Annotated in this window: 237 protein-coding genes, 1 tRNA gene, 1 other RNA gene, 1 pseudogene and 4 riboswitches (1 of these 244 running past the window's edge); of the genes and pseudogenes, 171 read left to right on the forward strand and 69 right to left on the reverse strand. The window is 42.1% G+C overall.

Annotation, left to right across the window (positions count from 1 at the left end; all coding sequences use genetic code 11):
• Positions 1 to 213: the 5' portion of an MMPL family transporter gene (locus tag ACIROD_RS20315; protein WP_402943511.1), read on the reverse strand. 2010 nt of this gene lie to the left of the window's left edge; only the first 213 of its 2223 coding nucleotides appear in the window; its start codon is at positions 211 to 213; the stop codon falls past the left edge of the window.
• A 260-nt stretch (positions 214 to 473) separates the two neighbouring features.
• Here ACIROD_RS20315 and ACIROD_RS20320 point away from each other — a divergent pair, with 260 nt between their 5' ends.
• The 10 genes from ACIROD_RS20320 to ACIROD_RS20365 all read left to right on the forward strand — a co-directional run bounded on the left by ACIROD_RS20320 (position 474) and on the right by ACIROD_RS20365 (position 13632).
• On the forward strand, positions 474 to 2051 hold the full coding sequence (locus ACIROD_RS20320) for a catalase (RefSeq protein ID WP_402943514.1): 1578 nt from the start codon (positions 474 to 476) through the stop codon (positions 2049 to 2051).
• Positions 2052 to 2241: 190 nt separating this feature from the next.
• Positions 2242 to 2472, forward strand: coding sequence for a CsbA family protein (locus ACIROD_RS20325; RefSeq protein WP_101223739.1), 231 nt, complete (start codon positions 2242 to 2244; stop codon positions 2470 to 2472).
• Between the two features lie 218 nt (positions 2473 to 2690).
• A complete protein-coding gene (gene uvrB, locus ACIROD_RS20330) occupies positions 2691 to 4676 on the forward strand; it encodes an excinuclease ABC subunit UvrB (protein WP_230176159.1) in 1986 nt (661 codons plus the stop codon).
• Between the two features lie 6 nt (positions 4677 to 4682).
• Positions 4683 to 7562: an excinuclease ABC subunit UvrA gene (uvrA, locus tag ACIROD_RS20335; protein ID WP_101223738.1), complete on the forward strand. Its 2880-nt coding sequence runs from the start codon at positions 4683 to 4685 to the stop codon at positions 7560 to 7562.
• Positions 7563 to 8062: 500 nt separating this feature from the next.
• Positions 8063 to 9163 (forward strand): DUF4097 family beta strand repeat-containing protein, encoded by a 1101-nt coding sequence (locus tag ACIROD_RS20340; RefSeq protein WP_402943519.1) that lies wholly within the window; start codon positions 8063 to 8065, stop codon positions 9161 to 9163.
• Positions 9164 to 9712: 549 nt separating this feature from the next.
• Positions 9713 to 10648 (forward strand): HPr(Ser) kinase/phosphatase, encoded by a 936-nt coding sequence (gene hprK / locus ACIROD_RS20345; RefSeq protein ID WP_101223736.1) that lies wholly within the window; start codon positions 9713 to 9715, stop codon positions 10646 to 10648.
• Between the two features lie 26 nt (positions 10649 to 10674).
• Positions 10675 to 11487: a prolipoprotein diacylglyceryl transferase gene (gene lgt / locus ACIROD_RS20350; RefSeq protein ID WP_101223735.1), complete on the forward strand. Its 813-nt coding sequence runs from the start codon at positions 10675 to 10677 to the stop codon at positions 11485 to 11487.
• Positions 11488 to 11514: 27 nt separating this feature from the next.
• The gene (locus ACIROD_RS20355; protein WP_101223734.1) at positions 11515 to 12459 is read left to right on the forward strand and encodes a nucleoside recognition domain-containing protein; all 945 of its coding nucleotides are present in this window, start codon (positions 11515 to 11517) and stop codon (positions 12457 to 12459) included.
• Positions 12449 to 13117, forward strand: a complete 669-nt coding sequence (gene ppaX / locus ACIROD_RS20360; RefSeq protein WP_402943524.1) for a pyrophosphatase PpaX — start codon at positions 12449 to 12451, stop codon at positions 13115 to 13117. The genes ACIROD_RS20355 and ppaX overlap by 11 nt, the downstream gene beginning before the upstream one ends.
• Complete coding sequence (locus tag ACIROD_RS20365) at positions 13114 to 13632, forward strand: acyltransferase (RefSeq protein WP_101223732.1); 519 nt, start codon at positions 13114 to 13116, stop codon at positions 13630 to 13632. The genes ppaX and ACIROD_RS20365 overlap by 4 nt, the downstream gene beginning before the upstream one ends.
• Positions 13633 to 13668: 36 nt before the next feature.
• Here the strand turns inward: ACIROD_RS20365 and ACIROD_RS20370 are convergent, their stop codons facing one another.
• The 4 genes from ACIROD_RS20370 to ACIROD_RS20385 form a co-directional block, all read right to left on the reverse strand.
• Complete coding sequence (locus ACIROD_RS20370; protein WP_157831062.1) at positions 13669 to 13812, reverse strand: hypothetical protein; 144 nt, start codon at positions 13810 to 13812, stop codon at positions 13669 to 13671.
• Positions 13813 to 13882: 70 nt separating this feature from the next.
• The gene (locus ACIROD_RS20375; RefSeq protein ID WP_402943528.1) at positions 13883 to 14524 is read right to left on the reverse strand and encodes a class D sortase; all 642 of its coding nucleotides are present in this window, start codon (positions 14522 to 14524) and stop codon (positions 13883 to 13885) included.
• 1 nt (position 14525) lies between these two features.
• Positions 14526 to 15287 carry a processed acidic surface protein gene (locus ACIROD_RS20380; RefSeq protein ID WP_402944050.1) on the reverse strand — a complete coding sequence of 254 codons (762 nt, stop codon included), beginning with the start codon at positions 15285 to 15287 and terminating at the stop codon, positions 14526 to 14528.
• Entirely contained in the window at positions 15281 to 15580 is a 300-nt protein-coding gene (locus ACIROD_RS20385) for a processed acidic surface protein (protein WP_402943531.1), read from the reverse strand. The genes ACIROD_RS20380 and ACIROD_RS20385 overlap by 7 nt, the downstream gene beginning before the upstream one ends.
• Before the next feature lie 486 nt (positions 15581 to 16066).
• Between ACIROD_RS20385 and ACIROD_RS20390 the strand changes: the two genes are divergently transcribed.
• The 15 genes from ACIROD_RS20390 to ACIROD_RS20460 all read left to right on the forward strand — a co-directional run bounded on the left by ACIROD_RS20390 (position 16067) and on the right by ACIROD_RS20460 (position 29864).
• Positions 16067 to 17251, forward strand: coding sequence for an ATP phosphoribosyltransferase regulatory subunit (locus ACIROD_RS20390; RefSeq protein ID WP_101223729.1), 1185 nt, complete (start codon positions 16067 to 16069; stop codon positions 17249 to 17251).
• Positions 17244 to 17873 carry an ATP phosphoribosyltransferase gene (gene hisG, locus ACIROD_RS20395; RefSeq protein WP_034311625.1) on the forward strand — a complete coding sequence of 210 codons (630 nt, stop codon included), beginning with the start codon at positions 17244 to 17246 and terminating at the stop codon, positions 17871 to 17873. Before ACIROD_RS20390 ends, hisG begins: the two co-directional genes overlap by 8 nt.
• A 26-nt stretch (positions 17874 to 17899) precedes the next feature.
• Entirely contained in the window at positions 17900 to 19180 is a 1281-nt protein-coding gene (gene hisD / locus ACIROD_RS20400; RefSeq protein ID WP_260358751.1) for a histidinol dehydrogenase, read from the forward strand.
• 100 nt (positions 19181 to 19280) lie between these two features.
• The gene (gene hisB / locus ACIROD_RS20405; protein WP_063233950.1) at positions 19281 to 19868 is read left to right on the forward strand and encodes an imidazoleglycerol-phosphate dehydratase HisB; all 588 of its coding nucleotides are present in this window, start codon (positions 19281 to 19283) and stop codon (positions 19866 to 19868) included.
• A 2-nt stretch (positions 19869 to 19870) separates the two neighbouring features.
• Positions 19871 to 20503, forward strand: a complete 633-nt coding sequence (gene hisH, locus ACIROD_RS20410; RefSeq protein ID WP_137016666.1) for an imidazole glycerol phosphate synthase subunit HisH — start codon at positions 19871 to 19873, stop codon at positions 20501 to 20503.
• The gene (hisA, locus tag ACIROD_RS20415; RefSeq protein ID WP_101223726.1) at positions 20500 to 21234 is read left to right on the forward strand and encodes a 1-(5-phosphoribosyl)-5-[(5-phosphoribosylamino)methylideneamino]imidazole-4-carboxamide isomerase; all 735 of its coding nucleotides are present in this window, start codon (positions 20500 to 20502) and stop codon (positions 21232 to 21234) included. The genes hisH and hisA overlap by 4 nt, the downstream gene beginning before the upstream one ends.
• Positions 21235 to 21993, forward strand: a complete 759-nt coding sequence (gene hisF / locus ACIROD_RS20420; RefSeq protein ID WP_402943538.1) for an imidazole glycerol phosphate synthase subunit HisF — start codon at positions 21235 to 21237, stop codon at positions 21991 to 21993. It begins immediately after the preceding gene.
• Positions 21990 to 22646: a bifunctional phosphoribosyl-AMP cyclohydrolase/phosphoribosyl-ATP diphosphatase HisIE gene (gene hisIE, locus ACIROD_RS20425; protein ID WP_402943541.1), complete on the forward strand. Its 657-nt coding sequence runs from the start codon at positions 21990 to 21992 to the stop codon at positions 22644 to 22646. Before hisF ends, hisIE begins: the two co-directional genes overlap by 4 nt.
• 429 nt (positions 22647 to 23075) lie before the next feature.
• Positions 23076 to 24578, forward strand: coding sequence for a tetratricopeptide repeat protein (locus tag ACIROD_RS20430; protein WP_260358748.1), 1503 nt, complete (start codon positions 23076 to 23078; stop codon positions 24576 to 24578).
• Between the two features lie 103 nt (positions 24579 to 24681).
• Entirely contained in the window at positions 24682 to 25629 is a 948-nt protein-coding gene (gene trxB / locus ACIROD_RS20435) for a thioredoxin-disulfide reductase (RefSeq protein WP_034309960.1), read from the forward strand.
• Positions 25630 to 26185: 556 nt separating this feature from the next.
• Positions 26186 to 26644, forward strand: a complete 459-nt coding sequence (locus ACIROD_RS20440) for an NUDIX hydrolase (RefSeq protein ID WP_101223721.1) — start codon at positions 26186 to 26188, stop codon at positions 26642 to 26644.
• A 45-nt stretch (positions 26645 to 26689) separates the two neighbouring features.
• Entirely contained in the window at positions 26690 to 27589 is a 900-nt protein-coding gene (rapZ, locus tag ACIROD_RS20445) for an RNase adapter RapZ (RefSeq protein ID WP_101223720.1), read from the forward strand.
• Positions 27579 to 28565: a gluconeogenesis factor YvcK family protein gene (locus tag ACIROD_RS20450; RefSeq protein ID WP_101223719.1), complete on the forward strand. Its 987-nt coding sequence runs from the start codon at positions 27579 to 27581 to the stop codon at positions 28563 to 28565. The genes rapZ and ACIROD_RS20450 overlap by 11 nt, the downstream gene beginning before the upstream one ends.
• 67 nt (positions 28566 to 28632) lie before the next feature.
• Positions 28633 to 29586 (forward strand): DNA-binding protein WhiA, encoded by a 954-nt coding sequence (whiA, locus tag ACIROD_RS20455; protein ID WP_101223718.1) that lies wholly within the window; start codon positions 28633 to 28635, stop codon positions 29584 to 29586.
• 20 nt (positions 29587 to 29606) lie between these two features.
• A complete protein-coding gene (locus ACIROD_RS20460; RefSeq protein ID WP_402943547.1) occupies positions 29607 to 29864 on the forward strand; it encodes an HPr family phosphocarrier protein in 258 nt (85 codons plus the stop codon).
• 96 nt (positions 29865 to 29960) lie between these two features.
• Here the strand turns inward: ACIROD_RS20460 and clpP are convergent, their stop codons facing one another.
• Positions 29961 to 30569 carry an ATP-dependent Clp endopeptidase proteolytic subunit ClpP gene (gene clpP, locus ACIROD_RS20465; RefSeq protein ID WP_063233960.1) on the reverse strand — a complete coding sequence of 203 codons (609 nt, stop codon included), beginning with the start codon at positions 30567 to 30569 and terminating at the stop codon, positions 29961 to 29963.
• Positions 30570 to 30858: 289 nt separating this feature from the next.
• Between clpP and ACIROD_RS20470 the strand changes: the two genes are divergently transcribed.
• From ACIROD_RS20470 to ACIROD_RS20535, 14 genes are all read left to right on the forward strand, one after another.
• Positions 30859 to 30930: transfer RNA gene (locus tag ACIROD_RS20470), tRNA-Arg, on the forward strand.
• Between the two features lie 316 nt (positions 30931 to 31246).
• Positions 31247 to 32584 (forward strand): RNA polymerase factor sigma-54, encoded by a 1338-nt coding sequence (gene rpoN, locus ACIROD_RS20475; RefSeq protein WP_402943550.1) that lies wholly within the window; start codon positions 31247 to 31249, stop codon positions 32582 to 32584.
• Between the two features lie 15 nt (positions 32585 to 32599).
• Positions 32600 to 32842 carry a glutaredoxin family protein gene (locus ACIROD_RS20480; RefSeq protein ID WP_101223716.1) on the forward strand — a complete coding sequence of 81 codons (243 nt, stop codon included), beginning with the start codon at positions 32600 to 32602 and terminating at the stop codon, positions 32840 to 32842.
• Between the two features lie 139 nt (positions 32843 to 32981).
• Complete coding sequence (locus ACIROD_RS20485; RefSeq protein WP_101223715.1) at positions 32982 to 34016, forward strand: sugar-binding transcriptional regulator; 1035 nt, start codon at positions 32982 to 32984, stop codon at positions 34014 to 34016.
• Between the two features lie 32 nt (positions 34017 to 34048).
• The gene (gap, locus tag ACIROD_RS20490) at positions 34049 to 35056 is read left to right on the forward strand and encodes a type I glyceraldehyde-3-phosphate dehydrogenase (protein ID WP_076368241.1); all 1008 of its coding nucleotides are present in this window, start codon (positions 34049 to 34051) and stop codon (positions 35054 to 35056) included.
• 246 nt (positions 35057 to 35302) lie between these two features.
• Positions 35303 to 36487, forward strand: coding sequence for a phosphoglycerate kinase (locus ACIROD_RS20495; protein WP_402943553.1), 1185 nt, complete (start codon positions 35303 to 35305; stop codon positions 36485 to 36487).
• A 45-nt stretch (positions 36488 to 36532) separates the two neighbouring features.
• Positions 36533 to 37294, forward strand: coding sequence for a triose-phosphate isomerase (gene tpiA, locus ACIROD_RS20500; RefSeq protein ID WP_402943556.1), 762 nt, complete (start codon positions 36533 to 36535; stop codon positions 37292 to 37294).
• On the forward strand, positions 37287 to 38822 hold the full coding sequence (gene gpmI / locus ACIROD_RS20505; RefSeq protein ID WP_260358744.1) for a 2,3-bisphosphoglycerate-independent phosphoglycerate mutase: 1536 nt from the start codon (positions 37287 to 37289) through the stop codon (positions 38820 to 38822). The genes tpiA and gpmI overlap by 8 nt, the downstream gene beginning before the upstream one ends.
• A gap of 30 nt (positions 38823 to 38852) precedes the next feature.
• Positions 38853 to 40148 carry a phosphopyruvate hydratase gene (eno, locus tag ACIROD_RS20510; protein WP_034309992.1) on the forward strand — a complete coding sequence of 432 codons (1296 nt, stop codon included), beginning with the start codon at positions 38853 to 38855 and terminating at the stop codon, positions 40146 to 40148.
• 331 nt (positions 40149 to 40479) lie between these two features.
• On the forward strand, positions 40480 to 40869 hold the full coding sequence (locus ACIROD_RS20515) for a hypothetical protein (protein ID WP_402943560.1): 390 nt from the start codon (positions 40480 to 40482) through the stop codon (positions 40867 to 40869).
• Positions 40870 to 40980: 111 nt separating this feature from the next.
• Positions 40981 to 41112, forward strand: a complete 132-nt coding sequence (locus tag ACIROD_RS20520; RefSeq protein ID WP_402943562.1) for a hypothetical protein — start codon at positions 40981 to 40983, stop codon at positions 41110 to 41112.
• 106 nt (positions 41113 to 41218) lie between these two features.
• The gene (locus tag ACIROD_RS20525; protein WP_402943565.1) at positions 41219 to 41413 is read left to right on the forward strand and encodes a hypothetical protein; all 195 of its coding nucleotides are present in this window, start codon (positions 41219 to 41221) and stop codon (positions 41411 to 41413) included.
• A 233-nt stretch (positions 41414 to 41646) separates the two neighbouring features.
• Positions 41647 to 41811, forward strand: coding sequence for a hypothetical protein (locus ACIROD_RS20530; protein ID WP_157831060.1), 165 nt, complete (start codon positions 41647 to 41649; stop codon positions 41809 to 41811).
• Between the two features lie 3 nt (positions 41812 to 41814).
• Positions 41815 to 42183, forward strand: coding sequence for a hypothetical protein (locus tag ACIROD_RS20535; protein ID WP_402943568.1), 369 nt, complete (start codon positions 41815 to 41817; stop codon positions 42181 to 42183).
• Positions 42184 to 42500: 317 nt separating this feature from the next.
• On the opposite strand, the gene ACIROD_RS20540 is transcribed toward ACIROD_RS20535, so the two are convergent.
• Entirely contained in the window at positions 42501 to 43331 is an 831-nt protein-coding gene (locus ACIROD_RS20540; RefSeq protein WP_402943571.1) for a M15 family metallopeptidase, read from the reverse strand.
• A 55-nt stretch (positions 43332 to 43386) separates the two neighbouring features.
• Positions 43387 to 43929, reverse strand: coding sequence for a hypothetical protein (locus ACIROD_RS20545; RefSeq protein WP_101223706.1), 543 nt, complete (start codon positions 43927 to 43929; stop codon positions 43387 to 43389).
• Positions 43930 to 44106: 177 nt separating this feature from the next.
• Here ACIROD_RS20545 and secG point away from each other — a divergent pair, with 177 nt between their 5' ends.
• The 6 genes from secG (at position 44107) to ACIROD_RS20575 (ending at position 49812) form a co-directional block, all read left to right on the forward strand.
• Complete coding sequence (gene secG, locus ACIROD_RS20550) at positions 44107 to 44340, forward strand: preprotein translocase subunit SecG (protein ID WP_034309999.1); 234 nt, start codon at positions 44107 to 44109, stop codon at positions 44338 to 44340.
• 142 nt (positions 44341 to 44482) lie between these two features.
• Complete coding sequence (locus ACIROD_RS20555; RefSeq protein ID WP_101223705.1) at positions 44483 to 45229, forward strand: alpha/beta hydrolase; 747 nt, start codon at positions 44483 to 44485, stop codon at positions 45227 to 45229.
• 30 nt (positions 45230 to 45259) lie between these two features.
• Positions 45260 to 47617, forward strand: coding sequence for a ribonuclease R (gene rnr, locus ACIROD_RS20560; protein WP_402943574.1), 2358 nt, complete (start codon positions 45260 to 45262; stop codon positions 47615 to 47617).
• A gap of 66 nt (positions 47618 to 47683) precedes the next feature.
• On the forward strand, positions 47684 to 48151 hold the full coding sequence (gene smpB, locus ACIROD_RS20565; protein ID WP_101223703.1) for an SsrA-binding protein SmpB: 468 nt from the start codon (positions 47684 to 47686) through the stop codon (positions 48149 to 48151).
• A gap of 123 nt (positions 48152 to 48274) precedes the next feature.
• Positions 48275 to 48636: a transfer-messenger RNA gene (gene ssrA / locus ACIROD_RS20570) on the forward strand.
• A 201-nt stretch (positions 48637 to 48837) separates the two neighbouring features.
• Positions 48838 to 49812, forward strand: coding sequence for a nuclease-related domain-containing protein (locus ACIROD_RS20575; RefSeq protein WP_402943577.1), 975 nt, complete (start codon positions 48838 to 48840; stop codon positions 49810 to 49812).
• 83 nt (positions 49813 to 49895) lie between these two features.
• On the opposite strand, the gene ACIROD_RS20580 is transcribed toward ACIROD_RS20575, so the two are convergent.
• The 3 genes from ACIROD_RS20580 to fdhF all read right to left on the reverse strand — a co-directional run bounded on the left by ACIROD_RS20580 (position 49896) and on the right by fdhF (position 53824).
• Positions 49896 to 50300, reverse strand: coding sequence for a hypothetical protein (locus ACIROD_RS20580; protein ID WP_402943580.1), 405 nt, complete (start codon positions 50298 to 50300; stop codon positions 49896 to 49898).
• Between the two features lie 89 nt (positions 50301 to 50389).
• Positions 50390 to 50866 carry a helical membrane plugin domain-containing protein gene (locus ACIROD_RS20585; RefSeq protein ID WP_063595796.1) on the reverse strand — a complete coding sequence of 159 codons (477 nt, stop codon included), beginning with the start codon at positions 50864 to 50866 and terminating at the stop codon, positions 50390 to 50392.
• An 18-nt stretch (positions 50867 to 50884) separates the two neighbouring features.
• On the reverse strand, positions 50885 to 53824 hold the full coding sequence (gene fdhF / locus ACIROD_RS20590; protein WP_402943584.1) for a formate dehydrogenase subunit alpha: 2940 nt from the start codon (positions 53822 to 53824) through the stop codon (positions 50885 to 50887).
• Positions 53825 to 54157: 333 nt separating this feature from the next.
• On the opposite strand from fdhF, the gene ACIROD_RS20595 reads away from it, so the two are divergent.
• The 17 genes from ACIROD_RS20595 to ACIROD_RS20675 all read left to right on the forward strand — a co-directional run bounded on the left by ACIROD_RS20595 (position 54158) and on the right by ACIROD_RS20675 (position 70618).
• Positions 54158 to 54520: a Na-translocating system protein MpsC family protein gene (locus ACIROD_RS20595; RefSeq protein ID WP_095390832.1), complete on the forward strand. Its 363-nt coding sequence runs from the start codon at positions 54158 to 54160 to the stop codon at positions 54518 to 54520.
• 54 nt (positions 54521 to 54574) lie between these two features.
• Positions 54575 to 55372 (forward strand): formate dehydrogenase accessory sulfurtransferase FdhD, encoded by a 798-nt coding sequence (gene fdhD, locus ACIROD_RS20600; RefSeq protein WP_402943587.1) that lies wholly within the window; start codon positions 54575 to 54577, stop codon positions 55370 to 55372.
• Positions 55373 to 55520: 148 nt separating this feature from the next.
• Entirely contained in the window at positions 55521 to 56393 is an 873-nt protein-coding gene (locus ACIROD_RS20605) for a LysR family transcriptional regulator (RefSeq protein WP_101223699.1), read from the forward strand.
• A gap of 158 nt (positions 56394 to 56551) precedes the next feature.
• Complete coding sequence (locus tag ACIROD_RS20610) at positions 56552 to 57478, forward strand: AEC family transporter (protein WP_101223999.1); 927 nt, start codon at positions 56552 to 56554, stop codon at positions 57476 to 57478.
• Between the two features lie 309 nt (positions 57479 to 57787).
• The gene (locus ACIROD_RS20615; RefSeq protein WP_402943591.1) at positions 57788 to 58810 is read left to right on the forward strand and encodes a Bug family tripartite tricarboxylate transporter substrate binding protein; all 1023 of its coding nucleotides are present in this window, start codon (positions 57788 to 57790) and stop codon (positions 58808 to 58810) included.
• Positions 58811 to 58867: 57 nt separating this feature from the next.
• Entirely contained in the window at positions 58868 to 59323 is a 456-nt protein-coding gene (locus tag ACIROD_RS20620) for a tripartite tricarboxylate transporter TctB family protein (protein ID WP_101223697.1), read from the forward strand.
• An 18-nt stretch (positions 59324 to 59341) separates the two neighbouring features.
• On the forward strand, positions 59342 to 60868 hold the full coding sequence (locus ACIROD_RS20625; protein WP_402943594.1) for a tripartite tricarboxylate transporter permease: 1527 nt from the start codon (positions 59342 to 59344) through the stop codon (positions 60866 to 60868).
• 79 nt (positions 60869 to 60947) lie between these two features.
• Entirely contained in the window at positions 60948 to 62540 is a 1593-nt protein-coding gene (locus ACIROD_RS20630) for an ATP-binding protein (RefSeq protein WP_402943597.1), read from the forward strand.
• Positions 62537 to 63244 carry a response regulator gene (locus ACIROD_RS20635; protein ID WP_402943600.1) on the forward strand — a complete coding sequence of 236 codons (708 nt, stop codon included), beginning with the start codon at positions 62537 to 62539 and terminating at the stop codon, positions 63242 to 63244. The genes ACIROD_RS20630 and ACIROD_RS20635 overlap by 4 nt, the downstream gene beginning before the upstream one ends.
• Positions 63245 to 63534: 290 nt before the next feature.
• Complete coding sequence (gene desA, locus ACIROD_RS20640) at positions 63535 to 64587, forward strand: Delta(5) desaturase DesA (RefSeq protein WP_402943603.1); 1053 nt, start codon at positions 63535 to 63537, stop codon at positions 64585 to 64587.
• Between the two features lie 94 nt (positions 64588 to 64681).
• Positions 64682 to 65803 (forward strand): sensor histidine kinase, encoded by a 1122-nt coding sequence (locus ACIROD_RS20645; protein ID WP_101223692.1) that lies wholly within the window; start codon positions 64682 to 64684, stop codon positions 65801 to 65803.
• A 12-nt stretch (positions 65804 to 65815) separates the two neighbouring features.
• Entirely contained in the window at positions 65816 to 66424 is a 609-nt protein-coding gene (locus ACIROD_RS20650) for a response regulator transcription factor (RefSeq protein WP_101223691.1), read from the forward strand.
• A 100-nt stretch (positions 66425 to 66524) separates the two neighbouring features.
• Positions 66525 to 67046 carry a peptide-methionine (S)-S-oxide reductase MsrA gene (msrA, locus tag ACIROD_RS20655; protein ID WP_402943607.1) on the forward strand — a complete coding sequence of 174 codons (522 nt, stop codon included), beginning with the start codon at positions 66525 to 66527 and terminating at the stop codon, positions 67044 to 67046.
• Positions 67047 to 67203: 157 nt separating this feature from the next.
• The gene (locus ACIROD_RS20660; RefSeq protein ID WP_101223998.1) at positions 67204 to 67899 is read left to right on the forward strand and encodes a response regulator transcription factor; all 696 of its coding nucleotides are present in this window, start codon (positions 67204 to 67206) and stop codon (positions 67897 to 67899) included.
• Positions 67896 to 69251, forward strand: coding sequence for a sensor histidine kinase (locus tag ACIROD_RS20665; protein WP_402943611.1), 1356 nt, complete (start codon positions 67896 to 67898; stop codon positions 69249 to 69251). Before ACIROD_RS20660 ends, ACIROD_RS20665 begins: the two co-directional genes overlap by 4 nt.
• 65 nt (positions 69252 to 69316) lie before the next feature.
• Entirely contained in the window at positions 69317 to 69871 is a 555-nt protein-coding gene (locus tag ACIROD_RS20670; RefSeq protein ID WP_402943614.1) for a PepSY domain-containing protein, read from the forward strand.
• 264 nt (positions 69872 to 70135) lie between these two features.
• On the forward strand, positions 70136 to 70618 hold the full coding sequence (locus ACIROD_RS20675; RefSeq protein ID WP_402943617.1) for a tetratricopeptide repeat protein: 483 nt from the start codon (positions 70136 to 70138) through the stop codon (positions 70616 to 70618).
• Positions 70619 to 70843: 225 nt separating this feature from the next.
• On the opposite strand, the gene shc is transcribed toward ACIROD_RS20675, so the two are convergent.
• The 3 genes from shc to ACIROD_RS20690 form a co-directional block, all read right to left on the reverse strand.
• On the reverse strand, positions 70844 to 72739 hold the full coding sequence (shc, locus tag ACIROD_RS20680) for a squalene--hopene cyclase (protein WP_402943620.1): 1896 nt from the start codon (positions 72737 to 72739) through the stop codon (positions 70844 to 70846).
• A 142-nt stretch (positions 72740 to 72881) separates the two neighbouring features.
• Positions 72882 to 74531 (reverse strand): M14 family metallopeptidase, encoded by a 1650-nt coding sequence (locus tag ACIROD_RS20685; RefSeq protein ID WP_402943623.1) that lies wholly within the window; start codon positions 74529 to 74531, stop codon positions 72882 to 72884.
• Positions 74532 to 74749: 218 nt separating this feature from the next.
• Positions 74750 to 75091 (reverse strand): DUF1450 domain-containing protein, encoded by a 342-nt coding sequence (locus tag ACIROD_RS20690; RefSeq protein WP_402943626.1) that lies wholly within the window; start codon positions 75089 to 75091, stop codon positions 74750 to 74752.
• A gap of 271 nt (positions 75092 to 75362) precedes the next feature.
• On the opposite strand from ACIROD_RS20690, the gene ACIROD_RS20695 reads away from it, so the two are divergent.
• The 6 genes from ACIROD_RS20695 (at position 75363) to ltaS (ending at position 82227) form a co-directional block, all read left to right on the forward strand.
• Positions 75363 to 76313, forward strand: a complete 951-nt coding sequence (locus tag ACIROD_RS20695) for an ABC transporter permease (protein ID WP_260358723.1) — start codon at positions 75363 to 75365, stop codon at positions 76311 to 76313.
• Entirely contained in the window at positions 76306 to 77253 is a 948-nt protein-coding gene (locus ACIROD_RS20700; RefSeq protein ID WP_402943630.1) for an iron chelate uptake ABC transporter family permease subunit, read from the forward strand. The genes ACIROD_RS20695 and ACIROD_RS20700 overlap by 8 nt, the downstream gene beginning before the upstream one ends.
• The gene (locus ACIROD_RS20705; protein WP_402943633.1) at positions 77247 to 78005 is read left to right on the forward strand and encodes an iron ABC transporter ATP-binding protein; all 759 of its coding nucleotides are present in this window, start codon (positions 77247 to 77249) and stop codon (positions 78003 to 78005) included. Before ACIROD_RS20700 ends, ACIROD_RS20705 begins: the two co-directional genes overlap by 7 nt.
• A 212-nt stretch (positions 78006 to 78217) precedes the next feature.
• Positions 78218 to 79162 carry a siderophore ABC transporter substrate-binding protein gene (locus ACIROD_RS20710; protein ID WP_427573762.1) on the forward strand — a complete coding sequence of 315 codons (945 nt, stop codon included), beginning with the start codon at positions 78218 to 78220 and terminating at the stop codon, positions 79160 to 79162.
• A 550-nt stretch (positions 79163 to 79712) separates the two neighbouring features.
• Entirely contained in the window at positions 79713 to 79859 is a 147-nt protein-coding gene (locus ACIROD_RS20715) for a hypothetical protein (protein ID WP_402943639.1), read from the forward strand.
• Positions 79860 to 80259: 400 nt separating this feature from the next.
• Entirely contained in the window at positions 80260 to 82227 is a 1968-nt protein-coding gene (gene ltaS / locus ACIROD_RS20720) for a lipoteichoic acid synthase (RefSeq protein WP_402943642.1), read from the forward strand.
• A gap of 55 nt (positions 82228 to 82282) precedes the next feature.
• Here ltaS and ACIROD_RS20725 read toward each other — a convergent pair whose 3' ends face one another.
• Positions 82283 to 82903: an RraA family protein gene (locus ACIROD_RS20725; RefSeq protein WP_402943645.1), complete on the reverse strand. Its 621-nt coding sequence runs from the start codon at positions 82901 to 82903 to the stop codon at positions 82283 to 82285.
• Between the two features lie 376 nt (positions 82904 to 83279).
• Entirely contained in the window at positions 83280 to 83459 is a 180-nt protein-coding gene (locus tag ACIROD_RS20730; RefSeq protein WP_101223679.1) for a hypothetical protein, read from the reverse strand.
• A gap of 118 nt (positions 83460 to 83577) precedes the next feature.
• On the opposite strand from ACIROD_RS20730, the gene ACIROD_RS20735 reads away from it, so the two are divergent.
• From ACIROD_RS20735 to ACIROD_RS20765, 7 genes are all read left to right on the forward strand, one after another.
• Positions 83578 to 83907, forward strand: a complete 330-nt coding sequence (locus ACIROD_RS20735; protein ID WP_101223678.1) for a DUF948 domain-containing protein — start codon at positions 83578 to 83580, stop codon at positions 83905 to 83907.
• Between the two features lie 40 nt (positions 83908 to 83947).
• Positions 83948 to 84046: riboswitch (guanidine-I (ykkC/yxkD leader) on the forward strand.
• A 48-nt stretch (positions 84047 to 84094) separates the two neighbouring features.
• Positions 84095 to 84415, forward strand: coding sequence for a quaternary ammonium compound efflux SMR transporter SugE (gene sugE, locus ACIROD_RS20740; RefSeq protein WP_101223677.1), 321 nt, complete (start codon positions 84095 to 84097; stop codon positions 84413 to 84415).
• A 54-nt stretch (positions 84416 to 84469) separates the two neighbouring features.
• Positions 84470 to 85003 carry a YhcN/YlaJ family sporulation lipoprotein gene (locus tag ACIROD_RS20745; RefSeq protein ID WP_402943649.1) on the forward strand — a complete coding sequence of 178 codons (534 nt, stop codon included), beginning with the start codon at positions 84470 to 84472 and terminating at the stop codon, positions 85001 to 85003.
• Between the two features lie 150 nt (positions 85004 to 85153).
• The gene (locus ACIROD_RS20750) at positions 85154 to 86665 is read left to right on the forward strand and encodes a spore germination protein (RefSeq protein WP_402943652.1); all 1512 of its coding nucleotides are present in this window, start codon (positions 85154 to 85156) and stop codon (positions 86663 to 86665) included.
• Positions 86666 to 86688: 23 nt separating this feature from the next.
• Positions 86689 to 87789: a GerAB/ArcD/ProY family transporter gene (locus tag ACIROD_RS20755; RefSeq protein ID WP_230176183.1), complete on the forward strand. Its 1101-nt coding sequence runs from the start codon at positions 86689 to 86691 to the stop codon at positions 87787 to 87789.
• Complete coding sequence (locus tag ACIROD_RS20760; protein WP_402943655.1) at positions 87786 to 88868, forward strand: Ger(x)C family spore germination protein; 1083 nt, start codon at positions 87786 to 87788, stop codon at positions 88866 to 88868. Before ACIROD_RS20755 ends, ACIROD_RS20760 begins: the two co-directional genes overlap by 4 nt.
• Positions 88869 to 88952: 84 nt before the next feature.
• On the forward strand, positions 88953 to 90632 hold the full coding sequence (locus tag ACIROD_RS20765) for a glycoside hydrolase family 13 protein (protein WP_402943658.1): 1680 nt from the start codon (positions 88953 to 88955) through the stop codon (positions 90630 to 90632).
• Between the two features lie 51 nt (positions 90633 to 90683).
• Here ACIROD_RS20765 and ACIROD_RS20770 read toward each other — a convergent pair whose 3' ends face one another.
• Both ACIROD_RS20770 and ACIROD_RS20775 read right to left on the reverse strand, forming a co-directional pair.
• A complete protein-coding gene (locus tag ACIROD_RS20770; protein WP_230176186.1) occupies positions 90684 to 92135 on the reverse strand; it encodes an amino acid permease in 1452 nt (483 codons plus the stop codon).
• Positions 92136 to 92231: 96 nt separating this feature from the next.
• A riboswitch (Lysine riboswitch) is annotated at positions 92232 to 92417 on the reverse strand.
• 254 nt (positions 92418 to 92671) lie between these two features.
• Complete coding sequence (locus tag ACIROD_RS20775; protein ID WP_101223671.1) at positions 92672 to 93634, reverse strand: LacI family DNA-binding transcriptional regulator; 963 nt, start codon at positions 93632 to 93634, stop codon at positions 92672 to 92674.
• Between the two features lie 688 nt (positions 93635 to 94322).
• Here ACIROD_RS20775 and ACIROD_RS20780 point away from each other — a divergent pair.
• The 5 genes from ACIROD_RS20780 to ACIROD_RS20800 all read left to right on the forward strand — a co-directional run bounded on the left by ACIROD_RS20780 (position 94323) and on the right by ACIROD_RS20800 (position 99146).
• Positions 94323 to 95246, forward strand: a complete 924-nt coding sequence (locus ACIROD_RS20780) for a metal ABC transporter solute-binding protein, Zn/Mn family (RefSeq protein WP_402943662.1) — start codon at positions 94323 to 94325, stop codon at positions 95244 to 95246.
• A 12-nt stretch (positions 95247 to 95258) separates the two neighbouring features.
• Positions 95259 to 96014 (forward strand): metal ABC transporter ATP-binding protein, encoded by a 756-nt coding sequence (locus ACIROD_RS20785; RefSeq protein ID WP_063234010.1) that lies wholly within the window; start codon positions 95259 to 95261, stop codon positions 96012 to 96014.
• 10 nt (positions 96015 to 96024) lie between these two features.
• Complete coding sequence (locus ACIROD_RS20790; RefSeq protein ID WP_402943666.1) at positions 96025 to 96948, forward strand: metal ABC transporter permease; 924 nt, start codon at positions 96025 to 96027, stop codon at positions 96946 to 96948.
• Positions 96945 to 97826, forward strand: a complete 882-nt coding sequence (locus tag ACIROD_RS20795) for a metal ABC transporter permease (protein WP_402943669.1) — start codon at positions 96945 to 96947, stop codon at positions 97824 to 97826. The genes ACIROD_RS20790 and ACIROD_RS20795 overlap by 4 nt, the downstream gene beginning before the upstream one ends.
• A 147-nt stretch (positions 97827 to 97973) precedes the next feature.
• Positions 97974 to 99146 (forward strand): FtsW/RodA/SpoVE family cell cycle protein, encoded by a 1173-nt coding sequence (locus ACIROD_RS20800; RefSeq protein ID WP_048688186.1) that lies wholly within the window; start codon positions 97974 to 97976, stop codon positions 99144 to 99146.
• An 80-nt stretch (positions 99147 to 99226) separates the two neighbouring features.
• Here ACIROD_RS20800 and ACIROD_RS20805 read toward each other — a convergent pair whose 3' ends face one another.
• Both ACIROD_RS20805 and ACIROD_RS20810 read right to left on the reverse strand, forming a co-directional pair.
• Positions 99227 to 99562 carry a spore coat protein gene (locus ACIROD_RS20805; protein WP_402943673.1) on the reverse strand — a complete coding sequence of 112 codons (336 nt, stop codon included), beginning with the start codon at positions 99560 to 99562 and terminating at the stop codon, positions 99227 to 99229.
• 13 nt (positions 99563 to 99575) lie between these two features.
• Entirely contained in the window at positions 99576 to 99854 is a 279-nt protein-coding gene (locus ACIROD_RS20810; protein ID WP_101223664.1) for a hypothetical protein, read from the reverse strand.
• 199 nt (positions 99855 to 100053) lie between these two features.
• Between ACIROD_RS20810 and ACIROD_RS20815 the strand changes: the two genes are divergently transcribed.
• Positions 100054 to 100920 carry a proline dehydrogenase family protein gene (locus tag ACIROD_RS20815; protein ID WP_402944053.1) on the forward strand — a complete coding sequence of 289 codons (867 nt, stop codon included), beginning with the start codon at positions 100054 to 100056 and terminating at the stop codon, positions 100918 to 100920.
• 49 nt (positions 100921 to 100969) lie between these two features.
• Here the strand turns inward: ACIROD_RS20815 and ACIROD_RS20820 are convergent, their stop codons facing one another.
• A complete protein-coding gene (locus ACIROD_RS20820; protein ID WP_072273724.1) occupies positions 100970 to 101104 on the reverse strand; it encodes a YuzL family protein in 135 nt (44 codons plus the stop codon).
• 201 nt (positions 101105 to 101305) lie between these two features.
• Between ACIROD_RS20820 and ACIROD_RS20825 the strand changes: the two genes are divergently transcribed.
• From ACIROD_RS20825 to ACIROD_RS20925, 22 genes are all read left to right on the forward strand, one after another.
• On the forward strand, positions 101306 to 103696 hold the full coding sequence (locus tag ACIROD_RS20825; RefSeq protein ID WP_402943676.1) for a 3-hydroxyacyl-CoA dehydrogenase/enoyl-CoA hydratase family protein: 2391 nt from the start codon (positions 101306 to 101308) through the stop codon (positions 103694 to 103696).
• Between the two features lie 72 nt (positions 103697 to 103768).
• Positions 103769 to 104947, forward strand: a complete 1179-nt coding sequence (locus ACIROD_RS20830; RefSeq protein WP_101223661.1) for an acetyl-CoA C-acetyltransferase — start codon at positions 103769 to 103771, stop codon at positions 104945 to 104947.
• 68 nt (positions 104948 to 105015) lie between these two features.
• Positions 105016 to 106803 carry an acyl-CoA dehydrogenase family protein gene (locus ACIROD_RS20835; protein WP_101223660.1) on the forward strand — a complete coding sequence of 596 codons (1788 nt, stop codon included), beginning with the start codon at positions 105016 to 105018 and terminating at the stop codon, positions 106801 to 106803.
• A gap of 140 nt (positions 106804 to 106943) precedes the next feature.
• Positions 106944 to 107300 (forward strand): arsenate reductase family protein, encoded by a 357-nt coding sequence (locus ACIROD_RS20840; protein ID WP_063234020.1) that lies wholly within the window; start codon positions 106944 to 106946, stop codon positions 107298 to 107300.
• A 96-nt stretch (positions 107301 to 107396) separates the two neighbouring features.
• Positions 107397 to 107780, forward strand: a complete 384-nt coding sequence (gene gcvH / locus ACIROD_RS20845) for a glycine cleavage system protein GcvH (RefSeq protein ID WP_402943681.1) — start codon at positions 107397 to 107399, stop codon at positions 107778 to 107780.
• A 92-nt stretch (positions 107781 to 107872) separates the two neighbouring features.
• Positions 107873 to 108238, forward strand: coding sequence for a toprim domain-containing protein (locus ACIROD_RS20850; protein WP_048688210.1), 366 nt, complete (start codon positions 107873 to 107875; stop codon positions 108236 to 108238).
• A 3-nt stretch (positions 108239 to 108241) separates the two neighbouring features.
• Positions 108242 to 108550, forward strand: a complete 309-nt coding sequence (locus ACIROD_RS20855; protein WP_101223994.1) for a thioredoxin family protein — start codon at positions 108242 to 108244, stop codon at positions 108548 to 108550.
• 144 nt (positions 108551 to 108694) lie between these two features.
• A riboswitch (SAM riboswitch) is annotated at positions 108695 to 108802 on the forward strand.
• Positions 108803 to 108901: 99 nt separating this feature from the next.
• A complete protein-coding gene (locus tag ACIROD_RS20860; protein ID WP_402943684.1) occupies positions 108902 to 110212 on the forward strand; it encodes an O-acetylhomoserine aminocarboxypropyltransferase/cysteine synthase family protein in 1311 nt (436 codons plus the stop codon).
• A 115-nt stretch (positions 110213 to 110327) separates the two neighbouring features.
• Positions 110328 to 110440: riboswitch (SAM riboswitch) on the forward strand.
• A 153-nt stretch (positions 110441 to 110593) separates the two neighbouring features.
• Positions 110594 to 111628: a methionine ABC transporter ATP-binding protein gene (locus ACIROD_RS20865; protein ID WP_101223657.1), complete on the forward strand. Its 1035-nt coding sequence runs from the start codon at positions 110594 to 110596 to the stop codon at positions 111626 to 111628.
• Positions 111621 to 112289, forward strand: coding sequence for a methionine ABC transporter permease (locus ACIROD_RS20870; protein ID WP_101223656.1), 669 nt, complete (start codon positions 111621 to 111623; stop codon positions 112287 to 112289). Before ACIROD_RS20865 ends, ACIROD_RS20870 begins: the two co-directional genes overlap by 8 nt.
• Before the next feature lie 15 nt (positions 112290 to 112304).
• Complete coding sequence (locus ACIROD_RS20875) at positions 112305 to 113141, forward strand: MetQ/NlpA family ABC transporter substrate-binding protein (RefSeq protein ID WP_101223655.1); 837 nt, start codon at positions 112305 to 112307, stop codon at positions 113139 to 113141.
• Positions 113142 to 113922: 781 nt separating this feature from the next.
• Positions 113923 to 114063, forward strand: coding sequence for a YuzK family famiily protein (locus ACIROD_RS26230; RefSeq protein WP_472673127.1), 141 nt, complete (start codon positions 113923 to 113925; stop codon positions 114061 to 114063).
• Between the two features lie 452 nt (positions 114064 to 114515).
• Positions 114516 to 115301 carry a Fe-S cluster assembly ATPase SufC gene (gene sufC / locus ACIROD_RS20880; RefSeq protein ID WP_101223654.1) on the forward strand — a complete coding sequence of 262 codons (786 nt, stop codon included), beginning with the start codon at positions 114516 to 114518 and terminating at the stop codon, positions 115299 to 115301.
• A 15-nt stretch (positions 115302 to 115316) separates the two neighbouring features.
• Complete coding sequence (gene sufD, locus ACIROD_RS20885; protein ID WP_402943689.1) at positions 115317 to 116618, forward strand: Fe-S cluster assembly protein SufD; 1302 nt, start codon at positions 115317 to 115319, stop codon at positions 116616 to 116618.
• On the forward strand, positions 116618 to 117847 hold the full coding sequence (locus ACIROD_RS20890; RefSeq protein WP_101223652.1) for a cysteine desulfurase: 1230 nt from the start codon (positions 116618 to 116620) through the stop codon (positions 117845 to 117847). The genes sufD and ACIROD_RS20890 overlap by 1 nt, the downstream gene beginning before the upstream one ends.
• Positions 117837 to 118265, forward strand: a complete 429-nt coding sequence (gene sufU / locus ACIROD_RS20895; RefSeq protein WP_034310148.1) for a Fe-S cluster assembly sulfur transfer protein SufU — start codon at positions 117837 to 117839, stop codon at positions 118263 to 118265. Before ACIROD_RS20890 ends, sufU begins: the two co-directional genes overlap by 11 nt.
• A 55-nt stretch (positions 118266 to 118320) precedes the next feature.
• Positions 118321 to 119718: a Fe-S cluster assembly protein SufB gene (gene sufB, locus ACIROD_RS20900; protein ID WP_034310152.1), complete on the forward strand. Its 1398-nt coding sequence runs from the start codon at positions 118321 to 118323 to the stop codon at positions 119716 to 119718.
• A 195-nt stretch (positions 119719 to 119913) separates the two neighbouring features.
• Positions 119914 to 120762 (forward strand): DUF72 domain-containing protein, encoded by an 849-nt coding sequence (locus ACIROD_RS20905; protein ID WP_402943691.1) that lies wholly within the window; start codon positions 119914 to 119916, stop codon positions 120760 to 120762.
• An 84-nt stretch (positions 120763 to 120846) separates the two neighbouring features.
• Positions 120847 to 121674, forward strand: coding sequence for a sulfite exporter TauE/SafE family protein (locus ACIROD_RS20910; protein ID WP_402943694.1), 828 nt, complete (start codon positions 120847 to 120849; stop codon positions 121672 to 121674).
• Between the two features lie 16 nt (positions 121675 to 121690).
• Entirely contained in the window at positions 121691 to 123076 is a 1386-nt protein-coding gene (locus tag ACIROD_RS20915) for a bifunctional metallophosphatase/5'-nucleotidase (RefSeq protein WP_402943697.1), read from the forward strand.
• Positions 123077 to 123137: 61 nt separating this feature from the next.
• Entirely contained in the window at positions 123138 to 123440 is a 303-nt protein-coding gene (locus tag ACIROD_RS20920; protein ID WP_101223648.1) for a YunC family protein, read from the forward strand.
• 177 nt (positions 123441 to 123617) lie between these two features.
• On the forward strand, positions 123618 to 124715 hold the full coding sequence (locus ACIROD_RS20925; RefSeq protein ID WP_402943701.1) for an HD-GYP domain-containing protein: 1098 nt from the start codon (positions 123618 to 123620) through the stop codon (positions 124713 to 124715).
• A 22-nt stretch (positions 124716 to 124737) separates the two neighbouring features.
• Here ACIROD_RS20925 and yunB read toward each other — a convergent pair whose 3' ends face one another.
• The gene (yunB, locus tag ACIROD_RS20930; protein ID WP_101223646.1) at positions 124738 to 125487 is read right to left on the reverse strand and encodes a sporulation protein YunB; all 750 of its coding nucleotides are present in this window, start codon (positions 125485 to 125487) and stop codon (positions 124738 to 124740) included.
• A gap of 86 nt (positions 125488 to 125573) precedes the next feature.
• Positions 125574 to 126563 carry a M23 family metallopeptidase gene (locus ACIROD_RS20935; RefSeq protein WP_402943703.1) on the reverse strand — a complete coding sequence of 330 codons (990 nt, stop codon included), beginning with the start codon at positions 126561 to 126563 and terminating at the stop codon, positions 125574 to 125576.
• A 187-nt stretch (positions 126564 to 126750) separates the two neighbouring features.
• Between ACIROD_RS20935 and lipA the strand changes: the two genes are divergently transcribed.
• The gene (gene lipA / locus ACIROD_RS20940) at positions 126751 to 127665 is read left to right on the forward strand and encodes a lipoyl synthase (protein WP_063234033.1); all 915 of its coding nucleotides are present in this window, start codon (positions 126751 to 126753) and stop codon (positions 127663 to 127665) included.
• A 38-nt stretch (positions 127666 to 127703) separates the two neighbouring features.
• On the opposite strand, the gene ACIROD_RS20945 is transcribed toward lipA, so the two are convergent.
• A complete protein-coding gene (locus tag ACIROD_RS20945; protein ID WP_101223645.1) occupies positions 127704 to 128366 on the reverse strand; it encodes a YhcN/YlaJ family sporulation lipoprotein in 663 nt (220 codons plus the stop codon).
• Positions 128367 to 128479: 113 nt separating this feature from the next.
• Between ACIROD_RS20945 and ACIROD_RS20950 the strand changes: the two genes are divergently transcribed.
• Entirely contained in the window at positions 128480 to 128755 is a 276-nt protein-coding gene (locus ACIROD_RS20950; RefSeq protein WP_101223644.1) for a YutD family protein, read from the forward strand.
• A 31-nt stretch (positions 128756 to 128786) separates the two neighbouring features.
• On the opposite strand, the gene ACIROD_RS20955 is transcribed toward ACIROD_RS20950, so the two are convergent.
• Together ACIROD_RS20955 and ACIROD_RS20960 are read right to left on the reverse strand one after the other, a co-directional pair.
• On the reverse strand, positions 128787 to 129074 hold the full coding sequence (locus ACIROD_RS20955) for a cytosolic protein (RefSeq protein WP_397315510.1): 288 nt from the start codon (positions 129072 to 129074) through the stop codon (positions 128787 to 128789).
• Positions 129075 to 129144: 70 nt separating this feature from the next.
• Positions 129145 to 129411 carry a DUF3055 domain-containing protein gene (locus ACIROD_RS20960; RefSeq protein ID WP_098371475.1) on the reverse strand — a complete coding sequence of 89 codons (267 nt, stop codon included), beginning with the start codon at positions 129409 to 129411 and terminating at the stop codon, positions 129145 to 129147.
• Positions 129412 to 129836: 425 nt separating this feature from the next.
• On the opposite strand from ACIROD_RS20960, the gene ACIROD_RS20965 reads away from it, so the two are divergent.
• Together ACIROD_RS20965 and ACIROD_RS20970 are read left to right on the forward strand one after the other, a co-directional pair.
• The gene (locus ACIROD_RS20965) at positions 129837 to 130274 is read left to right on the forward strand and encodes a DUF86 domain-containing protein (RefSeq protein ID WP_101223642.1); all 438 of its coding nucleotides are present in this window, start codon (positions 129837 to 129839) and stop codon (positions 130272 to 130274) included.
• Between the two features lie 23 nt (positions 130275 to 130297).
• A complete protein-coding gene (locus ACIROD_RS20970) occupies positions 130298 to 131065 on the forward strand; it encodes a TIGR01457 family HAD-type hydrolase (protein WP_101223641.1) in 768 nt (255 codons plus the stop codon).
• 45 nt (positions 131066 to 131110) lie between these two features.
• On the opposite strand, the gene ACIROD_RS20975 is transcribed toward ACIROD_RS20970, so the two are convergent.
• A complete protein-coding gene (locus ACIROD_RS20975; protein ID WP_063234039.1) occupies positions 131111 to 131608 on the reverse strand; it encodes a phosphatidylglycerophosphatase A family protein in 498 nt (165 codons plus the stop codon).
• A gap of 206 nt (positions 131609 to 131814) precedes the next feature.
• Between ACIROD_RS20975 and yutH the strand changes: the two genes are divergently transcribed.
• The 5 genes from yutH (at position 131815) to thrB (ending at position 137325) form a co-directional block, all read left to right on the forward strand.
• Positions 131815 to 132816 carry a spore coat putative kinase YutH gene (yutH, locus tag ACIROD_RS20980; protein WP_402943708.1) on the forward strand — a complete coding sequence of 334 codons (1002 nt, stop codon included), beginning with the start codon at positions 131815 to 131817 and terminating at the stop codon, positions 132814 to 132816.
• 104 nt (positions 132817 to 132920) lie between these two features.
• Positions 132921 to 133835, forward strand: coding sequence for a L,D-transpeptidase family protein (locus tag ACIROD_RS20985; RefSeq protein ID WP_402943711.1), 915 nt, complete (start codon positions 132921 to 132923; stop codon positions 133833 to 133835).
• A gap of 192 nt (positions 133836 to 134027) precedes the next feature.
• Positions 134028 to 135326, forward strand: a complete 1299-nt coding sequence (locus ACIROD_RS20990) for a homoserine dehydrogenase (RefSeq protein WP_402943714.1) — start codon at positions 134028 to 134030, stop codon at positions 135324 to 135326.
• Positions 135323 to 136384 carry a threonine synthase gene (gene thrC / locus ACIROD_RS20995; RefSeq protein ID WP_101223638.1) on the forward strand — a complete coding sequence of 354 codons (1062 nt, stop codon included), beginning with the start codon at positions 135323 to 135325 and terminating at the stop codon, positions 136382 to 136384. Before ACIROD_RS20990 ends, thrC begins: the two co-directional genes overlap by 4 nt.
• Positions 136381 to 137325 carry a homoserine kinase gene (gene thrB / locus ACIROD_RS21000; RefSeq protein ID WP_101223637.1) on the forward strand — a complete coding sequence of 315 codons (945 nt, stop codon included), beginning with the start codon at positions 136381 to 136383 and terminating at the stop codon, positions 137323 to 137325. Before thrC ends, thrB begins: the two co-directional genes overlap by 4 nt.
• Before the next feature lie 189 nt (positions 137326 to 137514).
• Here thrB and ACIROD_RS21005 read toward each other — a convergent pair whose 3' ends face one another.
• Positions 137515 to 137751, reverse strand: a complete 237-nt coding sequence (locus ACIROD_RS21005) for a NifU family protein (protein ID WP_034310199.1) — start codon at positions 137749 to 137751, stop codon at positions 137515 to 137517.
• Between the two features lie 152 nt (positions 137752 to 137903).
• Here ACIROD_RS21005 and ACIROD_RS21010 point away from each other — a divergent pair, with 152 nt between their 5' ends.
• Entirely contained in the window at positions 137904 to 138227 is a 324-nt protein-coding gene (locus ACIROD_RS21010) for a YuzD family protein (RefSeq protein ID WP_402943718.1), read from the forward strand.
• A gap of 97 nt (positions 138228 to 138324) precedes the next feature.
• On the opposite strand, the gene ACIROD_RS21015 is transcribed toward ACIROD_RS21010, so the two are convergent.
• Positions 138325 to 139392 (reverse strand): NAD(P)/FAD-dependent oxidoreductase, encoded by a 1068-nt coding sequence (locus tag ACIROD_RS21015; RefSeq protein ID WP_402943721.1) that lies wholly within the window; start codon positions 139390 to 139392, stop codon positions 138325 to 138327.
• A gap of 288 nt (positions 139393 to 139680) precedes the next feature.
• Between ACIROD_RS21015 and ACIROD_RS21020 the strand changes: the two genes are divergently transcribed.
• The gene (locus ACIROD_RS21020) at positions 139681 to 139917 is read left to right on the forward strand and encodes a YuzB family protein (RefSeq protein ID WP_063234046.1); all 237 of its coding nucleotides are present in this window, start codon (positions 139681 to 139683) and stop codon (positions 139915 to 139917) included.
• Between the two features lie 29 nt (positions 139918 to 139946).
• Here the strand turns inward: ACIROD_RS21020 and ACIROD_RS21025 are convergent, their stop codons facing one another.
• Together ACIROD_RS21025 and ACIROD_RS21030 are read right to left on the reverse strand one after the other, a co-directional pair.
• On the reverse strand, positions 139947 to 140150 hold the full coding sequence (locus ACIROD_RS21025) for a hypothetical protein (RefSeq protein WP_402944056.1): 204 nt from the start codon (positions 140148 to 140150) through the stop codon (positions 139947 to 139949).
• On the reverse strand, positions 140107 to 140439 hold the full coding sequence (locus ACIROD_RS21030) for a DUF2225 domain-containing protein (protein ID WP_402943723.1): 333 nt from the start codon (positions 140437 to 140439) through the stop codon (positions 140107 to 140109). Before ACIROD_RS21030 ends, ACIROD_RS21025 begins: the two co-directional genes overlap by 44 nt.
• A 366-nt stretch (positions 140440 to 140805) precedes the next feature.
• Between ACIROD_RS21030 and ACIROD_RS21035 the strand changes: the two genes are divergently transcribed.
• Positions 140806 to 141168: a HesB/IscA family protein gene (locus ACIROD_RS21035; RefSeq protein WP_101223634.1), complete on the forward strand. Its 363-nt coding sequence runs from the start codon at positions 140806 to 140808 to the stop codon at positions 141166 to 141168.
• Positions 141169 to 141531: 363 nt separating this feature from the next.
• Here the strand turns inward: ACIROD_RS21035 and ACIROD_RS21040 are convergent, their stop codons facing one another.
• Both ACIROD_RS21040 and ACIROD_RS21045 read right to left on the reverse strand, forming a co-directional pair.
• Complete coding sequence (locus tag ACIROD_RS21040) at positions 141532 to 142173, reverse strand: SDR family oxidoreductase (RefSeq protein WP_101223633.1); 642 nt, start codon at positions 142171 to 142173, stop codon at positions 141532 to 141534.
• Between the two features lie 153 nt (positions 142174 to 142326).
• Positions 142327 to 143319: an NAD(P)/FAD-dependent oxidoreductase gene (locus tag ACIROD_RS21045; protein WP_402943727.1), complete on the reverse strand. Its 993-nt coding sequence runs from the start codon at positions 143317 to 143319 to the stop codon at positions 142327 to 142329.
• 474 nt (positions 143320 to 143793) lie between these two features.
• Here ACIROD_RS21045 and ACIROD_RS21050 point away from each other — a divergent pair, with 474 nt between their 5' ends.
• The 4 genes from ACIROD_RS21050 to ACIROD_RS21065 all read left to right on the forward strand — a co-directional run bounded on the left by ACIROD_RS21050 (position 143794) and on the right by ACIROD_RS21065 (position 146941).
• Entirely contained in the window at positions 143794 to 145008 is a 1215-nt protein-coding gene (locus tag ACIROD_RS21050; protein ID WP_101223631.1) for an NAD(P)/FAD-dependent oxidoreductase, read from the forward strand.
• A 204-nt stretch (positions 145009 to 145212) separates the two neighbouring features.
• Positions 145213 to 145692, forward strand: coding sequence for an NUDIX domain-containing protein (locus ACIROD_RS21055; RefSeq protein ID WP_241592845.1), 480 nt, complete (start codon positions 145213 to 145215; stop codon positions 145690 to 145692).
• Positions 145693 to 145800: 108 nt separating this feature from the next.
• Positions 145801 to 146118: a YuiB family protein gene (locus tag ACIROD_RS21060; RefSeq protein WP_063234052.1), complete on the forward strand. Its 318-nt coding sequence runs from the start codon at positions 145801 to 145803 to the stop codon at positions 146116 to 146118.
• Between the two features lie 268 nt (positions 146119 to 146386).
• Complete coding sequence (locus tag ACIROD_RS21065; protein WP_397315667.1) at positions 146387 to 146941, forward strand: 3D domain-containing protein; 555 nt, start codon at positions 146387 to 146389, stop codon at positions 146939 to 146941.
• Positions 146942 to 147019: 78 nt separating this feature from the next.
• Here the strand turns inward: ACIROD_RS21065 and ACIROD_RS21070 are convergent, their stop codons facing one another.
• Together ACIROD_RS21070 and ACIROD_RS21075 are read right to left on the reverse strand one after the other, a co-directional pair.
• Positions 147020 to 147808 (reverse strand): cobalamin-binding protein, encoded by a 789-nt coding sequence (locus ACIROD_RS21070; protein ID WP_402943737.1) that lies wholly within the window; start codon positions 147806 to 147808, stop codon positions 147020 to 147022.
• Positions 147809 to 147817: 9 nt separating this feature from the next.
• Positions 147818 to 148300, reverse strand: a complete 483-nt coding sequence (locus ACIROD_RS21075; RefSeq protein ID WP_101223628.1) for a divergent PAP2 family protein — start codon at positions 148298 to 148300, stop codon at positions 147818 to 147820.
• 270 nt (positions 148301 to 148570) lie between these two features.
• Here ACIROD_RS21075 and ACIROD_RS21080 point away from each other — a divergent pair, with 270 nt between their 5' ends.
• Positions 148571 to 150076 (forward strand): leucyl aminopeptidase, encoded by a 1506-nt coding sequence (locus ACIROD_RS21080; protein WP_101223627.1) that lies wholly within the window; start codon positions 148571 to 148573, stop codon positions 150074 to 150076.
• Positions 150077 to 150139: 63 nt separating this feature from the next.
• On the opposite strand, the gene ACIROD_RS21085 is transcribed toward ACIROD_RS21080, so the two are convergent.
• On the reverse strand, positions 150140 to 150535 hold the full coding sequence (locus ACIROD_RS21085; RefSeq protein ID WP_230176205.1) for a YuzC family spore coat inner layer protein: 396 nt from the start codon (positions 150533 to 150535) through the stop codon (positions 150140 to 150142).
• 254 nt (positions 150536 to 150789) lie between these two features.
• Here ACIROD_RS21085 and ACIROD_RS21090 point away from each other — a divergent pair, with 254 nt between their 5' ends.
• From ACIROD_RS21090 to ACIROD_RS21115, 6 genes are all read left to right on the forward strand, one after another.
• Positions 150790 to 151539: a GTP cyclohydrolase II gene (locus tag ACIROD_RS21090; RefSeq protein WP_402943770.1), complete on the forward strand. Its 750-nt coding sequence runs from the start codon at positions 150790 to 150792 to the stop codon at positions 151537 to 151539.
• Between the two features lie 13 nt (positions 151540 to 151552).
• On the forward strand, positions 151553 to 152647 hold the full coding sequence (ribD, locus tag ACIROD_RS21095) for a bifunctional diaminohydroxyphosphoribosylaminopyrimidine deaminase/5-amino-6-(5-phosphoribosylamino)uracil reductase RibD (protein ID WP_402943775.1): 1095 nt from the start codon (positions 151553 to 151555) through the stop codon (positions 152645 to 152647).
• Positions 152648 to 152671: 24 nt separating this feature from the next.
• Positions 152672 to 153769, forward strand: a complete 1098-nt coding sequence (locus tag ACIROD_RS21100; RefSeq protein WP_101223623.1) for an FAD-dependent monooxygenase — start codon at positions 152672 to 152674, stop codon at positions 153767 to 153769.
• Positions 153770 to 153784: 15 nt separating this feature from the next.
• Positions 153785 to 154348, forward strand: coding sequence for a 5' nucleotidase, NT5C type (locus ACIROD_RS21105; RefSeq protein ID WP_101223622.1), 564 nt, complete (start codon positions 153785 to 153787; stop codon positions 154346 to 154348).
• Between the two features lie 115 nt (positions 154349 to 154463).
• Complete coding sequence (locus ACIROD_RS21110; RefSeq protein ID WP_402943780.1) at positions 154464 to 154862, forward strand: hotdog fold thioesterase; 399 nt, start codon at positions 154464 to 154466, stop codon at positions 154860 to 154862.
• A gap of 98 nt (positions 154863 to 154960) precedes the next feature.
• Entirely contained in the window at positions 154961 to 155680 is a 720-nt protein-coding gene (locus ACIROD_RS21115) for an MOSC domain-containing protein (RefSeq protein ID WP_402943783.1), read from the forward strand.
• Between the two features lie 53 nt (positions 155681 to 155733).
• On the opposite strand, the gene mnhG is transcribed toward ACIROD_RS21115, so the two are convergent.
• Genes mnhG through ACIROD_RS21150 form a run of 7 tightly spaced genes read right to left on the reverse strand, consistent with a single transcriptional unit; the run spans position 155734 to position 161462 of the window.
• Positions 155734 to 156072 (reverse strand): monovalent cation/H(+) antiporter subunit G, encoded by a 339-nt coding sequence (gene mnhG, locus ACIROD_RS21120; RefSeq protein ID WP_402943786.1) that lies wholly within the window; start codon positions 156070 to 156072, stop codon positions 155734 to 155736.
• Positions 156056 to 156328, reverse strand: coding sequence for a Na(+)/H(+) antiporter subunit F1 (locus tag ACIROD_RS21125; protein WP_370023645.1), 273 nt, complete (start codon positions 156326 to 156328; stop codon positions 156056 to 156058). Before ACIROD_RS21125 ends, mnhG begins: the two co-directional genes overlap by 17 nt.
• A gap of 11 nt (positions 156329 to 156339) precedes the next feature.
• A complete protein-coding gene (locus tag ACIROD_RS21130; protein WP_402943789.1) occupies positions 156340 to 156816 on the reverse strand; it encodes a Na+/H+ antiporter subunit E in 477 nt (158 codons plus the stop codon).
• Between the two features lie 6 nt (positions 156817 to 156822).
• Positions 156823 to 158304: a Na+/H+ antiporter subunit D gene (locus ACIROD_RS21135; protein ID WP_402943792.1), complete on the reverse strand. Its 1482-nt coding sequence runs from the start codon at positions 158302 to 158304 to the stop codon at positions 156823 to 156825.
• Positions 158297 to 158638 carry a Na(+)/H(+) antiporter subunit C gene (locus ACIROD_RS21140; protein WP_076368129.1) on the reverse strand — a complete coding sequence of 114 codons (342 nt, stop codon included), beginning with the start codon at positions 158636 to 158638 and terminating at the stop codon, positions 158297 to 158299. Before ACIROD_RS21140 ends, ACIROD_RS21135 begins: the two co-directional genes overlap by 8 nt.
• Positions 158638 to 159060, reverse strand: a complete 423-nt coding sequence (locus ACIROD_RS21145; protein WP_098371445.1) for a Na(+)/H(+) antiporter subunit B — start codon at positions 159058 to 159060, stop codon at positions 158638 to 158640. Before ACIROD_RS21145 ends, ACIROD_RS21140 begins: the two co-directional genes overlap by 1 nt.
• Entirely contained in the window at positions 159057 to 161462 is a 2406-nt protein-coding gene (locus tag ACIROD_RS21150; RefSeq protein ID WP_402943796.1) for a Na+/H+ antiporter subunit A, read from the reverse strand. Before ACIROD_RS21150 ends, ACIROD_RS21145 begins: the two co-directional genes overlap by 4 nt.
• 332 nt (positions 161463 to 161794) lie before the next feature.
• On the opposite strand from ACIROD_RS21150, the gene ACIROD_RS21155 reads away from it, so the two are divergent.
• A complete protein-coding gene (locus tag ACIROD_RS21155; protein WP_402943799.1) occupies positions 161795 to 162346 on the forward strand; it encodes a DUF5366 family protein in 552 nt (183 codons plus the stop codon).
• A 38-nt stretch (positions 162347 to 162384) separates the two neighbouring features.
• On the opposite strand, the gene ACIROD_RS21160 is transcribed toward ACIROD_RS21155, so the two are convergent.
• Positions 162385 to 164244: a transglycosylase domain-containing protein gene (locus ACIROD_RS21160; RefSeq protein ID WP_402943802.1), complete on the reverse strand. Its 1860-nt coding sequence runs from the start codon at positions 164242 to 164244 to the stop codon at positions 162385 to 162387.
• Between the two features lie 259 nt (positions 164245 to 164503).
• Between ACIROD_RS21160 and kapD the strand changes: the two genes are divergently transcribed.
• Entirely contained in the window at positions 164504 to 165127 is a 624-nt protein-coding gene (gene kapD / locus ACIROD_RS21165; RefSeq protein WP_260358701.1) for a 3'-5' exonuclease KapD, read from the forward strand.
• Between the two features lie 40 nt (positions 165128 to 165167).
• Here the strand turns inward: kapD and kapB are convergent, their stop codons facing one another.
• The gene (kapB, locus tag ACIROD_RS21170; RefSeq protein WP_101223613.1) at positions 165168 to 165554 is read right to left on the reverse strand and encodes a kinase-associated lipoprotein KapB; all 387 of its coding nucleotides are present in this window, start codon (positions 165552 to 165554) and stop codon (positions 165168 to 165170) included.
• A gap of 178 nt (positions 165555 to 165732) precedes the next feature.
• Here kapB and ACIROD_RS21175 point away from each other — a divergent pair, with 178 nt between their 5' ends.
• From ACIROD_RS21175 to ACIROD_RS21190, 4 genes are all read left to right on the forward strand, one after another.
• On the forward strand, positions 165733 to 166323 hold the full coding sequence (locus ACIROD_RS21175) for a peptidylprolyl isomerase (RefSeq protein ID WP_098371439.1): 591 nt from the start codon (positions 165733 to 165735) through the stop codon (positions 166321 to 166323).
• A 135-nt stretch (positions 166324 to 166458) separates the two neighbouring features.
• The gene (locus ACIROD_RS21180) at positions 166459 to 166683 is read left to right on the forward strand and encodes a hypothetical protein (RefSeq protein ID WP_101223612.1); all 225 of its coding nucleotides are present in this window, start codon (positions 166459 to 166461) and stop codon (positions 166681 to 166683) included.
• A 171-nt stretch (positions 166684 to 166854) separates the two neighbouring features.
• Complete coding sequence (locus ACIROD_RS21185; RefSeq protein WP_101223611.1) at positions 166855 to 167331, forward strand: GNAT family N-acetyltransferase; 477 nt, start codon at positions 166855 to 166857, stop codon at positions 167329 to 167331.
• Between the two features lie 40 nt (positions 167332 to 167371).
• Positions 167372 to 167986, forward strand: a complete 615-nt coding sequence (locus tag ACIROD_RS21190) for a PH domain-containing protein (protein ID WP_048687662.1) — start codon at positions 167372 to 167374, stop codon at positions 167984 to 167986.
• A 40-nt stretch (positions 167987 to 168026) separates the two neighbouring features.
• Here the strand turns inward: ACIROD_RS21190 and ACIROD_RS21195 are convergent, their stop codons facing one another.
• Positions 168027 to 168884, reverse strand: coding sequence for a manganese catalase family protein (locus ACIROD_RS21195; RefSeq protein ID WP_230176213.1), 858 nt, complete (start codon positions 168882 to 168884; stop codon positions 168027 to 168029).
• A gap of 142 nt (positions 168885 to 169026) precedes the next feature.
• Here ACIROD_RS21195 and ACIROD_RS21200 point away from each other — a divergent pair, with 142 nt between their 5' ends.
• On the forward strand, positions 169027 to 169782 hold the full coding sequence (locus ACIROD_RS21200; protein ID WP_101223609.1) for a TraR/DksA C4-type zinc finger protein: 756 nt from the start codon (positions 169027 to 169029) through the stop codon (positions 169780 to 169782).
• A 40-nt stretch (positions 169783 to 169822) separates the two neighbouring features.
• Here ACIROD_RS21200 and ACIROD_RS21205 read toward each other — a convergent pair whose 3' ends face one another.
• Positions 169823 to 170998 carry a MalY/PatB family protein gene (locus tag ACIROD_RS21205; RefSeq protein WP_402943811.1) on the reverse strand — a complete coding sequence of 392 codons (1176 nt, stop codon included), beginning with the start codon at positions 170996 to 170998 and terminating at the stop codon, positions 169823 to 169825.
• A 101-nt stretch (positions 170999 to 171099) separates the two neighbouring features.
• On the opposite strand from ACIROD_RS21205, the gene ACIROD_RS21210 reads away from it, so the two are divergent.
• Positions 171100 to 171360, forward strand: a complete 261-nt coding sequence (locus ACIROD_RS21210) for a DUF1871 family protein (RefSeq protein ID WP_101223607.1) — start codon at positions 171100 to 171102, stop codon at positions 171358 to 171360.
• 113 nt (positions 171361 to 171473) lie between these two features.
• Here the strand turns inward: ACIROD_RS21210 and ACIROD_RS21215 are convergent, their stop codons facing one another.
• Complete coding sequence (locus tag ACIROD_RS21215; protein WP_101223606.1) at positions 171474 to 172316, reverse strand: alpha/beta fold hydrolase; 843 nt, start codon at positions 172314 to 172316, stop codon at positions 171474 to 171476.
• Between the two features lie 305 nt (positions 172317 to 172621).
• On the opposite strand from ACIROD_RS21215, the gene ACIROD_RS21220 reads away from it, so the two are divergent.
• Positions 172622 to 173122: an Lrp/AsnC family transcriptional regulator gene (locus ACIROD_RS21220; protein WP_101223605.1), complete on the forward strand. Its 501-nt coding sequence runs from the start codon at positions 172622 to 172624 to the stop codon at positions 173120 to 173122.
• Positions 173119 to 174288, forward strand: a complete 1170-nt coding sequence (locus tag ACIROD_RS21225; RefSeq protein ID WP_402943818.1) for an aminotransferase — start codon at positions 173119 to 173121, stop codon at positions 174286 to 174288. Before ACIROD_RS21220 ends, ACIROD_RS21225 begins: the two co-directional genes overlap by 4 nt.
• Before the next feature lie 158 nt (positions 174289 to 174446).
• Here the strand turns inward: ACIROD_RS21225 and ACIROD_RS21230 are convergent, their stop codons facing one another.
• Positions 174447 to 174800, reverse strand: a complete 354-nt coding sequence (locus tag ACIROD_RS21230; RefSeq protein WP_260358697.1) for a helix-turn-helix domain-containing protein — start codon at positions 174798 to 174800, stop codon at positions 174447 to 174449.
• Positions 174801 to 174940: 140 nt separating this feature from the next.
• Positions 174941 to 176284, reverse strand: coding sequence for a sodium-dependent transporter (locus ACIROD_RS21235; protein ID WP_402943822.1), 1344 nt, complete (start codon positions 176282 to 176284; stop codon positions 174941 to 174943).
• A gap of 349 nt (positions 176285 to 176633) precedes the next feature.
• Here ACIROD_RS21235 and yugI point away from each other — a divergent pair, with 349 nt between their 5' ends.
• Entirely contained in the window at positions 176634 to 177038 is a 405-nt protein-coding gene (gene yugI / locus ACIROD_RS21240) for a S1 domain-containing post-transcriptional regulator GSP13 (protein ID WP_063234086.1), read from the forward strand.
• Positions 177039 to 177194: 156 nt separating this feature from the next.
• Here the strand turns inward: yugI and ACIROD_RS21245 are convergent, their stop codons facing one another.
• Entirely contained in the window at positions 177195 to 177428 is a 234-nt protein-coding gene (locus ACIROD_RS21245) for a DUF378 domain-containing protein (protein WP_063234087.1), read from the reverse strand.
• Positions 177429 to 177631: 203 nt separating this feature from the next.
• Between ACIROD_RS21245 and ACIROD_RS21250 the strand changes: the two genes are divergently transcribed.
• The 3 genes from ACIROD_RS21250 (at position 177632) to ACIROD_RS21260 (ending at position 180912) form a co-directional block, all read left to right on the forward strand.
• Positions 177632 to 178795 (forward strand): iron-containing alcohol dehydrogenase, encoded by a 1164-nt coding sequence (locus ACIROD_RS21250; protein WP_402943828.1) that lies wholly within the window; start codon positions 177632 to 177634, stop codon positions 178793 to 178795.
• Between the two features lie 147 nt (positions 178796 to 178942).
• Complete coding sequence (locus ACIROD_RS21255) at positions 178943 to 180289, forward strand: glucose-6-phosphate isomerase (protein ID WP_101223600.1); 1347 nt, start codon at positions 178943 to 178945, stop codon at positions 180287 to 180289.
• Between the two features lie 218 nt (positions 180290 to 180507).
• Entirely contained in the window at positions 180508 to 180912 is a 405-nt protein-coding gene (locus ACIROD_RS21260; RefSeq protein ID WP_230176218.1) for a YugN-like family protein, read from the forward strand.
• Here the strand turns inward: ACIROD_RS21260 and ACIROD_RS21265 are convergent.
• The gene (locus ACIROD_RS21265; RefSeq protein WP_402943835.1) at positions 180909 to 181901 is read right to left on the reverse strand and encodes a potassium channel family protein; all 993 of its coding nucleotides are present in this window, start codon (positions 181899 to 181901) and stop codon (positions 180909 to 180911) included. The genes ACIROD_RS21260 and ACIROD_RS21265 overlap by 4 nt on opposite strands.
• A gap of 244 nt (positions 181902 to 182145) precedes the next feature.
• Complete coding sequence (locus tag ACIROD_RS21270; RefSeq protein WP_402943839.1) at positions 182146 to 183432, reverse strand: glycoside hydrolase family 18 protein; 1287 nt, start codon at positions 183430 to 183432, stop codon at positions 182146 to 182148.
• Positions 183433 to 183598: 166 nt separating this feature from the next.
• Here ACIROD_RS21270 and ACIROD_RS21275 point away from each other — a divergent pair, with 166 nt between their 5' ends.
• Entirely contained in the window at positions 183599 to 183808 is a 210-nt protein-coding gene (locus ACIROD_RS21275; protein WP_034310322.1) for an alpha/beta-type small acid-soluble spore protein, read from the forward strand.
• 60 nt (positions 183809 to 183868) lie between these two features.
• Here the strand turns inward: ACIROD_RS21275 and ACIROD_RS21280 are convergent, their stop codons facing one another.
• Positions 183869 to 184618, reverse strand: a complete 750-nt coding sequence (locus tag ACIROD_RS21280) for a glycerophosphodiester phosphodiesterase (protein ID WP_402943842.1) — start codon at positions 184616 to 184618, stop codon at positions 183869 to 183871.
• Between the two features lie 147 nt (positions 184619 to 184765).
• On the opposite strand from ACIROD_RS21280, the gene ACIROD_RS21285 reads away from it, so the two are divergent.
• The 4 genes from ACIROD_RS21285 to ACIROD_RS21300 all read left to right on the forward strand — a co-directional run bounded on the left by ACIROD_RS21285 (position 184766) and on the right by ACIROD_RS21300 (position 189058).
• Entirely contained in the window at positions 184766 to 185593 is an 828-nt protein-coding gene (locus tag ACIROD_RS21285; RefSeq protein WP_101223595.1) for an undecaprenyl-diphosphate phosphatase, read from the forward strand.
• 375 nt (positions 185594 to 185968) lie between these two features.
• On the forward strand, positions 185969 to 187291 hold the full coding sequence (locus ACIROD_RS21290; RefSeq protein ID WP_230176221.1) for an APC family permease: 1323 nt from the start codon (positions 185969 to 185971) through the stop codon (positions 187289 to 187291).
• A 147-nt stretch (positions 187292 to 187438) separates the two neighbouring features.
• Entirely contained in the window at positions 187439 to 188629 is a 1191-nt protein-coding gene (locus tag ACIROD_RS21295) for an MFS transporter (RefSeq protein WP_402943848.1), read from the forward strand.
• 99 nt (positions 188630 to 188728) lie between these two features.
• Positions 188729 to 189058: a hypothetical protein gene (locus tag ACIROD_RS21300; RefSeq protein ID WP_101223592.1), complete on the forward strand. Its 330-nt coding sequence runs from the start codon at positions 188729 to 188731 to the stop codon at positions 189056 to 189058.
• 109 nt (positions 189059 to 189167) lie between these two features.
• Here the strand turns inward: ACIROD_RS21300 and ACIROD_RS21305 are convergent, their stop codons facing one another.
• Positions 189168 to 189311 carry a hypothetical protein gene (locus ACIROD_RS21305; RefSeq protein WP_230176223.1) on the reverse strand — a complete coding sequence of 48 codons (144 nt, stop codon included), beginning with the start codon at positions 189309 to 189311 and terminating at the stop codon, positions 189168 to 189170.
• 146 nt (positions 189312 to 189457) lie between these two features.
• On the opposite strand from ACIROD_RS21305, the gene ACIROD_RS21310 reads away from it, so the two are divergent.
• From ACIROD_RS21310 to ACIROD_RS21320, 3 genes are all read left to right on the forward strand, one after another.
• Positions 189458 to 190321, forward strand: coding sequence for an STAS domain-containing protein (locus ACIROD_RS21310; protein ID WP_402943853.1), 864 nt, complete (start codon positions 189458 to 189460; stop codon positions 190319 to 190321).
• A gap of 174 nt (positions 190322 to 190495) precedes the next feature.
• Positions 190496 to 190933 carry a hypothetical protein gene (locus ACIROD_RS21315; RefSeq protein WP_402943857.1) on the forward strand — a complete coding sequence of 146 codons (438 nt, stop codon included), beginning with the start codon at positions 190496 to 190498 and terminating at the stop codon, positions 190931 to 190933.
• A 240-nt stretch (positions 190934 to 191173) separates the two neighbouring features.
• Positions 191174 to 193540 (forward strand): penicillin acylase family protein, encoded by a 2367-nt coding sequence (locus ACIROD_RS21320; protein ID WP_402943861.1) that lies wholly within the window; start codon positions 191174 to 191176, stop codon positions 193538 to 193540.
• A 57-nt stretch (positions 193541 to 193597) separates the two neighbouring features.
• Here the strand turns inward: ACIROD_RS21320 and ACIROD_RS21325 are convergent, their stop codons facing one another.
• Complete coding sequence (locus tag ACIROD_RS21325; protein WP_101223589.1) at positions 193598 to 193816, reverse strand: hypothetical protein; 219 nt, start codon at positions 193814 to 193816, stop codon at positions 193598 to 193600.
• Positions 193809 to 194432, reverse strand: a complete 624-nt coding sequence (locus ACIROD_RS21330; protein ID WP_101223588.1) for a sigma-70 family RNA polymerase sigma factor — start codon at positions 194430 to 194432, stop codon at positions 193809 to 193811. The genes ACIROD_RS21325 and ACIROD_RS21330 overlap by 8 nt, the downstream gene beginning before the upstream one ends.
• A gap of 156 nt (positions 194433 to 194588) precedes the next feature.
• Between ACIROD_RS21330 and ACIROD_RS21335 the strand changes: the two genes are divergently transcribed.
• The 3 genes from ACIROD_RS21335 (at position 194589) to ACIROD_RS21345 (ending at position 196483) form a co-directional block, all read left to right on the forward strand.
• Positions 194589 to 194753, forward strand: coding sequence for a YvrJ family protein (locus ACIROD_RS21335; RefSeq protein WP_081088496.1), 165 nt, complete (start codon positions 194589 to 194591; stop codon positions 194751 to 194753).
• 412 nt (positions 194754 to 195165) lie between these two features.
• Positions 195166 to 195984: a GNAT family N-acetyltransferase gene (locus ACIROD_RS21340; protein ID WP_101223587.1), complete on the forward strand. Its 819-nt coding sequence runs from the start codon at positions 195166 to 195168 to the stop codon at positions 195982 to 195984.
• 40 nt (positions 195985 to 196024) lie between these two features.
• Positions 196025 to 196483, forward strand: a complete 459-nt coding sequence (locus ACIROD_RS21345; protein ID WP_402943871.1) for a DinB family protein — start codon at positions 196025 to 196027, stop codon at positions 196481 to 196483.
• A gap of 242 nt (positions 196484 to 196725) precedes the next feature.
• On the opposite strand, the gene ACIROD_RS21350 is transcribed toward ACIROD_RS21345, so the two are convergent.
• Entirely contained in the window at positions 196726 to 197211 is a 486-nt protein-coding gene (locus ACIROD_RS21350) for a DUF2798 domain-containing protein (protein ID WP_402943874.1), read from the reverse strand.
• 452 nt (positions 197212 to 197663) lie between these two features.
• On the opposite strand from ACIROD_RS21350, the gene ACIROD_RS21355 reads away from it, so the two are divergent.
• Positions 197664 to 201482, forward strand: coding sequence for a bifunctional 2',3'-cyclic-nucleotide 2'-phosphodiesterase/3'-nucleotidase (locus tag ACIROD_RS21355; RefSeq protein WP_402943877.1), 3819 nt, complete (start codon positions 197664 to 197666; stop codon positions 201480 to 201482).
• A gap of 109 nt (positions 201483 to 201591) precedes the next feature.
• Here the strand turns inward: ACIROD_RS21355 and ACIROD_RS21360 are convergent, their stop codons facing one another.
• The gene (locus ACIROD_RS21360; protein ID WP_402943880.1) at positions 201592 to 202050 is read right to left on the reverse strand and encodes a TspO/MBR family protein; all 459 of its coding nucleotides are present in this window, start codon (positions 202048 to 202050) and stop codon (positions 201592 to 201594) included.
• A gap of 144 nt (positions 202051 to 202194) precedes the next feature.
• Between ACIROD_RS21360 and ACIROD_RS21365 the strand changes: the two genes are divergently transcribed.
• Positions 202195 to 203061, forward strand: a complete 867-nt coding sequence (locus ACIROD_RS21365; RefSeq protein WP_402943883.1) for a DUF4349 domain-containing protein — start codon at positions 202195 to 202197, stop codon at positions 203059 to 203061.
• Between the two features lie 44 nt (positions 203062 to 203105).
• Here ACIROD_RS21365 and ACIROD_RS21370 read toward each other — a convergent pair whose 3' ends face one another.
• The 4 genes and pseudogenes from ACIROD_RS21370 to ACIROD_RS21385 form a co-directional block, all read right to left on the reverse strand.
• Positions 203106 to 204473: an amino acid permease gene (locus ACIROD_RS21370; RefSeq protein ID WP_101223582.1), complete on the reverse strand. Its 1368-nt coding sequence runs from the start codon at positions 204471 to 204473 to the stop codon at positions 203106 to 203108.
• 316 nt (positions 204474 to 204789) lie between these two features.
• Positions 204790 to 204924, reverse strand: a pseudogene (locus ACIROD_RS21375) (endonuclease); the annotation flags it as partial.
• Between the two features lie 283 nt (positions 204925 to 205207).
• Positions 205208 to 205555: a phage holin family protein gene (locus tag ACIROD_RS21380; RefSeq protein ID WP_101223581.1), complete on the reverse strand. Its 348-nt coding sequence runs from the start codon at positions 205553 to 205555 to the stop codon at positions 205208 to 205210.
• Between the two features lie 397 nt (positions 205556 to 205952).
• Complete coding sequence (locus ACIROD_RS21385; protein ID WP_101223580.1) at positions 205953 to 206843, reverse strand: TetR/AcrR family transcriptional regulator; 891 nt, start codon at positions 206841 to 206843, stop codon at positions 205953 to 205955.
• A 613-nt stretch (positions 206844 to 207456) separates the two neighbouring features.
• Here ACIROD_RS21385 and katA point away from each other — a divergent pair.
• The 3 genes from katA (at position 207457) to ACIROD_RS21400 (ending at position 211915) form a co-directional block, all read left to right on the forward strand.
• A complete protein-coding gene (katA, locus tag ACIROD_RS21390; protein ID WP_402943889.1) occupies positions 207457 to 208911 on the forward strand; it encodes a catalase KatA in 1455 nt (484 codons plus the stop codon).
• Positions 208912 to 209114: 203 nt separating this feature from the next.
• Positions 209115 to 210647, forward strand: a complete 1533-nt coding sequence (locus ACIROD_RS21395; RefSeq protein WP_402943892.1) for a glycosyltransferase — start codon at positions 209115 to 209117, stop codon at positions 210645 to 210647.
• A gap of 74 nt (positions 210648 to 210721) precedes the next feature.
• Positions 210722 to 211915, forward strand: a complete 1194-nt coding sequence (locus tag ACIROD_RS21400; protein WP_101223577.1) for a M14 family metallopeptidase — start codon at positions 210722 to 210724, stop codon at positions 211913 to 211915.
• A gap of 441 nt (positions 211916 to 212356) precedes the next feature.
• Here the strand turns inward: ACIROD_RS21400 and ACIROD_RS21405 are convergent, their stop codons facing one another.
• Positions 212357 to 212683, reverse strand: coding sequence for a hypothetical protein (locus ACIROD_RS21405; protein WP_402943897.1), 327 nt, complete (start codon positions 212681 to 212683; stop codon positions 212357 to 212359).
• 268 nt (positions 212684 to 212951) lie between these two features.
• On the opposite strand from ACIROD_RS21405, the gene purT reads away from it, so the two are divergent.
• The 10 genes from purT (at position 212952) to rpsN (ending at position 220553) form a co-directional block, all read left to right on the forward strand.
• Positions 212952 to 214109 carry a phosphoribosylglycinamide formyltransferase 2 gene (gene purT / locus ACIROD_RS21410; protein ID WP_230176235.1) on the forward strand — a complete coding sequence of 386 codons (1158 nt, stop codon included), beginning with the start codon at positions 212952 to 212954 and terminating at the stop codon, positions 214107 to 214109.
• A gap of 753 nt (positions 214110 to 214862) precedes the next feature.
• On the forward strand, positions 214863 to 216230 hold the full coding sequence (locus tag ACIROD_RS21415) for an alkaline phosphatase (protein ID WP_402943900.1): 1368 nt from the start codon (positions 214863 to 214865) through the stop codon (positions 216228 to 216230).
• A 22-nt stretch (positions 216231 to 216252) separates the two neighbouring features.
• Positions 216253 to 216900: a DUF4352 domain-containing protein gene (locus ACIROD_RS21420; protein ID WP_402943904.1), complete on the forward strand. Its 648-nt coding sequence runs from the start codon at positions 216253 to 216255 to the stop codon at positions 216898 to 216900.
• A gap of 103 nt (positions 216901 to 217003) precedes the next feature.
• Positions 217004 to 217156, forward strand: coding sequence for a YpzG family protein (locus tag ACIROD_RS21425; protein ID WP_072272311.1), 153 nt, complete (start codon positions 217004 to 217006; stop codon positions 217154 to 217156).
• A 206-nt stretch (positions 217157 to 217362) separates the two neighbouring features.
• Positions 217363 to 217743 (forward strand): nucleotide excision repair endonuclease, encoded by a 381-nt coding sequence (locus ACIROD_RS21430; RefSeq protein ID WP_170946990.1) that lies wholly within the window; start codon positions 217363 to 217365, stop codon positions 217741 to 217743.
• A gap of 154 nt (positions 217744 to 217897) precedes the next feature.
• Positions 217898 to 218068, forward strand: a complete 171-nt coding sequence (locus ACIROD_RS21435; RefSeq protein ID WP_156500230.1) for a hypothetical protein — start codon at positions 217898 to 217900, stop codon at positions 218066 to 218068.
• A gap of 426 nt (positions 218069 to 218494) precedes the next feature.
• Positions 218495 to 219688, forward strand: a complete 1194-nt coding sequence (locus ACIROD_RS21440) for a GTP-binding protein (protein WP_402943909.1) — start codon at positions 218495 to 218497, stop codon at positions 219686 to 219688.
• Positions 219689 to 219709: 21 nt separating this feature from the next.
• On the forward strand, positions 219710 to 219859 hold the full coding sequence (rpmG, locus tag ACIROD_RS21445) for a 50S ribosomal protein L33 (RefSeq protein ID WP_402943912.1): 150 nt from the start codon (positions 219710 to 219712) through the stop codon (positions 219857 to 219859).
• A 68-nt stretch (positions 219860 to 219927) separates the two neighbouring features.
• On the forward strand, positions 219928 to 220233 hold the full coding sequence (locus tag ACIROD_RS21450) for a hypothetical protein (RefSeq protein ID WP_402943915.1): 306 nt from the start codon (positions 219928 to 219930) through the stop codon (positions 220231 to 220233).
• Positions 220234 to 220283: 50 nt separating this feature from the next.
• Positions 220284 to 220553, forward strand: coding sequence for a 30S ribosomal protein S14 (gene rpsN / locus ACIROD_RS21455; protein WP_402943918.1), 270 nt, complete (start codon positions 220284 to 220286; stop codon positions 220551 to 220553).
• Between the two features lie 337 nt (positions 220554 to 220890).
• On the opposite strand, the gene ACIROD_RS21460 is transcribed toward rpsN, so the two are convergent.
• Complete coding sequence (locus ACIROD_RS21460; protein ID WP_402944064.1) at positions 220891 to 222534, reverse strand: alkaline phosphatase; 1644 nt, start codon at positions 222532 to 222534, stop codon at positions 220891 to 220893.
• Positions 222535 to 222706: 172 nt separating this feature from the next.
• Entirely contained in the window at positions 222707 to 223093 is a 387-nt protein-coding gene (locus tag ACIROD_RS21465; protein WP_230176238.1) for a VOC family protein, read from the reverse strand.
• A 321-nt stretch (positions 223094 to 223414) separates the two neighbouring features.
• Between ACIROD_RS21465 and ACIROD_RS21470 the strand changes: the two genes are divergently transcribed.
• The 3 genes from ACIROD_RS21470 to ACIROD_RS21480 all read left to right on the forward strand — a co-directional run bounded on the left by ACIROD_RS21470 (position 223415) and on the right by ACIROD_RS21480 (position 226111).
• Positions 223415 to 223684: a DUF1292 domain-containing protein gene (locus ACIROD_RS21470; protein ID WP_101223569.1), complete on the forward strand. Its 270-nt coding sequence runs from the start codon at positions 223415 to 223417 to the stop codon at positions 223682 to 223684.
• Between the two features lie 384 nt (positions 223685 to 224068).
• Entirely contained in the window at positions 224069 to 224497 is a 429-nt protein-coding gene (locus tag ACIROD_RS21475) for a cell wall hydrolase (RefSeq protein WP_063234126.1), read from the forward strand.
• A gap of 147 nt (positions 224498 to 224644) precedes the next feature.
• Positions 224645 to 226111 (forward strand): PAS domain-containing sensor histidine kinase, encoded by a 1467-nt coding sequence (locus ACIROD_RS21480; RefSeq protein WP_402943924.1) that lies wholly within the window; start codon positions 224645 to 224647, stop codon positions 226109 to 226111.
• Between the two features lie 37 nt (positions 226112 to 226148).
• Here the strand turns inward: ACIROD_RS21480 and ACIROD_RS21485 are convergent, their stop codons facing one another.
• On the reverse strand, positions 226149 to 227141 hold the full coding sequence (locus ACIROD_RS21485) for an NADPH:quinone oxidoreductase family protein (RefSeq protein WP_101223567.1): 993 nt from the start codon (positions 227139 to 227141) through the stop codon (positions 226149 to 226151).
• A 162-nt stretch (positions 227142 to 227303) separates the two neighbouring features.
• On the opposite strand from ACIROD_RS21485, the gene ACIROD_RS21490 reads away from it, so the two are divergent.
• Positions 227304 to 227744 (forward strand): peptidylprolyl isomerase, encoded by a 441-nt coding sequence (locus tag ACIROD_RS21490; protein ID WP_095679904.1) that lies wholly within the window; start codon positions 227304 to 227306, stop codon positions 227742 to 227744.
• Between the two features lie 74 nt (positions 227745 to 227818).
• Here the strand turns inward: ACIROD_RS21490 and ACIROD_RS21495 are convergent, their stop codons facing one another.
• Both ACIROD_RS21495 and ACIROD_RS21500 read right to left on the reverse strand, forming a co-directional pair.
• Positions 227819 to 228757: an oxidoreductase gene (locus ACIROD_RS21495; protein ID WP_402943930.1), complete on the reverse strand. Its 939-nt coding sequence runs from the start codon at positions 228755 to 228757 to the stop codon at positions 227819 to 227821.
• A gap of 106 nt (positions 228758 to 228863) precedes the next feature.
• A complete protein-coding gene (locus tag ACIROD_RS21500) occupies positions 228864 to 229634 on the reverse strand; it encodes a sulfite exporter TauE/SafE family protein (protein WP_101223565.1) in 771 nt (256 codons plus the stop codon).
• A 216-nt stretch (positions 229635 to 229850) separates the two neighbouring features.
• Here ACIROD_RS21500 and ACIROD_RS21505 point away from each other — a divergent pair, with 216 nt between their 5' ends.
• The gene (locus ACIROD_RS21505) at positions 229851 to 230633 is read left to right on the forward strand and encodes a TrmB family transcriptional regulator (RefSeq protein WP_402943934.1); all 783 of its coding nucleotides are present in this window, start codon (positions 229851 to 229853) and stop codon (positions 230631 to 230633) included.
• The last annotated feature ends 53 nt before the right edge of the window (positions 230634 to 230686 follow it).

The raw sequence follows: 230686 nt of genomic DNA on the forward strand, positions 1-230686 counted from the left end.
GGAATTTGGAAACTCTTCTTTAATAAGTTCATCAGCCACGACGGAAGGTGAGTCTTCAGGCAAGTCGGCGGCATTATTTGCTGTTCGATCATTAACGGCAGGCAATGTGATGGTTAATCCGATTGCTGCAATTATCCATACAGCAATGACAACCCAACGACTGATTTTTCCTGTCATCATCCTGCCAAGTTTTCCTAATATTGATTCGTCCAATGAAGGCACCCCGCTTTTTGAATTTTTTATCCTTAGTTCATTATAATGGTGTGCTGTTGACATATACAAAAATGGGTATGCTCACTCCAACTGCTAAATGCTTCAAGTCGTTAATGGCATGAAAATCTGCTCATCGATATATAGGGGAAAAGTACTTATTTACTAATTTCAATTAAATTTTGAAGATTGAAGAGTTAAATATAGGAGATAGGGGAAAGTATAGTAGTATTATGGCTTTTATTAACAAGGGAGGGATTTTTTTGTCTGATAAATCAAAAAAAACAAATGATGAATCGAAAGAAACATTAACGAACAGGCAAGGGCACCCGGTAACGAATAACCAGAGTATTAGAACTGTAGGGAACAGAGGACCTAGTACACTTGAGAACTATGATTTCCTGGAAAAGATCAGCCACTTCGATAGGGAGCGTATCCCTGAACGGGTTGTGCATGCCCGCGGTGCAGGTGCGCATGGTTATTTCGTTCCGACCGGTAAAGCGGGGGACGAGCCGATTTCAAAATATACGAGAGCGAAGGTTTTTCAGGAAGAAGGTAAAAAAACCCCGGTATTCGTGAGATTTTCATCTGTTATTCATGGAGGGACGTCCCCGGAAACGTTACGTGACCCAAGGGGATTTGCCGTTAAATTTTATACGGAAGACGGAAACTGGGATCTTGTAGGCAATAACCTGAAAATTTTCTTTATCCGTGATGCCATGAAATTCCCGGATTTGATTCATGCCTTCAAACCGGATCCGGTCACGAATATTCAGGACGGCAGGAGGATTTTCGATTTTTGCTCGAGTTCGCCTGAAACATTCCATATGGTTACCTTTGTGTTTTCCCCATGGGGCATTCCAGCTAACTATCGCATGATGCAAGGATCAGGGGTCAATACTTATAAATGGGTGAATGAGGAAGGGAAAGCAGTGCTTGTCAAGTATCATTGGGAACCGAAACAAGGGATCAAGAACCTGACACAGCAAGAGGCCAATGAAATTCAAGCTACGAATTTCAATCATGCCACACAGGATCTTTATGAAGCGATCGAACGCGGTGACTATCCTGAATGGGATCTCAACGTACAGATCATGAGTGATGATGATCATCCTGAGTTGGATTTCGATCCGTTGGATGATACGAAGATCTGGCCGAAAGATGAGTTCCCTTGGCTGCATGTCGGTACGATGGTATTGAATAAAAACCCTGAAGACTATTTCACTGAAGTCGAACAGGCTGCATTCGGCACAGGTGTCCTAGTGGATGGACTGGACTTTTCTGATGACAAGATGTTACAGGGACGTACATTCTCTTATTCCGATACACAGCGTCACCGTGTTGGCGCGAATTATCTGCAATTGCCAATCAATGCTCCGAAAAAACGAACAGCCACGAATCAGACTGGCGGACAGATGCAATATGAAGTTGGCAGAGGCAGCCAAAGCCCCCACATCAACTACGAACCATCAACTGTCGGCGGCTTGAAAGAAGCCAAGCAGACGGGCAAGGAGCATACACCTATGGTGGAAGGGAAACTTGTTCGTGAGACAATCGATCGTCAAAATAATACGAAACAGGCCGGGGAAACATTCCGTGAATTCGAGGATTGGGAAAAGGACGATTTAATTTCCAATTTAGTGGCGGCATTGGCTCCTGCCGACAAGCGCATTCAGGAAAAAATGATAGCACTTGCCGAAGAGGCCGATGAAGAGTATGGCCGCAGATTGAAAGAGGGACTGGCCTCGGCTTCTGAACATACGGAATCTTCAAAACCACTGGGCGGGACGGATAACCCTGAGGATGCCGTTAGTAAAGGACATGAAGCGGATCCATATTGATGGGACTAAAAAAGAGGCAAACTTCCCTATAAAGGGGTTTGCCTCTTTTTTTAATGGGCATAATTGATGGAAGTGTGGAAGATTCTTCTGATGATGCCTTGAAAATCAAGTGGGAAATTGATTGGCAAAAAACTTGATAATCATTTAAACTGAAACTACTCTATTTTTCTCTTATAAAGGAGATGAAAAAATGATTAAATTTCTTTCTGCCCTTTTCCTTCCTTGTCTACTCGTCATGCTATTTTCAAGGGTCACCTATAACAATGTCGTGGGCCTTGTTTTAACTGTTGCCTTGATTACAGCTTCCGCATATAAAGGTTATACGCATACAAACTTATTGATCATCGTCGATGCCTTATCCCTAACAGTGGGATTTTGGTTATCAAAAAGAATGATGAAACGTACATCCAAGAGCGCCTGACACAAAAGGTGCTTTTTTTGTACCCAAACTTGTCATTCCCCTCAACACATCATGAAGTCCATAAAACAAAAATAGAATGGATGTTCGCTTATTGCTGGTTTGTTTTAAGGCTATTGTGGTAGAATGTGTATATATGCTTTATCAAACCGGAATAAATAGAAGGGATATAGTTATGTCCCGTTTTCATATAAAAATATTTCAATAGGAGGCTATGCTTGGTGAAGGATAAGTTTGAGTTAGTCTCAAAATACTCTCCTCAAGGAGATCAGCCGGCAGCAATTGAAATGCTGGTCGAAGGGATTAAGGAAGGCAAGGAAATGCAGACGTTATTGGGGGCAACCGGGACAGGGAAAACGTTCACCGTTTCCAATGTGATTCAAAGAATCAATAAACCGACTCTTGTCATTGCCCACAATAAAACGTTGGCAGGGCAGCTTTATAGTGAGTTCAAAGAGTTCTTCCCTAATAATGCCGTTGAGTACTTCGTTAGCTATTATGATTACTACCAGCCGGAGGCTTATGTTCCATCCACGGATACATTCATCGAGAAAGATGCAAGCATCAATGATGAAATCGATAAACTGCGTCACTCGGCAACCTCGTCTTTGTTCGAAAGGAAAGATGTCATCATCATTGCCAGTGTTTCGTGCATATATGGACTCGGTTCTCCTGAAGAGTACCGGGAGATGGTCGTTTCCCTCCGAACAGGCATGGAGATAGACCGGAATGCCTTGCTGCACAGACTCGTGGATATTCAATATGAACGTAATGATATTGCTTTCCAACGGGGGACCTTCCGCGTTCGCGGCGACGTGGTCGAAATTTTCCCGGCCTCACGTGATGAACATTGCGTACGGGTCGAGTTCTTCGGGGATGAGATTGACCGTATTCGTGAAGTCGATGCCCTGACTGGCGAAATTACCGGTGAACGGGATCATATCGCCATTTTCCCGGCTTCCCACTTCGTAACCCGCGAAGAGAAAATGCGGGTAGCCATTCAAAATATCGAAACGGAACTGGAAGAACGATTGAAGGAATTAAGGGAAGATGAAAAACTCCTTGAAGCGCAGCGCTTGGAGCAGCGGACCCGTTATGATCTGGAAATGATGCGTGAAATGGGCTTTTGTTCAGGGATCGAGAACTATTCCCGCCATTTGACGCTTCGTCCCGCAGGTGCGACACCATACACTTTAATAGATTACTTTCCAGAGGATTTCCTATTGGTCGTGGATGAATCACACGTAACCCTCTCGCAAATCCGCGGAATGTTCAATGGAGATCAGGCGCGTAAGCAAGTGCTCGTCGATCACGGCTTCCGTCTGCCGTCTGCGAAAGATAACCGCCCGCTAAGATTTGAGGAATTTGAAAAAAAGGTCCATCAATCCATATTCGTTTCGGCAACTCCGGGACCATATGAACTCGAACATACCCCGGAAATGGTTCAGCAGATCATCCGTCCTACCGGATTGCTGGATCCGACGGTGGAAGTGCGGCCGATTGAAGGGCAAATAGATGACTTGATCGGTGAAATACAGGAGCGCGTCAAAAAGAACGAGCGTGTGCTCATAACGACCTTGACGAAAAAGATGTCTGAGGATTTAACTGATTATTTAAAGGAAATCGGCATCAAGGTCCAATATCTTCATTCGGAAGTGAAGACCTTGGAAAGGATAGAAATCATCCGGGAACTTCGAATGGGCAAATATGATGTTCTAGTTGGAATCAATCTTTTAAGGGAAGGCCTCGATATTCCGGAAGTGTCGTTAGTGACCATTCTGGATGCCGATAAAGAAGGGTTCCTTCGCTCGGAACGTTCGCTTATTCAAACGATGGGCCGTGCAGCCCGTAATGCGAACGGCCACGTCATCATGTATGCAGACCGAATCACGAATTCGATGGAACTTGCCATCAATGAAACGAGGCGGCGCCGTGAAATCCAGGAAAATTATAATAAAGAGCATGGAATATTGCCTCAAACCATTCAAAAGGATATCCGCGACTCCATAAGGGCGACTCATGTTGCCGAAGAAGGCGAAGAGTATAAGGAAGACCTTGCACCAAGCCTCGCGAAGCTTCCTAAAAAAGAGCGTTTAAAAGTGATGGCAAGCATGGAAAAAGAAATGAAGGAAGCGGCAAAGGCACTGGACTTCGAGCGAGCTGCCGAGCTGCGTGATTTATTACTAGAGTTAAAAGCGGAAGGGTGACGAAACATGGCAATGGATAAAATTGTGATAAAAGGCGCCAGGGCCAACAATTTAAAGAATATTGATATCACGATACCGAGAGACAAACTTGTTGTGCTGACCGGATTATCCGGATCTGGAAAGTCTTCCTTGGCTTTTGATACGATTTATGCAGAAGGGCAAAGACGTTATGTGGAATCACTTTCCGCTTATGCTCGTCAATTCTTAGGCCAAGTGGATAAACCGGATGTCGATGCGATAGAAGGTTTGTCACCAGCCATTTCCATAGACCAGAAAACGACCAGTCGAAATCCTCGTTCAACCGTAGGGACTGTTACGGAGATCTATGATTATTTAAGGCTGTTATTTGCACGGGTCGGCAGGCCGACCTGTCCCATCCATAATATAGAAATCACCTCACAAACGATAGAGCAAATGGTGGACCGCATTCTTGATTACCCTGAGCGAACCAAGCTTCAGGTATTGGCACCGCTAGTCTCAGGCAGAAAAGGGACACATGCGAAAGTTTTGGAGGAAGTTAAGAAACAAGGATATGTCCGCATTCGTGTGAACGGGGAAATGCATGACCTCAGCGATGAGATCACTCTCGAAAAAAATAAAAAACATTCGATTGAAGTCATCATAGACCGAATCGTCATAAAAGAGGGTATCATGGCCAGGCTTGCAGATTCATTGGAAAGTGCTTTGCAGCTTGGCGAAGGTAAAGTCATCATTGACGTCATGGGTGAGGAAGAACTGCTGTTCAGTGAACATCATGCTTGTCCATACTGCGGATTTTCGATTGAAGAGTTAGAGCCTAGAATGTTTTCCTTCAATAGCCCGTTTGGGGCCTGCCCGGATTGTGATGGCTTGGGGGCAAGGCTTGAGGTGGACCGTGATCTGGTCATCCCGAATAACGAATTAAGCCTCCGTCAACATGCAATTGCGCCATGGGAGCCGACTAGTTCTCAATATTACCCTCAGCTCCTTGAAGCGGTGGCAAACCATTATGGGATAGATATGGATGTGCCCGTTAAGGATTTACCGGAAGAGAAGATGGATAAGGTCTTGCTTGGTTCAGGCAAAGATAAGATATATTTCCGTTATAAAAATGATTTTGGAAGAGTGCAAGAAGGATATATTCCTTTTGAAGGAGTTTTAAGAAACATCGAAAGGCGCTTCAAGGAGACGAGTTCTGACTTTATTCGTGAGCAAATGCAGAAATACATGTCAGAACATCACTGTCCAACCTGTAAGGGTCATCGATTGAAAAAAGAGAGTCTTTCCGTGCTCATTCAAGGGGTCCATATTAGTGAAACGACAGCTTTATCAGTGGAGGATGCGTTAGTATTTTTCGATGAGCTTGATTTGACTGAAAAAGAAGCTGCAATTGCGAGATTGATTTTACGTGAAATTCGTGAGCGGCTCGGTTTCCTGGCTAATGTAGGTTTGGAATATTTGACGTTGAGCAGGGCAGCGGGAACTTTATCAGGCGGTGAAGCGCAGCGTATAAGATTGGCGACGCAGATCGGTTCCCGATTGACGGGAGTCCTATATATTTTGGATGAACCTTCAATAGGGCTGCATCAGAGGGATAACGATCGATTGATCGAAACATTGAAGAATATGCGCGAAATCGGGAACACCCTCATTGTTGTCGAGCACGATGAAGATACGATGATTGCTGCGGATTATTTGATCGATGTTGGTCCTGGAGCAGGAGCGCATGGAGGGGAAATAGTGGCCGCTGGAACTCCGGAAGAGGTCATGAATAATCCTAAATCCTTAACGGGGCAATATTTAGCAGGGAAGAAATTCATTCCATTGCCATTGGAACGCCGGAAAAATGATGGCCGTGTCATTGAAATAAAAGGTGCCAAGGAAAACAATTTGAAAAACGTTAATGTGAAATTCCCGCTTGGGGTCTTTACAGCCGTAACGGGAGTCTCCGGATCAGGGAAAAGTACATTGGTGAATGAGATCCTCCATAAGTCATTGGCTCAAAAACTGAATCGGGCAAAAGCCAGACCAGGTGATTTCCGTGAAATCAAGGGAATCGAGCATTTAGATAAAGTCATTGATATTGACCAATCACCTATCGGCAGAACCCCACGATCGAATCCAGCTACCTATACGGGTGTATTCGATGATGTTCGTGACGTGTTTGCCTCGACTAATGAAGCGAAGATCCGCGGTTATAAAAAAGGAAGGTTCAGTTTCAATGTTAAGGGCGGCCGCTGTGAAGCATGCCGTGGTGATGGGATTATCAAGATTGAAATGCATTTTCTCCCAGATGTCTATGTTCCATGTGAAATCTGTCATGGTAAAAGGTATAACCGGGAAACACTTGAAGTGAAATATAAAGGGAAAAACATATCCGACATTCTCGATATGACAGTCGAGGAAGGCGTTAGTTTCTTTGAAAATATCCCAAAAATCAAACGGAAGCTGCAAACGATTTATGACGTTGGTTTGGGTTATATCAAGCTTGGACAGCCTGCCACCACTTTATCAGGCGGTGAAGCGCAAAGGGTGAAACTTGCTTCTGAATTGCATCGCCGATCCACTGGGCGCTCCTTCTATATCTTGGATGAACCAACTACCGGTCTACATGTCCACGATATAGCAAGGCTGCTCCAGGTTCTGCAGCGGCTGGTTGACAATGGGGATACCGTTTTGGTAATCGAGCATAATCTGGATGTCATCAAGACGGCGGACCACATTATTGACCTGGGACCGGAAGGCGGAGATAAGGGCGGTACGATCGTCACTTATGGAACACCTGAAAAAATATGTGAAGTTTCCGAATCGTACACGGGAAAATACTTAAAACCTGTACTTACCCGTGATCAAATCCGCATGGAAAATTGGATTGAAGAAAAAGAAACTGAGCATGAACATGCTTAAAAGAAGACGGTTGGCTAGTTTCAGTTTTTCCACTAAAGGGGGTTCGGAAAACATATCTTTCATCAAATGGATGTCCGAACCAACTGACCCAAAGCAGTTCAATTCTTTATGTATGGATTTCTAGCTTAATTTTTTTAACGAAGTTGATTGTAGAGGAAGGTGCGAGACTCCTGCGGGAAAAGCGCGTGCCTGGATCGGAAATCAACCTGAATTGTAAAAGTAATAATAAAACTGCAGGCAAACTCGTTTTCTTCGAATTTGTCTACAGTCAGGAACAAGCCATCAGGCTTGTTTTTTTGTAGAAAAATGACAGTGTGCATTTAATCAATCATTTGATTAAAGAATGGGAAAACAAGATATTTCCGGGGAAATCATACATCTTCCTTTTCGGAAATTGTCATTTTCCTTTGTCGAAAGATGGGAAAAACGGTATTTATGAAACTTTTTAGATATCTAGGCGTATGTATGAATAAAATGGTAGAAGAAAGCGAGGAATGTTCATGCAGGAGGAAAGAAAGAAGATTTTAGAAATGATTCAGGATGGAAAGTTATCGGCGGAAGAAGCCTTGGGCCTTTTGGAAGAATTAGAAAAAGCCAGTCAGGAAAGTGAAGCTAAAGAGCAGAAATTGCAAAACGAATTATCGACGGTAGTCGTGGATAAGAAAAGTGAAGGAAGCACTCAGGATACGTTTAAAAAGAATATCCAGTCATCGAAAGAAAAGATTATTGATTTCGTTGAAAGTGCTTTTAAGAAAATCAAAGAAACGGATCTTGATTTCAATTTCGGGAAGTCTGTGGAGGTCAGTCATATTTTTCAGCATGAACATGATTTCCTGGATGAGGTTGATGTAGATATAGCAAATGGGAAAATAAAAATCGCCGCATGGGACCATGATGATGTCCGGGTTGAATGCCAAGCTAAGGTATACCGAGTGGAAGAAATAGAAGAAGCCAGGAAAAACTTTTTGGAAGAAGTCGATTTCACGATTGAAAATGGAAAATTGAAGTTCAAGGTTCGTGAAAAATCCATAAAGGTTGATACAATCATGTACATTCCACGGAAGGAATATGAGGACATCCATGTAAGGATGTTCAATGGCGCAATCACGACTGAATCACTGAAATCAGAGAAGCTAAAAGCGAAAACGGCAAATGGTGCCATTCATATCATGCAGGGTACGGGTGATTTCTGTGAGCTTGAAACAGGTAATGGGATGATCACCATTTCAGATACCAACTTTAATGACTTGGAAGCCGAGACCCTGAATGGAGCGATTAATGCTGCTGGATACTTCAAGAAATTGGATGTCCAAACGTTCAATGGGGAAATCATCTGTACGAATTCAGGGATGGATTGCGATTCGATCCATGCTAAGTCAGTCACTGGAAAAGTCCAGTTGACCCTGCCGCCAGGTAAGGCGATCGAAGGAGAATTGAAGTCAAATTTAGGAAGCTTTAATGTAACTTTGGAAGGGATGACAATCATCGAAGAGAAAAGTGATGTGGTTCAGAAGGTCCTTAAGTTTAAGACGGTTAAAGAAGAGGTTCCTGTGCTTCATGTTTTTGCAGAAACCAAAACTGCAGCGATAACGGTTTCCTGAAGAAAGGGAAATGCCGTTGATACCACTGGTCTAAAACTGTAGGCAAACTCGATGGAAAACGAGTTTGCCTGCAGTTTTTTTATGGCTTGTTCTAAATTTAATAACAAGTTTGATTGGAGAGGAAGGTACGAGATTCCTGCGGGAAAAGCGCGACTAGGGGAGACCCCGCAGGCGCAAGCCGAGGAGGCTCCACGACCGCCCGCGGAAAACGAGTTTCTTGAGCGGAAATCAACATCCAATTTGTATCGGAACCATACCTAAGGAGTTGCTTTGGAATTGGTTCGGGAACATCATTTGATGAAAGATACGTTTCCGATCCCTTTTGTCTGCAAAGTGAGCCTGCCAATATAAATTGGCTGGCTTTCTTTTATTTTGATGTAAGGATTCATGTATGTTCCTCTCATCTCTTTCCAGTTCACTTGGCCCATCCGGGTGGAGTGAATAAAAAAACAATAAATCGATAATGCTTTGTTTGGTTATTAACAGAAAAATGCTAAAATAGAAAAAGTATCTCAAAAAATAGCATCACTCCAAAAGGAGGAAAGATATATGGCAAAAGTCCGTACAAAGGATATAGTAGAAGCGTTCGGTCTAGAACTTATCAGTGGGGAAGAAGGAATTAACAGACCGATCGTCACGAGTGATTTATCTCGTCCCGGACTTGAAATAGCCGGTTTTTTTGATTATTATCCCGCAGATCGAGTACAGCTTTTAGGTATGACGGAGATGTCCTTTTTTAATCGGCTGAATGAACCGGATCGAGTACAGAGGATGGAAGAGTTATGCAGGGACTTTACTCCAGGCATCATCATTACGCGTGGTCAGGAAGTGCCGATAGAATTGATCGAAGCGTCTGAGCGGGAATCCGTTCCTGTGATGAGATCTAATATGAAGACAACAAGGTTATACAGCCGTCTGACCAATTTCCTGGAAAGCAGGTTGGCACCAACTACTGCTGTTCATGGTGTATTGGTGGATATCTATGGGTTAGGTGTGTTGATCACCGGGAAAAGCGGCGTCGGTAAAAGTGAGACAGCCCTGGAATTAGTGAAACGGGGTCATCGTCTCGTAGCCGATGACTGCGTCGAAATCAGGCAGGAAGACCAAGATACGCTGGTCGGGAATGCCCCGGATTTAATCGAACATCTTCTAGAAATAAGAGGATTGGGAATCATTAATGTAATGACACTTTTCGGAGCTGGCGCAGTCCGCAGCAATAAAAAGATCTCAATCGTCATCAATCTGGAACTATGGGAAAAAAACAAGCAGTATGACCGGGTTGGCCTTGATGAAGAAAAAATGAAAATCATCGATACGGAAGTGACGAAAATTACCGTACCTGTCCGTCCAGGACGAAATTTATCTGTCATCATTGAAGTGGCAGCCATGAATTACCGCCTGAAGCGAATGGGAGTAAATGCAGCGGAACAGTTTTCAGATCGCTTGAACCACGCAATTGCAGATCCGGAACATGATGAATTTTAAAAGGTTATAAGAAAAGAGGGGACAAAATGGAACAAGGAATTCAGCCGCTGAATCCAATAGCGATAGATCTAGGTCCCATCCAGGTACATTGGTATGGACTCATCATCGGTTTCGGTGTGTTATTGGGTCTTATAATCGCTTTAAGGGAATCTGAGCGAAGAGGTCTTGATAAGGAAATTTTTACTGACATGATTTTGTTTGCTGTCCCAATCGCGATCATAAGTGCCCGTATTTATTATGTGATCTTTCAATGGGAGTACTATTCACAAAACCCGGGAGATATCATTAAAATATGGAATGGCGGAATCGCCATACATGGTGCGTTGATTGGGTCGGTACTGACTGCAATCGTGTTTGCCAAGGTCAAGAAAGTGTCATTTTGGAAGCTGGCGGATATTGCTGCACCGAGCTTATTGTTGGGGCAGGCGATTGGCCGTTGGGGTAATTTCATGAATCAGGAAGCGCATGGGGGAGAAATAACAAGGTCATTCCTTGAAAATATGCATTTGCCTGAATTCATCATAAATCAAATGTACATAAACGGTACGTATTATCACCCGACCTTTTTGTATGAATCGATTTGGAATATCCTCGGTGTCATTATTCTCTTAAGTTTACGGAAAGTGAACTTGCGCAGGGGGGAACTGTTTTTAACCTATGTAATATGGTATTCCATCGGACGTTATTACATTGAAGGATTGCGGACGGACAGTTTGATGCTGACGGATTCACTGCGTATCGCACAAGTGATCTCGATTGTATTGGTAGCTGTAGCCATCGCCTTGGTGGTCTTTAGAAGGGTCCGCGGGCATGCAGACAAAAGATATTTAGATGCATAGGTAATATGTGTAAAGGGAGAGGGCATAGTGATAGTAGATTCGGTTAAAAAGGGACTTCTTTCAGGCTTGAATACAACCTGGTCTTTGGGGAAAGTGATATTTCCGGTTACTCTGATCGTCACTGTGCTTCAATATACGCCTGTATTGCCATTCATCATCAACTTGATAGCGCCTTTGATGAATCTCATCGGTCTTCCAGGGGATGCTGCAATTCCTCTTGTATTAGGGAATTTCCTGAATTTATACGCAGCGATTGCTGGCATATTAACGCTTGATTTGACTGTGAAAGAAGTTTTTATCATCGCTATGATGCTATCTTTTTCACATAATTTATTGATTGAGTCAGGTGTGGCGATGAAAACCGGTGTCAAGCTGTGGGTCATCCTAACAGTACGGATCGGGCTTGCGCTTTTGTCCGCGGTCGTCATCAATCTTGTTTGGCAGGGCGGATCTGAAATGGCCCAGGGAACGGCTATCGGGGAGGCTGCAGAGATTAACGGAGCGGGAGCGATCCTTTTGCATGGGGTCATCCAGGCCCTTTCAGGAATTGGCCAGCTGGCGGTCATCGTTATTCCGCTCATGGTGGCTGTTCAAATCATGAAAGATTTAAAGTGGCTGGAAGCCTTCTCGAAAGCCCTTGCACCCTTCATGAAGGTCCTGGGGATGAAGCCGAATGCTTCCATGCCTTTCGTTACAGGCCTGACTCTCGGTTTGGCATATGGGGCAGGGGTGATGATTCAAGCGGCTAAAGAGGATAATGTTTCGAAGAAGGATATGACGATTGCATTCATCTTTTTAGTTGCCTGCCATGCTGTTGTAGAAGATACATTGATTTTTATTCCGCTGGGGATTCCGGTCTTGCCGTTATTACTTATTCGGATACTCACTGCCATTGTTTTAACGATGGCCGTTGCGTATATATGGAATCGGGCTGACAGGGTACAGAGAAAGGAAGCTGTATATGAACAGTAACATAACTACATTATTATTTGATCTTGACGGGACGTTGATCAATACAAATGAATTGATCATCGCCTCATTTACAGAAACGTTAAACCACTTTTGTCCTGGAAAGTTCAATCGGGAAGATATCATTCCATTTATCGGACCGACTTTGGTCGATACTTTCTCTTCCATTGATCCAAAACAAGTGGATGAAATGATCGCTTACTATCGGGAGCATAATTGGAGGAACCATGATTTGCTTGTCACACAATTTGACGGTGTGTTCGAAACCGTTCAAACATTGAAGCAGAGCGGCTATAAATTGGCAGTCGTTACGACAAAGAAGCGTGATGTCGTCGAAAAGGGCCTGCGTTTAAGCAAACTGGATCAATTCTTTGATGTGGTGGTCACACTGGATGAGGTGGAAAAAGCAAAGCCGGATCCAGAGCCTTTGGTAAAAGCTTTAAATCAACTCGGTTCGGTTCCTGAAGAAGCGATCATGATTGGGGACAGTTATCATGATATTCTGGGCGGGAAGAACACAGGTACAAAAACGGCAGGGGTCTCATGGTCCATTAAAGGCCGTGAATTCCTGGAAAGCTATCACCCTGATTATATGCTTGAGCAGATGGCGGATTTATTGAATATCGTTGAGGTTGAAAAGCTCACGGAGGCTAGAAAATGAGACGCACGTCCCGCTATCCAGTTGAAGGGGCTAATTCACTATGGCATGTATATAAGACCGTTCCATTCTGGAAAGTCGTCAAGAATTTTGTGGTGATACAGCTAGCGCGTTATACGCCTTTTCTGGGCATGAAGAATTGGCTGTACAGGACTTTTTTACATATGAAAGTCGGAAAGCATACTTCGTTTGCCTTGATGGTCATGCCCGATGTGATGTTTCCGGAAAAAATATCAGTTGGAAGAAATACTGTCATTGGCTATAATACGACGATTCTTGCACATGAATATTTGATTCAGGAATATCGTTTAGGAGATGTAGTCATTGGGGATGAAGTATTGATTGGAGCCAATTCGACCATTCTTCCAGGACTTTCAATCGGAAATGGGGCGATTGTCTCTGCAGGTACACTTGTCCATAAGGATGTTCCAGAGGGAGCTTTCGTCGGGGGAAATCCAATGAAAATCATATATACCAAAGAAGAAATGCTTGAGAGGGAGCAGCAAACTTCCTTGTGAAAAAAAGGACTTGCCCATATATGCGGCAGGTCCTTTTTAATGGCATTTTGGGTATAACGGAGTCAGTTCATTCTTTAGATGCTCCAAGACTTCGTTGATTGATATATATTCCTGGTTCACCGTCGCTTCATACGTTTCTTTTAAAACTCGAAAAAACCTTTCCTGTGCCTGTTTATCCATATTGAGCTTGTCCTCCTATCATCTATTAAAGATTTATCAAGAGGGGGCTGAACAACTTCAGCCCCATATCTCATTTAACTATTTCCGATTTCAATAAATCGGCAACCAATACGTACCGTTCCGGAGCACTACCAATATATGAAAAAGGATAGCAGGTTGTTACTGTAAGTGTGGCTTTAGGCTTGGGAACGATCACGGTACGGTCATCTGCATCGACGATACGAACCTTCCTCACTTTATATGTAAATGAACCGGCTTCTGTCTTGGCAATCAGCAAGTCGCCTTCGCCGACTTCACCTAGATCACTGAAAATTGTATCTCGGTGCCCGGATAAAACGGAATTATCCTTTTCACCTGGGAGGACGGAGCCTGCATAATGACCGACGCCCTTTTCAAGTTCATCTTCGTCCGTTCCGTGATAAATTGGGAGTGTTGCCTCAATTGTTGGAATATAAAGCTGACCCATCAAATCACCTGTCTCCGGCCGTTCTTCATATAGTTCAAGCCCATCGGAAATATTTGCCTTCGTCTTTGGTTCGGGGAGCTTAGCTGTAGCTTCCGTTGTGTCAGATTCATTCCATTTATACAGGGCATAGCCTTTTAACAGTGTATAGGCGTTTGTCGTTGTAAAATAAAAACCTAAGGTTAAAAAGCAAACAGCAGTGACAAGTAACCATTTTTTCTTATGCCTGGATTGCCTATTTTTACTCATCTTAATTAGTGAGTCTTGCTTTTCTAATTAATCCGAAAGCGATACCCATCAACACTAAACCGATTAAAGCACCGAATAAGTAATGACCGGCCGTTTTAGGAAGCACTCCGCCTTTTTCCGTTTTGTGTTCAGGTTTTGCGGGTTTCTTCTTCTCTTTTTTTACCTCAGCCACTTTAGAAATGACCTCGGTGGACTGTTTAATGTCATTACCGGTTTCTTTCACTAAATCGGAACCGATCATTTTACCTGTCAACATAAAATCGAGCAAAAAATTGCCGTTTAAATCATAAATCGAAACTAGTAAACTAGCATTCGTTAATTCCTTAAGCTGGAATAAAGCCTCAAGGGATAGGTTTGTTGTGACACCATCCTGAATTAAGGCGAATTTGAATTGAATTTGCAGCAAGCTTTGAAGATCATTATAAATAGAAAGCAATTCAGCCACTTGTTCTGCAGACAATTCATCAATTGTTTCGAAATTATCAAGTTGATTCATTCTATCGGAGATCGCCATTAAACGAGCTTCAAAAGAAGGGTCTTCGATGATAGGCAAGAGATGATTCATGAATCTGTCGAGCTCTTCGTCTGTTAGACCGATATCAGTAAAGAGGCCATCCATTAAATCGATGATCTCTTCCTCATCATAATCCATCGCGTCCTCATCATAATCCATTTCTAAATCTATGATATCCTCAATGTCGTAAATGAAATGGAAGGTATCGATGATGGAATCTCCCTCTTCCAGTTCACCGTATTCTATAATTCCGTTAGTTCAGCTTCTGTCATTTCATATTGTTTAAGTAGATTCTGTAAGGTCTCAGGAGTGACGGCCGGTCCTAATGTATCACGCAACTCTTCTACCGATTTCAGTTCATTCAATGTTAAGTCGTAATAGGATAAATACTCTTCCAATTCTTCTTGTGTCATTCTAACTTCAGAAAGGTATTCATTAAGCTCATTCTGGTTGATCTTAGTTGCGGCAAAACCCATCGTCCCGCTTGAACCCAGTGAAAAAAGAACGATAAGAGCCACAAAAAATGAAAAATATTTCTTCATTCCCATTTCCCCCTAAAATTTTATAATATTACCAAACTCCTAAATATTATAAAGCAGCTATACCAAAAGGTATACATTAATAACAATGAATGGCTAAAGATAGGGAGAAACATCTAGGTAAAAAGGTGCAACTCCCTGAGTTTGGACTTAAACCGATCATGAAGAATATTAAAGACAGCTGTAGTTTGAAGTAATGGAATTAGGCATATTTTCCTTGACGTAAGATGGGAGCGAGAGTAAACTATTAGTAACTTCAACCTGCTACCATATTAGCGAACTAAAGTGATTTAATAGATTATTGTGAGTATTAATATGATTATGTCATTTTATTTGATACATTTTTATATGTTATCCGAAATTTGGATTTAAGCGTGAAACCTTGGAATGATAAAGAGATAAACAAAATAAGGAATGGATGCATCGGTTTGTGCCTACAGGCGGACCGATTGGATATAGATAGTAATCAATTCAAAAGGATGTGCAGTCGTGACAAAGCCATTTATGTTTGAAAAACCGTTAGGCATGAGAGATACATTGCCGGTACTGTATGAAACGAAGGTGTTGGCCAGAAATAAAATGAGTGATGAAATCAAGAAGTGGGGCTATCAATTTATTGAAACGCCTGCTTTGGAATATTATGAAACAATTGGCGAGGCTTCGGCAATATTGGATCAACAGTTGTTTAAACTTCTCGATTCCCAGGGGCATACGCTCGTACTCCGTCCCGAGATGACAGCCCCCATTGCACGGGTGGCAGCATCCAAACTGTTAAAACAGCAAATTCCGCTTCGCCTGGCCTATTCCGCGAATGTATACCGGGCACAGCAGCGTGAAGGAGGCAGGCCGGCAGAATTCGAACAGATTGGTATTGAGTGCATTGGAAATAAGTCTATAAGTGCCGATGCTGAAATGATTGCCCTGCTTGCGGATGCTCTAAAGGCTGCCGGGCTTCAGGAATTTAAAATTTCCATTGGGCATATTGGATTTCTGCAAGAATTTTTCTTGAGCATTCTAGGTACGGAGGAAAGAGCCTCTATATTAAGGAAGTTTTTGTATGAAAAGAATTATGTTGGTTATCGCGAGCATGTTAAATCACTGCCGCTTTCATCCATTGATAAGCAACGGCTTATCGAATTCACCTCATTAAGGGGCAGTGAAGGGACCCTGATGAAGGCGCTGGGGTTGGTTGAAAATAATAAAGGGCAGGATTCTTTGGCTGAACTGAAGGAATTGTCTGCGCAGCTGAAAGAATTTGGTGTTGAACAATATGTGAGCTTTGACTTAACATTGGTCAGTCATATGAGCTATTACACAGGAACTTTATTTGAAGTGTATGCCGGACAAGTCGGTTCGCCAATCGGCAATGGCGGCCGGTACGATAATCTGCTTGAGAAGTTCGGCTGGAATGCTTCGGCCACAGGTTTTGCAATCCGGGTGGATCGTCTTGCAGAAGCTCTTGGGGAGCCGATCCAGCCTGTCGCGCCAGAATGTATTTTATATAGTCCCGAACGAAGATTGGAAGCCATTGAATTTGCAAGAATTAAACGCACCGAAGGAAAATTGGTAACGATTCAGGATATTACGGTCGTCCAAAATGTCGATGCCTTTACACGGACATTTTCTGAAGTTCATTTATTCGTAGGGAATGGGGGGTATGGAAAAGATGAATAATAGCTTTTTAACGATTGCCATGCCGAAAGGAAGAATCTTTGAAGAAGCGGCAGAGCTATTAAGAAGGGCCGGTTTTCGTCTCCCTCCCGAGTTTGATGATTCCCGGAAATTGATCCTTGAAGTGGAAGAGGAAAATCTGCGGTTCATTTTAGCTAAACCGATGGATGTCGTAACCTATGTGGAACACGGCGTCGCTGACATTGGAATTGCAGGAAAGGATGTCATGTTAGAGGAAGAACGTGATGTCTATGAGTTACTAGATTTGAAAATCAGTGCCTGCTATTTAGCTGTAGCTGGACTGCCTGGTACGAAGATAAGTGACATCGCCCCTAAAATTGCCAGTAAATATCCGAATGTTGCCTCCAGTTATTTTCGCGAGCAGGGGGAGCAAGTCGAGATTATAAAGTTGAATGGGTCTATTGAGTTAGCACCGTTAATTGGTTTGGCTGAACGAATCGTCGATATCGTTTCTACGGGGAGGACATTGAAGGAAAACGGTCTTGTGGAATATGCGAAAATTGCCAATGTGACTTCGAGGCTGGTGGCAAACCCTGTCAGCTATCGAATTAAAGAAGCAAGGATTACCGAAATCGTGGAACGGCTAGCAGAAATTATTGAATAGTAAAGAATAGCTAATGAGGTGAAGGTATGAAAATAGAACGGTTTGCTGAAGGGATTTCACTGAAACGCTCGGTTGATGCAGGTACTGCCGATCAAAGAAAAGCGGTTCAGGATATTATTTATGATGTCAGGAAAAGCGGAAACGCCGCTTTACATACCTATACCGAACGTTTCGATGGTGTCAGTGCAGGGGAATTACTTGTATCGGAACAGGAAATGGAAGAAGCGACAGCATCTTTAACTGCTGAGCAGCTTGATATTATACAAGAAGCCGCGAATAATATTCGAATGTTTCACGAGAAACAAATTCGAAATTCATGGTTTACGACTGATGATACGGGAACGATGCTAGGACAAAAATTGACACCTCTTGATGCTGTAGGTGTTTATGTACCTGGAGGCACAGCAGCCTATCCTTCGTCAGTACTGATGAATGCGTTGCCTGCGAAGGCCGCGGGGGTGGAAAGGATCGTTATGGTGTCTCCGCCAGGGAAGGATGGAAAATTATCGCCAGCGGTTTTGGCAGCTGCCAAAATTGCCGGGGTGAAGGAAATCTATAAAGTTGGCGGGGCACAGGCAATAGCTGCTCTCGCTTATGGGACGGAAACGATTAAGAAAGTGGATAAAATAGTGGGTCCGGGAAATATATATGTGGCGTTAGCGAAGCGGGAAGTATTTGGAGATGTCGCCATTGATATGATAGCAGGTCCAAGTGAAATAGCGATATTGGCGGACGAAACCGCCATCGCTGCAGAAGTTGCGGCAGACTTGCTGTCACAGGCGGAGCATGATGCCCGTGCTTGCAGTGTTTTGGTGACGACGTCAACGACTCTTGCAGAAGAAGTGGCCGCAGAAGTGACCAAGCAGGTGGCGTTACTTCCACGCCATGATATTGCTGCAGCATCCATAAGGGATTATGGAAGAATCGTTGTATGCGGGAATATGGCGGAAGCTGTTGAAGCGATTAATGAACTTGCACCGGAACATTTGGAAATTGTGGCCCATGATGCACTTGAAATCATGTCTAAAATCCGTCATGCCGGAGCAATCTTTATTGGCCGATTTAGTTCGGAGCCCGTCGGGGATTACTTTGCAGGCCCCAATCACGTGCTGCCTACCAATGGAACCGCCCGTTTTTCCAGTCCGCTTAATGTGGATGATTTCCAAAAGAAATCAAGCATCATCATGTATAGTGAAACGGCCTTCCGCAAAAATGCAGAAAAAATCGCGGCATTTGCCCGAATGGAAGGACTTGAGGCTCACGCCCGTGCCATTGAATCACGTGGTGTGAATGAATCCGGTAAATAGTCCTGAAATATTGAAATACGCGAAATCATTGATATAAAGACTTTTGACATGCTTTTACATCTTGGGAAAAGGGGTCTTACCCCGTTGAGGAGGAGTTGTAATGGAACGTTTTGCTAGTGTGGAGCGAAAGACGAATGAAACGGAAATAAGTTTGAAGTTTGGTGTGGATGGGGAAGGTAATTCCTCCATTAAGACGGGCGTTCCGTTTATGACGCATATGCTTGATTTGTTCACGAAACATGGGAAGTTTGATTTGACCGTAGATGCAAACGGAGATACAGATGTCGATGATCACCATACAACTGAAGATATTGGCATTTGCTTAGGTCAGACGTTATTGGAGGCCCTTGGGGACAAGCGCGGGATAAAGCGTTACGGAAATGCTTTCGTACCCATGGATGAAGCACTCGCCCAGGTTGTCATCGATTTAAGCAATCGTCCGCACCTAGAGTTCCGGGCTGAGTTTCCTTCGCAAAAGGTGGGTACTTTCGATACTGAACTCGTGCACGAGTTTCTTTGGAAATTCGCTCTTGAAGCCAGGATGAACCTGCATGTAGTCGTTCATTACGGTCACAACACACATCATATGATCGAAGCAATATTCAAAGCGCTGGGACGTGCATTGGATGAAGCTACGACCATCGATCCACGTGTCAAAGGCATCCCTTCGACGAAAGGAATGTTGTAAAAATGATCGGAATCGTCGATTATGGCATGGGGAATTTATTTTCTGTAAGTAAAGGGCTTGAACGCCTTGGTGCCGATTCATTCATTTCCGATGACCCAAAAGAACTTTCAAAGTCGAAAGGAATCATACTTCCCGGCGTTGGATCTTTCAGGGATGCAATGAGCCTCTTGGAAAAACAAAAGCTGGATGAATTCCTGCGGGAATATGTAGCCGATGGAGGTTATCTATTAGGGATCTGCCTTGGTATGCAGCTTCTCTTTGATGAAAGTGAGGAAAATGGACCGGCTAAAGGATTATCCCTCATCCCGGGAAAAGTCGTTCGTTTTAAGGGAGTGGATGCGAATGACCAGGTTTATAAAGTGCCGCACATGGGCTGGAATCGTCTTGAATTCAAACACGCATCACCAGTGAATGAGGGGCTGGAAGAGGAGCATGTTTATTTCGTCCATTCCTACTACGTCGATACCGATGAATCATTCGTCACTGCTTCGGCAAGGTATGATGTGGAAGTGCCTGCGATCGTCGGTAAAGGGAATGTGTTCGGCATGCAGTTCCATCCGGAAAAAAGCGGGAAGATGGGCATGTCACTGTTAAAAAATTATCTGTCATTAGTAGAAGGGAAGGAAGAAGCATGAGCAACTTTACTATTTACCCGGCGATTGATATGCGTGGAGGCAAATGCGTCCGCTTAATCCAGGGAGATTACAATCAGGAAACCGTTTATGGCGATTCCCCCTTTGATATGGCAAAAAGCTTTGCGGACCAAGGAGCCGATTGGATACATATGGTCGACCTTGACGGAGCTAAAGAGGGAGTGCGCATCAATGATTCATACGTAATCAAAGCTGCAAGTGAGTTAGGGGCCCGCATTCAAATCGGCGGCGGCATCCGTACGGAACATGATATAGCCCATTACCTGGATAATGGTGTGGAACGTGTCATTCTTGGCAGCACGGCCGTTTCAGACCCTGATTTCACTAAAGATATGATTAGGAAATATGGAAGCCATATCGCAATCGGGATCGATGCGAAGGATGGCAGGGTTGCCACTCATGGTTGGCTTCAAACGTCTGGGACCCTTGCGATAGATCTTGGTAAATTACTGGCCGATGCTGGTGCAGAGACATTTATCGTGACTGATATCGCGACGGATGGGATGCTTTCAGGTCCGAATGTGAAAGGTATTTTGGCCATGGCGGAGGCAACCGGTAAAAACGTTATAGCTTCGGGCGGCATTAGTTCACTTGAAGACCTTATCACCCTCAAAGAGTATGAAGCCCAAGGCATTGCAGGGGCAATCATTGGCAAGGCGCTTTATACCAATCGCTTTACTGTAGAAGAAGCACTAGAAAAGGTGCGTGGTTAAATGCTCACTAAACGAATTATTCCATGTCTCGATGTAAAGGATGGGCGGGTAGTCAAAGGGATACAATTTGTTTCCCTTAGGGATGCAGGAGACCCGGTCGAACTTGCAGCCTTTTACGACCAAGAAGGTGCCGATGAGCTTGTCTTCCTGGATATTTCCGCATCACATGAAGGCAGGGAAACGATTGTCGACGTCGTTCAAGCGGTAGCGGGCAGTCTGGCAATCCCGTTCACGGTGGGCGGCGGCATTAATTCATTGGCGGATATGAAGAAGATCTTACGAGCTGGAGCCGATAAGGTTTCCTTAAATACAGCAGCCATTCTGCGCCCTGATTTAATTAATGAAGGTGCTGATTACTTTGGTTCCCAATGTATCGTGGTCGCCATAGACGCCCGATATGAAGAAGGGCTTGGCTCATGGCGCGTATATACCCACGGCGGCCGGAAATCGACTGAATGGGAAGTGATCGATTGGGCGAAGGAAGCTGTGTCCCGAGGTGCAGGTGAAATACTATTGACAAGCATGGATTGTGACGGCGAGAAACAAGGGTTTAATATCGCTTTGACAAAAGCGGTATCTGAAGCTGTTTCGGTGCCGGTCATCGCCTCAGGCGGGGCGGGCAACGCTGGGCATTTCCAGGAAGCCTTCCAAGAAGGTAAAGCCGACGCAGCATTAGCCGCATCGATTTTTCATTATAAAGAAACATCCGTCAAAGAAGTAAAAGCGTTTCTCAAACAACAAGGAGTGGTTGTACGATGAATCTTGAAACTATTAAATACGACGAAAAAGGCCTGATACCGGCAATTATTCAAGATGCAGGAACCGGCGAAGTGCTGACACTTGCTTATATGAATCAAGAATCACTGCAATTGTCGATTGAAAAAGGTGAAACGGTTTTCTTCAGCCGTTCGCGCAATGAATTATGGCATAAAGGAGCAACCAGCGGTAATACCCAGAAAATCATCGAAATGAAGTATGACTGCGATCAGGATGCATTGGTCGTTCGGGTCGTTCCTGCAGGACCTGCGTGCCATACAGGGGCAGCAAGCTGTTTTAGCGAAACGATTTACCAAAACGGTGAAGCCGGACAAGACGTGAAGGCGAATGTGACATTCTTGACGGAATTGGAAAAATTGATTGAAAAAAGAAAATCGGAAATGCCTGAAGGTTCATATACTACCTACCTATTCGAAAAGGGCGTTGATAAGATCCTGAAAAAAGTCGGTGAAGAAGCGGCAGAAGTGATCATTGCTGCTAAGAACCGCGATGCAGAGGAACTTTCGATGGAAAGTGCCGATCTCCTCTATCACTTATTCGTTCTTCTTCAGGAGCAGGAGTTGCCTTTCCAAGCAGTGCTTGATGTATTGAAGGCTAGACATGCCGATAAGGATGAACCGAAAGAAACTGAATGAATGGTGAGTGCCCTCCGTCAAGGAGGGCTCAGACTGAAGACAAACTCGATGAAAGTCAAGTTTCTCTTCAGTTTTTTTATGGCTTGTACAATTTGGACGCTGATTATCGATCCAGGCATCCGCTTTTCCCGCCGGAGTCTCGCACAACCGCCCCAATCAACTTTTGCTACAAACTTTTGGTAGAAACCATATCTGAGATTTCAAGGTGTTGCTTTGTTCGGGAACATGATAGAGATATTTCCCAACCCCTTTTGTGTGTATTTACGACAACTAGATCAATCCTGGCTCCCCATTTGACTAGGAATATACCTCAATTTTTTCTTGAAGAAAGCATGGTGATTCCCTTTTTCCATTTTCTTGAATTGTTCGGCAAATTTACTCCAATATGTTATAATACTATGGTTAATCAACTTGAAGATGGAGGATTACATGAGTAAAGACTCTAAATTTGGCCAACAGGCAAAAATTCTAACTTTTCACCCAACAGGTGAGTATTATTTCACCAAGGGTTTAAAAGCTTATCATAGACGAGAACTACCTAAATCAAAAAAATACCTGGAACGTGCGCTGGAACTTGAACCCGCTGAACCGATGATAGCCTGTCAATTGGCAATCACTTGCTCGGAAATCGGAGAATATAATTATTCAAACAACCTCTTGGAAAACATCTTGGATGTGATGGATCCCTATATGTCGGAATGTCATTACTTCCTGGCGAATAATTATGCCCACTTAGGCATGTTCAAGGAGGCTTATCGTCACGCGAGTGCTTATCTTGATAAAGAAGAAGACGGGGAGTTCAGCGATGACGCAGAGGACCTGCTTGAACTGATAACTTTTGAGTCGGATGAGTCAGAAGAAAATCCCTTTAAGCATGATGGGCTCATTACCAAACAGGAACAAGCCCGTGAGTACCTTGAATCAGGCAATTTTCCAAAGGCAATCGAAGTATTGAAAGAGACGATTGCCGAGTACGAGGATTACTGGTCCGCTTATAATAACTTGGCACTTGCCTATTTCTATCTTGGTCAAGTAAATGACGCTTTTGCAACACTTGATGAGGTACTGGAAAAAAGTCCAGGAAACCTGCATGCGCTTTGTAATCTTGTTGTTTTTCATCATTATCAACAGGATGAAGCGAAGGTTGAAGAGCTCATACACATGCTGGAGAAAATTAGGCCGATGCTATCCGAACATCGTTTCAAGCTTGGAGCGACCTTCGCTTTGATCGGAAACTATGCTTCTGCATATAAATGGTTGAAAGTACTGCAAAGACAAGGGTTCGAGGGAGATGGAACCTTCTACTATTGGTTAACCATTTCCGCTTACCACCTAGGCCATGATCAGGCTGCCAAAAAGGCATGGAAAAAGGTCGTGGAAATGAATCCGGAAAAGGAAGGCATGGAGCCTTGGGGAGATATGAATGCAACTTCAGATGGTTTTGAACATCATTTTCCTTCTATTATAAAAAGGCTGGAAAGTGAATTCATTGAAGAAAGGCTGTTTGCCATTTTCCTTCTGAAACATTCGGTTCATAAACAGAAGCTATTGAAAAACCAGGTCCTCAACCTTAATCAGAATTTCACTGATTTGGAACGTGATTATGCTGAACTTGTTCAAGCTCCTGCTAAAGATCGTCAATTAACACCGATTGATTTTGCTGATCGCACAGCTGAGTTATTATATCAGCATTTCCAACCGATACAATTAAATGAAGCCGGGCTGTATTTAATGTGGTTTTCCGTCTTCATCGAAGCGGTGAAATCAGAGCAAAAACTAAATAATCCAGCAGGATGGGCATCAGCGGTGGAGTACGTGTGGAATCAGCTTAAAAATGAGAAGGCGAGCAAACAGGCAATCGCAGACAAACATTTCATATCCGTGTCCACCTTATCAAAGTACGTAAAGTTGGTTCAAACCCTGCTTGGATGAGCAGATATTTGGACGAAAAATTATTTGTTATATAGGATAATAGGTAGGGAACACTAACCGTAGTGAAGGTTCCATTTGCAATGGAATATGGAGGAGTGAAAACATGTCTGAAAAAATTTATGACGTTGTTATTATTGGAGCTGGTCCTGCAGGGATGACGGCGGCTGTCTATACATCACGTGCGAACCTTTCAACATTGATGTTAGAACGCGGAGTACCGGGCGGGCAAATGGCCAATACAGAGGAAGTTGAAAATTATCCTGGATTCGACACTATACTCGGACCTGAACTTTCAACGAAAATGTTTGACCATGCAAAGAAATTCGGTGCGGAGTATGCCTATGGGGATGTTAAGGAAATCATCGACGGTGAAGAGTATAAAACGATCAAAGCCGGTTCCAAGGAATTCAAGGCACGTTCAATCATCATTTCATCTGGTGCCGAATATAAGAAAATCGGTGTTCCCGGCGAAAAAGAATTGGGCGGCCGCGGTGTATCGTATTGTGCAGTTTGTGATGGTGCATTCTTCAAGCAAAAGGAACTATTCGTTATCGGCGGCGGAGACTCTGCTGTTGAAGAGGGTGTGTACTTAACCCGCTTTGCTTCAAAAGTGACGATCGTTCACAGACGTGACGAACTTCGTGCTCAAAAGATTCTTCAAGATCGTGCATTTGCCAATGAGAAAATTAACTTCATCTGGAATCACACTTTGAAGGAAATCAATGAAAAAGGCGGCAAAGTCGGCGGTGTCACACTAGTTTCCACTGAAAACGGAGAAGAGACAGTGATGGACGCAGACGGTGTATTCATTTATATCGGAATGCTTCCGCTAACTAAACCATTTGAGAACTTGGGCATCTTGAATTCCACAGGCTATATTGAAACGAATGACCGGATGGAAACACGCGTCCCTGGTATTTTTGCTGCTGGTGACGTTCGTGAAAAAACATTGCGCCAAATCGTTACAGCTACAGGCGATGGAAGCATTGCCGCTCAATCCGCTCAGCATTTTGTTGAGGAACTTCAAGAAAAATTGCAGCCTAAGGCTTGATTTCACTAGAATATACAATCGTAATTCCGTTTTAACGATGTTGTAACACGCGTGAAATAATGATTGGGTATAGTATGGATAGAAGTTGACCCCCTTTAATTATAAACGTTTAAGGACACAGATTAAGTTTCTGTGTCCTTTTTTTTTGTTTCCTGCTTTAAGACTAAATCTTTAGTTCCAATTTTTAGGATGTACCAAATGATTTTTAATGAGAAGTAAGCCCGCCCTTTGCATTTAGGCAGCGAAAGTGGAGAAGAATAGGAGTTAAGCAGGATAAAGGCTTATCTTCGTGATTCCTTGGGAATGAATATTCCCCCAATGCAGGAAGTTTACTTTATTGTTAGCTCATTTCAAAAATAGTATAATGTTAAGATATACTAAACATATATATATCTTTCATAATGGTAAGAAGATGAAAAATACAACTTGTTTGAACTATTAGCATTTGTAAATCGCCAAATGGATATCTAGCGGCGGTTTAAGGATATAAACTGAATCTCTTCAACACGGGGGTGAAGGTTTCTATAGTCGAGCAGAGCCAATTGAGGTGAAGAACGTGCAACGTGTCACAAACTGTGTATTGATCAAGGATAATCAAATCCTCTTATTGAAAAAGCCTAGACGCGGATGGTGGGTAGCTCCAGGCGGAAAGATGGAGCCTGGGGAATCTGTACGCGATGCTTGTATTAGGGAATATCGTGAAGAAACGGGCGTTTATTTAAAAAACCCTTCCATCAAAGGTATTTTCACCTTCATTATGAAGGACGGAGATAAGGTATTGTCGGAATGGATGATGTTCACTTTCTTTGCAACGGATTCCGATGGTGTAAATGTTGATGTTTGTGAAGAAGGGGAACTTAGCTGGCATCCGGTCGAAGATGTTAAAAAGCTGATGATGGCTGAAGGTGATTTTCACATCCTGGACTATATGGTTCATGGAACTGGGATCATTTATGGAACCTTTACCTATACACCTGAGTTTAAACTACTTTCTTACCGATTGGATCCAGGTTAATTTTCACATATAAAAAAGATTGCTATACATGGGGGCGGAGAAACTATGAGTACAGGGCAGATCAGTGAAACGCAATTGGTCATCATTACCGGAATGTCCGGAGCGGGTAAGACAGTGGCGGTTCAAAGTTTTGAAGACCTCGGCTTTTTTTGCGTCGATAATTTGCCGCCCACGCTATTGCCAAAGTTTTTGGAGTTAATGAAGGACTCAGGGAATAAGATGAATAAAGTGGCTCTTGTCATGGATTTGAGGGGTAGGGAGTTTTTTGATTCCTTATTTCTTGCACTGGATAATTTAACGGATTCAGCTGCAGTATCACCAAGAATCCTTTTTCTTGAAGCTGATGACGATTCCTTGGTCCGAAGATATAAGGAAACGAGAAGGACCCATCCGCTTGCTCCATTAGGCCGGCCATTGGAAGGCATTAAAATGGAGCGGGAACTATTGGACGAATTGAAGGGAAGGGCCCAGCTGATCTTTAATACTTCCCAACTGAAACCGCGCGAATTGAGGGAGAAAATCGCTTCGGAGTTTTCTGCCGATAAAAGTGTCGGTTTCACAGTCAATGTCATGTCGTTCGGGTTCAAGCATGGTCTACCCATAGATGCCGACCTTGTGTTTGATGTACGCTTCCTGCCAAATCCATATTATATTGACCATATGAGGCCAAGGACTGGCTTGGAACAGGAAGTGTCGAGTTACGTTTTAAAATGGAGTGAGACGCAAAAATTCTTGGAAAAAGTGACCGATTTGCTTGCGTTCATGCTTCCGTATTATAAACGTGAAGGAAAAGCACAGCTTGTTGTTGCGATAGGGTGTACAGGCGGTCAGCACCGTTCTGTAGCATTGACGGAGTATATTTCAAACCACTTCAAGAAGGATTACAGGGTTCAAGTATCACATCGCGATATCGAAAAAAGTAAGGGGAAAGCAGATGTTAGATAAAAAGAAACAACCTAAGGTTGTGATCATTGGAGGGGGAACCGGCCTTCCCGTTTTGTTGAGAGGGTTAAAGAAGCATCCGGTTGATATAACGGCAATCGTAACGGTAGCTGATGATGGTGGAAGTTCAGGCCGCCTTCGCGAGGATATGGATATTCCCGCTCCGGGTGACATTCGTAACGTGCTGGCTGCGTTATCGGATGTAGAGCCCCTTGTTGAACAAATGTTTCAACATCGCTTTCAGAGTAAAAATGAGTTGTCCGGGCATTCGCTGGGGAATTTGATACTGGCGGCAATGACCTCGCTGACCGGGGATTTCGTCCATGCGATCCAGGAAATGAGTAAATTTCTTAATGTCCGCGGTAAAGTGCTTCCGGCGGCCAACCAAAGTGTGGTTCTCCATGCGGAGATGGAGGACGGAACGATTGTTACAGGCGAATCCAAGATCCCCTTCTCAGGAAAGAAAATAAAAAAAGTATTTCTGTCTCCTCATCATATAAAGCCGCTCAGTGAAACTCTCCAGGAAATCAAACAGGCAGATCTTATTGTCATAGGTCCAGGGAGCCTATATACTAGCATTCTGCCTAACTTACTTGTTCCTGGTTTAGGAGAAGAGGTTGCCCGTTCGAAGGCGAAGAAGGTGTACATTTGCAATTTGATGACACAAGCCGGAGAGACGCTGGATTATAGCGCGAGCGATCATATAAAAGCGATATATGACCATATGGGAAATGCATATATTGACAGGATACTTGTTAATAATGAGGAAATACCAACCGAAATTCAGCAACGCTATCAAGCTGAATATGCTAAACCGGTCATGTATGATGTGGAAAGCTTAAAAATGATGGGGCTTGAAATCATACAAGAACGCATTTTCAGCTATGAAGGGAATGTAATACGCCATGACACGAAAAAAGTGGCGGATTTGCTCTATAATATGCTTGTAAATGAAACAAAAAGCCACATTGCACCGTAGATATAAGCGGGGACGGTTTTTTGATTGATAAAAATAGATTACCTGCGTTCGATTGGGGGTGAAATGGATGTCTTTTGCTTCAGAAACGAAAAAAGAGCTTACTACATTAGAGGGAAAGGATTGCTGCGGTAAAGCGGAATTGTGTGCGCTTATCCGGATGAACGGATCCCTTTCATTTTCTAATCGGAAGCTTGTTGTGGATATTCAAACTGAGAATGCTGCGATTGCCAGAAGGATTTATACGCTGCTGAAAAAAAGTTATGAGGTCCAGGTCGAGCTGTTGGTCCGTAAAAAGATGAAGCTTAAAAAGAATAATGTATATATTGTCAGGATGTCATCTGGAGGGCAGCGGGTTTTAACCGATTTGGAAATTTTAGGCGATGGCTTTGAAATTCTCCATGCTATATCCGATACTATTGTTGGGAAGAAATGCTGTAAGCGTTCTTACCTAAGAGGTGCATTTCTTGCGGGAGGTTCGGTGAATAATCCGGAAACGTCTTCCTATCACCTTGAAATTTTCTCACTTTATAAAGAGCACAATGATGCCCTTTGTGAGCTAATGAATAAGTTTGGCTTGAAGGCCAAAACTCTTGAACGCAAGAAAGGGTATATCATTTATTTGAAAGAAGCCGAAAAGATTGCCGAGTTTTTAAGTATAGTTGGCGCCCATTCAGCTTTATTAAGGTTCGAAGATGTAAGGATCGTCCGTGATATGCGTAATTCAGTGAATCGGCTTGTGAATTGTGAAACAGCCAATTTGAACAAAACGATTGGGGCCTCATTACGCCAGGTTGAAAATATCCATTATATCGAGGATACGGTGGGATTAGGCATTTTACCGGATAAGCTTCGGGAAATTGCGGAGCTTAGGATTGCGTTTCAGGATATAACCTTAAAGGAACTTGGGGAAATGGTTTCTGGGGGAACAATCAGTAAATCCGGGATTAATCACCGATTACGTAAGATTGATGAAATAGCTGACAGGCTCCGTGGGGGAGAGGCTATTGCTGCGAAAAAATAAAGCTAACAGGGGAGATCAAGATGGTGGAAAAACAAGTTGAGGTAAAATTGAAAACGGGTTTGCAGGCGCGGCCGGCAGCTCTTTTTGTACAAGAAGCTAACCGCTTTCATTCAGATGTTTTTCTTGAAAAAGAAGGAAAGAAAGTGAACGCAAAAAGTATAATGGGGTTAATGAGCCTTGCCATCAGTTCTGGCGTGACCGTGAAGTTAATCGTCGAAGGACGCGATGAAAAAGAAGCGTTAGACGCATTGGAAGAGTTTGTTCAGCAAGAGGGTTAAAAGAAAAGGATGCTTAAAAGAGCATCCTTTTTTTTCATTATGCAAAAAAGCTCCGGAAGTCGCTAAAGGCGTTCTCCGGAGCCGGTTGTTGCATGATTATTTAGAGTCTTTTTTATCATCAAGGATGCTGCGCGTGATGACTTTGTCGATCAAGCCATATTCAAGAGCTCTTTCGGAAGTCATGAAGTTATCACGTTCCGTATCTCTTTGAAGGACTTCAATAGGTTGACCAGTACGTTCTGCCAAGATTTGGTTCAGTTTATCTTTCAAGTGAAGGATACGGCGGGCAGCAATTTCAATCTCCGTAGCTTGACCTTGAGCTCCTCCAAGTGGCTGGTGAATCATGACCTCACTGTTTGGCAACGCATAACGTTTGCCTTTTTCGCCAGCGGCCAATAGGAAAGCACCCATGGAAGCGGCCATACCGATGCATACTGTGGATACATTAGGTTTGATATATTGCATAGTATCGTAAATGGCCATACCGGAAGTGATGCTTCCGCCAGGGCTGTTGATGTATAGAGTGATATCTTTTTCAGGATTTTCCGCTTCTAAAAATAGTAATTGAGCAACAATGGAGTTGGAAACATTATCGTCAATTGCACTTCCTAGCATAATGATCCGGTCTTTTAATAAACGGGAGTAAATATCGTAGGCACGCTCCCCACGACTTGTTTGTTCGATAACTGTAGGAATTAAATTCATGTTCATTTCCTCCTTCGATTAAGAGAATCATTTAAATTCTTTATGTATGTATGATACACTTTTTGGTCAATTTAGGTCAAACAAAACAAACCCTATAATGGATAATTTGTTCGACAATTTTCTGGCTAAGGCTCCTTTCCGATAGATTACTTTATATATTATGCCGCACAGGGATGAATTTCCACATTACCCATAATACCCAAATGGCGAAGTTTTAAACCTGATAACCCTTGCAAAGGAGGGGAATCTATCATATAATGAAGTCTGTTGAAAAAATATTTTCTATTACGCCCTCGTAGTGCAACGGATAGAACGCAAGCCTCCGAAGCTTGAAATGCAGGTTCGATTCCTGCCGAGGGCATTACCAATCTTCTGCTTAATAAAGTAGGGGATTTTTTAATGGCCATTTTTAAGAGGGGTCCTAAAATTTTTGGCGAATTCACTCGATTTCCGTAATATTCCATCGGATCCTGTAATGTAAGCCCTGTCTTGAAAATATACGCGCACACTATTGAAAAATGGTGATTTTTCAATAAAAGTAGTTGTTTAATTTGCATTTCTAACATATAGTATTTAAAACAAATAAACTATTCAGAAAAAAACGTAAGCGTTTTCATGGGTTTTTGTGTAGAATTTTCTCCTGATAATGTAAAATGGAGTGGGGGAGGGATGAATCGATGAGTATGAATATGAAAGCAGGACTTTTTCAACAGCAAACATTAAAGATGGCAATGACGCAGGAGCTTATGCAAGCTATTACATTGCTGCAATATTCCTCGCAGGAGCTATCGGCTTTTTTAGAAAATAAAATGGTGGAGAATCCATTACTGTCCATAGATCAGCCAACATCGGCTTTATTTCAGCCAACTTTTGACCGGAAAAAGGGAAAACGGACCCTTAAGAATACGTATGATGCCAACTATTGGATTGAACAGATCAGTGAAGATACTATATCGCTTGAACAGCATATCATGTCCCAGGTGAATCACCAGCAACTTACCGGTGAGCAGCATAAGGCGTTGCTGCTATTAATTCATAACCTTGATGAAAACGGTTACTTGAGGACTGAGCTGGATGACATATGTATCCCTGGTATATCTCGGATCGTTTTGGAAGAAAGCCTCTCAATTTTACAGGAACTCGAGCCGCATGGAATTGGAGCGAGAAATCTTCAAGAGTGCCTTTTGCTTCAGGTGCAAGCAGAAGGGGTGAACCTGCTTGCAGAATCGATCATAGAAAACCATTTCCTCGATTTTGCTGAAAAGCGCTGGAAAGACCTAAGTAAGAAAATCGGTGTTACAATGAAGGAGATTCAAGAAGTATTTGATTATGTCCAGACATTGAACCCGCGACCCGCATCACTCTTTTTTCAGGAAAAACCTTCTTATATAGTGCCGGATGTGGTCGTGGAAGTTCGGGATGGTATGCTGCTTGTCGGGAATTATGATGGTAACACACCTAATCTTAATGTGGATAAAGGGTATTTAAACCGTATGAAGAGCCATAAGGATCAGGGGGTTCAACGGTTTATCCAGGATAAGTGGCAGGAATACCAATGGATATCCAGAGGGATTCAACAGAGGAAAGAAACTATATTGAAGGTCATTCAGTGCATCGTCGATAAACAGCCGGCGTGCTTTCATCATGGCCTGAACTATTTGAAACCGATGACGATGAAGGAAATCGCCGACGAACTTGGTATACATGAGTCCACAGTAAGCCGGGCGGTCAAAGGGAAATACGTGCAGACACCATTTGGCACGATAGAGATGAGGATATTTTTCACTACTTCTTTACAGTCAGTCGGCCTTGATGAGGATATGTCGGGCATGCAGGCAAAAAAGAGCCTTCAGGCAGCCATTAATGGGGAAAATAAACAAAAGCCGCTCTCGGATCAGGACCTGGCAGAACGGTTGAAAGAAGAGCATGGAATTATCCTGGCACGCCGAACCGTTGCCAAGTACCGGGAACAATTAGGAATCCCTTCTTCATCTAAACGAAAAAGATATGATTGAAAAGGATGAGTGGTTTTGGAATCAAATGCTTTTGTTTTATATAGTAGGGATAAATGCCCGTTATGCGATAAAGCCAAGCAAGTGCTTGAAGAAGTGAAAGAGGAATCAGGCATAGGCTATAAAGAAATCGATATCCACACCGATGATGATTTGCTTGAGAAATTCGGGCTGATGATCCCTGTCGTTGAATGGAAAGATGATATCGTTCAATTCGGAAACGTTGATAAATCAGCTCTAAATAGGCTTTTGGAAAAATAATTTTTCAAATCATTTGAAGAAACATTCCGTTCCTGCTAGAATAAAATATGTAGCAGGAATATTTTTTTGTTTTAAGTGGGACAGAAAATGACTACGCGGGACATTATACGTCCAACTTAACTTTTTAGGAGTTTTAAATATGCGTACATTACTCGAGGTACAAAGAAAATTATTACCAGATTTCCTTTTGGTTATGCAAAAAAGATATGATATCCTGCGTTATATCAAAATGATGCAGCCGGTTGGAAGGCGCAGTCTGTCCGTGAGCCTTAATTTGACGGAGCGGACGCTCAGAGGCGAGGTTGATTTTCTGAAAAGTCAGAACCTAGTTAACATATTCAGCTCTGGCATGACGCTGACTGATGAAGGGATTGAAATCCTGGATAAGTTAGAAGGAATAATGCGTGAAGTAATGGGTATAGACATAATGGAACGGCAATTGCAGGATTTATTGCAAGTGGATGAGGTCATTATTGTCTCAGGAAATTGTGATGAGACTCCATGGGTGAAAAAAGAATTGGGTAAAGCTTGTGCAATCCGTATGAAACGAGAATGGAACTCAAAGAATATCATTGCGGTTACTGGCGGATCGACAATGGCCGAAGTGGCTGATTCGCTGTCACCTGATGAAGCGTCGAAGAAATTGACATTTGTCCCGGCCCGCGGGGGAATTGGTGAAGCAGTGCAGAATCAGGCCAATACGATTGTCGAAAAAATGGCCCAGAAGGCACAGGCCTCATACAGAGTATTGTATGTACCCGATCAATTAAGCGGTGAGGTTTATGCTTCATTTCAGAAGGAACCTGCAATTAAAGAAGTGATTTCCCAAATCAAATCTGCCGATATGATCATTCATGGAATCGGTGATGCCATGGCGATGGCAGAAAGAAGAAATTCTTCGCCAGAAATGTTAAAGAAGCTGTTAGATGGAAATGCTGTAGGAGAGGCATTCGGTTATTATTACGATGAAAACGGTAAAGTTGTTCATAAAGTTTTGACAGTCGGCATCCAGTTAGATGATCTTAGCCCTGAAAAGCGAGTGATAACTGTGGCAGGTGGTAAAACTAAAGCAAAGGCTATCCGTTCCTACATGAAAGGCGCACCTTCATCAACCGTTTTAATCACGGATGAAGCGGCGGCACAAGAGTTAATTCAGGGGAATTACACCCCTTAATATATTTGCGAACTTAAAAGGAGGAATTTTTCATGGCAGTAAAAGTTGGTATTAATGGTTTTGGACGTATTGGACGTAATGTATTTCGTGCAGCATTGAGTAATCCTGGGGTAGAGATTGTTGCTATTAACGACTTAACGGATGCTAATATGTTAGCGCACCTTCTTCAATACGATACAATTCATGGATCACTTAATGAAAAAGTAACAGTTGATGGGGATTACCTTGTTGTTGATGGTCATAAAGTCAAAGTATTGGCTGAACGTGACCCTGCACAATTAGCATGGGGTGAACTAGGAGTAGAAGTAGTAGTAGAATCTACAGGACGTTTCACGAAACGTGCAGATGCAGCTAAGCATTTAGAAGCTGGCGCGAAAAAAGTAATCATCTCTGCTCCTGCATCTGATGAAGATATCACAATCGTCATGGGTGTAAACGAAGATAAATATGATGCAGCTAACCACCATGTAATCTCTAATGCTTCTTGTACAACGAACTGCTTAGCTCCATTTGCTAAAGTGCTTCACGAACAATTCGGAATCAAACGCGGTATGATGACTACTGTTCACTCTTATACAAATGATCAGCAAATCCTTGATTTGCCACATAAAGATTACCGCCGTGCACGTGCAGCTGCCGAGAATATCATTCCTACAACAACTGGGGCAGCAAAAGCTGTTGCACTTGTCCTTCCTGAACTTAAAGGGAAATTGAATGGTATGGCAATGCGCGTACCTACTCCAAACGTGTCTGTTGTCGACCTTGTTGCAGAACTTGAAAAAGACACAACAGTTGAAGAAGTTAATGCAGCATTCAAAAAGGCTTCTGAAGGTGAATTAAAAGGAATCCTTGAGTACAGCGAACTTCCGCTAGTATCAACTGACTATAACGGTAACCCATCATCATCTACAATCGATGCCCTTTCCACAATGGTAATGGAAGGAAACATGGTTAAAGTATTATCTTGGTATGATAATGAAACAGGATATTCAAGCCGTGTTGTTGATTTGATCGACTATTTGGCTAAAAAAGGATTGTAATTAGAATAATAAAAAACCTCACCAAGGTGAGGTTTTTTTTATCACACCTCTAAAAAAACTTGGCAGAAGATGATATTATTAGTAAGTCATTAATCAGTCAAGCGTTTACATTTCTTGTTTTTGGATAATTTCCTGGAAACCGACTATAATGAAAAAGAGAAAAGGGGAGTTGGGAAATTTACCCTCTCCCTTTTTGGCTAAAAGAAACAAAAATATGATAACAATATCTAAGGAGGTTCTTGGATTATGAATAAAAAGTCGATTAAAGATATTGAATTAAAGGGGAAACGCGTATTTTGCCGTGTTGATTTCAACGTGCCGATGCAGGACGGAAAGATTTCGGATGATACGAGAATCAAGGCTGCACTGCCGACGATTTCCTATTTGACAGAACAAGGCGCAAAAGTCATCTTAGCCAGCCACCTTGGCCGTCCTAAAGGACAAGTCGTAGAAGAATTGCGTCTAGCACCTGTCGCGGAAAGACTAAGCGAACTTAGTGGCAAGGATGTGCAAAAGGCAGAAGAAGCATACGGTGAGACCGTTCAATCAATCATTGATAACATGCAAGATGGCGAGATCTTGTTGTTGGAAAACGTTCGTTTCTATCCAGGAGAAGAGAAGAACGATCAAGAATTGGCGAAGTCATTTGCTGCACTTGCTGATGTCTATGTTAACGATGCATTCGGAGCTGCGCATCGTGCACATGCTTCAACTGAAGGAATAGCGCACCATCTCCCAGCCGTTGCCGGATTGCTGATGGAAAAAGAGCTTTCAGTACTTGGAAAAGCCCTATCCAACCCAGAACGTCCTTTTACAGCTATAATTGGCGGAGCAAAAGTAAAGGATAAGATAGGCGTTATCGAAAACCTTTTGGAAAAAGTCGATCACTTGATCATTGGTGGTGGATTGGGTTATACATTCATTAAAGCGCAAGGTCATGAAATCGGTAATTCTTTATTGGAAGAAGACAAAATAGAATTGGCCAAATCTTTCATCGAAAGTGCAAAAGAAAAAGGCGTAAAACTTCATTTGCCTATCGATGCAGTCGTAACTGCTGAATTTTCACCTGATGCAGAGACGGATAATGTCGATATCGATGCTATTCCAAAGGATAAAATGGCTCTTGATATCGGACCAAAAACAAGCGAATTATTTGCGGATGTAATCAAAAGTTCCAAGCTTGTCATTTGGAATGGACCAATGGGTGTATTCGAGTTCGATAAATTTGCGAATGGAACGAAAACCGTTGCTAAAGCCTTGGCGGAAGCAAATGATACGTACAGCATTGTAGGCGGAGGGGATTCAGCCGCAGCCGCAGAAAAGTTTGGCTTGGCAGAAAAGATGTCCCATATTTCAACTGGCGGCGGTGCGTCTCTTGAGTTCATGGAAGGCAAAGAGTTGCCTGGCGTTGTGGCCTTGAACGATAAATAAGACTGACCGTTACATATTTCAACTTTAGAAGGGATGAGAAACCAAATGCGTAAACCGATTATTGCAGGAAACTGGAAAATGAATAAAACACTATCTGAAGCGACTGCCTTTTTAGAAGAAGTGAGCAATTTGATTCCGAAGCAAGATGTAATCGATACGGTTGTATGTGCTCCAGCTTTATTTTTGGATCAGCTGGTTCAAGCAGCAAAAGGAACTGATGTGAAGATCGGGGCGCAGAACATGCACTTTGAAGAAAGTGGTGCTTTCACAGGAGAAATCAGCCCGATCGCATTGGCTGATCTTGGTGTATCCTACGTCATACTTGGTCATTCCGAACGCCGTGAAATGTTCAAAGAAACGGATGAAGCCGTTAATAAAAAAGCTCATTCCGCTTTTGCCCACGGATTGACCCCGATCGTTTGCTGCGGTGAAACATTAGAGCAAAGGGAAGCTGGCGAAACGAATGATTTCGTAGGCAGCCAGATAGAAAAAGGCCTTGCAGGATTATCTGACGATCAATTGAAACAAGCCGTTATTGCTTATGAGCCGATTTGGGCAATTGGAACAGGAAAATCGTCATCTGCTCAAGATGCTAATGAAGTTTGTTCGCATATCCGCTCGGTTGTTGCCGACAAATTTTCAAATGAAGCAGCTGCAGCCATCCGCATTCAATACGGTGGCAGTGTAAAACCTGAGAATATTAAAGAGTACATGGCACAACCTGATATAGACGGAGCGTTGGTTGGCGGTGCAAGCTTGAAATCCGATTCATTTTTACAATTGCTGGAGGCTGGTCACTATGAGTAAGTCGCCTGTGGCACTTATCATCTTAGACGGTTTTGGCTGCCGTAACGAGGAAAAGGGAAATGCTGTTTTTCATGCGAAAAAACCGAACTTTGACCGTTTTTGGGAACAGTATCCGCATTCCCATTTAACTGCAAGCGGGGAAGCGGTCGGCTTGCCTGCCGGTCAAATGGGGAACTCGGAAGTGGGGCATTTGAATATCGGGGCAGGACGGATCGTTTATCAAAGTCTAACCCGTGTGAACCTGGCTATCCGTGAAGGTGAGTTTGCCAAAAACCCAACTTTGATCGATGCCATGAGCCATGCCAAGAAAAAAGGCACGGACCTTCATCTTTTCGGTCTACTTTCAGATGGCGGCGTGCACAGTCATATCGATCATATGTATGCCCTGCTGAAATTGGCCGCTAAAGAAGGAGTTAAAAATGTATATGTACATGCATTTTTAGATGGTCGTGATGTCGGGCCGAAAACGGCGCAAGGTTATATTAAGGAAGCGGAAGCGAAAATGAAGGAAATCGGTGTTGGACAGTTTGCGACCATATCCGGAAGATATTATTCGATGGACCGTGATAAGCGCTGGGAACGTGTGGAGAAATCCTACCGTTCGATGGTGTATGGTGATGGCCCTGCTTACTCTTCCGCGATGGAATGTGTCGAGGATTCCTACGAACATGGTATTTTTGACGAGTTCGTGATACCTTCAGTCATAACGGCGGAAGACGGTAAACCGGTGGCAACGATTAAAGATGATGATGCCGTAATCTTTTATAACTTCCGTCCAGACCGTGCGATCCAGATTTCCAATACGTTCACCAATGAGGATTTTCGCTCATTTGAACGCGGTCCTGGACATCCGAAGCATCTCCATTTTGTCTGCTTGACACATTTTTCAGAAACAGTTGACGGATATGTTGCATTTAATCCGACAAATCTTGATAATACATTAGGGGAAGTACTTTCCCAAAACCAGCTTACCCAACTTCGTATCGCTGAAACTGAAAAATATCCGCATGTGACATTTTTCATGAGCGGCGGACGTGAAGAGAAGTTTCCTGGTGAAGAGAGGATTTTAATTAATTCTCCGAAAGTCGCTACATATGATTTAAAACCTGAAATGAGTGCTTATGAAGTTACGGATGCATTGGTGGAACAAATTGAGGCTGATCGCTTTGATGCCATTCTCTTGAATTTTGCCAATCCGGACATGGTTGGTCATTCAGGGATGCTTGAGCCTACCATTAAAGCGATTGAAACAGTGGATGAATGCCTAGGCAGGATTGTCGATTTAATCGTCTCAAAAGGCGGTACGGCAATCATTACCGCTGACCATGGGAATGCCGATGAAGTCGTAACGCTTGAAGGCAACCCGATGACAGCCCATACTACGAATCCCGTGCCTGTCATTATCACTAAAAATCAGGTAACATTAAGAACAGGTGGTATCCTAGGTGATTTAGCTCCAACGATGCTTGATTTGCTTGGAGTCGAAAAACCTGTTGAAATGACAGGGAAATCCCTATTATCTAAATAAAATTGTGAATAGGAAAAGGAGAGATTTATAATGCCGTACATCGAACATGTATATGCACGCGAAGTGCTAGATTCCCGTGGTAATCCAACAATAGAAGTAGAAATCCAAACAGAGTCCGGATACTTCGGACGTGCAATCGTACCATCAGGTGCTTCAACAGGAGAACACGAAGCGGTTGAGCTTCGTGACGGAGATAAATCTCGCTACCTGGGTAAAGGGGTACAAAAAGCAGTCGATAATGTAAATGATATCATTGCTGAAGCTGTCATCGGTTTGGATGTTACGAACCAAGCAGGACTTGACCTCACTATGATTGAATTGGATGGCACTGAAAACAAAGGAAACCTGGGAGCTAATGCAATCCTTGGCGTATCAATGGCTGCTGCCCATGCCGCTGCGGAATTTTCAGGTTTACCATTGTATCGTTACCTTGGAGGGTTCAATGCGAAACAACTTCCTACTCCAATGATGAACATCATTAACGGCGGATCACATGCCGATAACAATGTTGACTTCCAGGAATTCATGATTCTTCCTGTAGGTGCTCCTAGCTTCAAAGAAGCAGTTCGTATGGGTGCAGAAGTATTCCATGCCTTGAAATCTGTCCTTTCTGCCAAAGGCCTGAATACGGCAGTCGGCGATGAAGGCGGCTTCGCGCCAAACCTTGGTTCAAACCGTGAAGCGCTTCAAGTCATCATCGAGGCAATTGAAAAAGCTGGCTACAAAGCAGGCGAAGATATCTACCTTGGCATGGACGTAGCTTCATCTGAATTCTATAACAAAGAAACAGGCAAATATGATCTTGCTGGCGAAGGCCGCAATGGTGTTACATCAGAAGAAATGGTAGCTTTCTATGAAGAGCTAGTGAATGAATTCCCTATTATCTCCATCGAGGACGGCCTGGATGAAAATGACTGGGATGGCCACAAACTTTTAACGGAACGCATCGGTTCTAAAGTTCAGCTTGTTGGTGACGATCTTTTCGTAACGAACACGAAAAAATTGGCTGAAGGCATCGAAAAAGGCATCGGCAACTCCATCCTGATCAAAGTGAACCAAATTGGTACACTGACTGAAACGTTTGATGCAATCGAAATGGCAAAACGCGCAGGCTACACTGCAGTCGTTTCCCACCGTTCCGGTGAAACGGAAGATGCAACGATCGCTGATATCGCCGTTGCAACAAACGCAGGACAAATCAAAACTGGTTCCATGTCCCGTACAGACCGTATTGCTAAATACAACCAACTTCTTCGCATCGAAGATCAACTTGGTGACTTGGCTGTATATGGCGGCTTGAAATCTTTCTATAACCTGAAGAAGTAATTATCAAGCATAAAATACGTCCGAACTTTGTCATACAAGGCACTTTTGGACACTTTGAGTTATGTAGTACATCAACTCGAACTTAGCAATACAAATGTTTAGTATCAACCCCTGATTTATAAGTGAGTGAAATCGCTTATGAATTGGGGGTTTTTGCGTGTTAATACATGACTTGTTGAAAGAATTTACATTTGACTTGCAAATTAAAAATTATTCCAAGCGAACTATCGAGACCTACAATTACAAAATGGTATGGCCCATTGGATATTGATATTGCTAAAGATATTGACGATAAGGTCAACTTGTTAAAAGAGGAATTGGGAATTGGATATTGGATAGCCAAAAAAGGCAATCATCCAAACTCCAAGGAGTTTATAAAAAAACACAAGGAAATCCACGCATATTATGGATTCGCTTTAAATATGATGCTTACTGTGCTTATTTAACGAAAACTGAAAGTAAAGTTCGTGAAAGCCTAGAGCTGCCTAAAACTCAAGATGATGCAAAACTTGTGTTCGATATTGTGGCTAGAAAATATAATTTGCAATTAGCAGAAAGGCGACAAATCAACGGGTTCGGTAAAGTGGACAGAGCAATACATCAAGCAAAGATAGATGGAAAGTATGTCCCACAAGCCACCCTTGTTTATGATTACATGGTAGATGGTCATGAGCTGGATGTTAAAAACACAGACGAAAAATCTTATATGCCAAACTTTTAGACCGTTCCAATAGGAATGGTCTTTTTTAGATTGACAGCATAATTTTGGTACTTCATACTTCTATAGTAATAGACGTGACGGAATATTTAGTTAATTATGAGGACGAAAGCCATGAAACCAGAAATCTTATCAACAGCCATCGAAACGCTAACAGGATTGTTTTTCCGTAACAATAATGAAGGAACTGACTTTCTTGCCAAACGCACATTGGACCATTATATAAACGACCTTGATTTGCTTTAGGTGGGTTGGGATATACCGATGCTGAAATTATTGCCAGTGACATAGTATTTGAGGAGTGGAAAAAATCTCAAAAGCACTGCCAATGATTTTAAAAGGAGGAATACCGATGTGGGGACGATACCTTTGGAAACTCCGATTGTTATTGACCATTCCATATTTGTTATTTGCGATATTAATGTTTTCGTCCATTGGCAACGATAAGGATTATGGTTATTATTGGATGGCGTTTGTGGTCTATGCGATTGTTTCCAATACCATCCTTCATAAAATGGAAAAGAAAGAAAAGATGGAAAAGGAATGAATTTAAGGAGGTAAGCACTTTACCTCCTTTGCCAATTTCATAAATGGAGGTGGATATTATGGGGCTCAAGAACATTTACAAAAAATCATTGTCTATGGCTCTGTACGGGCTGGACATGACATTCATCATACTATGCCTAATCGAAACAACAAAAAATACCAAGTGTTTGTTTTCATCCATACCGATGAATTAATAAAAGGTTTACTGGAGTTAACCAAACGGGAGGTGAGACAATGACTGAACGTTTCTCTATCGCTATTATAATCTCTTGTGTAGCTGTAGTAATGGGCATACTGATTGATTTAGGAATGCTGTATATTGCATTCATACTTCTTGTAATTTGTGTATTGGCTGTTCTTCCCGTCAAGTGGTTTCGTGATTGGTTATGGAGTGACTAAAATATGCTGGTTGTACATCAATTGAATATAAAAATTCAAAAATTGGGAGGTATGTCACCAATGAAAAAATACATAAATAAAGTTGGAGCATTGGGCTTAATCGTTTTGATTATGGCAATGCCATTTTTCTACACAACCATTTTTTTGGGTAGTTTTATCTTGGACCCAACACCGCATACGAATCCTCAGCCTGGCCATGAAGACCACAATGCAACAAAAATTTGGGAGGGTATGTCAAAAGAGGAATATCAGAAAATTAAATACGTAGAAGAACATAAATATAAATATGAAAATGAAGAACCTGCATTCAACCCAGATGAATCATCAAGTTTCAACCTATTTGAAGTTGAAAATAAAAACGATGAATATTGAAGGACCCCGCCAATTATGCGGAGTCCTTTTTTCGTTGCTTAAATATGCAATGCTCCAAAATTAGGTTTCGTTCTTTCAGTCGTTGAAATCCATTCACCCAATTATTTTGGGATTCTGCTTCTGATGAGAAGATGGATTCTGCACAGTAATTTCTTTTCACCTCCCATACAATGTGAGAATACACATTGTATGGGAGGTTTTTTTGCTTATAAAGTTAGCCGTCCAGTCACTGATTCCGGCTTGGTTCAGGGCTGATAAAAGGATTTAATCAAACGTTTGATTAATATAAAAAAGGTGCCGCATCCGGGCACCTTTTTTTATTTACTCGATACAGCTTCCACTGGTACGGCATTATAGTATTCTTCTAATGTAATCTTCGCTTCAAAGATTTCAGTTGCGGTAGCGACACCAACATAACGGATGTGCCATGGTTCGTATTTATAACCTGTGATGTTTTCCTTGCCTTCAGGGTAGCGAATGATAAATCCGTATTCATGTGCATGTTCAGCAAGCCAGGCAGCTTCATTCGTATCACCGAAGCAGTCTTGGGCAGCGCATGCCCCATCGTGGGTCGTGACATCAATCGCCAGGCCCGTTTCATGCTCGCTTGTCCCAGGCATTGCACTGTAGGTTTTCGCCTTTTCTTCCCCGTCCTTAGCCACATAGTTATTAAAGACCTCGATCTGTCTTTGGTGAGAGCGATAAGCGGAAACGCCGGCAAAGTGCATGTTTTCTTTTTCGGCAGCCTGGAACATTACTTCAAGTGCCTTTCCCGCTTCCTCTCGCATCATTCTTTTTTCAATTTTATCTTGAAAGATGAAATCCACTTTTGGGTAGATGAGGTCAGCAGGTTTGTAATCTTCAGGCAGGCTGTATTGTTTATTGACAAGTACAGGAATGCCTTCCGGATGGGCTAATGTCTGAAGGCCAGCCTGTCCGGGTTTAGCCGTTTCATCAACTTCCACCTGGCGTTGGGCCGATTCTTTTGAATCATTATTCTTGTCGGTTTCTGTCTCCGTCTCCGTATCCTGGGAGCTCGGTTGTTCTTCTTTTTGCTCTTTTTCATGCTCGCTTGTCAGGTCGGATGAACAGCCAGCCATTAGAATGAAAGATGATAGAGCAGTTGCTGCAAATATAGGTTTTAACATATGAAAGGCCCCTTGCTTTTAATATAAGTTTCCAATAAAGTAGTTTTGAAAAAAATTATCGGGATAAGTAATCCCTTGTTAATTCACTTTGATATTTATCAAGAAATAAGCCAATCCAGACGACCATCAATAAAAATGGATAATCGTTACGGACTGCGGTTTCCACAACGGGATCAGACCAAAAGCTCGAAAGGAAACCCGATGACATCCTGATTGTCTCGAATGTGACAAGGGCGTGAAGCGATAACCAAAGAATCGTAAGGGTATTGGTCCCAAACCCAATGACCGCCGCTATGACGCTCAGCAAGGCGGCTGCTGCCCCGATCAGGAGGACATTGAAGCTTGATTGGAAAAAGTCAGTACCGCTATTGGAAAGTCCATTATAAATAATAGCAGTAAAATAAACGGTTGTCGTGATATATGCAGCAAATAATAAGTATCGATTTCCGTGATACTTTGCCAGCAGCAATAAAAGCGGTGATAGGATGATTAATAGTACACTGATAAAATTGCTTCCGCCTGTCCATAAAGAATAGCCGGCAACCGCCGAGAATAGGATGGTCAGGAGATCAAGAATCCGGAGTATGGACTTAAACATGTTGACACCTCTTTCTCTATTTATGCAAATTATCTCAAACTTTGATTCAAAAAGAAAATAAATGACTATGGATTTTTAGGAATTCTTACCATCATAGTATAACAAAGATTGTGGATACTTATTGGGTGTGGTAAAGTTAAAGTAATTGTTTATTGGTTCTTCAGGAGGTGTAATTGCATGCATGCATTTCTCATAACGCTTTTAGTGATTGTCAGTATCGCCCTCATTGTGACGGTATTGCTTCAATCAGGTAAGAGTGCAGGTTTATCAGGTGCGATTGCCGGCGGTGCTGAGCAGTTATTCGGAAAGCAAAAGGCACGCGGTTTGGACCTGGTTTTACATCGTGCGACAATAGTATTGGCGATTTTATTCTTTGCTTTAACTTTACTAGTTGCATACTTTGATGTGTAATGGATCAAAAATGAGTCTAGCTAAATAGCTAGACTTTTTTCTTTGCATAATAGTTACATGAATAGATATAGTGATTTTAGTACTTAATTATAGGATAGGGATGCTTTTAAAATTCTATTTACTGATAAAGGAGCTTAAGATCATGAAAATAAAGCTGCAGCAGCCCTTTACTTTTGAAGGCGGAAAAAGAGCTGTCTTACTTTTACATGGATTTACGGGGAATTCAGCGGATGTACGGATGCTAGGGCGATACTTGGAGAAACAGGGATACACCTGCCATGCCCCGCACTATAAAGGGCATGGCGTACCCCCAGAGGAGCTGGTGAAAACGGGTCCGGAAGATTGGTGGAAAGATGTAATGATGGCCTACGATTTCCTGAAAAGCAAAGGCCATGAAGAAATTGCTGTTGCCGGACTATCATTAGGAGGCGTATTTTCTCTTAAATTAGGTTACACTGTACCTATAAAGGGTATCGTATCAATGTGTGCGCCTATGTATATCAAAAGTGAAGAAATGATGTTTAAAGGAGTATTGGAGTACGCCAGAGAATTTAAGAAGTATGAAGGAAAAACTCAAGAGCAAATAGAGCTTGAAATGGACCTCCTTGCCGATAAACCGATGAATACATTGAAAGCCCTTCAGGAATTGATAACGGATGTACGAGAGCACGTCGACCTTATATACGCGCCGACATTTGTGGTGCAGGGCAGGCATGATGATGTTATCAATCCAAAAAGTGCCGATATTATTATTGATGCCATTGAATCACCGGTCAAAAAAATCAAGTGGTATGAAGAATCCGGTCATGTCATAACTCTTGATAAAGAAAAGGACCAGCTGCATGAAGATGTATTGGAATTTTTAGAAAGTCTGGATTGGGCCGAATAACAAAAATATACCCTGAATAGGAGGGTTTTCATGGAAGATAACATTCAAGAACATATTAATAAGCTTCTGACATACATGACGGATGAAGCGTATAAGCCCTTAACGGTACAAGAACTGGAAGAGGCTTTGAAAATCGAAGACTCGGCAGATTTCAAGAATTTCGTTAAGGCTCTAGTAAAGATGGAAGAAAAGGGATTGGTGGTCAGAACGAGGAGCAATCGTTACGGGCTGCCGCAAAAGATGAATTTGTTCCGTGGTAAATTAACAGGACACGCTAAGGGATTCGCCTTTGTCACACCTGAAGATAACCCTGGAATGGATGATATTTTCATTCCGCCGAATGAAACGGGCACAGCGATGCATGGAGATGTCGTCATGGTACGAGTATCTTCGGAAACATCGGGCTCAAGGCAAGAAGGCACGGTCATCAGAATTCTTGAACGCGGTATTACACAAGTGGTCGGTACATACTCCGAAAGTAAAAGTTTTGGTTTCGTCATCCCTGATGATAAAAAGATCGCAAACGATATTTTCATTCCGCAGCATGCTTCACATGGAGCGGTAGAGGGCCATAAGGTTGTCGTCAAGCTTACTTCTTATCCTGAAGGACGCATAAGTGCCGAAGGTGAAGTCATTGAGATTCTTGGACATAAAAATGATCCTGGTGTAGATATTCTTTCCGTGATCCATAAATATGGTTTGCCAATGGAGTTCCCGGATGACGTCATGGAACAAGCCAATGCCGTTTCAGATACCATTGAAGAAAGTGAAATTGGAAGCCGCAGGGATTTGCGCAATGATGTTTTGGTCACGATTGATGGAGCCGATGCAAAGGACCTGGATGATGCCGTCACTGTTTCCAAACTTGAAAATGGCAATTATAAGCTGGGTGTTCATATTGCTGATGTCAGCCATTATGTGAAGGAAGGATCACCAATCGATAAGGAAGCCTTGGAAAGAGGGACGAGCGTTTATTTGGTGGACAGGGTCATCCCGATGATCCCGCATCGTTTATCGAATGGCATTTGTTCCTTGAACCCACAAGTCGATCGCTTTACACTCTCTTGTGAAATGGAAATTAAACCAGATGGCAAAGTAGTCAACCATGAGATTTTTGAAAGTGTCATTAAGACGACGGAACGTATGACATATGGAAATGTGAACAAAATCCTTGTCGATAAAGATGAAGAACAGCTCGAACGCTATGAAGCGTTGGTGCCGATGTTCCAGGACATGGAGAAGTTAGCTGCCATCCTGCGCAAGAACCGGATGAACCGCGGTGCGATTGACTTTGATTTCAATGAAGCTAAAGTCATCGTTGATGAAGAAGGCCATCCGACTGATGTGGTTTTACGTGAAAGGTCGGTTGCCGAAAAGCTTATTGAAGAGTTCATGCTTGCGGCTAATGAAACCGTTGCAGAGCATTTCCACCGTCTTGACGTACCGTTCATTTACCGTATTCATGAAGATCCCAAGCCGGAAAAACTGCAGCGGTTCTTTGAATTCATAACGAACTTCGGATATATTGTCCGGGGATCGGCCAATGACGTTCACCCTAAGGCGTTACAGGAAATCATTGAGGCGGTAGCCGGTAAACCGGAAGAAACGGTCATATCCACCGTCATGCTCCGTTCCATGCAACAGGCGAAATATGATCCGGAGAGCTTAGGTCACTTTGGTTTATCTGCTGAGTTTTATACACATTTCACATCGCCGATTCGCCGTTACCCGGATTTGATCGTGCACAGGTTGATCAGGACCTACTTGGTGGAAGGTAAACTGGATGAAGCTACGAAGGAGAAATGGAATGCCAATTTACCTGAGATTGCCGATCATACATCGAAACGTGAACGTCGCTCAGTCGATGCTGAACGGGAAACGGATGATCTGAAGAAAGCGGAATATATGCTGGATAAAATCGGCGAAGAATATACCGGAATCATTGGTTCTGTCACGAATTTCGGGATGTTCGTCGAGCTGCCGAACACCATTGAAGGACTTGTCCATGTCAGCTTCATGACGGATGATTATTATCGCTTCGATGAGCGTCAGCTAGCAATGATCGGGGAACGTACCGGTAATGTGTTCCGGATTGGCGATGAGATCGACGTACGTGTTTCCAACGTCAATAAAGAGGAACGCGCCATCGATTTTGAAATTATCGGCATGAAGGTAAGCCGTCCGCGTCCGTCCGGCGAGAAGAAAATATTCAAAGCCAATTCAGGTGAACGCAAACGCGGCCGAGGCGGCAATGGAGGACGTAATGAAGGAAAAGGCAGCGGCCGTAATGGAGATTCGCCTTCTAATGGGAGAAAATCGAAAAAGAAGAAAAAATTCTTTGAAAATGCGCCAGCTGCCAAGCGCAAGAGAAAACCAAAAAAGAGATAAAGATTGAGGCGGGGGATGATCATTTCATCCTCTTGCCGCGATTGGATGTAAAAAGGGGAGAGTTAGATGCCAAAAGGTTCAGGTAAACAACTAGCACAAAATAAAAAGGCTTATCATGATTTTTTTATTGAACAAACGTTTGAAGCCGGAATCGTTTTGAAGGGAACCGAAATCAAGGCCATCCGTGCGGCCCGAGTGAATTTAAAGGATGCCTTCGCTAAAATAGAAAATGGAGAAATCTATCTTTATAATATGCATGTAAGCCCTTATGAGCAGGGAAACCAGTTTAACCATGACCCGTTGCGGACACGGAAGCTTCTTTTGCATAAGAAGGAAATCAGTAAACTGATCGGTGTAACAAAGGAAACAGGCTACACGATCGTACCGTTGAAAATGTATTTGAAAAATGGCTTTGCCAAGGTTTTAATCGGTCTGGGTAAAGGGAAGAAGCAATATGACAAGCGTGAAGACCTGAAGAAGAAGGAAGCGAAGCGTGATATTGAACGTGCATTCCGTGATCGACAGAAGATGTAGAACTGCCAAGACCTTACAATTGATTTTTTGAGCCAATCTGTTATAATTAATCCTGTACCGATGACAATTGAATATCAGCCAACTTGCTGACTATTCTTCTCTCGTACGCTCCATTTATATCATGGGGACGTTACGGATTCGACAGGGATAGTTCGAGCTTAAGTTGCGAGTCGAGGGGATCGGCCTCGTTAAAACGTCAACGCCTATAACTGGCAAACAAAACAACAACCTAGCTTTCGCTGCTTAATAACAGTCGATAGCTGTTCCTCCCTCCATGGCCCACGTGGTAGGGTAAGGGACTCACTCTAAGTGGGATACGCCGGAATCCACCGTCTGAGGATGAAGGAAGAGACCAAACAGACTAGCTGCTCTGCCGCCTGTCGATAGGCTAATGAGTTCGCGAAATGCGAATATATCGACTACACTCGTAGAAGCTTAAGTGCCGTTATGTCTGGACGTGGGTTCGACTCCCACCGTCTCCACCAATACATATATTGGTGGTTTTTTATTTGGTTTTTTTTCGTCGTTTTTGTCGAAAAATCGATAAATCGTATAATTCGCAGATATATCAGGATTTTTCGATGATATATCTCCAATTTCGATGATATATTCCCGATTTCGCAGATAAACTGTACAATTTCCATCATTTGCTGTAGAATCCTTTTGAAGAAAATAGGATTGGAGCGATGAAATTGATTGTAAAAAAGCGAAAAGTTCCTCTTGCCGTCCGCAAATTACGTGCATTAGCGTGCAGGCTTCCTCCGAATCACCCTAAAGTTCCCTTAATCATGAACGATCTCAAAAAAAGGGAAGCGGGCTATAAAGGGGAATGTTCCATTGATTTTCCATTAAGCTTTCTTGAACCGAAAAGCTATTTCATCTTCCACGATTTAAGGCTTCAGGATCAATCCCGATTTTTTCAACTGGATACCTTATTAATCTCCAAGAAATATGCGCTTATCATTGAAGTGAAGAACATTGCAAGGTCGATCTATTTTGATCCGCATTTCAATCAGCTCATTCGAACGATAGAAGGAAAAGAAACGGCCTTTCCAGATCCCATCATACAAGTCAGCCGCCAGGAATCACAATTGACCAATTGGTTCTTGAAAAACGGTTTTCCCTCACTGCCCATCCTTTCATTGATTGTCATCAGTAATCCCCAAACAATCATCCGTACAGCTCTTGAAAACCATGAACCCCACTATAAAGTTATCCATCGCGATGCACTTCCCGCTAAAATTAATCAAATGGAGCATTCCATAACAGAATCCAGTTTTAGTGAGAAAGATTTGAAGAAAGCAATTCGCGTAATGAATAAACACCACATCGATGCGGACTTTTCCATTCTGGAACGATACAATCTTACCGAAAAGGACCTAATTAAAGGAGTGATTTGTGAGAATTGTAAGGGCAATAAATTATTTAGAAGGCATGGCACATGGCTTTGCAATCAATGTCAACTCTCCAGTAAAAAAGCACATATCCCGGCTTTACGAGATTATTTTTATCTATTAGGCTCGACCATAACGAATCGGCAGTTGAGGAACTTTTTAAACATTTCCTCTTCATCCAGTGCAACGAGGATCTTGCAATCATTGAATCTGACAAGCAGTGGTGCGAATAAGGGGAGGGTGTACAGCCTGTATTTTGATGAGTGATTTCTGGGTGATCTTGCCTTAATTATTACCCAGACTACCTTAAAAAAAGGAATAGTTTCTTCACTATTCCTTAATATAAAAAATCATTTCTCTGTATTTACATCAACATTTTGGAAATCCTCCAAATTAATATCTATTACTGGAAAAACTCCATCAGCTTGATAAGCTAATAAGATTTTTTTTACTGAGGCAATATGTAATTCTTCCATTTCCATATTTTTTATATCCGCCATTTTTTTTCTCATTTCTTCTTTTGTGGGATAATTTTTTGTGCCGTAAACCCACCTGAAAAATCTATCTAACTCACTAACCTCTTGCTCTGTAAAGCCATGTGATAATAACTCATAATACCTAGACTTTAAATTCGGGGCCATACTATCATGAAATTTAAAAAATGCATGCTTCAATAAAAACAATTCGTATTCTAATTCCTTAATTTTTTCTTCTTGATTAATTAAATCATCCACTCCAATGCTAATCTTATCCAATACGCTACACTTTCAGCAGTTTTCAGCAACTAAGCCCAATGATAGAACAAAGACTCAAAAGAAGCTTCTCTTGAGTCTTTGGTCCGAGTCTATTCTTTTAATTCCTTGCCCATCCCCTTAAGGAAGTGGACGCCAAAGCCGATCGCCCGGTTTATGTCTGGATCATTCAATGTTTTCATTAAATCCAAAACGCCGATCTTTTTATCGGCCTGAAGGAACTTGTTTCCTTCATCGATTCCTGCAAGTGCACTGTTAAGCAGTTTCGTGGATTGTGCGGCATCGGCATTCATCAAGGCTCCTGTTGCCCCCATAAGGGTATTGATCAGGTTTGTGACAGGTTGTCTTGTGATTTGTTGAAGAGCGATTTTGGCAATTTGTTCTTTTCCTTGAAGCATGGAGGTCGCGGCTTCGAATACTCCTGAGTCATTCAGTTCATTGACGATTTTAAACATATTGTTCAAGGCATCTTCATTATCGGTGATCAGCGTTTTCAGTTCTTCCAGTTTTTGAAGCTTTATTTCTTCCTCAGTAATGGGATTATGGATTTCCGTAATAGGAGCTGCCATGATCTTCACCCTCCTTGTTTATTTATCCGTTAAGTGAACATACCCTGGACGTGCCCACTTACGTTCAACCTCGACACCATTTTGAGGATGGCGTTTTTTGTTCCGTGGATTGGTACCCGGTAATGGGATATCCCCGCTTGCGCTTAATACTTCCATGCGGACCATCGTCTGTTTGTAAGCAGGCGTGCTTGTGCGTTGATCATAGATAGGACCGGTCAGAAAGTTAATGGCAGAGTCTTTATCAACGGAGTTCATTGGTAAAAATAGCTCATTATTTTTAACGCGGTCTGTGATCAGGGCTTTTAACTTAACGGCCCCGAATGGAGACACTAAGCGAACGAGTCCTCCATCACTGACTTTACGTTCTTTGGCAAGTTCTGGTGAAACCTCAACGAAAATATCAGGTACTTTCGATTGGATTCCATTGGATTTGTTCGTCATATTGCCTTCATGGAAATGCTCCAGCATGCGTCCATTATTGATATGAAGGTCATATTCTTTCGGGAATTTATGCGGCTCCACCCAGTCAGCCAGTGCAAAGCGCGCTTTCTTATCAGGGAAGTTGAAGCCATCCACATAAAGAAGCGGCGTGCTTGATCCATCATGGCTTCCCCATAGGAAGCTGTTCCATCCTTCCAGCACCTCGTAATTCGCTTGGCTGAATATCGGTGACAGGCTTGCCATTTCATCATAGATTTCACTAGGGTGAGTGTAGTTCCAATTCGCACCTAAGCGGTTTGCGATCTCCTGAGTGATTTCCCAGTCCGCCTTAGAATCTCCCATAGTGGGAAGGGCTTTATATAAGCGCTGTACACGGCGCTCCGTATTGGTGAACGTTCCGTCTTTTTCAAGAGATGGAGCTCCGGGCAATACCACGTCGGCATATTGGGCAGTCCTTGAAAGGAAAATATCCTGGACAACAAAGAAATCCAAGCCGGATAACACTTTATCTACATGGTTTGCATCCGCATCAACAAGTGCCATATCTTCACCTACTAGATACATGGCCTTCATGTCGCCTTTTTCTATCGCTTTAAGCATTTCAATATTGTTCAAGCCTGGTTTGCCATCGATCTTCACTCCATAAGCTTTTTCGAATTTGGCACGTGCCACGTCATCGGTAACATGCTGATATCCCGGAAGCCATGTTGGAAGGGTGCCCATATCGCAAGCGCCCTGAACATTGTTATGGCCGCGAAGCGGATAAGCTCCCGCTCCTGGGCGACGGTAGTTGCCTGTAGCTAATAGCAGGTTGGATATTGCAGCCGAAGTATCGGAAGCACCGGTGTTTTGTGTAACGCCCATTCCCCAAAGAATGCATGTTCCGTCTGCATCGCGAATGGTTTCAGCTATTTGGATCAATGTTTCTTTTGAAATACCTGTGTGTGCTTCTGCATATTCCAGGGTATATTTTTCAAGTACTTCTTTATAATCGTCGAAGAAGTTAACATTTTCATTGATGAATTCTTGATCATGCCAGCCTTGATCGATCATATATTTTGTAACCGCCATCAACCATACTTGATCCGTTCCTTGTTTTGGACTGATATGGATATCGGAACGCTCTGCCATTTCGTTTTTGCGGATGTCAGCTACGATCAGTTTTTGTCCGTGAAGCTTGTGAGCCCGTTTAACGCGTGTCGCGAGTACGGGATGGCCTTCTGCCGGGTTGGCCCCAACGATGATGACAAGACCTGCTGCGGCGATATCTTTGATCGTACCGGCATCTCCGCCCATGCCGACTGTACGGAACAGTCCGTCTGTTGCCGGAGATTGACAGTAACGAGAGCAATTGTCCACGTTATTCGTTTCGAACATTTGCCGTGCCAGTTTTTGAATTACATAGTTTTCTTCATTCGTGATCTTGGAAGAGGAAATGAAGCCTACTGAATTTCCGCCGTATTGCTGTTTGATCGAACCGAGTCTGGATGCAACCAAATCAAGTGCTTCATCCCAGCTTGATTCAACGAATCTTCCATTTTTCCGAATCAGGGGCTTTGTCAAACGTTTTTCCGAGTTTACGAAGTCCCAACCGAATTTCCCTTTAACACATGTGGATATCGCATTGACGGGAGCTTCATGAGTAGGTTGGACTTTAAGGATTTTACGGTCTTTTGTCCAGACTTCGAATGTGCATCCTACCCCACAGAACGTACAGACCGTTTTTGTCTTCTTCGTTCGTGTATCACGCATTGCCGCTTCAATCTCCGAAATGGCAAAAATCCCGCTGTATCCAGGCTCCACTTCTTTGACAAGGTCTATCATTGGTTCAAGCATATCGTTTTTCAAACCTGACATGAAACCGGCCTCGCCCAGCATCGATTTTTCCATTAATGCATTACATGGACAAATGGTTACACACTGTCCGCAGCCTACACAAGATGAGTTATTGATTTCCGTTCCTTCATCCCAGATTACCCGAGGGCGTTCTGCTTCCCAATCGATGGACAGCGTCTCGTTGACCTGAAGGTTTTGGCAGACTTCAACACATTGCCCGCATGCGATGCATTGATTGGCATCATAGCGGTAAAATGGATGGGACATATCGACGGCACCCAATTTCACTTTCGGTGTGTAAGGATATTTTTGGTGTTCAATTTCCATTAATTCTGCCGTGTTATGCAGTTTGCAATTTCCGTTATTATTATCACATACAGTACAGTATAAAGAATGGTTTTCCAGGATACGGTCCATGGCCTCGGTTTGGGCTTCTTTTGCCTTGCTTGAGTCCAAGGCTATATCCATGCCGCTCACTGCTTTTGTCGAACATGACCGGACGAGTTTCCCATTAACTTCGACGATGCATGTGTCGCATGTTTGGATCGGGTCCACCTCAGGAACATAACAGATCTGTGGATGAGCCATCTCATTTTGGTTGATGACCTCCAGTATTGTCGCTCCCTCATTAGTGGTATATTCCTTCCCGTTGATTTTGATGGTGATGTTTGAATCGATCATTATATTTCCCCCTTTTATAGCCAAAAAGACGCAAAAAAACCACCATGATTACACCTCCGTCTCTGAACGGAAATGTAGGTCATGGTGGAATAGTTTAATAGCAAAGCTTGCCAATATACCAATCCATACCATAATGGATAATTTTAAAAAAGATAGGACAAAACAGTACACTATTATGCTCCCAACTTTCATCATTGTTATTATACCTTTAATTATTAAAAGAAACAATCCTGGAAAGAGGGTATCATTCCCAAATTCCTTTCGTTTTTCTTCGCGTTGATTTATGATAAGAAAATTGAGAACTTAATTTTCTTGAATTGGAGTGACGCAACGGTGTCAAAAGTTATCCATGAATTCAATGATATGATTCGTAAGCTGCGCAAGGAACTATTCGGTAAAGGACCAGAACGCATACACACGGTTTTCGTGGAAAATATGGCCGTTTCTACGTTATATGGAAATTTGACTCCTACGGAAATGTTCATATCAAGATCGGAGGAAGGAAGGGACATGGTCCATTCTGCACGAACCAAGATGGTTCAGGATGTGTATTCGGAGAGTCCTCCTGATGGAATGGAAGAACTGGTTGGAGCTAAACTGCTTCATTTGTTTTCAGACATAAAAATCAAAGAGAACATAGCGATTTCCGTATTCGTTTTTGATAAGAATATTGCGGACAAACTCAACGGGCATTGACCATGGTCCTACATATTGGTCAATTGGCTCCTGGATATTAAAAGGAGTGGGAACATGAAAGCGATTGAAATCAAGAGGGACATCATCCGGATAACCAAAGGTAACATCGAGCGTACGGAAGATGCGATTGTAACGGAGTATCCCGTTACTGTCAAAGTAAATGGCCAGGAATTCGTCACGATGGTTTGTACACCCGAATACATCGAGGATATGGTGATTGGTTATTTGGCTTCGGAAGGCATCATCAAAAAATATGATGAGATAAAAGAAATCTGGGTCCAGGAAAAAGAAGGCTTTGTTCATGTGAAGACAGATAAAGTGAATCCTTACTTCCAGGATTTTCAAAATAAGCGGTATATTACATCATGCTGCGGAATGAGCAGACAAGGTTTCGTCTTTGTGAATGATGCATTGACTGCCAAGAAAATGGATCATATTTCGGTGAAACTGACTCCTGATGACTGCCTCCGCTTGATGAAGGATTTACAAAATTCTGCCGTCACCTTCCAGAACACAGGTGGAGTCCACAATGCCGCTTTATGTGATGTCGATGGCCTCGTATTAAGCAGGATGGACATCGGACGGCATAACGCATTGGACAAAATATACGGCTATTGCCTGAAAAATGGTATTTCGATAGAAGGAAAAGCTATCGTGTTCAGCGGCCGGATATCATCGGAAATTCTCTTGAAGGTGGCGAAAATCGGCTGTGAGCTGATACTCTCGAAATCGGCTCCAACCGAATTGGCCTTGGAGTTGGCTGAAGGATTGGGAATCACCACGGTCGGATTCATTCGTAATGATTCACTGAATATCTACACATGCCCTGAAAGAATTCAATTGAATGAATGATCATCATTCGCTTAAAAGGTATTTATCGGAAAGTCCTTGCCAACATGGCTTGGGCTTTTTATGTACTTGTAAAAGGATATATCGATCAGGCCTTTTGTGGTACAGTTTGGATAAAACATTCAAGGAATTGCGTATCGGGGGAAGGGTTATGAACGAAAGGGATTGGCATATTTTAAAGGTGTTGCATGAACACAAGAATATTACTAAAACGGCGCAAAGTTTATATATCTCGCAGCCTTCTTTAACGAAACGGATTCAACAAATAGAGAAGGAATTCAATCTAAAGATTGTGGAGCGGGGAACAAGGGGAGTGCAATTCACGCCTCAAGGGGAATATTTGGCCATCTGTGCAGATGAGATGCTGATCAGGCTCCGGCAGATAAAAGAGACGGCATTCAATATGGGTCAGGAAATCAGTGGAACATTACGGCTGGGTGTTTCCAACTATATTACGCTGCATAAATTGCCAGGCCTGCTGAAATTATTTCGTGAGCGATATCCCAAAGTGGATTTCCATGTGACAACTGGATGGAGTAAAGAAGTGCTGAACCTCATTTACAAGGAGGAAGTGCATGTCGGAATCGTTCGGGGGGACTATCAATGGTCAGGATCAAGGCATCATCTTTTTGAGGAAACGATTTGCATTGCTTCCAAGGAAGAAATCGAAGTCCGGAACCTGCCTTTTTTGCCGAGGATCGATTATGGGACAGATGCTCTTTTGAAAACAATGATCGATAATTGGTGGAGAGACAATTTTTCCGGACCTCCTTTGGTGGGGATGGAAGTGGACAAAGGTGATACATGCAAAGAAATGGTCAGGAATGGCCTGGGATATGGCATCCTTCCCAGTGTTTTATTGGAGAAGGACCAAAATCTCCGTCAAATGGACCTTAAGGATAAGCAAGGCAATCCCCTTATCAGGAATACGTGGATGTTATATCATGAAAAGTCGCTGGAATTAAAGCTGGTCAAGGAGTTTGTCGAATTTGTCAAAGGCGTCGATTTCATGAGGGACATTTAACCGGAAGCGCAGAAACCTCTGTGCTTTTTTGTCATTCCTTTTTTGAATGGATAACGATAATTTATTGGTATTTTAATTATGGTTATCCCGGCATTATGATAAATGGAGATGTAAATGTAAATCATCAGGTATTGCCTAAGGAATGGAGAGGAAGTCAAGTGAGTGTCCTGTTTCTGATCGTATTGAATGTCATTGTGCCGGTCTTTTTCCTCATAGGGGCGGGGGCCATTCTGCATCGTAAATTCAAGTTGGATATGAATACGCTGTCTAAATTGAATCACTTCCTGCTCATGCCGGCCATTAGCTTTATTAATATCTATCAAAGTAAAATGGGCGGGGGGATGATCTTCCAGATATTCAGCTTCCTTGCTCTTCAAGCAGTAAGTCTCATCATCGTGAGTACAGTGATTGCTAAACTTGCCAGGTTTGATCAAAGCCTTTCGGCCACGTTTAAAAATAGTGTAGTCCTGAATAACTCAGCCAATTTCGGATTACCCGTCAGCCAGATGGTTTTTCACGGAAATCCTCTTGGGCTGTCGATACAAGTCATCGTGATCATCTTTCAAAACCTGTTGACCTATACCTATGGATTGATGAATTCCGTTTCCGTCCATACAAAAAGTGCGAAGGGCGCCATTCGCGAGTTCTTGAAGAACCCCGTCATTTATGCTTTATTACTCGGTTTTCTATTACATTCCTTTTCTTTCGACATTCCGCTGTTCTTATGGACCCCGATTGAAAATATCGCTAGTGCCTTCATAGCCATTGCCTTGATTACATTGGGTGCACAGAGTGCCTATTTGAAAATGACGCAATTTCCGCTTCCGCTTATACTTAGCTTGATTGGCCGTTTAATACTCTCGCCATCCATCGCCTTCCTGATCATCCTCATGCTGGGTTTGGAAGGGACTGTCGCCCAAGGGTTGTTTATCGCAAGCTCATTTCCCACATCAAGAAACAGCGCATTATTCGCTTTGGAATATGACAACCATCCGGAGTATGCGGCACAGGCAGTCTTGATGTCGACTTTATTCAGCAGCATAACGGTAACGATGGTCGTATATCTATCAAAAATACTATTCTAGCAGGGCTGCTCAAAAGTGCAGTCTCTAACTGTAAACAAACTCGATGAAAATCGAGTTTGTTTACAGTTTATAGTGTTTGTAAAACCGAACCGTAATTTCCACTCCAATCACATTGTTTTATTTAGATAGAACCCCTTTTGTCTACAAACTTGGACTGCTCTGAAGGAGCAGTCTTTTCCCCCTTTTCCTGCTATAAAACTTTATGAACAATATGGAAGTTATGGAAGTTATGCATTTTAGTTGGGCAATCAAATAAAAGGAAGATATTTTTGTAGAATTAAGAAAACGCTTTCAAAAAGGGGGATTATTATGTTTTCTCGTAAAAAGATTTCAGCTGTCATATTGGCGGGTTCGTTAGCTTTAAGTTTAGGTGCATGCAGCAGTTCGGGTACATCAGGAGAAAAGAAAGAAAGTACAGGTTATCCGAAAAAAGCCATAACGGTCGTTGCTCCATCGGGCGCAGGCGGGGGATGGGATTTAACCGCCCGTTCATTTACAAAGGTCTTGGGTGAGACAAAACTGGTTAACCAGCCATTAACCGTCGAAAACAAACCCGGTGGCGGGGGCGCTGTCTTCATGGCGGATTATGCAACACAGCAAGCTGATAACAATGACATGCTGTTCGTGAATTCACCGCCTGTCATCATCAATAACCTTAAAAAAGAAGGCAACAGTCCTTATGGATATAAAAATACGACTCCTTTGGCGCAGTTGACAAAGGATTATGGGGCAATAGTGGTAAAGGCAGATTCTGAATTCAAGGATTTGAAATCAGTGCTGGAAGCAGTGAAAAAAGATCCGCGTAAATTGACCTTCGCAGGAGGATCGGCTCCGGGATCCATGGATCATTTGATTTCCATTCTTCCAGCATATGAATATGGCTTGAATCCAACCGAACTTAAATACGTTTCGTACGATGGTGGAGGGGAAGCGATTACGGCATTGCTTGGCGGAAATGCAGATGTGATCGGAACGGATGCATCCAGTGTCAGGGAATTTTTAAAGGCAGGAAAGATTAGAGTGTTGGCCGTAACCTCGACGGAACGTTTAGGTGGAGATCTAAAAGACATACCGACGGCAAAGGAACAGGGTGTTAATGCTGAATTCACGATTTGGAGAGGCGTTTTTGGACCTCAGAATATGTCTGGTGAAGCGAAAGCCTTTTGGGACGGAACCATTGAGAAGCTAGTTGAAACTTCTGAATGGAAAAAGGAAGTGGAAGTTCAAGGATGGGAACAAGAGTATAAAAATAGTGAAGAATTCAGCAAGTTTTTAGAAGAACAGGAGAAACAGGTGCAGCAATTATTGGAAGCCTTAGGCATGGAAAAATAATCGAGAAGAAGGGGGTGCTTTCACCTTCTTCTTATTTTCTGAAATGGAGGGATTGTGATGGATGTTAAATTTGATCGCTTTGCATCTGTAGCCTTTCTGGCTGTCGGAGTGCTGTTTATGATAGGAAGCAGAAAGCTGGCCAGTTCTTCTTATGGAAGTTCGGTAGGACCGGACATTTTCCCTTTTGTATTGGGACTCGTTCTTGCTGTTTTAAGTATTCGCCTGTTTTATGAGGCATTTCGGAGCAATGTACAGGAATCGGGTAAGGGAAAGCTGGAATATAAACCTTTTATCATCATTCTGCTCTCCACCTTGATTTATATTTTGACATTGGAAACGATAGGATATGTCATTACGACCTTTCTGTTTTTGTTTGTTTGCTTTCAAACGATGGAGCGAAATAAATGGGTGACATCGCTCATCATATCCGCAGGATTTTCCGGAATCATCTATTATTTATTCGTGAATGTTTTAAAGGGAACACTGCCGGGTTGGCCAATCTGGTTTTCATAAAGGGGAGGGGGATGTGAAGTGGGCACTTTTGATTATTTGATCAATGGTTTTGAAACGGCACTAACTTGGTATAATATACTTTTTGCATTTGTCGGAGTATTGATCGGTACGGCTGTCGGCGTTTTGCCGGGGATCGGGCCTATGAGCGGTGTGGCTCTTTTAATTCCGGTAACCGCTTCGATTACAGGGGGACTTCCCCCAGAGCAAGCGGCAACAAGCGCCATCATTTTACTTGCAGGTGTTTATTATGGAGCGATGTATGGAGGATCGACAACTTCAATCCTATTGAATACTCCTGGTGAATCTTCTTCTGTCGTCACCACACTGGATGGCTACCAAATGGCCAAGAAGGGAAGAGCCGGGAGTGCTTTATCGATTTCGGCAATCGGTTCCTTCGTCGGAGGGATTGTCACCCTTGTCGCCATGATTGCCTTGGCTCAGCCATTATCGACGATTGCCATTAAATTCGGTCCAGCTGAGTATTTTTCGCTCATGCTTCTAGGGTTGGCGGCAGTCAGCGGCCTCGCGGGAAAATCCGTAACCAAGGCACTGATCATGACGGTTTGCGGTTTGTTGATCGGGACGATAGGCATCGATAATGTATCCGGGATCGCCCGTTTTACATTCGACATTCCTTGGCTGTATCAAGGGGTCGAATTCCTGACGATCGCAGTAGGCCTATTCGCCCTTGGGGAAGTATTCAAGACAATCCTGGAAAAAGACGAGGATGATGGGGAAATTGCAAAGATCAATAATTTGATTCCTTCAAAAGAAGAATTCAAGGAATCTGCAGGGCCGATTGCGAGGGGATCGCTCTTAGGTTTCTTTGTAGGAATCCTGCCAGGTGCAGGGGCCACTCTTGCTTCCTTCTTCTCATACCTTATGGAAAAACGGATATCAAAAAAACCCGGGAGATTTGGTACGGGAGCAATCGCTGGAGTGGCTGGTCCTGAAACGGCCAATAATGCGGCTTCTGGCGGAGCGATGATTCCATTATTGACGCTGGGAATTCCGGGTTCAGGTACAACGGCGATTTTAATGGGTGCGCTGATGATGTACAATGTTCAGCCAGGTCCATTATTATTCGAAGACCATCCCCAGGTGGCCTGGGGACTTATCGCCAGTATGTTCATCGGGAATCTGATGCTCCTCATCCTTAATCTCCCGCTCGTTAAGGTTTTTGCGAAAATCATTGAAACGCCAAAGAAGTATTTGATACCAATCATTATCGCGATCTCCATTTTTGGCGTTTATGCGGTACAAGTATCGACTTATGATTTATTGCTATTACTAGGATGCGGGATCTTGGGATATTTCTTAAGTAAAAATGATTATCCAATCGCCCCGTTGGTATTAGGACTGGTTTTAGGACCGATGATAGAAAATAATATGCGCAGGGCACTGACGATATCCGATGGTGATTATAGTTTGTTTTTCACTCGGCCGCTTTCGTTGACATTCCTGATCGTAACGGCATTATGGCTGCTCATTCCGGTTTTACTCAAGAAGAGAGGGAAGGATGTTGTCATCAATATTGAAGGTTAACTAATATTTTCTGAATGTTGTGAAAAAACTCCTTTTTTAAAGGGGTTTTTTTTTATATGATGTAAGTAGAGGTGATTGAATGCGTTTACACACCAAGTTGATGCTGGGCATCTGTACGTTAATCATCTTAATGGGTGGAATCTTTGAAGTTATTTTCATAAATATCCTAGAAAATAACCTGAAGCAGGAAACAGGGGAAAAAGCATTGTCGGTTGCCCAGACCATTTCTTTGCTGCCTGAAATTAAACAAGCTTTTAGAACGGACAATCCTTCTGTAATCATCCAGCCCATCGCGGAAAAAATTCGCAGGCAGATCGATGCGGAATTCATAGTAATAGGGGATGAGAATGAAACAAGGCTGTCCCATCCAGATCCAAACTTGATCGGGAAGAAAATGGTAGGGGGAGATAACGCCGAGGTGTGGGATGGGAAATCCATCATCACGGAGTCCACTGGGACATTGGGACCTTCCATTAGGGGGAAATCCCCGATCATCGCCAATGAAAAGGTCATTGGTGTCGTCTCCGTTGGCTACCTTCAGGACGATATTGAAAAAGAATTGTCCAGTATACAAAGAAAGATCGTCTGGATCATCTCTTTTATATTAGTCGGCGGTTTGTTGGTAGCCTTCTTCATTTCATTCAATATAAAAAAGGCGATATTGGGCCTGGAGCCGAAAGAGATCGCCTGGATGTTTCAAGAGAAGCATGCCATTTTGGAATCCATTCATGAAGGCATCATTGCCATTGATGTTCATGGAAAAATCACGGTCGTCAATGAAACGGCGCATAAAATCCTTCATATTCCTAAAGACGTCATGCTTCGCGGGCAAAAAATCGAAGAAGTCATAACGCATACACATTTGCTTGATGTAGTCAGCACGGCACGGGCCGAGTATGATCAGGAATTCATGATTGACGGTGAAGTTTTTTTGGCTAGCCGGATTCCGATCTTGAATGGACAGGGAGAAATCATTGGTGCAGTTGCAAGTTTGAGAAATAAATCGGAACTATCCAATCTACTTCAGGAACTGTCACATGTAAAGGCGTATGCAGAAGGGCTGAGGGCCCAGACACATGAATATTCGAACCGGCTCTATACACTGCTAGGCTTGATTCAACTCGGTTCATATAAAGAAGCAATGGATTTCATATCGAAGGAAGTCGATGTCACCCAAGGCTTCATTCACTTTCTAATGAAGGAAGTACCTGATCCGATCATTGCTGGGTTCATCTTAGGGAAGGTAAGTTTAGCCAGTGAGCTGAAAATTGATTTTACCATTGATAGAGAAAGCAGTTTTAAAGATATTCCATCTGTAATAGATCGAGATTTATTGGTGACGATCATCGGCAATCTCATCAATAATGCCTTTGAAGCTGTACGGGAAAACGAAAGGGAAGAAAAGAGGGTATCGTTGTTCGTCACGGACTTGGGTAAAGAGTTGATCATAGAGGTTGAAGATAATGGAAAAGGGATGAACTCAAATGTTACCGAATTGATTTTCCAGGACGGTTTTACGACGAAAAGCCATCAAACCAATTCAGGTATAGGATTGAGCCTTGTTCAGGAAGCGATTGATGGATTAGGGGGATATATCACTTTTTCGACGAAAGAAGGGGAATATACGATTTTTACTGTTGCACTGCCAAAAAATAAAGGGGTGATTAAATGATGGCCATTCGCGATATAGAAGTTTTGATCGTAGAAGATGACCTGCGGATTGCGGAGATACAAAAGCTGTTCATCGAAAAGATTGAGGGGTTTCAAACGATCGGAATCGCGTCAAGCTATGACGAGGCTAAAAGCTTCATCGAAATCATGCAGCCGGATCTATTGCTGCTCGATATGTATTTTCCGGATATGAATGGGCTCGATATCCTGAAGGAAATCAAGCAGCAAAGCAAACAAATGGATGTCATCATGATTACGGCGGCTAAAGAAATCGAAAAAGTCCAGGAAGCCATCAAAATCGGCATATTTGATTATATTATCAAGCCTGTCGCATTTGAACGTTTCAAGCAGTCCTTACGCAGGTATCAAGAGTATCACATTAAACTGTCTGAATTGGAAAAGGGCAATTTTCCTGTAACGCAGCAACAGGTGGATAAGCTTTTGCGAAAGGAAATGAATGAAAAAGAGAGGGAACAGACTTTACTGCCAAAAGGGATCGATCGGATGACTTTGGAGAAGGTGATGGTTGTGTTGGGGAAATCCTCCCCGGGTTTAACTGCCGAAATAGTGGCAAAGGAAATCGGTGTGAGCAGGACAACGGCAAGGCGTTATCTGGAGCACTTGATGTCAGAGGAAAAAATTGATGCCGATTTAACATATGGCACGGTAGGACGTCCTGAAAGGGTTTATGCCATCAAGATATAAATGGGTTCGCCAAGCGGCGGATCCTTTTTTATTTGCTCGAATAAATGTAAGGCTATTTCTTGGAATCAGATTGATGGGAATTCATCGTTTTTTTAAGTGTAAAAATGATGAATGAGGAAAAAATACGTGTGAAAAGTTTTGAAGCAGACAAGTATATGACAAGTGTCATGGCAGGGATTTGACGTTTATGACTATAGAAAATCGGTTATTATTCCTATACTTAAAGAAGAGATGCAAGCATAACCGATCCATTTAAACACTTCATTCCTATATTTTTTGAGGAGGAAATCATGAGTAATCATAATCAAAAACAATTGAGAAAAGATGTTGCCCCTTTTGAAAAATCCAATACTAAATCAAGCGTGAAACAGCTCATAAATACATTTCCGCCATTTTTCCTGTTATGGTTTTTAGCTTATCAAAGCTTAACCATTTCATACTGGCTGACACTTGCATTGGCCGTTCTTGCTTCAGGATTCGTAGTCAGGATTTTCATCATTTTCCATGATTGCTGTCATCAATCGTTTTTCAAAAGCAGGAAAGCGAATAGCATCCTGGGTACAATCAGTGGGATCGTTACATTATTTCCGTATGAGCAATGGAAGCATAGCCATTCCATACATCATGCAACAAGCAGTAATTTAAACAAACGCGGTACAGGGGATATTTGGATCATGACCGTTGATGAATATATCGCCGCTACATTCTGGGGGCGTCTTGCTTACCGTTTATATAGAAATCCGATCGTCATGTTTGGATTGGGTCCATTTTATCTATTTCTTGTATCGAACCGTCTGAATAAAAAGGGCGCTAAAAAGAAAGAACGGATGAATACGTATTTGACAAATGCTGCAATCGTGGCAATTTATGGTCTTTTATGCTTGGCTATCGGATGGCAGGCATTCCTGATGATTCAGGTACCGATGCTTTTTGTAACGGGATCACTTGGCATCTGGCTGTTTTATGTACAGCATCAGTTCGAAGATTCTTATTTCGAAGAGGAATCTGAATGGGATTACGTGAAGGCTGCCATTGATGGAAGTTCTTATTATAAACTTCCAAAGGTTTTGCAATGGGTAACTGGTAATATCGGTTTTCATCACGTGCATCACCTTAGTCCAAGAGTGCCGAACTATAATCTGGAAAAAGTCCATGAATCCACCCTGCCTTTGCAGCAGGCAACGACAATCACCCTTAGTTCAAGTTTAAAATCACTTCGCTTCCGCCTTTATGATGGCGAAAACAAGACGTTTGTCAGTTTTAAAGAGATTAAGGACCGTCTAAATGAAGCAAAATTAAAAATTGAACTCAATAATGAACGTCCAAGTCTTCAAAAAAAATAAATTGTTCACCAAAAAACCATTCGATTCCCATTGGATGGTTTTTTGATGAAACTCCTTAGTATATACTAGGATAAAAAGAAATAGAGGCGGCGCCATGCAAAGTTGGTATCATATCTTTCCGAAAAACACAGGGCTGAGCCCTTATGTCTGGATCATTTTTTGTATCCTTCCTTTTTATTTCATCTTCAAATCCTCTTCGATGTTGGAGATAGTCTTTGGAATCGTCATGATCATATTGTTTTTCATATCATATGGTCTCTCATTCGTTTCGAAGGGATGGCCCGTATACGTATGGACCGCGATACAAATAATCATTTCGATATCGATGACCATATTTTTCAGCTACATTTACTTTTCACTTTTTTTAGCATTCTTTATTGGGAATGTTCAAAATAAGGTTGGCTTTTTCGTATTATATTCAATCCAGCTATTGGCTACCATCGTGTCTGTCAATATTGGCTTCATCATGAAAGACCCTACCTTCTTTTCGCAATTTCCCTTTATGCTCATTTGTGTGGTAGGTGTGATCCTGCTCCCTTTCAACACGTATAATCGGAATAAACGGGGCATGCTGGAAGAACAATTGGAGGACGCTCATAAAAGAATATCAGAGCTTGGCAAAATGGAAGAACGTCAGCGGATTGCCCGTGACTTACATGATACACTTGGCCAAAAGCTGTCTTTGATTGGCTTGAAAAGTGACCTTGCAGGGAAGTTGATCGATTTGAATCCGGAGACGGCCAAGAAAGAAATCAAGGATATCCGTCAAACGGCGAGGACGGCACTCAAGGAAGTACGTGAAATGGTGTCGGAAATGCGTGGGTCCAAGCTAAGCGATGAAATCATCCGGGTCAAGCAAATATTGAAAGCCGCAGAGATAGAATTCAATTTGGAAGGGACCACGGAATTACAAGAAACCCCATTGCTTGTTGAAACGGTTTTGAGCATGTGCTTGAAGGAAGCTGTGACCAATATCGTCAAACATAGCGGTGCCGACTGCTGTAATATCGTCATCGAAGAATTACAAACAGGGGTGACGATCACAGTACAGGATAATGGAGTGGGACTTTCACATAGATCAGAGTATATTAAAGGCAATGGACTTCAAGGAATGAAAGAAAGGCTAGAATTTGTTAATGGCAGCCTGGATATTAAATCAACAGAGGGAACGACACTTTATATAAGGGTTCCGAATGCTATAAAAAATAATGGATAGGTGGGATTAACCTTGATTCGAATCGTAATTGCCGAAGATCAGCGGATGCTGCTTGGCGCGTTAGGTTCCATCCTTGATTTGGAAAGTGATATGGAAGTTGTAGGAAAAGCGAGCAATGGGGAAGAAGCAATGAATCTCGTCAATCAATTAAAGCCGGATATATGCATAACAGATATTGAAATGCCAGTTAAAACCGGGCTCGATGTAGCGGAGGAGATCAAGGATCAAGGCCACCAATGCAAGGTCATCATTTTAACCACCTTTGCACGTCCTGGGTATTTTGAAAGAGCCAGAAAGGCCGAGGTAGGCGGATATCTTCTGAAGGATAGCCCAAGTGACGAACTGGCGAACTCTATCCGTGTCATCATGGATGGTCGGCGCATTTATGCTCCTGAGCTGGTGGATATGGCTTTCGAAGAAGAAAACCCTTTGACTGAACGAGAGTGCCAAGTGCTCAAATTGATCGCGGATGGTAAGACCACAAAGGAAATCGCAAGCCAGCTTTATCTGACCAATGGAACGGTTCGTAATTATATATCGGTCATCCTTGATAAATTGGATGTGAGCAACCGCGTTGAAGCGATTGTAAGATTCAAGGAAAAGGGCTGGTCAAAAGATTGATCAAAGGTAAATCCATGGCGGCTTCGCAAATCAAAAAAGCGCAGTGTCAGAATTGAATATGGTATATTAATTTTTATTACATACGGAGAGGATGACCATTATGCAAAAGGCTACATTTGCTGGAGGCTGCTTTTGGTGCATGGTGACACCATTTGAAGAACAACCGGGGATTGGGGGAATCGTATCCGGTTATACGGGAGGACATGTTGAAAACCCGACTTACGAGGAAGTGAAGACGGGAACTACGGGGCATTATGAAGTCGTGGAAATCACTTTCGATCCTCAGTTATTTCCTTATGAAAGATTGCTGGAGCTATATTGGCAGCAAATCGATCCAACCGACGATGGCGGTCAATTTCATGACAGAGGAAGCCAATATCGGACGGCCATCTTCTATCATGATGAAGCTCAAGAAAAACTGGCTCTTGAAGCGAAAGAAGAGGTAGCAGGCAGCGGGAAGTTCCAGAAACCAATCGTAACTGAAATCCTTCCGGCCCAAACCTTTTATCCTGCCGAGGAATACCATCAAGGCTATCATAAAAAAAACAAAGATGATTATAAAGCGGACCGTGCGAAATCGGGACGTGATGAATTCATTGACCAGCATTGGAACGGTGAATGAAATGGATCGGGTGTGCTTACACATCCGGTTCTTTTTTTGACCTTTTAAAGGTACAAAAATTTAAATCATTATTTCATCGGATTTTTATGCGCAGGGGTCAATTTCTCATGATATTTTCATATTTCTTCAGTACACTAAGGGGTAGGTGGTGATGATCATGAATAAGAGAATTTTAATAATAGAGGATGAAGAAAAAATAGCGAGGATTCTCCAGCTGGAACTTAATCATGAGGGTTATCAAACAGAATCGGCTTTTACCGGAAAGGCTGGTCTGGAAAGAGCAGAAGCAGAAGAGTGGGATTTAATCTTATTGGATGTGATGCTGCCCGAGTTGAATGGCATAGAAGTACTTAGGCGTTACCGGAAAAAGAATGGATCGACACCGGTCATCCTCCTAACCGCAAGGGATGCTGTGCCAGACAAGGTGAATGGCCTGGACCATGGTGCGAATGATTATGTAACGAAACCGTTTGAAATTGAAGAGCTGCTTGCACGGATCCGTGCTTGTTTTCGTACCAATGTACGGGAGAGCCAATCAGAAGTGGAAGTGGATGAACTAAAAATCCATGATCTGAAGTTGAACCTCGGTACAAGGGACATTCACAGGCAAGGCAATAGGATTGAGTTGACTTCCCGCGAGTTCGATTTGCTGGTTTATCTTTTGCAAAATAAAAATCAAGTACTTTCAAGGGAGCAAATCCTGACCCATGTATGGGGATATGACTTTGCAGGGGATACGAATGTGGTTGATGTGTATATCCGTTATTTGCGCAAAAAGATAGATTATCCCTTTGAGGTGCAGCTCATCCATACTTACCGCGGGGTAGGTTACAGCTTGAAGGAGCCAGTATGAAGATTCGGACGAAAATCCAATCGTATTCCAGTCTTTTTTTAAGTGTCATGCTTATCTTGTTGAGTATCATCGTTTTAATCGCCTTCCTTTGGATATCGTTAGAGAGGGAACGGGATCTGCTTGAAGATCAAGCTTCATTAATAGAAGAAAATATCCTGACGAAAGATTTGATTTCCGGTGATTCCGATTTAATGGAGCCATATATCCCGGACGATGGAATGGTGCGGATATTCGACACGGATGGAAGGCTGGTAAAATCATTTACGGATGAAGAGGACCTTAAGGGGCTTGCGGTTAAAGCCATTGACGAGAAAGGATATGATTTTGCCAAAGTTGACGGTGAATATGTATTGACCTACCGTTTTCCTTATCCTGATGAGGGGAAGAAGCTGGGGATGATCGAGGTCACACAGCCGCAGGATACCCTCCTTGATAATTTATCGACGCTTGCCCTCGTTTTGGGCGGTGCATCCTTTTTTGTCATTCTGTTATCGATTCTTGCCGGTAAGTGGCTGGCCAACCTGATCCTTAAACCGATATCGGTCATGAGCGGAACGATGAAGGATATTGAGAAAAGCGGGGAATTCAAACGGATACCGCTATCGGATCAATCAAAGGACGAGCTGCAGGTGATGGGGGCGGCATTCAACAGGATGATGGAAAGGCTGGAAAGGAATTATAACCAACAGCAGCAATTCCTTTCAGATGCTTCACATGAATTGAAAACACCGATTACGGTCATCGAAAGCTACTCCTCTCTATTGAAACGCTGGGGCATGAAGGATGAAGCGATTCAGAAAGAGGCAGTGGAGGCAATCCATCATGAAGCCATCCGGATGAAAAAACTGACGGAACATCTTTTGCAGTCAGCTTCCCAAACGGAACCTTCAGAAGATGCGGAAGGGAAAATAGAACTCATTTCATTTTGTGAAGGGATTGCCCAAACATTCAGAAGGACGGGAAATCGTGGAATAACGATAGAGTCAGAGTTTAAGGAAATCTATGCAATGACCATTTCCAGTAAGCTTGAACAGGTGATTGTCATCCTATTGGACAATGCAATGAAATACAGTCAATCAAGTATACAAATCATGATAAAGCGGCAGGATAATGAAATTGTCATCGGTGTGAAAGATCACGGTGGAGGGATATCACCAGAACATCTCCCCCATGTATTTGACCGTTTTTATCGCGTTGATTCATCGAGGGCAAGGAAAACGGGAGGCAATGGACTCGGGCTTTCCATCGCCCGGACGCTTGTAGAGTCATTCGACGGTAATTTGGAGATTCAAAGTGAGGTGGGAGAGGGAACGTTGGTGACTCTTACTCTTTCTCATCAAATTCTAATCTAACGCTCATGTTCGTTTCATGAAGGGTGCTTATTATTAAGGTAACAACTTAAAGGAGGAATTCATTCATGAAAAAACAGTGGAGTACGATTAAAGAAGGCATCATTCAAAGGAAAAAGGTAATCATGACGGTGTCCATAGCTTCCGTATTGCTTTTCGGCGGTGCTGCTGGAACGGCAGTATATGCAGTCAATAAGGGGAATCTATCCGAGGATGAGGCTGTCAAAATGATTTCAGAAAAACTAGGCGGGGAAGTTACTCAATTTGAAAAGGATTGGGACCAGCCGATGACATATGAGATGACCGTTAAAACAAAAGAAGGCTATCAAGACGTTGATGTTGATGCTGAAAAGGGAGAGATTCTTTCTCAGGAGATGGAAGACGATGACGATGACGATGAGGATATGAGCACACAACAAGCCGTGGAAACTGCAAAAGTCAGCAGTGATCAAGCTGAAAAGATTGCCTTGAAAGCGGTGGATGGTCAAGTAACGGATATGGAGCTTGATTCAGAGAATGGCACCCTTGTGTACGAGCTGGAAATAAAACAAGGACAAAAGGAATATGATGTTGTGGTGGATGCAACCACAGGTAAAGTATTGAAAAACCAATTGGAAGATTAATCAGCAATATTTGATATATGAATGCTCTTGAACTGAATTGTATGAAGGATTTGCCAAGTGGCAGATCCTTTTTTTAATTGCGATTATGAATCTCAAGCGAAATTAGGGGGAAGGAAGTAGAAACTTCCTTTCGATGAAGAGGCGTATGGGTGGGAGAACGGGCATGTAGCTGATGATACTCTGAAAACATCTGCGGTTATAAAGGAATTAAAAAGAAGAAACGCGAATAGAGGCAATAAGAATTTATTCAATGGAGGATTGATTATGGGAAATTTGGAAGAGGCACTGTCATTAAGGAAAAGGAAAGAATTCGAAAAATCCAATCGATTATTGATGGGTCTGGCAAAGCAAAATCCCGGTGATGCAGTCATACAGTATCAGTGTGCCTGGAGTTTGGATATTCTCGGACTTGAGGTAAAGGCGGTGCCCTATTATGAAGCGGCACTCGAATTAGGTTTGCCGGAGGAGGATGCCAAAGGGGCATACCTCGGGTTGGGCAGTACATATCGCACCATAGGGGAATATGAAAAATCAAGACGGACATTGGAATCCGGGCTGGCGAAGTTTCCTGGGGATAAGGCTTTATTGGTATTCAGGGCCATGGCATTTTATAATTTGGGCCAACATGATCTTGCGATGGAATCTCTATTGAAGATCATTGCCGAAACGTCGAGGGATCAAGAAATACAATCTTATGCTAAGGCCATAAAATTTTATAGTGATAAACTGGATAAAGTTTTCACATAATCGTGATCATCCCCAAACTATCCACAAAGCCTGTATAAACCAAGTCATCCTTACATCGCTGAAATGAATTAATCAACAATATGACGGGGAATTTCTTGCATTTTGCACTTTTACGTATAAATGAATGTGGATAACCTTGGATTGTGGATAACTTTCCGGTGTTATTCACTACTTTTCCACAGGTAATCCACATATTCACCTTTAATATGAAAAAAACACTGGCGATTAAGTCTCCAGGAATTTTTTATTGTAATGACTTAAGGCTAAAAGGGGATAAATATAGCGATAGCTATGATAATGGATATACAAAAAATCTGCCATTCCCTGGCCTGCAGGATAATCATTGGTCCAGCTTTCTTGTTGACCTGCAAGGATGAGATAGGCAATGCCTTTTTCAATCTCTGCTGTCGGCTTTTCTGATGCCGATATCAACGCATCCACAGCCCAGGCTGTATGTGTCAGTGTGCTAGTTCCGAGGGGGATATATCGTTGCTTGATATCACTGTAACAAGATTCACCCCAGCCGCCATCTTCATTTTGAATTTTCTTCAACCAAGTTAGGGCTTTTTGGATGGATGGATGTCCAGTGGCTTGCCCTGCTGCCTTCATGCCGGTCAGTGCAGACCATGTGCCATATAGATAGCAGATGCCCCAGCGCCCATACCAGGAGCCATCACGCTTCTGGTCTTCCAATAGCCAATCCACCGCTCTTTTACTGACTTCTTCCGGCTTTTTCATATTTGTATAGTTCCCCAGGAATTCCAGCGTCCTTCCTGTCAGATCAGCGGTGGAAGGGTCAGTCAGGAGATATTTAGAACCCTCTATAGGAAGAAGCTGCAGCCATTTATGGTCGTTATTCCGCTCGAAGGCTGGAAATCCGCCATCATCATTTTGCATGGATATCGTGAAGGAGACACCGCGCTGCCAGCTGTCCCGATTATCCGGTTTTGCTTGAAGTTGCTTAGCCAGCGCCCGCAGTGAGGCGGTCGTATCATCGACATCCGGATTCATGGTATTTAAATCCGAGAACCCCCAGCCGCCTGGAATCGCGTTAGGATTATGGATCAGCCAATCTCCATACATATAATGCTGGCGTGACAGCAAGTACTGATTGGCCGCCTTGACCGCTTTGTCTTTGAAAGGCATTCCCGCTTCTTGAAGGGCGTAGCTTATTAAGGATGTATTCCAAACATGGGGCGTAGTGAACTGGATATGTGTGTGTCCCTCAATGGAGCAGGCCATCCCCTTCAGACCGGCCATGGCCTTTAGAATCACTGGATCTCTTTTCGAATATCCAATGGAAAGGAGGGCAAAGATCATGAAAAAGGTAGAACCGAAATAATTGTACAGTGTCCCGTCTGGTTCCAGCCTGTCGAGCATGAACCTTTTCGTTGAATCCAATGCTAAGGAATGCAAATAATCCGGATAACCAATCAAGGTTTTAACGCCTGTTTGAAGTTTAGAGAAAAAGGAACGATATTCTTCGGTACGATACTCTTCCCACATACGCTCTTCGGATCGGTCCTCCCTTGTTTGAAATAAATCTTTTAGATTTGGCGTGTCAGGGGTCTTGATTTGAAACCTTTTATGGCCAAGCAATAGCAATGGAATCATGTTGACCCGCCCATATACGGAAAGATCATAAATGCTGACGAAAAAGGTCGGAGGCAGTAAGACCACTTCGAGAGGAATGGGGAATAGGCGAGGCCATTGATATTGTCCGGTGACGGTAAGCATCATTTTCGTTAACATTTTGGCCTGTTTGATGCCGCCCTTGGAAAGAATGAATTGTTTGGCTTTTCTCATATGGGGATGATTCTTATTGCGGAGTCCGCTAAAAAGAAGGCCATAGTAGGCCTCGATCGTAACCGTAACATTGCCGTCCTTCTCGTCTTGGAAAAGTTTCCATGAACCGTTTTCCGTTTGCCTGCTTTCGATTCTTTTTACTAAAGCCTCTATAAGAGGAGTGTCTTCCATATCTAAAATTTTCAATAATATGATCATATAGGCATCTGCCGTTATCCCGGTGTCGAAGGGATAATTCCACGAACCATCAGCAGATTGGTCTTGTTTCAAGCGGTGAACAAGGCGGTTGATTTCCAATTGTACATGTTGGTTCAATGACTTTCCTCCTCTAAAAACACATTTTCCGTTAATATGTATATTCAAAACTTGTCGTTGCATTCAAGAAATCAAAGGAGGGGGGAAACTAAAAAACGCTTTGGCAATGAAAGCTGCCAAAGCGTCATTTAGATACTATGCATCATTTAACGGGTAAGGAAGATGGCTGCATATAGCGGTAAATCGGCAATTCTTTTCCCTTGTCAGCCGGGATGAAATTGAATGTCACATAGCTGTCCATGCCTTCAGGTTCGAGGGCAAGGGAGATGAAGTTGGCATCAGGCTGGGCCATGTCGAAAACATAGCTTCCTTTTGGGAAATCCCGGGTTTTTGAAGTAACCGTGGTCGTTACTTCCCTTGTGGAATGTCCGCTTTCCAGTTCAGCGGAAACTTTTAAATCCTTGACCCTATAGCTTTCAACAGCTACTTTCATAGGTTTTTTTAATTTTTTCACTTCCACTCCCAATATCTGAAGTTTCTGGGCGATATTTTTATATTCTGGTGGAAGGATATAAGCTGTCGGACGATCTCTGACAAGGGTAGGGTAGGCATCGGTAGAATCCAGCCAATCGATGGAGGCATCGACCATTTTAGCTTTCGCTAAATCGACTACTGTCAATTTTTGATCCTTAATCAATTTATTTTCGCTGGTGATGACAATTTTATCGTTATCATTTGCTTTTCGCCCTTTTCGCACGACTTCAGTTTCTGCCTGACTAACGGCTTTTTTAACCTTATTGGCCTGTTCGGCTGCCGTTTTGATGAATGCTGCCTGTGCTGTAGCTTGTGCAAAAACACGTCGTTTAAAATCCGTACGGCCGATATTGATCCCCCTTGTTTCAATTAAATAGGTCATTGTATTTTTCAAACCGAGGGCGTTTCGGCCAATCCGGGCTTCTGTGCTTCCTTCTGTGGCGGTAAGGACTCCATCATCAGAAGTGGCCAGTGTATAGTAATCATGATAGGAAAGCTTTTCTTTTTCCAAAGTTTTAAAAACATTAGGCAAAAGCAGTTCATCGGAAGCTTTTCGAAGCTGTGCGGGAATATTTAAATTCTTGGCTGAGGAGATGAGTAAATCATAGGAAGCGATCGATCCATTTGCTCCCACCTTTTTCAGGGGGGCAGGATTCACTGTATATTCATGTACTTCCAGAATGACTTCAGGTTCATAATCATCGATTGACTGATGAATCGTCTGCACTTCAGGATACTCCACTTTTAAGTAGTCCCTATTCGCATCCATGTCATTTGCGGTATATCGTTTGAAATAATAAGAGCCATCAGGATTGACTCGTGGAACGATGGCAACATTCACTTTATCGAGGACATCACCAAGCTTGCCTTCAGCCAGCCATTGTGCAAGGACTAATGTAGATTCACCTGAGGCGGGTTCATTGCCATGGATTTGACCTTGAATCCAAATCAATGGTTTATGGGAATTCTTAATCTGCCTTTTTGAATCCTTGCTGAAAAGAAGCATCGGGATGTCGCGTCCTTCTGTGGATTTACCTATCGTCTTGACCTGGATGTTTTTGTTTTTATGGGAGAGGGACCTGATGGAATCCAACAATTCTTCCTGGCTCGTAAAGGCGATCTTGTTTTGTTTAAAGGCAGGGGTCTTGAAAGAAACATTAGGGTCAGGGAAAAGGTGGGAGAGGTTATCTGGTTGAATGTAGCTTGGACCATTTCCATAATAAGGGGTGAATTCTTCCGCCTTGGCTATAGGGCCAGGCAATCCAGTGACAAGGCCTAGTGTTACGACTGATACGATGGTAGGAATGATTTTTTTCATGGACGTCCTCCTGTCTATCTTTTTCCATAAATTATCATATTTCAAGCTATCTATACAGTGAAAACGTTTGAAATAGTGAAAAACAGGAAGTAACGACTAGATTAATGATTCCATAGCACAATTCGCAATGCCTTTTAATAGATGTTCATCACCTGTATTCTGTATAATTACAGGTGGGAAGTAAAAATGACACGATCAAGCAATTTGCTTGGCCCGTATCATTTCAATTGATCTTGTAACTTATTTAAAAGATCCTGTGAATCTTCGCCACTCATTATCTTGCCATTCACTTTCGCATAGGGGGTATTCTTACAAAGTTTACACTCACTTAAACATTCATATTCCTTATATTGAATCCTTGGATTCTCTAAGAACTTACCATAATCGGCAACAGTTTGTTCATTAAGGAAGCGGTCAAGATTATTTTGGCAAAATTCAATTTGGATTTTCGCCTTTTTTGAGAACACTTTGGATAAAAAGTTTTTCATCATATCGCTTCTTTCATTGGAAGAGTAAATATTTGTTATTTTGATTTTATCATTTCCTGTAACGAAATGCATGATTGGTTCATCCAAATTCATTACAATCTGACTATCCGGAGAATATCAAACTAATTCACTTGTATATATTGACACATATCTGAGAGATGATAGAATAAGAATGACTGATAATGATAATGAATCTCATTATCACGAATGGAAGAACCTTGTAACTATTGCAACTTCATGATCGCGATTTCAATAGTGGACTTTGCGATAGTCTGTATTCAAATATATTTAATTAAAAATATTATCGCTGTATTAAGTGAGATAGGAAGAGTAGGAAATGTAGATGAAGATAAGATATTTATTCATGGCGTTAATTGTTTTATCATTTACGTCATTATTCATTGGTGTAAAAGATATTACCCCCCTGGATTTATTGGATCTAAGTGATGATAAAGTGCAAATCATGCTGCAAAGCCGTTTCCCCAGAATGGTGACCATAATCATTGCCGGTATTGTGATGAGTATAAGCGGTCTGATCATGCAGCAATTGAGCCGCAATAAATTTGTATCCCCGACGACTGCCGGTACCATGGACTCTGCAAGGCTGGGACTTCTTCTTGCCATTATCATTTTTCCATCGGCGGCACTTATTGAGAAAATGGCATTCGCATTCATATTCGCTTTGGCAGGTACATTCTTGTTCATGAAAATTCTTGATCAAGTGAAATATAAGGATACGATTTTCATTCCATTGGTTGGTTTGATGTTTGGTAATATCGTCGGATCCATCTCGACTTTCTTTGCCTATAAATATGATTTGATTCAAAGCCTCAACACATGGATGAATGGGGATTTCTCGATGATCATGTCGGGAAGGTACGAACTTATATATCTAAGTATCCCTCTCGTCATTCTCGCATACTTCTTTGCCAATAAATTCACTGTGGCAGGGATGGGTGAGGAGTTTGCTATCAATCTAGGACTCAATTATAAGCTTATAGTCAATTTTGGGTTGATCATCGTGGCATTATCCTCCACTGTCGTTTTGTTAACGGTGGGAACGATTCCTTTCATAGGACTGATCGTACCAAATATTGTATCCCTTTACCTTGGTGACAATTTGAAAAAGAGTCTTTCTCATACAGCATTACTAGGGGCAGTTTTCCTATTGATCTGCGATATTCTGGGCAGGATCCTCATATATCCATTTGAAATCCCGATCGGACTCGTGGTTGGTGTCATAGGAAGCGCCGTATTTATCTATCTGATAATGAGGAGAAAGGCATATGAATAATAAAAGTAGAATCATTATATTGGCTGTTCTTGCAGCAGCTTTAACGGCAGGTTATATCTTTTGGGACCTTGGCCCGAATTGGGATTATGCTCTGCCGAGAAGGGTCATAAAAATCATCGCCATCATCGTGGTTGGTTGTGCAATAGCTTTTTCAACAGTGATTTTCCAGACGGTCACGAATAATAAAATCTTGACACCAAGCATTTTAGGGTTGGACTCCATGTATATGCTGATCCAAACGGGAGTCATTTTCATCTTCGGTTCAACGCATATCATGATCGTGAATAAAAATCTCAATTTCCTGATTACACTTGCGGCCATGCTTATTTTTTCCAGCCTGCTGTTCAAGTTCATGTTCAAGAAAAACCGTAATATTTACTTCCTATTGCTGATCGGTATCATCTTCGGAACCTTATTCGGCAGCATGTCCTCATTCATGCAGGTATTGATTGACCCGAATGAATTTCAAATCATTCAAAATAAAATGTTCGCCAGCTTCAATAATGTCAACACGGACCTGTTAACTTTAGCTATTATCCTCATGATAGCGGCAATGATATATTTCATGAGATTCTTGAAGTATTTAGATGTCATGTCCCTAGGGAGGGACCAAGCCATAAACTTGGGTGTGGATTATGATTTTGTCACGAAGCGGGTTTTAATCGTCGTTACGGTTTTAATCTCCATTTCGACTGCCCTGATCGGTCCGATCACGTTCCTCGGATTGCTTGTTGCAAATGTGGCTTATCAATTCATTAAGTCCTATCAGCATAAACATATCATCCCGGGTGCAATGCTGATCAGTGTGATTGCCCTGGTCGGCGGCCAATTCATTGTGGAGAGGATCTTTACGTTCACTACCACATTGAGTGTCATCATCAACTTTGTCGGCGGTGTCTATTTCATCTATCTTCTATTAAAGGAGAATAAATCATGGTAGAAGTGAAAAATTTATTCAAAAAATATAATAGTAAAACGGTTGTCGAGGATGTTTCCATTGAAATAATGAAAGGCAAAATCACATCCTTCATCGGTCCCAATGGAGCGGGGAAAAGTACCGTCCTTTCGATGATCAGCCGGCTCATTACCCGGGATTCAGGAGAAGTCCTGATCGATGGTAAGGATATGGGGAAATTCAATAGCAATGAACTTGCGAAGAAGATTGCCATCTTAAAGCAGGCTAACCACATCAATATCCGATTAACGATTCGTGAACTCGTCGCCTTTGGCCGTTTTCCGTATTCACAAGGCAAGCTGACCAAAAAGGATTGGGAATATGTCGATGAAGCGATTGAATATATGGAACTTGCAGACATGCAGGATAAGTTTCTTGACCAGCTTAGCGGCGGGCAGCAACAGCGGGCCTTCATTGCCATGGTTATTGCTCAGAACACGGAGTATGTACTACTTGATGAACCCCTGAACAATCTTGACATGAAGCATTCCGTCCAAATCATGAAGGTATTGAGGAGATTGGCCGATGAATTAGGGAAAACGGTCATTATCGTCATTCATGATATTAATTTTGCATCCTGTTATTCCGACTATATAGTCGCATTGAAGGATGGCAAGGTTGTTCATAATGGACCTACCGAACAAGTCATCAATTCCAATGTATTAAAGGAAATCTATGATATGGATATTGAAATCCAAAATATCAATGACAATAAGATCTGTGTGTACTTCACTTAAGACAATTCCATTTGGTTTTAAATTACTTCAGTATTCGTAGCCGTCCCAGAATATCTCAAACGCACATTAGGCTGTTAAGAGTTGGCGGGCGCCCAGGACTTTAGCCGCCTCCTGTTCATATGGCAGGGAAAGTGATGAAGGTAAACTCTGTGAAGGTGAGGATTCAATATGTAATTTTAAATAAAAAAATACTTTTCGAGGTGACCATAATGATTAAGAAATTATCTTTACTGCTTTTGGTTGCAATGCTGGCTGTAGTGGCTGTAGCTTGTGGATCAGATAAGGAAAAAGAAGAATCAAGCGCGAAAAAAGAAAATGCTAAAAGCGAAGAAATTACAGTTAAGCACCAACTAGGAGAAACGAAAGTAAAAACAAACCCTGAAAAAGTCGTTGTATTCGATATGGGTGCTCTTGATACTCTTGATAAATTGGGTGTAGAAGTGGCAGCTGTTCCTCATGATGGCCTTCCAAAATACCTTTCTAAATATGAAGGTACAACTGAAAATGCCGGCGGATTAAAAGAGCCTGACTTCGAAAAAATTAACGAAATTGCTCCTGACTTAATCCTTATTTCTGGCCGTCAATCTGATGCATATGAGGAATTAAGCAAAATTGCCCCTACTGTTTTTGTTGGTGTAGATACAACAAAGTATATGGAATCATTTGAAGAAAACGTAACACTTTTGGGTAAAATCTTCGATAAAGAAGACGAAGCAGCTAAAGAATTGGCAAGTGTTGAAGAAAACATCAATGCTTTGAAAGAAAAAGCTCCAACTGACAAAACTGGTTTAATCGTTCTTTCCAGCGGTGGAAAAGTAAGTGCTTACGGACCGGATTCAAGATTTGGAATCATCCATGATGTATTCGGAGTACCTGCAGTAGATGATAAATTGGAAGTATCGACACACGGTCAAAGTATTTCTTTCGAATATATTGCTGAAAAGAATCCTGACTACCTATTCGTTGTAGATAGAGATGCTGTTGCCGGTGATGGTGCTGCAGCGAAAGAAACGATTGAAAATGACATCGTAAAAAATACAAAGGCATTTAAAGAAGGTAACATCATTTATCTAGACCCTAACTACTGGTACTTATCAGGCGGCGGTTTAGAATCTGTTAACGCTATGGTTAAAGAAGTTTCAGAAGGCATTAAGTAATATAAATATGATTAAAGAAAATCCTGTCCTCGATCGAGGGCAGGATTTTTTTATTTTTTATAATAAAGCTCGATGAAACCAATATACTAACAAAGGGGGCGAAAGAATTCACATATAAAGTTGAGAAACACAGGTAAGCTTATAAGGTCCCCCACGACCAAATTAAGGGGAAATGGGAAAAGGACAAGGTATATTCACTCCAGTTGCTTTTTATAGCTTATATGGGCTGAAATCGAAGGAATGTGACCCTACAGTCGATATGAAAAAATTCAGTTTCTTCCTATTATAATGTCAAATCCATGGATACTTGAAGCTTTCCGTTTCCAAGAGGAGTTTTATAAATTGTAATATAAGTTAATTTTGGTAAATCAAATCTTTTATGGATGATAAAAATTATCCTTAAAGTATAAATATAAAACTAATATGATCAGGATTTTCAGGAAATATTTTTGAAAAAAGCTAATAAAGAAATTGGAGGGAATGATGTCGATATTACACGAAATCCATTTGTTATTTTATGGGATTTTGGAGCGGCAGGATGCAATTATGAATGAGTCAAACTTTTGCAGGCTTGGATTTTGAATGGGGTAACAAAAGTGCGGAGGAGAGATGCATCCATGTATTCGGCAATCCAGTTTCAACTGTCGAAATATCGGGAAAGGAATCCTCGGAATTACAGGTATTCTTCAATAATTGAAGATTTATATCTTTACATATTTTGTAATGTACTGGTTTTTTTATTAAGAGTCGTTTATAATGAAAAAGGTTCAAGGACGTGAAACTAAAACAGTGACTGTCATCCGCAGTCACCCCAAAAAGTTACGGTAATATTTATTGGATTAAGACATGGAGTTCCTATATATTTGTTATAGGTGCGCTGAACATTCGAGACGGGCGAACCTCTGTATTTTTTCAAAGGCTTGTTCATAAGCTAAAGAAGTGTTCTGGATTTAGAGTTATGGATGTGACAAAAGGTGGTTTTCACAATCTTGACTATCCAAGTGAAAGAATGCTATTATAAGGTTTCCGATTTTCCGTCTTTTGTAAGTTTGTAAAAATTTATATAAATAAACCACTAGATTAATAGAGGTGAAAGCATGAATAATTTTCTTAAAAAAAGCCGGCATTTATTTGCAGATAACATACTAGGCTTTTTCTTTATTGCGGTAGTCTTGTTTTGGATAAAAACTTATATTGGATATCGAATTGAATTTAACTTAGGTCTTGAGAATGGCCTGCAACAGTTCTTGCTGTTCATAAACCCGATTAGTTCAGCCATATTATTCTTTGGCTTGGCACTATTGGCTAGAGGCAAAAAATCGTTTAAATGGATCATCAGGTTGAATCTATTGATGTCCCTATGGTTATTCTTCAATATTGTATACTACCGGTCATTTACCGATTTCATTACATTGCCAACCCTGACGCAAGTACAAAATGCCGGGGATTTAGGACCGAGTATTTTAGAATTATTTAAAGGTCATGATGTATTTTATTTCCTTGATACGGTTCTTTTGATCGTATTGTACAGATTCAAAGACTTTAAAGTGGAAGACTTCAAAGTCAAACGCCGTACAGTCGGAATGGTTTACCTAGCGGGACTTGCAATTTTCGCGATCAATTTAGGACTTGCTGAAAAGGATCGCCCACAATTATTATCAAGAACATTCGACCGAAACTATATCGTCAAATATTTGGGCATGTTCAACTATACGGTTTATGATGCCGTTCAGAACACTAAAACATACGCTCAGCGTGCGACTGCTAACAGCACGGATATCGCAGAAGTCGTCAACTATACGAAAGCAACAAGCGCTGAACCGAACCCTGAGTATTTTGGTGCAGCCAAAGGCAAGAATGTCATTTACCTGCATTTGGAATCGATGCAGAATTTTCTTATCGATTATAAGTTGAATGGGGAAGAAGTAACTCCATTTTTGAACTCACTTGCACATGATAAATCAGATTTCATGCACTTTGATAATTTCTTCCATCAAGTAGGCCAAGGTAAAACGGCGGATGCTGAATTCATGCTTGAAAATTCCCTGTTTGGCTTACCACAGGGGGCAGCATTCACAAACCGTTCCCAAAATACGTATCAAGCAGCACCAGCTATTTTAGGACAACAAGGATACACATCTGCTGTGTTCCATGGTAATTACAAATCTTTCTGGAACCGGGATAATATGTATAAGTCTCTTGGTTTCAATCAGTTCTTTGATGCAAACCATTATAATATGGAGAATAAAGAGGAAGTACTAAGTTATGGATTAATGGATAAGCCGTTCTTTAAGGAATCGATTCCAATGTTAGAAACGCTTAAACAGCCTTTCTATACAAAATTCATAACGGTATCTCATCATTTCCCATATGCAATGGACCAGGAAAAAGCAACAATCGGTAAGCATACGACAGGTGATGCTTCCGTTGATAGTTACTTCCAAACTGCACGCTATGCCGATGAGGCGCTTAAAGAGTTTTTCGATTATCTGAAGGAATCCGGTCTATATGATAACTCGGTAATCGTTATGTATGGTGATCATTATGGTATTTCCGAAAACCATAAAGAAGCCATGTCAAAAGTTCTTGGCGAGGATGTTGGCGCATTTGAGAATGCCCAATTGCAACGTGTACCATTATTGATTCATGTTCCAGGTGTTGAAGGCGGGGAAATGCACCAATACGGAGGACAGATTGACCTTCTCCCGACTTTATTGCATCTGTTAGGAATTGAATCTAAAGATTATGTACAATTCGGTTCAGATTTATTGTCAAAAGATCATAATGAAGTAGTACCTTTCAGGAATGGTGATTTTGTAACACCTGATGTCACTTCCATTAAAGGGAAATACTACGATACTAAAACAGGAGAATTGGTCGAGGAAAATGATGATATCCTCAATTATAAAAAGAGAGCTGAAACGATGCTCAATTTATCCGACCAAGTAGTGAACGGCGACTTACTCCGTTTCTACACTCCAAATGGTTTTAAACCGATAGACCCTGCTGATTATGATTACACATATGATGAAGAGGCTTCTAAGGAAGATAAGACCGATAAATAAGGCTAATGAAAAAACAGGCAGGAAGCCATCGCTTCCTGCCTGTTTTTTATATGTGTCATTCTTTATTGGTCATCATGGCAATATACTTTCTAATTTCATCAGGCTTCCCTGCATATTTTTCAGCACGCTGTTCATCCTTCATGATTTTATCCTTCGCTTTATTCAGGATTTCTTCACCCTTTGCTTGTGGCACGACCACGACTCCATCCATGTCACCTATGATGATGTCACCTGGAAGTACCGTGACACCTCCACAGGAAATGGTGATATTTGTTTGGCCTACACCTGCCTTGCCGCTTGAGGCAACCGTCGTCCCTTTGCTGAAAACAGGGAAATTCAATTCTTTAATCGCTTCAAGATCGCGAATGACTCCATCGATAACGAGACCGCCAACTTCCATGGTCTGCATCATGCCGACGACAAAGTCTCCTGCTATAGCCCGGTATGTATCACCCTTGCTGTCAATGACAATTATATCCCCAGGCTTTGCTTCACCAATTGCTTTTAACACGGCTGAATTATCACCGACGGGCATCTGTACGGTCAAAGCTCGTCCGGCCAGACGAAACTCTTCCTTTAAGGGTTTAATCGCCGATTCCAGATTGCTCAACCCGTCCATTGCATCAGAAATCGCCGTGGTGGGCAAATTCCTGAACTGTTGAATAAGAGTATCCATTACTATGATTCCTCCTTAAGAGTTAATGAATATAGCCTAATTATACACAAATTCTGTAATTTTCTAATAACTTTCCGTTTGATAAAATGGCAAATGTAGTGTAAACAATTAATGAAGGGGGAGGGAAGTTCTTCTGTCGCAAGGGGGTTCAAGTCAAATTCCTTTTTAATCAATCGTTTGATTAAACTTTATAGATCATCGTTATGAAGGAATTGAAATCACTTAGCAGTAAGGGTGAAATCCAACGCGCCGGCCTGTTGCCTGCTGGTTCCGTATGTACTTCTGAATGTTGCGCATACCCTCGGTGTTTTCCTGATGTGGGTGTCAGCGAAGAAATCCATAACTCAACCAGTGTGCGGGAGACTAATTACAATCTTCAAAGCAGGAGCAGAATCAAGACGGATGTTGCCAGTGTAAGCCAAAGGGGACTGAAAATTTCTGGATGAATGATTAAAAAAATGATTCCTGCAATAGTGGCAGCCTGCTGTATGGTCATATGTCTGATAAAGTGGATTCCAGCTTTAAAACAGGCTTTAAGCAGAGGCATTTGATTCATTTTCATTCCTCCTTTTTCTTTCAATAATATGACCAGGCATAAAAGAAAATACATAGGGATTCGTTTTCTGCTCAATTATTACGGGTATAGTAAAGGTAAAATAAAAGGAGGAATCTAGGTGGTCATTGTATATATTAGTCTTGCCCTCTTTATCGGAGCGATTATCTATTTAGCGTTTTTTGCTTTTAAAACATTTAAGGATTCCAAACCCACAATTGAAAATGTGACTGAAACCGTTACACGCATCCAGGCCAAAACGGACCAGATTAAATCGGAGACGGACCAACTCGCCATGACACAGCAAGAAATCACTGAAGATGTCCAATATAAAAAAGAGGCCGTGCAATATACGGTTGAGGCGGCTAAAGAAATACCTGAACCCTTTAAAAATATTTGGTTTTCAATTAAAGGTGACAAGTGGAAGCTTAGAAACAGAAGCGATGCATAAGTGTTTGACCGATTTGAAATGTACATGATATAGTATGGAAATAATAAGTTTCTAGGGTTCCTCGGCTGAATTTTACCGGAAAGGTCCAAGAGAAACGCGCAGGAACCTGCGTACACGGAGGGAAAAAAGCCCGGGAGGTTATGATTTATGACCTTTCGGGCTTTTTTTGTAATTGGAGGGAAAATAGATGGCATGGGTTCAATTGGTGATTGCAGGATTATTTGAAGTGGTATGGGCGACAAGTTTAAAGTATACCGAGGGTTTTACGAAATTATTACCTTCTATCATTACGATTGCTGGCATGGTTATTAGTTTTTACTTTTTGTCATCGGCTATAAAAACGCTGCCTATGGGGACAGCGTATGCAATTTGGACAGGAATAGGGGCTCTTGGAGCTGTTCTGGTAGGCATCATCGTATTTAACGAGCCTAAGGATGCGATGCGTTTGGTATTCGTCGGTTTCATTTTGGTGGGAATAATCGGCTTGAAGGTCACTTCTTCTGAATAATCTATCCACTCCTCGCAAATAGTAATGTTAAATGATTTTTGAGGAGTGAAGAATATGAATTATAAAGCGATAGTATCAAGTGCGATGATGGCTTTAATGATTACAGGTTGTGCAACTAATGATAACGAAGGAGCCAGTGAAAATCTTGGCCTGAATCGTTCCCATCAGGATAATTTAGATAATCCGATGAATGTAAGCGACACAAGGCAAAATGTTAATGATGAAAATAATGCTAATAATAATAATGGTATTAACGATATGAGAGTCTCCGATGATATCTCAAATCGAGTTGAAGCCATGAAGGAAGTAAGTAACGCGAGTGTCATCGTGACTGAAAATAATGCTTATGTAGGGGCAGTATTAAAAGATGGCGGGGATAAGGATATCTCGAATGACCTTAAAGAAAGGGTTGCTGATACAGTAAGGGGAGCCGATCCATCAGTAGACCAAGTTTATGTGTCGGCAAACCCGGATTTTGTTCAAAGAATTGAAGGGTATGCGAATGATATCGAGAATGGAAAACCCGTTGCAGGATTCGCTGAAGAGTTCCGTGAACTTGTAACACGGATTTTTCCAAGTCAAAGGTAATTGGTTATTATTGAATTAAAGACTTATCCGGTGGATTCCGGATAGGTCTTTTCCTATTTTAAGGATATCGGTGGATCATGACTAACTTTAAATAGGGTGGTTACAATAATCGAATGAACTAAAAAACTTTTGAAATGTAATGGGGGTGGGATGGTGAGGTTTTTTAAGGGCAGGGGGAAAATGGATGCAGCATCCTTTCAGGTTACTTCCAAGGATTTTCAGGAACTCCTTAAAAAATTTAAGGCATCTGATGATTTTCTTACCTTCCAATTCCCGAATGATGATGGCTATATCATCTCTTACTTCAATTCACTGGTTAGTGCACAACAGCTTCATGAACAAGTATTGGCAGTCATGTCGAATCAACCAAAGAAGGTCCTTAAGCAACTAAAAGGCGATATTCCGATGGAAGATATGAAATTGACTGCTGATCTAAAAGACATTCAAAGGTTGGTTTTGGCAGGATCGATCATGATCCAATTCAAGCAAGATGATGAAATATGTTTGCTCATTCCATGTGTTCACAGTGTGAAAAGGCAAATTTCCACACCCGAGTCGGAGTATACCGTCGTTGGGTCCAAGGAGGCCTTTGTTGAATCGCTTGATTCTAATTTGAATCTGATCCGTAACCGGTTGCCCACTCCTGAATTGCAGTCCAAGGAATTTCGGGTCGGGAGCATCTCGCAAACAAGGATAGCGGTACTCTACATAGATGGGGTGGTAAATCAAAAGATCATTAAGACAGTCATGCAGAGAATTGAAGATATAGAATATGATACAATCGTCGATATTTCGTTTGTAAGCCAGATGATCACGGATAATCGGAATTCGATGTTTCCGCAATTGATTGACACGGAGCGGCCTGATCATCTGGCCAGTGTATTATCGGAAGGGAAAATAGGGATCATGCTGGATGGGTCTCCTCATGCATTGGTTGGTCCAAATACCATCATTTCATTCTTCTCGAAATTTGAAGATTATTTTCAAATTTGGAATCTCGGTACTTCATTCCGTTTGATTCGGCTTTTCGCAGTGCTGTTTTCCGTTTTGTCTTCACCTCTGTATGTGGCCGTTTTAACCTATCATTATCAAGTGATTCCAACGGATTTGCTGCCAATCTTAATATCATCCAGGGGAGTGATCCCTTTTCCGCCGATCTTGGAAGCGATCGTGCTGGAAGGGACGATCGAATTGCTGAGGGAAGCGGCGGTCAGGCTGCCTGCTAAGGTAGGCTCTACCATCGGCATTGTTGGCGGTATAGTCATCGGTACAGCCGCTGTGGAAGCGGGATTTGTCAGTAATGTCTTGTTGATGCTTGTCGCTTTGGCTGCCTTGGCTTCATTTACGGTGCCGATTTATCAAATCAGCAATACGATTCGTCTTATCCGCTTCCCCTTTCTAATTGCAGCCCAGTTATACGGGCTGTTTGGAATAGCGTTATGCAGTGCCTTCATTTTAAGTCATTTATTGAAATTGACTTCGCTTGGCAGTCCATATTTAGACCCGCTTTACCCCTTAAGAATTCATGACTTTAAAGATAGTCTGATTCGCCTCCCATTTTCAAAACAGAAAAAACGCCCGCAGTTTCTGCGGACGGAAAATCCAATAAGGATAAGGAAAGAGGCGGAAACGCAAAACTCCCATAATGATATCGATGAATAAGGTATAGAAAGCGGTGAGAAGGGATGGAAGTCAAACCAAATGAAACTAAACAAATATCTCCATTTTTTGTTTTTTTTCTGATGCCGGGCATGCAGATTGGAGTAGGGATATTGGGGTTTGAACGGATCATAGCGAAAGAGGCTGGCCAAGACGCATGGATATCGGTCCTCATATCAGGGTTGATCATAAATGTTCTGCTTTGGATGTGTTTCAAGCTTTTAGGCAGGGGTCCCCAAACAATTGACTTGGTCGCCATCCACAAGGATTTGTTTGGTAAATGGGTCGGAAATGCTTTCAATATTTTATTCATCCTCTACTTTATAATGATCTCCATCATTCTTATCAGGACTTATTTAGAAGTCATTCAGGTTTGGATGTTCCCTGGTGTCAATGTCCTGATGCTAACAACCATCATTCTTATGCTCGTGTATAGTTTTGTGGAGGGGGGGTTCAGGGTCATTACCGGTTTTTGCATAATCGGGCTTATTATCGGATCGCCATTATTCCTTTTGAATTATTTCCCATTGAAGTTTGCCCACTTTGAAAATTTGGGTCCTTTTCTTGATCATTCCTTTTTGGCAATCATGAAGGCCTGTAAGAAAATGACCCTGAATTACCTTGGCTTTGAATTGCTCCTCATTTATTATCCTTTTATTAAAAATCGTGAAAAATCTCAAAAGTGGGCCCACTTAGGGGCGTTGTTTACTATGTCGATTTATTTAGTATCGATTGTTGTTTCATTAGCCTACTATCATCAAGATCAGCTGAAAGATGTAATTTGGGCAACTTTGACGTTATGGAAAATCGTAGACCTTCCATTCATTGAAAGGTTCGAATACATAGGGATTTCCGTTTGGCTGTTCATGGTGCTGCCGAATGTTTGCATAGGGGTTTGGGCAGCAAGCAGGACAGCAAAAAGAGTATTTGGATTAAGACAGAAAAAGATGTTGGTTTTCATTCTGATCATCATCTTAGTTTCCTGCATTTTTTTGGATAACCGCTATAGAATCGATAAATTTAACACGATCAGTTCGCAAATTGGTTTCTATATCGTTTATTTGTATCTTCCACTCCTATTCCTATGGCAGTCGATCGTCTATAAAGTCAGGGGGCATAAATCATGAAAATCAAACTACTCTTGATAATATTAGCAGGCTTTTTGATGACGGCGTGTGGCGTGGAAAAGCAAATATTAGAAGATATATTAATTGCTGAAGTCGTAGGTTATGATGATGCCGAAGAGAAAAGAATCCAAGGTACGGTCGTTGTCAGTGTTCCTCAGCCTGGGGAGGAAGCAGATCTGGGTAAAGAAGTATATGAAGCGAACTCCCATGATATAAAGTCGGCCCGCCAGCAAGAAAATGCAAAAACACCATACCCGATTGTCGGCGGAAGACTGTCAGTCATTCTATATGGTGAAGAATTGGCAAGTAAGGGGTTGAATGATTATGTCGATACATATAGGCGTGACCCAATGGTGGGAAGGGATTTGTATTTAGCTGTCGTTCATGGCAAAGCGGAGGATGTAGTTAAAATGGAGCCGAAGTTGATTAAAACTCCAGGAGTTCAAGTGAAAGAGCTGATCGAACAGAATATAAGGACTAATTTGCCTGATGTAGATCTTCACAGGTATTTATATGCGTATCATGGTAAAGGAATCGATCCGGTCATGCCTTTATTGGAAACAACAGGAGACCAAATACGGGTGAGAGGGATCGCCTTGTTTAAAAAGGATCGTTATATCGGTAAATATATCCCTTATGAAGACGGCTTTTTATATAAAGTCCTTAGTGAAAACTTTAAGCTGGGGAGTTATGAAATTAAATGGAAGGAAAATGACTTTACCGATATCAATAACGTGGAGTCACGTGTCCAGTATCATATTTCGAATGCCAATCAAGACCCCAAGGTCAGGATTGGAGTGAAAATGAAAGCGAGTCTGCTAGAGGTCCAAGGCTATGACTTGGGCAAAGCGGTCGACCTGAATAGAATAGAGGCCAGGGCCGAGCGGATCATTGGTAAAAAATTAAATGAGATGGTAACCATGTTTCAGGAGAACAATATAGATCCGCTTGCACTCGGTGATCACGCTAAAAGTAAAACAAGAAATTTCGATCAAAAACATTGGGAGGAGGCATATCCCGATATTCCGATCGAGGTCGATCTGGATATTGAAATGATTCAAACGGGAATAGCTGAATAAAAGTAGAATATTCTGGAGTTTCCCCCTTTATAATAGGGTATTGGTGTAAAGATTGTGCTAATGCGGCTAAAAAGGGGGAAAAGCATGGACAAAGCATGGTGGAAAGAGGCAGTTGTGTATCAAGTGTATCCAAGGAGTTTTATGGATAGTGATGGTGATGGGATAGGGGATATAAACGGGATATTGATGAAACTCGATTATTTACAAGAACTGGGTGTGAACGTGATATGGCTATCCCCAGTTTATCAATCCCCCAATGATGACAATGGGTACGATATCAGTGATTATAAATCAATCATGACTGAATTCGGGACAATGGCTGACTTTGATAGGTTGTTGAAGGCAGTTCATGAACGTGGAATGAAGATCATGATGGACCTGGTGGTCAACCATTCTTCAGACGAACATCCGTGGTTCGAGGAATCGCGATCCTCAAAAGATAATCCGAAACGTGATTATTATATTTGGAAACCTGGCAGGAATGGGAAAGAGCCAAGTAATTGGGAGTCCATTTTTAAAGGTTCGGCATGGGAATATGATGAAGGAACCGATGAATATTATTTACATTTATTCAGCAGGAAACAACCGGATTTAAACTGGGAGAACCCTAAGCTCCGTGAAGAAATCTACAGTATCATGACATGGTGGCTGGATAAGGGTGTCGATGGCTTCCGGATGGATGTCATCAACTTCCTTTCAAAAGATCAAAGCTATTCGGATGGAGCCGTTCGCCATGAGAAGCAGTTTGGTGACGGAAGCCCATTTTTCCTGAATGGCCCGCGCATACATGAGTTTTTACAGGAAATCAATCAACGGGCGCTTTCTGGGTATGACGTGATTACGGTTGGGGAGATGCCAGGCGTCACACCGGAGGACGCACAATTGTTCACAGGTAAAGATCGTGGTGAGCTACATATGGTCTTTCAATTCGAACATATGGATTTGGGGAGAGGGCCTGAAGGAAAGTGGAGTAATGATAAGTGGAAGCTTACCGATTTAAAGCGAATTCTTTCCAAGTGGCAGACTGGTTTGGAGGGGGAAGGCTGGAACAGTTTATACTGGAACAACCATGATCAGCCCCGGGTTGTCTCAAGGTTTGGTAATGATGGAAAGTATCGTATTGAAAGCGCTAAGATGCTTGCTGCTTGTCTTCATATGCTTCAGGGTACACCTTATATATATCAAGGGGAAGAGTTGGGCATGACCAATGTTGCATTTGAAAGCATCGATGAATACCGGGATATCGAAACATTGAATTCATATGACGAACTAGTCAATTCTCATGGCTGGTCAAAAGAGAGGATGATGTCAGCCATTCACGCCCGCAGCCGAGATAATGCGAGAACACCGATTCAGTGGAATGACTCCCGGAACGCAGGATTCACGCAAGGGACTCCTTGGATTAAGGTTAATCCCAATTTCCCCGAGATTAATGCAGAAAAGGCCTACAATGATCACAATTCCATTTTTCATTTTTATAAAAAGCTTATCCAATTACGCAAGGAACATGATATCGTCGTTTATGGCCGTTTTGAACTGCTGTTCCCTGATGATGAACGAATATTTGCCTACACGAGATCGTTGGAAGAAGAAAAGCTGTTGGTGCTATGCAACTTTAAAGAAGAGCAGGCCTCCTATACTTTGCCTGAAGAGCTGCATGCATATTCTGCCACAAAGCTGATCGGCAATTATGATCAGGAGGAAGAAGGAATCTCCAGCAAACCCCTGCAACCATATGAATGCCGTGTTTATCAATTGAAATGAAAAAAGGACCTGTTCTTCTTCGATTAGGAAGAAGAACAGGTCCTTTGCGTATTATTTTGATTTAAGGTCACATTCCTCTAGGGGAATGATTTTCGTTTTGTGCTTAATTTTATAGCCGAACCATAAGACGAAAAATAGAATCAAGCCAATGTAGGAAACGAACATTGAATTCCAGTCGATCCCATCGCTGCTGAAAGCTTGATAGCCTTGTCCGATAATAATGATAATACAAAGGACAAGTGCGAATATAGGCCCGAATGGGAAGCCTTTTGCCCGAAATGGTAAAGCATTCATATCAAGGCCTTGAGCTGCGTAGGCTTTGCGGAACCGATAATGGGCAATCGCAATCCCTACCCAGGTGACGAATCCCGCCATGCCTGAAGCGTTCAATAACCAGATATAAACGACGCCATCACCGAAAAACGAAGCTAAGAATGCAACGCAGCCAACTAAAGAAGTCACGATAAGGGCATTCACGGGTACTCCTCTTTTATCTAACTTGCCTAGGAATTTCGGTGCTTTACCATCACGTGCCAAGTCCCATAGCATACGGGTTGAAGCGTACATGCCAGAGTTACCGGCTGAGAGTACGGATGATAAAATGATCGCGTTCATGATGGATGCAGCAAATGCAAGGCCGGCCCTTTCAAATACAAGCGTAAATGGACTTACGGCAACATCTTCACTCAATAAACGTGAATCGGTAAACGGAATGATCATGCCAATTACAAAAATGGCTAAGATATAGAATAAGATGATACGCCAGAAAACGGATCTGATCGCTTTTGGGATATTTTTTTCTGGATCCTCACTTTCACCTGCAGTCACTCCAAGCAATTCCGTACCTTGGAATGAAAAGCCGGCAGCCATGAATACGCCTAGAATCGTGAAGAATCCTCCGTTAAAGGGACCTTCGCCCATTGTGAAATTGGAAAAACCGATTGGGTCTTTGCCACCCATGATTCCGAGAATGATCAGAACACCCGTGATCAAGAATATGACGACTGTCACGACCTTGATCATGGCAAACCAGAATTCTGTTTCCCCGAAACCTTTAACTGACATGTAATTGATAAGAAACATAATGATTAACGCAATGGCACTCCAGATAATTGAAGGGCTATCCGGGAACCAGAACTTCATAATTAAGACAACGGCTGCCAATTCGGCAGCAATGGTGATTGCCCAGTTATACCAGTAGTTCCAACCAATCGCAAAACCGAAAGACGGATCGACGAATTTGGATGCATAGACACGGAACGAACCGGCCACTGGCATGAACGCTGCCATTTCTGCAAGACTTGTCATTAAGTAATAAACCATGATGCCGATGATTGCGTATGCCACCAAGGCACCGCCGGGTCCGGCTGAATGAATGGCCCCGCCACTAGCTAAAAATAAACCTGTTCCAATCGTTCCACCTAATGAAATCATCATTAAATGACGCGCTTTCAGGCTCCTTTTCAGTTCAGTAGGGCTTGATGGTGATTGTGAATTTGACAATTGATGTTACACTCCTTTTTATTGGAAGGGAACGATAAATAAAAAAACAGCAGTCGAAAAAGATCGACGGCTGTTTATAATAAACCCGTTTATCCTTCCGAAGATAGCTCCCCACGCTTTTTTGAAAAAACGTGACAGTGGTGTTCCTTTTCGGTTACACCGCCAGCAAGAATATACATGGAATATACCCTAACTTCGGCAACTTATCCTTTCAAACGGAGTCTTTAATTTTCCAGAATCTCGTCCGTTTTACTTTTATAAGCTGCAGCCTCTAACTCATCGGTAAATGAGGAAGTATTCAATTTTCTAAAATCGTTTGCGTCAGTTTAATAGGTGACGCCGGACGATTGTACTCATGAAATTCATGCAATCGTTAATAGATTGCTAGTAATTGAGTAAACTTTACTATATCAAAATTATAAAATAACTTCTGGGATATCGCAATGATTATTTTATGTGGTTATTTTTTCCTAGTTGAATGATGGCAGTAAGGAAGAATTCAAGTGACGATATACTAAAATAAAGCATCCTGATAGCTAAACGGTTTTCCTTTTTATTAGGGCGTAGTCCAGTTTTACATGTTTGACCTCTCCAGGATTCTCAAATAGGTCCACTGCCATTTTCCCAATCCATTCCAGCGGTAAGGAAATGGTCGTGATGTCGAGCATTTCGCCAAGGCTATCATTATTGAAGCCGAGAATGGCCACATCTTCCGGTACCCTTATACCCGATTTCTTAGCGGTAAGAATGAATCCTGCCGCCGTGTCATCATTCGTGATGATGATGGCTTCAGGTTTATCCATCATCGAATTCCATTCCTGAAACAATTGTTCACCGTCTTTGATGTGATAACTGCCTTCAAACAGCCATTCTTTATTGTTTATCAGTTGATGTTTACTCATGATATCGTTAAAGGCTTTTGTGCGGTGGGAACTATTTCTGCTTTTTTTACGGCCGAGGCTGTATCCGATTTTCTTATATCCTTTAGCGATCACGTACTCAAGGGCACAGGAGAAAGCTGCATAATGATCAATGCTGATGGATGAGAATTCAGCCTGAGCTGTATCTTCACATAAAATAATCGGTCCGTATTTTTGATATTCCAAGAGGATTTTCATTTCTGAAATCCTTGAACAAACGATAATGCCATCGAGCTGCTTCATTTGCAGCATATTAAAAGCCTGGATTTCTTTCTCTCTATCATAATTTGTTTGAAAGATGACGATATGACAGCCGATTGCATTTGCCTGTTTAGTGATTCCGTTAACGATTGCCCCGTAATATGGGTGATTGTTGAAGGGGATGATGATGCCGATAAGATTGGTCTTGCCTTTTGAAAGATGAATGGCGTTGATGTTTCTCGTATAATTCAAACGATTGATCGCTTCTAAGACGCTCTTTCTTTTATCGGGGCTTACATATGGATGATCATTCAATACACGAGACACTGTTGAGACAGATACACCAGCACATTGAGCTATTTCTTTAATATTTGTCATGGTATCACCGTTTTTTCTTTTTTTTTATTGTACAGTATGAAACCCATTTCAGGGCAAGGGAACAGTGTGGGACTGCTGAAGATTTCTTCAAATAAGGTCTTGTTCTGGTATTGGTTTCATCCTTTAAGATTTGTTTAAGTCTTAGAGGAGGAGGAAATCATGATGTTCCAAACTTTAATCACCCTGGTTGTGCTTTGCGGAATCGAATTGGGATTTGCGTACTTGGCAATTTCATTGAAACAGGAAAAATGAGTGGCAATGCCAGTCAAGAATTCCGCGGTATTACGCGAGGAAACCACGTTTACTCGTGAATTTTGGCATTTTACTCGTGAAATTCACACATTTACTCGTGAATTTCATGTCGTCCAGAAATAGCTCCCCTATATTATATTCACCATTAAAACTCCACAATATAAATATAACTTCATCGTTACGTTTCATGTACGGAATGACTGGCTGTCAGGGAGCTCCCTAGTGAGATTTCTGACAGTTTTTATTGTGTGTAAAAGTCATTCGCCTTTTTGAAATGTTTAAAAAATAGTTGCACTTTTTTTGTATATTTGTGTATAGTATAAAATAAGTTGTGTAGAGGAAACTTTTTAGCATTTACGACAATGTAAAAAAATTTACACTTAATTTTGCGTTCGGCAAACATTTTTAGGGAAATGAAAAAGAGGAGGGAATATGGATGGGTTTTCTAAAATCTATTGGGGGTGTGCTTGCTGCATTGCTGATTTTAACGGGGTGCGGTAATGATACAGCCGATAGGGATAAAGGCAATGGCAAGCTAAATGTCGTTACAACAACGGGAATGATTGGGGATTTGGTTGAGAATATCGGCGGTAAACATGTCGAGGTCACCAGTTTAATGGGACCGGGAGTCGACCCCCATCTATATAAAGCGACACAGGGTGATGTGGAGACACTGGATTCGGCTGATATGATTTTTTATAATGGTGTGCATCTTGAAGGGAAAATGACGGATATATTCGAAATGATGAGCAAGGATAAACCGACGATTGCCGTAACGGAGGACTTCAAGGAGAACCAGCTTCGTAAAGTGAGTGCTACGGAGCATGATCCCCACGTATGGTTTGATGTAAAGCTTTGGATCGTAGCGGCGGACACAGTCAAGAAAGAGTTGATTGCCAATGATCCGGACCATGAAGCAAAGTTTCGTGAAAATTATGAAGAGTACGTCCTGCAATTGGAGGAACTTGATAAATATGTTCAAGATGAAATTAATAAAATTCCAGAAGATCAACGGGTGCTCGTTACAGCACATGATGCTTTTGGATACTACGGTAAGTCATATGGCCTGGACGTAAGGGGTCTCCAAGGAATCAATACATTATCGGAATATGGATCAAAAGATGTTACTGATATGCGGAATTATCTTGTGGAGAACAAAATAAAAGCGATTTTCATTGAGTCAAGCGTACCAAGGAAGGCTATCGAGGCTGTCATTCAAGGTGCAGGGAAGCAGGGCCACAAAGTGGAAATCGGCGGTGAATTATTCTCGGATGCAATGGGTGAAAAAGGGACGGAAGAAGGAACGTATATCGGGATGGTCCGTCATAATACAGACACCATCGTCCGTGCATTGAAATAAGGGGGAGAAACTATGAATCAAGCAGCTTTGAAGGTCGAGAATTTAACGATTGCATATCATAAGAAGCCGGTTGTCGAAGATGTCTCATTTGAGGTGCCGGAAGGGAATTTAATCGGTATCATAGGCCCCAATGGAGCAGGGAAGTCCACTTTGATAAAGGGAATACTGGAATTGATCCCAAAAATATCGGGGCAAATCACAATAAAGGGTTCGACTTATAAATCGATGAGGAAGAGTATTGGCTATGTACCACAGCGTGAGTCAGTGGATTGGGATTTTCCAACCAACGCACTCGATGTCGTGATGATGGGCAGATATGGTCATCTCGGATGGCTGAAGCGACCAGGGAAGTCCGAAAGGCAGAAGGGGATGGAGTGCCTGGATAAGGTGGGAATGGCTGAATACGCTAACCGCCAGATCAGCCAGCTATCAGGTGGACAGCAGCAACGGATATTCCTGGCCCGTGCATTGGCACAGGAAGCGGATATTTACTTTATGGATGAACCGTTCGTAGGGGTGGATGCGGCAACTGAGAAAGCAATCATACAATTGCTGATGGAATTGAAGGAAAAAGGCAAAACAGTCCTTGTTGTGCACCATGACCTATCCACCGTGAAGGAATATTTCGACTGGACGATGTTATTGAATAAAAAGGTGATGAAAATAGGTCCGACAGAAGAAGTGTTCATTCCCGAATACTTACAGGCAACGTATGGAGGCCGTCTAGCAATACTATCAGACACTAAGTCCGGCCTTTTATTAAAATGAGGTGTACACGATGAACATACTGGATATTATTACTGATCCAAATACAAGGTGGATATTGCTTGGCACGATGTTCCTCGGATTAAGCAGCGGGGTCATCGGCAGCTTTGCCTACCTCAGAAAGCAGTCTTTGCTTGGCGACACGCTCGCACATGCAGCGTTACCCGGTATCTGTGTCGCCTTTATGTTAACTGGAGTGAAATCCACTTCCTACTTTCTAATAGGTGCTGCCTTGGCAGGGCTAGTGGCTGTCTTCTTGATCAGTGTGCTTACGAGATACAGTAAGATCAAGCAGGATGCAGCATTGGGAATCGTCTTATCTTCTTTCTTTGGCTTCGGAATTGTCATGCTTACGCAGATCCAGCAGAGCGAGTATGGAAACCAGAGTGGATTGGATACCTTTTTATTCGGACAGACGGCGTCAATGGTCATGTCCGATGTATATATGATGATGACGGTTTCCTTCATTCTCATTTTCACTTGTACCATATTTTTTAAAGAATTCAAATTACTGTCCTTTGACCCTGGGTTTGCTAAGGGGATGGGATTGCCGGTTGTTTTTCTGGATTATTTCATCATGATGCTGATCGTGGCAGCTGTAGTGATCGGTATCCAGGCTGTAGGCGTCGTATTGATGGCATCTTTACTGATAACTCCTGCGGTTTCCGCGAGGTATTGGACGGAGCGGCTGCATATCATGGTTATCCTGTCTGGTGTATTCGGAATGTTGAGCGGTGTGTCTGGAACGTTGATCAGTACATCAGTCAATGATTTGCCAACAGGACCGTTAATTGTCTTATCCGCGACGGTATGGTTTTTCTTTTCCATGCTTTTTGCACCTAAACGCGGAGTGCTTTCATCTGTATGGAGAAGGGTATCGACGAAAAAGAAATATTCTCTCGAACAGGATAGAAGGAAAGGGAGCCACACATCATGAATGATTTTTGGATTATCTTAGTCGGAGCATTAGTGGCGGGTTCTTGCAGTGTATTAGGATGCTTTTTGATAGTCAGGAAAATGACGTTGATTGGGGATGCCATCAGTCATTCTGTTTTGCCGGGAATCGTATTGGCATTTTTAATAACGGGGACCCGTGATTCGGTTCCAATGCTGATCGGGGCTGCTGCGCTCGGCTTGCTTACCGTATTCTTGATCCAGCTTTTCCAATCGTCGGGCGTTCAAGCTGACGCAGCGATCGGGATTGTATTTACTTCCCTTTTTGCAACGGGAATCGTACTTGTGAGCCTGTATACGCAACAAATAGATTTTGACCTGGAACATGTCCTTTATGGCGAAATAGCCTATACTCCCTGGAACACAATGACAATCGCGGGAATCGAAGTTGGACCAAAAGCTGTTTGGATAGTCGGCAGTTGTTTCATCCTGAATCTCGTACTGATCTTCCTTTTCTTCAAACAGTTTAAACTCGTGTCTTTTGATCCGTCACTTGCGGCTGCAATGGGTATTCCTGTACTGTTCTTCCATTACTTATTGATGAGCCTCATCTCACTGACAACTGTAGCTTCTTTTGATAGTGTAGGTTCCATTTTAGTAGTTGGAATGCTCATCATACCTGCGGCAACAGCATACCTGCTGTCAGACCGTTTAAGCAGCATGATATTGGTCAGTATCGGGGTAGGGGTGCTAAGTTCCGTCATCGGCTACTATTCTGCCACCATTTTGGATGCCTCGATTTCAGGCTGCATGGTGGGGTCGGCCGCCATATTATTCGGAATGGCCTTTCTCTTTTCCCCAAACCATGGATTGGTCAGCTTATTGCTGAAACGGAGAAAATCAAAGGAATCACATGCATAGCTCTCTCTGCATACAGGCTTCATGGAAATAACTCCATGAAGCCTGTAAACTATTCTTCTATATAGTTGTGATTTTATTTGTTTAAAGTATAATGAATAAGTGTATTTATAGATATATCGCAGGAGCCTTTTTAAGGGAGAGTTAAGTATGGAAGAACAAAATAAATTTTCATCACGAATAGATTTTTCTTTGGTCACAATATTGCTGTTATTATGCGTTGGAAGTTGCTTAGCAATCTATAGTGCCCAAACGACTGGACAGTACGCTGAAAACTTCTTAATTAAACAAATTTTTTGGTATATAGTTGGAATCGGAATCGTATTAGGTTTCATCACCTTGGATTCTGATCAGTTGAAAAAAATATCTTGGTACGCCTATGGCTTCGGATTGTTTTTGCTTTTTTTGCTGATCATTATGCCGGAAAGCATCGTTCCTGTCCGGAATGGTGCGAAAAGTTGGTTCATCATTCCGGGAATCGGTTCGATTCAGCCATCGGAATTCATGAAGGTTTTCCTCATCCTGGCTTTAGCGAATGTCATCTCAAACCATCATCTCAAAAACACGCTGAAAACGATTCAAACGGATATCTGGCTGCTTATTAAAATCGGTCTAGTGACCGGTGCCCCCTTATTGTTAATCATGCAACAGCCAGATTTGGGTACCTCGCTTGTCATCATGTCAATCATGCTCGGAATGATTTTCATTTCAGGGGTAACATGGAAGATCCTGCTGCCGATCGTTTCAGGAGGAATTGTCGTCGCTTCAACGGTCCTATACTTTGTCCTTTGGAAGCCGGAAATCCTGGAAAAATACCTAGGGGTAAAATCCTATCAATTCGGCCGTATCTATTCTTGGCTGGATCCATATAATTATGCCAGCTCCGAAGGATATCACTTAACCAAATCTTTACTGGCCATCGGCTCCGGCCAGACCACAGGCAAGGGAATCGGCTCGAGGGAAGTGTATTTGCCTGAGAGTCATTCGGATTTCATTTTCAGCATCATCGGTGAAGAATTCGGCTTCATCGGATCAAGTATCATTATTTCCTTGTTTTTCCTATTGATTTACCATATAACAAAAACGGGAATGGACACGAAAAATAACTTCTATACATATATCTGTGTTGGCGTTATAAGCATGTTGACGTTTCACGTTTTTCAAAATATCGGCATGACTGTAGGCCTTTTACCAATAACGGGAATTCCGCTTCCATTTGTCAGTTATGGAGGAAGCTCGCTAATGGGGAACATGATGGCCATGGGCTTAATATTCAGCATTCGGTATCACTATAAGAAGTATATGTTTTCAACGGATATCTAAATATAAAGCCGGCCCCCGATGGGCCGGCTTTATTTGTAGCAAAAAAAACAAAAGGAGCAGAATCTCCCCTGAATGTTTGCTTATTGAATGTTCGTTCCAGTTGGAAATTGATTTTTATAACCGGAAAATTGTTGAAACGATTGGCTTAAGCTGGTAGCTTGCGCCTTTTCTAAACTATACCAGCCTTTTTCGAACATAAGGTTATAGAGTTCACGCTGCATCTCTTGATTTTCTTTGGCAACGGAGAAAATGTCTTGGAATAAGGCTTGGTTACTCATTTCATGCAGGGCAACGGAAAGGGAGTTGCAAAAGTACTTTTCAGTTGAAAGCATATCATTTATAAAATCCCTGTCATTCATTTGCGGCGTCTTTGCCACGGGAGATTCTGGATTTTGGACTTTGTTTTCATTGGGCATCAAGAACCCTCCTTTACTGATATTGTTGTTGACCCTGATTTTGGTCGGGGTTCAAATGTTTCAATATGGTATCGTAATGACGTTGATGCATGAGTCCGCACCGATTTAAAGCATCAATGATTTGCGGGTCCTTGCATTGTGTGGCAAAAAAATGTGCTTTTTTAATTGCATTCAGATTCCATGCAAGCATATCGGTTAAGTATAAGCTATCTTTCACCGTAACCATTTCCGGCGGCTGTTTCATAAAGCCGGTGGACTGCTGTTGGCTGTTAAACGAATTTTGCTGTTCCATCATTGCTACCTCCTTAAGTGTTCTTTAAACGAGCTTAATTTTCCCTTCTGGATTTTTTTTATTCTTGATTCTAAATATCTGAAAAGTGCATTAAATGGTAAAATAATCTTGTGCATCTATTTTCCAAAATGATTTGGAGGGGAATGCAGTGGAAAGAATATTGAAAAATCTATTCCTTTTTTTATCAAAGAACAAGGGCATGACAAAGGCAGCGAAAAAATACGGGCTGCGGTTTGGGGCATCTCGTTTCGTGGCAGGAGAATCCTTGGATATGGCATGTGAAGTGATTGCAGATCTTAACCGGAAAGGGCTTGCCGTCACTATTGATTATTTAGGTGAATTCATTGAAGATGAACAAGAAGCAGGGAAGATGGCAGATGAGTGCATTGAAGCAATCCGCATGATTGGCAGAAATGAACTGGATTCACAGTTATCCCTGAAGCTGACCTCGATGGGCTTGGATGTGTCCGAACGAGTCGTAATGAATAACATGCGGAGGATCTTGGATGAAGCTAAAGCCCATCAGGTTTTCGTGACGCTTGATATGGAAGATTTTCCGCGCTGTCAGCCGACTTTGGATGTATTCAAAAACCTGAAGTCTGAATATAATGAATTGGGGACTGTCATCCAAGCTTATCTGTATCGGACTGAGAAGGATATTGAGGAGCTGGATGCATACCATCCGAATCTAAGGCTTGTTAAAGGGGCTTATAAAGAACCAAGGGAAGTGGCTTTTCCCGAGAAAAAAGATGTGGATGAGAATTTCAAGAAAATCATCAAGAAGCATATGCAAAATGGCAATTACACAGCCGTTGCCACACATGATGACAAGATCATTGATTATACGAGGGACTTGGTCAAAGATCAGGGAATTCCCCGTGATCGATTTGAATTCCAAATGTTATATGGCATCCGCAATGAAAAGCAGCTCGAACTTGCTAAAGAAGGATATAAGGTAAGGGTGTATGTTCCTTATGGTACGGATTGGTATGGATACTTCATGCGCCGCCTTGCAGAGAGACCGGCCAATATTGCTTTCGTTTTAAAAGGCCTATTCAAGAAATAGGAAGCGAGAGCCGCCCCGGAAAAGGGACGGCTGCTCAAATTAAGAAAGATTATCTTTTGAACTGATTGTTCTGGCTGTTCACTTTATTGATTCCGTGTTGACGTTCAGCGCCAGGGCCGGCATTGCCTTTAACGCTTGCTGCGCTTACGGCTGCTTTAGAAGGATTATCTTTACGCTTCATTATATAAGTCACCTCCACCCCGGTTATTTTTTACTGAACGGAGGAGAAATAACCGAAGTAACTCGGAGAAAAAAATATTTTTTTCCTGTTTAATCATTGCGGAATTTCCAAATATATTCTATATTAGTAATAAGAAAAAATATTCAAAATTTTTTTGAATTAAAAATGAATGAGCATTCATTCAATAAATTGCGTAAGGGGGATATGAACTTGGTTCGACAAATTCGAAAGGCTGCTGTTCTAGGGTCAGGAGTTATGGGATCAGGGATTGCTGCACACCTTGCTAACATCGGCATTCCGACTTTATTATTGGATATTGTACCTCGTGAACTAACTGAGGATGAAAAGAAAAAGGGACTGACATTAGATAATAAACAAGTGCGTAACCGCATCAGCCAAACAGCGATTACGAAACTTTTAAAACAGAAACCAGCTCCGCTTTCGGCTAAGGGAAACATTGCGTTGATCGAGGCAGGAAACCTGGAAGATGATATAAGTCGTTTAAAGGATGTCGATTGGATCATCGAAGTGGTCGTTGAGAAGCTTGAGGTTAAGCAAAGTGTGTTCGCCCAGGTTGATCAGCATCGTAAACCAGGAAGCATCGTTTCATCGAATACCTCCGGAATATCAATTGAAGCAATGGCAGAAGGCCGTTCGGAGGACTTTCAAAAGCACTTCCTGGGAACCCACTTCTTCAATCCGCCGCGTTATCTTAAGTTGTTGGAGCTTATTCCAACTAAAGCAACTTCACCAGAAGTGCTCGAATACATGAAACGATTCGGCGAAGATGTACTGGGAAAAGGTGTCGTCGAAGCCAAGGATACCCCTAACTTTATCGCAAACCGAATCGGAACTTATGGTTTATTGGTCACTCTGCGGGAAATGCAAAAAGGCGGATACAGTGTTGGTGAGGTCGATTCGGTTACAGGTCCGTTGATTGGAAGGGCAACTAGTGCGACTTTCCGGACACTTGATGTAGTTGGATTGGATACCTTTGCACATGTTGCCAGAAACGTATATGAACAGGTGGATGGAGAAGAAAAAGAAGTTTTCAAAATACCTGATTTCATGAATGAAATGCTTAAGAATGGGTGGCTTGGAAGCAAGTCAGGCCAAGGATTTTTCTTGAAAAAAGGAAAGGAAATCCTTGAACTGAATCCCGATACCCTTGAATATGATGCACGAAAAAGATTAAAAACGCCTTCCATTGAAATGGCTAAACAGGCCAAGGGCTTTGAAAATAAAATGAAAGCGCTTGTTTATAGCGAAGACCGTACCGGCCAATTACTTTGGAATGTCCTGAATCCGGCGCTTGTGTATTCTGCCCAGCTGCTTGGGGACATCGCGGATGACATCGTGGCGATCGATCAAGCGATGAAATGGGGCTTCGGATGGTCAACAGGACCATTTGAAACATGGGATGCGATAGGGGTAGAAAAATCGGTAGCCCGAATGGAGGCGGAAGGCATCACCGTTCCGCAATGGGTGAAGGATATGCTCGCTAAAGGCATCACTTCCTTCTATAAAGAAGAAAATGGCATAGTTCACTATTATGATAATGGTGAATATAAGGAACTTGTTGCAAATCCTAAAGTGATGAATCTTAAAGCGATAAAGAAACAAAAAGGCGTAATCAAGAAAAACAGTGGTGCAAGCCTGATGGATATCGGCGATGGAGTGGCTCTTCTTGAATTCACTTCACCGAATAATGCAATCGGTCTGGATATCATACAAATGATCAATGCGGCGGTCGACGAAGCGGAAGCGAATTTTAAAGGCTTGGTCATCGGAAACCAAGGAAAGAACTTCTGTGTAGGCGCTAATATTGCAATGATGCTGATGGAAGCACAGGATGACAACATTTTTGAACTCGATATGGTCATCAGCCAATTCCAAAAGGCGATGCTTAAAATCAAGTACAGTGCTGTTCCTGTAGTGGTTGCACCGTTTAATATGACACTTGGCGGGGGAGCTGAAGTATCCCTTCCGGCAGCGCGCATCCAGGCAACGACAGAAACGTATATGGGACTAGTGGAAGCTGGTGTAGGTTTGATTCCAGGCGGCGGCGGGACTAAAGAACTTTATGTGAAGACGTTGAGGAATATGCCGAAGGGCGTCGACTTCGACTTACAGAAAGTGGCCAACCAAGTATTTGAAACGGTCGCCATGGCAAAAGTTTCTACCTCCGCCGAGGAAGCGAGAGGGAACAATTTCCTTAATTCAGCGGATGGAATAAGCGTAAATGCGGATCATCAGCTATATGATGCGAAACAGGCGGTAATTTCCATGCATGAACAAGGCTATATCGCTCCGGCCCGCACAAAAATCCCTGTCGTAGGTGAAACGGGATATGCCGCACTTCTATTAGGGGCGGAATCCATGCGCCTTTCAGGTTTCTTATCAGAACATGACCTTGTCATAGCCAAAGAGCTTGCATATGTGCTGGCGGGGGGAAAACTCCCATTTGGCACGGAAGTAGATGAACAATACATCTTGAACCTAGAAAAACAGGCATTCCTGAAACTGGTTTCGACTCCGAAATCCCAAGCAAGGATGCAGCATATGCTTGTTAAAGGCAAACCACTCCGTAATTGATGAATGGACGAAGAAATGGCCAAAACGAAGATTAATAGATCAATAGCTTAAAAATGAGTAAGGGGGATCCTCATGAAAGAAGCGGTAATAGTAGCTGGAGCAAGGACTCCGGTTGGAAGAGCGAAAAAAGGTTCTCTTGCCAGTGTACGTCCTGATGATTTAGGGGCTCTTGTCGTAAAGGAAACGTTAAAGCGTGCAGGAAATTATGAAGGCACCATCGATGACCTGATTATCGGTTGTGCAATGCCTGAAGCGGAGCAAGGATTGAACATGGCTCGTAACATTGGTGCATTGGCAGGATTACCTTATACAGTACCGGCCATAACGATTAATCGTTACTGTTCAAGCGGGCTGCAAAGCATCGCATATGGAGCGGAAAGGATCATGCTCGGCCAAAGTGATACTGTCATTGCAGGCGGAGCGGAATCCATGAGCCTTTTGCCAATGATGGGCCATGTAACACGTCCGAACGCGAGACTTGCGGAAACGGCACCGGAATATTATATGGGTATGGGCCACACTGCTGAAGCCGTTGCAAAAAAATACGGCATTTCCCGTGACGATCAAGATGCATTTTCTGTTCGTAGTCATCAAAAGGCGGCGAAGGCCATTGCAGAAGGAAAGTTTTCGGATGAGATCGTGCCGGTTGACGTAACCCTTCGTTCAGTGGGACCAGATCTTAAGTTAAAGGAAAAAACATTTACATTTACACAGGATGAGGGCGTTCGTCCAGGCACCACTGCTGAAGTGCTAAAAAAACTAAGACCTGCATTCTCTGTTACAGGCTCCGTAACAGCAGGGAATTCCTCACAAACGAGTGATGGTGCAGCCGCGGTCATGGTCATGGATGGGGAAAAGGCCTCTTCATTAGGGATGAAACCGATGGGTAAGTTCCGTTCCTTTGCTGTAGCGGGAGTACCGCCTGAAATCATGGGTATCGGACCGATTGCAGCCATTCCTAAAGCTTTGAAGCTAGCGGGTCTTGAGTTATCGGATATTGGTTTATTTGAATTGAATGAAGCCTTTGCTTCCCAATCCATTCAAATCATTCGTGAGCTCGGTTTGAATGAAGAGATTGTCAATGTAAATGGCGGAGCCATCGCCTTAGGCCATCCACTAGGATGTTCGGGGGCAAAACTGACATTAAGCCTGCTACATGAAATGAAGCGCAGAAACCAACAGTTCGGAGTCGTGACAATGTGTATCGGCGGCGGAATGGGTGCTGCTGGAGTATTTGAATTATTGGCTTAATCCCCCCCTCCCGGAAGCTGTCATGCTTCCGGCGGATTTACTATCTTAAATACTTAGGAGGAAATAACATGTCCAATCAAACTACAGATAACCTCATTAAAGGCGGAGCCTTTTTAGTAGAAGATATTACGTATGATCAAGTGTTTACACCGGAAGATTATTCTGATGAGCATAAAATGATCGCCAAAACTACCGAGGATTTCGTAGAGAATGAAATTCTGCCGCAGGTTGAACATTTAGAAAACCATGAATTTGACCGTTCCGTTAAATTACTGAAACATGCAGGTGAAATCGGTTTACTTGGTGCTGACGTTCCTGAGGAATACAGCGGATTGGGTCTTGATAAAATCAGTTCGGCATTGATTACAGAAAAAATGGCACTTTCAGGCGGCTTTGGAATTACGCATGGTGCACATGTAGGTATCGGATCTTTGCCGATCGTATTATTCGGGAATGAAGAACAAAAGAAAAAATACCTCCCTTTACTGGCAACGGGTGAGAAGATTGCAGCGTATGCCTTAACGGAACCAAGCTCAGGTTCAGATGCCTTGGGAGCAAAAACGACAGCGAAATTGAATGCCGAAGGAACACACTATATTTTAAATGGTGAAAAACAATGGATTACAAATGCAGGTTTTGCAGATGTCTTCTGTGTATACGCCAAAATCGACGGCGAACAATTCTCCGCTTTCATAGTTGAGCGTGATTATGATGGCGTATCAACTGGTGCTGAAGAGAAGAAAATGGGAATCAAAAGCTCATCTACACGTACATTAATCCTTGAAGATGTACATGTGCCAGTCGAAAACCTTTTGGGTGTAGCCGGAAAAGGACATGTCATCGCTTTCAATATCCTGAATATCGGCCGTTATAAATTAGGTGTCGGTGCTGTCGGCGGATCTAAACGTGCCCTTGAGATTACAGCAGCTTATACGAATCAACGTCAACAGTTCAAAACGAAAATTTCCGATTTTAACTTGACGAAAGAAAAACTTGCAACAATGGCATCCAAAATTTATGCAGCAGAAAGCTCTGTATACCGTACCGTTGGCCTTTATGAACAAAGACAAAGCAAATTGACGGATGAGCAAGTGAAAGATGGGAAATCAATGGCTGCTGCAATCGCTGAATATGCCATTGAGTGTTCATTGAATAAATTCTTCGCTTCCGAAGTGTTGGATTATGTTACGGACGAAGGCGTACAGCTTCATGGTGGCTATGGTTTCATGCAGGAGTATGAAATTGAAAAAGCATATCGTGATTCCCGGATTAACCGGATCTTTGAAGGTACAAATGAAATCAATCGATTGCTTGTCCCTGGAACTTTCCTGAAGAAAGCACTTAAAGGGGAATTGCCGCTTCTTCAAAAGGCTCAAAGCCTGCAAGAGGAATTAATGATGATGATGCCGGAAGAACCTGGTGATGAGCCATTGGCACAAGAAAAAATGCTTGTTAGAAATGCTAAGAAAATCGGGATTCTGGCAGCTGGCCTTGCTGCACAGAAATACGGCAAAACTCTTGATCAAGAACAAGAAATCCTCTCCAACATTGCTGATATCGCATCCCTTGCCTATGCAGCGGAATCCGTGGTATTGCGTACGGAAAAAGCAATAGCAGCTACAGGTCTGGAGAAGAACAAACAAAAAGTGCTTTACACAGAAATCTTCGTTCAGGAAGCTTTCAATGAAATAGAACAGCACGCAAAGGAAACGTTAATCGCAGTGGAAACAGGCGATACTCTTCGCATCATGCTTGCGTCGCTCCGTAAGCTGACAAGGCATAATCCGATCAATGTCATTGCGAAAAAACGTGAAGCTTCCGTCAAGGTAATCGAAGCTGAAAAATATGCTCTTTAAGAAATGAATCAAAATCAGTAAAGGGAATGCCCGAGAAGGCATTCCCTTATTTCCTTTGATGAAATCGCATTGGAAATTCAAAAGACAATTCGTTGTATTGCGTGATGAAAACGGGTATTCTATTGATAGGTGGTGAAATGATGGGCTTAACATTATATTGGTACCCAAAATGCGGCACATGCCGTAACGCGAAGAAGTGGCTTGATAATCATGAACTGCAGTATGAAGCAATCCATATAGCGGAAAATCCGCCTTCGCGAACAGAAATAGAACAACTATATAAAATCAGCAATTTGGAGTTGAAGAAGTTTTTCAATACTAGCGGTCAAAAATATCGGGAGCTTGGCTTAAAGGATAAGCTGAAAGAAGCTTCTGAAGCAGAGATGCTTGATATATTGTCCACAGATGGCATGCTTCTGAAAAGGCCGATTGTTACGGATGGCACCAAAGTGACGGTAGGTTTCAAAGAGGAACAATTCGAACAGGTTTGGAACTGAAAATTTCTCGAAATATTTGGTTAATTCCTTACTTAAACAAACAATCTACCTTATAATGGAATAGATAAAATAAGATGTACATATGGAGGGTTAATAATGACAACAACACCAAAAGAACTTCGTTACACAAAAGAACATGAATGGGTCAAAACGGAAGATGGAACAGTGCGCATTGGAATTACAGCTTTCGCACAGTCCGAGCTTGGGGACATCGTATTCGTTGAGCTTCCGGAAATCGGCGATGAATTGAAAGCGAACGAACCATTCGGAAGTGTTGAATCCGTTAAGACCGTTTCTGAGCTTTATGCACCTATCAGTGGCAAGGTTATTGAAGTAAACGAAGATTTAAGTGACAACCCTGAATATGTAAATGAGTCTCCTTATGAAAAGGCATGGATGGTCGTGCTTGAACCATCTAATAGCAGTGATATTGAAAGCTTGATGAGCGCTGAAGAGTATGAGAGTTTAATCAACGGTTAAAAAAAAGGAGAGGGGGGACTGAAAAGGCCTGCTCTCTTTTTCATTTTGTACCGTGGCAGTTGCGCACATAATTCGTGAGATGGAGTGATGACATGGAGTGGGGCGAATTCGATAAAGTGATCATTGTAGAAGGCAGTTCCGATAGAAGAAAAGTTGCCTCCGTTTTAAATGAAGATGTGGAAATAAGATGTACGAATGGGACCATATCATTAACTAAGCTGGATGAATTAGTGGATGAATTGATGGACCGTGATGTTTATCTCCTTTTTGACGCAGATGAATCAGGAGAAAAGCTGCGGAAGCAGTTCCGAAGGGAAATGCCTGAGGCGAACCACCTGTATATTAATAAAATGTACAAAGAAGTGGAAAGCTCACCCGAACATCATATCGCAACTGTGCTTCTATCTGCCAATATGAATGTGAAAATGAAATTTTTAAGTCAAAGGGTGAACGACTAATTGATGCAGGAATGGAAAGAAGAAGAGTGTAAGCTTGCTGTTGAAAATGGGGAAACCTTTTGCTTATATTTATATACCCCTTTATGCGGCACTTGTCAGGTTGCCTCCAAGATGCTGACGATATCCTTGGAGCTATTCCCGGAATTGAAGGCAGGCAAAATGAATATGAATTATGTCCAAGCAATTGCCGAATCATATGAAATCGAAAGTGTTCCATGTTTATTATTTTTCAAAGAAGGACGGCTGCACAAAAAAATATATGCCTTTCAATCCGTTCCTTATTTGTACGGATTGCTTAAGGAAATCAGCTAAGAAACCAATCGGAACCGTGGTTGGTTTCTTTGTTGCGGACATATGAATGTTAGATGAAATTAAACAAAGAATATTCTAACAATTCATTGACTGATTTAATCTAAAATGCTATATTTTGAATTAAGTAACGGCAGAATTTAATAGTTCTTATCAAGAGTGGCGGAGGGACTGGCCCGACGAAGCCCGGCAACCGGTATAAATTTTTATATACGGTGCTAATTCCAGCAGAGTGTTGGCTCTGGTAGATGAGGTGTATTCTTGAAACCTCTTCTTATTGAAGTGGTTTTTTTGTTTATAAAAGGCCAGACATCATATAATTCCAACTAAATCCATAGAAAAAGGTGAAATCATATGTCAGGGAAAAAATTGCGTTTCGAAACATTGAGTGTTCATGGCGGTCTGCAAGCTGATAAAACAGGTGCACGTGCAGTTCCTATCTACCAAAGCAATGCATACTTGTTCAAGGACACCGACCATGCAGCGAATTTATTTGGCCTAAAGGAGAATGGCTATATATATTCACGACTCCATAATCCCACGATCAGCGTTTTTGAGGAAAGAATGGCCTTATTGGAAGGCGGAATCGGCGGATTGGCAACAGCAAGCGGAATGGCTGCCATCTCACTTTCAATCCTGAATATTGCCGCTGCAGGGGATGAGATTGTTTCAGCATCTACATTATATGGCGGTACGTATAACCTTTTTGAAAATACTCTTCCTAAATACGGGATTAAAGTGAAGTTCGTTTCTCCAGATGACCCTGAAAATTTCAAAAGGGCGATTACGCCAAGAACTAAAGCCATTTTTGCTGAAACCATCGGAAATCCAAGTTTGAGGGTGCTTGATATTGAAGCGGTAGCGAAAATCGCCCATGATGCCGGAATACCTTTAATCGTTGATAATACCTTTGCGACACCGTATCTATGCAGACCAATTGATTTTGGAGCGGATATTGTCATCCATTCCGCTACAAAATGGCTTCTGGGAAATGGAACTACGCTTGGCGGTGTCATCGTGGATGGAGGGAAATTCGATTGGAACTCGCCAAATTACCCTGGCTTCACAGAGCCTGACCCAAGTTACGACAATCTGGTATACGCCGAGGCAGTTGGACCTGCCGCATTCATAACGAAAGCCCGAGTCCAGTTACTCCGTGATTTAGGACCTGCGCTAAGTGCCCAAAGTGCATTCCAGTTTACGCTTGGACTTGAAACGCTGCATGTAAGGATGAAAGAGCATCTATCAAACACCAAGTCTGTCATTAAATATTTAAAAAACCATCCTGCGGTGACTTGGGTTTCACATCCTGGTGATGAGGATCATCCCGATAAAGCCCTTGCGGAAAAATATTTGCCAAAGGGAGCTGGATCTGTTGTGACTTTTGGGATACAAGGTAATCGAGAAGCTGGGGCAAAACTTATCAATTCGGTGGAATTATGGTCCCATGTAGCGAATGTTGGGGATGCGAAGAGCTTGATCATCCACCCAGCCAGTACGACCCATCAACAATTGAATGAGGCAGGTCTTGCGAAAGCGGGTGTGAGTGCCGACCAAGTCCGTTTATCGATTGGGATTGAAAATGTAGAGGATTTAATAGAAGATTTGGAGCAGGCAATTGAAAAAGCGACGAATATCGTCTCCTTGACATCCAAAACGGTTTAAGTAAAGTTTCTATATGCTTGTACTAGAAATATTATACATTGCGCTCCTTTTTTATCTATGATAAAATTTCTCCATACTAAAGAACTTAATGATGTACAAATATTCTATATATTAGCTCTTATCAAGAGAGGTGGAGGGATGTGCCCGATGAAACCCGGCAACCGACAAGGAGATTTCCTTGGAAAGGTGCCAATTCACACAAAGTTTAATCACTTTGGAAGATGAGAGGAAGGCCTGTTTCTTCACCTGCCTTTCTGCTCATGCAGAAAGGTTTTTTCTGTTTTAATTGGGTAAACTTTTACATGATATGAGAAACAGACTAATAATGTAGAGAAATCAACTAAGTTCATAGGTTTTATTGGATAAAAGAGGTGAGGGTTAATGATTACATTGACGAAAGTCAGTAAGCTGTTCCGAACAGGAAAAGGAAACAGTGAGACAATCAAGGCTGTAAATAATGTGAATGTTGAAATAAATAAAGGCGAGATTTTCGGTATCATCGGTTACAGTGGAGCGGGGAAAAGTACTTTGATCAGAATGCTCAATGGATTGGAAACACCAACAGAGGGATCCGTTGTAGTTGCTGAGAAGGAAATTTCAAAAATTAAAGGGGCTCAGCTCCGCAAGGCCCGTCAAGAAATCAGCATGATTTTCCAACATTTCAATTTATTATGGTCGAGGACCGTTCAGGAGAATATATCTTTCCCATTGGAAATTGCAGGAGTTTCTAAACCTGAACGAACCAAGCGTGTGAACGAATTGATCAAGTTAGTCGGATTGGAAGGCAGGGAAAAGGCCTATCCATCACAATTAAGCGGAGGGCAAAAGCAAAGGGTGGGAATAGCCAGGGCTCTGGCAAATGATCCTAAAGTGCTGCTGTGTGATGAAGCGACTTCTGCCTTGGATCCGCAGACTACCGACTCCATACTCGAATTGCTTGTTGACATCAATCAGCGTTTGGGGTTGACGATCGTCCTGATAACACATGAAATGCATGTGATCCGCAAAATCTGCCATCGCGTCGCCGTGATGGAAAGTGGGCAAGTTGTTGAACAGGGACCTGTCCTGGATGTTTTCAAGAACCCTAAAGAACAAATGACAAAGCGTTTCGTGCAACAGGTAACGGAACCGGAAGAAACGAAAGAAACGATGGACCATTTGCTCGAACGCTATCCTGCAGGCAAAGTGATTCAATTGACCTTTGTAGGCGATCATGCCGAAAGCCCGTTGATCACCAAGCTTGTACGTAACTTCGAGTTGGATGTCAATATCGTTCAAGGTAAGATATCCCAAACAAGAAGCGGTTCATATGGAACATTGTTTATCCATCTTGATGGCACTGAGGATGAAATGCTCCGCGCAATCGAATTCATTAAAGCACAGCAGGTAGGCGTGGAGGTGATTACTCATGCTTGAAGAATTATTGCCGAATGTTGATTGGGAAGACATTATTGAAGCTACGAGGGAAACGCTTTACATGACAAGCGTCTCTGTAGTGGCAACCTTTTTTATAGGCATAATATTAGGATTGATCCTGTTCCTGACAGGGAAGGGTAATATGTGGGAAAACCGGGCAGTCAACGGGATCATGAGTGCTGTCGTCAATATTTTCCGTTCCATTCCATTTCTTATTTTGATCGTGCTGCTCATTCCTTTCACTAAAGCGCTAGTCGGTTCCATGATCGGAGAGAACGCTGCACTGCCGGCACTTATTATCGGTGCGGCACCATTTTATGCGCGTATGGTAGAAATCGGCCTTCGTGAAATCGATAAAGGTGTAATTGAAGCCGCTAAATCGATGGGAGCAAAAACGAGCACAATCATTTGGAAGGTCCTTCTTCCAGAGTCAATGCCTGCCCTTATTTCCGGGATTACGGTAACATCGATTGCATTGGTTGGATATACCGCAATGGCCGGGGTCATCGGCGCAGGCGGGCTTGGTAATCTAGCCTATTTGGACGGATATCAAAGAAATCAAAATGACGTTACACTAGTGGCGACCATCGTTATTCTAATTATCGTCTTCATAATTCAAATTATTGGAGATGTGATTACATCTAAATTGGACAAAAGATAAAGGGAGATGAATAGGATGAAAAAGTTTTTAGGATTTGCATTAATTTTAGTGTTGTCTATCGCTTTGGCTGCTTGTGGAAGTGAAAAGGATAAAAGCGGCAGTGATACGGAGAAAGAATCGAAGAAAATAGTTGTAGGGGCATCCAATGTTCCTCATGCTGAAATCCTTGAGAAAGCTAAGCCGCTTCTTAAAGAAAAAGGAATCGAATTGGAAATCGAAACTTTCCAGGACTATGTTTTACCGAATAAGGCGTTGAATGATAAGGAATTGGATGCTAACTATTTCCAACATATTCCATATTTAGAGGGGCAAATTAAAGAAAATGGATATGACTTCGTTAATGCTGGCGGAATCCATATCGAGCCGATTGCTCTATATTCACAAAAATATAAAAGCATTGATAAACTTCCGGAAGGCGCAACAATTATTATGAGCAGCTCTGTTGCTGATCATGGGCGCGCTTTATCCCTTTTGGAAAAGAATGGCCTGATCACTTTGAAAGAAGGCGTCGATAAAACGACGGCTACAACTAAAGACATCGTTGAAAATAAGAAAAACCTTAAATTCGATGCTGATTATGAAGCGGCCCTGCTTCCTAAAATTTATGAGAGTGGCGAAGGCGATGCAGTCTTGATCAACTCCAACTATGCAATTGATGCCGGTTTGAATCCGCTTGAAGATTCGATTGCGATTGAAGATTCGGAATCACCATATGTGAATGTCATTGCCGTAAACAAAGGTGACGAAAATAAAGAAGCAATAAAAGCGCTTGTAGAAGTATTGCATTCTAAAGAAATTCAAGATTTCATTCTTGAAGAATACAAAGGTGCAGTTGTACCGGCGGATAAATAATTCAAGAATGGCAACCTGATTTAACTCAGGCCGCAGTTTAAAAACAAAAAGGTTTCGGAATGATCTCATTCCGAAACCTTTTTGTTTTTATATTGGATTTGAACCGATAATTGCCCTCTTTATTTGTTGTTGAGTGCCGATGGGCAGAGATAACAACCAAAACGCTCATATTACACATAGCCATGGTTGCGGAATCTGCGTCAACAGATTCAGGTTTTCCAGCTTTCTTAATCACTTGTTCAATCAGAGGCTCTTAATACGAGTATTTCCGGGTGTTACTATCGTCCCAACACAAATCCGTTACGGTCTTCTGACGCATAAATGAATAAGCGAGCTGGTTTGTCCATTCAGCTTTCACATAGTGCGTCGCTCATAATTTTTTTCCGTGCTTAGAGAAGTGAGGCACTTCATTTTGCCTATCTGATTGTTTAGTCTTAGTGGAATGGAACGGAAGGTACGAGACTCCTGCGGGAAAAGCGAGTCAAGGGAGACCCCGCAGGCGCAAAAGCACCGAGGAGGCTTCCGGACCGCCCGCGGAAAGCTAGTGCCTGAAGTGGAAAGTAACGTTCAAATTTTGAAACCTAAAAACCTAAAAAACTGTACAAACTCATTGATGATCCAGTTTGTTTTAGTCTGCGGCTTAATTTAATTCATTTCATGTTTAATCAGGAAAGGAAAGGGTATAGAGATAATGCAGGTAAAAAAATGATACACAAATTTGAAAGGATGGTTCACTATCAATACTCTGGATTTAAATGTAACAAGCGAAATGGAAAAGGCGATGCAGTCTTCACATGGGATTGGCTACAGTGAGTACAGTAGAAACTTAGACCTCCGTATCGAGGTCGAGAAAGAACGGGATAGGGAACATGTAAAGTGCAACAAAATGGTCCAGGACCTACAACGCAAAATTCACGGCTAAGCATATAAAAGAATTCTTTAAAAGATCGGTCTGTAGAGGTAAAATGGAAAGTGGTCCATAAAATAAGGGTTTCCTTATTGGATAAACTTACATAATGCCTGACAGTCCGATTTTTTTCTTTTTAAAGCGGAACGTTCATACCTTGCATTCGAATTCTTCGAACATATATTAATAAGGACGAAGATTTGCCGAATAATAAGATAATTTTAACAAAAACTAAAATAAGTATGATTATGCAGTAAATAGGCTATATCTGTTAGTATAGTAAGAATTGGGACAGGTTTTTAACATGGAAGAAGTGGAAACCCTATCTATTTAGTTGATTCCAAATTGGATTTGTTATAAAATTGGAATGAGAATAAAGTGAGAATGCTTTTACGTAAATTATAGTGATAGAAAGTAATCTTTACTTTCTGGTAATAAAATTGGAATTAGTTCACGGAGGTATTATTATGTCAGCTTCTACATTAACAGTTAAAGATCTTCACGTATCAATTGAAGGTAAAGAGATTTTAAAAGGGGTAAACCTTGAAGTTAAAGGTGGAGAAATCCATGCGATCATGGGACCAAATGGAACTGGTAAATCCACTTTATCATCAGCGATCATGGGTCACCCTAAATATGAAGTAACGAGCGGAAGCATCTCATTCGATGGTGAAGATGTATTGGAAATGGAAGTCGACGAGCGCGCTCGTGTCGGTCTATTCCTGGCTATGCAATATCCAAGTGAAATCAGCGGTGTTACAAATGCTGACTTCTTACGTTCTTCCATTAACGCACGCCGTGAAGAAGGCGATGAAATTTCATTGATGAAATTCATCCGTCAAATGGATCAAAAAATGGAATTCCTTGAAATGGATGAAGATATGGCGCAACGCTATTTGAATGAAGGTTTCTCCGGCGGAGAGAAAAAACGCAACGAGATTCTCCAATTAATGATGATCCAACCTAAAATTGCAATCTTGGATGAGATTGATTCAGGTCTAGATATCGATGCACTTAAAGTCGTTTCAAAAGGAATCAACGAAATGCGCGGAGAAGACTTTGGATGCTTGATCATCACTCACTACCAACGTCTATTAAATTACATCACTCCTGATTTTGTACATGTAATGATGCAAGGACGCGTCGTAAAATCAGGTGGTCCTGAACTTGCTGCCCGCTTGGAAGCGGAAGGTTATGATTGGATCAAACAAGAATTGGGCATTGAAGACGAAACTGTTGGCGAAGAAGCGTAAGTAGGAGGATTTGCAATGACTACAGAAACGAAATTACCGTTTGAACAAGAGGATATAAGCTCCTATTCAACTAAAAATAATGATCCAACTTGGCTATCCGAGCTTCGGATTCAAGCGTTTTCTGAATTAGAAAAGCTCCCGATGCCCAAGCCGGATAAAACGAAGATCGATAAATGGAATTTTACTTCTTTCCAGAACCATACGGTTGAAAGTGAAGCTTTTGCCTCTTTAGAGGAACTTCCGGAGGAAATTAAATCCATCATTGAAGAAAATGAAAACTTATACATTCAACGCAATAATACGCCGGCACATATCAATCTGTCAGCAAACGTGAAAGAGCAAGGCGTCATCTTTACAGATATTTTAACAGCTGCTCGTGACCATGCTGAGCTTGTGCAAAAATATTTCATGAAAGATGGCGTTAAAATAGATGAACATCGTTTAACGGCACTTCATGCTGCATTAGTTAATGGGGGGGCATTCCTTTATGTTCCGAAAAATGTAGAAATCAAAGAGCCGATTCAATCGGTATTCCTGTTGGATAATCCTGATACTACACTTTTCAACCATGTCTTGATCGTAGCGGAAGATAATAGCTCTGTCACATATGTAGAGAATTACTTCTCAAGCGTTGAGTCTAACGAAGGGATTGCCAACATCGTAACGGAAGTATTTGCAAATGCGAATGCCAAAGTCGAATACGGAGCGGTCGATACCCTTTCAAAAGGCTTCACGACATACGTTAACCGCCGTGGAGTGGCAGGACGTGATGCTCGTATTGAGTGGGCGCTTGGCCTTATGAACGACGGAAATACGATTTCAGATAATACAACATATCTAATGGGCGATGGATCTCACGGAGATACAAAAACAGTTGTAGTCGGACGCGGGGAACAAAAGCAGAACTTCACGACTGCCATCATTCATTATGGCAAACGCTCTGAGGGCTATATCCTTAAGCATGGTGTAATGAAAGACGCCGCATCCTCCATTTTTAATGGAATTGGGAAAATAGAGTATGGTGCTACAAAGGCCAATGCCGAACAAGAGTCACGCGTTTTGATGTTAAGTGAAAAAGCACGCGGAGATGCCAATCCGATTCTCTTGATTGATGAAGATGATGTAACGGCTGGTCATGCTGCTTCCGTCGGCCGTGTCGACCCGCTTCAACTGTATTATTTAATGAGCCGTGGTATTACAAAGAAAGAAGCAGAAAGACTTGTCATTCACGGATTCTTGGCCCCTGTTGTTAACCAGCTTCCAATTGAGGGAGTTAAAAAACAATTAGTAGCGGTCATTGAAAGGAAAGTACAGTAATGAACCCATACGAAATTCGTAAGCTTTTTCCAATATTAGATCAAGAAGTCAATGGTCAGCCATTAGTTTATTTAGATAGTGCTGCAACCTCTCAAAAGCCGGCTGCAGTGATTGAAGCGATTGAGCAATATTACCGCGGATACAACTCGAATGTTCACCGCGGAGTGCATACACTAGGAACAAAAGCTACGGATGCGTATGAAGGTGCTCGTGAAAAGGTACGTAAATTCATTAATGCTTCTTCTACAGAAGAAATCATCTTTACCAGAGGCACAACGACTGCTTTGAATACTGTAGCAAGAAGTTACGGTGGTGCAAATATTAAAGAGGGTGACGAGATCGTCATCTCTTACATGGAGCATCACAGTAATATCATTCCGTGGCAGCAGCTTGCCAAAGAAAAGGGCGCTGTATTGAAGTATATTCCGCTTCAAGAGGATGGCACGATTTCCCTTGACGATGTGAGGGCTACAATTACGGAAGCAACGAAAATCGTGTCCATCATGCAGGTTTCGAATGTACTTGGTGTTATCAATCCTGTGAAGGAGATTGCAAAAATTGCCCATGATCATAATGCTGTTATGGTAGTCGACGGGGCACAGAGCACGCCGCATCTAAAAGTGGATGTCCGTGATTTGGATTGTGATTTCTTTGCCTTCTCAGGTCATAAAATGGTCGGTCCAACAGGTATCGGCGTATTATATGGCAAGAAAGACCTTCTTGAAAAAATGGAACCGATAGAATTCGGCGGAGAGATGATTGATTTTGTAGGTTTGTATGAGTCTACATGGAAAGAACTCCCGTGGAAATTCGAAGGCGGTACCCCAATCATTGCCGGTGCAATCGGCATGGGGGCTGCAATTGATTTCTTGGAAGAAATCGGTTTGGATAATATTGAACGGCATGAACATAAGCTCGCCGCATATGCAATGGAGAAAATGTCAGCAGTTGAAGGGCTGACTATATACGGTCCTAAAGATGCGGAAAAGCGTGCGGGTGTAATTACCTTTAATATTAATGACGTACATCCACATGATGTCGCTACCGTTCTTGATGCAGATGGAATTGCTGTTCGTGCCGGTCATCATTGCGCACAGCCATTAATGAAATGGCTTGACGTATCAGCGACAGCAAGAGCAAGTTTCTATCTATATAACACGGAAGAAGATATTGATAAGCTTGTGTCCGGGCTTGTTAAAACGAAGGAGTATTTCAGTAATGTCTTTTGATAACCTAGATACACTTTACCGTCAAGTCATTATGGATCACTATAAGAAACCGCGTAATAAGGGCATGCTAGAAGATGGAAGCATGACAATCGATATGAATAACCCAACTTGCGGCGATCGGATTCGGTTAACGATGAAAATCGAAGATGGCAAGGTCAGCGATGTTAAATTCGATGGTGATGGTTGTTCGATATCCATGAGTTCAGCTTCCATGATGACTCAAGCCATTAAGGGCAAAGACGTTGATACTGCTCTAGCTATGTCCGAGACTTTTTCCTTAATGATTCAGGGAAAAGAATACGACGATGAGATGGACCTTGGGGATATCGAAGCCCTTCAAGGCGTTTCCAAATTCCCTGCACGAATCAAGTGTGCTACTCTGGCTTGGAAAGCCATGGAAAAGGGATTGAAGGAATAATTAAATTAAAATGAGCTGTTGTAATTCAGCCATTTGAAATGGAGGAATACGAGCTATGGCAAAGAAAATGCCTGATATCGGCGATTATAAATATGGCTTTGCGGATAAAGATGTTTCCATTTTCCGTTCAAAGCGTGGTCTGACAAAAGAAATCGTGGAAGAGATTTCTCGAATGAAGGATGAACCGCAATGGATGCTTGATTTCCGTTTGAAATCATTGGAGCATTTTTACAACATGCCAATGCCTCAATGGGGCGGCGACATGCAGAGTCTTAACTTTGATGAAATCACATACTATGTTAAGCCATCAGAGAAATCAGAGAAGTCTTGGGATGAGGTTCCTGATGAAATCAAACAGACTTTTGATAAATTGGGAATTCCTGAAGCTGAACAAAAATACCTTGCTGGCGTATCTGCTCAATATGAATCAGAAGTGGTTTACCATAGCATGAAAGAAGAATTGGAAGACTTGGGTATCGTGTTTAAAGATACGGACTCAGCACTTCGTGAAAATGAAGATATCTTCCGTGAGCACTTTGGAAAAACGATTCCGCCAACTGACAATAAATTTTCGGCATTGAACTCGGCAGTTTGGTCAGGTGGATCTTTCATCTATGTACCAAAAGGCGTTAAAGTGGATACTCCGCTTCAAGCATATTTCCGGATCAACTCTGAAAACATGGGTCAATTCGAACGTACGCTAATCATTGTTGATGAAGGCGCATCCGTTCACTATGTGGAAGGTTGTACAGCTCCTGTTTATACAACTAACTCCCTTCATAGTGCCGTTGTCGAAATCGTCATCAAGAAAGATGCTTACTGCCGTTACACGACGATCCAAAACTGGGCAAACAACGTGTTTAACCTGGTTACGAAACGTGCCGTTTGTGACGCAAACGCAACAATGGAATGGATTGATGGTAACATCGGTTCTAAACTGACAATGAAATACCCTGCTGTCATCTTAAAAGGTGAAGGTGCACGAGGTATGACATTATCGATTGCCATTGCCGGCAAAGGCCAACACCAAGACGCTGGAGCAAAAATGATTCACCTAGCGCCAAATACATCTTCAACGATTGTTTCAAAATCAATTTCTAAACAGGGCGGTAAAGTAACATACCGTGGTATCGTTCATTTCGGACGTAAAGCGGATGGAGCTCGTTCCAACATTGAATGTGATACATTAATCATGGATAATCAGTCTACATCCGATACAATCCCTTACAATGAAATCTTGAACGATAACATTTCCCTTGAACACGAAGCGAAGGTTTCCAAAGTATCAGAAGAACAATTGTTCTACTTGATGAGCCGCGGAATTTCTGAGCAAGAAGCAACGGAAATGATCGTAATGGGCTTCATCGAACCATTTACAAAAGAACTTCCAATGGAATATGCGGTTGAAATGAACCGTCTGATCAAGTTCGAAATGGAAGGCTCCATCGGATAATGACCGACTGGCCTGCCTGTAAGGCGATTTAGAATAACCATTCATACAAAAGCCTGCCGGGTCTGTCTGGCAGGCTTTTTGTTTTGACATCCGTCTCCGTTACCTTTATACCAAAGATTAGATATGGCTCAATAAGGGTAAAAATAACAATAGAAGTCAGGAAATGGGGCCAGTCCCGAAGGAGTGATGATGCAGATGATCTATGTTGGTGTGACCGGTTGGGGAGATCATGATAGTTTGTATCATGGTGGTGTGTCCCAACGTGATAAGCTTAAAGAGTACGGAGCTCATTTTCCCATTGTGGAGGTGGATGCCTCTTTTTATGCAGTCCAGCCAAAGAGGAACAGTGAAAAGTGGGTATCCGAGACGCCTGCATCATTCCAGTTTGTCGTTAAAGCTTATCAAGGGATGACAGGACATCAGCGTGGGGAAATCCCATTTGAAAGTAAGAAGGAAATGTTCAAGGCATTTTGCGACTCTCTGGAGGCTTATCAGATGTCCGGAAAGCTCGCGATGGTCTTATTTCAGTTTCCGCCATGGTTTGATTGTAAACGTGAAAATGTGAATTACCTGCGATGGTGCAAAGCTGAAATGGGCGATATCCCAGCGGCCATAGAATTTCGGAATCAAAGCTGGTACAGATCTAACGTAGTCCAGCAAACTTTGGATTTTATCGAAAAGGAAGGCTGGATCCATACTGTATGCGATGAGCCTCAGGCTGGAGAGGGATCCATTCCAGTCGTTTTGCAGGCCACCGATAAAGATAAAACCCTGATACGCTTTCATGGCCGTAACCTGCATGGTTGGCAAAGGCCTTCTTCGGGTGATAATTGGCGTGAGGTCAGGTACTTATATCGATATAATCAGCAGGAATTGACTGAATGGGTGGAGAAAATCAGGATATTGGAAAAGGAATCCAAGGATATATATGTCCTGTTCAATAATAATTCAGGCGGAGATGCCTCCGATAATGCCAAACAAATGATTGAGTTGCTTGGTATAGAATATGAAGGACTGGCTCCTAAGCAGCTTGGTTTGTTTTAAGAGGATATATATAATTAAATAAAGAGATATTGTGACAACTAGTAGAGGTTATATCCTCACAAACAGGTAAAGGCGGATTTCTACATGGTATGGTTAGTATTAGTGGTTATTGGATTAGTTGCGGGAGCGATCGGAGCTCTTGTCGGTCTTGGAGGTGGCATCATCATTGTGCCTTCTCTTTTATATTTAGGTACATCTACAAATATTATCGATGAGCTGACTCCTCAGGTCGCTGTAGGTGTTTCAACCGTAATCATGATTTTTACCGGCTTATCTTCTACTTTATCTTATTTAAAACATAAAGTGGTGGATTATAAGGCCGGCTTAATCTTTTTTATTGGCAGTGCGCCTGGTGGAATAATAGGGGCATATGTGAATAAAAATCTTAACGCCGAAGCTTTTTCATTGTATTTTGGTATTTTCATGGTTTTCATGGCCATTGTGTTATTAGTGAAAAATCGTTTGAAGCCAATGCTTTTCAAGCCTGGAAAAGGGAAAATAGTGAAAACGTATGAAACTGAAAATGGACATTCATTTTCTTATGGTTATCACCCCGTGTTAGCTGTATTGATTTCCTTTGTCGTGGGATTCAGCTCCGGATTATTTGGAATTGGCGGTGGGGCCTTAATGGTTCCCGTCATGATGCTACTTTTCTTCTTCCCTCCGCATATGGCTGTAGCGACTTCGATGTTCATGGTATTTTTATCATCCATCACTAATTCGATTACCCATATTTCCCTTGGAAATGTTAATTGGCCATATGCTTTTGCCCTGATTCCGGGTGCATGGTTCGGTGCTAAATTGGGCGCATTCATCAATACGCGCCTAAAGAGTGCGTCGCTGGAAAATATGTTGAAAATAGTTCTGATAATCATTGGTTTACGTCTTATATACCAAGGTATTACAGGATAAACGAGGAGGAGAAATGATGTCAGAAATCATTCATTTATATCACACCAATGATCTCCATAGTCATTTTGAGAATTGGCCTCGTATTGATAAGTTTCTTAAAGAAAGAAGAAAACTTCATCAAGAAACGGGAGAAGAAGCGATCATACTGGATATAGGCGATCATGTGGACCGCTGGCATCCATATACAGAAGGTACGTTAGGTAAAGGCAATATTGAGCTGCTGAATGAAGCAGGCTACCAATATGTGACCATCGGCAATAATGAAGGGATCACTTTACCTCATGATGCGTTAGACTCCTTATATGATCATGCAAGGTTCAAGGTCTTGGCAGCCAATATTTATTACAGTGATAATGAAAGGCCGGAATGGGCGCTGCCATATTGGATACATACAACGGTAAAAGGCACCAAGATCGCCCTGATAGGTTTAACAGCCTTTTTTCAAAAGTTCTACTCTGCGATGGGCTGGGAAATAACAGAACCGTTCGTGGAGTTAAAGGCACAGCTTGAAAGGGTCAAATCAGAGGCGGATGTAATCATCATCCTTTCCCACCTGGGCATCCATGATGATGAGAGGATGGCAGAGGACTTTCCGGAGATTGACATCATACTTGGCGCGCATACCCACCACATTCTCCACCAGGGGAGATTGATCAATGACACACTCCTTTGCGGTGCCGGGAAATATGGCTTCTTTGTTGGACAGGTGGAAATGACCGTCAATCAGGAAAGGGAAATTAGCCAGAAGAGTGCCATTCTTTATGATACCAATGACTTTTTGGAATTGGAGAATGAACGGTCATGGATTGAAGAGATATACCAGGCCGGAGGGGAAACGCTAAAACAGGTTGCAGTGGACTTACCAAAAGCACTGGATAATGATTGGTTCAAAGTAAGTCCTTTGACGGAAATCCTAGGGGAGGCCCTTAGGGAGTGGAGTCAGGCGGATTGTTCCTTTTTGAATGCAGGCCTCCTGCTTGAAGGGCTGCCGGACGGTCCTGTCACAAAAGGGGATATTCACAGAATCTGTCCACATCCCATCAACCCTTGCGTCGTTGAAGTTAATGGGAATGAATTAAAAGAAATCTTAATGCAATCGAGAAATGCGGAATGGCCACATATTCAGGTGAAAGGTTTCGGTTTCCGCGGAAACATAATGGGAGTCATGCATTATGATCAAATTGAATTTAACGAAATGGAGAATGGTATCGTAAAAGGGATTCTTATAAAAGGAGAGAAACTGCAGGTGGATAAGTCCTATAAACTGGCCATACCTGATATGTTTACATTTGGGCACTTCTTTCCAAGTATCCAGCGCTCCAATCGCAAAACATACCTGCTGCCGGAATTCTTACGGGATATCCTTTTATGGAAGCTGAAAAAAATATACACAAACGCCTAACGCTAAATCACGGTTTCGCCCTTTTTTTCATAAAGTATGGGGAAGAGAGGGGCGAAACCAATTGATTAACATGATCCCAATAATTCTTGATAATCATACATTCCTAGCCATTTCTGTCCGACTTCCAAAAACGAATTTACTTGCTGTCGCGTCCGAAAAAGGGTATATAATGTGCGGTGCGTTAGATGTTGGACTGCTGAATGATAAATTGAAACATCGTAAAATCCTTGCAGGGAGGGCTACAGGAGTTAAATCGATTGAAGAGTTATTGGAAGCGCCGCTTGAATCGGTTACCTGGGAGGCTGTGGAAAAGGGCATTCATCCGGGAATGATTGGTAAAGAGGCATTAATCAAAATGATTTGAAAAGGTGGGCTTTCTTTCTTTTAGAAGGGGGCCTTATTTTTTTATTTTAAAATGCTGATATTTTTTCAATAAATATATTCAAACAGATTCATTTATCAAAATATTTTCCGATAATCTTTATAAAGGAAAGAAACGGTTTGATTTACAAATATTTAATGGGGAGATGGGGGTACAAGTATGAGGCTAGCTATTACAAAGTCCCTAAGCCCTGGAGCAAGGCTCGGTAAAAACATCTATAATGAGCGGGGCCATGTCCTATTGTGCGAGGGCCTTACATTAACGCAGAAAATGATCAATCGACTGGTGTCCCTTAATATACCCCTTGTTTACATTCAAGATTCCAGGACGGATGACATCATTCCAATGCCCCCAGTGTCCGGGAAACTTAGAAGAGAAGCCGTTAATACGATTGAAACCACTTTCCAGGACATAAAGAACAAAATGAACCTTGATGGATCATTCACGATAGAGCAGGCTAACGTCAAGTTCACTCAAATAGTCCGGAACATCATGGACGAGCTGAAAAGGAATAAGGAGTTAATGACTTTATTGGCCGACGTTTATACATACGATGACTATATCTTTACTCATTCCTTCAATGTGACCTTATATACCCTGGCGATCGGGATGGAATTGAATATCAATAATAAGAATCTTGAAATTCTTGGGCTGGGGGCGATTTTACATGATGTCGGCAAAATGCTCGTGCCTTTGGAAATCCTCCATAAACCCGGCAAGCTGACGGAAAAGGAGTTTGAACAAATCCAAAAACATGCCGATTACGGATTTCATCTAATCAAAAATGTTCATACCGTTTCACTTTTAGTTGCGAACTGTGCCTATCAGCATCATGAAAGGTTAGATGGATCTGGATATCCCCGTGGGATAAAGGGGGATGAAATCCATTATTTCGGCAAGATCATTGCCGTTGCCGATGTGTTTGATGCCGTTACTTCCAATCGGGTTTACCGTAAGGCCATGCTGCCGCATCAGGGTTTGGAAGTTCTTTATGCCGGAGTCGGGAAAAAGTTCGACAATACGATCATCGAGGCTTTCCGCCGGGCGGTTGCCATTTATCCTAATGGTCTATCAGTAGAATTGAATGATGGAAGGAAAGGAGTAGTATCCGCTCAAAATGAGGGGATTGGGGACCGCCCCATGATAAGGATACTGGAAGAAGATGGGGAGCGGATAAAAGAGCCCTATGAAGTGGACTTGAATAAAAACCTGCATTTGCTTATCATGAAATGTCTAAATATACAAGAACCAGCCTAACCTCAAGGATAAGCTGGTTTTGTCATTCCTTGTTTTCCTTCATGATCGCAGGTGCCACCGAACCGTTGCCGTTACTAAAATAGCTTGGAACATCACCTTCGATCAACAGGCTTCCGACTGTCACTTCCTGACTCACCTTGGTCTCCTTTGTGAAAGAGGGGATGACGATTTGAATATTGACATCAAAATCCACAATCAATTCATAATAAACATTATTGATGCCTGCGTTTGTCAGTTTTGTCCTCAAATCCGATTCAACATTCCCGATGACCGACATTTTCACTGGGATTTCTGGTCCGTAATTGGAAAGGAGGTTATTCCCGGTCACAACACCAAATGGTATATAATAGACCACACTTTTATATTGTTCATCGTTTATTTTGGCTGAACCTGTTTTAAAAGGATTTCCCTGTTTGATGCCAAGTTTCTTTTGAATATCCTTCGTTATGTTAGCCCGCAATTCACTGTATATGACCGGATTGAAGCTATAGGAGGAACTGGAGTCCTTACCACCCTTATTGTTGGTGATGATTTTGTTCATATCGACCTTGGCTATATTTTCATCAACCGATTCATGAATCGTTTCCGTTGCAATCCGTTTGATTTCATATTCGGCTACACTCATGATCACGGGTTCGATTGATTTGTCCACGTACCAAAGAGTCATGATGCTTGATATGATAAACAGGATGAATGAATAGAGAAATACTTTTCGGGTGGGAAGAGGCCCCTTTTTTCGGAATTTCTTCGGTCGAAATCTTTTTCGGAACACGCTTTAGCCCCCTTTACTAATACCTATGCATCAAGTTCAGGGGTTTATGTTGAAATCAAAAAAAAGCAGCGTAAAATTCACGCCGCTCACTTTCTCTTTTTAGCCAAATCTTTCCTTTCCCATAATTTTAAATAAGGGTAAGGATCAAAGCTCCATTCTGTGATTCCATTGTCTTTGTACATCCCGTAATGAAGATGCGGAGGGAATTTTCCCGAAGTTCCCGGAGGACCGTAACCTGTACTGCCGACACCTCCGATGACTTGTCCGGGCTCGACGATTTGTCCGACTTTCAACCCTTTGGCAAAGCCGCTTAAATGGGCAAAGTAATGATAGGTATTATTTAAATCCCGTATCCCTATCCTCCAACCGCCGAATTTATTCCAGCCTTTCATCTCGATGATTCCATAGCTGGTGGAACGAACGGGAAGGCTATAATCGGCAAAAATATCAGTGCCCTCATGGATTCTCCTTCCGCCCCATCCACGAGCGCTTCCCCATGTATTCAAGTACGTATAATGAGTCCGTACTGGAACAGGGAAGGCCTTTTCATGTAAATCCAACCGGCCATATTTCTTATAAATCTCGGCATTGCCGATAATGATGCTGACTGCTTTATCTCGTTTATAATAATCCCACAAGCCGATCCGGATATTATCTTCATCTGCACCATAAGATTGGAGATGCTTCGAAAAAGCATACAATCGATCGGTATCATTATTGATATCTGCTTTTCCATCACCATTTCCATCCTGGCCCAATCCGTCAAAAAATGTGATCGTGAGCGGGTTCACGTCATTTAATTCAGGATTGAGGGCCCCGCTCCACTTTGAAGGCTCGATGTGGATGCCTATTAAACCCTTTGCCGGCTCTAAGTCCCTTCGTGCAGCCCTGAGGCTATGCTCATATTGATCTGCTCCAGCAAGGTAATACCACGGGATTTGGAGAGTAGCCTCCATATTTTTATATAGCTCCATTCTCCCGGGATAAGCATCTGGGGTATCGGTAGCATAAGCCACTTGGCCTGGTGCATTCAAAATTAACAAACAAGTTATGGTAAGAAGGAATAATTTATTCAACGGGGCAGGCTCCTTTCATGACATTCTCCGTAATTAAAATACATCAGTCCATCCATCTTTTATAGTTTTGCTGATTTAGCTATAAACATGAAAAATAAATAATGGGAAACCAACTATAACTTGTATAAATGCTTTTTTATTGTTAAAGTAGGGTGTGTTAATTTCTATAGAATGGAGTGGCATTTTCATGTCTTCTACAAATAAAGAAATTCTTCGTAAACCAGATTGGTTGAAAATAAAGCTTAATACTAACGAAAATTACCTCGGTTTAAAAAATATGATGCGCGAGAAAAATCTTCATACAGTCTGTGAAGAGGCTAAATGTCCGAATATTCACGAATGCTGGGCAGTGAGAAGAACGGCTACTTTCATGATCTTAGGTGAAATCTGTACAAGGGCATGCCGTTTTTGTGCTGTTACAACTGGACGTCCGAATGAATTGGACTGGGCTGAACCTGAGCGTGTTGCCGATTCCGTTGTTTTGATGAATTTAAAGCATGTCGTCATTACAGCTGTTGCCCGTGATGATTTAAAGGATGGAGGCGCTGAAGTTTTCGCTGAAACAGTCCGTGCGATCCGTCGCAAAAATCCATTTACTTCTATTGAAGTATTACCGTCTGATATGGGCGGGGTGTTTGAAAATATCAAGACATTGATGGATGCTAAACCAGATATCCTTAACCATAATATAGAGACTGTCAGAAGTTTATCCGACCGTGTACGGGCTCAGGCCAAGTACGAACGTTCTTTGGAGCTTTTAAGAAGAGCCAAGGAACTGTATCCGGAAATCCCGACAAAATCCAGTTTAATGGTAGGTCTGGGTGAAACGCGGGAGGAAATCCTTGAGACCATGGATGACCTAAGGGCTAATAATGTCGATATCATGACAATCGGCCAGTATTTACAGCCGACTAAAAAACATTTAAAGGTGCTGAAATACTATACGCCTGAGGAATTTGCCGAACTGAAAGAACGTGCATTGGAAAAAGGCTTCAGCCATTGTGAATCCGGTCCGCTTGTCCGTTCATCCTACCATGCTGATGAACAAGTTAATGCTGCGGCTAAACATAAGCAAAACAAAGGTGAAGAATTATTGAAATAGAGAAATAAAGGACCGAAAAAAATTCGGTCCTTTTTTATTCAACGGTTATCCATTTTTTGATGGATGTTATCATGATGATCTCTTTTATCGTTAACCATTTCTCCATTTTCATTTTCTGTGTCACTCATTTTGTATCCTTGAGGCGATTTCAGCATTTCTTTGATCGTTTGTTCGATCGTATAGTCAATCCCTTTGCTGCCGGATTTCACTGTAGCGAAATTTTCGACATCTTGGGCAAGGTTTTGATAATCATCACTGACGTAGACATGATAGTAGCGAGGCACGACGGACATGGCAGTACGTTTAACTTGGTCGGCGGTTTCCGTCCGATCCTTGTCATTGGTATCATATACGACAAGTACTTCCTCATCAGTAACGAGTGTAGCGGCGTCATTGACATTTGGAATCTGAACACTAAGTTTTGAAATGACATCAGACAATTGTTCACGGTCAATGGAAGCAGCTTTGTTGGAAATGTTACGGCCGTCAATGGTTGCACTATTGGTGCGAGTAAAACCAAAATCATCACTTTTGTTGTCATTATTACGATAATCCTCATCATAATATTGAGTTGGATTATTTACGTTTGTTGGGTTGCCTGCATTGTTTTTTGCACCGAGCCCCTGGTCTTTTTCTTTATCAGCACATCCGGTTAGTGCAATAATCGAGCTTAAACCTATCGTTATTATCGTTTTTTTCATCAATAACACCCCCGTAACTTTAGGATGAACATATTTCTCTATTTTTCGCTTAGTAATTGATGGGGAATCAGTTATAATTTAAAGAAGAAATGTATTTATGAGAGGTGAAAACAATGATTACCATCAATAACATGACCTACGAAATAATTGAGGATGAAAGGGAAGGCTATAACGAAGAAGCGTTTAAAGCCAGATACAGTGAGATTTTAACGAAATATGATTATATAGTAGGGGATTGGGGTTACGGACAATTGAGGCTGCGTGGATTTTTTGATGATTCCAATCAGAAAGCGACCTTCGATACAAAGATAAGCACGCTTAGTGAATATTTATATGAATACTGCAATTTTGGCTGTCCTTATTTCGTCGTGAAGAAAGTAAAGAAATAAAAAGGCCAGAATTCACTCTGGCCCTTCCACGTTAAGAGTTACCATATCCTTTATATGGAGGCTGTTCATCTTTTTCTGGATCATCATGTGTCGGATGAGCACCAGGATATTGTCGAGGTAAGCCTTCATGCAACGATTTATTTTCATAATTGAAGGCACTTTGATATCGTTGCCCTTCCTGCCACGGTGTGTTTTTATTCTGGACTGGTGCATCTTTTGCAATGGCTGATCCAAAAGGTCCTTCGGGAAATTCTTCAGGAATTAAATAATCCCTCTGTTTTTCGACATTGGAAAAATCGTGGTATTCTTCTTTGTCCAAGATAATCCCCCCTCATGTAATCGATCTTACATTCAGTAGGTTTTCCCGTTTAAGAAAAAAACTTCAGCACTCAGACGATTTCCATTAAAAAGTGACGCAGTTCCTCGGCTTCCGCTTCTGACAACTGAAAGGCATGCTCAAGATAGCCTTCCTCTTCTAAATCATCAGGCCCAATAATCGCGAAACGGTTACTCTGCATATTCAAAACAAGCTTCTTTCCATAAAACCGATCGGTAGTCGTAATGGCCAAATCGAATCTTGATTCCTCTCCCATGAAGCTTATGAACCGGGTTTTTGAATCAACGACGTCATTGTATAAATAAAAACGATCTTCCATAGTCTCATTCCCTTCTTATCTTCACATTTGTATTTCCATCATAACAAAGTGACTTCAATAGGGGAACAGACATTTTTCTGGGCTGCCGACTGTAGAAATTAATCCCTCCCCATGATGCTTCAGAACCTCGAGCAATCATTGCGTTCATCGGTTAGATGAAAGTGGTTAAGAATATAAATGGAATCATGAATTGGTTTTCTTGGAGTGGACGTCGGAAAATGCCCCTCTGTGAAAAGGCAATGTTTAAGTCAATGCACCTGTTAGTAATTGGATTGTACAATGGTTGGGGTTGAAGGAATTGAGAGTAAGGGAGAAGCTATGGTATTATCAAGGAATAAGGTTGGTGCGGCACAGGGTCTTAACTATGCCGCTCATTCAACCAATGATTCCCTATATCATCTTAGATCAGAAAGGATCTGGAAATAATGTACTTTGTAGACCGCCAAAAAATTGAACAAATATTAGGTTTTCTTGAAAAGCAGCTTGGACTTTTTGAAGGGCATGATAATTGGGATGGAGACCTTTCGGAACTTATCGCAGAAAGGCTCATACAAACTTCCATCGATTCCGTGTTGGATGTAGGAAATGCGGTAATTGATGGTTTCATTATGCGTGATCCAGGAAGTTATGAAGATATTATCGATATCCTTCAAGATGAAAAAGTGATTTCAGAAGAAAAAGCGATACAATTCAAAAAGGTTTTGCCATTAAGGAAAATGCTGGTTCAAGACTTCATTGAAGTGAATCACAAAGAACTGCATGCCGTATTTTCGGAAAATATCGAGGCATTCAAGCAATTCCCTGATTTGGTGAGGAACTATTTAACAAATGAATTGGGACCTGTATCAGCTTTTAAAAACTAGCAGCGTTAGGAAGGCGAATTCAAATGAAGTCGTATAAAGGATATTTAATTGACTTAGATGGCACCATGTATCGCGGAACTGAACAAATTGCGGAAGCAGCAGGGTTTATCAATGACCTAAGGAAAAGGGATATCCCTTATTTATTCGTCACCAATAATTCATCCCGGACTCCGGCACAAGTAGCGGATAAGTTAAGAAGCATCGGCATCTCAACAGAGGATGAACAGGTTTTCACGACAAGCATGGCCACTGCCAATTACATAGCCGAACAAAAGAAGGATGCATCGGTCTATGTGGTGGGTGAAGAAGGCATCATCGAGGCTCTTAAGGAAAAAGGAATGAAGCTTGTCGAAGAGCATCCAGATTTTCTGGTAATGGGCATCGACCGCGGCATCAATTATGAAAAGTTGTCAAAAGCCTGTCTTGCTGTTAGAAATGGGGCTGTTTTCATTTCGACCAATGGTGATATTGCCATTCCAACTGAACAAGGCCTTTTGCCTGGGAATGGTTCCTTGACATCCGTTGTTTCCGTTTCGACTCAGGTACAGCCGATTTTCATTGGAAAACCTGAATCCGTCATAGTGGAGCAAGCACTAAGAGTATTAGGGGTACCTAAAGAAGAGACAATCATGGTTGGCGATAACTATGATACGGATATTCTTGCCGGCATTAACGCAGGGATCGATACACTGCTTGTACATACTGGCGTGACGACAAAAGAACGCCTAAAGCAATATAAGGAGCAGCCAACGCATGTGGTGGACACACTCGACTTATGGCGCTTCGAATGAAAAAAAACAGGCCTGCGATTGCAGTCCTGTTTTTTTCATGCCGTTTTATTCTGCATTTTCGGTTCTATGGGCAAGCCGGCTTGAAGCGGCAGCTGCAATCGCTCCAACGATATCATCTAAAAAGGTGTTCACCTTACCTGTGCTTTTATCGTTTAGATATTTTAAGATCCCCGGCTTTTGTTTATCAATGAAACCATAATTGGTAAAGCCGATCGATCCATAAACATTCACAATTGAAAAAGCCAATATTTCATCGACCCCATATAGACCTTCATCTATTTCAATTATGCTCAGCAGAGGCTCCTCGAGCAGTTTTTTCTCAGCTAAAATATCCAACTGAATGCCGGTAAGGATGGCATTTTGGACCTCGCGTTTTGAAAGGACCCGTTCGACATTGTGAAGGCAATCGGACATTTGGAGATTTTCATGGTAGCCAGATTGTAAATACATGACTAGCTCAGCGATATCCTCCAATTTCACTCCTCGTTCAATTAGCCATCTTCGAGCCGTTTTTTCAGACATTGATTGTTCAATATTAGCCATGTCATCACCCATTTCTCTATATTTTAAAGGGATAGTTCTAATGCAGGTAGGTTGATTTGATTAAAATGAAAAGCCATGAAGGATGTTTTGATCCGAATTTCTAATAAGGTTTCGATAATCATTCAGAAAACGGGTTATTCCACATATATATAAGTATATGATGTCCAATATTTCTATTATATCCATTTGATGAAGGGGGCCATTCCATGATAGAAGAAATCATTTTTAATAATTATGGCATACAGGTGGAGCTTGAAGAAGCCAATAGCAGGTTTCCAAGCTTCCGTTCAGGAAATATGGTTTACAGCATCGTTCCCATTGAAAATATGGAGCAGGAGGAATTAGTGGAACGGTATAAAATGTCTCAACATCTGATTTCACAAGGAGATCGTCACGTATCCGCCTTTGTCCTTGCCAATCATGGAAGTTATGTTTCGGAAGCGGATGAACAATTATTCATCCTTCTTGCCAATCAGGCATTGGAAGGTCCGAAAAATTTCAATCCAGGAAGACGCCTGGCAAGATTTCATCAGCGTGGGAGAAATATTAATGAAACGATTCGAACATGTTCAAGGATCGGTAAATGGAAAGAACTATGGGAACAAAGGATCGATCAGTTAGAAAAGATTTGGCGGGATAAGCTCAACGCCCATCCTGATAACCAGTTTGAAAAATTATTTATAGAAACCTTTCCCTATTATATGGTCCTGGGTGAAAATGCGATTCAATATTTAGTCGACACGGAAATTGATGATACCCCGCAAATTGTCGATAGTGGAACGGTTTGTTATGAACGTTTTTTACATGATACGTGGAAAAGCAATAAGTGGATGAAAAATCCGTTCGATTGGGTATTCGACCATGGAACCAGGGATGTCGCAGAATGGGTGAGGGAACACTATTTTCAAAATGTGCATACCCATCAACGGGGCATTGGCCAATTCTTTCACGAATATCAATCCATAGAACCATTCTCCAGCTTTTCAGCCCGGTTGTTATATTCGAGGATGCTATTTCCCATTCATTATTTTGAAACTGTGGAAGAGTATTTTTCAAAAACGACGGAATCAAGGTCGAATGAGTTGGAGGATAAAATATCTTCCATCACGAAATCCTCACAACAATATGAGTCCTTCCTCAAACATTTTTATGAATTGGCGGAGGTCCCGGCCAAGCAATATGATTTGCCTAAAATTGACTGGATTTAGATAAAAACGGGAAAGAAATATGATTCATCCTTCTTACTATGTTATGATGATAACAAGATTTTTTAGAATAATTAGATATTTAATCACTACGGAAGGATGGGACCATGAAAAGATTGATGATGGCCGCCCTTTTAGCTCTATTAATCATCCAAACGACAAATCTTGCAAAGGCTGAAACGAAAACAAGTTGCGAAGCAAATCAATTCAAGATTGTCATGAAGTCTGCTGCGGATGTGAAGGAAAAGGCGTCGGCTGCAAGCAAAACATTAATAACTTATAAGAAAAACAAAGAATTATCGGCAAGTGGAAGAACTGGAAACTGGTATAAAGTCTGTCACTCGAAAAAGACAGCATATATCAATTTGGCAGATGCTAATGAGGTTTTCGTTACCAGTGAAAAAGCCCTTCTAAAGAAATTCGATAGTAGAAAAGGCGTTAACCAAGTTGTATCGGTGACAGGAAAAGCGATGAGTGATACAAAGGTTACGATCCAAACGTATGAAAAGAAACAAGGGGAATGGCGCCGGGCATTGAAGAAGATGGAGGGTGTCATTGGAAAGAACGGCTTCACGAAGAGCAAAAAAGAGGGTGATGGAAAATCCCCGGTTGGAATTTATTCATTCGGTACGTCTTTTGGAAGTGGAACGAAGCCAACCGGAATGAAAATGGGTTATAAGAAAACGACCAAATATGACTACTGGATTGACGATCAGACATCCAATGATTATAACAAGTGGAAAACCTATAAAGGAAATCCTGCAGTTAAATGGAAGTCTTTCGAAAGGATGAATCATGAACTCTATAAGTATGGCGTGGTCATAAATTATAATACGAATCCCATCATAAAAGGAAAAGGCAGTGCAATCTTTCTTCATGTATGGAGAGGGGATACAAAGCCGACTGCGGGATGTACAGCCACAGCCGAAAAGAATGTCCTCAGTTTACTGAAATGGATGGATCCCGTGCAAAAACCACATATTGCAATGGGTACAAATGATTCATTGAAGAGCGTTAAGTAATAATCAGCAAAATGGTTTTCCTATAAAAAAAATTAGCTTTACCCGTACTTACTCGTTCAAGGGATGGGCGAAAAAAGTTCGTGCATCCATCTTTTCTAACTATTGATAATTATTTGAATTAAACTTATAATGTCTACTATACAAATACAAATGTTTTCTTCAGGCAAACAGTTTTTAAGGGGGAACCAAAATATGAAAGCCATCTCGATCGGTTTATTGGGGTTAGGTACAGTCGGTTCAGGAGTCGTACAAATCATTGAAAGTCATCAGGACAAGCTCATGCATCAAGTGGGCTGTTCCATATCCGTTAAGAAGATACTAGTCAAAGACACGACGAAGGAGCGGCTTGTCGAGGTCGATAAAGGAATGTTAACTGACAATCCTGAGGATATCCTTTCGAATCCCGAGATTGATGTTGTAATAGAAGTGATGGGTGGAATCGAAGAAACACGCAGTTATCTGATAGAAGCTATAAAAAATAAAAAGCATATCGTTACGGCCAATAAAGACCTAATGGCTTTATATGGACCGGAACTGCTGGAATTGGCCACCGAGAATCAATGTGATTTATTCTATGAAGCAAGTGTTGCAGGGGGAATTCCGATTTTACGCGGTCTTGTCGATGGATTATCTTCTGACCGCATCACGAAAATGATGGGAATCGTCAATGGAACGACAAACTTCATTTTAACGAAAATGAGCAAGGAAGGCAGAGCTTATGATGACGTATTGAAGGAAGCCCAGGAGCTGGGATTTGCTGAAGCCGATCCGACAGCCGATGTAGGCGGATTGGATGCGGCCCGTAAAATGGCGATCCTATCAACACTCGGGTTCTCAATGAACATTGGTTTGAATGATGTTGAGGTACAGGGCATTACCGAGATATCCGAAGAGGATTTGAGATATAGTAAGAAGCTTGGTTATACAATGAAATTGATCGGCATCGCTTCCAGGGCAGGGGATAGGGTCGAAGTAAGTGTCCAGCCTGCACTTCTTCCGGAAGCACATCCGTTAGCATCGGTAAATAATGAGTATAATGCTGTATACGTTTATGGGGAAGCCGTAGGGGAAACGATGTTTTACGGACCGGGGGCCGGTAGTCTTCCTACTGCGACTGCAGTCGTTTCGGATATGGTGACGGTCATCAAGAATATGAGGCTGGGCGTAAATGGCCGCAGTGCGGTTTCTCCTCAGTATCCGAAACAATTAAAAGATGCCACTGAGATTTTCGCTAAGTTCTTCATTCGTTTACATGTTCAAGATGAAGTTGGTGTTTTAGCCAGAATCACGAATTTATTTGCCGAGCATGGAGTAGGATTCGATAAAATCCTTCAATTGCCTCTGGATGAAAAGGAATCTTCCGAAATTGTATTGGTTACACACACTGCCACAAAGGCTGCATTTGAGCAAATAATACAGAAATTACATGATTACAATATGGTAAGAGAAGTGAAAAGTACATACAGAGTTGAAGGAGAGGACATCAAATGAGCTGGCAAGGACTTATAAGCACGTATAAAGAATTTTTACCCGTTAATGATAACACACCTGCACTAACCCTTTTGGAGGGTAATACACCTTTAATCAAACTGAATCGATTATCCGAAGAGTGGGGAATCGACTTACATGTAAAATATGAAGGGGCGAATCCAACTGGGTCGTTTAAAGACCGCGGAATGGTCATGGCCGTCGCCAAAGCGATAGAAGAGGGCAGCGACACGATCATCTGTGCTTCCACAGGGAATACATCGGCAGCTGCAGCCGCTTATGCGGCCCGTGCCAACCTGCGCTGCATCGTTGTCATCCCGGAAGGTAAAATAGCCATGGGCAAGCTTGCCCAAGCCGTCATGTACGGGGCGGAAATCATCTCGATCGAAGGGAATTTCGACCAGGCTCTAAAAATCGTCCGTTCACTTAGTGAGAATTCACCGATAACTCTTGTGAATTCGGTCAATCCATACCGGATTGAAGGGCAGAAAACAGCGGCTTTCGAAATTTGTGATGCCCTCGGATCCGCACCGGATATTTTGGCGCTTCCAGTCGGGAATGCAGGTAATATAACGGCTTACTGGAAAGGGTTTAAAGAATATAACGAATCGAAACAAACGGGTCTTCCTGAAATGAGAGGGTTCGAAGCTGAAGGTGCGGCTGCAATTGTCCGGGATAGCATTATTGAAAATCCAGAAACGATTGCAACAGCCATCCGGATTGGGAATCCTGCAAGTTGGAGCTTTGCTGTGGAAGCAGCAAATGAATCCAAAGGCAAAATTGATGAGGTGACAGACGAAGAAATTCTGGAAGCCTATCATTTCCTTGCTAAAAAAGAAGGGGTATTTGCAGAGCCGGCATCTTGTGCTTCCATTGCAGGCATCTATAAACAATTAAAAAGCGGTGAAATCAAAAAGGGAAGTAAGATTGTTGCCGTTTTGACTGGAAATGGATTGAAAGATCCGAATGTGGCAGTCAATACAAGCACGATTCAGCCGACATTGCTGCCAATGGATGAAGAGGTCATTTTAGAACATCTGCAGGGTGTGAAACAGGCATGAGTGCGGAATCAGAGATGTTCTTGATCCGTGTACCAGCAAGTACGGCCAACTTAGGACCAGGATTCGATTCCATCGGCTTGGCGCTAGGACTTTACTTGGAAATACACGGATCTTCATCAGATCATTGGGAAGTCGTTCCACTTTCAGAGGAAATGTCTGTTTTTCCAACGGATGATCGTAATTATATCGTCCAAATTGCCAAGGAAACGGCGGCATCCTATGGAAAGGAACTTTCCCCATGCCGGCTTTTCGTCTCTAGTGAAATTCCACTGGCGCGTGGGCTTGGCAGCAGTGCCTCTGCCATTGTGGCGGGGATTGAATTGGCGAACATCGTTGGTGAACTTCAATTATCCGAAGAGGAAAAGAATAGGCATGCTTCCCTCTTTGAAGGGCATCCGGATAATGCGGGGGCATCAGTGTATGGTGGATTGGTTGTGGGCCTGCATACGGAGGAAAGAACGGATGTCGTGTCTTTTCCAATCGAGGGAGTTAAGGTGATTGCTGTCATTCCCGATTTTGAATTGCTTACAGAGGATTCAAGAAATGTCCTTCCGAATTCGCTTTCCTATAAAGAGGCGATAAGCGGAAGTGCAGCCGCAAATGTTTTGCTGGCAGGAGTTCTATCTAAAGATTGGAAGCTTGTTGGTGAAATGATGCAAAGTGATCGTTTCCATCAACCATTTAGAGCAGAGTTGGTCCCTCATTTAGCGCTTATTGAAGAAGTTGTCCTCAATGAAGGCGGATTTGGTGCGGCTCTAAGCGGAGCAGGTCCAACTGTTTTATGCTTATCATCCGCAGAAAATAGTGAAAGTTTACTCACAGTATTGAAGGAAACATTTCCGGAATTTCTTGTGAAAGAATTGGAAATCGATAATGAAGGCAGTTATACGGCAACCCTTTCAGAACAGGAAAAAAAGGAATTGAAATTTTTGAAATCGTGAGCCATGCTTCATTCATTGTCCATATAAAAAAGCTGACTCGCGTCAAGCCGTATCAATTTGATAGGGCAAAAGCCGAGTCAGCTTTATTTTTATTGCAGTCCAGAAAAGATTCCGGCCTGTATAAAAAGGTTGAACGTGTATAGATGAAGTGAGCCTACATCCATACGCTGCATGTTATTTAAAGGGCCATTAGAAAACTTGTTCAACTTCCACTACACCAGGAACTTCTTCAAGAAGGGCACGCTCAATCCCAGCTTTTAGCGTAATGGTCGAACTAGGACAGCTTCCGCAGGCTCCTAGTAATCGTAATTTTACAATTCCATCTTCTACGTCAACTAGTTCACAGTCACCGCCATCACGAAGAAGAAACGGACGAAGCTTATCTAGGACTTCTTGAACTTGAACTTCCATTGTTTGTTCAGACATTGCAATCGACTCCTTTCCTAATCATATTATAAAGCGAAGGTAGTAAAAAATCCAACTGTAACTTTGCGGAAATATAATCTATATTATTCTGGTATGATGGAAACAGGTGAAGTTTTTAAACATTATTCAAAATGAAGGAGGAAGAGTAGGTAATGAAAGAAATTGAGATAGAAGTATATGGTGCGGAGCAAATTTGCGCGAGTTGTGTTAATCTCCCTTCTTCGAAAGATACCTGCGAGTGGCTTGAAGCAGCTTTAACGAGGAAGTTTCCTGAGCAGAAATTCAAAATATCCTATATAGATTTGTATAATCCTCCAGAAACGCAAAAGCAAAAGGGCTTTGCCGCGAAGATGATCGAGGAAGATTTATTTTATCCACTGGTCCTCATCGAAGGAGAAATCATCGCAGAAGGAAATGTGCGTCTCAAAAAAGTGGTGGAAACGATGGAAAAATACGGGTATACAATACAAGAGTGATATATAATGGAAGAAATAAGAAAAACTGACCCATGAATGAGCTGCATGCAGCTCATTGGGCCAGTTTAATATAAAATGTAGTATAGATGGGTTGGAATCAACCGTTATGGTATTTGTACATCCAGAGAATGCCTGATTTCATCAGGCGTGCCACTCTACCGGTGATTGGGCGATTTGCAACAAGACCGAAACCTTGTTTCTTCCCAAGAGAACCTAATGTCCCTTTTAATTTCATTGTCGGGAAGCTTTCAGGAAGTGGTTCATTTGCCCATTTCTTTACAAGAACCTGTACGATTTGCTCAGCTTGGGACTCCGCTAATTGAGCACTAGGTGCATGAGGCAGGCTCGCGCAGTCGCCGACGACAAAGATGCTGTCATCATTAGGAAGGAAATGCTGAGGAGTCAGAACGGCTCTTCCTTGACGGTCTTTTTCTATATCCATATCGCGGATGATCTTACTTGGCTGGATTCCAGCTGTCCATACGATGACGTCGCTTTGAACGGCCTCGTCACCATTATAAAGAATGTTTGGCTCAACTTTCGTTATATTTGAATGATGGACGATTTCGATTGTATGTTTATCGAACCATGATTCGACAAAGGTGCTTAACCTTTCTGGGAAAGCAGATAGAATATGCGGTCCACGGTCGAATAGCTTAACGTTTAAATCTGAACGGCTTTCAATCAATTCACTTGCAAGCTCAACACCACTCAGTCCGCCACCAACGATAGAAACGGTTGCACCGGCACCTAAATTATTCAGGGCTGAATATGTGCGGCGTGATTTATCGATTGTTTGGATACTGTAGGTATGTGTGTCTGCACCAGGAATATTGTGGTATTTATCTTCGCAGCCAAGGCCAATGACTAAATCATCATAAACGACAGGATCTTGATTTTCTATAATGACTTGTTTATTTTCCATATCGATGGAAAGTACTTCTCCGTATACGTTCTTCAAGCGAGGATGTTCAGGAAATGCAACACGGATGTGCTGATCTGGAATGGTACCTGCTGCTAAAGCATAATATTCCGTTTTTAAGCAGTGATAAGGATTACGGTCGATAAGCGTGATGCTCACATTTTCAGGAAGCTGATTAGGCAGCAATCTTTGCAACATGCGCATACCACCATACCCGCCACCAAGTATGACTAGATTCTTCATATGATTTTTCCCCTTTATTTGATCTCTTGAAAAATTTGACTAGCATTTAACTATAGGATTCCCCCAAATGGTCCCCTTTAAAGTTTAATTAAATATATATACCCCAATTAGTAGCAAGAATAAAAAATTAGATAATTTTCTTTTATTTACGTACCCCGACAAAAGTATAACGAATATAAAAGGAAATCACAACCGATATCTTGAAATCGGCTGATTTTTTATGCGTAAATATTGACTGTAAAAGGGAAAAGTATTAAGATGGTTTGTTAGTAACTGTGAGGTGAAACAATGTACCCGATTATTGAATTTTGTGTAAGCAATCTGGCCAGCGGCGCTCAGGAGGCTCTGGAAAGATTGGAGCGGGATCCAAATTTGGATATCATAGAATATGGTTGTCTGGGTTATTGCGGCAGATGCTCCAGTAACTTATATGCGCTTGTAAACGGTGAAGTGGTTTTTGGTGATACAACGGATGAATTGGTTGATAAAATATATAAGTACATTGATGAATTTGAAATGTTTTAATCATCAACGGTGAATAAAAAGGCTGTTCCTTAGTGGACAGCCTTTTTAATATCAGTGCTGCAGCAACTCAGTGGGGTGTTCGCTGCTGCTTGAGTTCCTGAAAGCGGTCCCGCCATCTGGATGATGGAGGCTACCCGGTCATTGTTTTGACCTTCGAATACTAATGAAAAATACTTGATGGCTGCCTTTTCATTTCCTATCTTCCTTGAGATGTCGCCAGCGAGATATAGGATTCTGGCTTCGGATACCTGGGTGCCGCTGAAGTCTCCTGTTGAATAGGATGTGCTTCATATTCCTTAGGGCGAACCTCAAAAATCTTTCTTCTTGTTCCTTGTTTTTGTTGATCCTATATAACCATGCTATCCTTAAACAGATTCCGGCAAGGATTATATGATTTTCCTTTTTTAAAGCTCCGCAATAACTCGCCAGCTTGTATGTATTGATCGCATCTTTAATGGATCTCTCATTGCTAAAATGGTGGGGAACCCACTGGGAGCTTACTTTTTCCATAATGATTTCCATTGTAGTGGGGGGAAGTACCGGGAGAAATCCTCCGAATACGAAAAGCCTCAGTGAGGGCAAACAAAGATATTATAGTAAAGTGCGTTAACGGCTGAATCAACATAACGGGGCAAAAGTCCGTGTCATATTTAACAACTTTTACAAAACGCGACCGTACCTTTTTGTGTTTGATTTTTGCTTGCATAAAAGGCATTCCATGCTTTTATCTTATAGAGGGTGTATGCCTTCGATCTAATTTTTATTGGTAAAATAGGTGGGGGAATATGAATTTTTTCAAGCTGGAAAATTGAGCGTGGGAATTTCTTTGGTATATACTATAAAGAGTAATAGTTCTATCTCACATATCAGAAGAAGGAGGGATTTATTGTGAGTGAAGTTGTTCAAATAACGGAAGCTGCCGCTTTTCAGATAAAAGAAATGATGAAACAAAATGGTGAAGAGGGTTCCTTTTTAAGAGTGGCCGTTAAAGGCGGAGGCTGCAGTGGATTATCCTACGGAATGGGTTTTGAACAAGAGCCCGGAGAAAAAGATAGCCAGCTGGAACAGTTTGAAATTAAGATCCTTGTTGATGCCCAAGATGCAGATATATTGAATGGAACGGTAATTGATTATAAACAAACGATGATGGGTGGAGGCTTTACGATCGAAAACCCAAATGCTATCGCTTCATGCGGTTGCGGGTCTTCCTTCAAAACGGCTAAAAACGCCGGTACGCCGGAAAACTGCTAAGAAATCTTATCATTGAGAAAAGGGGGGGCACTTTAACAAGTGCCCCCTTATTATTGGAAAAAGGGATTTGGAATGGTCTCATCCCGAACCATGATTTTAAAACAGGGTCCAAGTACGTGGACGGTCGAATAAAGTGCCGTGAAGGTCGAATAAAGTGAGAGGACGGTCGAATAAAGTGCCGTGAAGGTCGAATAAAGTACGAGGACGGTCGAATAAAGTGCGAGGACGGCCGAATAAACGCTCCAGCTGAAAACAGCTGGAGCGCTTATTAAAGAAAAAACCAGGCAAACATCAAATTTGACTACAGTCTAAGGTCTAAGGGGGCACTAAAAAAAGTGCCCTTTTCCATGGTTATTTGCTGCTTTAAATATTGTGCAGGGCCTCCGTGATTGGGAGGGTGCCGCTGGAAATCTCGAATGTTTTATTGAATGTTTTTTCTTCTGTGATTGTTTTTGCAAGAACGTCGGCGACATCGGCTCTTGGAATGGAATTGTCAGTATGATCCACTTTCTCATCCGCAAATATTTTTCCGATAGCTTGTTCATTTGTCAAAGCAACCGGCCGGACAATCGTGTATGTCAGCCCGCTTGCTTTTAAATGTTCATCGGCATCATGCTTTGCTTCGAGATAATGGTGCATTCCTTCTTGGGCTTGTTCCGGATTATCGGAACCGACAGAGCTTAGCATGACAAAACGTTCGATTCCCTTCTTCTTGGCGGCATCAACCAGTTTAATGGCTCCATTCTTATCCACAGCTGTCGTTTTATCGGGCCCTGTTTTTGGTCCAGATCCGGCTGCAAAAATGATGGCTTCCATGTTATCCACTGCTTTATCCACATTTCCCTCTAAATCAGCAAGGATTGGATGCCCGCCGAGTGCTTTTATTGTTTGGGCCTGTTCCTCTTTCCGGATCATTCCGTAAACAGTCATTTGCGGATTTTTTGATAATTCCCCAATGATCTGCTTTCCTGTCGTTCCATTGGCTCCTGCAATTAAAATATTCATTTATGCATTCTCCTTTCATGGCTTCCCCTACTCTTTACCCTTAGAATGACAAGGGTAAGCGCTGTGGATAAGTAATGAAAAAAGTTATCCACAATAACCGAATTGGGGACAATAAAAAAACCCGGCTATGAAAGTCGGGTTTTTGCGTAATTTTTAAAACATGGAGGAACTATGCATCGGCTGAACTTTTGCTTTTGGGTCAATATATTGTTTGGCGTGATTGACGGCAGTGGGTGCCTCACCAAAACCGCTTGCAATTAATTTTACTTTGCCATCATATGTTGCAATGTCACCTGCTGCATAAATTCCGGGGATATTCGTTTCCATTCTGGAATTCACCAAAATATTGTTTTTCTGGATATCAAGTCCCCATTCCTTGATGGGACCAAGAGAAGAAACGAAGCCGTAGTTAACGATGACAGCATCCACTTCCATCGTCTCTGTATCTTCACCGTTCGTATCCTTGATGACAATTGTATGGATCCGTCCGTCTGTACCAATCAACTCTGAAGGTATGTAAGGAGTCTTTATTTCAACTTTTGAATTTTTAAGTGTTTCTACACTATGTTCGTGGGCACGGAATTTATCTCTTCTGTGAATGATGCTCACTTTCTCGGCGATAGGCTCCAGCATCAGGGCCCAGTCCACTGCTGAATCCCCACCTCCGAAGACCACCACTTTTTTTCCGGCAAAATGGTTGAGGTCGTCGATGAAATAGTGAAGGTTGCCGCGTTCGTATTTTTTTGCATCATCAATTTCGATGCGGCGGGGTTGGAAAGCCCCATTTCCAGCTGTGATGATAATCGTTTTGGAGTAATGGATTTCTTTATCAGTCGTTAACTTGAAAACTCCATCAGCTTGCTTTTCCACTTTTTGAACGGCTTGCTCCAGGACAACATCCTGCTCGAACTTTGCCATTTGTTCCTTCAGGTTATTCACTAGCTCCTGAGCCCGCACTTTGGGAAAACCAGCGATATCGTAGATGTACTTCTCAGGATAAAGGGCAGACAATTGTCCGCCTAATTGTGGCAGGCTCTCGATGATTTTTACGGATGCCTGTCTCATTCCTCCATAAAATGCAGTGAATAATCCAACTGGGCCTCCGCCAATGATGGTAATATCATAAACTTTTTCATTAACTTCCAACGTTATCCCTCCGATATACTAGGTTTGCTGAAATTTATTCTCTTATTTTAACATAGATGGTCTTTGAAAAAACGGAGAATGTTAGAAAAGTGAGAAAGTTTTGACTATATACAGGCGGTTTAATAATGAATGTTCTTTATCCTCTTTCAAAAGTGGGGAACATTGCCCTTTGCCAATGTTAGCATATCGTAAAAATATGGATAGCAGCCGGGTGAAAAGTAACGTTTTTCGGCGTGATTTTAACCCTAAAAAGTTCGGTTTGTTACTTGAAAAAGGTATGGAAAAAGACTAATATTTACTTAGACATCATTAGGTAAAATTTTTATGAATTTTTCATGACAATTACGAAGTGTTACGTGAAATACGTCACAAATGTATAAGAGTGCTTTTTATAATGGAAATTAATAAGATAGACAATATATTTTAGTTATGGAAAGCATCACAAGAAAATATCGTAAAGGTGGAAGAATACTTTTGAAAAAGCCAACTATCGTTGTTTTAGGAGCAGGTTATGGTGGATTGATGACTGTTACTCGCTTACAGAAGGCATTAGGTCAAAATGAAGCAGAAATCGTATTAGTTAACAAAAATGATTACCACTATGAAACAACATGGCTGCATGAAGCATCGGCTGGAACGCTTCATCATGATCGTGTGCGGTATCCTATCAAAAGTGTCATTAACAACAAAGTTAAATTCATCCAGGATTCTGTTTTGGAAGTGAAAACAGAGACCAAAAAAGTCATCCTTGAAAACGGCGAAATTTCTTATGATTACTTAGTGATTGGACTTGGACCTGAATCGGAAACGTTTGGAATCCAAGGGCTAAAAGAATATGCTTTCTCTATTTCTAACGTGAACACGGCACGTAAAATCCGTGACCATATCCAATTGCAATTTGCTACGTACAGTTCTGAGGTCGAAAAGAATGAAGACCGCTTGACGATCGTTGTTGGAGGAGCAGGATTTACGGGAATCGAATTCCTAGGCGAATTGGCTAACCGTGTCCCTGAACTTTGTAAAGAATACGACATCGATTTCCAAAAGGTTCGTATGTATTGTGTGGAGGCAGCACCAGCCGTCCTCCCTGGCTTCGATCCGGAATTGGTGGATTATGCAGTATCTTACCTTGAGAAAAAAGGTGTCGAATTCAAAATCGGAACACCGATCAAGGGAGCGACTCCTGAAGGCATCATCGTGGCAAAAGGCGAAGATGAAGTGGAAGAAATCAAAGCGGGAACCGTAGTGTGGGCAGCTGGCGTACGAGGAAACTCCGTGATAGAGGCTTCCGGTTTTGAAGCTATGCGCGGACGTATTAAAGTGAACCTTGACATGCGGGCACCGGGTCATGACGATATCTTTATCGTAGGGGACTGCGCTTTGATCATCAACGAGGAAATAAACCGTCCATATCCACCTACCGCACAAATCGCGATGCAGCAAGGTGAGGTCATTGCGAAGAACCTGACTAAATTGGTTCGTAACGAAAGTGACCTTGAAACGTTCACTTTCGAAAACAAAGGAACGGTATGTTCACTTGGTGAAGACAACGCGATTGGTGTTGTATTCGGCAAGAAAGTTACAGGTAAGACTGCATCATTCCTGAAGAAGATGGTTGATAACAGAGCGTTGTTAATGATTGGCGGAGCTTCCCTTGTTGCTAAAAAAGGTAAATTCAACGTCCTTTAATTTTTTCTATATATAAATAAAGGCCATTTGGGGAATTTCCCTGAATGGCTTTTTCATTGACATCCCAACAATGGGTGAGCGTGCCATCAATCGGAGTATGCACGGTTCTTATGTGGAATATAATGGGGTTTGGATGACGAAGCTTAATCGTATGGTCTTCTGCTGTTTGAAGTTTACTATGAATATAGAGGGGAGTGGTTCTTGGTGGAACGATGCAAAAATGTTTGGCTTGCAGTGTCCGGCCTTGTGATATCTGATAAGGGTGAATGGCTGGTCGTGAATAAAAGGTATGGCGGATTGAAAGGGCAATGGTCGCTTCCGGCAGGTTTTGTCAAAAGTGATGAAACCGTCGATGAAGCTGTCGTAAGGGAAGTGTTGGAGGAGACGGGTATTCATACAGAAATTGAAGGCATTGTAGGAGTGAGAAGCGGAGTCATTAAAGGGAATATTAGTGATAATATGTTGATATTTTTACTTAAACCGGTCAGTTTTGAAGTAACCGCTCAGTTGGATGAACTATATGAAGCTAAATTTTATGACCCTGATTTACTCATGCAGGAAGGGAAGCAATCATTACTATTGGAACAGCTTTTAGCTTTTAAAAAGGAGAGAATGCAGACGATGCTTGACGGATTGAACCCGGGAGATCAATTTGGGTATACATCATATAAATTATTCATGTAATTTGGGTAATTATCTTTTCTTCGGAATTATTTGGTATAAGTCGTTGACGCAGCAATTATTTTTTCAGTAAACTAAAGGTGTCGGTTTTTAAGGAGGGTCAAGAATAACATGCCATTGCCTGTTTTAATTATCTCAATACTCTTATTTTTCATATTGTTTTTCGGAATTGGCTTTTTGCTGAATATGCTCTTTCGTTCTTCGTGGATCATGGTCATCTTATTTCCAATTGTCTTCATCATCATTGTCAATGAAACAAAGCTAATAGAATATTTTAGAAATCCGGGAATTTCTTTTTCAAATCTTGGAACGAACCTCACTTCCTTGCATACGGCAGACATCATCATTTTATCAAGTGGGCTGCTTGGCGCGGTTTTAGCTGGTGTGGTCATCAGGATTCTAAGGAATAAAGGATATCAAATGTTTTAATAATGAGAAGGGCCGTCATTTATGGACGGGCCTTTTTTTGTAAGGAAAATTAGATCTTTTCATGCTTTATGAATACTTTCACTCTGGAAGGGGAACAAATATCCTTGTGAGAGGAGTGGAACTAATACATATGAAGATTGTCAAGGCGTTATTTTTGAGGGTTGCTATTATCATATTATTTATCTTGGCCATCGACTCGACCTTAAATCATGTTTTTGGGGCCGTGCCTGTGGATCATCCTTTTGAAGAGGTGATGAGAAAACATCGAATGCTTGGTCTCGAATATAAAGCCATCCATAGTGGAGGTCAAGTGGCGACGCTAATGGCATCCGCATCCACGAGCGATGGTCCCGTGACGATAGCGGAGGCAATCGAGCTCTCGAAATATCCGAAGCATGAAGTCTTGGCTACAGGATATACAGCAGGGTATGAATCTACCGGAAAGTACCCGGAAAGCCCATCCTATGGTATCACTTATTCAGGGGTGAAGGTGAAACGGGATCTGTTTTCCACCATTGCCGCCGATCTTACCGTATTCCCTCTCGGAACCATCCTTTGGATTCCGGGCTATGGATATGGGGTTGTAGCGGACAAGGGTGGTGCAATCAAAGGAAACCACCTGGATCTATACTACGAAACTGTACAAGATGTATATGAGAATTGGGGGAAGAAAACCCTTGAAGTATATGTTGTCCAAAAAGGGAACGGCGAGTTATCCGAAGAACAGTTAAGCAAGTTGAATGAAACCAAGATCAGGCAGGTATTCAAGCCTAAAATCGCTCAGAAAACATTGAACGATAATGTAGCTTCCTTTGCTTTTTAATGATGGACAAAGGTGAAAGCGAAAGGCTGCCTCAATTGAGGCAGCCTTTTTGATTGTCTGTTTTCCGTTCGGGCCGCCTTAGTCCATGCTTTTGTAGGCTTCAGGATGCAGAGTCTTTGCCAATTTGGAAAGCCCATCCAGTAATCGCGGGGAGGGGCGGCAGAATAAAGGCTCTTCCATTATGTGAATATTGTTATTCCGGACTGCCTTCATATCAGTCCACCCTTTCCGTTTCTTGACCAGCTCCGGGTTTACTTTTCGTAAAGGGACACCGACCCAAGCTAAGCAAATATGGTCGGGATCCTTTTTTTGGACCTCTTCGGAAGTGACTTGAATGCTTGCTTTGTCGACATCTTCGAAAAGGTTATATCCTCCCGCAAGCGTGCTGATCTCGGATAACCAATTAACTCCCCCGGGGCTGAATAAGGGATTAGGCCACCATTCCCAATACAGCGACGGCTTTGTTTCGATTTTGTCTGCGACGTTTTTGTATTGAAGGATGGCATCACGGAATTTGGCAGCCTGTTCCTCTGCTTTTTCCTTAAGATTCATGGCATCGCCCAAGGTCAGTAAATCTTTTGCGATATCTTCAAGTGATTGCGGGTTGAAGATGATATGAGGGATGTTCCGTTCCTTTAGCCCCTCAATATTTTTTTCCATGCCCGGTACACTTAGTGAAGCCAACACCAAATCGGGTTTTAGTGATTCTACATGATCGATATCAATGGATAAATCGGGCCCCACCTTAGGAAGGTGCTGTAAGGTTTCAGGCCAATCAGAGTAGTCATCGATGGCGATCAGCTGATCTTCAATCCCTAGATATGTGCAGAGTTCCGTATTACTGGGGCAAAGAGAGATTATTTTCAAATTGAACACCTACCCTTGAAAGATGAAAAAGTGAAGTGCCAGCGCAATGAATACTCCGGTCAAGGCTCCGAAAAATACCTCGATTGGCTTATGTCCCAACAGTTCCTTTAATTGTTGCTGTTTCTGTTTATCTGCTTTTTTCTGCCAGTTCTTTGCTTGCTCGACAAATGTATTGAAGTCCGTAACGAGCTGGTTCAAGACGGCCGCCTGTTCTCCTGCCTGCCGTCTCACACCTGTCGCATCGAACATCGTGATGACTGCAAAAATCGCGGCAACGGCAAATACAGGGGATTTCATACCGGTTTCGATCCCTACCGCTACGGTTAGGGCTGACACGGCCGCTGAGTGGGAGCTTGGCATACCGCCTGTTGAGTTAATGAGTGACCAGTTCACTTTACGAAATGCTATGAAGTGGATGGGCACTTTAATGAATTGAGCAAAGAAAATGGCAATCAATGCTGCGATTAAAGGGAAGTTGAGTAATAATTCCAAGAGTATCAGCCTTCTTTCTAGTTATAAGTAAAGATGAAAACCATATATGGGTAATTACATCCTGCTCGGAATAAGGCCCTTATTATTAGTTCCATTCAGTCCTGTCGATTCCCTGCTGGTATAAGTATAAATATGATCTTTCTTATACTATTACTCTAAAGTCACTCATTCTAAACAATATCACTTGTTATTATTATTTTTGCGGGCCTTATTCGAAAATTTTTGAAGATTTCGTTATAATGAATGTAATCGAATGGAGGAGGTAGCAGAATGTTCACAGTAAAAGATTCCTTGAATATAGATTTGATTGACGAATGCCTGATTTTAGGCGTATTTGACAGACCCGTAAAATTCTCAGGCATAGGAAAAGAAGCAGATGAACGATTGGACGGCCAGCTAACAGAGTTAGTGAAGGAGGGAGAAATCTCTTCCAGGAAAAAATCAGTGGTCAAAATACATACATTAGGTAAATTAGGCATAAAGAGATTGATTTTTGTAGGGTTGGGCAAGGAAAAGGAGCTATCCTTTGAAACGCTCCGCGAAGCGTTGGGAAAAGCTCGTAAGACGATAAAAGAATCCAAGATTACGACACTTTCAATCGCTTTGGATACATTCACGACTGAAAATCTGGATGCGTTGGATGCAGCGCATGCTTGTTCCGAGGCTTTCGAACTTGCTTCCTATAAATTTGACGGATACAAGCAAAAATCGAACCAGGTCGAAAAAAGCCTTGAATCGATTACGGTATACAGTGAATATGATCAAGAAGAGGTCGGTGCCGCGCTTCATGTAGGGAGAATTTTCGGAAGGGCGACGAATTCAGCGAGAACATTGGTCAACACGCCAGGCAATTTGTTGACTTCCACGGATTTGGCGGATTATTCATCTGCCTTGGGTGAACGTTATGGTTTTGAAGTGGAGATCCTCGAGAAGGAGGATATGCTTAAGTTGGGAATGGGTGCACTCCTTGCTGTCAATCAAGGTTCGGTCGAGCCTCCGAAAATGATCGTCCTGAAGTATCAAGGTAAGGATGAATGGAAGGATGTTATCGGGTTGGTAGGTAAAGGCATCACATTCGATACGGGTGGATACTCATTGAAAACGAAGGCAGGAATCGTTGGAATGAAGACGGATATGGGCGGTGCGGCAGCTGTTTTAGGTGCAATGGAAATAATCGGCGAATTAGGACCGGACCAAAATGTCGTGGCTGTCATTCCTTCCACTGATAATATGATCAGCGGTGATGCATTCAAGCCGGATGATGTGATCACTGCCATGAGCGGCAAGACGATAGAGGTATTGAATACGGATGCGGAAGGCCGGCTGGTTTTGGCGGATGCCATGACATACGCAAAACATCATGGTGCAGACTATCTTATTGACGTTGCCACTTTAACGGGTGGTGTCATAACCGCACTGGGCATGGATATGACGGGAGCAATGACAAATGACACGGAATTCTATGAACAAGTGGTCAAAGCCTCAGAGGAGGCCGGGGAGCCCATTTGGAGATTGCCGATTACAGAAAAGGATAAAGAGCGGGTACGCAACAGTAAAATAGCGGATTTGAATAATTCACCTGGAGGGGCAGGACATGCGATCATGGGCGGGGCCTTCATCGGCGAATTTGCCGAAGACACTCCGTGGGTCCATCTGGATATTGCCGGAACATCCACCACCTCGAGCAGCTCTGAATTGTGCACGGCGGGGGCTACCGGTGTCATGGCACGCACGCTTGCACTATTGGTTGAAACCTTTGAAACGAAAACAAGATGAACCCAAATATCCGAAGCCGAAAATAGGCTTCGGTTTTTTTACCAAAAAGGTGTTGGACGAACGTTATACATCCCTCCATTTCAAGCTGACGATGATATGGCAATTTTCTTCCCCTGCTTTAGGATAGAAATCAAAACGGATCCCATCGGGGTTATACGTGATATCAGGTTCGTTCTTAATTCCTATCTTTCGGATCATATCGATCACGACATTTTTTTGTGATGCTTGGGCAGCAGTCATCAACCGGTTCGAGAAGGGTTTGGATGTGGCTAAAGTATCCATGACTTTTTTTACATCAACCATTAGGGATTGCGAGGTCTTTGCCGATTTAACTAGTAGATCCGGATTGGTTGCCGAGTAGGGACGCAGTGTTCCTTCCCGTTCCCGATTCATATTCATTGCTCTGGCGTGAGGCGGAAACAGGATAGGGTCGTATAAAAAATAAGGGAAATCCTCCAAAAGGTTTTCTTCCTTTCCTTAAGTCTGTCTATAGACACGTTTTCGTTATACGTTAAAATATGTATAAAGGCCAGCCGATATGATAGCGGTTTGGGAATGACCTTTCTTCTGCAAATAAACTTCTTGAAAATTATGATCAAAGACACACTATTATTTGTAAACTGCTTCATTGACAGGTATAGTGTATAGTAATATACTTACTTACCTAAAGTAAGGAGAAGGCACACTATAAATTAAAAATAGGTGATGTTAACATGAAAATAACCGAGGAAACAAAAAACCTTTTAATAGATAAAATGAATATCATAAAAACACCGGGAAAAGCTGATATATGCCTTGTAGGGCCTGTGAACCTGCCTGTTGAGCAAGGAGATTTCTCAACGGTTTTCCAATGGTATACATGGCTACAGCTTGATGGCGCGGATAATGGCAAGGAAGCGGTGCTTGATTCGCTCTCGGAAGCCAACCTCGCTTTCGGACAGCAATCCTCCGTATTGGTATATGGTGACTTTAAAAAGTCGGAGGATGCACTTGTCCGGATGCATAGCATCTGTCACACAGGTGATATCTTCGGCAGTAAACGCTGTGATTGCGGCTACCAGCTCCACCAATCTATGAAGATGATAACCGAGCATGGGTGCGGGGCCATTTTTTACCTTGCGGACCATGAAGGAAGAGGGATCGGCCTGTTTTCAAAATCTCTTGCCTATTTGCTTCAGCAGGAAGGTTATGACACGGTCGAGGCGAATGAGGCTTTAGGATTCGAGGATGATACGCGATCTTACGAGGGAGCCATCCGCGTGTTGAGGGAACTCCGCAAGGATCCTGTGACTTTAATCACGAACAACCCCAAAAAGCTGGATGCCCTCATGAAGCATGGACTTGCGGCAAAGGACCATATTCCGCTTTGGGGCGGTTTGACGGAAGATAATAGTTTCTATCTCGATACAAAAGTTAAGAAGTCTGGACATATTCCTCAAAAGAAGCCAACTTTGATTGTATAAGGAGAGCTATAGTATGAATGATGATCAATATTACATGAAGCTGGCACTGGATTTGGCAGCCAGTGCTAAAGGAAAGACGAATCCGAATCCGGTGGTCGGTGCAGTCATAGTCAAAGACGGTGTGATAGCCGGGACAGGGATTCACCGTAAAGCGGGTGAACCGCATGCGGAAGTACATGCTTTCAAAATGGCGGGTGAGTATGCAGAAGGTGCAACGCTATATGTGACTCTTGAGCCTTGTTCCCATTATGGAAAGACACCTCCTTGTGCAAATTTGGTGAAAGAATCAGGTGTCCGGCGGGTTGTCGTGGCTACTCAAGATCCGAATCCGGAAGTAGCCGGCAGGGGGATATCGATCATAAAGGATGCGGGCATTGAAGTGGAAGTTGGCGTCCTGGAAAAGGAAGCTCAAAGGCTGAATGAGCGTTTCATTCACAATATGCTGACGAATCGTCCATTTGTCATATCGAAGTATGCGATGACGCTCGATGGAAAACTTGCAACCCACACAGGTCATTCAAAATGGATAACAGGAGAAGAATCACGTCACTCCGTTCATTTGCTGCGTGATGAGGTGGATGCCATTCTAGTTGGTATCGGGACTGTGTTGGCCGATGATCCATCCCTGACGACCAGACTTCCGGCGGGTGGAGGGAAAAATCCGATCCGAGTCATTTTAGACAGTGAATTACGGGTTCCCTTGGATGCCAATGTTGTACAAGCATCAGATGCGAAAACCTTGATCGTTACGCAGGAAAATGCACCTGCGGATAAAATGGACCTTCTGCGTGAAAGAGGGATCGAATTCATTTTCGTCCCCAAAAACGAGACGGGACTGAATCTAAGGGCTTTGATGGAAGAGCTGTATAAAAAGGGGATTACGGATGTCTTGCTGGAAGGCGGAAGCGAAGTGAATGCCTCATTCCTTAGGGAAGGGCTCATCGATAAATTCTTGATTTATATAGCCCCTAAGCTATTGGGCGGAAGAAACTCACTAACACCGTTTACTGGAATGAATGTGGATACGATGGATGAAGCGATGGATGTTTCCTTCTCTGGCGTGGAAACGTTTGGTGAGGACATACGCATCACGGCTTATCCTAAATAAAAAATAGACAACAGGTGAAGAAGCATGTTGGTTAAATCAGATGTATGCATAGTCGGATCAGGTCCTGGTGGAGCGCTGCTGGCTTACCTATTGGCCAAGCAGGATATTTCAGTCGTTTTGCTTGAGAGGCATTCTGAGGTTTCGAGGGAGTTCAGGGGCGAGTTCTTGAACGATGAAGGAGAGGGCATTCTTAAAAAGCACGGTTTATTCGAGAGTGTGGAAAGACTTGGCTTGCTAAGGATGGAACAAATTGAATATTGGCATGACGGCGAAATATTCAAAAGGATTTTCCCTGAATGGCCGGTCGATCATGTTGGGATACATGTCCCTCAAAATCATCTGCTTACAGCTATATTGAATCAAGCCATAAAGCTGGACTCTTTTAAATTGATGATGAATACGAAGGTTACTGACTTGATACAGGATGAAATGGGCCGTTTTACGGGAGTCAAGGCTCGAAATGGCGGAAATGACCTGGAAGTGCAAAGTTCATTAATAATCGGAGCGGACGGCAGATTTTCCATCGTTAGAAAAAAAGCGGAGATACCAGTAGTGATTAAAAATCATGGCTATGATTTACTGTGGGCAAAAATTCCTGCTCCGGAGGGGTGGAAGCCTTCGATCAAGATGGCATTGGTCAATGGCTCCCAGGTTGCCCTCTTTACCCAGGCTGGAGGTTTCATCCAAATTGGCTGGAATATAGAACATGGTTCATATCCCCATTTGCGAAAACAGCATTTTGAACCGTTCATAGAAGATTTGCTTTTTGCCTTCCCTGAATTAAAAAAGGTTGTGTATGAAAATATCCGCTCTTGGCAGGACTTCATTTTATTGGATGTTTACAGCAGCTATTGTGAAACGTGGACAAAGGATGGCGTTGCTCTATTAGGTGATGCAGCCCATACGATGACACCTACAGGTGCGTTCGGACTCAATTGTGCCATGAAGGATGCCGATATATTGGCCGAGCTTATTTCTGGCTGCATCCTGCAGGGGGATACTGGCTTCCTTGGACTTAAAATGGCTGAGCCAAAAAGAAAAGCCGAGATTGAAAGATTACAGGCCATTCAGGTGGACAAGGAAATGTCCTTCGCATCACAGTTTGCCGCAGCTTATGTTTGAATAGGAGTGAAGGATATGAAATTCGGTTTTGATATTGACGATACCCTTATTAACTTGAGGGAGTTCGCGTTCCATCTTTATAATGAAAAGCTTAAGACGAATATAGAGTTAACGAAATTCAGAGCTTTAAAGACGTTGGAGATCCATGAAGCTTTCGGGCTTGATAAAGAGGCTGGGGGCAAAATGTGGAACAGCCTTGCCGATGAAGTGTATTATTCATCCTGTCCAGCCTTCGAGGGCGCAGTGGAAACGCTGCAGGAGCTTGAGCGTGATGGCCATGAAATCTATTACATTACCGCCAGAAAAGCGGAGCATGGTGAACGGACGAAAAAATGGCTGATTGAAAACGGCTTTCCGGTTAAGGATGACCATTTTTACTGTGGGATGAAGGATCATGAAAAAATTGATACGATCCGCAAATTGGAATTGGATTATTATTTTGATGATAAACCGGCGGTGCTGGAAACGTTATTGGATATTCCAACGAAAGTGTATGCAATGGATAACTCCTATAACAGGGAATTGGATATTCCAAGACTGACAAGCTGGTTTGAATTAAAAGAAATCCTCTCCAAATAATACATTTACATTATTGACGGATGACTTGATAGACTTGGGTCATCCTTTTTATGTATACTATTATGAATAGCGATTCATTTTTTGGTAAAAAAACATGAGAGTCGGGGGTAATGGGATGGAGAGAAATATTGAAAAGTCATTGATAGGCACGCTTGGGATTGAAATGAAAGAAGTCGGCGAGGGGAAAGTCATTGCGACGATGCCTGTGGATGAACGGACTAGGCAGCCGTATGGTTTATTGCATGGGGGAGCGTCCGTTGCCCTTGCGGAATCCGTTGCAAGCTTTGGAGGAATGATGCTGGTAGATAGTACAAAACAAGCTGTCGTCGGCCTTGAAATCAATGCAAATCATGTTAGGGGCGTCCGTTCCGGTGTTGTTACCGCAGAAGGGAACATCATCCATCGCGGGAAGATGACGATGGTGTGGGACGTGAAAATCCGTGATGAAGAGGATCATCTTATCTGCATTTCACGCTGTACATTGGCGGTTATCGACTTACCAAAGCCAAAGTGAATCAAAAGAACGATTTCAATAAAGGGACGCAATGATTCTACAGTGTCCGGTTTAAGTATAAGATGGCAGTAGACTATTGTATGAAAAGAGGTTTTTTTATGCTGGTGGGTCATATACAAGAAATCACCCGTCATCCTGTAAAATCATTCACTGGTGAACAGGTACAGAAAACGAAGGTGATGGACTATGGACTATATGGAGATCGCAGCCATGCCTTTAAAGATAAAAATGGGAAGTTCCTGACGATAACCCAAGTCCCGGAAATGGTCCGTTATAAAGCTGTTTTTTCTGGTGAGGAAACCCTTGGCCAATATCCGGAAATCAAAGTGAAGACCCCTTCAGGAAACGTACTGACATGGGGAGAGGGAGCCTTTCAGGAGGAAATGGACCGATTGTTGAAACAGGAGGCAGCACCCGTTGTTTATCACCCTGCACATATTCCGTTAGGAGCGATTGAAGAAGAAAACATCCTGCTTGTCAGTGATGCCTCGATTGGCGAATTGACAAAACTTTGGGGAAAAGAACTGGATGGCAGGAGATTCAGGCAAAATTTAGTGCTATCTCTAGTGAACAAAACGCCCTTTGTAGAAGAGAAATGGTTCGGAAAAAGGATTCTAATCGGAAATGAAGTGGAATTGGAGATCAAAAGGCATTGTGAACGCTGTATGATCATAACTGTCGATCCAAGCGATTCCCAGAGAGATCCATCACTTTTGAAAACTGTGGTCAAGGAAAGGAAAAATCATTTTGGCGTATATGCCTCGGTCATGCAAACAGGTGAAATCAGAGTGGGCGATGAGGTATTTTTAAAGGATTGAGGCAGAAAAGAGCTGCTCCTGTAATCAGGGCAGCTCTTTTGCAATGGCAGGAATCACCGGGTTTTCTTTAAATCATCCTGTACACTCCGATCCCACATTTTTACGCCAGTATGATAAGCCGAGCGCATGATTAAATGTCCGGCAACAGGGCTGGTCATGAAGATAAAGATGATTGCGAGCACGACCCTGAAATCGAAATGGCTATGTTTATAATAAAAATATAACAAGGTGCCGATCAGGATGAACATGATTCCAAGTGTCGAACTTTTTGAGGCAGCGTGATTTCTTGTATAGACGTCGGGCAGCCGGATGATGCCGAAAGCCGAGACTATAAAGAGAAAGACTCCCATTAATAGGAATAGGGCCGATAGGATTTCAGCGATTGCGGTCATCTTCGATTATCTCCCCTTTCTCAAGGAATTTGGCGAAAGCGACCGTTCCGATGAAAGATAGGATTCCGAGCAGAAGAATGGCTTCCAGATATGCGCTTGTATCCATGACAATGGAGGCAAGTGCAACGATTGCGATAAGGTTGATTCCCATTGCATCGAGTGCGATGACCCGATCCGGTACGGAAGGCCCTTTGATTAAACGGTATAAGAATCCAATCATGGAAAGCGAAACACCTAGCAGCGCGATTTTAAGCATTAGATCGAACATTATTTGCTCACCTCCATAATCGCTTTTTCAAATGTATTTTTAATGCTGTCCACGGCCTCGGCTTTGTCGGCAATATCCATCGCGTGGATATAAAGAATCCGATTATCTTCCGATACTTCAACGACAAGTGTTCCTGGTGTCAGGGTAATTAGATTCGATAGTATCGTAATTTCCCAATCCTTGGTCAGCACGGTTTCAAATGCGAATATGCCGGGTCTCATATCCAGGTTCGGTTTAAGCACGGCCTTAAGGACGCTAATGTTGGAAAGTATGAGTTCCCTTGCGAATATGAGCAGCAATATAAAGACGGCATTCACCCTTTTCAAGTAAAAACGATCATTGAAAAAATGACGGAAGACGAACATGATGCCGAGCCCCAATATATATCCGATGATAAAAGTGCTCCCGTTAAACTCATTTTTCAAAAACATCCAGATAACCGCAAGGAACACATTCAGTAAAATTTGGAATGACATCTGGCACTACTCCTTTAAAACCGCTTTGTTATAGATTTCGGGATTCATTAATGAATCTACAGCTTGCGTTATGAATGGGTATATTGATTCTGTTCCTACTCCGAATAAAACGGAAATGATGACAAGGAGTACGGCAGGAACCAGCATTTTATTTACCGTTTTATTAGTTAAGGCATAATCAGCTTTTGGAGTTCCCCAAAAGCCATTCATGAATATTTTCATGACGGAATATAGGACCATCAAGCTCGAAAGCAAGACAACGGCCATTCCTAAGTAGGCCCCATTTTCTGCTGCTCCCTGAAGAATCAGGAGCTTGCCGGCAAAACCGCTGAACGGCGGAATTCCCGCCAATGATATGGCAGCTATGAAGAAGGTCCATGCGACGGCCGGGTATTGCTTGATCAGGCCGCCCATGTTCCGTAGATCATCCGATCCGCTGATTTTGATCATGATGCCAACCAGAAGGAAGAGTGCAGCCTTGATCAGCATGTCATGAATGATATATAGAATGGATCCCGATAAAGCCTGTTCATTCATGACGGAGATGCCGAATAGGATAACCCCGACTGCGATGATGATATTGTAAATGATGATTTTTTTTACATCCCAATAGGCTACCGCACCAATGACACCGATGATGATGGTCAAGATAGCAAGTATCGCAAGGAAAGTATGGGTGAAATCCTGGTCATGATAAAACATGAGTGTATAGGTCCTGAAGATGGAATAGATCCCGACCTTTGTCAGCAATGCCCCGAATAGGGCCATCACTGGAATGGGCGGAGCATAATAGGAACCTGGAAGCCATTGGAAGAGCGGGAAAATGGCTCCCTTCAAACCGAATACGATCAGAAACCCAATCGCTATCACCGAGATGATACCAGGCTGGTTGACTTCCGCTATCCTCTGGCTGATGTCAGCCATGTTCAATGTGCCTAGAACTGAATAAAGATACGCCACCATAATGACGAAAAAGGAAGAGGATAGTACATTGACGATGATATACTTCAATGATTCCCTCAGCTGGATTTTCGTACCTCCCAGTACCAGCAGCACGTAGGAAGCCATCAGCATGACTTCGAAAAATACGAATAGATTGAAAAGATCCCCCGTTAGGAAGGCACCGTTCACTCCAATCAGTAAAAATTGAAATACAGGATAATAATAATGTCTTTCACGTTCTTCCCCTATGGAGTAAAACGAGTAAAGCAGTATTGCAAATCCAATGACATTCGTGGTCAGTACGAGCAGCGAAGAAAGCATATCTGCGACGATCACGATCCCGAATGGCGCATCCCAGCTGCCGACACCTAAAGTCAGGATCCCTTGAGTATGGACCGTAAATACTAGATATAGGGAAATCACAATCCCGATAAGAGAGGAAGTAAGGGATATCCCTCTTTGCAGCTTGATTTTTTTGGCAAAGAAAATGAGAAGGATGCCTGTGAAAAGCGGCCATAAAACAGGCAGGAAAGTAAGATTATTCATTCGCTTCCGTACCTCTCATTTCTTCCATGTCATCCGTACCGAGTTCCTGGTAGGTCCGATAAGCAAGTACCAGCAGAAATGATGTGACTCCGAAACTGATGACGATCGCCGTCAAGATAAGCGCTTGCGGAAGCGGGTCGACATAGGATGCAGCTTCATCACTTAGCAATGGAACGGAACCGCCTTTCAAACCGCCCATCGTCAAAATCAAAAGGTGGGCGCCGTGACTTAGAAGCCCTGTACCGATTATGATTCTTAATATGCTTTTGGAAAGCATTAAATAGGTCGCACACATAAATAGTATTCCAATGACAATGGCCATTAAAAGTTCCATTATTCACTCTCCCCTATCGTTTGAATAATGGTCATCGTTACACCAACAACCACAAGATAAACACCCAGATCAAAAAGTACCGCGGTATGAAGCGAGATATGCCCAAGAAGCGGTAAATCAACATAATGATAAACATGTGTCATGAGGGGCACCCCGAACACCAGCCCGCCGGCCACGGTCAGGCTTGATATGAACAAGCCTGACCCGATCATTAATTTATAGTCAATCGGCAAGATGCCGGTGACGGTTTTAATGTCGAAAGCGAGCAACAGCAGGACTATGGCGGCTGAAGTCATTAAACCGCCGACAAACCCGCCACCTGGCGAATAATGCCCGCCTAAAAAGATGGCCACCGCAAACAGCAAGATAACAAAGGCGGCGACTTTCGTAACCGTTTGGAGAATCAGGTCATTTTGCTTCATGATTTATCTTTCCCCCCTGTCAAACGCAATTTGATCATCGCGAATATTCCGAGCGCAGCGATGGAAAGGACACTGATTTCAAACATCGTATCAAGTCCGCGGAAGTCAACGAGAATGACATTTACGACGTTTTTCCCGCCTGCTTCCTTATAAGCATTTTCAAGATAGTAACTGGAGATGGAATCAAATAGTTTATTGCTATGTGCCGATAAGGCAATCAATGTCACGATGACTCCTACACCAATGGATATCAGGGCATTATTCAACTTGAATGTCATCCGTTCTTCCTTTCTGCTTGCCATTAACGGAAGGTGGAAGAAACAGAGCAAAAACAGCGATACCGAAATCGTTTCGATGACTAGTTGAGTCAAGGCTAAATCCGGTGCCCGCAGCAAAACGAAAAATAGGGAAATCGTATAACCGACGGCTCCTAAGATGATAATGGAAGTTAAACGGGATTTTGCAAACAGAATGGCGATCGAGCCAATCACGATGATCGCAGCTAATACCAATTCATATATGCCGATCGGGGCAAAATTCCCTGTATCCAATTTAAATGCATCCTTCCGATAGAGCGAAAAGCCCAAGGAAAGAATGAAGAAAAGGAAGATTGAAAGCAGATAAGTCCGAATCGAACCTGTCATTAACACTTTCATGACGATGGAGGCTGAGCGTTCGAGCCCTCTAACCCCGTTATCATACAACGCATTCAGGGATATACGTTCAGGAATCCACTGGGTGATCTTTTGCCACTTCGGAAGCGTTTTGTATAAAAGGATTCCAAATGCTATGATGCCGATGGTCATCCATACTTCAGGTTGGAATCCATGCCAGAAGGCGATATGGACTTGGAAGTCCGGTCCCGCCAAGCTTGGCTGTATGCCGGCTACCGCAGGTTTAATGATTGATGAAGATAGCAAGTTTGGAAAAATACCGAAAACGATGACCAACGAAGCAAGGATGATCGGGGATATCAGCATCCCAATCGGCGCCTCGTGGGGCTTCTTGTCCAATAGTTGTAACTGAAGTTTGCCTGTAAAGGGTTTGAGCACGACGATCATGCTATAAATAAAAGTGAATACACTGGCTACCCATGCCACCACAGGGAACAGGCCCCCCCATGTCTCCATATTGAAGATATTCAATTCCAACACATTCACCATGCTGGCCAAGAACATTTCCTTGCTTAAAAAACCATTGAAGGGTGGAAGTCCAGCCATTGAAAAAGCACCTATGACAGCGACGGTGAAAGTGATCGGCATCAACTGCATCAATCCGCCTAGCTTTCTGATATCACGTGTACCGGTTTCATGATCAATGATGCCTGCAACCATGAAAAGGCTGCCTTTGAAGGTCGCATGATTAATCAAGTGGAATACTGCTGCAACAGTAGATGCCAAGTATATATTTTCCCCTAAAGATTCATAGTGAATGGCCGCCGCACCAAGTCCCAAAAGCGACATGATCAATCCGAGCTGACTGATGGTGGAAAAAGCGAGAATCCCCTTTAAATCAGTCTGCTTGATAGCAGAGAATGAACCCCAGAACAGGGTGATCAATCCGGCGATCGAAACGAGCCAGAACCATAATCCTGATTCTGCAAAAACAGGGCTTAAACGGGCAACCAAATAAATTCCGGCCTTGACCATTGTGGCGGAATGAAGGTAAGCACTGACCGGTGTCGGGGCTTCCATAGCGTCAGGAAGCCAGATATGGAAAGGAAACTGTGCGGATTTAGTGAACGCGCCAAGCAGCACAAGCAAAAGTGCAGGAACGAAGAGCGAGTGGTCCATAAGTTCCCCGCTTTGGGCAATCAATTCACGTATGCTGAATGTGTTCCCCATAACGGAAAGGAGAATGATGCCACCAAGCATGCTTAAGCCTCCAAGCACAGTGATCAGCAGGGATTTCTGCGCTCCATAACGCGAACGCTCCCTTTCATTCCAATATCCTATCAATAGAAAAGATGATAAACTCGTGAATTCCCAAAACGAATAAAGGACAATTAGGTTATCGGATAGGACGACACCAAGCATTGCTCCCATGAAAAGTAAAAGGAAGACGTAAAATTGGTTCAGCTTTTCTTTCACTTTCGATAAATAGAAAATTGAATACAGAACGACGAGTGAACCTATACCTGTAATGAGCAAGGCGAACAAAAGCCCTAGTCCATCTACATAGAAATCAACATGAATTCCGAGAGAAGGAATCCATGTTGCCCTTTCCATAATGATATCCCCTTGTTTGGTCAAGGAAATGAACCTTGAAAAATAGGTGAAAAGGAGAATCGGTAAAGTCAAAACAAACCATCCTGTATGTATTTGTCGAAATAGTTTGTACAATATCGGTACAATAAGTGCTAATAGAAACGGTGATAATACCGCCCAATGAAGTAAAGACATAAACTCCCCCCTTTTTTAAAACGAAGTCAGTCGTCTTATTATGCTTTTTTCGCGCAATCCTAGACGTTAGGAAATCTTCGTTGAATATGTATTTTATTATCGAATGCTTGTCTCGCTTAAAAGTATAACGCAATTTATGTGGGTTTGCATGGCATTAAAAACGGTGAAGGCCAACTTGAATGATGTTTTATATATAGGTAGAAAAGGAGGGGAAACCGACCTGAAAAATTTATTGAAAAAAGTTTTTCCAGGGTGAATTAGTAGAGTATTCATTGTGAAATGATGGATTATCTTGCATAATATAGGATAAAAGACGCGTGGATGGAGAAATCATGAAAAACACATATTTACTTAGCTATTTACCAATCATTTCAATTCTACTATTCAGCCTCTCCTTTGCCATTTATGGGGAAATGCAAATGCTCTCTTTATTTGGAAATTTGGGAATCTACCAAGGGATGCTGGAGTTTTTTTCTGAAACCGGCATTAAGCTGGCGCTGCTGATCGTATTGCTCTTATTATTCTTTATGGTTTTTGCCGCATTGAAGCTGATCTCAGATACGATATTGGAGCTGTCTTTATTATTCTTTTCCAAGGATTCTAAAGCCCTGAACAGTGTAAGAAAGGGGTCTGTCATATATGTGATTGGCGGTGCCTGTTCATTGTTCAGTGTTCAGTTCATCATCGGGCTTGGGTCCATCTTTATCGCAACGAATGTCGTTGCTTTAATTTATTTTGTCAATAAGTTAAGCCCGAGCCTGAACTTGTCGAGGTTAGTGGGATTGGTTTTCTTTCCAATCTTCGTTTGGACGGCACTGATTTCAATAGTCACTTATGCAGGATTGAAGCTTTATAACAGCGTCATTGCAAGCATTCCCATATAGCCATAAAAAAGAAGGTGCCATTGCGGCACCTTCTTTTTTCACTCGGCAGTCTGGCTGATATCTTTCCAAATCAATACATGGGGTGTATGTGAATAAATGGATTGTAGATTGGATGGCTTGTCCCTTCCAATCCAAACCCCCGTTGTATAGTTTGCTGTCAGGCCGACAAACCACATGTCTTTCACATCATTGGTCGTACCGGTTTTACCGCCGACATATTCTGTAGGAAAGTAGGCTTTGCGGGCTGTCCCGGAAATGATCGTTTCATGGAGCAGCTGCCGCATCTTGGCTACAGTGCTTTGGCTCCAAATCTCCTTGGGGCGCTCTTTCCATTTATAAAGGACTTTACCTTCTTGATCGGTGACTTTAATAATGGCGCGGGCCGGCTGATAGTTTCCTTCATTGAAGGAAGTATAGGCATTTGTCAGTTCAAGGGGACTCATGCCATATTCGAATCCGCCTATGGCCGAACTCGTATGGTGGTCTTTTTTGCTCACCTTTTTAAAGTCGAAAGCATCGAGGTACTTGAAACTCGTTTCCACCCCCGTCTTTTCAAAAATTCTTATGGCAGGTGTATTATAGGACTGAGCGAAGGCAGTTCTTAGTGTGACCATCCCGTAGCTGTCACCGCTATAATTCTTTGGACAATAGCTATTGCTGCAATAGCTTGCACCGCTAACTAGCTGATTGGTGTCAGCATCCGTTTCCTCCAAATATGGAGCATAATCGAGAAGCGGCTTAATGGCTGATCCTGGCTGCCTATAGCTTTGGTATGCACGGTTGAAAGAATTTTTTTTATAATCTTTTCCCCCAATCAAAGAGACAAGCTCGTGCGTATGATGCTGTATAACCACTAAAGCTCCCTCGATATCATTGACACCGATTTTTGATTGTAAGGCAGTCTTTGACTGTGATTGCAGCTTGGTATCGAGTGCGGTATGGATGGTTACACCGGAATTCAAAAGCTTTTTGACCTTTTTATCCAGCTCAGCTTCCGCTTTCTTACGGATGGCGACTTCAGGGCTTTGCAGAGATTTATCAAGACCCTCGGAGGATGCCACCAGGTTTTTCAATTCCTGATGAACATATGCCACATAATCGGGATATAAGTCGACCGGGGTGGACAAGTCTAATTTAATCGTACTTTTGATAAGCTTCTCGTACTCGGCCTGCTCTAAATCACCTTCGGCCACCATTTGTTTCAGTAATCTTTCCTGGCGCTTTTTCGTCTCATCGAAATGTTTAAGAGGGTTATAGTTTTCCGGATTATTAGGGATTGCGGCCAGGAAGGCAAGTTCCGCCTTGGATAACTCTTCAGTCGCTTTACTGAAATAATATTGGGAAGCAGCTTCGATTCCATAAGCTCCATTACTGAAATATATGGCATTCAAATACAGCTCCATGATTTCCGGTTTTGATTTTTTTCGCTCTATCTGATAGGCGTAAATGAGTTCACTGAGTTTTCGGTTATACGTCCTATCATGTGAAAGATAAACATTCCTGGCCAGCTGCTGGGTAATGGTACTGCCGCCTTGTTCGATTGTTTTATTTTGCGAATTGATAAGAAGCGCCCTGCTTATGCCGGATAGGTCAACGCCTGCATGATCATAAAATTTCTGATCCTCTGTAACGATGAATAGATTTTCCAGGAATAGGGGGATGTCTTCAAGTTTAAGGTAAGTCCGTTTCTCACCAGTGGAAATTTCACTGATGACCTTTCCATTTGCGGCCTTTATGTAACTATCCTGAGCCAGTTCTATCGATTCAATGGGAATTCGCTCGTCGAGTACATGATAGGGAGATTGCGCTAAGGACCACTCCTGATAGGAAAGGAAAATGAAAAGGATCAAGACGGGAATCAAGAGGGAAATCGTGATATAACCAAGATACGTGCGCATAGTTCAACTTCCTAACTAATATATTTTTAGTATGTCCTAGGATTGAAGGAATGAAAAAATGGTACTTTTGGTTCATTCATCCATCATAATCCAAATAAGGTAGACAATAAATAGTTTTGGGTAAATTAGGTGTTAGGCAATAGCTATCCGGATGGTGTGTTACGAAAAACTTTCTAAATCTTCTGTTATAATAGTCTATGAGAAAAAAACCATTTTTTGTTTATATGTTGATGTCACGAATATGAAGGGGGTCATAAAAATGGAGGAACAACAGCAATATGTATTCATTGATTTTGAATTTACGATGCCGGAAGGAAAAGCCAATCCAGTAGGGTTTTATCCGGAAATCATTGAGGTGGGCTTAGTCACCGTCATTAATGAGACCATTCAGGAACAATTCTCATCTTTTGTTAACCCAATGAAATTTCCAGTCTTAACGGGAAGATGCAAAAAGTTCTTGAACATTACCCAGGATCAGGTGGACCAGGGGATTTCATTTGAAGAGTTGGTTAATTTATTGAAGAAAATAGATGAGAAGCACCCGACGACGATTGTTACCTGGGGAAATATGGATATGAAGGTACTTCGCCAGAACTGTCAGAAAGCAGGATTGGATTTCCCTTTTTCAGGGAAACAAAGTGATCTTTGCCTGGAGTATAAACGCTTTTTCGGGGATCAAAATCAAACCGGGCTTTGGAAAGCTGTACAGGCCTATGGCAAAGAAGGGACAGGCAAGCATCACCGGGCGCTGGATGATGCGATTACGACATATAATATCTTTAAGTTAGTGGAGAAAGATAAAAGTTATATGAAAAATCATGAACCGACGACAATTGGCGATCGCATTGATTTATCAAAAGTATTGAATCATTTAGCGTTATAAAAGCCAAATCATATACTACTGATTTGGCTTTTATCATGCTTTATTTAAAATAATCCGTCTCTAGATCTTCAAGCAACTGTAAGCTTTTATCATTCCATTCTGTTTGGACTTCGCTTAAAGTGCCTTTCATTTTCTCAACAGCTTCTCTTAAGGATTCCTTATACTCAGGAATCTCCTCATTAAAGTTCCTGACCATATTCTTTGGTACATTGGTTTGCTCCCGGTAAGCTAGAGCACGCCGCTGATGGAACATGGACACTTCCGTTTGCTTCGGGTTATGAAGATCTCCTTGCATGGGATGCTTCAAGACAGCCAACACTTTAACAAGATATGCAGCAGGTCTGATATCGGTGACTTCTCCGATGTATTTTCCAGTTTTATATATGGCGGTAACCTTATCGCCGATTTTAAAATCCTGTTCTGACATTTCCCTACCACCTTTCTTTTAACTTCCTTCATGATACATAAGAACGACGATTTTTCACAGCGAATTTGTTCAATTTCGTAAAGATGCTTTTTTTATGAAAATCGTGTAAAGTGTACAAATGAAGATGAAAAATGGTGTTTCATGCCATTTAATTTTAAAAAGAAAGAGGTTATGAACAATGACAAACTTTCCACAATTAACAAGTGAAGTTTTGGAAAATGAAAAAGCGGTCATCATGCAAACGACGATGGGCGATATTAAAATTAAACTATTCCCTGAACTGGCTCCGAAGACAGTGGAGAATTTCTTGACACATGCTGAAAACGGTTATTACGAAGGAATCATCTTTCACCGTGTCATCAAGGATTTCATGCTACAAGGCGGAGATCCGACAGGCACTGGAATGGGTGGAGAAAGTATCTGGGGAACTCCATTTGAGGACGAGTTCTCCATGCAATTATTCAATTTGCGCGGAGCTCTTTCCATGGCAAATGCAGGCCCGGGAACAAACGGCAGCCAATTCTTCGTCGTACAAGCCCAGCATGTAGACAGCAGGATGGGTGAGCAAATGAAGCAAGCCGGTTATCCGGAAGAAATCATCAGTGCTTATATGGAGCAAGGCGGCACACCATGGCTGGATCATAAACACTCTGTCTTTGGACAAGTGGTCGAAGGCATGGACGTTGTTGATACGATTGCTAACGTGGAGACAGTTGCGGGAGACAAGCCTGCAGTGGACGTGGTCATAAAAGGGATCACCATTTTATAAATAAAAGAGAAGCGAGGGGCTCAGTGCCTCTCTTTTTTTTCGGGGTTTAGTGGATTAAGCCCACTAGTGGATTGTTCTGGTAATTGATATAATGGGATAATGCAGTTTAATTCCCTATCAGGAAGGATGTATCGGATGGATTTTCTCAATCATGCTTTACTAGGTTTGTTTCTTTACTTTCCGGAAGACAAGACTGAATATATCTCAGCTGGTATAACTTGCTTCATTTTTTTAGTGGCAGCCGTTTTTACGATGAGGGCAATTATAAGATATTCAAAGAAGGAAGAAATGAAAACGAAGCAATTCGAAGATGAGGTCACCAAAAGGAACCAGCGTTTAAAGGATGATACCATCTCTTGAACCCGGAAGATGCCGTGCATCACTAGGGTGCCCCGTTTTTTGAATATTGATTATCTGAATATGAATGGTATTATGTTTTGTTAGAAGGGCGTAAAGAATTAAATGTTCCCTTATCAGCATAAGCATTTTATACTATAAGCATAGAGAGAAATTTTGGGGGCGTAATTGGTTATGCAAATCGTAGCTAAAAGAATGATTGCGGCAGATACGGTCAAGGATTTTTTCATTCAGCACTGGGAGACGACCCAAGTCGTTTTTTCAAGAGGCTTGTTTCATTATGCGGAACTTGAGGGCTTTGGGGTAATGGACGAGAATGAAAAAATCACGGGGTTGGGAACTTACAAATTATCCGACCATGTATGTCAGATCATCTCTTTGAACAGTGAGCATGAGAATCAAGGTGTTGGCTCATCATTGCTTTATGTGATGGAAAATATCGCTAAGGAAAAAAATTGCCATACTATTAAAGCGATTACAACGAACGATAATTTAAAGGCATTGAAGTTTTTTCAAAAGCGTGGTTATGTCATATCGGAAGTCGTTAAAAATGCCGTGGAAGAATCACGGAAAATCAAGCCGGAGATTCCATTTTACAGTTTTGATGGAATTCCGATCCGAGACGAGATAATACTGGAGAAATACTTATAAAAAGGTGTAATTCACCTGGATATTGATAGGGGGAATAGGGATGTTCAAGAAAATGGCGGCAGATGCCCTTGGTCTTAGTGATATTGGAAGTGTGATTAGTCCTGCTGATTATGACAAGGTAGATGCAGATGACTATATCATGCATGAAGATGGGGAAAAAATTTATTTCCTGATTAAATCAAAAACGGATGAGTACTGTTTTACGAATCAAGCGTTCATACATTTGGACGGCACTAGTGCGATAAGCAAAAAGCGTACACTTACAAGATATAGCTACAGCCAGTATACTATATCAAATGCCACGCTTGAAACCGCAGGGACCGTGGATTTGGATGCGGAAATTAAGTTTTCGATCGGTGCAAAGACTTTCTCCATTGATGTTCATAAGAAATTCATAGAAGAATTAAAGGACTTGTTCAAATCACTCGTGAAAATATCGGAAATTTGCCATGAGAATGAGTTTGCCCTTCAATACGCCCAACAAAGCGTAAACCTTGCTTCTTCCACTTTGAACCAGGTTCGCACTGATGGAAGCCAAATGGCTGCGAGCTTCAAGGAAATTAATTCCGCAGCTTTCGAATGGTTGATGGACAGCCGGAAAAAGTACCATGTGAAAGATTTTGGCTTTGTTTTTGAAAAATATATCAATAATTAAAAAAGAAGGCGAACACAGTATGATGTGTCCGCCTTCTTTTTTAATTGTTCAAATCACTCAAGCCAGGGCTATGTTCATTTGGCATATCCGGCATTTCAGGGACCGGGAATCCTTTTGGCGGCTCTGTAACAGCAAGGTTTCCGCCATTTCGGCTCGGTGTTTCCCCTTTGAAAATATCGCCGATTTGAGTTGGATCCAATCTGAAATTGAATTGGGCATTATGGTAGCCTAAATCCACATATTTGCGGCATTCAGGATATTTGTTCAAATCATAATTAGGTACAGGGAAGATTTTCCCCCAGTCGACCCCAAGTGTTTCCAATGCCTTGGCAAATGCATTTTGGTGGGCATTGTCGCGAACCATTAAAAATGCCAGTGTTTCGCGCATTGTTTTATTGGAACTCATTTCATAAATCCTGGACTTTTGCAGGACACCAGTAGATTCAAGCATGACATTGTTCAAAAGGTTGGCCACAAGATTACCGTGATCATAAACCCATGATCCATTCCATGGATTGCCGCCAGCATCGACAGGTAGGGAGGCTTTTGCTCCGATGATGAAATGGTGAGGGTTTGCGCCGCCTTTGATGACTTCATCCAATGGGGCGCCGTCGGTAGCGACATCTCCAGGCATATCCCCGCCAGCACCATTCAGCAGCTGGTTGATGGTTGATTGGACAAGTTCAACGTGGCTGATTTCTTCCAAGAAAACACCACGGAGTAAATCACGATATTGTTTAGCCTTGCCACGGAAATTGGCGCTTTGGAAAGAATACTGCATCATCGTCCGCATTTCACCGAATTGGCCTCCAAGTGTTTCCTGAAGTACTTTTGCTGCATTCGGATCAGGCTTATCGGGAACGATCATATTGATTAAATCTTCCTTATAGAAATACAAATGGAAGCCCTCCTTGAAATTAAAATTTCTAATTTAGCTTCTGTTATCTGAATTAAATTATTCCTAAGGTAAAAAGTACCTTTATGGAATGGCGGGAAGAGAGAAATACTAGAGGGAAGAACGATTTGAAAGGATGTTGCACATGCTATCCAATCAGCAGCTTAAAGAATTTCAACAGCAATTGCAGCAAACGAAGCAAGAGTTGGAAGAGCGATTAAATGATTCAGGCAACTATGATTTAAGAAGAAGCCTGGAGGATTCGACTGGTGAGTTATCGAGTTACGATAATCATCCCGGAGATGAAGGAACCGAGTTATATGAACGGGAAAAGGATTTGGCCCTTTCCGAGCATGATCGGGATGAAATAAGGGATATTGAAAGGGCGCTTTCTGCCATCAAGACAGGTGATTATGGAAAATGCCAGGTTTGTTCAAAGGAAATACCTCTTGAACGTTTGAACGCCATCCCTACTACGACTTATTGTGTCGAGCATACCCCATCACAGGAAACTTCGGACAATCGGCCGGTCGAAGAGGAAGTTTTGGGACCGCCGTTTGGAAGGTTTGATTTTGACGACCGTCACGAATCAGTTGCGTACGACGCGGAGGATTCTTGGCAGGATGTTGCCAGTTATGGAACATCTGAATCGCCTTCCGATTTTGTAAATCCGCCAAACGATTATGAAGATATGTATGTGGAGTCCGAGGAAAATGTCGGCTATGTCGAAAATTATGAAAATTTCGTTGGTGTGGATATATACGGTAAAGAGATAACGGTTTATCCGAACTCGCAATATGAAGAATTGAAGGAAGAACTTTTTGAAGAAAATATCCAAACCTCATTTGGGGATTTGCCCCGATATGAGCATGATCCTTATGTGGATGAAGAAAAAGATTGAAAAAGAAGAACCAGGATTCTAAGCCTGGTTCTTTTTTTATTTAAGAAAAAGCCAATTTCAAACGGTTTAGCCCATCCATCAGAACGCTGCGTGAACAACCGAGATTCATTCTGACAAAACCTTCTCCGCCAGGTCCGTATTTAGAACCAGGCTCCAATGCGAGCTTCCCTTGATGGATAAGTCGATCCTTAATTTCCTTGTCGGTCAATCCAAGGTCACGGCAGTCAATCCATAAAAGGTAAGAGGCATCCGGATGCATGACATGCAGTGAAGGAATTTCGGCTGCAATGAATTCCTCTGCCACTTTTATATTCTCCTCAATGTAGCCAATCATGTCTTCAAGCCATTCCAAGCCCTCCCGATACGCAGCTTCCATTGCTGTTAAGGCAAAGATGTTAAGACCATGGAAGGCCAGTTTCGTTTGAGCCTTTTGCAAAAGCTTCTGCAATTTTTCATTACTTGTGATCAGGAATGAAGCCTGAAGGCCGGCAATATTGAATGTTTTGCTTGGCGCCATCAATGTAACGGTTATGTCCGCTAATTTTTCTGAAAGCGAGCCGATCGGATAATGCCTTGATGTTGTATGGAATAAATCAGCATGTATCTCATCACTGACTATGACTACATCATATTTTTCACATAGCTCCCCGATCCGTAAGAGTTCATCCTTTGTCCAAACGCGTCCGCCGGGGTTATGCGGACTGCAAAAAAGGAATAGTTTCACTCCGCTTTTCAGCTTGTCCTCAAAATCAGTGAAATCGATCTCAAAGCGGTCATTTTCAATGATAAGGGGACTATTGACCACTTCCCGGTCATTATTTTTGATCATATCAAAAAATGGTGTATAAACGGGAGATTGTAACAATATTTTATCGCCCGGGTTCGTGAATGCTTGGATCGTTGTACCGATTGCGGAAACTACGCCGGAGCTGAATGAAATCCAATCTTTATCGATTTGCCAGGAGTGCCGGTCTCTAAGCCAGCTTTGAATTTCAGTGAAGACCGTTTCAGAAGGGACGGTATAACCGAAAATCGGATGATTCAAGCGTTCCATCAATGCCTTTTGAATGCCCTCAGGAGATGGGAAGTCCATATCGGCAACCCACATTGGCAGAACATCCTCGCGCCCATATAAGGATGTGAGGGAGTTTTTATCCCATTTTGCAGACCCTGAATTTTCCCTGTTGATTTGTTCTTCAAATATTGACTTGTTCAAAATATCCACCACCGAATAAAATTTGTCGTCTTCGCGAAAAGCCTGTTGTTATGATACTATGATATCATGTTCTTTGAAAATATTGAGCAGGTGATGATTTTATGGATACACAGCAAATGAATTTAGCATTGGTTGCCGTTTTGCAAGAATGGGACCCTTTCAAGATAGGATGGGATCTATATGAGCCGGAAATTGCCGATACGGTCGTAGCAATCCGGAATATAGATGATCCAAAGGAACTGGCGGAAAAGATAAAATCCATTTACGAGTTCTCGTTCGATGAATCCGTTCAGATGGATAAGTGCCTGGAAATTGCTCAAAAGCTGCTGATCATTAAGAATGATGCCAGCTGTTCGATCTAAAGGTGACAAAGGGTGTACCCAGAAATCAGGGGCACCTTTTTTACGGTTTTTTTTGCTCTTTACTCGAGAGTTTTGCTGTTTTACTCGTGAGTTTCGGCGATTTACTCGTGAGTTTACGTTGGGGTGGCCACCCCAAGAAACCCCTTAATTAGTTGATACACTTCTTCCGGTTTCTCCTCTGGAAGAAGGTGCCCGGAATCCTCAATGACAACAAGCTCGGAATTAGGAAGGTCTTCATGGAGCCTTTCGCCAATACTCAAAGGCACCACTCGGTCATGCCTTCCCCAAATAAGCAGGCATGGTGTATGAATACCACTAAGGTCCTCCTTCAACAAATCGATTTCCTTATCTCGAAGCATCCTCCCCAATGCCCGGAAAATATCATGCTTCTTAATGAATGGCCCTAGGTATCCCTGCCGCATTTCATCGTCAATCATCGCCGGGTCATGGACGACATTTTTCAAGTTCTTTTCGATACCTGACTTTTGCAGATACCGTTTTATCCCGTATGAAAAGAAAGGCAGGTAACTGACCATCTTCATTTTTTCCGAATAGCCGGGCTGATAGCCTGAACCTGCAAGTAGAATGGCATGGTCTGCAAGATCAGGATATGACTTGATGAGCTGCAGGGAAATCTGCCCGCCCATGGAATGGCCGATGATACTGAATTTCCTGATGCCTTTTCCCTCCAAGAATAGAACGACGGATTTAGCGATGTTTCGGAATGAATATGTATATCGATAATCTTTTCCGCTTTGCCCGAATGGCGGGAGGTCGATGGAGATCACATTGTATTCCTTGATTAAATAGGGGACTAATTTACGGAAACTGAAGCTCGATGACAAAAATCCGTGAAGCAGGACAAGGGTGGGGAGAGAATCATCGATTCGGTCATATTCAAAATAGATTTCTATATCACCCACCCGTTCGACACCTTTGATTGTATGACTTTCCAAAAAAAGCTCCTCCTCCGTTATTGGTCAATGATAAAAACCCATGTTAACCTGAATATTCCAAAAAAGGTCCTTTAATACTGTTGCATAACAGTAATTGTAATAATAACGATGAAAAAATACAATTACTATAACAGGTCACCAGCCAATTTTGATATAATAGTGTAAGTTTATCCTGACAGCATAGGACTTATTAAATTATATTGTCATATAGGTTGTTTAAAAAGTCTAATAAGGTAATTCGTGAGACTATCTGCCAGCCAAACCATCACAGCTAAATTAGTGAATTCCAAAAGGGGGGTTTTCCAATGCACTTGAATGAAGAGGAATTGGAAGTCTTGAGAATCATTGAAAATAACAGCCGGATTGATCTGAAGGATTTGGCTAAAATGACCGATCAATCAGAATCGGACATTGAAATAACATTGAAGAAATTAGAAGATATGCGGGTCATTGTACGTTACTTAACAGTCATTAACTGGGCTAAAGTGGATGAATACCATGGTGTCACAGCTATGATCGATGTAAAAGTCACCCCAAAACGCGGCGTCGGTTTCGATGATGTTGCAAAAAGGATTTACAAGTTCAAAGAAGTCGAGTCCGTTTATTTAATGTCTGGGGCTTATGATCTTTCAGTCATTGTCGAAGGACGTTCGATGAACGAAGTGGCAAGCTTTGTTTCGGAAAAACTTTCGACACTGGATTCCGTCATTTCTACGACGACTCACTTCATTATGAAAAAGTACAAGCATGATGGAACCATTTTTGATCAAACTGAAGAAGATAAGCGGATAGTGGTGTCACCATGATTAAAACGAGTTATGTTTCAAAAACGATTGCAGAGCTTAAACCATCAGGCATCCGCCGCTTTTTCGACTTGGCAGCCAATTTGGAAGGGGTCGTCTCGCTTGGTGTGGGTGAACCGGATTTCGTTACATCTTGGGCAGTAAGGGAAGCGGCGATCAACTCCTTGGAGGAAGGATATACCTCATATACGGCCAATGCCGGATTATTTGAATTAAGGTCGGAAATCAGCCGGTATATGGAGAAGCAGTTCCATGTTTCGTATAGACCGGACGATCAAATCATTGTCACGGTCGGAGCAAGCCAGGCCCTGGATATTGCCCTGAGGACCATCTTGAATCCAGGTGAAGAAGTCATTGTCGTCGAACCTTGTTTCGTCGCCTATGCACCGCTTGTGACCATGGCAGGGGGAATACCGGTCACAGTCCAAACATCCAAGGAAGAAGACTTTAAGTTGACTCCCCAACAACTCGAAGCGGCTATCACACCTAAAACGAAGGCCGTTTTAATCTGTTCACCGAATAACCCGACGGGAACCCAGCTTGGGCAGGAAGAATTGGTGATGCTTGCTGACATCGTTAAAAAGCATGACTTGCTGGTGATTTCCGATGAAATCTATGCCGAACTTGCTTATGATGAGGAATTCACTTCTTTTGCTGCCATTGACGGCATGCTTGAGCGGACAATCGTCATCAATGGGTTTTCGAAAGGGTTTGCGATGACTGGATGGCGTCTTGGGTTCGTTTGTGCACCTAAGGAAATTTCGGAAGCGATGCTTAAGCTTCACCAATATGCGATGATGTGTGCGCCGACCGTTGCGCAGCATGCTGCATTGGAAGCATTAAAGAACGGTATGCAGGATGTGGAAGAAATGCGTCGCAGTTATCGGAGAAGACGAAATTATATCGTGAAATCATTTAACGATATGGGGTTGGATTGCCATAATCCTGGCGGGGCTTTTTATGCTTTTCCATCAATCGAGAAGACGGGGATGACTTCGATGGAATTTGCTGAAAAACTTCTGACGGAAGAACTTGTTGCCGTTGTACCGGGAGATGTGTTCGGGGAAAGCGGTGAAGGCCATATCCGCTGTTCTTATGCATCCTCGATGGAACAGCTTCAAGAGGCGCTTCGAAGAATGGAACGTTTCATGAAGAAACATTGTCAATAAAAGCAAAAAAATAGGGATCCGGCCTTTAGCAGCCGGATCCCTTTCCATAGGGGGAATTAGAAAAAAGAGTTAATCTAATGGATTAACATAGAAAGTGTTAATCATAGTATATCCAGTACCGTGAAAAAAAATACACATACTACGACCCATTTTTTGAATTAAGCTTGTGTATTATATAAAGTATGCATAACTTTCAGAATTTGTTCTTCGCTAAAGTCCTTAGCTGTTCTTAGAATGAGCTCCGCTTTTTTGGTTCCGATTTCTTCAATCAGTTTTTTTATGTCCTCGTCGATACCAGCTGGGTTACCGGTTTGGGCATCTTTCAGGAATTCTGAAGCCGGAATGTCAAGAACGGTGGAAAGCCGTAAAATGGTTTGTGTATCAGGAACCGATTCACCTGATTCATACTTTTCGATTTTCTTCGTGCCGATGCGCAATTTCAAAGCCAGTTCCTGTTGAGTGAGGTTGTGATCTTCTCGGTATTGCCGGATATTCTTCGCGATATTTGACATGGTCAGACACTCCTTTTTCAGGAAATATATTTTTATTATGTAATTATTTTACCATATTATTACTTAGGGGAAGTAACGGAATATGTAGGTTTTGTGAAAAAAATGCCGCATCGATAAATATCGAAACGGCATGTTGAATGTTAAATGAGATTAGTTGACTTAAGGAATACGAGTATGATCATGATCGGCACGATGTAGCGAATCAGGAAGTACCAAATTTTAAAAAGTGATCGTCCGGAATCAGCGCCTGATTCGAACTCCTTTTGTACCTCGATCCTTTTCATTTGATAGCCGATGAAAAGGGATATGAACAAGGCGCCGACTGGCAGCGCGATATTGCTTGTCAGATAATCAGCGAAATCAAATATGGATAAATTGAAAATCTTCACATCCGAAAGCACCCCGAATGATAATGCGCTTGGAATCCCAATTAAGAAAACTGTGATACCAGCTATCCAAGAAGCCTTCTTACGCTTTGCAGCATCACCCTTTATCATGGCGGCAACGACGATTTCGAGAATGGAGAATGCCGTAGTAAGGGTGGCAAATAATAATAATATGAAGAAAATGAACATGAAGATCCCACCAAGAGCCATTTCATTGAAAACGGCTGGCAACACGACAAATACCAGTCCAGGCCCGCTCGAAGGGCTGAAGCCTAGTGCAAAAACAGCAGGGAAGATGACCAAACCAGCCAGCAAGGAAATGAAGATATTCAGCCCAACTACCGAAAAGGCTGATTTTGTAATATCTTCTTTTTTGCTTAAATAGGACGCGTAGGTTACCATCACGGAAACACCGACACTTAGTGCAAAGAAGGATTGGCCCAGTGCCAATAGGATCGTTTCCCCTGTTAATGCGGAAAAGTCCGGCTTCAAGAAGAATTTAACACCCTCCATCGCTCCATCCAGAGTCAAGGAACGGATAAGAAGAATGATGAAAAGGATGAACAAGGAAGGCATCATATATTTATTCGCTTTTTCAATTCCCTTGGAAACGCCGCCTTGCACGACCCAAATGGTAAAGACCATGAATAATAACTGAGCGATGACCGTTTCATAAGGATTACTGATTATCTTATTGAAGAAGTTTCCATATTCTTCTTGAGTCAAGTTTGAGAGGGAACCTGTAAAGCTTCTCGCTAAATAAGAGATGATCCAGCCTCCAACAACACTGAAGAAGGAAAGCAGAATGATGGAAGCGACGACACCGCCATATCCGATCAATGCCCAAGGCTTCCCCGGGGCGATATGTTTATATGCGCTAATGGCATCTTTCTGTGCATTGCGGCCAATCGTGAATTCCGCTATTAATATCGGTGCACCTATAAGCAGGGTGAATAAAATGAAGAGCAGGAAAAAGACCCCTCCTCCATTTAGCCCAGTCATATATGGGAGCTTCCAAATGGCACCCAATCCAATAGCGGATCCCGCGGCTGCCAGGATGAACCCGAGTTTTGAAGTCCATTGATCTTGTTTTGACATGATGGAAAATCTCCTTTAGATGTAAAAAAATATCTAGCTGCATATTACTAAATTTTTAAAACATTTTCTCATCTTACTATGATTATGCGGAATTGAATAGTGTTTTAATATTACAATCTTTAGAAAAATGAGTGAATAAATTAAGGGAAATAGAGGTTATTTGCAAATTATTAGGATAAGTTATAAATAAAGATCTTATAATATTTATTATTTCCAAAAAACAAACATTTTTAATGAGTAAAATCCTAAAAAGTATGGTATACTTAACTTTGATTATTTTCCAATTATGTGATATAATTTTTTATTGCGTGAAAAGACGAAAAAATATATATAAAATAGGAGTGTTACCATGTCTGAAAAATTCGAAATTGGTGCGGTAGTTGCTGGTAAAGTAACTGGTATTCAACCATACGGTGCATTTGTTGCTCTAGACGATTCAACTCAAGGTTTAGTTCATATTTCTGAAATTACTCACGGCTTCGTTAAAGATATCAACGAACATTTAAAAGTGGGCGATGAAGTGAAAGTTAAAGTACTTTCCATCGATTCAGCTGCTGGAAAAATCGGCTTATCGATCCGCGCTACAGAAGAAGCTCCTGAGCGTACTGAAGCTCCGAAAAAAGCTCCGAAAAAACGCCAAGCATCTGTTAAAGCGACATCTCACATCGAATCTACTGAAGGTTTCAACACATTGAAAGACAAACTTCAAGAGTGGATTGAACAATCTCAACGCGAAGACTTAATCAAAAAATAATTTTTTTTGAACCGGCCGATCCTTAGATCAGCCGGTTTTTTTTGTCCATTGTCATGGCTGGTAGCGGGGCATATGAATGAAATAAAGCCGGGTCATGTGTTTATCCATGGTCCGGCTTTATTTTATCGAACAGAGACATTGTCCATTGTCATGATCTCAACGAGTCGGTTTGGTTTCAGGCTCTCTGGAAATTTCAGGACTTGGTTTGAAGAGAAGACCAAGATTAATGAGACCGGCAATTCCAACCAATCCATAAACGATACGGGCCAATCCAGCATCTTGCCCTCCGAAAATCGAAGCGACTAAGTCAAATTGGAAAAAACCTATTAAACCCCAGTTGATTGCCCCAATTATTGTAAGAACAAGTGCAGTTCTTTGTATTCCACTCATTGTACAGCCTCCTTTTTTTGAAAAAATCAGTTCTTTACTTATCATGCTTTTCCATCATGTAAATATACATCTACTCAAAAGTTCCGGGCGGATATTTTGTATTTAAATGGAACATTGGTCATAATGAATAAAAGAAAAACTAGCACTTGGCACTGTCGACAATTCAAAAACGGAGTCAATGTGTCATAAAGGAGAGATATCCATTGGAGAATTTCACTTATAAAAATCCTACTAAAGTAATCTTCGGGAAAGGTCAGCTTGAAAGCCTTAAAGCTGAAATTCCTGCGTATGGCGATAAAGTCTTACTTGTATACGGCGGGGGAAGCATAAAGAAAAATGGCTTATATGAAAAAGTGGTCAATGTCTTGAAAGAAATCGATGCAGAGGTGCACGAACTTTCCGGAGTTGAACCGAATCCACGCATCTCAACAGTCCGTAAAGGTGTTGACCTTTGTAAAGAATATGGTATCAAATTTGTCCTTGCCGTTGGAGGAGGAAGCGTCATAGACGCTACAAAGGCCATCGTTGCAGGTGCTAAATATGAGGGAGATCCATGGGATCTTGTCATCAAGAAGGCGCCAGTCGAAGAGGCCCTTCCATTCGGAACGGTACTGACTTTAGCTGCAACCGGCTCTGAAGCGAATTCCGGATCTGTCATAACAAACTGGGAAACGAAAGAGAAATATGGATGGGGAAGTCCGTTGGTATTTCCGCAATTCTCCATTTTGGATCCTGAAAACACTTTTTCGGTACCGAAAGATCAAACGGTATACGGAATGGTCGATATGATGTCACATGTATTCGAAACGTACTTCCATCCGGAAACGCATGCGCCGCTTCAAGACCGTTTTTGTGAATCGCTGTTATCGACGGTGATTGAAACCGCCCCTAAGTTATTGGAAAACCTGGAAGATTACGAGCACCGGGCCACTATCCTATATGCTGGAAATCTAGCCTTGAATGGGTCGCTTGGGGTTGGTTACAGCGGTGATTGGGCAACGCATAACATTGAACATGCCGTTTCAGCTGTTTATGATATCCCGCATGCAGGAGGATTGGCCATCTTATTCCCTAATTGGATGAAGCATGTGCTCCATGAAAATGTCGCACGCTTTAAACAAGTTGCAGTCCGTGTTTTCCATGTAGATCCGGAAGGTAAAACGGATGAGGAAGCGGCCCTTGAAGGCATTGAAAGACTTAGGGCATTTTGGAGCAGCTTAGGGGCGCCGACCAATCTTTCGGACTATGGCATCGATGACTCACAATTGGAAGTCATGGCTGATAAAGCGATGAGCAGAGGGGAGTTTGGACGATTCAAAGTCCTGAACCGTGAAGATGTCCTTGCCATTTTACGGGCTTCATTATAAAAAAGTGGTATGATCCTTTCTCCCGCCTTGCCAGGTGGGAGATTACTTTATAGTCATAATTCGTTATTTACTTGATCGATTTCTTGATTATGAGAATTACATCAGATAAAGTGAAAGGGAAACTAAAGAATCCAAGGAGGAATTTGAATGGCCCATATTCGTTTCGATTATTCAAAAGCCCTGCCGTTTTTCGGGGAGCATGAGATTACCTATTTACAGGATGCTGTAAAAGTGGCACACCATTCCCTGCATGAGCAGACAGGGGCAGGCAATGAATATCTTGGCTGGCTTGATTTACCCGCCAATTATGATAAAGAAGAGTTTTCAAGGATCAAGGAAGCGGCAGCGAAAATAAAAGAAGATTCAGATGTGTTGCTGGTTATCGGTATCGGCGGATCATACCTGGGAGCACGAGCGGCAGTTGAAATGCTTCAACATAGTTTTTATAACATTTTACCGTCGGATAAAAGAAATGCACCGCAAATTTTATTTGTGGGTAATAATATAAGCTCTACATATATGCAGGACGTAATGGACCTATTGGAAAATAGGGATTTCTCGATCAATGTCATCTCTAAATCCGGTACGACCACGGAGCCTGCACTGGCATTCAGGATTTTCCGGAAACTGCTGGAGCAAAAATACGGTGTTGAAGAAGCTAAGAGCCGCATTTATGCGACCACTGATAAAGAAAAGGGCGCATTAAAAACGGTAGCAACGGAGGAAGGTTTCCAAACTTTCGTCATTCCTGATGATGTTGGCGGACGTTACTCGGTCTTAACGGCTGTAGGACTGCTTCCGATTGCGGTCAGCGGGGCGGATATCGATCAAATCATGGAGGGAGCCGAGCGTGCCAGGACGGACTTCAGTTCTTCCGAGCTAGGTGAGAATCAGGCATACCAATATGCGGCGGTTCGGAATATCCTTTACAATAAAGGGAAAACGATTGAAATGCTGATAAACTATGAGCCTGGGCTTCAATACTTCTCTGAGTGGTGGAAACAATTATTTGGAGAAAGTGAAGGAAAGGATCAAAAAGGGATATTCCCTTCATCGGCCAACTTTTCGACTGACCTGCATTCATTAGGGCAGTATGTTCAGGAAGGACGGCGTGACCTTTTTGAAACAGTCATCAAAGTGGAGAAGGCCCGTCATGAAATCTTGATTGAAGAAGCGGAAAATGATTTGGATGGCCTGAATTACCTTACAGGTGAGTCGGTGCAATTCGTGAATAATAAAGCATTTGAGGGTACGCTGTTAGCCCATACGGACGGTGGCGTTCCAAACCTGATCGTAACGGTTCCGCAACTCGATGCTTATACTTTTGGCTACCTTGTATATTTCTTCGAGAAAGCTTGTGCGATGAGCGGATACTTATTGGGTGTAAATCCATTTGATCAGCCTGGAGTGGAAGCCTATAAGGTGAACATGTTTGCTCTTTTAGGCAAGCCTGGTTATGAAAAGAAAAAAGCTGAGCTCGAACAGCGCTTATAATAAAAAAGGCATCAAGCTGGAAATACATCCAGCATGATGCCTTTTTCTCTGTTTGAAAAGCAAAAGCAGTGTCAGGTGAAGAGAAGGAAACTTCACAAAAGCGTAAGGATTGCTTGGAACGCCCATTCCTTTTTCCAATTGAAGGAACAATAAGGCCAGGTTTTTTTTATGGCACTTTGGTTAAGCTAATAGAAAATTAGCGAAAGAGGTTTTATACAATGATTAAAATTTCTTCTCAATTGGAAGGGAAAACATTCGGTTTGTTCGATCTGGAGACGAAGTTAAAACCGGAAGGATATGCGATTGGCGGAGGATGGGATTATGACCACGGGTCTTTTGATTATAAGATTGATGACAGTGATGGCTACCAATTCTTGAGAGTCCCTTTCAAGGCTGTTGATGGTTCACTCGATCAGGACGGGGTAATGGTCAAACTCTTACAGCCGTTTTTGTTATCTCATAAGTACGAGGACGGGATTGATGATGAAGGAAATATCGGAAACCTCTCCGCTTCCTTCAATCAATTTGCCGAGCCTGAAAATCCGGATGCCGAATTTCCGGAAAACTATATCTCATTAGGAAAGACGCTTGTCCGGGATTTGGAAAAGCTTTTATTACATTAATCATCAATGATGAGCAGGGTGTCATCACGATGTATGATTACATCTCCGGGGGGCTTGATTAAGGTCTTGCCTCCTGAAATGATGCCGACCAATAAAATGTCTTGATCGAATAGCTTTACGTTCAACTGTTTAAACGTCAATTTCACCCAGTCATCCTGGATGCTCAGCTGTTTGAGGTTCAATCCATCCTGATCTTTTTGTTCTTCTGCTTCCACAATGATTCCCTTAGATAAGCACTCCTGCATATACTCACTCGCGAATTTATTCGTTTCGACTATACCGTCTGCCCCAGCCCGTAAAGCATTTTCCTTTTGTTCATGCGTCAATATTTCCACAAGACAATACACATGAGGATTCAGACCTTTGACAGCCAGTAACGTTAATATCGAGAACATATCCGTTTGCAGCTCGTCTTGCTTAAGGTCAGCCGTAATAAGGACGCGTATGGCTTGTTTAATATTGGCTTTCTGCAAAACGGAATCCAATGTAGCCTTTCCTTGGATAAAGTGGATATTCGTCCTTGGAAGCGGGTGCTTTTGCAGTGTATCATCTATAAGGACAATGGATTGATGGTGCTTACGATCATGAATGTTTTGGATGATTCTCTTGGAACGGCCATTCCAGCCCACAATGATAATATGTCCGCCGCCGCCGAAAACTTTCTTTCCTGTTAGAAATTGCTGTTCATTGGATATGGAAATTTTAGCGATGTACGCAAAATAAGAAGTAATCAGGCCGGCCCCTGACAAAATGAGGACCATCCCAATGATTTTGCCAAGATTGGTCACGGGAGTGAAATCTCCATAGCCGACCGTTGACATCGTCACGATTGCCCACCAGATGCCATCAAGTAAGGTGGGGAATCTCTTCGGCTCCACAATGTGGATCAAGACCCCGAATGATAGTAAAAATAATGCGATGATGGAAAGCAATCTGATGAAACGCGGAAATCTGGGAACGGTGCTGAAGTATGGACCGATTCGAATCATTTTTTTCACACCCTTTGAGCTGTTCCTTATAGTATGGTCAAAAAAGGCTTGGCTCATAAGGGTCCGGACAGACAAACTTTGAATGATGAATATCGGCATCTTGCCTATCGAATTATAGTAAATGATAAAAGCCCTCCGGAAGATGTCGGAAGGCTTTTGGTGCTGAGTCACGTATCCTGAATGGACTTCATGCTCGATGATTGATTATATGCCCGTTTGAGCTTCGGTATTCCTTTATCTTTTCTTAAACCCTTCTCCGTACGTTGAAGTTATCACTGATGAGCAGCCAGTTTTGGGGGAAGGCTAAGCCGAGCTTCCAATAACTCATTCCCCTTAAGTTCAATTCTTTGAGTAAATCGAATTTTGCCTGAATCGATCTGGCATCTTCAAACCACACCTCATGCTTCCTATCCTCAATATCGGTATAATTGAAGTGCGGGGCCTGTGCGGTTTCATCATACTCGATGGAAACATCATTGTCCGCCGCAATCTGGATGGCTTGCTGCGGACTCACGGCCCTGGCAGTGGATCCCTGTACAAAAGGCAGGGTCCAATCATAGCCATATAGATTTTGCCCCATCATGATCTTGTTGGAAGGAATATCGGTGACGGCATATTCGAGAACATCCCGAACAGGTCCAATTGGTGACACTGCCATTGGGGGTCCGCCGCTATATCCCCATTCATATGTCATGATGATGACGAAGTCGACGATTTCACCATGTGCTTTATAGTCATGGGCCTCATACCAACGGCCTTTTTGCTCAGCACTTGTTTTAGGGGCCAGTGCCGTGGAAATGAACCATCCTTCCTTCTTGAAGCGATCCCTGGCTTTTCGGAGAAATTGATTATAGGCTTCTCTGTCGGCTGGGCGTAAATACTCAAAGTCAAAGTGGATATCGCGGAAACCATATTTCTTTGCCGTTGTAACGATATTGTTCAGGAACTTATTCTGAACGGAAGTATTCGTTAAGATGATTCGCCCGAGCTCATCGCTGAATTGGTCATTCTCCTGATTCGTGATCACCATCATCAGGACATTTTTATTTTCTCTGGCGATGGCAGGGAATTCATTGAGCAATGGCTCTTTTAAGGAGCCGTCTCGTAGCGCCTGGAAGCTGAAAGGGGCTAAGTAGGTTAAATAGGGTGCTGCTTCCCTGGCGGCCGTCTCAAGGGCCGGTGCAACCGTCGTACCCCTCGGCTCGACATAGCCGTTGAATTCGGCGGTCCTTTTCCTCCGAGCCGGAATATAGAGCCGGTATCCAACGGATAGGGTTTGATTTTCGGAAATGCCATTTATATTTGCCAATTCTTGAACAGGGACATCAACCCTTTGGGAAATGGAATAAAGACTATCACCCGGTTGAACGAAATAATAACTGCCGACGATTGGAATGACAAGGGCCTGCCCCGAAACAAGATTATTTGGGTTAGGGATCTTATTTGATTCAACGAGCCTGTCAACGGTTACGCTGTACGTCTGGGCGATGCCATATAACGTCTGGCCTGGCCTAACCACATGTATTTGCAATTTCTTTTCCCTCCTACTGAAAGTTTCCTAACAGTTTATGAGCATAAAAAGAAATTCATGATAAAGAGCTTAGGATTGTGAGAAACACAGATGAAAAAATACAATAAATTGGCAATAATAATTTAAGCTTAAAATGCTAATTAATATTAGTAGGAGGTGAAAACACATGGCAAACAACAATAACAGCAATCAACTTTTAGTATCTGGTGCAGAACAAGCTCTACAACAAATGAAAAATGAAATCGCTAGTGAATTTGGTGTAAACCTAGGTGCTGACACTACTTCTCGTGCTAACGGATCTGTTGGTGGGGAAATCACAAAACGTTTGGTTCAAATGGCTGAACAACAACTAGGCGGTTCAAACTTTTCGCGTTAATTAATTGAATAAATATGGATTTGGAAGAGAAGGGGCATTGCTCCTTCTCTTTCGCATTGTTCAGCCATGTGGCTGCCAAGCTTTTAAAATCTTGATTGCCTTTTCAGGGAAATCAGTCATGATGACGTCGACTCCCAACCCTGCCAGCCTGACGATGTCGACTTCATCATTGGCGACCCAAGGCCGGATTTTATATCCAAGTTTTTTCGCTTTTTCTCTAACTGCTGGAGTCAAGCTGTTTTTATCTGGATGAAAACCCGACTCTTTTTTATCACGTAAGATTTCTTCGAAGTTTTCAGGTAGTCCCTCGAACAATAATGCACGTTCAAGATCTGGGGCAAGCATCTTCACTTTTTCAATGGATTGATGGTTGAAGGAAGAGAGGATCACCCGATTTTCCATTCCATATTGACGAATTAAATCAATGATCTTCTGTTCAATTCCTTTGTAAGCGAGTTTATCCGTTTTGATTTCGATATTCATCAATAAAGCATTTCCCATAGCCCAGTCGAAAACGTCCATTAAAAAAGGAATCCGCTCCCCAAGGAATTCATTGGAAAATTTACTCCCGGCATCAGCCGTTTTCAGTTTTTGTGCCGAATGATCTTTTACATAACCTGTAAGGGTGGTCGTTCGATCAAGTGTTTCGTCATGGATGATGACCAATTCCCCGTCAGAACTGAGGTGGACATCGAACTCGATCCCCTCTGCCCCGATTTCTGCCGCCTTTTGAAATGCTGCCATGGTATTTTCAGGATGCGTACCCTTAGACCCTCTATGGGCGAAAATCAATATGTTTTGCAAAATCATCACTTCCCCTTTAAACTTTATCTTGAACCCTATCATACATGTACGCTTGAATTGTTTCAGCAATGTTTAATAGACAATATTTTAAACAACGAGTAAAATACATATGATATTTCCATAAATAGGTGTTCGAATTATGAGGTGAATAAAATGAATATGTGGGAAATTTTTGTTGCAGTTATCCTTGGTCTTGTGGAAGGATTAACTGAATTTGCTCCTGTATCGTCTACAGGGCATATGATTATCGTTGATGATTTATGGCTGAATTCGAAAGAACTTTTCGGGAGTGAAGTGGCCAATGCCTTCAAGGTGGTCATCCAGCTTGGTTCGATACTCGCCGTTGTCGTGCTCTTCTGGGGACGATTCATGGACTTGCTTGGTTTAAGGAAGCTGAAAGGCACATCGGCTGTGAACGGCCAAAAGCTTAACCTATTGCAGATCATTGTCGGATTGTTGCCGGCGGGCGTTTTAGGTCTTTTATTCGAAGATTATATTGATGATCATTTATTTACGATGAAGACGGTTATCGTCGGATTGTTCTTAGGCGCATTTTTGATGATTGCTGCGGATAAATTCCGTCCAAAGCTGACTGCAGAGACGGTTGACCAAATCACTTATAAACAGGCCTTTGGTGTAGGGTTAATTCAATGTTTGTCACTATGGCCGGGATTCTCACGTTCAGGCTCGACCATTTCAGGTGGAGTGCTTTTGGGTATGAGCTATCGGGCGGCTTCCGATTTCACATTCATCATGGCAGTGCCGATCATGGCTGGTGCCAGCTTGTTGAAAATCGTGAAATACTGGGAAAGCTTCACACCTGAAGTTCTGCCGTTCTTTATTGCAGGTTTCATCAGTGCATTTATCTTTGCATTATTCTGTATCCGCTTTTTCTTGATTTTAATCAATAAAGTTAAATTGACTCCTTTTGCCATTTACCGGATCGTCTTGGCGGTTGTGCTTCTATTCATTATTTGGTAATACGAAATGAAGCTTGAAAGAGGAGAGTGACCACCCCGTCGATTCGGGGTGGCTTTTTTATGTGTCCGAAAATAGGCAGGATTCCCATGAAATTCATGACGAATGATAATTGAGTTTTTGAGTTTTTAATTCGTTATTATTGTGTTTAATATCAATAATTCCTTTTATAATAAAAAAATATTCGGTTTTTAGTGCAGTTCCAGACATAATTAGTAAAAAAAATATAAATGTAATAAAGCTCCCTGAGCGTAATGGTACCAACGTGTTTGGGTATTTTTTGTAATATTCAAATGATTACATAAACTATTTCCATATAATTTATATGATATAATTTTAGTATAAATAAAGTACATGTGTACACCTGGGGAGGACAACATGAGAAATGACCAATTGAAGAAAACGATTGGCTTTTGGGTTGGAACATCTATTGTAGTTGGAACAGTTATCGGTTCTGGTATTTTCATGAGACCTGGTGACGTGCTTGAATTGAGCGGTAATTCAACCATGGCTTTGTTAGCTTGGCTGATAGGCGGTCTGATTACCCTTGCAAGCGGGTTGACGATTGCGGAAGTGAGTACACGGATTCCTAAAACGGGCGGCTTATATGTCTATATGGAAGAAGTGTATGGTAAAGCATGGGGATTCCTATGCGGCTGGGTTCAGACATTGGTATACGGACCTGCAGTAATGGGCGCACTCAGTTTATACTTCGGGTTATTAGTTGCAGGAATATTTAAGATTGCTTCAAGCTACTCTTTGGCGATAGGGATTCTTACGATCGTATTCATAGCAGGCATGAACTTGCTGGGTACAAAATACGGCGGTATCATCCAAACCTTATCAACCGTTGCTAAATTGATCCCAATTATTTTCATAGCGGTGTTCGGTATCGCGCAAGGTGATATGCCTGTATTCAATGTCGATAGCGAAAGTTCAATGAAAATCAGTATGGCCGGTGCGATTTTGGCTACGCTCTGGGCGTATGATGGCTGGATGAATGTCGGCTTCATGGCAGGGGAAATGAAAAATCCGCAGAAAACGCTGCCGCGGGCAATCATAACGGGATTGGTCGTGGTCATGGTCGCTTACTTGGGTGTGAACCTTGCCATGCTTTCTGTATTGGGGGCGGAGGGAGTCATAGCTCATGGTACGAATGCAGCGAATGTTGCGGCAACGCTTTTATTCGGTGAATTTGGCGGGAAATTGATATCGATCGGAATTGCGATTTCAATCTTCGGTTGCTTGAACGGAAAGCTTTTGACCTTTCCGCGCATTACCTTGGCGATGGCGACTGATAAAATGATGCCAGGCCATAAACAAATCGGAAAAATATCGCCCAAGTTCAAAACACCTATAAATGCGACGGTATTGCAAGTGATCATTGCAATCATCATGATGGTTGCAACAGACCCTGACAAACTTACCAATATGGCCGTATTCTCTGTCTTCTGTTTTTATGGATTAGCTTTCTTTGCGGTCTTCATCTTACGCAGGAAAGATCCGGATGCAAAAACGTATAAAGTGCCGTTTTACCCATTCATCCCCATCGTGGCGATTGCTGGCGCAATATACATTGTTTTAAGCACATTAATCCAAACACCTTTAAATGCCCTGTACTCGGTGATCATCCTCATTATAGGTATGCCAGTGTATTGGCTCCTTAAGAAAAGTGAGCGGGATGGTAAACGTTCATATTAATGAAAAACCCTTCACTGCGTGCAGTGGAGGGTTTTTGTGATTAGCTGGAACATAACTTTCCCGTTGGACAAAAGTGACGAAATAGACAACTCGGGAAGTTCGTATTAACATAGGGGGGAAGTTAAATAGTGAAGGGTCTGAACAAAAGTGAATTATATCGAGCCTGCTGGTAAATCATTCAGGAAAACAATCTTGGCTTTATTTCTTGGTAGCTTTGTAACGTTTGCGGATCTGTATAGTACCCAACCGGTCATTCCGGTTTTCGCAAAGCAATTCGGAGTCTCTCCTGCAATGGCAAGCCTTACATTATCTTTCGCAACTGGAACGCTTGCACTCTGTTTATTGCTTGTTTCTTTTTTCTCAGAAAATATCGATAGGAAAAAAATAATGGGGACGGCGCTCACTCTGTCTGCGTTGTTATCCATATGTGTCAGCTTCATCCAGGATGATCTATACATCCTGATCGCAATACGGGCGATTCAAGGAGCGGTGCTTGCAGGTTTCCCGGCAATTGCGATGGCCTATATCAATGAAGAGTTTCATCCGAAAAGCCTTGGCTATGTGATGGGGATCTATGTGAGCGGTTCGAGTATCGGCGGATTGGCTGGCAGGCTGATTGTCGGCGTGCTGACCGACCATTTCTCATGGAACATAGCGATTGGAAGCCTTGGGGCTTTAAGTTTGATCATCAGTCTGGCTTTTTGGTGGATGCTTCCGCCTTCACAGCATGCCGTCCGCGCAGGAGTCTCTTTGTCGAGAATCAAAACCTCCATGATCAATAACTTAAGGAATAGCGGACTAGTACTCTTATTCGGCATGGCCTTCCTATTAATGGGCTCGTTCGTTACCGTTTATAACTTTGTGGGTATACCTTTAATGGGACCGCCATATCATTTATCACAAACATTGATTGGCTTCATTTTCATAATCTATCTTGTGGGGACATTTAGTTCAACATGGATGGGAAAGCTCGCCGATCAATATACCCGAAGGATTGTACTTCTTACCGGAATCGCTATTATGCTGATGGGCGCCCTTTTAACCCTATTGGATCCGCTTTTGCTGAAAATAATGGGGCTTGCACTGTTTACATTTGGCTTTTTTGGAGCACATTCAATTGCGAGCAGCTGGGTCGGAAGCTTGGCTGATAAGAGTGAAAAGGCACAAGCATCCGCTTTATATCTCCTGTTCTACTATGCGGGATCAAGTATAGTGGGGGCATCAGGCGGTATATTCCTGATGAAGTTCGGCTGGGGAGGGGTCATCTCGGCTGTATCGATCCTGATCATCCTGGCTGCCGCTTGTGTGGTGATGGTTGAAAAGAGAATCGTTAAATAAAATGATCTTTTCTATCATGTTTTTCCGGAATGCTGAATATAATCTAGTGAAAATGGATATTGAATAATAGATTGATAAGAGAAGAGGGTAATAGATAGAGTGAATCGAAAAGCAGTAATTCTCATTGGGTTAATAGCCGTTTTAATTATATTATTCGTTGTATACTTAACAAGTCCGGGCAGATTGGAAAAGGTGGAGATTGTTGAAAAATACTATCCTCATTTCTCCGATGGCAAGGCAGTCGGTTTTAAGACGAACGAAGTCATTGATGTTACGGAAACCGAAGAGGGATCCAATTGCGCAATGAAATTCAGCAATGGGAAAACGTTGGAAATTGATTGTGACCGTTATTTAACATACAAAATTGATGAAACAGTCTATATTACCACTGAAGGAAACCATGTGAAGGAAATCCGGAGAAAAAGGTAGTGGCTTTTCAATAGTTAATGACGGGAGAGCTGAGATTGCTTAATACAACAAACTCAGCACTTTTATTTTATCCAATGAAAAAACCCAGACCATTTTGGACTGGGTTTTTTCATTTTTTATCTGTGCTTTTACTTTTAGCCTTTTTATTACGCCGTAGTACATCCAAGATTCTGCGGCTGTTATTTTTACTGTTTATGAGTTCTACTAAATCGCTCATGTTTTCAGATTCGAAGTCTTGTTGATCTTTTTTCATGATAATCCCTCCAGTGTCATATAGCATAATACCCTTATAAAGAAAAGGATAAACGTCTATTATCATATTGGTAATAGAAGGATTTTATATCCTTAACCATTCATTATTTGATAAAATGTGATAAAAGCCCTGTATGGGAGGTCTACATGGAAGAATTAAGAATGATCGGTGAAAAAATTGAAAAATTTAAATATATCTTAGTGGAGCATATCGAGTTGTTTGAAGAAGAGGAACCGCTCTATGATTTTGAAACCAGTAAAGAGGTACGGTCAAAGCTTATTCAAATTCATGCAGAGGCCTTGATTCATGGAAAGGCACAGGCAATGGAAAGTATGAAAATAACGGGTATGGAAATAGGTAAGCGCATCGTGGATATGGGGATTCCTTTAGATAAGAATATTGAGGAAGCTCAGCTTGTGCGTAACCTTTTCTGGAGTTTCATTGAAGAAGAAGTAAGCAATCGCTATTACTCGATTGAAATTCTGCTAAAGGCAAGCTCGATAATTGATGCAATCCTGGACCAGTTCATACACTGTGTGAGTATCAGTTACGTGAATCATTATAAAGAAATGGCGAAAATGGCAAACGATTCTTTGCAGAAGATAAAAGAAAACCAAGAAGTCATGGAGGAATTGTCCACCCCGATCGTTCAGACCGTATTAAAGGATGTGCTGCTCCTACCGTTGATCGGACGAATTGACGATTGGAGAATGGAGTCGATGCAATCGACGGTACTGCAAAAATGTGCAGATCTGCATGCGGAAGTACTGATCATGGATTTCTCCGGAATTAACTTTACGAAGGAAAGCAATATGCTCTCCCTGTTGGATCAATTAGTGGGGGCACTTGCGTTGATGGGTACGGAAACGATGTTTGTCGGCTTTGCCCCTGATGCCGTGAAAGAGATCGTCAAACTTGATTTCGCAAATCAGGTAAAAGCCTTCCTATCATTCAGGCAGGCACTGGAATATCTGTTTAAACAAAGAGGGCTGGCTCTTCAGCCAGTATGATGGAGGTATCCTATTTTAGGGTATCTTTTTTCTATGTCATGTAGTTCCCAGGAAGCTTTCATACTTTATCGTCCATCGATATTTCTTCATGATATAGTTAATGGCGTAAGGGCATGTTGATTTTCATTTAAGTAAAGTGAATAATGTAAAGCGTGTAAGGAAGGTGGACGAAGAGTGTTTTTTAAGAAAAATGAAGAACCTGATCATAACGAAAAATGGTATTGTGTAGGAATCATGACGGATAAAGGCTTGGAGGACGAAGAATATGATATTTTGTCCAAACGCATCCTCGATTCGGTCCAAAATGTCTCGGTCATATCGGACTTGGTAAGGGCCGAATGGGATCGGGATAAATTGCGAGCCTTGAACGAGCGTTTTCGGGACCCCTCATTTTCCGACCCATGTTTTATCATTAATGAATTCATACCAGAGGATATAAAAAAGGAAAGAAAACTTCTCGAGAAAACTCATAAATGGAAGAGGCTACTTGGTCTCCTTTCCGTGATTGAATACATGGAAGCCGAGACGAAGGCGGCCCATGACTTTGATAAAGCTCTCTTTTATACAGACGATGCAGATAAAGTCATTGAATACATTATTGCAAATAGCTAGAATTCCCTGCCACATCGATACATTGTATCGGTGTTTTTGCATTTGATTTAATGTTTATCGGAGCAATTTCGCGGTAGAAATTCGACCTTGCCCAGGAAAAATTTGTCCTTGAACCTTTCCAGCCTTACTGAAATAAAAAGAGAGAATGTAAGGATGTTGGTAGGAAAGATGGGTGGAAACGCGGAATATCTTAAATAGAAAGAAAGAGAGTTTTATGGGGAGAGAGAGGGAGATGAATCGATGGAAGTTGCCGTACCTCAGCAAAAGCCAAAACGGAAGTGGAGAAAGCTGGTGCTATGGAGTTTTGGAATCATGATGATACTTTTGCTGTCTGTCTTGATTGCTGCAAATGTATTTCTTTCAAGATCCTTGCCGGAAACGAAGGGGGAAATATCGCTTCCAGGTCTTTTGAAACCGGTTACGGTGGTGAGGGATTCAAGTGGGGTCCCGCATATCAACGCAGCGAATGAACATGATTTGTATTTAGCCCAAGGGTATATCCAAGCACAGGATCGTTTATTTCAAATGGATTTAAGCAGGCGTCAGGCTTCAGGAAGATTGAGTGAAGTGATTGGTGAGAAAACCGTCAAAAACGATAAGTATTTCCGTACACTTGGGTTGAGGAGGGCGGCTGAAGCCTCTTATGCAGCGTATTCAAGTGACGGGAAAGATGCCTTGGATGTGTTTGCCGAGGGGGTAAATCTTTATATCAATGAATTGAAGGAGAATGGGAAATGGCCGGCGGAGTTCACTCTGCTTGGATACGAACCAGAGCCGTGGACACCCGTCGATTCGCTGACCATCGGTAAATATATGGCCTTTGATTTAGGTGGGAACTGGGAAGATCAGGCGTTTAGGCAGTATTTGCTGCAAACGTTCCCCAAGGAAAAAGCATATGATTTATTCCCTAATTATCCAAAGAGCGCTCCATATATCATCAGCAAGGAAGAACTGGATATTGAAAAAAGTTTTGCCGGGGCCGTTATTCCTTATGAATTCAACGGCAGCAATAACTGGGTAGTTTCAGGCAAGAAAACGGATTCCGGTCAGCCGTTATTGGCCGATGACCCCCATCTGGGATTAGCTACACCGTCCGTTTGGTATCAAATGCACTTGGAGGCCCCGTCGGTCAATGTGAGCGGTGTTATTTTTGCCGGGATTCCGGGCATCATCCTCGGTCATAACGAAAAGGTGGCTTGGGGTGTGACCAATACCGGTCCGGATGTACAGGATCTGTATATTGAGAGGAGAAACCCGGAAAACGAGAAAGAATTCTCCTACAAAGGCAACTGGGAAAAAGCTGAAATCTTGGACGAACCCATAAAGGTGAAGGGTGGTAAAACACTCGACTATAAAGTGACGGTTACCCGCCATGGACCGGTTGTCTCCGAGTTTGCTGGGAAAAGCGGAAAAGATACCGTGCTTGCATTAAGGTGGACGGCACTTGATCCATCTGCCGAGCTTGAAGCGGTACTGAATATGAATAAAGCGGGAAGCTGGAAAGAATTCGAAAAGGCCCTCTTGCAATTCGAAACGCCGGCCCAGAATTTTGTCTTTGCCTCAGTCGACGGGACCATTGCCTATAAGGCGAATGGGAAAATCCCAATCAGGAAAAAAGGCGATAGTATGCTGCCTGTACCTGGCTGGACGGATGAATTTGAGTGGAAAGGCTATATTCCCTTTGATGAACTTCCAAAAACGGTGAATCCGGAAGAGGGATTCATTTCGACGGCGAATAATAAAGTCATCTCAGATGATTATCCTTACCACATCAGCAATAACTGGGCACAGCCGTACCGTCAGATGAGGATACAGGAGTTTTTAAAAGCCAATAAAAAGCTTACGGCCGAGGATATGCAAAGCCTGCAGATGGATACAGTGAATTTGCAAGCTAAGGAGTTTGTTCCTCAATTCGTGGAGGTATTGAAAGGTCCATCTGGGAAAAAGGAAGACCAGGCACTAACGATTCTGAAAAAATGGAATCATATTGATTCCGTTGATGAAGCGGCACCGATGATCTTTAATGTCTGGATGCGAAAAATAGGTGATGTTCTGCTTAAGGAAGAAATACCTGAGGAAACCCTCAACCTCTTTAATGGAAGGCGGTCGGCCGTCGATGAACTACTAAGGCGGGCACTGGACGGTAAGCCGGGCCCTTGGATTGATGAGGCGGGCGGACTTGAGCAGGTGCTTGCCAAGTCGCTGCAGGAGACATTAACGGAACTGGGAGAATCACAAGGTGACGATATAGCTGATTGGGAATGGGGAGACTATCATCAGGTCAGGTTTAACCACCCGCTCTCGAGTGTCGCCCCATTAAATTATGTATTTAACAGCGGCGGCGGAATGCCGGTAGGCGGCAGCAGTGTCACCGTACAGGCGGCGGCATTTTTAGATGATGGAACCGTTAATCATGGCGGGTCCTGGAGATTTGTCATCGACCTGGCCGATATGAATCAAGGATATCACCTTGTTGGCCCTGGTCAATCAGGTAACGTGAAAAGTGAGTGGTACCACGATCAGCTTGACGATTGGGCAGAAGGTACTTATCATAAAACCACTTTAGACGACCCAAAGGGTGATACGCTGACATTGAAACCATCATAACGATATTCAGAAAAAAAGTACCAAGCCCAGCATCCTTGCTCTGGACTTGGTACTTTTTCATTGTTTTTGCTTAGTAAGGAATTCTGCAAGGAACTCCTCGAAATTTGGGGCCTCGATTGCTGCGATTTTTTCATATGATTCAATGATCTTGAGTTTAATTTCTTGCTCCAGATCATTCCGGTCTTGATAGTTCGTGTTTTTTAACGATTTTTTTATTTTAGGATTCAAAGAGTCGATTAGATCCATTAATTCTTCTTTTGACAGTTTTTTATCCACAATGGCTTTTCTCCTTTCTAACATATACCTCATCCATATAGTGCTTTCGAAGTTTTTTTAGAGCTTGTTTACGGATGCTTGAGATATTCTGTGGCGACTCATGGAAATAGGCAGCAATTTCCTTGTTGGATAGGCCGTAGGAAAAGATCATGGTCAGAACCAGGCTTTGTTTGGCTGTTAACTTTTTCAAGGCTTTTATCATCTCTTCATCACTTATGTGTGAAGCGAGTTCATTCGTTTCCCCCATCTTTTCAAGTTGAACGTCCATAGTGCCGATTCGATCGATGAATCCGCCAGTATCCCTTGGTGCCGCATCAAGTACCATTCGATAGCGTTCCCGCTGTTTCCGTGCCCTTTTATCAAAATCAACAGAGAAAAAGTAAATTAAGGAGCACATGTATTTGTATACTTTAGCCCGGTAATAGAAAATTTTGAAAGTCTCGTTGAGATGGCAAATGTTGTGGGAAGAAGGGGAATCAAGAGTTTCAGTGAAAATCTTTAAATGCTCTGGGTTCTGTAAAAATACTTGAATGATGGGTTGTTCAAAGAAAGATGAGTACTGTTGCTGCAGAAACTCCAATGAATGAGAAAAAAAATGAGAAGTTAATTGGTTCATTGTTATCCCTCCTTTAATTAATAAAGTGATAGACAAGGGGAATAAATCAATTATATACGAACATTCGTTCTTTTTTCCATGAATCAATAGTGCTAGATTGATTTTTTTAAACAAGTTTCACTTTAGATATCAGATACAAGAAAAGGGGTGAAGAGGATGATGATTGAGGATGCTACTATGTGGGTTTCATTAGTTAGCGAATTTGGCTATCCATTCGTCGTTTCTATGTTTTTGCTCTTCCGCTTCGGTAAACAATTAAAAGAACTGACAACGGACGTAGAGAACTTAAAAAAGTCCGCTCATAAAACGAAAAAACGATAACCTCAGGGCGTATGTGCCAGGTGATAAACACCGAATTTCGGATTCTATTCAAAAAAGGGTCCGGAATTCGGGTATAAAGAAATGGGTACTATCTGAAAATCAAGACTTTGCTAAACCCCTCCCTTACACTCAAATAAAAAAATAATAAACCATTATTTGGAATATAGCACAAAATAGGTAAAAAATAATCGTCATTTGGAATCATTTTACTACTATAATTCATCCGTCAATGGAATTAGATAGGAAATCCTCCCCTCATACGATTTTAGTTTTATGGATTAAAGTGAAAATACTTTTAAAAAAACAACATTCATCAATAAACTTATAGAAGTATGCGGTATCCGAGTAAAAGGGTGCTGCTTTTCTTATTGTTTGGTAATAAACTGATAATATGGAAATGGGGTGGAAAAAAATGAAAAGTCAACAGCTAGAAGATATTCAGATCCTGCAGCATGAATGTGAACGGGAAGGTTTTACTTTAAAGCTGAACTGGGAAACGCTTCGCAGTCGAAATGGTGTGAATAAGAATGACTTTTTTCACTATGATGGATTGAAGCTTGTTGGTTTTCTAGGTCTATACGATTTTGGAAACAAAGTGGAGATGTGCGGAATGGTGCATCCTGATTTCCGTAGGCAAGGCATTTTTACAAAGCTGATGGAAGAGGCCATAAGGAGTGCCGCAGAGCGCAACTATAAGTTGATTCTTTTGAACTCACCTGCTCAATCCCATTCAGGGACAGGATTTTTGAAGCAGCTCAATTGTGAGTTTGCTTTTTCTGAGTTTCAAATGAAATGGTCCGAAACGGAGCTTGATGATTATGGTGATGCAGTCGTTCGCCCTTCACGGAGGGATGATGAGGAAACGGAAATTCAGCTGGATATTCAATGTTTCCAATTTACGAAACAAGAGGCGAAGGATTATTATCAGCGCATCCTCTATGAGGATACTCTGAAAACCATGATGATTGAAAAGGGTGGTCTTGCAGTCGGTAAGATCCGTGTTGATCACTCTGGCCGGGAAGCGTGGATTTATGGATTTTCCATTTTGCCAAAATACCAGGGAAAAGGACTTGGCAGAAAGGCATTGAAAAAGGTCGTAGCCGAACAATGCCAGTTGGGATATGATATTTTTCTCGAGGTAGAGGCGACTAATGGGCATGCTTTAAGACTCTATGAATCTTGTGGATTCAAAACCATTCAAAGACAGGATTATTATCAATACAAAGGCTGAAGGATGCTTGACGACAAAGAGTGTTAGGAGGCAGGGATGGATGTTGATCTTATTCAATTATAACTGGCAGGTGCGAAATGAGTGGTTCAAGTGGTGCCGGTCCTTACCGAATGAGGAGCTGAAACGGCAGCGCACAGGAGGGATGGGGAATATATTGAAGACACTCGCCCATATTATCGATGTCGAATGCAGCTGGATCAGGGCCATACAAGGGAAGCCTGATGTCGCGATCGATTTGGAAGCTTATGATACGATCGAAAAGGTCGAAGATTTATCCGCTAGTTATCATTCTGAGATCATTGAATATTTGAACTCGCATGCTATTGAAGAAGATAATGGAATGATTCAGCCAGCTTGGATGGAGGGGACATACGAAAAAGGCAGGATACTGCGCCATCTGATAGCGCACGAAATTCACCATATAGGCCAGCTGTCCATTTGGTCGAGGGAGATGGGCATCGAACCGGTATCCGCCAGTTTAATAGATCGGGATTTATAGTCTTTATGTTTTAAAACTGGTAATAAAAAAAGGGATTATGGAAGGAGGACAAGCAGGGAATCCATATTGGATATAATGGTCGCTTCACAGGAAAACGCCTTGGTCTGGATGGGACAGGTCAATTCATGATATAAGGGATTTTTCGTCTTAACGCAGTAGGTTATAACATATTAAATAAAAAGGATTAGCGTATTAGCTTAATCCTTTTTATTTATTTGTCATATATATTAATATTTACGCACTCAAACTTTTGTTAATTTTGGCTTTTGTGTCGCTGGTTTAATGTATTTAGTTAATAACCAGCGTGAGATTGGTCCAACAATCAGTAACTGTGATGGTAGCGCCACGATAAAGTTTAGACAAACTGTTTTAAGGTAAGCTATGAAGATTGAACCCTCAATCCCCATCATTAAACTAGTTAAAATAAGCCCATATACTGACATAATAAGGACCATTACAGGGACCATGCAAAAGGCAATTGCAATAATAAAGTTGGATTCTTTCGATTTATCATAAGGCAGTGATAATGCAAGTTTACGCGCCTTCGGTTCAACTATTGACTCTGCAATAAAAGCGACGATAAATGTTACCGCAAATTGAATTACTGCACCCCCTACGGTAAACGATGACAAGCCGTGTAAAGCTGTGTTGTAAACTGACATAATAAGGACCATACCAAAACACATAAAAAGTCCAAAGATTATGCCTTCCTTTTTATTACTAGGCAAATAAAAACATCCTTTCTTTTAAGCATAAATGTAATTATATATGCCGAAAAATTTTTACATAAGTGACATTTTTATGACTTTTATTTTGAGTTACGTTAAATTACACTTTTGTTTTGATGAAACCTTGTTTATAGAGGCTTGGCAAAAAAACGAATGAGAAAAATCAATAGATGAAGAAAACGATAAAGAATAGTAACGAAATTAATTTGTTTCAATGGTTTAGATGAGTTATTGGATTCTTCAGTAAGCATTTCATTAAGCAGGCTGGCTCATGTGCATGGGCCAGCCTTTATATATATTTGAAGGAAAAAAGGTCCGTGTTCACTGAATGAAAATAGGTAAAAGGTACCGTTTATTCAAAATTCGTAATATTAAGATAAATTTTGGCGTTTATTCGACAAAATCATGATATATTATTCTAGCATTTTACAAAAATAGAAGGGTTGTGAAGTATGTCGTTCAAAATGCATGTTAATAAGATGCTCGCCCCGATTCTTGCTGTGAGTTTGATTACAGCCCCATTTGCCGTACCGGGGGAGACATCCGCCAAAGAGTCTAATAAGAAACCGGCCAAGACTGAACCATTTACGATTTCAGCTCCTACTGTTAATTACTCAAAAGGCACTAAAGCGACTGTAACGGTCACACCGAAAAAAGGGAACAAAGGAAATGAAACCGTTGTCTTTCAATTAATGAATGGGACGAAGGTCATTTCACAGTCAGCCATTGAGGCGGATATTAAATCGGCCCAAAAGTTCTCTGCGTACTTCAACTCGTACAAATCGGGTTATTGGATCAAAGTATCGGTTGTCTCCAAGTATAACGGCAATACGAGTAACTTCGGCAACAGCCTGGCAGCCTCCGTTTCGGATGCACCTTTTGAACTAAGGATCATGGAAACGACAGATATACACACTAATCTGGTGAGCTATGATTATTATAAGGATGCCGTATCGGACTCTGTCGGCTTTTCCCGTACAGCTTCTTTAATCAAACAGGCACGAAAAGAAGTGAAAAATAGCGTTTTAGTGGATAACGGCGACCTTATTCAAGGGACGCCGCTAGGTACGTACAAAGCGAAAATAGCGCCGCTGAAAAAGGGTGAAGTCCATCCTGTCTATAAAGCGATGAACTTGCTAGACTATGATGTGGCCACATTCGGCAATCATGAATTCAATTATGGCTTAGCTTATTTGGAAGAGGCCATCAACGATGCGAACTTCCCTTATGTCAATGCCAATGTTTATAAAAAAGATAAAGACAATGATTCAAAGAATGATAAAAATAAATATACTCCTTATAAAATCGTCACAAAGAAAGTAAAGGACATCAATGGAAAAGAAAAATCAGTAAAAATAGGCTACATTGGATTTGCCCCTCCGCAAATCATGGATTGGGATAAAACGAACCTTGAAGGTAAGGTCATTACAAAAGAAATCATCACGACTGCAAAAAAATATGTACCTGAAATGAAGAAAAAGGGCGCGGATGTCATCGTGGCGCTCACGCATTCCGGATTTAATGGCGATACCAAGAATACCGAGGATGTCATCTATTCATTAAGCAAGGTATCCGGCATCGATGCCATCACTTTCTCCCACACGCATAAGGTCTTTCCGGCACAAGATGAGGCTTCTTTAGACAGCCTATTCAAAGATAGCCAAGGAAAAGTCCTTAAAGGCGTGGATAATAAAAAGGGTACCATCAATGGTGTACCAGCCGTTCAAGCAGGATATGGCGGCAGTAATCTCGGGATCATCGACCTTGATATCCAGAATATCAAGGGGAAATGGAAAGTCTTCAATTCCGATTCATCAACACGTGCAATCAACGATAAAATAACAGGAAAAAAAGCGGCTGAAGATGCATCTGTCGTCAAAGCCGTGAAGAAGGATCACGAAGGAACGATCAAGTATGTCAACACGCCAATTGGAACGACTACAGCTCCAATTCATAGTTACTTCGCCCTTGTGCAAGACGATCCTTCCGTACAGGTCGTGACGAGCGCACAGAAATGGTATGTAGAAAAATACATCCAAAGCAACCGTCCTGAATACAAGGACTTGCCGATTCTCTCTGTAGGAGCCCCTTTCAAAGCGGGTCGCAATGGAGTCGAGGAATTCACCGAAATCAAGGAAGGCGGATTGACCATTCGCAGCGCCGGTGATTTATATTTATACGATAATACCTTGAAGGCAATCAAGATCAAAGGGTCAGTTGTTAAAGAGTGGCTAGAAATGTCTGCCGGGAAATATAATACAATCGATCCTGCCAAGTCTGAGGAACAGGAGCTGCTTAATGGAAAGTTTGCCGTTTATAACTTTGATGTTATAGACGGCGTTACGTATCAAATCGATGTCACCAAAGCTCCGCGCTATGATGAAAAAGGGATAAAAGTGTCGGATTCAAGCAGGATTGCAGATTTGAAATATAATGGTGAACCAGTGGACCCGAATCAAGATTTCATCGTAGTGACGAATAATTACCGTGCTTCGGGCGGGGGGAACTTCCCGGGAGTCAAGGGCAGCGAATATGTAGTTGACTCTGCGGATGAAAATCGCCAGATCTTGATGGATTACATCACACAAGAGGGTGAAATCAATCCAACTGCTGATAATAACTGGTCGATTGCCCCGATTTCAGGTAAGGTGGACGTTACTTTCACCTCATCACCTAAAGGTGCGGAATATTTAAATGAAGACAGCCCGATTTCCTATACAGGCAAAAAGGATGATAAAGGCTTTGGCATTTACAAATATAATTTGGGAAAAGAAAACGTTAAGGTGCAACTGCTCGGGATCAATGATCTTCACGGCCAGCTTGATACCACTTCCGATTTTGGCGGTATCAAACAAGGGCGTGCCGATTATTTAGCTGCGCACTTGAAGCAGCGTAAAGCTGAAAACCCTGAAAATACACTTTTACTTTCGGCAGGGGATGCTGTAGGTGCAAGTGCACCCGTTTCTTCTTTAATCCAGGACAAACCGACGCTTCAGTTTTTGAATGATATGAAATTCGATGTCGGAACTGTCGGGAACCATGAGTTCGACAAAGGGGTAGAAACCCTGATGGCTCAAATCAATGGCGGAAAGTCGCCAACATCCGATGTGGTATTCGATAAATTGAACTTTCCATATGTAGTTGCCAATGTCGTATATAAAGACACGAAAAAACCGATTTTGGACCCTTACGTCATAAAAAAGGTCGGCGGGGTTGATATTGGGTTCATAGGTGTAGTCACGAATGCCACACCTCAAAAAGTAAGTCCGGATGGCATTAAGAATGTAGAATTCATAGAACAGGCACCTGCCGTAAATAAGGCGGTTAATGAGTTGAAAGAAAAAGGCGTCAAATCGATTGTGATCATCTCACATGACCCAGGCACTGAAAAGGAAGGGGTCATTACAGGCGAAGTGGCTGATCTTGCTAATGCAGTGGATGATGAAGTAGATGTGATCTTAGCGGGAGATAATCATGCGAAGGTCAACAACTATGTGGATAATAAATTGATTGTACAAGCTTACTCTTATGGAACGGCTTTTGAAGATGTGGATTTGGAAATCGATCCAAACACAAAGGATATTGTCAAAAAGTCAGCTGAGATTGTCACGGTTACACAAGATGGCATTAGACCTGATGCCGGGACGACGAAATTCATTAACGACTATCTAGACATGTTCCCCGAGTTGAAAGCCCCGCTTGGGACAACGGATGAGAAAATTTTAAGAACCAATGCGTATACGCAGGAAACGGGCCTTGGGAATTTAATTGCCGATTCCATGAAGGCAGATTTGAATTCCGATTTTGCCTTCATGAATCCAGGCGGAATTCGTGCAGATATTCCAAAGGGGGAAGTCACTTTTTCCGATTTAGCGAAAATCCAGCCGTTCGGAAACGTATTGGTTAAGCTGGAACTGACTGGAGCGGAAGTGAAAACGCTGCTTCAACAGCAATGGATCGTTGAAGGATCTCCGAAAACCTTGCAAATTTCTGGACTGAGCTATACAGCCGACTTCAGTAAACCTGTCACGGAACGCGTCACCTTATTGGAGAAAGCGGACGGAACACCTATCAAGGATACCGAAACATACACGGTGGCCGTCAATGATTTCATGGCAAGCGGCGGTGATAACTATACCGTACTGAAAGGAAAAGAGCGTGTGTTTGGACATGCTGACCTGGAAGCATTCGTTAACTATGTAAAAGAAACCTTTAAAGGCGGAAAGATCACGGCTGAAATTGAAGGCAGGATTACGAATATCAATAATTAATAGAGGTTTACTCGTGAAAACTGAGGATTTACTCGTTCGTTTTCAATATTTACTCGTGAAACCTAAAAGAGAGCGCTCCTTAATACAAGGGGCGCTTCCTTTTTTGTGATTAATTATTCCAGAAGATGGAAAAGTTCAATCCCAATGCAAAGGTGACCCAAGCAATATAGGGAACCATCGCTAAACCGGATGTACGGTCTATTTTATAAAACTCGAATGCCGTTAATGTAATCAAGGTCAGCAGTGCAGCCATTTCAATAAAAGCTGTTCCGCGAAAGCCCCATTTGAAGAATAAAAAAGACCATAAGAAATTCAACCCTAGTTGAGTATCATAGAGGCGTTCAGCGGACTTCGATTCTTTTTCTTTGGATGCAATACGATATTTCGCTATTCCCATGATTGTATAAAGGCTGGTCCAAGCAACGGGGAAAGTCCAGGAAGGAGGAGCAAAAGCAGGTTTCTTGAGTTTGTCATAAATTTCTTTTGAATTCCTTGTGGCGAATATCCCCACAAGTGAGCCTCCAACCACAGGTACCAATACACTTTTAGCTAATTTTCCGTAGTTCATAAAGCGATCCTCTTCTTTCTTCATTATTTGTATGTTCTTATACCCTTACCTTCTCACTCTGAAAATAAAACATCCCCTTTAATCAAGAAGTGTAACTTTCTTCCAAACTTTACGTCGGTACTATTAAAAAAAGGGGGAATACCGATGAACCGTAAAATAGTGATGTTAATGTTCAGTTTGTTCCTTTTACTTGCTGGATGCAGCAGTAATGAAAAAAATGATTCTGCATCTGAATCACATGATGAAAAGGCGGAAAGTAAAATGGACGCTTCAATTTCCGGGAATATGGTGCAACAGGAAGAAGCGGCGGAAAAGGAAGGAGTGACGGATGAAAGAAAGGTCATCCATCAAGCCCAGCTTGAGTTGAAGGTGAAGAACCTCGAAAAGGCACAAATGAAGATTGAGAATAAGGTGGCTGAATATGGCGGATATGTTGTCGAGTCCAATGTATACAGGGAAGATGAAGAACTGGTGGAAGGAACGATCACTGTTCGGGTCCCTGAAACCCATTTTCAGGATTTTCTAGCCGATAGCGAGGGTGAGGCTTCAGAAGTGGTCGGAAGGAATGTGACAGGACAGGATGTAACGGAGCAATATGTAGATTTAAAAGCAAGATTGAAGTCAAAGAGAGCAGTAGAGGAAAGGTTGCTTGCATTCATGAAGGATGCTGAGAAGACCGAAGATTTGTTGAAAATATCATCCGATCTTGCCGTGGTGCAAGAAGAAATAGAGCAGCTGACCGGGCAAATGAAGTATCTTGAGAACCAGACCTCATATTCGACGGTTACCATCACGTTATCACAGGACCGGATAGTTGTGCCGGGCATTGATAATAAGGAATTGAATACATGGGAAAGAACGAAGAAACAACTTGCAACAAGTGCGAATCTATTACTTAAAGCGGGTTCAGGAATCATTGTTTTTATAATAGGAAACTTGCCTATCCTCATTATTTTAGGCGGAGCTGGTGCGGCGGTCCATTGGGTGATCAAAAGAAGGGGTAAAAGGTGAAGGCAGAAAGAGAGGGTGCCAATTAGATTGGCACCCTCTGACATTTATCTTTTCCGTTTATGCAAGCCGGTCACATAATACAGGGCTACCAACAGTAAGATCCAAATCGGACCAACGATTAAAGCGATTCTTGTATCTGCTGAAAAACCGAGTACTACCATTACGAATACTAAAAAGGCTAAAGTTAAGTAAGAAGTGAATGGGAAAAGAGGCATTTTGTAAGACAAGCCTTGTTTTTCTCCCTGACTCATTTTCCGTCTAGACATGATCTGTGTGACAAGTATGGTTCCCCATGTCCAGAGTGCACCGAATGTAGCGACACTTGTGACGTAAGTGAAAACTTTATCGGCTTCCATGTAGTTAAGGTAAACACCGAAAAGAAGCACGATAGCCGAAACGATAATGGCAACGCCAGGAACGCCTGACTTTGTTGTACGTTCGAAACTTTTTGGTGATTCACCTTGCTGCGCTAGGTTGAATAACATTCTTCCTGTACTGAAGATCCCGCTGTTACAAGATGAAAGGGCTGCTGTCAGTACGACAAACTGAATGATTCCTGCTGCGCCTGGAATACCGATTTTATCAAACATCATAACGAATGGGCTGTTTTCCCCATTCATTTCATCCCATGGAGTGATTGATAAAATGACTGTCAGAGCTAAAACGTAAAAAAGTAAAATCCGATAAAAAACGGTATCGATGGCTCTTTTTAAAGATTTTTCAGGGTTTTTAACTTCACCTGCGGTAACACCGAGCATTTCAATTCCCAAATAGGCGAACATGACCATTTGGAACGAGAGGATGACACCAGAAATTCCATTCGGGAAAAATCCTCCGTTTTCAACAAGGTTGCCGAATCCGACTGCGATTCCGCCATTCCCCAGTCCAAAGATGATCATTCCAAAGCCAAGGACGATCATTAGGATGATCGTTACGATTTTAATAAGGGCGAACCAAAACTCCAATTCACCGTAAGCTTTTACAGCAAGAAAGTTAATCGTTGTCATGATGGCGAGTGCGGCTAACGCCCAAGCCCATTGCGGAGTATCAGGGAACCAAAACTGCATATAGATTCCGACTGCAGTAATTTCAGCCATACAAGTGGCGATCCAAACGAACCAGTAATTCCATCCGGTTATATATCCGGCAAGAGGACCGACAAATTCGCTTGCGTAGCGACTGAAAGAGCCTGCGACTGGATTTTTTATCGCCATTTCACCTAGTGCACGCATGATAAGATAGATCATAAGTCCGCCAATGGCATAAGAAATGATGATGGCTGGACCAGCTAATTTAATCGCAGATGCCGAGCCGAGAAATAATCCGACTCCAATGGCTGCGCCAAGAGACATTAATGCGATATGTCTTTCTTCCAAACCTCTATGTAGTTGAGATTCTTTGGAGTTTTGCATAATTTTCCCCTTTTCTATGTTGGAGTTTAATTTTCTCTATCTAGCATTTTATCACTAGTAGAGGAGAATACATATTATTTATTGATTTTTCACATAATATTACAACTAAATAATATATTTTAATAGGAATAATGTAAAGTAAAAAATGAAAACGCTTACTACAAAAGTAATCCTATAATTTTTCATCGTATAATAATCTTTCGAAACTAATTATAATGCTATACAAACAAAATAAAATTATGTGATTTTTCTAAAAATTTAGACATTTAACAGTGAACAAGCTGTCCCAAAAATAAGGAACAGCTTGTTCGTTTCATCATTGCCACATGGCGGAGGCCCATTCAGGATGATCAATGAAAGGGTTGCGATTATGCTGATATTGATTATAAGTGATCTCATTTCGGTTACGCTCGAAGGCATCTACAGGAACCTGTTCATTCCACTCCGGTAAGAAGCCATTCCATTCCATGAATCGATTGATACTGATTTCCAGAGCACTCGATTTGATTTGTATAGTTATGGGGAAAGTATTGTCAAAAAAGAGAAAACAGCTAGTGATGCTTAGCGAAATTTAGGGGAATAGCCCGGGAAATATCGAAGGCTGTTATGAAAATGAAAATGATACGAAAAACCGTCACCATTCGACTTACTGTTTCAGTATATAGATCCTAAAAAAACTTTAGACAAATTCGATTTTTCATCGAGTTTGTCTAAAGTATGAAACCGTCAGTATGCTACTGACGGTTTTTTTTACTCTGTTTTATAAGAAGACTTTGAATGAAACTCAATAACAATGATCCGATTAAAGCTCCCCAAAAAGAATTTATTACAAAGCCACTGACGGCATAGGAAGTGATTTGGAATGTGAAGGCATTGATAATGAAAGAAAACAACCCGAACGTCAGGATGGTGATCGGCAATGTGATAAGCTGGAGAATGGGCCTAACCAGCAAGTTCATGATTGATAATATAAAAACCGCCAGCAAGGCTGTTCCGTAAGATTTAATCGTGATGGAGTCGAGAAGCCAGTCAATAACGAGCAATACCAGCCCGTTGATAAGAAAACGCATAATTATGTTCATGAAAAACTCCTCCTGAAGTCACCTTAACTACAAGTCATTATACTAAAATTTCATGAATTTCAGTTATATGTTTGCAGAATTGTCACAAAAAAAGAGGAATACGATATGTATTCCCCAAGATTGGAAAAAGGTCCATTTAAGGGTCTTAGAGCAGTTTATCTTTAAAAAAGTCCAGTTGATTGGAACGGAAGGTACGAGACTCCTGCGGAAAGCGAGTGCCGTAGAGGAAATTAACGTTCCTATTTTACAAACCCTCAAAAAGAACGTTTCAGCTAGTTTTCTTCAATCCATTGAGGATTTTATAAAACTAAAAAACCATTTAGTATAACTTAGTTTTGTTGTGAAACCATGGTTTGGGATAAGACCATTCCGAACCCCATTTGTCTTCTTTTTCTATTTAATTGTTGGCAATGATCTTTTCGAATTCACTTAATTCCAATGTGTTTTTCAATTTTGGATTGGTGTTTAAGGAAAGCAGGGCACTTTCAATTAGAAAGGTTCGCGGTTCAACGTTTTGTAATAATTCCTCTTGGATAAAGTGAATCAATTTTAGGTTTTTAACCCGTTCTGCTTCATCATCTTGGCATAGCCTTAGAATCATCTTTTTTAGGTCGTTTGCAGAGTGCAGGAGTGCAGTATGAAAATCCTGCTGTGAATGGAAGCACTCTGGCAGCCATTGCTTAATGAGATCGGGTTCCAAAAGCTGTGCATTTGACTGGCTGACATCTTCGAAAATCGATTTAATCCTATCGACGCAATAACGGATAATTTCAGTAGGGTTGAAATCTGGCTCTTTAGCCAAAGCATTAAAATGAATAGTTTGATGCATCATTCCCGAGTAAAGAATGGCACAGTCCAAAATATAGGGTTTTTTATCAGCACCGAAAATGTCCAGAAACCGTTTTGATAGCCAATGGATATGCTGGAATTTAGCATGTGTGATGAAGTTCTTAAGTTCGGTATCATTTGAAATCATTACTTCTTCATATAAGAAAAAGATTTTATTGTTTTTGTTGGAGTGCATTTGTAATTCTGATTGTTTGATGAATATCTCAATATCTGCAAGGTTTTGCCCAATAAGCAATTCATTCCGCTCTTTTTCGAATTTTTCCTGCGAAGTTAGGAAGACTGCCTTAAGCAATTCGCTTTTAGAAGAAAAATAGTTATAAAATGTTCCTTTGGAAATGCCGCTATAATCTAAAATATCCTGAATGGATGTTGCTTGATATCCCTTTTCAATAAATAATTGGTGTGCATATTTAACTACCAATTGCTTGCGCTCATTCATATATATCACCCTTACTCTTATTGGACGGTCATTTTAACGTAATAGTATCTTATTTTCTATACGAACACAAACCAACACAAACCAGTATGTTTACAATTTCTCTAGCAAAATAAGGGGGAAGGCCATGTACTGGAAGAGGTCAGCTGAAATAAAGGTCCACAAAAGCAATGAAAATTCGGTTTCTATGCATCCTTATATTCACCATGTAAATAAAGGCAGATGAAGTGAACAAAGTCACAGGAGAACACTTAGGTTTGTTATAAGATAAATAGAAGGAGATGGGTGAAGTAGCGCAAAGTATCTATGAATATTCGGCATCATTATCAATTACTAACCCATTGGTAGGAGAAATGATAAAATCACTCGGTGTGAAGGAATATTGGTTATAAGGGTCGTATACCATTATTAGGAATGTGATTATTTCAATATGCTGACCATTCAACGGTTTATATCACTATACATTTCCATATGCTGGAGGTTGTTGAAGTCATAATATAAATAAAAAAAACAATGGATTGATTATTATATTAAAATTATTATAAATAAGTATTGATTTTTTTCTGAGAAGCTTTATCATTATATACATAAATAATAATGAAAAGGTGGTTCAATTATGACAAATAAGAGAAACCTTACTACAAGCTGGGGAGCACCAGTTGGAGATAATCAAAACTCGATCACTGCCGGCGAACGCGGCCCGGTGCTCATTCAAGATGTACACTTATTGGAAAAACTAGCCCACTTCAACCGTGAACGTGTGCCTGAACGTGTAGTTCATGCGAAGGGTGCCGGTGCATTCGGAACTTTCGAAGTAACGAACGACCTTTCTCAGTACACGAAAGCTAAACTTTTCAATGGTGTGGGCAAGAAGACAGATCTTTTTATCCGTTTCTCCACAGTTGCAGGTGAATTGGGTTCTGCTGATACAGTCCGTGATCCGCGTGGATTTGCTGTTAAATTCTACACGGAAGAAGGAAACTACGATATCGTCGGTAATAATACGCCTGTATTCTTTATTCGCGATGCGATTAAGTTCCCCGACTTCATCCATACACAAAAAAGAGATCCTAGAACACATTTGAAAAACCCTACGGCTGTTTGGGATTTCTGGTCACATTCACCGGAATCGCTGCACCAAGTGACGATCCTGATGTCCGATCGGGGCATTCCTGCTACACTCCGTCATACACATGGTTTCGGAAGCCACACATTTAAATGGGTGAATGCTGAAGGAAAAGGCGTTTGGGTGAAATATCACTTCAAAACAGAACAGGGCATCAAAAACCTTGATGTGGATCTAGCAGCAAAACTAGCAGGTGAAAACCCTGATTACCATACGGAAGATCTTTTCAATGCCATTGAAAAAGGGGACTTCCCTGCATGGAAATTGTATGTTCAGATCATGCCTTTGGAAGATGCGGATACATACCGTTTCGATCCATTCGATGTGACGAAGGTATGGTCTCAAAAAGATTATCCGCTGATCGAGCTTGGTCGTATGGTATTGAACAGAAATCCTGAAAACTACTTTGCTGAAGTGGAGCAAGCCACGTTCTCACCAGGAACATTCGTACCGGGAATTGAAGCTTCCCCAGACAAGATGCTTCAAGGACGCCTATTCGCATATGGAGATGCACACCGTTACCGTGTGGGCTCGAATCACAACCAACTTCCGGTTAACCGTCCGAAAGTGGAAGCGAATAACTATCAGCGTGATGGCTTCATGCGTGCTGATGACAATGGCAAGGGATCTGTTTATTATGAGCCGAATAGTTTTGGAGGCCCTGCCGAATCAAGAGAAAATAAAGTCACTCCTTTCGAGGTGACTGGGCAAGCTGCACAAGTCGGTCATAATAGTGATGATCACTACACCCAAGCAGGTGACTTATACCGTCTATTAAGTGCCGAAGAGAAAACCCGCCTTGTTGACACGATCGTGGGCGCAATGAAACCTGTGGAATTGGAAGAAATCAAGCTTCGTCAAATCGGCCATTTTTACAAAGCCGATCCGGAATACGGAACGCGCATTGCCGAAGGTTTAGGTTTATCTGTACCGCAAGAAGCGTAAAATATGGGACTACCAATCTAGTAAATGCAAACAGGCATCCATTCATGAATGGATGCCTGTTTTGGTTTATGCATGGCTCCATTATATAAATGACACCCGACAAGTTCGGTAAGAATATATAGTTATAAATGGTTTGGAAAAAAGTCATGCTGTCAGATTAATTGGGGGCGAGTTACTTAAATTATCGGTAAAGGGTGGAATTTATGGCTAGTAAAAAAAATCGGGTGTTAGTAGGCAGTCCGATTTACCAGAAACCAGATATTTTACAAAAGTTCCTGCTCTCACTTAAAAGGCTGGATGTGGAGGGACTGGAGCTTGGCATTTTCTTCATTGATGACAATGAAGATGAGCGATCAAGCAAAATGCTCGAGGATTTCAGTCAGGAGCGGAGCAATGTCAAAATACTGGCATCCAATCAAAGCGATGTATACGTGTGTAATGGCATTACCCATTACTGGAATGAAAATCTGGTATGGAAGGTCGCTGATTTCAAAAATATGATGATTGAACACGCGATTAAGCAAGACTATGATTATTTATTTCTTATCGACTCGGACCTCCTGCTATACCCTCTGACCATCAAGCAGCTTATTTCTGCCAAAAAGGATATCATCTCTAATATTTTCTGGACAAAATGGCAGCCTGATGCCGAAGAACGGCCTCAAGTATGGTTATATGATGAATACACCCAATGGGAGATATCACGCGGTCAACCGTTGGCGGATTCGGAGATCACCACACGTTATCAGTCGTACATCCGACAGATGAGAACACCTGGTGTTCATAAAGTTGGGGGATTGGGTGCCTGTACACTCATCAGCCAAAAAGCGTTGAAAGCAGGTGTGAATTTTAAAATGATCGAGAATCTATCATTTTGGGGTGAAGACCGGCATTTTTGCATTCGTGCCGCAGCTTTAGGATTTTCCATGTACGTTGATACCCACTTGCCCGCTTATCATATATACAGGGATTCGGACTTGGACGGTGCGATGGAATTTCTTGATCGGACGGATAATAAGAGGGAAGCTTCAGGGGTATCCAGTCCCAAATTAACGCTGAGCATGGTCATCAAAAATGAAAGTGACCGTTATCTAAGGAAGGTTTTAGAGGAAGTTCGTGATTATATTGATGAAGCCGTGATTATTGATGATGGCAGCACGGACGATTCCGCAGAGGTTTGTTTAGAAGTATTGAGGGGGATGCCAGTACGCATCATCAGGAATGATGTCTCCAAGTTCTCCAATGAAATAGAACTTCGTAAACAGCAATGGTCGGAGACGGTGAAGTCGAATCCCGAGTGGATTTTAAATCTTGACGCTGATGAAATGTTTGAAAAAAGATTCAAAGAGGTAGTCAAGCAGCTGATAAGTGATCAAGAAGTCGATGTATATTGCTTCCGGTTATATGACTTTTGGAATGAAACCCATTACAGGGAGGATGATCGCTGGTGCGCACACCGGTATTACCGGCCGTTCCTTGTCAGGTATCGGGAGGGGTTTGAATGCAAATGGAACGATAGGCCGCAGCATTGTGGGAGATTTGCAGAAAATGTCTTTGAATTGCCTCACAAGTTATCCGACATTCGCTTAAAGCATTTGGGCTGGGTCAAAGAAGGAGATCGGATAGCGAAATTCAAAAGATATCAGGAATTGGACCCTGAGGGTAGGTATGGAAATACTGAGCAATATCTAAGCATTCTGGATGATGCCCCTAATTTGGTTCGTTTTGAGGAGTGACTTTTCTATGGGGGAGGGTGCGTTGGCAATAATTAAATCAAATTAGCATACATTTGCTTAAGAGGAGGTGCAGTATGGACGTTTTTGTGCGGCAGAATGATTCCTTGTGGTATTATAGCCAATTATTCAAGGTGAATTACCAACTTATCATTGATTCCAATAGTGGGATTGATCCACTTGCACTTATGATTGGCCAACAAATCAAAATTCCTGGCTTTACGACGACCGGCTATAGTATTAAGCAAGGCGATTCGTTATGGGCAATTGCAAGATCACGTAATCTTTCATTGGATGCCCTATTTTTGGCTAATCCCAATCTCAACCCGAATGCCCTGCAAGTCGGTCAGACAATTTCTGTGCCATTAAGGATTACGTGGAGGCTTATTCAAGGAAATCGGGAATATGATTATGAGACGATGATGACGGATGTAAGACGTTTGAAAACTATCTATCCATTTATTAAAACCTCCCCCATCGGGGACTCGGTGCTTGAAAGGGATATCCCCGAAGTGCTGATTGGGAATGGTAACAAACGAGTTCACTACAATGGTTCCTTTCATGCGAATGAGTGGATAACGACGCCTGTGATCATGACCTTTTTAAATGATTATTTACTCGCAATCACGAATCAGGCTGACATCCGCGGTCTATCTCTGTTTCCTTTTTATCAACAGACGATGCTGTCGATCGTCCCAATGGTGAATCCGGACGGAGTGGAGTTGGTTCTTAAAGGCCCGCCTGCAGATGAGTCATTAAGACGACGGCTCTTGGAATGGAATAACGGAAGTGAAGACTTCTCTGGCTGGAAGGCAAATATTAACGGGGTGGATCTGAATGATCAATTTCCCGCCAAATGGGAACTGGAAAAAGAACGCAATAATGTAACGGAGCCAGGTCCGGCAAATTATCCCGGGGAAGGGCCGCTTACACAGCCGGAAGCCATTGCAATGTCTGAGTTGACAAGAAAACGTGACTTTGGCAAAGTCCTTGCGTTCCATACCCAAGGAGAGGTCATTTATTGGGGTTTTGAAGGTTTGGAACCGCCCGAATCGGAAACGATAGTCAATGAGTTTGCGAGGGTCAGTGGATATGAGCCTGTCAAATCTGCCAATAGTTACGCAGGGTATAAGGATTGGTTCATTCAGGATTGGCGCAGGCCGGGGTTTACCGTGGAGCTGGGCAAAGGAACGAATCCCCTCCCTATATCACAGTTCGATGAGATTTATCAGAAGTCGCTTGGGATTTTCTTGGCAGGGTTATATATGTGAATTTTGACCAAATGAAAAAGCTCAACTCCGTTACCATGGGGAAGAGCTTTTTAGTCTTATACACCATTAGACTTGAAACGATGAGGGCTGCTGCAAAAAATAAGTAAAGTTATGCTTTACTTATCGATTGCATGATTAACTCGCTTTTTAGCCTGAAATTAACGGACATTCTCCATGTCCCAGTAATATTGCAGCCCCTACCAAAAGGAATACTAATAGTTTTGCGGTAAAGAAGATTAACTTCCTTAGCGCTAGTATTGGCCCCACCTACGCCAGATACTTTGACGGCCACGCATGCCATCCAACCTAATTTCATTATAATAGAAAGCGCTTACATTTTCAAAAATAATCGTATTGCAAATTTCGACATTCGCATAAATTGTCCCTTACCAGTAGGAGGAGAATTGGCGTATTACTGATAAGGGGCCTATAAGATTCAGGTTAATCTGCAATGAACTCCTGCAACTTTTTAGTTAGTCCGCCACTGCCAAATTTAATGAACTTTGTCTTTCCGGCTGCTTGTGCCGGGGGAGCAGCAAATTCCAAAAAGGCTAAAAGGTTGATCCTTCGGTAAAGTATATGGTCAATGCCATATTGATAGAACCAATTATCGATTGCATTGTAAACCCCTCTATTCAGGGCATATTGCTGCCGGCACCATTCGAAAAATAATCTGTCGGGCAGATTGATGTACTTCATATCCTCAAAGCGGCCATTTTTCTTCTCATTCCATATAGGGAAAATGGGCCTCACCGATTCCTTTTGCATAGTGTATTTCCTCCCTTATTGATAAAAACGAAAAGGCTCCCTATTCATGTTGAATAGGGAGCCTCCAGTGAACTGGTCAGCTTATATATTTTCATCCAGCATAAAGCTTATTATTCCTATTTGTCAAGTGTGTTTTTGGAAAAACTCAAATTAAATAATTTTTTTAATGTTTTTGGTGTAATACAAATGAAAATACGAATAAATATTTATGTTTATTCGTTTATAGTTCGTATATAATGATTTTGAGGAATTAAGGAGGAGAGACTGAATGTATAAATCAAAAAAGATTTTATTATTGGGCTCAGGTGAATTGGGGAAAGAAGTCATACTTGAAGCACAGCGGCTTGGTGTGGAGACCGTTGCTGTAGACCGCTATGAACATGCCCCTGCCATGCAAGTCGCTCATCGCAGTTATGTGATCGATATGCTGGATGCGGAACAACTAAGGGAAGTTGTAGAAAAAGAACAACCTGATTTGATTGTGCCGGAAATCGAGGCCATCGCTACATCCGAATTAGTAAAGTTGGAAGAGGAAGGCTTTCATGTCATTCCGACGGCAAGAGCGGCTAAATTGACTATGGATCGTGAAGGAATCAGGAGATTGGCTTCTGAAACTCTGGAGATTCCGACAGCAGCGTACAAATTCGCCGATACATATGAAGAATTTGTCCAAGCTGCCAAGGAAGTTGGCTTTCCCAATGTCGTTAAACCGCTGATGAGTTCTTCAGGTAAAGGGCAAAGTGTGTGCCGCACGGAAGGTGACCTGGAAGATTGCTGGAAAATCGCGATGGAAGGCGGCCGGGTTCAAAATGGCCGGGTGATCATTGAAGAATTTATCCGTTTTGATTCGGAAATCACGCTGCTTACTGTTCGGGCTGTAAATGGTACTATGTTTTGTGCTCCCATCGGCCATATACAGCAGGGCGGGGATTATATTGAATCCTGGCAGCCGCATAATATGACAGAAGCTCAAATAATGGAAGCGAAAAAAATTGCCCATGCCATTACTGATGAACTTGGTGGGTACGGATTATTCGGGGTTGAGCTTTTCCTCTCAGGGGATAAAGTCTATTTCAGTGAAGTTTCTCCACGTCCGCATGATACGGGGCTAGTGACATTAGTGACTCAGAATTTGTCCGAGTTTGCTCTTCATATTCGGGCGATTCTAGGATTCCCCATCCCGGAAATCAAGCTGATCAGCCCAGGTGCCAGCCGTCCATTAAAAGCTCAAGAAGAGTTATCGGAATATTCTATAGTTGGTGTTGAAAAGGCTTTGGCTTTACCTAATACACAAGTGCGCCTTTTCGGAAAACCTGTTACAAAGGCAGGCAGAAGGGTGGCAGTCGCCTTGTCATCTGCCGATTCAATCGAGGTGGCAAGAGTGAATGCGGCCCGTGCTTTGGAATGTTTAGTTGTAGAGAAATAATAGTGAAAATCCTACAGTTTTTTTCTTTATAACGCGTTAAAGTTGAACTGTCTACCAAGCCTCCTCGCCTTAAGCACCTTTGGTGTCTTCTTTAATTAAGTAGAAGTTTTGTAAAACAGTAAAAAACCATGAAGTATAAACTAGTCTTAAACAGTTCGGGATGAGACCATTCTACAGTTTTTCTTTAAAAACGATTCCAGTTGATTGGAATGGAAGGTGCGAGGCTCCTGCGGGAAAAGCGAGTCCAGGGGAGACCCCCTCAGGCGCAAAGAGCGCCGAGGGGGCTCCCGGACCGTCCTGGGAAAGCGAGTGCCCTACGCTTCAATCAATGTTCCAGGTGATTTAAGAAATTTGCTTCCTTTCCGTCCCTAAACTTTTCTTCGAATTTGTCTATAGTCTGACTCTGAAGCATCCTGTTTGGATGCTTTATTTTCTTTTCCCCTTTAGTATTTTTAAAATCCTAACCACCGATTTGAAGACGTGGATTGTAAAGAACCCTGTTCAAGATCATTTACCCACGTTGGTGTTAACCAAATCTTTTTCATTCCTCTAAAGCCTGTAATATGCCCCCACTACTGATGATTTTCCTGAATAACCAACAACTTCATAAAAGTGCATACAATTTCGTGACATTGCTGTCTTTACCTTGTCTTAACAATTATCCTGCTGCTTTTTTACATAGCCTTGACATTGAGTTCATTTTCTTCACCTATAGTTAAATTAAATAGAAAAGATTAACGGGAGGTCATTCGTTTGAATAGCACATGGAGTAAAAAGGTTTTACCGATTACACTCGTTTCGGCATTAGCATTTGGAAGTTTATCATGGTCCGCTGCGGATCATGTTTCGGCAAAGGGTAACCCAAAAAAAGAACCGGAAATCAAGAACGTGATTTTCCTGATCGGTGACGGCATGGGTGTTTCCTATACCTCCGCTTACCGGTATTTAAAAGATAACCCGGGTACGAAGGCGGCGGAACGGACCGAGTTTGATAAGTACTTGGTTGGCCAGCAGATGACTTACCCAGAAGACTCTGCACAAAATATAACGGATTCAGCTTCAGCCGCAACGGCAATGTCTGCAGGGGTGAAGACTTATAACGCTGCCATTGCAGTGGATAATGATAAATCCGAAGTCAAAACGGTATTGGAAGCAGCAAAGGAAAAAGGAAAAGCGACGGGATTGGTTGCCACTTCAGAAATCACTCATGCTACACCTGCATCTTTTGGCGCCCATGATGAAAATCGGAAAAACATGAATTCAATTGCAGACGATTATTATAATGATTTAATCAGGGGCAAACATAAAATTGACGTCCTATTGGGCGGTGGTAAGTCCAATTTTGTCCGGCCTGATGTCAATTTGGCGAAAGCCTTCGAAAAAGACGGTTACAGTTATGTGACTGATAAAAACCAAATGCTTAAGGACAAAAATGAACAGGTTCTTGGTTTATTCGCTTCTGAAGGACTCCCGAAAATGATTGACCGCCCAAGTGAAACACCTTCTTTGGAAGACATGACAAGTTCAGCGATCCAGCGTTTGAATAAAGATAAAGATGGATTCTTCCTTATGGTCGAGGGAAGCCAGGTCGATTGGGCCGGACATGATAATGATATCGTAGGTGCAATGAGTGAAATGGAAGACTTTGAAAAAGCATACAAAGCAGCCATGGAATTTGCGAAGAAAGACAAACATACCTTAGTGGTGGCTACTGCGGATCACTCTACAGGAGGATTCTCGATCGGAGCCAAAGGAATATATAACTGGTACGGTGAACCGATCAAGGCAGCCAAACGCACCCCTGACTTCATGGCGGATGCCATTGTCAAAGGAGCCGATGTTGAAAAGACGTTAAAGCAATATATTAACCAAAATGAAGTGAAGCTAACTGATGATGAAATCAAAACGGTAACAGAAGCTGCAAAAACAAAAAATGTGACGAACGTCGATAATGCCATCGAAGCTATATTCGATAACCGGACCAATACTGCCTGGACTACTGGGGGACATACGGGTGAAGATGTTCCGGTCTACGCATACGGCCCATATAAAGAACGTTTTGCCGGGCAGGTCGATAACACGGATCAGGCCAAAATCATCTTTGATCTATTAAAGAAGTAATTACACTTCAGGGAGGGATTCAATGAACAGACTGATGATTGGTGCCCTGTTATTAACCGCATTTGGCGCTCTTAATACACAACCAGCTTACGAAGAAGAAACTACAGCTAAAGATAAAACAGAGGAAATTGCACGACCACTGGAAAAAAAGGATGTCTATGTTCCGAATCCACAGCTTCCTGATGATATAAACTTGAACCAGATCGGTCAGAATGTTTCTGATGCCAAAGGCGAATTAACTTTGAAGGCCTATAAAAAGGTTAATGAAACGCTCAATGTTGGCCCGATCGAGGTTAAAGTTAAAGAAATGAAAGTGATGCATGCCACTCCGGATTACAGCATGATTGATTTCTTCCACGGGTATACGCATGATGAAGATTTCGGTATCGTAAAAGTGAACGTGGAAATCAAAAACAATTCGGATAAAAAAATTAAGTTTTCCCCAGTTGCTTTCCTTGAAACGGACAGGGAAGAACATCTGACATGGGAAGATGAGATATACTTGGAAGAACTTACTGGTGAAATAGAAGGAAACGGTTCAAAAAGCGGAAACATTGGTTTCATTCTAAATGATGGAGACATATTGGGCATATCCCTCATGACAAGTGATGCGGTGGATGAAGAAGGGGAAGTCCTTGCAAAAGGCAAGTCAGCTGAATTCGCTTTTTAAAGAATATGTATAAATGGCTTGGAAAAATAAAATACTAGAACAAGTGATGGGGATTACTATCACTGAACGGAATATCCAAATCCTAATGATGAGGTGACACAGAATGAGCTATAAAGATCAATTAGATCCACATTCTCAAAAGTTTCACCATAATTGGACAAGACCTAAGCGTTCAAAATCTCAAGTTAATGGCCACACGCAAGAATCACAAACAAACATTATACTAAGAAGCAATGCAAAGGCTCACAGGTGGTAAAGGATATTTCCGACAAAGAAGGAGGCTCCCAGCGAGTCTTCTTCTTTATATTTAATCCAAAATCATCTAAACCGATCAAGGCATTCATGGCTTTTCACTCATAATTATGATACCATTTACCTTTAAGATTGAAGTGATGAGCTTGGCGTGAAACTGGAGTTTCGATTCCGATTGAAAGTTTCACTTTATACAAATAGAGGACGTGAATTGTAATGATTAAAATTGAAATCCCTGCAGCGGATATAAGCATCAAACAAAGAAAGCAAGTTATAGAAGGAGACGAAGCTGTCATTCCTGAAATTTACGGGTTTATCGATTTTCATTTGATTCCCCGTGATAAAGGCGGCATCATCTTGTTTTACAATGAGAATGATGAACTGATTTTTGTCGGTAAAGCCCGTAAATTAAGACCAAGGGTCAAGAAGCATTTTGAGGATAATGTTTCTCCGATTAAAGAGCATCGTAATGAAGTCAAGAAAATTGACATTCTTTTAGTCGAAGACGCTATGGAACGTGAAATCTATGAAACGTACATGATCAATAAGCTTCATGCTAAATACAACGTCGACAAAGTGTTTTATAAATAAGAACCACCTATGAAAAGCTGACTGCATATGCACTCAGCTTTTTTGTGTTTATATATGTACAGAAATAATTTCGTACATTTACAGCAGCTACATGTCAGATTAACAATGTTGGTTTATATTTAGAGTATTCCAATACATTCTCAGGAGGAAGCTATTGAAGAAAATACTTTGTAAAAAGGTGTTAGTTATCTCGATCGGGACAGTGATTGCCTTTGGGAATTTAACGTGGTCCATGTCACAAGCTTCTAAGCTGGCGAAACAGAGAGAGATTGAAACTTTTGAACAAAAGACAGTAACATCTTCAGGGTGGGAAATGGCGGAATAAGCTCAGTAACCAATAATTTTTTTCGAATTACAACAAAGAAAAAGAAAAATGTATTGTATATTGGGACGTTGTTGATGAACAGCAGCTTGCAATAAGGAAGTACAATAAAAGATAAAACTGCAATGGAGCTTCATTACACATGAAGTTATGTGTGATTGGGCTTCCATTTGATTTTTGTTTTAGTTTCATTAAGAATGTCAGTACCTTTCGTTTATCCTTGATTGCACATGCTGCAGGTGTCGGAGCAATAGTGATTACATTTGTTCAGAAAAAGTATTCGGAGGCAATTTTGAAAAAAACTTGCAAATAGTAATGATTACGTTTTATTATTAGAGAGTGTTTTTATATGGGTGATGGCTTCGGCGTTTAAATCGTAATCATTTTGGTTTACAAACAGAAAAGAAAACAGGTAAAGGAGTGGTATGGATGGAGATGAAGAAAATTCCGGTTACGGTATTGAGTGGATACCTTGGGGCGGGAAAGACGACGCTTTTGAATCATATTCTTGAAAATCGGAATGACCTGAAGGTTGCCGTCATCGTTAATGATATGAGTGAAATCAATATTGATGCTTCACTAGTCAAACAGGGAGGGTTTACCCGGGCCGATGAAAAACTGGTGGAAATGCAGAATGGCTGCATTTGCTGCACGCTTCGTGAGGATTTGATGATTGAAGTGGAGAAATTGGCGAAACAAGGGGACATTGATTACATCGTGATTGAATCGACCGGGATAAGCGAACCGGTACCTGTAGCCCAGACCTTCACCTATGTTGATGAAGGCATGGGAATTGATTTATCGTTATATTGCCGGCTTGATACGATGGTCACCGTTGTTGATGGGTATAACTTTTGGCAAGACTTCACTTCCGGAGAAACACTTATTGACAGGATTCAGGCAACTGATGCTGCCGGTGGCAGGGAAGTGGTCGATCTACTAATAGATCAGATAGAGTTCGCCAATGTCATCCTGTTAAATAAAATCGATTTAATGGATGATGACGCTGTTGAGGAATTAAAGGCGGTTCTTCATAAAATGAATGCGGATGCAAGGATCATTGAAACAAATCATTCCAAGGTGCCGCTAAAGGATGTATTGAATACACATTTATTTGATTTTGAAGAGGCAAGCCAAGGAGCGGGCTGGATAAAGGAATTGAATGAAGAGCATATCCCAGAGACCCTGGAGTATGGGATTTCATCCTTCGTTTACAGAAGGAAAATACCGTTTCATCCCGAGAGGCTGATGGAGTGGTTAGAAAATTGGCCCGTACAAGTGGTGAGGGCAAAGGGCTTCCTTTGGCTGGCATCGAGAAATGATACGGCAGGCTTGCTATCGCAGGCAGGACCGTCATTAACTTTACAAGCCGCCGGTAAATGGATCGCAGCATACCCTGAGGAAGAACAGCGCCAAATTTTAAAGGAAGCGCCTGAATTATTGGAACGGTGGAATGAAGTATACGGTGACAGGATGACGGAATTGGTGATGATTGGAATTCAAATAAATCAACAGAAAATAGAAGCTGAATTAGATCAATGCTTATTGACGGAAAAAGAGTTGCTGCAGGATTGGTCTTTGTATGAAGATCGATTGCCTGCATTTACGGAAAGCGTTCATTAAAAACTTTAGGAGGAAATAAAAATGAGAGTAAACATTACATTAGTATGCACAGAATCAGGGGACCGCAATTATATCACAACGAAAAACAAGCGGAATAACCCGGACAGGATCGAATTGAAGAAGTACTGCCCGCGATTAAAGAAACACACGCTTCACCGAGAAACGAAGTAATTTTAAGGTTTAAATCGTAATGATTATGTTTTATTGAAGGAGATGGATATAAAAGGAGGGAAGTTCAGTTGGAATGGATCATTATTGGCGGAGGCATTCAAGGTATCACGATGGCTGCATTTTTACTTAAGTCAGGAAAAACAACAGTGGACCAGCTTGCGATTGTTGATAGAAATGAAGAGCCATTGGCAAGATGGAAGCATTGTACGGAAGTCATTTCAATGCCATATTTACGTTCTCCATCCGTCCACCATCTGGATGTGAATCCATTCAGCCTGCAGAAGTATGTGGAAAAGGAAGACTGGAACAAATTGAAATGGGACCGATTTCGAGGAATATATCGGGAGCAAGACAGGCAGCGGAACGAATTGTGAATAGTTTATAGATTTAATAAAATCAAGATTATTAAAAAAGGAGAATTAAAATGGCGAAAAAATCCAAGGTGATAAAAGCAGAAAAACAGCTGGTAATGGTCGAAAAGTATGCAAAACTTAGAAAGGAATTGAAGGAGAAAGGGGATTATGACGCATTGGCCAAACTCCCTCGTGACTCTTCGCCGACAAGAGTTCACAATCGTTGTGGAGTGACGGGAAGGCCCCGTGGATATATGCGCAAATTCAACATGTCACGTATCGTTTTTAGGGAACTTGCTCATAAAGGGCAACTGCCGGGTGTCAAAAAGTCAAGCTGGTGAAGCAGGGAGTTCTAAATCATTCATTAGAAAAGGAGCCCTTGTTAACAAGGGCTCCTCAGTTTGGCGACAAAAGGGGTATGGAGTCCGAATAAAGGGCAGTGTAGTGCTTTTTCCTTGTTTATACGGATGAAACCTCATTAGATTGAAGAAATTGGCGACACTCCTGCCGAATAACTGGCTAGCCGAGACCCCACAGCCGCTTGCGGTGAGGAGGCTTGGCAGACAGTCGGCGGAAAGGGAGCGGATTTCTTAAATCAACTGGGACTTTAATTAATTTGTTTACAGTCTGAGGAGCCCTTGTTAAAAACATGGGCTCCTTCCCATTCAAAAGTGTTGCTTACTTGACTGCCTTTAATGCTTGTTCAGATATATAGAAGTCTTTTCCGTTGTAAACAGTTATGGCATTTATTTCCTTTTGCTTAGTGGATTTAGGGGTCTTGCTGATAACGATATTCTTATTTGCAGGCAACTCTACTTTTTGCTGCCCTTTTTTCGCTACGAAAACCGGGTTATTCGGGTCTGTAACATCAATACGGGTTGAATATCCTTTTTTCTCAAAGGAATCTTTAGCATTCATGTATAGTTTATTCGATAATTTTTGTAAATCAAAGCCCATGAATGCGGCCATTTTTTTAGCGAGGTCTGTATTCTCCACTAATCCAGTCGGTTTTGAAGGGCCATAAGAATACAGGAATACGTCTTCCCCTGTATGACCGCCTGTTGTAAAGCCAATGTTGGCACGGTTAGCAAGCAGCTTTGTCATTTCAGTACCTATGTTTTTAGAAGAGGTAAGTTTTGCTGTTTCTTCAGAAGTCAGATCATCAAGTCCATACAGTGCTGCAACTTCTTTTAGATTGGAATGATCTGGTTTTAACTTACTTAAAGCTCCTTCAACAGTCATCTTCGCTTTCTTTAATGGATCGATATAGGCTGATACGGGAGTTTCCGGGTAGGAGGAGTTCGTGTTTACGTTACCCATTGTAATTCCGCTGTTCCCATGGTCCGTTACAGCAATGACCATCGTGTTTCCGTCATTTTTTGCAAACTTAAGGGCTTCGTTCACGGCATCATCAAAAGCTAAAGTATCACTAATCATTCCAATCGTGTCGTTTCCGTGAGCAGCCCAGTCAATCTTGCTTCCTTCGACAAATAAGAAGAAGCCATCTTTATCTTTTTTCAAGGTTTTAAGGGCTTTGTTGGTCATTTCAGCCAAAGTGGGCTCACTTGGCTTTGTTGTTTCACGATCAAAATCATATGCCAGTGCACTTGGTGCAAAGCTGCCCCAAATTTTATTCGATTTAGAGTTTAACAGCTCGTCACGGGTTTCAACAAAATCATACTTGTCTTCATCAAGCACTTCCAAAAGGTTTTCTCCATCAATTCTTGCATTTTTTGTTTTACCAGGTAAAAGGGATTCCTTGCCCCCTCCCAAAACGACGTCAATCCCCTGATAAACCTGCTGTTCCGCAATATCACCATAATTGCTTCGATGTGTCACGTGAGCGGAGAAGCCTGCGGGTGTAGCATGCTGGATTTCAGATGTAGAAATGATTCCAGTAGCCTTTCCGGCTTGTTTCGCACCCTCCAAAACGTTAGCGACTGGTTTATGGGCATTTTTCGGATTAACCGGATCGAGCCCTGGAGAATTAACGATGGCTGGCAGGACACCGACAAATTTATCATTGGATTTATTTCCTGTCGCAAGCGCTGTTGCTGCAGGAGCTGAGTCTGTAATGGCCGATTCAGCAGAATATGTACGCATGCCGCCAGACAGCATTTCGTCCATGGCTAGATTACCGCCTTTATACCACCTTGAAAGGGTTGTGGCTCCTGTACTTGTCCCATCCATCACCATCATGATGACGTTTGTTGGTTCTTTTTTCTTGTCTTTGGCCTGAACATCTTCCTTCATAGTTGAAATACCCAGTGATGAAATGGCTACCGCGCCCGCTAACGTAATTCCTGCTACCTTTTTGGTCATTTTCCCCAAAATGCATACCTCCAAAAATATTATTACTTTTAGGATAAATGCAGAATATTAAGAAATTACTTCAGTTAAGTAAAGAAAGGTTTTTTATCTGTAAATTTTGCTAAAATATTGAAGAAGCGTTAAAAGCAGAAGTCTCTAAGACTCTGCTTTTTTAGTATGCTTTTTACCTTTGGAAAAATTCAATCCACTCTTTTTCCGGTCCATAAACGTAGAAATAGCGATAACCATTTGGAAGGGTGACGATCTCTTCATCAATCAGCTCGGTGTTATCCAAGCTTTTGATCCGGGCATATTCACCTTCGATATCATCCACGGTAATGGCAAAATGGTGGATCGTTGCTTCGGATGGCAGTGTGTCGCTATATCCCTGAATCAATTCTATTTCTGTTTCGTCAGACTCTTCGTAACCGAGGAATGCCAGTTCGATTACCCCATTAGTATGAGTCATGCGTGCTTTTAATTTTAATTCAAGCACATCTTGATAAAAGGCGATGGATTTTTCAAGATCTTTTACAACAACGCCAACGTGATCGACCCTCTTAACAGCCAAGAAATCTTCCTCCTTCATTAAATCCAGATTCAATTTGCTAATATTAGTATATATAAGATTATTCGGAATTAAATTACATTTTTATAGCCGTTTTTAGATAATTTTTTAAATGATGTTAATAAAGGGAAAGTATTGGTAAATAATGAAAAAAGATAAATAGCTTATGGGATAATAGTTTTCTTCCATAATATCTATTGATTGATTCTTTTCATGTAAGAATGAAATTTAACATTTTCCAGGGCAAAAATTTGTTTCTAAATGGATTAGTAGATATACTATGGAAACAACTCCATTATTAATGGATATGAGAGGAGAGGTAGTATGGGAAAAATTCGTGAAGGTGAAATTTTCACCCTTACTGATGACAGTGATGAAGGTCATGAAGTTGAGGTTTTAGGTTCATTGGATGTAGAAGGAACGGAATATGTTGCAGTAGGTTTGCTTGAAGATATTGAAGAGGATACAGATGAAGATATCGATATTTTCTTTTTCAGGGTCGAAGGCGAAGGTGAACTGCTCGATATCGAATCGGATGAAGAGTTCGAAAAGGTATCATTGGCGTTTGAATCGGCATTTGAATCGAAAGAATGACAAGATAAAAGGACTGCACAATGTGTGCGGCCTCAGTTTGCAGACAAAAAGGTTGCGGAATGACACCATTCCGCAACCTTTTTGAGTTAAGCGAGGGCCTGAAGGCAAATTGTACAAACCTTTAAAAAACTGTAGATAAACTCGAATTTCATCGAGTTTGTCTACAGTCCGAGACGCACATTATGTGTTGCCTTTTTTATATGTATAAAGAAAGTATTGGCCCCGCCTTCGCCAAATACCATGATAGCCACGCGTGCTATCCAGCCTTACTTAAGTATAGGGTTGTATTATTGATAGGACGTGTATCTCGTATGAAGATTTTGTTAATAAACGGAGTATTTTTCCATCTGCGAGGCATAGGATAAAAAAAGTGGAGGTGATGGAATGGCCGTTGTAAAGCACACTGATGCCGATATAGCCTTATTGGCAAGATTGCTTAGGGCGGAAGGCGAGGGAGAAGGTGATCAGGGCATGTTGATGATCGGTAATGTAGGGGTCAATCGGATTAGATCGAATTGTTCCGATTTCAAAGGGCTGAGGACGATTCCAGACATGATCTATCAGGAGCATGCTTTTGAAGCTGTACAGAAGGGGTATTTTTATCAGCGGGCAAGGGACAGGGAAAAAAGACTTGCACGCCGCAGTGTAAATGGTGAAAGGATTTGGCCCTCGAAATTTAGCCTATGGTACTTCAGGCCACCGGGAGATTGTCCGGCCACCTGGTATAATCAGCCCCTGGTTGGACGTTTCAAGCTTCATTGCTTTTATGAACCAACAGGTACAGAATGTCCAAATATTTATAATACATTTTAAGAAAGAGGCTGAACCTTATGGTGGTTTGGCCTCTTTGTGCATCAATCCTTAACTTGGATAAAGCATATGATAAAACTGGCAAATGATTTACTGATACTGTAAAATTGAGACTGTAAATTTCCGGATAAGAAAGGAATAAAAAAATTGATGAGTAAAAGGCTTATTAATTATGGACAAGGGCAAATGGGGGAACAGACCAAGGATAATACCGAGAAATTTAAGTCTTTCATGGAGAACAACCCGGACGCCATTTCCATTGTTGATCTGGAAGGAAAGACCCTTCAAGTGAATGCAGCTTTTGAAGAGTTTTTCGGTTGGACGAATGATGAGCTCATAGGCATGCCGTTTCCAATTATTCCGGATTTCTTGAAGGAGTCAGTCAATGAATTGCATGACCAGATTAAGGCAGGGATACAAAGGAAAGGCTTTGAAACGGTCAGGTTAAGGAAGGATGGCCAGTTAATCGATGTAAGCATTTCCCTGTTCAATATCCGTAATGATGAAAATGAGACGTGTGCCCTCGTTTTCGTTTATCGGGACATCACGAATCAAAAACTTGCTGAAGCTGCCTTGAAGGAAAGTGAGCAAAGGTATCGCAGTTTAGTTGAAGTGTCACCTGAAGCGATTTTTGTACATCGCAATGGGATAATAGAGTACATGAATCCCATGGGGGCAAAAATGCTTGGGATGGATAGTGTCGAAGATATTATCGGTAAATCGGTTTTTCAGTTCGTTCACCTGGAGTCCCGGGAAAGTGTACAAAAAAGAATCGAGATCATGAGGGACGATCATCAGGCTGTTGGTTTACTGGAACAAAAGTTCATCCGACTTGACGGCCAAGTATTTTATGGAGAAACACTCGGTCTTCCGATTATATATAAAGGTCAACCGGCCATACAGGTATTTTGCAGGGATATTACGGAGCGTAAAAAGACCGAAGAGCTGCTCTGTAAATCCAATATGTTATCGGCGGTAGGACAGATGGCTGCGGGAATCGCACATGAAATAAGAAATCCATTAACTACGGTGAAAGGATTTTTACAATTATTAAGGGAAGATCCTGAGCAAAAGGACTATCTTGAAATGATGGTCAGTGAAGTAGAAAAAATCGAAAACCTGGCCAATGAGTTTTTAAGTTTAGCAGAGCCTGAAGCGAAGGTTTGTGAATTCATTCAGCTTAACGATATATTGGATAGTGTAATTACGTTAGCTGAGTTTCAAGCGATATTGAATGATGTCGAAGTCATCAAGGAATATAATACGGATTCGGCATCTGTCTTTGGCGAACCGAATCAGTTAAAACAAGTATTCACGAATGTCGTCAATAATGCGATAGAAGCCATGCCGAATGGCGGCAAACTTCATATAGAGTTAAACCAAGAAGGTGACTCTGCAATGATCCGGTTCATGGATCAAGGCTGCGGAATCTCAAATGAGCGCATGAAGCATCTAGGCCAGCCTTTTTATAGCACTTCTGAAAAAGGAACAGGGTTTGGGCTCATGGTCAGCACTAAAATCATCCATGAGCATAACGGGGAAATTCATTTCAGCAGCGAAGTGGGAGAAGGGACGATTGTAGATATCAGTCTCCCTATCAATGAAAGTTCACAATGAAAAGTGACGAGAAGCCATGCTCTCGTCACTTTTTGGATTATAGCTTAACGATCGTTCTGCCTCTTGCTTCCCCTTTTAATAGGGTAGGAAGGACGTCAGGCAATTCTTCAAGTGTAATTTCCTGTTGAATGAGCTGTTCTAAATGCTCGAGTTTAAAATCGGTGGCAAGACGATGCCAAACTTTCAATCTTGTATCCATCGGGCAATTGACCGAATCGATCCCAAGAAGATTAACCCCTCTTAGGATGAAAGGAAAGACGGTGGAAGGAAGGCTTGTACCAGCTGTCAATCCACTGACCGCTACAGCTCCGCCATACTTGATTTGGCTAAGGACCGATGCTAACGGTTCACCGCCGACGGGATCTACCGCGCCGCTCCACTTTTGCTTGCCCAGTGCCCGCAGCTTGCCATCATATACATCTTCTCGTGATACAATGGTCGCCGCACCGATTTTCTTCAAGTATCCATGTTCCGATTCTTTTCCTGTACTCGCCTCAACGGAATAGCCAAGTTTGGAAAGGATCGAGACAGCGAAACTGCCAACCCCGCCAGTTGCACCAGTGACGAGAACGCTCCCTTGCTCAGGAGTGAGGTTATTTTCCTCCAATCGCAGAACCGATAGTGCTGCAGTGAAACCGGCCGTTCCGATGATCATCGCCTCTTTCATTGTAAGGCCATCAGGTAACGGGACGATCCACTCTGCAGGAACACGGGCAAACTGACTATAGCCTCCTGATTGGGAAACGCCAATCCCATAGGAGGTCGCAATGACTTCGTCTCCTTCTTTAAAGCGGGAATCCTCAGATGAAACGACTACACCAGCCATATCAATGCCCGGAACGATCGGATAGCTGCTGACGATGTTTCCGTTCGGAATGGCTGCAAGGCTATCTTTATAGTTCACACCGGAATAATGAACGCGGATGAGCACTTCGCCTTGAGGTAGATCATCAAGTGATAGTTTCTGAATGTTAACGGTGAATTGATCATCTTGCTTGTTCACGACTAAAGCATCAAATTGCTGAATCATGGTACATTCCCCCTTATAATAATGAATCTACTCCATTATAAAAGAAAAAATATAGGAATGTATAATGATACAATTCGAAATAAGTAGCGCTTGCTTTTCTTTCTGCTTCTAAAAGTGGTACTATAAGATTTGATTCAGTTCATATTAAAGGAGATGTTTTACATGGCTAAAAAAGGATACATACTTATGGCAAATGGGGAAAAAATCGAATTCGACCTTTTCCCGAACGAAGCACCGAACACAGTGGCTAACTTCGAAAACTTGGCAAACACAGGATTTTATAATGGTGTGGTCTTTCACCGTGTAATCCCTGGTTTCGTAAGCCAAGGCGGAGATCCAACAGGTACAGGCGCAGGCGGAAGCGGCACGCAAATCAAATGTGAAACAGAAGGAAACCCTCACAAACATGAGGCTGGAAGCCTATCAATGGCACATGCCGGAAAAGATACAGGCTCAAGCCAATTCTTTATCGTGCACGAACCACAACCGCATCTTAACGGTGTTCACACAGTATTCGGTAAAGTGACATCTGGATTAGAAACAGCCAAAGCTATGAAAAATGGCGATAAAATGGAAAAAGTCGAAGTTTTTGACGCTGAATGATGAAGCGAAAAGAGGGGGCATTATGCTCCCTCTTTTTTTTGCACCGTTCATGAAAAAACAGGGGAAATATAGAGTCATTTTGGTGTGATGCTTACAGTGAAACGATATTTGACCTCTGTCAAGGTTTCTGAAATATCCCATAATCTTTTAGAAGTTTCTTCATTATATAAGGTATCGATGATATCGTCTTTTCTAGGAAAGCCTTTTCTGCTCTTCTTTCCATCGGGTCCGATGTACTCCCCGCCTGTTAATGTAGGCTCCGTTGCGGCATAAAGGGTAGGCAATGCTCCCATACTTGCCGGCTGGGTGATGGTTTTCGAAAGAAAGTGCACGAATCTATTTATGGGTTTGCCAGATCCGCGTGACATGAGATTAGTATGGGAAAGGCCCGGATGACAGGCAACACTGATCTGACTTGCACCATGCTGGGTGAATTTGTTCTGTAATTCACGGGCGAAGAGTAGATTGGCCAGTTTGCTTTGCCCATAGTATTTCATTGGTTTATAACCGTTTTCACCATTTAAGTTTTCGAAGTCTATATATCCATTGATGGCGGCCAAGCTGCTCAATGTGACCACACGCGATTTTGGCGTAGAAAGGATTAGCGGAAGAAGGAGACCTGTCAAAGCAAAATGACCGAGATGATTGCTGCCGAATTGCAGCTCGAAACCATCCTTCGTCTTACTGTATGGCGGAATCATCACACCTGCATTATTGATGAGGACGGAGAGTGAGTCATAGTTTTCCTGAAAGGAATCAGCAAAATGCCGAATGCTGCTTAAATCACTTAAATTCAGCTGCATCACGCGTACATTCGCCTTAGGGTGGACCCCTAGGATTCTATCGACCGCCTTTTCTCCCTTTGAAGCATTCCGGACAGCAAGGATGATTTCTGCCCCCTTACCCGCCAGTGCAAAAGCCGTTTCGAAGCCAAGCCCACTATTGGCACCAGTAATCACAATGGTTTGCCCTGATGCATCTGCCATTTCTTCGCCATTCCACTTTTCAATCATCCAACCACACCTTTCCACACAGTCTATACCTATCATATACCCAAATAATTCCTATATGTCACATACTGTGGCGGGAATCAGGTGCTGAATTCTATTTTTTTAAAAATTAGCCGCCCATTAAGTAATCCATTATATTTTTCATGATCAGAATGACGGTTATTATGATAAATAATACTCTTACATAGGCCACTCCCTTTTTAATAGCAAATTTAGAACCGGCCAACGCTCCTGCTATCATGGAGATCCCCATCGGTATTCCATAGGAAAAATTGACGGTATCAAGGAATATGAACATGATCAGTGCTGCCAAATTACTTCCGAAGTTCAAAAATTTTGCATTTCCTGCAGAGTGCAAAAAATCAAAGCCAATCATTAAAAAGGCAAACAAAATGAAAGATCCCGTTCCAGCGCCCAAAAACCCATCATAAAAACCAATCGCAAATATAGCGAACGCAAATAGTGCAGCCTTTTGCCATGTGAGTTTATGGTAAGTCGATTTCTGGCCCCAGTCCTTTTTAAAAAAGGTATAAATGGCAATAGCTATTAATAGAACCAAGATCATTGGCTTTAATAATTCAGGCGAGACGAAATTGACAACCCAAGCTCCTAGCAGGGAACCTATGAAAATCAATGGGAAAAGTTTGGAAACCAATTTGAAATCAACCTTACCTGAGCGAATGAAGGCAATGGTACTTGTTAAAGACCCCATGGAACTTGCTAACTTATTCGTTGCGATCGCTGCTGACGGGGAAAGTCCTGAAAATAATAAAGCGGGTATTGAAATCAGGCCGCCGCCGCCGACCACAGAATCAATGAATGCTGCCAAAAATCCGAAAAACATCAGCAGCAAAAGTGTTGAAATTTGTATATCTTCCATCTAAGAAGCCTCCGTATCAATGGCATTCAGGCTGGATTGCTTGTTTTGCAGAAGCCATAAGCTGTTTTTTTATTAGTCACTATTTAGATAGTAACTAATTGAAACCATTCTGTAAATAAGAATATTATGAGTCATGCCGATTTGAATTCGAAATAGATTTCGATAAGAGATTTGGTATGATAGGCATATAACTTACTAAAAGCACTAGGAGGTACTATGCAAGATATCATTCAAAAACTACAGTCTCTCGGGTTTAGTCAATATGAAGCAAAGGCTTATGTTTCTTTGGTTCGCCAAGGCCCATCCAGTGCCTATCAAGTAAGCAAGGAATCAGGAATTCCGAGGGCCCGCATCTATGAGATATTAAATGGACTGCAAGAAGAAGGAATCGTCTTAAAAGAGGAAATCAATGACTCGATAAAATATTCACCGCTGCCAGTCGATGTTTTTTTGGAATCGGTTCAATCAAAATGGAACAATACCTATCAATCCATCAGTCATACACTAAAGCAATTCGAGAAAATCGAACCGATGTCCGACAATCGTGTAATGACGCTTAAGGGTGAAGGGCACATCCTATCCTTCTGCCGTACTTTGATTCACAAAGCCGAGAAAAGGGTGGTGGTTTCCTTATGGGACGAGATGTATGAAAAACTTGAACAAGAGCTAAAAGGGGTCGCCGCGCATTGCACTCTAAAGGGGATTGCATTTCAGGTTGAAAACCCATTATCAGGTATAGATATACATCGCAAAACAAGCTATGTGGAAAATATCGGAGAAAACAAATGGTTCATTTTATCCATCGATGGCAAGGAGACGATTTACGGCCCTTCGCCCGAAACGAGGGAAACCGCGTTCTACACAGATGATCCCATTCATATCAATTTTCTCGAAAATTACATTTGGCATGATATCCTCGTTAACCGGTTGGTTAAAAAGGATGAAGAAGATGCAGAGAAATGGATTTCAAGTGAAAGAGACCGTTTTTTCTCCCTATAAGATTGAAAAAAGCTGATAACCCCATATGCAGGGGATATCAGCTTTTTTATTTT

Origin of the sequence: Peribacillus sp. NPDC101481 (genome assembly GCF_044767165.1) — a bacterium.
Lineage (GTDB): Bacteria > Bacillota > Bacilli > Bacillales > DSM-1321 > Peribacillus.

Excerpts from the sequence above, each read along its gene's own strand:
- ACIROD_RS21090 (WP_402943770.1), top strand. The coding sequence starts at position 150,790 with ATGAAAATAACCGAGGAAACAAAAAACCTTTTAATAGATAAAATGAAT.
- msrA (WP_402943607.1), top strand. The coding sequence starts at position 66,525 with ATGCAAAAGGCTACATTTGCTGGAGGCTGCTTTTGGTGCATGGTGACA.
- ACIROD_RS20670 (WP_402943614.1), top strand. The coding sequence starts at position 69,317 with ATGAAAAAACAGTGGAGTACGATTAAAGAAGGCATCATTCAAAGGAAA.
- ACIROD_RS21260 (WP_230176218.1), top strand. The coding sequence starts at position 180,508 with ATGATTAAAATTTCTTCTCAATTGGAAGGGAAAACATTCGGTTTGTTC.
- ACIROD_RS21385 (WP_101223580.1), bottom strand. The coding sequence starts at position 206,843 with ATGAATGAGCGCAAGCAATTGGTAGTTAAATATGCACACCAATTATTT.
- ACIROD_RS21130 (WP_402943789.1), bottom strand. The coding sequence starts at position 156,816 with ATGTCATTCCAAATTTTACTGAATGTGTTCCTTGCGGTTATCTGGATG.
- whiA (WP_101223718.1), top strand. The coding sequence starts at position 28,633 with ATGTCTTTTGCTTCAGAAACGAAAAAAGAGCTTACTACATTAGAGGGA.
- ACIROD_RS20875 (WP_101223655.1), top strand. The coding sequence starts at position 112,305 with ATGAAAAAGTTTTTAGGATTTGCATTAATTTTAGTGTTGTCTATCGCT.
- ACIROD_RS20950 (WP_101223644.1), top strand. The coding sequence starts at position 128,480 with ATGATTACCATCAATAACATGACCTACGAAATAATTGAGGATGAAAGG.
- ACIROD_RS21105 (WP_101223622.1), top strand. The coding sequence starts at position 153,785 with ATGAAATTCGGTTTTGATATTGACGATACCCTTATTAACTTGAGGGAG.
- ACIROD_RS21060 (WP_063234052.1), top strand. The coding sequence starts at position 145,801 with ATGCCATTGCCTGTTTTAATTATCTCAATACTCTTATTTTTCATATTG.
- hisIE (WP_402943541.1), top strand. The coding sequence starts at position 21,990 with ATGAATCTTGAAACTATTAAATACGACGAAAAAGGCCTGATACCGGCA.
- purT (WP_230176235.1), top strand. The coding sequence starts at position 212,952 with ATGTATAAATCAAAAAAGATTTTATTATTGGGCTCAGGTGAATTGGGG.
- smpB (WP_101223703.1), top strand. The coding sequence starts at position 47,684 with ATGCCAAAAGGTTCAGGTAAACAACTAGCACAAAATAAAAAGGCTTAT.
- ACIROD_RS20785 (WP_063234010.1), top strand. The coding sequence starts at position 95,259 with ATGAATCAAGCAGCTTTGAAGGTCGAGAATTTAACGATTGCATATCAT.
- ACIROD_RS21460 (WP_402944064.1), bottom strand. The coding sequence starts at position 222,534 with ATGACCAAAAAGGTAGCAGGAATTACGTTAGCGGGCGCGGTAGCCATT.
- ACIROD_RS21475 (WP_063234126.1), top strand. The coding sequence starts at position 224,069 with ATGGCCGTTGTAAAGCACACTGATGCCGATATAGCCTTATTGGCAAGA.
- ACIROD_RS20975 (WP_063234039.1), bottom strand. The coding sequence starts at position 131,608 with ATGGCTAATATTGAACAATCAATGTCTGAAAAAACGGCTCGAAGATGG.
- ACIROD_RS21040 (WP_101223633.1), bottom strand. The coding sequence starts at position 142,173 with ATGAATATTTTAATTGCAGGAGCCAATGGAACGACAGGAAAGCAGATC.
- ACIROD_RS20365 (WP_101223732.1), top strand. The coding sequence starts at position 13,114 with ATGAGACGCACGTCCCGCTATCCAGTTGAAGGGGCTAATTCACTATGG.
- fdhD (WP_402943587.1), top strand. The coding sequence starts at position 54,575 with ATGAAAGCGATTGAAATCAAGAGGGACATCATCCGGATAACCAAAGGT.
- ACIROD_RS21355 (WP_402943877.1), top strand. The coding sequence starts at position 197,664 with ATGTCGTTCAAAATGCATGTTAATAAGATGCTCGCCCCGATTCTTGCT.
- ACIROD_RS21495 (WP_402943930.1), bottom strand. The coding sequence starts at position 228,757 with ATGATTGAAAAGTGGAATGGCGAAGAAATGGCAGATGCATCAGGGCAA.
- ACIROD_RS20790 (WP_402943666.1), top strand. The coding sequence starts at position 96,025 with ATGAACATACTGGATATTATTACTGATCCAAATACAAGGTGGATATTG.
- rapZ (WP_101223720.1), top strand. The coding sequence starts at position 26,690 with ATGAGTACAGGGCAGATCAGTGAAACGCAATTGGTCATCATTACCGGA.
- ACIROD_RS20645 (WP_101223692.1), top strand. The coding sequence starts at position 64,682 with ATGCAAAGTTGGTATCATATCTTTCCGAAAAACACAGGGCTGAGCCCT.
- ACIROD_RS20615 (WP_402943591.1), top strand. The coding sequence starts at position 57,788 with ATGTTTTCTCGTAAAAAGATTTCAGCTGTCATATTGGCGGGTTCGTTA.
- ACIROD_RS21470 (WP_101223569.1), top strand. The coding sequence starts at position 223,415 with ATGGGAAAAATTCGTGAAGGTGAAATTTTCACCCTTACTGATGACAGT.
- ACIROD_RS21245 (WP_063234087.1), bottom strand. The coding sequence starts at position 177,428 with ATGAGTGGAATACAAAGAACTGCACTTGTTCTTACAATAATTGGGGCA.
- ACIROD_RS21330 (WP_101223588.1), bottom strand. The coding sequence starts at position 194,432 with ATGAACCAATTAACTTCTCATTTTTTTTCTCATTCATTGGAGTTTCTG.
- ACIROD_RS21440 (WP_402943909.1), top strand. The coding sequence starts at position 218,495 with ATGGAGATGAAGAAAATTCCGGTTACGGTATTGAGTGGATACCTTGGG.
- ACIROD_RS20825 (WP_402943676.1), top strand. The coding sequence starts at position 101,306 with ATGAACTTGGTTCGACAAATTCGAAAGGCTGCTGTTCTAGGGTCAGGA.
- ACIROD_RS20795 (WP_402943669.1), top strand. The coding sequence starts at position 96,945 with ATGAATGATTTTTGGATTATCTTAGTCGGAGCATTAGTGGCGGGTTCT.
- ACIROD_RS20985 (WP_402943711.1), top strand. The coding sequence starts at position 132,921 with ATGAAAAGATTGATGATGGCCGCCCTTTTAGCTCTATTAATCATCCAA.
- ACIROD_RS20730 (WP_101223679.1), bottom strand. The coding sequence starts at position 83,459 with ATGAATCAAATGCCTCTGCTTAAAGCCTGTTTTAAAGCTGGAATCCAC.
- ACIROD_RS21345 (WP_402943871.1), top strand. The coding sequence starts at position 196,025 with ATGTTGATCTTATTCAATTATAACTGGCAGGTGCGAAATGAGTGGTTC.
- ACIROD_RS21100 (WP_101223623.1), top strand. The coding sequence starts at position 152,672 with ATGTTGGTTAAATCAGATGTATGCATAGTCGGATCAGGTCCTGGTGGA.
- ACIROD_RS20635 (WP_402943600.1), top strand. The coding sequence starts at position 62,537 with ATGATGGCCATTCGCGATATAGAAGTTTTGATCGTAGAAGATGACCTG.
- ACIROD_RS20850 (WP_048688210.1), top strand. The coding sequence starts at position 107,873 with ATGGAGTGGGGCGAATTCGATAAAGTGATCATTGTAGAAGGCAGTTCC.
- ACIROD_RS21285 (WP_101223595.1), top strand. The coding sequence starts at position 184,766 with ATGAATATGTGGGAAATTTTTGTTGCAGTTATCCTTGGTCTTGTGGAA.
- ACIROD_RS20815 (WP_402944053.1), top strand. The coding sequence starts at position 100,054 with ATGACAAAGGCAGCGAAAAAATACGGGCTGCGGTTTGGGGCATCTCGT.
- clpP (WP_063233960.1), bottom strand. The coding sequence starts at position 30,569 with ATGAATTTAATTCCTACAGTTATCGAACAAACAAGTCGTGGGGAGCGT.
- ACIROD_RS21305 (WP_230176223.1), bottom strand. The coding sequence starts at position 189,311 with ATGAAAAAAGATCAACAAGACTTCGAATCTGAAAACATGAGCGATTTA.
- ACIROD_RS21080 (WP_101223627.1), top strand. The coding sequence starts at position 148,571 with ATGTTCACAGTAAAAGATTCCTTGAATATAGATTTGATTGACGAATGC.
- lipA (WP_063234033.1), top strand. The coding sequence starts at position 126,751 with ATGTCTTCTACAAATAAAGAAATTCTTCGTAAACCAGATTGGTTGAAA.
- ACIROD_RS21235 (WP_402943822.1), bottom strand. The coding sequence starts at position 176,284 with ATGTCAAAACAAGATCAATGGACTTCAAAACTCGGGTTCATCCTGGCA.
- ACIROD_RS20370 (WP_157831062.1), bottom strand. The coding sequence starts at position 13,812 with ATGGATAAACAGGCACAGGAAAGGTTTTTTCGAGTTTTAAAAGAAACG.
- hisD (WP_260358751.1), top strand. The coding sequence starts at position 17,900 with ATGAAAATAGAACGGTTTGCTGAAGGGATTTCACTGAAACGCTCGGTT.
- hisB (WP_063233950.1), top strand. The coding sequence starts at position 19,281 with ATGGAACGTTTTGCTAGTGTGGAGCGAAAGACGAATGAAACGGAAATA.
- hprK (WP_101223736.1), top strand. The coding sequence starts at position 9,713 with ATGGCAAAAGTCCGTACAAAGGATATAGTAGAAGCGTTCGGTCTAGAA.
- ACIROD_RS20835 (WP_101223660.1), top strand. The coding sequence starts at position 105,016 with ATGTCCAATCAAACTACAGATAACCTCATTAAAGGCGGAGCCTTTTTA.
- ACIROD_RS20575 (WP_402943577.1), top strand. The coding sequence starts at position 48,838 with ATGAAATTGATTGTAAAAAAGCGAAAAGTTCCTCTTGCCGTCCGCAAA.
- sufD (WP_402943689.1), top strand. The coding sequence starts at position 115,317 with ATGACTACAGAAACGAAATTACCGTTTGAACAAGAGGATATAAGCTCC.
- ACIROD_RS20545 (WP_101223706.1), bottom strand. The coding sequence starts at position 43,929 with ATGTTTAAGTCCATACTCCGGATTCTTGATCTCCTGACCATCCTATTC.
- ACIROD_RS20660 (WP_101223998.1), top strand. The coding sequence starts at position 67,204 with ATGAATAAGAGAATTTTAATAATAGAGGATGAAGAAAAAATAGCGAGG.
- fdhF (WP_402943584.1), bottom strand. The coding sequence starts at position 53,824 with ATGATCGATTCAAACATCACCATCAAAATCAACGGGAAGGAATATACC.
- ACIROD_RS20750 (WP_402943652.1), top strand. The coding sequence starts at position 85,154 with ATGGTGAGGTTTTTTAAGGGCAGGGGGAAAATGGATGCAGCATCCTTT.
- ACIROD_RS21020 (WP_063234046.1), top strand. The coding sequence starts at position 139,681 with ATGTACCCGATTATTGAATTTTGTGTAAGCAATCTGGCCAGCGGCGCT.
- ACIROD_RS20775 (WP_101223671.1), bottom strand. The coding sequence starts at position 93,634 with ATGACAAATATTAAAGAAATAGCTCAATGTGCTGGTGTATCTGTCTCA.
- ACIROD_RS21155 (WP_402943799.1), top strand. The coding sequence starts at position 161,795 with ATGAAAAACACATATTTACTTAGCTATTTACCAATCATTTCAATTCTA.
- ACIROD_RS21010 (WP_402943718.1), top strand. The coding sequence starts at position 137,904 with ATGAAAGAAATTGAGATAGAAGTATATGGTGCGGAGCAAATTTGCGCG.
- ACIROD_RS20765 (WP_402943658.1), top strand. The coding sequence starts at position 88,953 with ATGGACAAAGCATGGTGGAAAGAGGCAGTTGTGTATCAAGTGTATCCA.
- ACIROD_RS20760 (WP_402943655.1), top strand. The coding sequence starts at position 87,786 with ATGAAAATCAAACTACTCTTGATAATATTAGCAGGCTTTTTGATGACG.
- ACIROD_RS20925 (WP_402943701.1), top strand. The coding sequence starts at position 123,618 with ATGAGGCTAGCTATTACAAAGTCCCTAAGCCCTGGAGCAAGGCTCGGT.
- sufB (WP_034310152.1), top strand. The coding sequence starts at position 118,321 with ATGGCAAAGAAAATGCCTGATATCGGCGATTATAAATATGGCTTTGCG.
- thrB (WP_101223637.1), top strand. The coding sequence starts at position 136,381 with ATGAGTGCGGAATCAGAGATGTTCTTGATCCGTGTACCAGCAAGTACG.
- ACIROD_RS20540 (WP_402943571.1), bottom strand. The coding sequence starts at position 43,331 with ATGTTAAAACCTATATTTGCAGCAACTGCTCTATCATCTTTCATTCTA.
- ppaX (WP_402943524.1), top strand. The coding sequence starts at position 12,449 with ATGAACAGTAACATAACTACATTATTATTTGATCTTGACGGGACGTTG.
- ACIROD_RS20555 (WP_101223705.1), top strand. The coding sequence starts at position 44,483 with ATGAAAATAAAGCTGCAGCAGCCCTTTACTTTTGAAGGCGGAAAAAGA.
- ACIROD_RS26230 (WP_472673127.1), top strand. The coding sequence starts at position 113,923 with ATGCAGTCTTCACATGGGATTGGCTACAGTGAGTACAGTAGAAACTTA.
- hisG (WP_034311625.1), top strand. The coding sequence starts at position 17,244 with ATGAATAATAGCTTTTTAACGATTGCCATGCCGAAAGGAAGAATCTTT.
- ACIROD_RS20450 (WP_101223719.1), top strand. The coding sequence starts at position 27,579 with ATGTTAGATAAAAAGAAACAACCTAAGGTTGTGATCATTGGAGGGGGA.
- ACIROD_RS20905 (WP_402943691.1), top strand. The coding sequence starts at position 119,914 with ATGATCTATGTTGGTGTGACCGGTTGGGGAGATCATGATAGTTTGTAT.
- yutH (WP_402943708.1), top strand. The coding sequence starts at position 131,815 with ATGATAGAAGAAATCATTTTTAATAATTATGGCATACAGGTGGAGCTT.
- ACIROD_RS20705 (WP_402943633.1), top strand. The coding sequence starts at position 77,247 with ATGGTAGAAGTGAAAAATTTATTCAAAAAATATAATAGTAAAACGGTT.
- eno (WP_034309992.1), top strand. The coding sequence starts at position 38,853 with ATGCCGTACATCGAACATGTATATGCACGCGAAGTGCTAGATTCCCGT.
- ACIROD_RS21370 (WP_101223582.1), bottom strand. The coding sequence starts at position 204,473 with ATGCAAAACTCCAAAGAATCTCAACTACATAGAGGTTTGGAAGAAAGA.
- rpoN (WP_402943550.1), top strand. The coding sequence starts at position 31,247 with ATGAGTATGAATATGAAAGCAGGACTTTTTCAACAGCAAACATTAAAG.
- ACIROD_RS21015 (WP_402943721.1), bottom strand. The coding sequence starts at position 139,392 with ATGAAGAATCTAGTCATACTTGGTGGCGGGTATGGTGGTATGCGCATG.
- ACIROD_RS20530 (WP_157831060.1), top strand. The coding sequence starts at position 41,647 with ATGACTGAACGTTTCTCTATCGCTATTATAATCTCTTGTGTAGCTGTA.
- gcvH (WP_402943681.1), top strand. The coding sequence starts at position 107,397 with ATGACAACAACACCAAAAGAACTTCGTTACACAAAAGAACATGAATGG.
- ACIROD_RS20860 (WP_402943684.1), top strand. The coding sequence starts at position 108,902 with ATGTCAGGGAAAAAATTGCGTTTCGAAACATTGAGTGTTCATGGCGGT.
- ACIROD_RS20915 (WP_402943697.1), top strand. The coding sequence starts at position 121,691 with ATGTCAGAAATCATTCATTTATATCACACCAATGATCTCCATAGTCAT.
- ACIROD_RS21485 (WP_101223567.1), bottom strand. The coding sequence starts at position 227,141 with ATGATTCAGCAATTTGATGCTTTAGTCGTGAACAAGCAAGATGATCAA.
- secG (WP_034309999.1), top strand. The coding sequence starts at position 44,107 with ATGCATGCATTTCTCATAACGCTTTTAGTGATTGTCAGTATCGCCCTC.
- ACIROD_RS20800 (WP_048688186.1), top strand. The coding sequence starts at position 97,974 with ATGGAAGAACAAAATAAATTTTCATCACGAATAGATTTTTCTTTGGTC.
- ACIROD_RS21210 (WP_101223607.1), top strand. The coding sequence starts at position 171,100 with ATGGATACACAGCAAATGAATTTAGCATTGGTTGCCGTTTTGCAAGAA.
- ACIROD_RS21125 (WP_370023645.1), bottom strand. The coding sequence starts at position 156,328 with ATGCTTAAAATCGCGCTGCTAGGTGTTTCGCTTTCCATGATTGGATTC.
- ACIROD_RS21420 (WP_402943904.1), top strand. The coding sequence starts at position 216,253 with ATGAACAGACTGATGATTGGTGCCCTGTTATTAACCGCATTTGGCGCT.
- tpiA (WP_402943556.1), top strand. The coding sequence starts at position 36,533 with ATGCGTAAACCGATTATTGCAGGAAACTGGAAAATGAATAAAACACTA.
- hisA (WP_101223726.1), top strand. The coding sequence starts at position 20,500 with ATGAGCAACTTTACTATTTACCCGGCGATTGATATGCGTGGAGGCAAA.
- yugI (WP_063234086.1), top strand. The coding sequence starts at position 176,634 with ATGTCTGAAAAATTCGAAATTGGTGCGGTAGTTGCTGGTAAAGTAACT.
- ACIROD_RS20855 (WP_101223994.1), top strand. The coding sequence starts at position 108,242 with ATGCAGGAATGGAAAGAAGAAGAGTGTAAGCTTGCTGTTGAAAATGGG.
- ACIROD_RS21255 (WP_101223600.1), top strand. The coding sequence starts at position 178,943 with ATGGCCCATATTCGTTTCGATTATTCAAAAGCCCTGCCGTTTTTCGGG.
- ACIROD_RS20495 (WP_402943553.1), top strand. The coding sequence starts at position 35,303 with ATGAATAAAAAGTCGATTAAAGATATTGAATTAAAGGGGAAACGCGTA.
- ACIROD_RS20630 (WP_402943597.1), top strand. The coding sequence starts at position 60,948 with ATGCGTTTACACACCAAGTTGATGCTGGGCATCTGTACGTTAATCATC.
- ACIROD_RS20700 (WP_402943630.1), top strand. The coding sequence starts at position 76,306 with ATGAATAATAAAAGTAGAATCATTATATTGGCTGTTCTTGCAGCAGCT.
- ACIROD_RS21230 (WP_260358697.1), bottom strand. The coding sequence starts at position 174,800 with ATGTCAAATATCGCGAAGAATATCCGGCAATACCGAGAAGATCACAAC.
- ACIROD_RS21225 (WP_402943818.1), top strand. The coding sequence starts at position 173,119 with ATGATTAAAACGAGTTATGTTTCAAAAACGATTGCAGAGCTTAAACCA.
- ACIROD_RS21275 (WP_034310322.1), top strand. The coding sequence starts at position 183,599 with ATGGCAAACAACAATAACAGCAATCAACTTTTAGTATCTGGTGCAGAA.
- ACIROD_RS20430 (WP_260358748.1), top strand. The coding sequence starts at position 23,076 with ATGAGTAAAGACTCTAAATTTGGCCAACAGGCAAAAATTCTAACTTTT.
- ACIROD_RS20605 (WP_101223699.1), top strand. The coding sequence starts at position 55,521 with ATGAACGAAAGGGATTGGCATATTTTAAAGGTGTTGCATGAACACAAG.
- ACIROD_RS21505 (WP_402943934.1), top strand. The coding sequence starts at position 229,851 with ATGCAAGATATCATTCAAAAACTACAGTCTCTCGGGTTTAGTCAATAT.
- ACIROD_RS21135 (WP_402943792.1), bottom strand. The coding sequence starts at position 158,304 with ATGAATAATCTTACTTTCCTGCCTGTTTTATGGCCGCTTTTCACAGGC.
- ACIROD_RS20685 (WP_402943623.1), bottom strand. The coding sequence starts at position 74,531 with ATGAAAAAAATCATTCCTACCATCGTATCAGTCGTAACACTAGGCCTT.
- rpsN (WP_402943918.1), top strand. The coding sequence starts at position 220,284 with ATGGCGAAAAAATCCAAGGTGATAAAAGCAGAAAAACAGCTGGTAATG.
- ACIROD_RS20725 (WP_402943645.1), bottom strand. The coding sequence starts at position 82,903 with ATGGATACTCTTATTCAACAGTTCAGGAATTTGCCCACCACGGCGATT.
- ACIROD_RS21320 (WP_402943861.1), top strand. The coding sequence starts at position 191,174 with ATGGAAGTTGCCGTACCTCAGCAAAAGCCAAAACGGAAGTGGAGAAAG.
- gpmI (WP_260358744.1), top strand. The coding sequence starts at position 37,287 with ATGAGTAAGTCGCCTGTGGCACTTATCATCTTAGACGGTTTTGGCTGC.
- trxB (WP_034309960.1), top strand. The coding sequence starts at position 24,682 with ATGTCTGAAAAAATTTATGACGTTGTTATTATTGGAGCTGGTCCTGCA.
- ACIROD_RS21175 (WP_098371439.1), top strand. The coding sequence starts at position 165,733 with ATGACAAACTTTCCACAATTAACAAGTGAAGTTTTGGAAAATGAAAAA.
- lgt (WP_101223735.1), top strand. The coding sequence starts at position 10,675 with ATGGAACAAGGAATTCAGCCGCTGAATCCAATAGCGATAGATCTAGGT.
- rpmG (WP_402943912.1), top strand. The coding sequence starts at position 219,710 with ATGAGAGTAAACATTACATTAGTATGCACAGAATCAGGGGACCGCAAT.
- ACIROD_RS20830 (WP_101223661.1), top strand. The coding sequence starts at position 103,769 with ATGAAAGAAGCGGTAATAGTAGCTGGAGCAAGGACTCCGGTTGGAAGA.
- sufU (WP_034310148.1), top strand. The coding sequence starts at position 117,837 with ATGTCTTTTGATAACCTAGATACACTTTACCGTCAAGTCATTATGGAT.
- ACIROD_RS21110 (WP_402943780.1), top strand. The coding sequence starts at position 154,464 with ATGGAGAGAAATATTGAAAAGTCATTGATAGGCACGCTTGGGATTGAA.
- ACIROD_RS20960 (WP_098371475.1), bottom strand. The coding sequence starts at position 129,411 with ATGGAAGATCGTTTTTATTTATACAATGACGTCGTTGATTCAAAAACC.
- ACIROD_RS21340 (WP_101223587.1), top strand. The coding sequence starts at position 195,166 with ATGAAAAGTCAACAGCTAGAAGATATTCAGATCCTGCAGCATGAATGT.
- thrC (WP_101223638.1), top strand. The coding sequence starts at position 135,323 with ATGAGCTGGCAAGGACTTATAAGCACGTATAAAGAATTTTTACCCGTT.
- ACIROD_RS21030 (WP_402943723.1), bottom strand. The coding sequence starts at position 140,439 with ATGGAAATCATTATGGAAAAAGTAAGCTCCCAGTGGGTTCCCCACCAT.
- ACIROD_RS20780 (WP_402943662.1), top strand. The coding sequence starts at position 94,323 with ATGGGTTTTCTAAAATCTATTGGGGGTGTGCTTGCTGCATTGCTGATT.
- ACIROD_RS20805 (WP_402943673.1), bottom strand. The coding sequence starts at position 99,562 with ATGCCCAATGAAAACAAAGTCCAAAATCCAGAATCTCCCGTGGCAAAG.
- kapB (WP_101223613.1), bottom strand. The coding sequence starts at position 165,554 with ATGTCAGAACAGGATTTTAAAATCGGCGATAAGGTTACCGCCATATAT.
- ACIROD_RS20990 (WP_402943714.1), top strand. The coding sequence starts at position 134,028 with ATGAAAGCCATCTCGATCGGTTTATTGGGGTTAGGTACAGTCGGTTCA.
- ACIROD_RS20535 (WP_402943568.1), top strand. The coding sequence starts at position 41,815 with ATGCTGGTTGTACATCAATTGAATATAAAAATTCAAAAATTGGGAGGT.
- sugE (WP_101223677.1), top strand. The coding sequence starts at position 84,095 with ATGGCATGGGTTCAATTGGTGATTGCAGGATTATTTGAAGTGGTATGG.
- ACIROD_RS21280 (WP_402943842.1), bottom strand. The coding sequence starts at position 184,618 with ATGATTTTGCAAAACATATTGATTTTCGCCCATAGAGGGTCTAAGGGT.
- ACIROD_RS20520 (WP_402943562.1), top strand. The coding sequence starts at position 40,981 with ATGAAACCAGAAATCTTATCAACAGCCATCGAAACGCTAACAGGATTG.
- ACIROD_RS21405 (WP_402943897.1), bottom strand. The coding sequence starts at position 212,683 with ATGCAAAAGGAATCGGTGAGGCCCATTTTCCCTATATGGAATGAGAAG.
- sufC (WP_101223654.1), top strand. The coding sequence starts at position 114,516 with ATGTCAGCTTCTACATTAACAGTTAAAGATCTTCACGTATCAATTGAA.
- ACIROD_RS20745 (WP_402943649.1), top strand. The coding sequence starts at position 84,470 with ATGAATTATAAAGCGATAGTATCAAGTGCGATGATGGCTTTAATGATT.
- ACIROD_RS20485 (WP_101223715.1), top strand. The coding sequence starts at position 32,982 with ATGCGTACATTACTCGAGGTACAAAGAAAATTATTACCAGATTTCCTT.
- ACIROD_RS21115 (WP_402943783.1), top strand. The coding sequence starts at position 154,961 with ATGCTGGTGGGTCATATACAAGAAATCACCCGTCATCCTGTAAAATCA.
- ACIROD_RS20840 (WP_063234020.1), top strand. The coding sequence starts at position 106,944 with ATGGGCTTAACATTATATTGGTACCCAAAATGCGGCACATGCCGTAAC.
- ACIROD_RS21500 (WP_101223565.1), bottom strand. The coding sequence starts at position 229,634 with ATGGAAGATATACAAATTTCAACACTTTTGCTGCTGATGTTTTTCGGA.
- mnhG (WP_402943786.1), bottom strand. The coding sequence starts at position 156,072 with ATGACCGCAATCGCTGAAATCCTATCGGCCCTATTCCTATTAATGGGA.
- ltaS (WP_402943642.1), top strand. The coding sequence starts at position 80,260 with ATGAATAATTTTCTTAAAAAAAGCCGGCATTTATTTGCAGATAACATA.
- ACIROD_RS20755 (WP_230176183.1), top strand. The coding sequence starts at position 86,689 with ATGGAAGTCAAACCAAATGAAACTAAACAAATATCTCCATTTTTTGTT.
- ACIROD_RS20890 (WP_101223652.1), top strand. The coding sequence starts at position 116,618 with ATGAACCCATACGAAATTCGTAAGCTTTTTCCAATATTAGATCAAGAA.
- ACIROD_RS20340 (WP_402943519.1), top strand. The coding sequence starts at position 8,063 with ATGCAGGAGGAAAGAAAGAAGATTTTAGAAATGATTCAGGATGGAAAG.
- desA (WP_402943603.1), top strand. The coding sequence starts at position 63,535 with ATGAGTAATCATAATCAAAAACAATTGAGAAAAGATGTTGCCCCTTTT.
- hisH (WP_137016666.1), top strand. The coding sequence starts at position 19,871 with ATGATCGGAATCGTCGATTATGGCATGGGGAATTTATTTTCTGTAAGT.
- ACIROD_RS20945 (WP_101223645.1), bottom strand. The coding sequence starts at position 128,366 with ATGAAAAAAACGATAATAACGATAGGTTTAAGCTCGATTATTGCACTA.
- hisF (WP_402943538.1), top strand. The coding sequence starts at position 21,235 with ATGCTCACTAAACGAATTATTCCATGTCTCGATGTAAAGGATGGGCGG.
- ACIROD_RS21150 (WP_402943796.1), bottom strand. The coding sequence starts at position 161,462 with ATGTCTTTACTTCATTGGGCGGTATTATCACCGTTTCTATTAGCACTT.
- ACIROD_RS21380 (WP_101223581.1), bottom strand. The coding sequence starts at position 205,555 with ATGAACATAATTATGCGTTTTCTTATCAACGGGCTGGTATTGCTCGTT.
- ACIROD_RS21290 (WP_230176221.1), top strand. The coding sequence starts at position 185,969 with ATGAGAAATGACCAATTGAAGAAAACGATTGGCTTTTGGGTTGGAACA.
- ACIROD_RS21265 (WP_402943835.1), bottom strand. The coding sequence starts at position 181,901 with ATGATTCGAATCGGTCCATACTTCAGCACCGTTCCCAGATTTCCGCGT.
- ACIROD_RS21220 (WP_101223605.1), top strand. The coding sequence starts at position 172,622 with ATGCACTTGAATGAAGAGGAATTGGAAGTCTTGAGAATCATTGAAAAT.
- ACIROD_RS20525 (WP_402943565.1), top strand. The coding sequence starts at position 41,219 with ATGTGGGGACGATACCTTTGGAAACTCCGATTGTTATTGACCATTCCA.
- ACIROD_RS21335 (WP_081088496.1), top strand. The coding sequence starts at position 194,589 with ATGATGATTGAGGATGCTACTATGTGGGTTTCATTAGTTAGCGAATTT.
- ACIROD_RS20810 (WP_101223664.1), bottom strand. The coding sequence starts at position 99,854 with ATGGAACAGCAAAATTCGTTTAACAGCCAACAGCAGTCCACCGGCTTT.
- ACIROD_RS21360 (WP_402943880.1), bottom strand. The coding sequence starts at position 202,050 with ATGAACTACGGAAAATTAGCTAAAAGTGTATTGGTACCTGTGGTTGGA.
- gap (WP_076368241.1), top strand. The coding sequence starts at position 34,049 with ATGGCAGTAAAAGTTGGTATTAATGGTTTTGGACGTATTGGACGTAAT.
- ACIROD_RS20690 (WP_402943626.1), bottom strand. The coding sequence starts at position 75,091 with ATGCATTTCGTTACAGGAAATGATAAAATCAAAATAACAAATATTTAC.
- katA (WP_402943889.1), top strand. The coding sequence starts at position 207,457 with ATGACAAATAAGAGAAACCTTACTACAAGCTGGGGAGCACCAGTTGGA.
- ACIROD_RS21190 (WP_048687662.1), top strand. The coding sequence starts at position 167,372 with ATGTTCAAGAAAATGGCGGCAGATGCCCTTGGTCTTAGTGATATTGGA.
- ACIROD_RS21310 (WP_402943853.1), top strand. The coding sequence starts at position 189,458 with ATGGAAGAATTAAGAATGATCGGTGAAAAAATTGAAAAATTTAAATAT.
- ACIROD_RS21480 (WP_402943924.1), top strand. The coding sequence starts at position 224,645 with ATGAGTAAAAGGCTTATTAATTATGGACAAGGGCAAATGGGGGAACAG.
- rnr (WP_402943574.1), top strand. The coding sequence starts at position 45,260 with ATGGAAGATAACATTCAAGAACATATTAATAAGCTTCTGACATACATG.
- ACIROD_RS21140 (WP_076368129.1), bottom strand. The coding sequence starts at position 158,638 with ATGGAACTTTTAATGGCCATTGTCATTGGAATACTATTTATGTGTGCG.
- ACIROD_RS20675 (WP_402943617.1), top strand. The coding sequence starts at position 70,136 with ATGGGAAATTTGGAAGAGGCACTGTCATTAAGGAAAAGGAAAGAATTC.
- ACIROD_RS21365 (WP_402943883.1), top strand. The coding sequence starts at position 202,195 with ATGAACCGTAAAATAGTGATGTTAATGTTCAGTTTGTTCCTTTTACTT.
- ACIROD_RS21145 (WP_098371445.1), bottom strand. The coding sequence starts at position 159,060 with ATGAAGCAAAATGACCTGATTCTCCAAACGGTTACGAAAGTCGCCGCC.
- ACIROD_RS20460 (WP_402943547.1), top strand. The coding sequence starts at position 29,607 with ATGGTGGAAAAACAAGTTGAGGTAAAATTGAAAACGGGTTTGCAGGCG.
- ACIROD_RS20375 (WP_402943528.1), bottom strand. The coding sequence starts at position 14,524 with ATGAGTAAAAATAGGCAATCCAGGCATAAGAAAAAATGGTTACTTGTC.
- ACIROD_RS20325 (WP_101223739.1), top strand. The coding sequence starts at position 2,242 with ATGATTAAATTTCTTTCTGCCCTTTTCCTTCCTTGTCTACTCGTCATG.
- ACIROD_RS20910 (WP_402943694.1), top strand. The coding sequence starts at position 120,847 with ATGGTATGGTTAGTATTAGTGGTTATTGGATTAGTTGCGGGAGCGATC.
- ACIROD_RS21200 (WP_101223609.1), top strand. The coding sequence starts at position 169,027 with ATGCTATCCAATCAGCAGCTTAAAGAATTTCAACAGCAATTGCAGCAA.
- ACIROD_RS20585 (WP_063595796.1), bottom strand. The coding sequence starts at position 50,866 with ATGGCAGCTCCTATTACGGAAATCCATAATCCCATTACTGAGGAAGAA.
- ACIROD_RS21160 (WP_402943802.1), bottom strand. The coding sequence starts at position 164,244 with ATGCGCACGTATCTTGGTTATATCACGATTTCCCTCTTGATTCCCGTC.
- ACIROD_RS20695 (WP_260358723.1), top strand. The coding sequence starts at position 75,363 with ATGAAGATAAGATATTTATTCATGGCGTTAATTGTTTTATCATTTACG.
- uvrA (WP_101223738.1), top strand. The coding sequence starts at position 4,683 with ATGGCAATGGATAAAATTGTGATAAAAGGCGCCAGGGCCAACAATTTA.
- ACIROD_RS20965 (WP_101223642.1), top strand. The coding sequence starts at position 129,837 with ATGTACTTTGTAGACCGCCAAAAAATTGAACAAATATTAGGTTTTCTT.
- ACIROD_RS21185 (WP_101223611.1), top strand. The coding sequence starts at position 166,855 with ATGCAAATCGTAGCTAAAAGAATGATTGCGGCAGATACGGTCAAGGAT.
- ACIROD_RS20715 (WP_402943639.1), top strand. The coding sequence starts at position 79,713 with ATGAGTCAAACTTTTGCAGGCTTGGATTTTGAATGGGGTAACAAAAGT.
- ACIROD_RS21395 (WP_402943892.1), top strand. The coding sequence starts at position 209,115 with ATGGCTAGTAAAAAAAATCGGGTGTTAGTAGGCAGTCCGATTTACCAG.
- ACIROD_RS20870 (WP_101223656.1), top strand. The coding sequence starts at position 111,621 with ATGCTTGAAGAATTATTGCCGAATGTTGATTGGGAAGACATTATTGAA.
- kapD (WP_260358701.1), top strand. The coding sequence starts at position 164,504 with ATGGAGGAACAACAGCAATATGTATTCATTGATTTTGAATTTACGATG.
- ribD (WP_402943775.1), top strand. The coding sequence starts at position 151,553 with ATGAATGATGATCAATATTACATGAAGCTGGCACTGGATTTGGCAGCC.
- ACIROD_RS20970 (WP_101223641.1), top strand. The coding sequence starts at position 130,298 with ATGAAGTCGTATAAAGGATATTTAATTGACTTAGATGGCACCATGTAT.
- ACIROD_RS20665 (WP_402943611.1), top strand. The coding sequence starts at position 67,896 with ATGAAGATTCGGACGAAAATCCAATCGTATTCCAGTCTTTTTTTAAGT.
- ACIROD_RS21005 (WP_034310199.1), bottom strand. The coding sequence starts at position 137,751 with ATGTCTGAACAAACAATGGAAGTTCAAGTTCAAGAAGTCCTAGATAAG.
- ACIROD_RS20385 (WP_402943531.1), bottom strand. The coding sequence starts at position 15,580 with ATGAAGAAATATTTTTCATTTTTTGTGGCTCTTATCGTTCTTTTTTCA.
- ACIROD_RS21425 (WP_072272311.1), top strand. The coding sequence starts at position 217,004 with ATGAGCTATAAAGATCAATTAGATCCACATTCTCAAAAGTTTCACCAT.
- ACIROD_RS20620 (WP_101223697.1), top strand. The coding sequence starts at position 58,868 with ATGGATGTTAAATTTGATCGCTTTGCATCTGTAGCCTTTCTGGCTGTC.
- ACIROD_RS20865 (WP_101223657.1), top strand. The coding sequence starts at position 110,594 with ATGATTACATTGACGAAAGTCAGTAAGCTGTTCCGAACAGGAAAAGGA.
- ACIROD_RS21400 (WP_101223577.1), top strand. The coding sequence starts at position 210,722 with ATGGACGTTTTTGTGCGGCAGAATGATTCCTTGTGGTATTATAGCCAA.
- ACIROD_RS21065 (WP_397315667.1), top strand. The coding sequence starts at position 146,387 with ATGCTTGGTCTCGAATATAAAGCCATCCATAGTGGAGGTCAAGTGGCG.
- ACIROD_RS21490 (WP_095679904.1), top strand. The coding sequence starts at position 227,304 with ATGGCTAAAAAAGGATACATACTTATGGCAAATGGGGAAAAAATCGAA.
- ACIROD_RS21180 (WP_101223612.1), top strand. The coding sequence starts at position 166,459 with ATGGATTTTCTCAATCATGCTTTACTAGGTTTGTTTCTTTACTTTCCG.